At 71.2% G+C, this 228,843-nt stretch carries 182 protein-coding genes, 6 tRNA genes and 2 pseudogenes (1 of these 190 only partly in view); 110 read left to right on the top strand and 80 right to left on the bottom strand.

Annotation, left to right across the window (positions count from 1 at the left end; translation table 11 throughout):
* Positions 1-111: 111 nt before the first annotated feature.
* Positions 112-558 carry a DUF2155 domain-containing protein gene (locus ACFFJB_RS07895; RefSeq protein WP_376830695.1) on the top strand — a complete coding sequence of 149 codons (447 nt, stop codon included), beginning with the start codon at positions 112-114 and terminating at the stop codon, positions 556-558.
* 241 nt (positions 559-799) lie between these two features.
* Here the strand turns inward: ACFFJB_RS07895 and mazG are convergent, their stop codons facing one another.
* On the bottom strand, positions 800-1,678 hold the full coding sequence (gene mazG / locus ACFFJB_RS07890) for a nucleoside triphosphate pyrophosphohydrolase (protein WP_376830694.1): 879 nt from the start codon (positions 1,676-1,678) through the stop codon (positions 800-802).
* 142 nt (positions 1,679-1,820) lie between these two features.
* Positions 1,821-4,808: an excinuclease ABC subunit UvrA gene (gene uvrA / locus ACFFJB_RS07885; protein ID WP_376830693.1), complete on the bottom strand. Its 2,988-nt coding sequence runs from the start codon at positions 4,806-4,808 to the stop codon at positions 1,821-1,823.
* Between the two features lie 1,324 nt (positions 4,809-6,132).
* Between uvrA and ssb the strand changes: the two genes are divergently transcribed.
* A complete protein-coding gene (ssb, locus tag ACFFJB_RS07880) occupies positions 6,133-6,639 on the top strand; it encodes a single-stranded DNA-binding protein (protein WP_376830692.1) in 507 nt (168 codons plus the stop codon).
* A 636-nt stretch (positions 6,640-7,275) separates the two neighbouring features.
* On the opposite strand, the gene ACFFJB_RS07875 is transcribed toward ssb, so the two are convergent.
* A complete protein-coding gene (locus tag ACFFJB_RS07875; protein ID WP_376830691.1) occupies positions 7,276-7,713 on the bottom strand; it encodes a group III truncated hemoglobin in 438 nt (145 codons plus the stop codon).
* 305 nt (positions 7,714-8,018) lie between these two features.
* On the opposite strand from ACFFJB_RS07875, the gene gyrA reads away from it, so the two are divergent.
* The 6 genes from gyrA to ACFFJB_RS07845 all read left to right on the top strand — a co-directional run bounded on the left by gyrA (position 8,019) and on the right by ACFFJB_RS07845 (position 15,631).
* A complete protein-coding gene (gene gyrA / locus ACFFJB_RS07870; protein WP_376830690.1) occupies positions 8,019-10,802 on the top strand; it encodes a DNA gyrase subunit A in 2,784 nt (927 codons plus the stop codon).
* 265 nt (positions 10,803-11,067) lie between these two features.
* Complete coding sequence (gene yajC / locus ACFFJB_RS07865; RefSeq protein WP_376830689.1) at positions 11,068-11,403, top strand: preprotein translocase subunit YajC; 336 nt, start codon at positions 11,068-11,070, stop codon at positions 11,401-11,403.
* A 173-nt stretch (positions 11,404-11,576) separates the two neighbouring features.
* Positions 11,577-13,190, top strand: a complete 1,614-nt coding sequence (gene secD, locus ACFFJB_RS07860) for a protein translocase subunit SecD (RefSeq protein ID WP_376830688.1) — start codon at positions 11,577-11,579, stop codon at positions 13,188-13,190.
* Between the two features lie 157 nt (positions 13,191-13,347).
* On the top strand, positions 13,348-14,292 hold the full coding sequence (gene secF / locus ACFFJB_RS07855; protein WP_376830687.1) for a protein translocase subunit SecF: 945 nt from the start codon (positions 13,348-13,350) through the stop codon (positions 14,290-14,292).
* Positions 14,293-14,304: 12 nt separating this feature from the next.
* The gene (locus ACFFJB_RS07850) at positions 14,305-14,685 is read left to right on the top strand and encodes an Mth938-like domain-containing protein (protein WP_376830686.1); all 381 of its coding nucleotides are present in this window, start codon (positions 14,305-14,307) and stop codon (positions 14,683-14,685) included.
* A 73-nt stretch (positions 14,686-14,758) separates the two neighbouring features.
* A complete protein-coding gene (locus tag ACFFJB_RS07845; protein ID WP_376830685.1) occupies positions 14,759-15,631 on the top strand; it encodes a phytoene/squalene synthase family protein in 873 nt (290 codons plus the stop codon).
* Between the two features lie 122 nt (positions 15,632-15,753).
* On the opposite strand, the gene trmFO is transcribed toward ACFFJB_RS07845, so the two are convergent.
* Entirely contained in the window at positions 15,754-17,178 is a 1,425-nt protein-coding gene (trmFO, locus tag ACFFJB_RS07840; protein WP_376830684.1) for a methylenetetrahydrofolate--tRNA-(uracil(54)-C(5))-methyltransferase (FADH(2)-oxidizing) TrmFO, read from the bottom strand.
* A 239-nt stretch (positions 17,179-17,417) separates the two neighbouring features.
* On the opposite strand from trmFO, the gene ACFFJB_RS07835 reads away from it, so the two are divergent.
* Together ACFFJB_RS07835 and ACFFJB_RS07830 are read left to right on the top strand one after the other, a co-directional pair.
* Complete coding sequence (locus ACFFJB_RS07835) at positions 17,418-17,810, top strand: HesB/IscA family protein (RefSeq protein ID WP_376830683.1); 393 nt, start codon at positions 17,418-17,420, stop codon at positions 17,808-17,810.
* Between the two features lie 167 nt (positions 17,811-17,977).
* Positions 17,978-18,826 (top strand): NUDIX hydrolase, encoded by an 849-nt coding sequence (locus ACFFJB_RS07830; protein ID WP_376830682.1) that lies wholly within the window; start codon positions 17,978-17,980, stop codon positions 18,824-18,826.
* A 1,188-nt stretch (positions 18,827-20,014) separates the two neighbouring features.
* Here the strand turns inward: ACFFJB_RS07830 and ACFFJB_RS07825 are convergent.
* The 4 genes and pseudogenes from ACFFJB_RS07825 to ACFFJB_RS07810 all read right to left on the bottom strand — a co-directional run.
* Positions 20,015-21,421, bottom strand: a pseudogene (locus tag ACFFJB_RS07825) (DEAD/DEAH box helicase); the annotation flags it as partial.
* A gap of 286 nt (positions 21,422-21,707) precedes the next feature.
* Positions 21,708-23,810 carry a DNA topoisomerase IV subunit B gene (gene parE, locus ACFFJB_RS07820; RefSeq protein WP_376830681.1) on the bottom strand — a complete coding sequence of 701 codons (2,103 nt, stop codon included), beginning with the start codon at positions 23,808-23,810 and terminating at the stop codon, positions 21,708-21,710.
* A gap of 297 nt (positions 23,811-24,107) precedes the next feature.
* Positions 24,108-25,520 carry a type I glutamate--ammonia ligase gene (gene glnA, locus ACFFJB_RS07815; RefSeq protein ID WP_376832590.1) on the bottom strand — a complete coding sequence of 471 codons (1,413 nt, stop codon included), beginning with the start codon at positions 25,518-25,520 and terminating at the stop codon, positions 24,108-24,110.
* 115 nt (positions 25,521-25,635) lie between these two features.
* A complete protein-coding gene (locus tag ACFFJB_RS07810; RefSeq protein ID WP_376830680.1) occupies positions 25,636-25,974 on the bottom strand; it encodes a P-II family nitrogen regulator in 339 nt (112 codons plus the stop codon).
* Between the two features lie 392 nt (positions 25,975-26,366).
* Here ACFFJB_RS07810 and ACFFJB_RS07805 point away from each other — a divergent pair, with 392 nt between their 5' ends.
* Both ACFFJB_RS07805 and ACFFJB_RS07800 read left to right on the top strand, forming a co-directional pair.
* Positions 26,367-27,989: an NAD(P)H-hydrate dehydratase gene (locus ACFFJB_RS07805; protein WP_376830679.1), complete on the top strand. Its 1,623-nt coding sequence runs from the start codon at positions 26,367-26,369 to the stop codon at positions 27,987-27,989.
* Positions 27,990-28,204: 215 nt separating this feature from the next.
* The gene (locus ACFFJB_RS07800; protein WP_376830678.1) at positions 28,205-28,516 is read left to right on the top strand and encodes a hypothetical protein; all 312 of its coding nucleotides are present in this window, start codon (positions 28,205-28,207) and stop codon (positions 28,514-28,516) included.
* Positions 28,517-28,574: 58 nt separating this feature from the next.
* Here ACFFJB_RS07800 and ACFFJB_RS07795 read toward each other — a convergent pair whose 3' ends face one another.
* Entirely contained in the window at positions 28,575-30,014 is a 1,440-nt protein-coding gene (locus ACFFJB_RS07795; protein WP_376830677.1) for a multicopper oxidase family protein, read from the bottom strand.
* 251 nt (positions 30,015-30,265) lie between these two features.
* Here ACFFJB_RS07795 and ACFFJB_RS07790 point away from each other — a divergent pair.
* From ACFFJB_RS07790 to ACFFJB_RS07760, 7 genes are all read left to right on the top strand, one after another.
* A tRNA-Leu gene (locus ACFFJB_RS07790) sits at positions 30,266-30,350 on the top strand.
* 147 nt (positions 30,351-30,497) lie between these two features.
* Entirely contained in the window at positions 30,498-31,859 is a 1,362-nt protein-coding gene (gene tig, locus ACFFJB_RS07785) for a trigger factor (protein ID WP_376830676.1), read from the top strand.
* A gap of 447 nt (positions 31,860-32,306) precedes the next feature.
* Positions 32,307-32,930: an ATP-dependent Clp protease proteolytic subunit gene (locus ACFFJB_RS07780; RefSeq protein WP_376830675.1), complete on the top strand. Its 624-nt coding sequence runs from the start codon at positions 32,307-32,309 to the stop codon at positions 32,928-32,930.
* A gap of 231 nt (positions 32,931-33,161) precedes the next feature.
* Positions 33,162-34,430, top strand: a complete 1,269-nt coding sequence (gene clpX, locus ACFFJB_RS07775; RefSeq protein ID WP_376830674.1) for an ATP-dependent Clp protease ATP-binding subunit ClpX — start codon at positions 33,162-33,164, stop codon at positions 34,428-34,430.
* Between the two features lie 408 nt (positions 34,431-34,838).
* On the top strand, positions 34,839-37,262 hold the full coding sequence (gene lon, locus ACFFJB_RS07770; protein WP_376830673.1) for an endopeptidase La: 2,424 nt from the start codon (positions 34,839-34,841) through the stop codon (positions 37,260-37,262).
* Between the two features lie 268 nt (positions 37,263-37,530).
* Entirely contained in the window at positions 37,531-37,809 is a 279-nt protein-coding gene (gene hbs / locus ACFFJB_RS07765; RefSeq protein WP_376832588.1) for a non-specific DNA-binding protein Hbs, read from the top strand.
* A 232-nt stretch (positions 37,810-38,041) separates the two neighbouring features.
* Positions 38,042-38,117, top strand: a tRNA-Val gene (locus tag ACFFJB_RS07760).
* Between the two features lie 196 nt (positions 38,118-38,313).
* Here the strand turns inward: ACFFJB_RS07760 and ACFFJB_RS07755 are convergent.
* Both ACFFJB_RS07755 and ACFFJB_RS07750 read right to left on the bottom strand, forming a co-directional pair.
* A tRNA-Asp gene (locus ACFFJB_RS07755) sits at positions 38,314-38,390 on the bottom strand.
* A gap of 75 nt (positions 38,391-38,465) precedes the next feature.
* Positions 38,466-38,542, bottom strand: a tRNA-Asp gene (locus tag ACFFJB_RS07750).
* Positions 38,543-39,352: 810 nt separating this feature from the next.
* Here ACFFJB_RS07750 and ACFFJB_RS07745 point away from each other — a divergent pair.
* From ACFFJB_RS07745 to ACFFJB_RS07610, 28 genes and pseudogenes are all read left to right on the top strand, one after another.
* Positions 39,353-39,718, top strand: a complete 366-nt coding sequence (locus tag ACFFJB_RS07745; protein ID WP_376830672.1) for an NADH-quinone oxidoreductase subunit A — start codon at positions 39,353-39,355, stop codon at positions 39,716-39,718.
* On the top strand, positions 39,709-40,287 hold the full coding sequence (locus ACFFJB_RS07740) for a NuoB/complex I 20 kDa subunit family protein (RefSeq protein ID WP_376830671.1): 579 nt from the start codon (positions 39,709-39,711) through the stop codon (positions 40,285-40,287). The genes ACFFJB_RS07745 and ACFFJB_RS07740 overlap by 10 nt, the downstream gene beginning before the upstream one ends.
* A 113-nt stretch (positions 40,288-40,400) precedes the next feature.
* Entirely contained in the window at positions 40,401-41,078 is a 678-nt protein-coding gene (locus ACFFJB_RS07735; RefSeq protein ID WP_376830670.1) for an NADH-quinone oxidoreductase subunit C, read from the top strand.
* A complete protein-coding gene (locus tag ACFFJB_RS07730) occupies positions 41,075-42,265 on the top strand; it encodes an NADH-quinone oxidoreductase subunit D (RefSeq protein ID WP_376830669.1) in 1,191 nt (396 codons plus the stop codon). The genes ACFFJB_RS07735 and ACFFJB_RS07730 overlap by 4 nt, the downstream gene beginning before the upstream one ends.
* A 56-nt stretch (positions 42,266-42,321) precedes the next feature.
* A pseudogene (nuoE, locus tag ACFFJB_RS07725) lies at positions 42,322-42,978 on the top strand (NADH-quinone oxidoreductase subunit NuoE); the annotation flags it as partial.
* Between the two features lie 7 nt (positions 42,979-42,985).
* Entirely contained in the window at positions 42,986-44,284 is a 1,299-nt protein-coding gene (nuoF, locus tag ACFFJB_RS07720; RefSeq protein ID WP_376830668.1) for an NADH-quinone oxidoreductase subunit NuoF, read from the top strand.
* Between the two features lie 87 nt (positions 44,285-44,371).
* On the top strand, positions 44,372-46,450 hold the full coding sequence (nuoG, locus tag ACFFJB_RS07715; RefSeq protein WP_376830667.1) for an NADH-quinone oxidoreductase subunit NuoG: 2,079 nt from the start codon (positions 44,372-44,374) through the stop codon (positions 46,448-46,450).
* Between the two features lie 11 nt (positions 46,451-46,461).
* Positions 46,462-47,514, top strand: a complete 1,053-nt coding sequence (gene nuoH / locus ACFFJB_RS07710) for an NADH-quinone oxidoreductase subunit NuoH (protein ID WP_376830666.1) — start codon at positions 46,462-46,464, stop codon at positions 47,512-47,514.
* A complete protein-coding gene (locus ACFFJB_RS07705; protein ID WP_376830665.1) occupies positions 47,511-47,759 on the top strand; it encodes a hypothetical protein in 249 nt (82 codons plus the stop codon). Before nuoH ends, ACFFJB_RS07705 begins: the two co-directional genes overlap by 4 nt.
* Before the next feature lie 88 nt (positions 47,760-47,847).
* A complete protein-coding gene (gene nuoI / locus ACFFJB_RS07700) occupies positions 47,848-48,336 on the top strand; it encodes an NADH-quinone oxidoreductase subunit NuoI (RefSeq protein ID WP_376830664.1) in 489 nt (162 codons plus the stop codon).
* Positions 48,337-48,451: 115 nt separating this feature from the next.
* Entirely contained in the window at positions 48,452-49,060 is a 609-nt protein-coding gene (locus ACFFJB_RS07695) for an NADH-quinone oxidoreductase subunit J (RefSeq protein ID WP_376830663.1), read from the top strand.
* 11 nt (positions 49,061-49,071) lie between these two features.
* Positions 49,072-49,380 (top strand): NADH-quinone oxidoreductase subunit NuoK, encoded by a 309-nt coding sequence (nuoK, locus tag ACFFJB_RS07690; RefSeq protein WP_376830662.1) that lies wholly within the window; start codon positions 49,072-49,074, stop codon positions 49,378-49,380.
* A gap of 218 nt (positions 49,381-49,598) precedes the next feature.
* The gene (gene nuoL, locus ACFFJB_RS07685; RefSeq protein ID WP_376830661.1) at positions 49,599-51,575 is read left to right on the top strand and encodes an NADH-quinone oxidoreductase subunit L; all 1,977 of its coding nucleotides are present in this window, start codon (positions 49,599-49,601) and stop codon (positions 51,573-51,575) included.
* Complete coding sequence (locus ACFFJB_RS07680) at positions 51,575-53,086, top strand: NADH-quinone oxidoreductase subunit M (RefSeq protein ID WP_376830660.1); 1,512 nt, start codon at positions 51,575-51,577, stop codon at positions 53,084-53,086. Before nuoL ends, ACFFJB_RS07680 begins: the two co-directional genes overlap by 1 nt.
* 7 nt (positions 53,087-53,093) lie before the next feature.
* The gene (gene nuoN / locus ACFFJB_RS07675; protein WP_376830659.1) at positions 53,094-54,533 is read left to right on the top strand and encodes an NADH-quinone oxidoreductase subunit NuoN; all 1,440 of its coding nucleotides are present in this window, start codon (positions 53,094-53,096) and stop codon (positions 54,531-54,533) included.
* Positions 54,534-54,785: 252 nt separating this feature from the next.
* Entirely contained in the window at positions 54,786-55,628 is an 843-nt protein-coding gene (locus tag ACFFJB_RS07670; protein ID WP_376830658.1) for a biotin--[acetyl-CoA-carboxylase] ligase, read from the top strand.
* Between the two features lie 2 nt (positions 55,629-55,630).
* A complete protein-coding gene (locus ACFFJB_RS07665; protein WP_376830657.1) occupies positions 55,631-57,304 on the top strand; it encodes a ribonuclease J in 1,674 nt (557 codons plus the stop codon).
* 159 nt (positions 57,305-57,463) lie between these two features.
* Positions 57,464-57,868: a methylmalonyl-CoA epimerase gene (mce, locus tag ACFFJB_RS07660; protein WP_376830656.1), complete on the top strand. Its 405-nt coding sequence runs from the start codon at positions 57,464-57,466 to the stop codon at positions 57,866-57,868.
* Positions 57,869-58,074: 206 nt separating this feature from the next.
* Positions 58,075-58,305, top strand: coding sequence for a DUF1467 family protein (locus tag ACFFJB_RS07655; protein WP_376830655.1), 231 nt, complete (start codon positions 58,075-58,077; stop codon positions 58,303-58,305).
* 128 nt (positions 58,306-58,433) lie between these two features.
* Positions 58,434-59,756: a proline--tRNA ligase gene (proS, locus tag ACFFJB_RS07650; protein ID WP_376830654.1), complete on the top strand. Its 1,323-nt coding sequence runs from the start codon at positions 58,434-58,436 to the stop codon at positions 59,754-59,756.
* 519 nt (positions 59,757-60,275) lie between these two features.
* A complete protein-coding gene (locus ACFFJB_RS07645) occupies positions 60,276-61,493 on the top strand; it encodes an ABC transporter substrate-binding protein (protein ID WP_376830653.1) in 1,218 nt (405 codons plus the stop codon).
* Between the two features lie 178 nt (positions 61,494-61,671).
* The gene (locus ACFFJB_RS07640; RefSeq protein WP_376830652.1) at positions 61,672-62,883 is read left to right on the top strand and encodes an acyl-CoA dehydrogenase family protein; all 1,212 of its coding nucleotides are present in this window, start codon (positions 61,672-61,674) and stop codon (positions 62,881-62,883) included.
* A gap of 12 nt (positions 62,884-62,895) precedes the next feature.
* Positions 62,896-64,008 (top strand): acyl-CoA dehydrogenase family protein, encoded by a 1,113-nt coding sequence (locus tag ACFFJB_RS07635; RefSeq protein ID WP_376830651.1) that lies wholly within the window; start codon positions 62,896-62,898, stop codon positions 64,006-64,008.
* Between the two features lie 176 nt (positions 64,009-64,184).
* Positions 64,185-65,501: a lipoprotein-releasing ABC transporter permease subunit gene (locus ACFFJB_RS07630; RefSeq protein ID WP_376830650.1), complete on the top strand. Its 1,317-nt coding sequence runs from the start codon at positions 64,185-64,187 to the stop codon at positions 65,499-65,501.
* A gap of 16 nt (positions 65,502-65,517) precedes the next feature.
* Positions 65,518-66,249: an ABC transporter ATP-binding protein gene (locus ACFFJB_RS07625; RefSeq protein ID WP_376830649.1), complete on the top strand. Its 732-nt coding sequence runs from the start codon at positions 65,518-65,520 to the stop codon at positions 66,247-66,249.
* Between the two features lie 199 nt (positions 66,250-66,448).
* Complete coding sequence (locus tag ACFFJB_RS07620; protein ID WP_376830648.1) at positions 66,449-67,570, top strand: ABC transporter ATP-binding protein; 1,122 nt, start codon at positions 66,449-66,451, stop codon at positions 67,568-67,570.
* Positions 67,571-67,671: 101 nt separating this feature from the next.
* Complete coding sequence (locus tag ACFFJB_RS07615; protein WP_376830647.1) at positions 67,672-68,589, top strand: ABC transporter permease; 918 nt, start codon at positions 67,672-67,674, stop codon at positions 68,587-68,589.
* A complete protein-coding gene (locus ACFFJB_RS07610) occupies positions 68,586-69,377 on the top strand; it encodes an ABC transporter permease (RefSeq protein ID WP_376830646.1) in 792 nt (263 codons plus the stop codon). Before ACFFJB_RS07615 ends, ACFFJB_RS07610 begins: the two co-directional genes overlap by 4 nt.
* Before the next feature lie 102 nt (positions 69,378-69,479).
* Here ACFFJB_RS07610 and ACFFJB_RS07605 read toward each other — a convergent pair whose 3' ends face one another.
* Complete coding sequence (locus ACFFJB_RS07605; RefSeq protein ID WP_376830645.1) at positions 69,480-69,674, bottom strand: hypothetical protein; 195 nt, start codon at positions 69,672-69,674, stop codon at positions 69,480-69,482.
* A gap of 211 nt (positions 69,675-69,885) precedes the next feature.
* On the opposite strand from ACFFJB_RS07605, the gene ACFFJB_RS07600 reads away from it, so the two are divergent.
* Both ACFFJB_RS07600 and ACFFJB_RS07595 read left to right on the top strand, forming a co-directional pair.
* Positions 69,886-71,361: a hypothetical protein gene (locus tag ACFFJB_RS07600; RefSeq protein WP_376830644.1), complete on the top strand. Its 1,476-nt coding sequence runs from the start codon at positions 69,886-69,888 to the stop codon at positions 71,359-71,361.
* 391 nt (positions 71,362-71,752) lie between these two features.
* The gene (locus ACFFJB_RS07595; protein ID WP_376830643.1) at positions 71,753-72,040 is read left to right on the top strand and encodes a hypothetical protein; all 288 of its coding nucleotides are present in this window, start codon (positions 71,753-71,755) and stop codon (positions 72,038-72,040) included.
* Between the two features lie 48 nt (positions 72,041-72,088).
* Here the strand turns inward: ACFFJB_RS07595 and ACFFJB_RS07590 are convergent, their stop codons facing one another.
* The 3 genes from ACFFJB_RS07590 to ACFFJB_RS07580 form a co-directional block, all read right to left on the bottom strand.
* A complete protein-coding gene (locus ACFFJB_RS07590) occupies positions 72,089-73,831 on the bottom strand; it encodes an AsmA family protein (protein WP_376830642.1) in 1,743 nt (580 codons plus the stop codon).
* A gap of 142 nt (positions 73,832-73,973) precedes the next feature.
* Positions 73,974-75,002 (bottom strand): NADP-dependent oxidoreductase, encoded by a 1,029-nt coding sequence (locus ACFFJB_RS07585; protein WP_376830641.1) that lies wholly within the window; start codon positions 75,000-75,002, stop codon positions 73,974-73,976.
* A gap of 380 nt (positions 75,003-75,382) precedes the next feature.
* A complete protein-coding gene (locus ACFFJB_RS07580) occupies positions 75,383-76,555 on the bottom strand; it encodes an acetyl-CoA C-acetyltransferase (protein WP_376830640.1) in 1,173 nt (390 codons plus the stop codon).
* A 524-nt stretch (positions 76,556-77,079) separates the two neighbouring features.
* Here ACFFJB_RS07580 and ACFFJB_RS07575 point away from each other — a divergent pair.
* From ACFFJB_RS07575 to ACFFJB_RS07560, 4 genes are all read left to right on the top strand, one after another.
* Positions 77,080-78,402 carry an acyl-CoA dehydrogenase family protein gene (locus ACFFJB_RS07575; protein WP_376830639.1) on the top strand — a complete coding sequence of 441 codons (1,323 nt, stop codon included), beginning with the start codon at positions 77,080-77,082 and terminating at the stop codon, positions 78,400-78,402.
* 17 nt (positions 78,403-78,419) lie between these two features.
* Positions 78,420-79,451 (top strand): phosphotransferase family protein, encoded by a 1,032-nt coding sequence (locus tag ACFFJB_RS07570; protein WP_376830638.1) that lies wholly within the window; start codon positions 78,420-78,422, stop codon positions 79,449-79,451.
* Between the two features lies 1 nt (position 79,452).
* Entirely contained in the window at positions 79,453-79,803 is a 351-nt protein-coding gene (locus tag ACFFJB_RS07565) for a DUF6285 domain-containing protein (RefSeq protein WP_376830637.1), read from the top strand.
* 88 nt (positions 79,804-79,891) lie between these two features.
* The gene (locus ACFFJB_RS07560) at positions 79,892-80,977 is read left to right on the top strand and encodes a CaiB/BaiF CoA transferase family protein (RefSeq protein WP_376830636.1); all 1,086 of its coding nucleotides are present in this window, start codon (positions 79,892-79,894) and stop codon (positions 80,975-80,977) included.
* A gap of 209 nt (positions 80,978-81,186) precedes the next feature.
* Here the strand turns inward: ACFFJB_RS07560 and ACFFJB_RS07555 are convergent, their stop codons facing one another.
* The 3 genes from ACFFJB_RS07555 to ACFFJB_RS07545 form a co-directional block, all read right to left on the bottom strand.
* Positions 81,187-82,740 carry an acyl-CoA synthetase gene (locus tag ACFFJB_RS07555; RefSeq protein ID WP_376830635.1) on the bottom strand — a complete coding sequence of 518 codons (1,554 nt, stop codon included), beginning with the start codon at positions 82,738-82,740 and terminating at the stop codon, positions 81,187-81,189.
* Positions 82,741-82,992: 252 nt separating this feature from the next.
* Entirely contained in the window at positions 82,993-83,520 is a 528-nt protein-coding gene (locus ACFFJB_RS07550; protein ID WP_376830634.1) for a flavin reductase family protein, read from the bottom strand.
* Between the two features lie 7 nt (positions 83,521-83,527).
* Positions 83,528-84,244 carry a fumarylacetoacetate hydrolase family protein gene (locus ACFFJB_RS07545; RefSeq protein ID WP_376830633.1) on the bottom strand — a complete coding sequence of 239 codons (717 nt, stop codon included), beginning with the start codon at positions 84,242-84,244 and terminating at the stop codon, positions 83,528-83,530.
* A 247-nt stretch (positions 84,245-84,491) separates the two neighbouring features.
* Here ACFFJB_RS07545 and ACFFJB_RS07540 point away from each other — a divergent pair, with 247 nt between their 5' ends.
* The 5 genes from ACFFJB_RS07540 (at position 84,492) to ACFFJB_RS07520 (ending at position 89,927) form a co-directional block, all read left to right on the top strand.
* Complete coding sequence (locus ACFFJB_RS07540; protein WP_376830632.1) at positions 84,492-85,037, top strand: hypothetical protein; 546 nt, start codon at positions 84,492-84,494, stop codon at positions 85,035-85,037.
* Positions 85,038-85,224: 187 nt separating this feature from the next.
* Positions 85,225-85,794: an NUDIX hydrolase gene (locus tag ACFFJB_RS07535; RefSeq protein WP_376830631.1), complete on the top strand. Its 570-nt coding sequence runs from the start codon at positions 85,225-85,227 to the stop codon at positions 85,792-85,794.
* 270 nt (positions 85,795-86,064) lie between these two features.
* Positions 86,065-87,237, top strand: a complete 1,173-nt coding sequence (locus ACFFJB_RS07530; protein WP_376832585.1) for an ABC transporter substrate-binding protein — start codon at positions 86,065-86,067, stop codon at positions 87,235-87,237.
* Between the two features lie 196 nt (positions 87,238-87,433).
* The gene (locus ACFFJB_RS07525) at positions 87,434-88,426 is read left to right on the top strand and encodes a GDP-mannose 4,6-dehydratase (protein WP_376830630.1); all 993 of its coding nucleotides are present in this window, start codon (positions 87,434-87,436) and stop codon (positions 88,424-88,426) included.
* Between the two features lie 460 nt (positions 88,427-88,886).
* Positions 88,887-89,927: an alcohol dehydrogenase family protein gene (locus ACFFJB_RS07520; RefSeq protein WP_376830629.1), complete on the top strand. Its 1,041-nt coding sequence runs from the start codon at positions 88,887-88,889 to the stop codon at positions 89,925-89,927.
* A gap of 1,122 nt (positions 89,928-91,049) precedes the next feature.
* On the opposite strand, the gene ACFFJB_RS07515 is transcribed toward ACFFJB_RS07520, so the two are convergent.
* Positions 91,050-92,246: an IS256 family transposase gene (locus ACFFJB_RS07515; RefSeq protein WP_376828581.1), complete on the bottom strand. Its 1,197-nt coding sequence runs from the start codon at positions 92,244-92,246 to the stop codon at positions 91,050-91,052.
* Positions 92,247-92,300: 54 nt separating this feature from the next.
* Between ACFFJB_RS07515 and ACFFJB_RS07510 the strand changes: the two genes are divergently transcribed.
* On the top strand, positions 92,301-92,462 hold the full coding sequence (locus tag ACFFJB_RS07510) for a hypothetical protein (RefSeq protein WP_376830628.1): 162 nt from the start codon (positions 92,301-92,303) through the stop codon (positions 92,460-92,462).
* Between the two features lie 74 nt (positions 92,463-92,536).
* On the opposite strand, the gene ACFFJB_RS07505 is transcribed toward ACFFJB_RS07510, so the two are convergent.
* The 3 genes from ACFFJB_RS07505 to lexA form a co-directional block, all read right to left on the bottom strand.
* Positions 92,537-93,726 (bottom strand): IS3 family transposase gene (locus ACFFJB_RS07505; RefSeq protein ID WP_376828900.1). Its coding sequence is split into 2 segments (ribosomal slippage): positions 92,537-93,477 and positions 93,477-93,726, totalling 1,191 coding nucleotides; the frame shifts between segments, so codons are not numbered across the junction.
* A gap of 1,541 nt (positions 93,727-95,267) precedes the next feature.
* A tRNA-Ser gene (locus ACFFJB_RS07500) sits at positions 95,268-95,357 on the bottom strand.
* 600 nt (positions 95,358-95,957) lie between these two features.
* Positions 95,958-96,668, bottom strand: a complete 711-nt coding sequence (lexA, locus tag ACFFJB_RS07495; RefSeq protein ID WP_376830627.1) for a transcriptional repressor LexA — start codon at positions 96,666-96,668, stop codon at positions 95,958-95,960.
* 360 nt (positions 96,669-97,028) lie between these two features.
* Here lexA and ACFFJB_RS07490 point away from each other — a divergent pair, with 360 nt between their 5' ends.
* Positions 97,029-98,873, top strand: a complete 1,845-nt coding sequence (locus ACFFJB_RS07490; protein ID WP_376830626.1) for a flavin-containing monooxygenase — start codon at positions 97,029-97,031, stop codon at positions 98,871-98,873.
* Between the two features lie 540 nt (positions 98,874-99,413).
* On the opposite strand, the gene trpC is transcribed toward ACFFJB_RS07490, so the two are convergent.
* The 5 genes from trpC to ACFFJB_RS07465 form a co-directional block, all read right to left on the bottom strand.
* Positions 99,414-100,208 (bottom strand): indole-3-glycerol phosphate synthase TrpC, encoded by a 795-nt coding sequence (gene trpC / locus ACFFJB_RS07485; protein ID WP_376830625.1) that lies wholly within the window; start codon positions 100,206-100,208, stop codon positions 99,414-99,416.
* On the bottom strand, positions 100,205-101,230 hold the full coding sequence (trpD, locus tag ACFFJB_RS07480) for an anthranilate phosphoribosyltransferase (RefSeq protein ID WP_376830624.1): 1,026 nt from the start codon (positions 101,228-101,230) through the stop codon (positions 100,205-100,207). The genes trpC and trpD overlap by 4 nt, the downstream gene beginning before the upstream one ends.
* A gap of 9 nt (positions 101,231-101,239) precedes the next feature.
* Positions 101,240-101,845 carry an anthranilate synthase component II gene (locus ACFFJB_RS07475; RefSeq protein WP_376830623.1) on the bottom strand — a complete coding sequence of 202 codons (606 nt, stop codon included), beginning with the start codon at positions 101,843-101,845 and terminating at the stop codon, positions 101,240-101,242.
* Positions 101,846-101,994: 149 nt separating this feature from the next.
* Positions 101,995-103,515 carry an anthranilate synthase component I gene (gene trpE / locus ACFFJB_RS07470; protein ID WP_376830622.1) on the bottom strand — a complete coding sequence of 507 codons (1,521 nt, stop codon included), beginning with the start codon at positions 103,513-103,515 and terminating at the stop codon, positions 101,995-101,997.
* Positions 103,516-103,523: 8 nt separating this feature from the next.
* Positions 103,524-105,434, bottom strand: a complete 1,911-nt coding sequence (locus ACFFJB_RS07465) for a SurA N-terminal domain-containing protein (protein ID WP_376830621.1) — start codon at positions 105,432-105,434, stop codon at positions 103,524-103,526.
* A 367-nt stretch (positions 105,435-105,801) separates the two neighbouring features.
* Here ACFFJB_RS07465 and tpiA point away from each other — a divergent pair, with 367 nt between their 5' ends.
* The 4 genes from tpiA (at position 105,802) to kdsA (ending at position 110,018) form a co-directional block, all read left to right on the top strand.
* Positions 105,802-106,566 (top strand): triose-phosphate isomerase, encoded by a 765-nt coding sequence (gene tpiA / locus ACFFJB_RS07460; protein WP_376830620.1) that lies wholly within the window; start codon positions 105,802-105,804, stop codon positions 106,564-106,566.
* Positions 106,567-106,711: 145 nt separating this feature from the next.
* Positions 106,712-107,146, top strand: a complete 435-nt coding sequence (secG, locus tag ACFFJB_RS07455) for a preprotein translocase subunit SecG (protein WP_376830619.1) — start codon at positions 106,712-106,714, stop codon at positions 107,144-107,146.
* 232 nt (positions 107,147-107,378) lie between these two features.
* Complete coding sequence (pyrG, locus tag ACFFJB_RS07450; RefSeq protein ID WP_376830618.1) at positions 107,379-109,007, top strand: CTP synthase; 1,629 nt, start codon at positions 107,379-107,381, stop codon at positions 109,005-109,007.
* A 144-nt stretch (positions 109,008-109,151) separates the two neighbouring features.
* The gene (gene kdsA / locus ACFFJB_RS07445; protein WP_376830617.1) at positions 109,152-110,018 is read left to right on the top strand and encodes a 3-deoxy-8-phosphooctulonate synthase; all 867 of its coding nucleotides are present in this window, start codon (positions 109,152-109,154) and stop codon (positions 110,016-110,018) included.
* A 206-nt stretch (positions 110,019-110,224) separates the two neighbouring features.
* On the opposite strand, the gene ACFFJB_RS07440 is transcribed toward kdsA, so the two are convergent.
* On the bottom strand, positions 110,225-111,421 hold the full coding sequence (locus ACFFJB_RS07440; protein ID WP_376830616.1) for an ABC transporter substrate-binding protein: 1,197 nt from the start codon (positions 111,419-111,421) through the stop codon (positions 110,225-110,227).
* A 234-nt stretch (positions 111,422-111,655) separates the two neighbouring features.
* Entirely contained in the window at positions 111,656-112,132 is a 477-nt protein-coding gene (queF, locus tag ACFFJB_RS07435) for a preQ(1) synthase (RefSeq protein WP_376830615.1), read from the bottom strand.
* Between the two features lie 240 nt (positions 112,133-112,372).
* Here queF and eno point away from each other — a divergent pair, with 240 nt between their 5' ends.
* Positions 112,373-113,659, top strand: coding sequence for a phosphopyruvate hydratase (gene eno / locus ACFFJB_RS07430; RefSeq protein WP_376830614.1), 1,287 nt, complete (start codon positions 112,373-112,375; stop codon positions 113,657-113,659).
* A 468-nt stretch (positions 113,660-114,127) separates the two neighbouring features.
* Positions 114,128-115,141: an alpha/beta fold hydrolase gene (locus ACFFJB_RS07425; RefSeq protein WP_376830613.1), complete on the top strand. Its 1,014-nt coding sequence runs from the start codon at positions 114,128-114,130 to the stop codon at positions 115,139-115,141.
* A 15-nt stretch (positions 115,142-115,156) separates the two neighbouring features.
* Here the strand turns inward: ACFFJB_RS07425 and ACFFJB_RS07420 are convergent, their stop codons facing one another.
* Complete coding sequence (locus ACFFJB_RS07420; RefSeq protein ID WP_376830612.1) at positions 115,157-116,071, bottom strand: LytTR family DNA-binding domain-containing protein; 915 nt, start codon at positions 116,069-116,071, stop codon at positions 115,157-115,159.
* A 78-nt stretch (positions 116,072-116,149) separates the two neighbouring features.
* On the opposite strand from ACFFJB_RS07420, the gene ACFFJB_RS07415 reads away from it, so the two are divergent.
* Positions 116,150-116,710, top strand: coding sequence for a DUF2306 domain-containing protein (locus ACFFJB_RS07415; protein ID WP_376830611.1), 561 nt, complete (start codon positions 116,150-116,152; stop codon positions 116,708-116,710).
* On the opposite strand, the gene ACFFJB_RS07410 is transcribed toward ACFFJB_RS07415, so the two are convergent.
* The 4 genes from ACFFJB_RS07410 to ACFFJB_RS07395 all read right to left on the bottom strand — a co-directional run bounded on the left by ACFFJB_RS07410 (position 116,672) and on the right by ACFFJB_RS07395 (position 120,498).
* A complete protein-coding gene (locus tag ACFFJB_RS07410; protein ID WP_376830610.1) occupies positions 116,672-117,556 on the bottom strand; it encodes an energy transducer TonB family protein in 885 nt (294 codons plus the stop codon). The genes ACFFJB_RS07415 and ACFFJB_RS07410 overlap by 39 nt on opposite strands.
* On the bottom strand, positions 117,553-118,011 hold the full coding sequence (exbD, locus tag ACFFJB_RS07405) for a TonB system transport protein ExbD (protein ID WP_376830609.1): 459 nt from the start codon (positions 118,009-118,011) through the stop codon (positions 117,553-117,555). The genes ACFFJB_RS07410 and exbD overlap by 4 nt, the downstream gene beginning before the upstream one ends.
* 6 nt (positions 118,012-118,017) lie before the next feature.
* Positions 118,018-119,058, bottom strand: a complete 1,041-nt coding sequence (gene exbB / locus ACFFJB_RS07400) for a tonB-system energizer ExbB (RefSeq protein WP_376830608.1) — start codon at positions 119,056-119,058, stop codon at positions 118,018-118,020.
* Between the two features lie 459 nt (positions 119,059-119,517).
* On the bottom strand, positions 119,518-120,498 hold the full coding sequence (locus ACFFJB_RS07395; RefSeq protein ID WP_376830607.1) for an aldo/keto reductase: 981 nt from the start codon (positions 120,496-120,498) through the stop codon (positions 119,518-119,520).
* 738 nt (positions 120,499-121,236) lie between these two features.
* On the opposite strand from ACFFJB_RS07395, the gene ACFFJB_RS07390 reads away from it, so the two are divergent.
* Positions 121,237-121,752, top strand: coding sequence for an Lrp/AsnC family transcriptional regulator (locus ACFFJB_RS07390; RefSeq protein ID WP_376830606.1), 516 nt, complete (start codon positions 121,237-121,239; stop codon positions 121,750-121,752).
* Between the two features lie 131 nt (positions 121,753-121,883).
* Here ACFFJB_RS07390 and ACFFJB_RS07385 read toward each other — a convergent pair whose 3' ends face one another.
* A complete protein-coding gene (locus ACFFJB_RS07385; RefSeq protein ID WP_376830605.1) occupies positions 121,884-122,942 on the bottom strand; it encodes a helix-turn-helix domain-containing protein in 1,059 nt (352 codons plus the stop codon).
* 235 nt (positions 122,943-123,177) lie between these two features.
* Between ACFFJB_RS07385 and ACFFJB_RS07380 the strand changes: the two genes are divergently transcribed.
* From ACFFJB_RS07380 to ACFFJB_RS07365, 4 genes are all read left to right on the top strand, one after another.
* Positions 123,178-123,621 carry a hypothetical protein gene (locus ACFFJB_RS07380; protein ID WP_376830604.1) on the top strand — a complete coding sequence of 148 codons (444 nt, stop codon included), beginning with the start codon at positions 123,178-123,180 and terminating at the stop codon, positions 123,619-123,621.
* A gap of 557 nt (positions 123,622-124,178) precedes the next feature.
* Positions 124,179-125,060 (top strand): SDR family oxidoreductase, encoded by an 882-nt coding sequence (locus tag ACFFJB_RS07375; RefSeq protein ID WP_376830603.1) that lies wholly within the window; start codon positions 124,179-124,181, stop codon positions 125,058-125,060.
* Between the two features lie 267 nt (positions 125,061-125,327).
* Positions 125,328-125,870: an aspartate 1-decarboxylase gene (panD, locus tag ACFFJB_RS07370; protein WP_376830602.1), complete on the top strand. Its 543-nt coding sequence runs from the start codon at positions 125,328-125,330 to the stop codon at positions 125,868-125,870.
* A 134-nt stretch (positions 125,871-126,004) separates the two neighbouring features.
* Complete coding sequence (locus ACFFJB_RS07365; RefSeq protein ID WP_376830601.1) at positions 126,005-127,084, top strand: glycerophosphodiester phosphodiesterase; 1,080 nt, start codon at positions 126,005-126,007, stop codon at positions 127,082-127,084.
* A gap of 31 nt (positions 127,085-127,115) precedes the next feature.
* Here the strand turns inward: ACFFJB_RS07365 and gltS are convergent, their stop codons facing one another.
* Positions 127,116-128,321: a sodium/glutamate symporter gene (gene gltS / locus ACFFJB_RS07360; protein WP_376830600.1), complete on the bottom strand. Its 1,206-nt coding sequence runs from the start codon at positions 128,319-128,321 to the stop codon at positions 127,116-127,118.
* A 300-nt stretch (positions 128,322-128,621) separates the two neighbouring features.
* Here gltS and ACFFJB_RS07355 point away from each other — a divergent pair, with 300 nt between their 5' ends.
* Positions 128,622-129,065 carry a GNAT family N-acetyltransferase gene (locus ACFFJB_RS07355; protein ID WP_376830599.1) on the top strand — a complete coding sequence of 148 codons (444 nt, stop codon included), beginning with the start codon at positions 128,622-128,624 and terminating at the stop codon, positions 129,063-129,065.
* A 274-nt stretch (positions 129,066-129,339) separates the two neighbouring features.
* Entirely contained in the window at positions 129,340-129,759 is a 420-nt protein-coding gene (locus ACFFJB_RS07350) for a PaaI family thioesterase (RefSeq protein ID WP_376830598.1), read from the top strand.
* Positions 129,760-130,038: 279 nt separating this feature from the next.
* On the opposite strand, the gene ACFFJB_RS07345 is transcribed toward ACFFJB_RS07350, so the two are convergent.
* Entirely contained in the window at positions 130,039-131,376 is a 1,338-nt protein-coding gene (locus ACFFJB_RS07345) for an oxygenase MpaB family protein (protein ID WP_376830597.1), read from the bottom strand.
* A 166-nt stretch (positions 131,377-131,542) separates the two neighbouring features.
* Between ACFFJB_RS07345 and ACFFJB_RS07340 the strand changes: the two genes are divergently transcribed.
* Positions 131,543-132,946: an amidohydrolase gene (locus ACFFJB_RS07340; RefSeq protein WP_376830596.1), complete on the top strand. Its 1,404-nt coding sequence runs from the start codon at positions 131,543-131,545 to the stop codon at positions 132,944-132,946.
* A gap of 1,483 nt (positions 132,947-134,429) precedes the next feature.
* Positions 134,430-136,736 (top strand): ComEC/Rec2 family competence protein, encoded by a 2,307-nt coding sequence (locus ACFFJB_RS07335; protein ID WP_376830595.1) that lies wholly within the window; start codon positions 134,430-134,432, stop codon positions 136,734-136,736.
* A 4-nt stretch (positions 136,737-136,740) separates the two neighbouring features.
* Here the strand turns inward: ACFFJB_RS07335 and ACFFJB_RS07330 are convergent, their stop codons facing one another.
* Positions 136,741-137,232 carry a peroxiredoxin gene (locus ACFFJB_RS07330; protein ID WP_376830594.1) on the bottom strand — a complete coding sequence of 164 codons (492 nt, stop codon included), beginning with the start codon at positions 137,230-137,232 and terminating at the stop codon, positions 136,741-136,743.
* A gap of 471 nt (positions 137,233-137,703) precedes the next feature.
* Here ACFFJB_RS07330 and ACFFJB_RS07325 point away from each other — a divergent pair, with 471 nt between their 5' ends.
* Complete coding sequence (locus tag ACFFJB_RS07325; protein WP_376830593.1) at positions 137,704-141,093, top strand: AsmA-like C-terminal region-containing protein; 3,390 nt, start codon at positions 137,704-137,706, stop codon at positions 141,091-141,093.
* A gap of 618 nt (positions 141,094-141,711) precedes the next feature.
* Here ACFFJB_RS07325 and tyrS read toward each other — a convergent pair.
* A complete protein-coding gene (gene tyrS, locus ACFFJB_RS07320) occupies positions 141,712-142,989 on the bottom strand; it encodes a tyrosine--tRNA ligase (protein WP_376832583.1) in 1,278 nt (425 codons plus the stop codon).
* Positions 142,990-143,261: 272 nt separating this feature from the next.
* On the opposite strand from tyrS, the gene ACFFJB_RS07315 reads away from it, so the two are divergent.
* The gene (locus tag ACFFJB_RS07315) at positions 143,262-144,380 is read left to right on the top strand and encodes an anhydro-N-acetylmuramic acid kinase (RefSeq protein ID WP_376830592.1); all 1,119 of its coding nucleotides are present in this window, start codon (positions 143,262-143,264) and stop codon (positions 144,378-144,380) included.
* A gap of 71 nt (positions 144,381-144,451) precedes the next feature.
* On the opposite strand, the gene ACFFJB_RS07310 is transcribed toward ACFFJB_RS07315, so the two are convergent.
* Positions 144,452-145,171, bottom strand: a complete 720-nt coding sequence (locus ACFFJB_RS07310; protein WP_376830591.1) for an alpha/beta hydrolase — start codon at positions 145,169-145,171, stop codon at positions 144,452-144,454.
* A 544-nt stretch (positions 145,172-145,715) separates the two neighbouring features.
* On the opposite strand from ACFFJB_RS07310, the gene ACFFJB_RS07305 reads away from it, so the two are divergent.
* The 9 genes from ACFFJB_RS07305 (at position 145,716) to ACFFJB_RS07265 (ending at position 154,292) form a co-directional block, all read left to right on the top strand.
* The gene (locus tag ACFFJB_RS07305; RefSeq protein WP_376830590.1) at positions 145,716-146,903 is read left to right on the top strand and encodes a cysteine desulfurase family protein; all 1,188 of its coding nucleotides are present in this window, start codon (positions 145,716-145,718) and stop codon (positions 146,901-146,903) included.
* Between the two features lie 167 nt (positions 146,904-147,070).
* Positions 147,071-148,540 carry a Fe-S cluster assembly protein SufB gene (gene sufB, locus ACFFJB_RS07300; RefSeq protein WP_376830589.1) on the top strand — a complete coding sequence of 490 codons (1,470 nt, stop codon included), beginning with the start codon at positions 147,071-147,073 and terminating at the stop codon, positions 148,538-148,540.
* Between the two features lie 150 nt (positions 148,541-148,690).
* Positions 148,691-149,443, top strand: coding sequence for a Fe-S cluster assembly ATPase SufC (gene sufC / locus ACFFJB_RS07295; RefSeq protein ID WP_376830588.1), 753 nt, complete (start codon positions 148,691-148,693; stop codon positions 149,441-149,443).
* A complete protein-coding gene (gene sufD, locus ACFFJB_RS07290; protein ID WP_376830587.1) occupies positions 149,443-150,762 on the top strand; it encodes a Fe-S cluster assembly protein SufD in 1,320 nt (439 codons plus the stop codon). The genes sufC and sufD overlap by 1 nt, the downstream gene beginning before the upstream one ends.
* Positions 150,763-150,889: 127 nt before the next feature.
* Complete coding sequence (locus tag ACFFJB_RS07285; RefSeq protein ID WP_376830586.1) at positions 150,890-152,146, top strand: cysteine desulfurase; 1,257 nt, start codon at positions 150,890-150,892, stop codon at positions 152,144-152,146.
* A gap of 105 nt (positions 152,147-152,251) precedes the next feature.
* Complete coding sequence (locus ACFFJB_RS07280; protein WP_376832581.1) at positions 152,252-152,599, top strand: SUF system Fe-S cluster assembly protein; 348 nt, start codon at positions 152,252-152,254, stop codon at positions 152,597-152,599.
* A 17-nt stretch (positions 152,600-152,616) separates the two neighbouring features.
* Positions 152,617-153,087 (top strand): VOC family protein, encoded by a 471-nt coding sequence (locus ACFFJB_RS07275; RefSeq protein ID WP_376830585.1) that lies wholly within the window; start codon positions 152,617-152,619, stop codon positions 153,085-153,087.
* A gap of 382 nt (positions 153,088-153,469) precedes the next feature.
* Positions 153,470-153,766: a hypothetical protein gene (locus ACFFJB_RS07270; protein ID WP_376830584.1), complete on the top strand. Its 297-nt coding sequence runs from the start codon at positions 153,470-153,472 to the stop codon at positions 153,764-153,766.
* A 325-nt stretch (positions 153,767-154,091) separates the two neighbouring features.
* Positions 154,092-154,292, top strand: coding sequence for a hypothetical protein (locus tag ACFFJB_RS07265; RefSeq protein WP_376830583.1), 201 nt, complete (start codon positions 154,092-154,094; stop codon positions 154,290-154,292).
* A gap of 349 nt (positions 154,293-154,641) precedes the next feature.
* On the opposite strand, the gene ACFFJB_RS07260 is transcribed toward ACFFJB_RS07265, so the two are convergent.
* From ACFFJB_RS07260 to ACFFJB_RS07225, 8 genes are all read right to left on the bottom strand, one after another.
* Positions 154,642-155,457, bottom strand: coding sequence for an ABC transporter ATP-binding protein (locus tag ACFFJB_RS07260; protein WP_376830582.1), 816 nt, complete (start codon positions 155,455-155,457; stop codon positions 154,642-154,644).
* Entirely contained in the window at positions 155,454-156,239 is a 786-nt protein-coding gene (locus tag ACFFJB_RS07255; RefSeq protein ID WP_376830581.1) for an ABC transporter permease, read from the bottom strand. The genes ACFFJB_RS07260 and ACFFJB_RS07255 overlap by 4 nt, the downstream gene beginning before the upstream one ends.
* A 204-nt stretch (positions 156,240-156,443) precedes the next feature.
* A complete protein-coding gene (locus tag ACFFJB_RS07250) occupies positions 156,444-157,478 on the bottom strand; it encodes an ABC transporter substrate-binding protein (RefSeq protein ID WP_376830580.1) in 1,035 nt (344 codons plus the stop codon).
* A 77-nt stretch (positions 157,479-157,555) separates the two neighbouring features.
* Positions 157,556-158,722, bottom strand: a complete 1,167-nt coding sequence (locus ACFFJB_RS07245) for an amidase (protein WP_376830579.1) — start codon at positions 158,720-158,722, stop codon at positions 157,556-157,558.
* A 250-nt stretch (positions 158,723-158,972) separates the two neighbouring features.
* A complete protein-coding gene (locus ACFFJB_RS07240) occupies positions 158,973-159,806 on the bottom strand; it encodes a TetR/AcrR family transcriptional regulator (RefSeq protein ID WP_376830578.1) in 834 nt (277 codons plus the stop codon).
* A complete protein-coding gene (gene eutC / locus ACFFJB_RS07235; protein WP_376830577.1) occupies positions 159,803-160,585 on the bottom strand; it encodes an ethanolamine ammonia-lyase subunit EutC in 783 nt (260 codons plus the stop codon). The genes ACFFJB_RS07240 and eutC overlap by 4 nt, the downstream gene beginning before the upstream one ends.
* A complete protein-coding gene (gene eutB / locus ACFFJB_RS07230; protein WP_376830576.1) occupies positions 160,582-162,015 on the bottom strand; it encodes an ethanolamine ammonia-lyase subunit EutB in 1,434 nt (477 codons plus the stop codon). Before eutB ends, eutC begins: the two co-directional genes overlap by 4 nt.
* A gap of 251 nt (positions 162,016-162,266) precedes the next feature.
* Complete coding sequence (locus ACFFJB_RS07225; protein ID WP_376830575.1) at positions 162,267-162,941, bottom strand: GntR family transcriptional regulator; 675 nt, start codon at positions 162,939-162,941, stop codon at positions 162,267-162,269.
* 93 nt (positions 162,942-163,034) lie between these two features.
* On the opposite strand from ACFFJB_RS07225, the gene ACFFJB_RS07220 reads away from it, so the two are divergent.
* From ACFFJB_RS07220 to ACFFJB_RS07190, 7 genes are all read left to right on the top strand, one after another.
* Entirely contained in the window at positions 163,035-163,865 is an 831-nt protein-coding gene (locus ACFFJB_RS07220; protein ID WP_376830574.1) for a sulfite exporter TauE/SafE family protein, read from the top strand.
* 82 nt (positions 163,866-163,947) lie between these two features.
* Entirely contained in the window at positions 163,948-165,570 is a 1,623-nt protein-coding gene (locus ACFFJB_RS07215; protein ID WP_376830573.1) for an ABC transporter substrate-binding protein, read from the top strand.
* A gap of 7 nt (positions 165,571-165,577) precedes the next feature.
* Positions 165,578-166,525 carry an ABC transporter permease gene (locus tag ACFFJB_RS07210; protein ID WP_376830572.1) on the top strand — a complete coding sequence of 316 codons (948 nt, stop codon included), beginning with the start codon at positions 165,578-165,580 and terminating at the stop codon, positions 166,523-166,525.
* Entirely contained in the window at positions 166,525-167,424 is a 900-nt protein-coding gene (locus ACFFJB_RS07205; protein WP_376830571.1) for an ABC transporter permease, read from the top strand. Before ACFFJB_RS07210 ends, ACFFJB_RS07205 begins: the two co-directional genes overlap by 1 nt.
* Positions 167,421-168,434: an ABC transporter ATP-binding protein gene (locus ACFFJB_RS07200; RefSeq protein WP_376830570.1), complete on the top strand. Its 1,014-nt coding sequence runs from the start codon at positions 167,421-167,423 to the stop codon at positions 168,432-168,434. The genes ACFFJB_RS07205 and ACFFJB_RS07200 overlap by 4 nt, the downstream gene beginning before the upstream one ends.
* On the top strand, positions 168,431-169,438 hold the full coding sequence (locus ACFFJB_RS07195; protein WP_376830569.1) for an ABC transporter ATP-binding protein: 1,008 nt from the start codon (positions 168,431-168,433) through the stop codon (positions 169,436-169,438). Before ACFFJB_RS07200 ends, ACFFJB_RS07195 begins: the two co-directional genes overlap by 4 nt.
* Positions 169,435-171,021: a gamma-glutamyltransferase family protein gene (locus ACFFJB_RS07190; RefSeq protein WP_376830568.1), complete on the top strand. Its 1,587-nt coding sequence runs from the start codon at positions 169,435-169,437 to the stop codon at positions 171,019-171,021. Before ACFFJB_RS07195 ends, ACFFJB_RS07190 begins: the two co-directional genes overlap by 4 nt.
* A gap of 78 nt (positions 171,022-171,099) precedes the next feature.
* On the opposite strand, the gene ACFFJB_RS07185 is transcribed toward ACFFJB_RS07190, so the two are convergent.
* The 11 genes from ACFFJB_RS07185 to ACFFJB_RS07135 form a co-directional block, all read right to left on the bottom strand.
* Positions 171,100-172,056 carry a hypothetical protein gene (locus ACFFJB_RS07185; protein WP_376830567.1) on the bottom strand — a complete coding sequence of 319 codons (957 nt, stop codon included), beginning with the start codon at positions 172,054-172,056 and terminating at the stop codon, positions 171,100-171,102.
* Between the two features lie 142 nt (positions 172,057-172,198).
* Complete coding sequence (locus tag ACFFJB_RS07180; RefSeq protein WP_376830566.1) at positions 172,199-172,996, bottom strand: MBL fold metallo-hydrolase; 798 nt, start codon at positions 172,994-172,996, stop codon at positions 172,199-172,201.
* 18 nt (positions 172,997-173,014) lie between these two features.
* The gene (locus ACFFJB_RS07175) at positions 173,015-173,806 is read right to left on the bottom strand and encodes a TatD family hydrolase (RefSeq protein WP_376830565.1); all 792 of its coding nucleotides are present in this window, start codon (positions 173,804-173,806) and stop codon (positions 173,015-173,017) included.
* Positions 173,806-175,365: a methionine--tRNA ligase gene (metG, locus tag ACFFJB_RS07170; RefSeq protein WP_376830564.1), complete on the bottom strand. Its 1,560-nt coding sequence runs from the start codon at positions 175,363-175,365 to the stop codon at positions 173,806-173,808. Before metG ends, ACFFJB_RS07175 begins: the two co-directional genes overlap by 1 nt.
* Positions 175,366-175,805: 440 nt before the next feature.
* Positions 175,806-176,870: a DNA polymerase III subunit delta' gene (locus tag ACFFJB_RS07165; RefSeq protein WP_376830563.1), complete on the bottom strand. Its 1,065-nt coding sequence runs from the start codon at positions 176,868-176,870 to the stop codon at positions 175,806-175,808.
* On the bottom strand, positions 176,863-177,558 hold the full coding sequence (gene tmk / locus ACFFJB_RS07160) for a dTMP kinase (RefSeq protein ID WP_376830562.1): 696 nt from the start codon (positions 177,556-177,558) through the stop codon (positions 176,863-176,865). The genes ACFFJB_RS07165 and tmk overlap by 8 nt, the downstream gene beginning before the upstream one ends.
* The gene (locus ACFFJB_RS07155) at positions 177,555-178,871 is read right to left on the bottom strand and encodes a D-alanyl-D-alanine carboxypeptidase family protein (RefSeq protein ID WP_376830561.1); all 1,317 of its coding nucleotides are present in this window, start codon (positions 178,869-178,871) and stop codon (positions 177,555-177,557) included. Before ACFFJB_RS07155 ends, tmk begins: the two co-directional genes overlap by 4 nt.
* A gap of 79 nt (positions 178,872-178,950) precedes the next feature.
* Positions 178,951-179,841, bottom strand: coding sequence for a septal ring lytic transglycosylase RlpA family protein (locus tag ACFFJB_RS07150; protein WP_446680587.1), 891 nt, complete (start codon positions 179,839-179,841; stop codon positions 178,951-178,953).
* Positions 179,842-180,249: 408 nt separating this feature from the next.
* Positions 180,250-181,378 (bottom strand): peptide chain release factor 2 gene (gene prfB, locus ACFFJB_RS07145; protein ID WP_376830559.1). Its coding sequence is split into 2 segments (ribosomal slippage): positions 180,250-181,308 and positions 181,310-181,378, totalling 1,128 coding nucleotides; the frame shifts between segments, so codons are not numbered across the junction.
* Positions 181,379-181,558: 180 nt separating this feature from the next.
* The gene (locus ACFFJB_RS07140; RefSeq protein ID WP_376830558.1) at positions 181,559-183,982 is read right to left on the bottom strand and encodes a penicillin-binding protein 1A; all 2,424 of its coding nucleotides are present in this window, start codon (positions 183,980-183,982) and stop codon (positions 181,559-181,561) included.
* A 351-nt stretch (positions 183,983-184,333) separates the two neighbouring features.
* A complete protein-coding gene (locus ACFFJB_RS07135; RefSeq protein ID WP_376830557.1) occupies positions 184,334-185,626 on the bottom strand; it encodes an N-acetylmuramoyl-L-alanine amidase in 1,293 nt (430 codons plus the stop codon).
* Positions 185,627-186,767: 1,141 nt separating this feature from the next.
* Between ACFFJB_RS07135 and ACFFJB_RS07130 the strand changes: the two genes are divergently transcribed.
* Positions 186,768-189,740: an Rne/Rng family ribonuclease gene (locus tag ACFFJB_RS07130; RefSeq protein ID WP_376830556.1), complete on the top strand. Its 2,973-nt coding sequence runs from the start codon at positions 186,768-186,770 to the stop codon at positions 189,738-189,740.
* A gap of 401 nt (positions 189,741-190,141) precedes the next feature.
* Here the strand turns inward: ACFFJB_RS07130 and ACFFJB_RS07125 are convergent, their stop codons facing one another.
* Complete coding sequence (locus ACFFJB_RS07125) at positions 190,142-191,350, bottom strand: pyridoxal phosphate-dependent aminotransferase (RefSeq protein WP_376830555.1); 1,209 nt, start codon at positions 191,348-191,350, stop codon at positions 190,142-190,144.
* 299 nt (positions 191,351-191,649) lie between these two features.
* On the opposite strand from ACFFJB_RS07125, the gene ACFFJB_RS07120 reads away from it, so the two are divergent.
* The 5 genes from ACFFJB_RS07120 (at position 191,650) to aat (ending at position 195,897) form a co-directional block, all read left to right on the top strand.
* Entirely contained in the window at positions 191,650-192,477 is an 828-nt protein-coding gene (locus tag ACFFJB_RS07120; protein WP_376830554.1) for a DsbA family protein, read from the top strand.
* Positions 192,478-192,707: 230 nt separating this feature from the next.
* Positions 192,708-193,175, top strand: coding sequence for a type II 3-dehydroquinate dehydratase (gene aroQ, locus ACFFJB_RS07115; protein WP_376832579.1), 468 nt, complete (start codon positions 192,708-192,710; stop codon positions 193,173-193,175).
* The gene (gene accB / locus ACFFJB_RS07110; RefSeq protein ID WP_376830553.1) at positions 193,172-193,669 is read left to right on the top strand and encodes an acetyl-CoA carboxylase biotin carboxyl carrier protein; all 498 of its coding nucleotides are present in this window, start codon (positions 193,172-193,174) and stop codon (positions 193,667-193,669) included. The genes aroQ and accB overlap by 4 nt, the downstream gene beginning before the upstream one ends.
* A 167-nt stretch (positions 193,670-193,836) precedes the next feature.
* A complete protein-coding gene (gene accC / locus ACFFJB_RS07105; protein WP_376830552.1) occupies positions 193,837-195,198 on the top strand; it encodes an acetyl-CoA carboxylase biotin carboxylase subunit in 1,362 nt (453 codons plus the stop codon).
* A gap of 15 nt (positions 195,199-195,213) precedes the next feature.
* Positions 195,214-195,897, top strand: coding sequence for a leucyl/phenylalanyl-tRNA--protein transferase (gene aat, locus ACFFJB_RS07100; RefSeq protein WP_376830551.1), 684 nt, complete (start codon positions 195,214-195,216; stop codon positions 195,895-195,897).
* A 54-nt stretch (positions 195,898-195,951) separates the two neighbouring features.
* On the opposite strand, the gene ACFFJB_RS07095 is transcribed toward aat, so the two are convergent.
* From ACFFJB_RS07095 to ACFFJB_RS07085, 3 genes are all read right to left on the bottom strand, one after another.
* The gene (locus tag ACFFJB_RS07095; protein WP_376830550.1) at positions 195,952-196,485 is read right to left on the bottom strand and encodes a DUF192 domain-containing protein; all 534 of its coding nucleotides are present in this window, start codon (positions 196,483-196,485) and stop codon (positions 195,952-195,954) included.
* A gap of 183 nt (positions 196,486-196,668) precedes the next feature.
* The gene (locus ACFFJB_RS07090; protein ID WP_376830549.1) at positions 196,669-197,298 is read right to left on the bottom strand and encodes a cold-shock protein; all 630 of its coding nucleotides are present in this window, start codon (positions 197,296-197,298) and stop codon (positions 196,669-196,671) included.
* Positions 197,299-197,359: 61 nt separating this feature from the next.
* Positions 197,360-198,136: an SIR2 family NAD-dependent protein deacylase gene (locus tag ACFFJB_RS07085; RefSeq protein ID WP_376832578.1), complete on the bottom strand. Its 777-nt coding sequence runs from the start codon at positions 198,134-198,136 to the stop codon at positions 197,360-197,362.
* 244 nt (positions 198,137-198,380) lie between these two features.
* Here ACFFJB_RS07085 and ACFFJB_RS07080 point away from each other — a divergent pair.
* The 5 genes from ACFFJB_RS07080 to ACFFJB_RS07060 all read left to right on the top strand — a co-directional run bounded on the left by ACFFJB_RS07080 (position 198,381) and on the right by ACFFJB_RS07060 (position 202,628).
* A tRNA-Glu gene (locus ACFFJB_RS07080) sits at positions 198,381-198,455 on the top strand.
* 215 nt (positions 198,456-198,670) lie between these two features.
* Positions 198,671-199,465, top strand: coding sequence for a thioesterase family protein (locus ACFFJB_RS07075; protein ID WP_376830548.1), 795 nt, complete (start codon positions 198,671-198,673; stop codon positions 199,463-199,465).
* 285 nt (positions 199,466-199,750) lie between these two features.
* Positions 199,751-200,983, top strand: coding sequence for an MFS transporter (locus tag ACFFJB_RS07070; RefSeq protein WP_376830547.1), 1,233 nt, complete (start codon positions 199,751-199,753; stop codon positions 200,981-200,983).
* Positions 200,984-201,065: 82 nt separating this feature from the next.
* Positions 201,066-201,443 (top strand): hypothetical protein, encoded by a 378-nt coding sequence (locus ACFFJB_RS07065; RefSeq protein ID WP_376830546.1) that lies wholly within the window; start codon positions 201,066-201,068, stop codon positions 201,441-201,443.
* A gap of 48 nt (positions 201,444-201,491) precedes the next feature.
* Entirely contained in the window at positions 201,492-202,628 is a 1,137-nt protein-coding gene (locus ACFFJB_RS07060; RefSeq protein WP_376830545.1) for a hypothetical protein, read from the top strand.
* 138 nt (positions 202,629-202,766) lie between these two features.
* On the opposite strand, the gene tgt is transcribed toward ACFFJB_RS07060, so the two are convergent.
* The 16 genes from tgt to ACFFJB_RS06980 all read right to left on the bottom strand — a co-directional run bounded on the left by tgt (position 202,767) and on the right by ACFFJB_RS06980 (position 223,231).
* Positions 202,767-203,942: a tRNA guanosine(34) transglycosylase Tgt gene (gene tgt, locus ACFFJB_RS07055; RefSeq protein ID WP_376830544.1), complete on the bottom strand. Its 1,176-nt coding sequence runs from the start codon at positions 203,940-203,942 to the stop codon at positions 202,767-202,769.
* 37 nt (positions 203,943-203,979) lie between these two features.
* Positions 203,980-205,089, bottom strand: a complete 1,110-nt coding sequence (gene queA, locus ACFFJB_RS07050; protein WP_376830543.1) for a tRNA preQ1(34) S-adenosylmethionine ribosyltransferase-isomerase QueA — start codon at positions 205,087-205,089, stop codon at positions 203,980-203,982.
* Positions 205,090-205,383: 294 nt separating this feature from the next.
* Positions 205,384-205,842 (bottom strand): peptidylprolyl isomerase, encoded by a 459-nt coding sequence (locus ACFFJB_RS07045; protein WP_376830542.1) that lies wholly within the window; start codon positions 205,840-205,842, stop codon positions 205,384-205,386.
* A gap of 206 nt (positions 205,843-206,048) precedes the next feature.
* On the bottom strand, positions 206,049-206,618 hold the full coding sequence (locus ACFFJB_RS07040; protein WP_376830541.1) for a peptidylprolyl isomerase: 570 nt from the start codon (positions 206,616-206,618) through the stop codon (positions 206,049-206,051).
* A 37-nt stretch (positions 206,619-206,655) separates the two neighbouring features.
* On the bottom strand, positions 206,656-207,159 hold the full coding sequence (coaD, locus tag ACFFJB_RS07035) for a pantetheine-phosphate adenylyltransferase (protein WP_376830540.1): 504 nt from the start codon (positions 207,157-207,159) through the stop codon (positions 206,656-206,658).
* Between the two features lie 447 nt (positions 207,160-207,606).
* Positions 207,607-211,071 (bottom strand): DNA polymerase III subunit alpha, encoded by a 3,465-nt coding sequence (gene dnaE / locus ACFFJB_RS07030; protein WP_376830539.1) that lies wholly within the window; start codon positions 211,069-211,071, stop codon positions 207,607-207,609.
* 1,260 nt (positions 211,072-212,331) lie between these two features.
* Positions 212,332-212,790, bottom strand: coding sequence for a type II toxin-antitoxin system RatA family toxin (locus ACFFJB_RS07025; protein WP_376830538.1), 459 nt, complete (start codon positions 212,788-212,790; stop codon positions 212,332-212,334).
* Positions 212,791-213,051: 261 nt separating this feature from the next.
* On the bottom strand, positions 213,052-214,047 hold the full coding sequence (gene lipA, locus ACFFJB_RS07020) for a lipoyl synthase (protein WP_376830537.1): 996 nt from the start codon (positions 214,045-214,047) through the stop codon (positions 213,052-213,054).
* A gap of 225 nt (positions 214,048-214,272) precedes the next feature.
* Entirely contained in the window at positions 214,273-214,554 is a 282-nt protein-coding gene (locus ACFFJB_RS07015) for a GlsB/YeaQ/YmgE family stress response membrane protein (RefSeq protein WP_376830536.1), read from the bottom strand.
* Positions 214,555-214,741: 187 nt separating this feature from the next.
* Positions 214,742-216,196 (bottom strand): dihydrolipoyl dehydrogenase, encoded by a 1,455-nt coding sequence (lpdA, locus tag ACFFJB_RS07010; protein ID WP_376830535.1) that lies wholly within the window; start codon positions 216,194-216,196, stop codon positions 214,742-214,744.
* A gap of 75 nt (positions 216,197-216,271) precedes the next feature.
* Positions 216,272-217,627: a pyruvate dehydrogenase complex dihydrolipoamide acetyltransferase gene (locus tag ACFFJB_RS07005; protein ID WP_376830534.1), complete on the bottom strand. Its 1,356-nt coding sequence runs from the start codon at positions 217,625-217,627 to the stop codon at positions 216,272-216,274.
* Positions 217,628-217,641: 14 nt separating this feature from the next.
* Positions 217,642-219,015 (bottom strand): pyruvate dehydrogenase complex E1 component subunit beta, encoded by a 1,374-nt coding sequence (locus tag ACFFJB_RS07000; protein WP_376830533.1) that lies wholly within the window; start codon positions 219,013-219,015, stop codon positions 217,642-217,644.
* 68 nt (positions 219,016-219,083) lie between these two features.
* Positions 219,084-220,151, bottom strand: coding sequence for a pyruvate dehydrogenase (acetyl-transferring) E1 component subunit alpha (gene pdhA / locus ACFFJB_RS06995; RefSeq protein ID WP_376830532.1), 1,068 nt, complete (start codon positions 220,149-220,151; stop codon positions 219,084-219,086).
* A gap of 577 nt (positions 220,152-220,728) precedes the next feature.
* Complete coding sequence (locus ACFFJB_RS06990; protein WP_376830531.1) at positions 220,729-221,052, bottom strand: FtsB family cell division protein; 324 nt, start codon at positions 221,050-221,052, stop codon at positions 220,729-220,731.
* A gap of 204 nt (positions 221,053-221,256) precedes the next feature.
* Positions 221,257-222,234 (bottom strand): quinone oxidoreductase family protein, encoded by a 978-nt coding sequence (locus ACFFJB_RS06985; RefSeq protein WP_376830530.1) that lies wholly within the window; start codon positions 222,232-222,234, stop codon positions 221,257-221,259.
* A 235-nt stretch (positions 222,235-222,469) separates the two neighbouring features.
* Positions 222,470-223,231, bottom strand: coding sequence for a TerC family protein (locus ACFFJB_RS06980; RefSeq protein WP_376830529.1), 762 nt, complete (start codon positions 223,229-223,231; stop codon positions 222,470-222,472).
* Positions 223,232-223,410: 179 nt separating this feature from the next.
* On the opposite strand from ACFFJB_RS06980, the gene ACFFJB_RS06975 reads away from it, so the two are divergent.
* The 4 genes from ACFFJB_RS06975 to ACFFJB_RS06960 all read left to right on the top strand — a co-directional run bounded on the left by ACFFJB_RS06975 (position 223,411) and on the right by ACFFJB_RS06960 (position 226,879).
* Complete coding sequence (locus tag ACFFJB_RS06975) at positions 223,411-224,628, top strand: FAD-dependent monooxygenase (RefSeq protein WP_376830528.1); 1,218 nt, start codon at positions 223,411-223,413, stop codon at positions 224,626-224,628.
* Between the two features lie 171 nt (positions 224,629-224,799).
* Positions 224,800-225,843 (top strand): HpcH/HpaI aldolase/citrate lyase family protein, encoded by a 1,044-nt coding sequence (locus ACFFJB_RS06970; protein ID WP_376830527.1) that lies wholly within the window; start codon positions 224,800-224,802, stop codon positions 225,841-225,843.
* Positions 225,844-226,008: 165 nt separating this feature from the next.
* The gene (gene hspQ, locus ACFFJB_RS06965; protein ID WP_376830526.1) at positions 226,009-226,338 is read left to right on the top strand and encodes a heat shock protein HspQ; all 330 of its coding nucleotides are present in this window, start codon (positions 226,009-226,011) and stop codon (positions 226,336-226,338) included.
* Between the two features lie 187 nt (positions 226,339-226,525).
* Complete coding sequence (locus ACFFJB_RS06960) at positions 226,526-226,879, top strand: hypothetical protein (RefSeq protein ID WP_376830525.1); 354 nt, start codon at positions 226,526-226,528, stop codon at positions 226,877-226,879.
* A gap of 289 nt (positions 226,880-227,168) precedes the next feature.
* Here ACFFJB_RS06960 and ACFFJB_RS06955 read toward each other — a convergent pair whose 3' ends face one another.
* Positions 227,169-227,888, bottom strand: a complete 720-nt coding sequence (locus ACFFJB_RS06955) for an invasion associated locus B family protein (RefSeq protein WP_376830524.1) — start codon at positions 227,886-227,888, stop codon at positions 227,169-227,171.
* A gap of 517 nt (positions 227,889-228,405) precedes the next feature.
* Here ACFFJB_RS06955 and ACFFJB_RS06950 point away from each other — a divergent pair.
* A protein-coding gene (locus tag ACFFJB_RS06950) for an extracellular solute-binding protein (RefSeq protein WP_376830523.1) crosses the window boundary here: on the top strand, positions 228,406-228,843 show its start. 1,638 nt of this gene lie beyond the right edge of the window; the window shows 438 of its 2,076 coding nt (coding positions 1-438); it begins with the start codon at positions 228,406-228,408; its stop codon lies beyond the right edge, outside the window.

Below are 228,843 nucleotides of genomic sequence, written 5' to 3'. Positions count from 1 at the left end.
CAGCAGTTCCGTCCGGCTGTTGCCGGAAGCGTTCCGGACATCACGCCCGCCCGGCGGGGAAGGCGGCCCAGCGCCGTCAGCCGTGGGCGCCTGCCGCGCCTTGCCGGCGCCGTGGCGTTTCTGTGCGGCGCGCTGGCGGCGGCGCCGGCGCTGGCCGAGCCGATTCGCAATCCGCTCGCGGTGTTCGCCGGCCTCGACAAGATCACCGGCCGCATCATCTCGTTTGAGGTTGCGATCAACGAAACGGTCCAGTTCGGCGCGCTGCAGCTGACGCCGCGGGTCTGCTACACGCGCCCCGCCACCGAGGCGCCCAACACCACGGCCTTCGTCGAGGTGTATGAGGTGACGTTCCGCCGTGAGCGCAAGCGGCTGTTTTCCGGCTGGATGTTCGCCGCCAGCCCCGGCCTGCACGGCGTGGAGCATCCCGTCTATGACGTGTGGCTGACCGGCTGCAAGGGCGGGGCGGAGCCCGCGCCGCCGGCGCGCCTGGACGGGCAGGAGCCGCCGCGCCCCGCTCCGCCGCCGCCGCGCCGCAACCGCCAGGGCGGCGGGCGCTGACCGCCCGCGCCGGCGTCCGCCGCACGGAGGCACTGGCGGCGGATGTCCGCACGCGGGCGCCTGTCTGCGCCCTGCGGGGCGCGCGCCGGATTTTCCGTCGCCCTGACGCCGGCTCCGGGCCGGGCGGGCGCTGGCCAGGGCCCGTTCCGTCCGGCCGCCTGCCCGGCGCGCAGCCCAGGCGCCGCGCGGGACATCAGGCCGTGACGGCGCGGGTCCGGCGGCCCCCGCCGCAGGCCGGGGGTTAATCCGCCGCGGCGGCGCCCTTGGCGCGGCGCCACAGCGCTTCCAGCGCGTCCAGGTCCAGCGCCGCCAGATCCTGACCCTGTTCCCTGGCGAACGCCTCCATGGCGCTGAACCGGTTCACGAATTTCTGGTTGGTGGCGGCGAGCGCCTGGCCAGGGTCAACGCCCACATGCCGGGCGAGGTTGACCAGCGCGAACAGCGCGTCGCCAATCTCCGCCTCCAGCGCGCCGCGCGCCGCCGCGCGCTCCGGCGATGACGCGTCGCATGAAAGAAACGCCGCAAGCGCTTCTTTGACCTCGCCGATTTCTTCATCGATCTTGTCCGTGACCTGGGCGGCGTCGGGCCAGTCGAAGCCGATGGCCGCGGCCCGGCGCTGCAGCTCCAGCGCCCGCGCCAGCGGCGGCAGGCCGGCGGAAACGCCGGCGAACAGGCCGGCGCCGTCATCCGGCAGGCCGGCGGCGGCGCGGCGCGCCCGGCGCACGGCCTTCTCCTGCGCCTTGATGCGCTCCCACGAGTCGCGGATGGCCTCCGGCGAGCGGTCCGCCCCGGCGAACACGTGCGGATGGCGGCGCACCATCTTGGCCGTGATGGCCTCCACCACGTCGCCGAAATCGAAGGCGCCCTGTTCCTCCGCCATGCGGGCGTGAAAAACCACCTGCAGCAGCAGGTCGCCGAGCTCGTCGCGCAGGTCCTCCAGGTCACCGCGCGCGATGGCGTCGGCCACCTCATGCGCCTCCTCGATGGTGTAGGGCGCGATGGTGCGGAAGTCCTGGGCGACGTCCCAGGCGCATCCGTCCTGCGGATCGCGCAGGCGCTCCATGATGGCCAGCAGGCGCGTGATGTCCCTGCCGACCAGACCCGTTTCTTCGCCCGACATGTCGCCTCACATGCTGCGCCGCGTCACGGCCAGCGCCCCGCGCGGGGGGGCGGCGCGGCTTCATTCTCCGCCCGGATAACACGAAGGCCCCGCTCCGGCGACCGCCGGGCCGCTCCGCCCGCCCGGCGCGCCCGCCGCCGGCTCAGCCGCGCGCCCGGCACCTGCTTTCGGCCTTGCGCGGCCGGCGCGCCAGCACCTGGGCGAGGAAGCGGCCGGTGTGGCTGGCCGGACTGGCCGCCACGTCCTCCGGCGTGCCCTCGGCCACGATCCGGCCGCCGCCGTCGCCGCCCTCGGGGCCGAGATCGATCACCCAGTCGGCGGTCTTGATCACCTCCAGGTTGTGCTCGATGACGATCACCGTGTTGCCCTGGTCCACCAGCGCGTGCAGCACCTCCAGCAGCTTGGCCACGTCGTGGAAATGCAGGCCGGTGGTGGGCTCGTCGAGGATGTAGAGGGTGCGGCCGGTGGCGCGCCGCGCCAGCTCCTTCGCCAGCTTGACGCGCTGCGCCTCGCCGCCGGAAAGGGTTGTGGCCTGCTGGCCCACCTTCACATAGCCGAGCCCGACGCGCGACAGCGTCTCCAGACGCTCGCGGATCGCCGGCGCCGCCGCGAACAGCGCCGCCGCCTCGTCCACCGTCATGTCCAGCACGTCGGCGATGGACTTCTCCCGGTATTTCACCTCCAGCGTCTCGCGCTCGTAGCGGCGGCCCTTGCACACGTCGCAGGTGACGTAGACGTCCGGCAGGAAGTGCATTTCGATCTTGATGACGCCGTCGCCCTGGCAGGCCTCGCACCTGCCGCCCCGGACGTTGAAGGAGAAGCGCCCCGGCTGGTAGCCGCGCGCCTTCGCCTCCGGCAGGCTGGCGAACCAGTCGCGGATCAGCGTGAACGCCCCGGTGTAGGTGGCCGGATTGGAGCGCGGCGTGCGGCCGATGGGCGACTGGTCGATGTCGATCACCTTGTCGAGATGCTCCAGCCCCTCGATGCGCTCGAACGGGGCCGGATGCTCCAGCGCGCCGTTCAGCCGCCGCGCCACGGCGCGGTACAGCGTGTCGATGACCAGCGTGGACTTGCCGCCGCCTGACACGCCGGTGACCGCCGTGAACGCGCCCAGCGGGAAGCTGGCGGTGACGTTTTTCAGATTGTTGCCCGAGGCGCCGATCAGCCGCAGGTGGCGCCCCTTGCTGGCCGGGCGGCGCTTTTCGGGCGCTGGGACCGAACGCTTGCCGGACAGGTACTGGCCGGTGAGCGAATCGGGGCTGGCCAGGATGTCCTGCGGCGTTCCCTGGGCGACGATGCGCCCGCCGTGCACGCCGGCGCCCGGGCCCACGTCCACCACATGGTCGGCCTGGAGGATGGCGTCCTCGTCGTGCTCGACCACGATCACCGAATTGCCGAGATCGCGCAGGCGCTTGAGCGTCTGCAGCAGCCGTTCGTTGTCGCGCTGGTGCAGGCCGATGGAAGGCTCGTCCAGCACGTAGAGCACGCCGGTGAGACCCGAGCCGATCTGCGAGGCGAGGCGGATGCGCTGGCTTTCGCCGCCGGAAAGCGTGCCCGAGGTGCGCGACAGGGTGAGGTAATCCAGCCCCACGTCCAGCAGGAAGGTGAGGCGGTCGATGATCTCCTTGAGGATGCGCCGGGCGATCTCGTTCTGCTTGTCGTCCAGATGTCGCGGCAGGCTGGCGAACCATTCGCGCGCCGCGCCGATGGACAGCGCGCTCACCTCGCCGATGTGCCGCTGGTTGACGCGCACCGCCAGCGCCTCCGGCTTCAGGCGGAAGCCGCCGCAGGCCGGGCAGGGCGTCTCGGCCATGAAGCGGGCGATCTCCTCGCGCACCAGCTCGCTCTCGGTCTCCCGGTAGCGGCGCTCCAGATTGGGGATCACGCCCTCGAACGGCTTCTCCACCGTGTAGGAGCGCATGCCGTCGTTATAGGCGATGCGCACCTTCCGGTCGCCCGTGCCGTGCAGGATCACCGCCTGGTGGGCCGGCGCCAGCTGCGACCAGGGCGTGTTCATGTCGAAGCCGTAATGGGCGGCCAGAGCCTCCAGCGTCTGCGCGTAATAGGGCGACCTGGAGCGGGACCACGGCGCCACCGCCCCCCCGGCCAGCGAGAGCGCGCCGTCCGGAACCACCAGGTCCGCGGACACCTGGCTGCGGGAGCCGAGGCCGTCGCAGGCAGGGCAGGCGCCGTGCGGGCTGTTGAAGGAGAACAGCCGCGGCTCGATCTCCGGAATGGTGAAGCCGGACACCGGGCAGGCGAATTTCTGCGAAAAGATGATGCGGCGCGGCTCCCCGCCCTCCGCCGGCGCATCGGCGAATTCGAGGATGGCGATGCCGTCGGCCAGCTCGAGGGCGGTCTCGAGGCTGTCGGCGAGGCGCGCGCCCATGTCCGGGCGCACCACCAGCCGGTCCACCACGACGTCGATGTCATGCCGCAGCTTCTTGTCCAGCGTCGGGGTGTCGTCGATGGCGTAATAGGCGCCGTCGATCTTCACGCGCATGAAGCCGCGGCGCTGGAACTCCGCCAGCTCCTTGCGGTACTCGCCCTTGCGGCCGCGCACCACCGGGGCGAGCAGGTAGAGCCGGGAGCCCTCCGGCAGGGCGAGGGTGCGGTCGACCATCTGGCTGACGGTCTGGCTTTCGATCGGCAGCCCGGTGGCCGGCGAATAGGGAACGCCGACCCGCGCCCACAGCAGGCGCATGTAGTCATAGATCTCGGTGACCGTGCCGACAGTGGAGCGCGGGTTGCGTGAGGTTGTCTTCTGCTCGATCGAGATGGCGGGTGAGAGGCCGTCGATCTGGTCAACGTCCGGCTTCTGCATCATCTCGAGGAACTGGCGGGCGTAGGCGGAGAGCGACTCCACGTAGCGGCGCTGGCCCTCGGCGTAGATGGTGTCGAAGGCCAGCGACGACTTGCCGGAGCCGGAGAGGCCGGTGAACACCACCAGGCTGTCGCGCGGAATGTCGAGATCCACGTTCTTGAGGTTGTGCTCGCGCGCGCCGCGGATGGAGATGACGCGCCGCTGCCCGTCCGCCGTCCGCCCGGCGGCCGGGTCGCGGCCTCCGCCGGCGGCGCTGGCCGCGCCAGATTTCGCCGCGCCGTCAAACATGTCGTCCAGTGATGCCATGGTCGCTCGCCGTGTTCCGCCGGGGGGCCGGCAAAAGGCCGCCAGCGGGCGGCGGGCGCCGTCCGCTGGCCTGATGCGCCGGCCTGACCGGCCTGATATGGCGCCCCTGCGGCCGCCGCGCCAGACGTCCGCGCCGGCGGCGCGCCGGGAAGGCCGTCCGGGGCCTGCGCCCTTTCGGGGGCGTTCCGGTCATGACGCGCCGCCATGACGCGCCTCCACGCGATGGCGTCCCGCCGTTATCTGGCGTTCCGGAGAGGCGCCGGCATCGCGCCGCCCGCGGCCAGGCGCGCCGCAACGCCGCACAGGCCTGTCCGCCGGGCGCGAAGCCCGCGCCGCCGGCCCCGCCGCAGGGGCCGCGCGCCGTCCGCCAGGAGAGCCACGCCCGCCGGCGGGGCGCCGGCCGTCGCGCAACGCCTTTTCGTCCAGGCGCTTCGTCCAGGGGCCCCCTGCCTGCCCGCCCGCAGCGCCCGCTAGGATGGCCGTGCGGCGCAGGGAAGGGCGCGTCGTCGCCGTCCCCGCATGCCGGCGCCCGCCCGCACGAGGCGGGTCGCCTGCCGCCTCCGCGCGCCGCCCGACGCTGCGCGTGATTCCTGTTTACATCATGGAACAAATATAGAACGCTGCCAACAGTGGCGACAGTCGCGGAGCGCCTCGCCGGCGGCGGCCGGGCGCCGGCTGTGGGCGGCTTCCGGCGCGGCCGGAGATGCGGCTGGCGCCGGGGCCGGCCTGCGATACACTGCGCGGCCGGCAGGTTCTCGCCCGCGCCCGGTGGAGCGGCCCGGCTGGGTCCCGTCCGGCCGGCGCCGCCGCGGCGTCAGCGGACGCGCGGCGCGCATGGCGGCCGGTCCTGCGTGCGGCGTCGCTCCTGCGTGCGGCGCGACGGCGGGGCCGGCGCAGGCGGGACCTGGCGCGCGCATGGCGGGCCGGAGCAGGGCGGGTCCTGGCAGGGCGGCGGGAGCGGACGCCGGACGCGCGTCTTGCGGGCGCGCGTCGCCCGGGGGCGCTTCGCGGCGGCCGGGCGTACGCGCGCGGGGACGTCGGGGGCGTGTCCGGGGCGTCATGAGAGGGATATTCCCCGCCGCATGGGCCGCCGCGCGCCAGGATGCGCCGTTCCCGTGGGGCGGCCGGTTCCGGTGGGCGCGACGGCCGTGGGCTCATGCCGCGCCGGCCGGAACGGCCGGCGTTGCAGGGCTGGCCGCGGCCGGTGAAGATGACGGCCGGACCGCCCGCGGCGCCGGGCTGTTCCGGGCCGCCGTCCGGTCAGGACAGACGGTCCGGCCAGGGCAGACGAAAGCGCAGGACAAACGAAAGCAAGGAGGGCCGAATGGCCGGTAGCGTCAACAAGGTGATTCTCGTCGGCAATCTCGGCCGTGATCCGGAGGTGCGGCGCCTGCCGTCGGGCGAGCCCGTGGTCAACCTGCGCCTCGCCACCTCCGAGAGCTGGCGCGACCGCAACACCGGCGAGCGTCGCGAGCGCACCGAGTGGCACTCCGTGGTGATTTTCAACGAGAACCTCGCCCGGATCGCCGAACAGTACCTGCGCAAGGGCTCGAAGGTCTACGTCGAGGGCCAGCTGCAGACCCGCAAATGGACCGACCAGCAGGGCCAGGAGCGCTACACTACCGAGGTGGTGCTGCAGCGCTTCCGCGGCGAGCTGACCCTGCTCGACAGCCGGGGCGGCGGCGGCGACTTCGCCGACGAGGGCGCGCCGCGCGTCACAGGCGGCGGGCGCGGCGGCGACTTCGGCCGCTCCTCGCCCATGGACGCGCCCCCGGAGCGCTCCGGCGGCTTTGGCGGCGGCGCCGATCTGGACGACGACATTCCGTTCTGAGGCGGCGCGGATGCGCCGGCCGCTCCAGGTCGTCCGCGTCACGGCGTCGCTGCGGCTGGCGCGGGGCGGGCGCGCAGGCGCCGCCGGCCTCGCCGGCCGTCAGGCGCGTCCCGTCGACGCATCCCGCCATCGCGACATCCGGCGGTCGTGAAGCCGCGCCGGCCGTGGCGGCTCTGGGAGGGGCCCTGCCCCGGGCGCAGCCTGCTCTGGGGACGCGCCGGCGTGACGGCGGCCTGTCGCGCCGCGGCGGGCGGGTCGACCGGCCGTGGTCCCTCCGGTGCGCGTCCCGTTGCTTCCGGGCGTCCGCGCTCCGGCGGTCGGCAGCGGACGGCGGGGCAAGGCGCGGACGACATGAGCGGACGCTGGCGCCCGCCGGGTCCCGGGGCGCGCTGGCGCAGGCGCGGCGGTCCGGCCGCGCCCGTCGCCGGGCGCCGGCTTTGCGGGCGCCGGGTCGCGTATTCGCCCGCCTTTCCTTGTCCGCCTTTCCTGGGCGGTCACCCCGCCGGGCGCGCAATGGTCGTGATGGTCATGGACGCCTTCCGGCGGCCATGCGCCGCGCGGCCGTCCGTGGCGGCCGGGCCCGTCCGTTTCCCGAAGAAACAGGGCTCCGGGGAGCATCCGCCGGACGAAAACCGTTCAGTCGCGCCCTTTCTGGCGCATGTGCGGCGGGCGCGGCGGCAGCTCCTGGTAGAGCGCGTACTGCAGGCTGCGGGCGATCATCTCCGCCCGCTCCACGAAGGCGGCGGCGTCCTCGGGGGCGAAAATCTCCTGCGCCGTCATGCGCCACAGCGCCAGCCAGCGCGCGAACATGTGCGGCGCCATGCGCGCGCGGTGGCGAAAATGCGCCGGGACCGGCCGGCCGTGATAGCGCTTCTCGCCGAGCATCACCGAGCGCCAGAAGCCGGTGAGCGTCTCCAGGTGCTCCGGCCAGTCATGCACCGCGTCGTTGAACACCGGTCCCAGTTCGTCGTCGGCGCGCACGCGCTGGTAGAACCGCTCCACCAGCCGGCGGATGGAGGCCGCGTCCACCGGCATCGCCGGAGACCACGATCCGGACGCTTCGGACTCGTTCATCGCCTTGACCTTTCAGCGCGTTATGGCGGCGCGCCGCCCCGGCGGGGCGCGGCCGCGCCGGCGATATGGGCCGGATTGCGCCCGCCGTCAAAATTTCACCGCCGGCCGCGGGCATGTTCCTGCGAGGGAAGACCGGAGGGGCCGCCGCGGGCGCCGCCGGGGAGGGCGCCGGCGGGCGCCGTCGCACCCATATGAATATCCAGCGTTTTTTCCTTCGGGCGGCGGCGCGGCGGGATTGGCCATCGCCGTCTGAATCGGATAAAGCGAAAGCTTCGTGACCAGGATCGCAGGATCGGAAAAGTACCTTGGCGGACGACGACCATAAGGGCTCCGGGGCGCCGGACAATGCCCCCGGCAGTGACATCAGGGCGGTCTCGCTGACCGACGAGATGCGTCGCTCGTATCTCGATTACGCCATGAGCGTGATCGTGAGCCGCGCGCTCCCTGACGTGCGGGACGGGCTCAAGCCCGTGCACCGGCGCATCCTGTACGCGATGCACGAGGCCAACTATCTGCCGGACCGGCCGTACAACAAGTCGGCGCGCGTCACCGGCGACACCATGGGCAAATACCACCCGCACAGCGGCCCGGCGATCTATGACGCGCTGGTGCGCCTGGCGCAGGATTTCTCCATGCGCCTGCCGCTGGTGGACGGCCAGGGCAACTTTGGCTCCATCGACGGCGATCCCGCCGCGGCCGAGCGTTACACCGAGGTGCGCCTGGCCCGCCCGGCCGTGGCCCTGCTCGACGACATCGACAAGAACACCATCGATTTCCAGCCCAACTACGACGGGCGCGAGAAAGAGCCGGTGGTGCTGCCGGCCAGGTTCCCCAACCTGCTGGTGAACGGCGCCGGCGGCATCGCCGTCGGCATGGCCACCAACATCCCGCCCCACAACCTGGGCGAGGTGGTGGACGGCTGTCTGGCCTATATCCGCAACCCGGACATCACCATCGACGGGCTGATGGAGCACATTCCGGGGCCGGATTTCCCCACCGGCGGCGCCATTCTCGGCCGCGCCGGCATCCGCGCCGCCTATGAGACGGGCCGCGGCTCCATCATCATGCGCGGCGTGTGCACGGTGGAGGAGATCCGCAAGGACCGCGAGGCCATCGTCTTCACCGAGATCCCCTACCAGCTCAACAAGGCCACGCTGATCGAAAAGATCGCCGAGCTGGTGCGCGAGAAAAAGCTCGAGGGCGTCGCCGACCTGCGCGACGAGTCGGACCGTGACGGCATGCGCATCGTCATCGAGCTGAAGCGCGACGCCGTGGCCGACGTGGTGCGCAACCAGCTGTTCCGCTACACGCCGCTGCAGTCCACTTTCGGCGCCAATTTCGTGGCGCTGAACGGCGGCCGGCCGGAGACCATGAATCTCAGGCAGCTCATCGCCGCCTTCGTGGATTTCCGCGAGGAGGTGGTGTCGCGGCGCACCAAGTTCCTGCTCAACAAGGCCCGCGACCGCGCCCACGTCCTCGTCGGCCTCGGCATCGCCGTGGCCAACATCGACGAGGTGATCAACCTCATCCGCACCGCGCCGGACCCCAACGCCGCGCGCGAGGCGCTGATGGAGCGCCGCTGGCCCGCCCAGGACATGGCGCCGCTGATCGCCCTCATCGACGATCCGCGCCACCGCCTGGAGGAGGACAACACCTACCGTCTCTCCGAGGCCCAGGCCCGCGCCATCCTCGACCTGCGCCTGCAGCGGCTCACCGCGCTGGGCCGCGACGAGATCGGCGACGAGCTCACCGCCATTTCCGGCGAGATCTCCGGCTATCTGGAGATCCTGTCGTCGCGCGAGCGCATCATGGAGATCGTCTCCAACGAGCTGCTCGAGGTGAAGGCGGCCTTCGCCACGCCCCGCCGCACCCGCATCGAGGACTGGGCCTCCGACGTGGACGACGAGGACCTGATCCAGCGCGAGGACATGGTCGTCACCGTCTCCCACGCCGGCTACATCAAGCGCGTGCCGCTCTCCACCTACCGGGCGCAGCGCCGCGGCGGCAAGGGCCGCTCCGGCATGAACACCCGTGACGAGGATTTCGTCACGCGCCTGTTCGTGGCCTCCACCCACGCGCCGATCCTGTTCTTCTCGTCGCGCGGCCAGGTCTACCTGGAGAAGGTGTGGCGGCTGCCGCTGGCGCCGCCGCAGGCCCGCGGCAAGGCGCTGGTCAACATGCTGCCGCTGCAGGAGGGCGAACGCATCACCACCATCATGCCGCTGCCGGAGGACGAGGCCAGCTGGAGCAGCCTCGACGTCATGTTCGGCACCGCCAGTGGCCAGGTGCGGCGCAACAAGCTCTCCGACTTCACCAATGTGAACCGCGCCGGCAAGATCGCCATGAAGCTCGACGAGGGCGACGCCATCGTCGGCGTGCAGACCTGCACCGAGGCGGACGACATCCTGCTCACCACCGCCGGGGGGCAGTGCATCCGCTTCCCGGTCACCGACGTGCGCGTGTTCAAGGGCCGCGACTCCACGGGCGTGCGCGGCGTCACCCTGGCCGAAGGCGACCGGGTGATCTCCATTGCGGTGCTGCGCCATGTGGACGCCACCGCCGAGGAGCGGGCGCTGTACCTGCGCCAGTCCGCGGCCGCCCGCCGCGCCGCCACTGGCGAGCCGGAGGAGGCCGCTGACGTCGCCGAGCCCGGCGTCGTCGGGGAAGGCGGCCTCAGCGAGGAGCGTTACGCCGCCCTGGGCGCCAGCGAGCAGTTCATCCTCACCATCTCGGAGAACGGTTATGGCAAGCGCACCTCCGCCTACGAGTACCGGGTGACCGGCCGCGGCGGCAAGGGAATCGTCGCCATGGCCGTCAACGAGCGTAACGGCCGCCTGGTGGACGCCTTCCCGGTGGAGGACTCCGACCAGGTGATGCTGGTCACCGACGGCGGCCAGCTGATCCGCGTGCCTGTGGACGGCATCCGCATCGTCGGCCGCAGCAGCCAGGGCGTCATCGTGTTCGACACCGCCGACGACGAGCGCGTCGTCTCGGTGGAGCGCATCACCGACGACGGCGAGGGCGGCGACTCCGGCGAGGCCGGCGGGCCCGGCCCGGACGACGCCGGCGGCGGCGACGCCGCAGGCTGAACCATTCCGCCCCGCGGCGGCGCCGTCGCGGGGCGGCCGTCTTTCCGGCGGCGACGCCGGGCGCCTTTTCCGGGCCGGCGAGGGCCGGTAAGGCGCAGGGGGCTCCGGCCCGCCCGGCGCGCCGCCGCGACGTGCGTTGCCTTATGGACCGCCGTCGCTATATTCCGCCTGACAAAACGTCAGAAACTGCAACACGGCAGTTTCCGGCCGGGCGCGCCAGGGCGCCGGCGCCGGTCTCCCGCCCATTTTTTGGAGTGTTCCGCACGTGATTTCGCCTGCATTCGCCCAGTCCGCCGGCGCGGCTTCCCCCAGCGGCTCCGAGATGCTGCTGCAGTTCCTGCCGTTCATCCTGATCTTCGTGATCATGTACTTCCTGATCCTGCGGCCGCAGCAGAAGCGGGCGAAGGCGCATCAGGAGATGGTGAAGAACCTGCGCCGCGGCGACACGGTGATCACCTCCGGCGGGCTGATCGGCAAGGTGACGAAGGTGGTCGACGATTCCCCCGAGATCGAGGTGGAGATCGCCGACAACGTCCGCGTGCGCCTCGTGCGCGCCATGGTGACCGAGGTCCGCAGCAAGTCCGAGCCCGTCAAGGCGTGACGGGCGGGGCGGACGGCGGCGCGTCCCCGGCGGGACGCGCGGCCCCGCCGCCGGCCGCGGCGCGCGCCGGCTCCGGCCCGGAAAGGGCGGGGCGGCGCGGCGGCCGGAAACCTGCACCAGTGCGGCGCGGTCCCCGCGGGGCCGGCGTCCAGACGATGGAAAGCTCCTGATCGATGCTTCGCTATTCTACAGGCAAGATCGTCGCCATTCTCGTGCTGACGGCGCTCGGCTTCCTTTACGCCGCGCCCAACCTGATGTCGCCGGCGACGCGTGAGGCGATCGAGAAGAGCGCGCCTTCCTGGTTCCCGGCCTGGCTGCTGCCGCACAAGGCCATCGTGCTCGGCCTCGACCTGCAGGGCGGCTCGCACGTCCTGCTCGAGGTGGATTCCGGCGACCTGATCCGCAGCCAGGTGGCCATGCTGCGCGACGACGTGCGCCGCGTGCTGCGCGAGAGCCGGGTGACGCCGCAGGGCGGCATCGCCGTGCTGCCGCGCGGCGTGGAGCTGCGCTTCGCCGACGCCGCCGACCGCGACCGGGTGCTGCCGCGCCTGCGCGAGCTCTCCCAGCCCATCGGCAACGCCCTGCTGGGGACCGGCGGCGGCCAGACGCTGGACATCGTGACCACGCCGGAAGGGGCGGTGCGCATCACCCTCTCCGAGGCGGGCATCCGCGAGCGCGTGTCGCGCGCCATCAACCAGGCCATCGAGGTGCTGCGCAGGCGCGTGGACGCCCTGGGCACCACCGAGCCCAACATCCAGCGCCAGGGCGCGGACCGCATCCTGGTGCAGGTGCCTGGCCTGCAGGACCCGCAGCGGCTGAAGGACCTGCTCGGCAAGACCGCGAAGCTGCAGTTCCGGTTCGTCGCGGACGCCGGCGCGCCGCGCGGCGACGTCGACATGCTGCCCTCGCGCGACGCCGGCGGCGCCCAGGTGCCGGTGGAGAAGCGCGTCATCGTCGAGGGCGAGGACCTGGTGGACGCCCAGCCCTCCTTCGACCCGCGCACCGGCGAGCCCATCGTCAACTTCCGCTTCAACATGAAGGGCGCGCAGCGCTTCGGCCAGGCCACCACCGAGAACGTGGGCCGCGCCCTCGCCATCGTGCTGGACAATGAGGTGGTCTCGGCGCCGCGCATCATCAATCCGATCACCGGCGGCTCCGGCCAGATCTCCGGCCGCTTCACCGTGCAGCAGGCCAATGACCTCGCCGTGCTGCTGCGCGCCGGCGCCCTGCCGGCCAGGCTGACGGTGGTGGAGGAGCGCACGGTCGGCCCCGGCCTCGGCAAGGATTCGATCAGGGCCGGCCTCAAGGCCACCTGGGTGGCGGCGATCTTCGTGATCGTGTTCATGTTCGCCACCTACGGCCTGTTCGGCCTGTTCGCCAACATCGCGCTCATCGTCCACGTGGTGTTCATCCTGGCGCTGATGTCGCTGCTGGGCGCCACCATGACTCTGCCGGGCATCGCCGGCATCGTGCTCACCATCGGCACGGCGGTGGACTCCAACGTGCTGATCTATGAGCGCATCCGCGAGGAGGCGCACGCCGGCCGGTCGATCATCTCGGCCATTGACGCCGGCTTCACCCGCGCCTTCGCCACGATTTTCGACTCGAACAGCACCATGGCCATCGCCGCCATCATCCTGTTCCTGCTGGGCACGGGGCCGGTGCGCGGCTTCGCGGTGGTGTTCATCCTCGGCATTCTCACCACGGTGATCACCGCCGTGACCATGACGCGGATGATGATCGCCCTGTGGTACCGCATCGCGCGGCCGAAGACGCTGCCGTTCTGAGCCGGTCGCCGGCGGCCCGCGGGCCGGCCGGCGGCGCTGAAACCACCGGATGGTCCGGACCGCCGGACCGCAGGAGGCGCCTCCGGGCGCCGGCGTGAGACAGATCCGTTCCGGCCGCAGCACGCCGCTTCCGGAACGCCGAGAAAGGTAAACGATCGTGCGCCTGCTCCGCATCGTACCCGACAACACCCGGTTTGGATTTGTCCGTCGCCGGGTGATCAGCTTCCCGTTTTCGGCGGCGATCTCCGTTGCCACCGCCGTGCTGCTGCTGGTCTGGGGGCTGCATTTCGGCATTGACTTCACCGGCGGCACGCTCATTGAGCTGCAGGCCCGCAACGGCCAGGCCGACGTGGCCACGATCCGCCATGTGGCCAACAGCTTCAGCCAGGGCGGCGTAGAGGTTCAGGAGTTCGGCTCCGGCGGCGTGTCGATCCGCGTGCCGGTGCAGCCCGGCGGCGAGGGGGCGCAGGGCGAGGTGGTGCGCAAGGCCCGCGACGCCTTCGGGAAGGATTACGAGTTCCGCCGCGTCGAGACCGTGGGGCCGCGCGTCTCGGGCGAGCTGGTGCAGTCGGGCACGCTGGGCGTGGTGCTGTCGATCCTGGCGGTGCTGGCCTATCTGTGGTTCCGCTTCGAGCTGCCCTTCGCCATCGGCGCCATCATCGGCACCATGCACGACATCGTGCTGACGGTGGGCTTTTTCGTCATCACCCGCATCGAGTTCAACATGACCTCGATCGCCGCCATCCTCACCATCGTCGGCTATTCGCTGAACGAGACGGTGGTGGTGTTCGACCGCACCCGCGAGCTGATGCGCCGCTACAAGACCATGCCGCTGGAGGAGCTGCTGGACCTTTCGGTCAACACCACGCTGTCGCGCACGGCCATGACCGCCACCACCACCGCGCTGTCGCTGCTGGCGCTGGTGCTGTTCGGCGGCGAGGCCATCCGCGACTTCGCCGTGGTGATGCTGTTCGGCGTCATCATCTGCACCTATTCGGCCATGTTCGTCTCCACGCCGGCGCTGCTCTATCTCGGCGTGCGCGACGCGAAGGCGAAGACCGGCGGGCCGGCCCAGACGCCGGCCGTCGAAGGCCCGTTCTGACGCGGCTCCGCCATGTCCGGCGACGGCGAAAGGTTTCTTCCCGGCCAGCATGCGCTGGAGGCCTATGGCGGCGGCGGCTTCCGCTTCGCCGGCATGTCGCACCGCGGCTCGCTGCTGCTGCTGCCCTCGGGGGTGCGGGCCTGGCCGGTGACGGCGGCCGCCGACCTGGCCTTCGGCCATTTCGCGGCGGCGGTGGCCGAAGCGGCGACCATTGACGTGATGGTGATCGGCGCCGGCGAGACCCTGACGCCGCTGGATCCGGCGCTGCTGGCGCAGCTGCGCGAGGCGGGGCTGCGCGTGGAGGTGATGGCCACCGCCACCGCCGCCCGCACCTACAATTTTCTGGTGTCGGAAGGGCGGCGCGCCGCGGCGGCGCTGGTCGCCGTGCCATAGGGCGCGCCGCCGCGTCCGCGCCGCGCGCCGGCGGGGGCCGCCGGCCGGAACTCACTGGAGACTGGAGCCCGACATGGCTGGGCAAGGGGCCGCCGGAGCGCTGCAAGAGGCCTACCGGCATTGTCAGGACGTGACCCGCGACGGCGAGCGCGACCGCTATCTGGCCACGCTGCTGGCCCCTGAGCCGGCGCGGCCGGCGCTGTTCGCGCTCTATGCCTTCGCCCATGAGGCGGCGCGCGTGCGCGCCGTGGTGAAACAGCCGCTGGCCGGCGAGATCCGCCTGCAGTGGTGGCGGGACGTCATCGCCGGCGAGGGGCGGGGCGAGGTGGCCGCCAGCCCGGTGGCGGCGGCGCTGCTCGACGTCATCGACCGCTACGACCTGCCGCGCCAGGCGTTTCTCGACCTGCTCGACGCCCGCGCCTTCGACCTCTACGACGATCCGATGCCGGACGTCGCCAGCCTGGAGGGCTATTGCGGCGAGACCTCCTCGGCGCTGCTGCGCCTCGCCAGCCTGATCCTCGCCGGCGGCGGCGATCCGGGCGGCGGGGACGCGCCCGGCCATGGCGGCGTGGCGCTGGCCATCGCCGGCCTGCTGCGCGGCCTGCCATGGAGCGCCCGCATGGGGCAGTGCTTCGTGCCAGTTGAACTGCTGGCGCGCCACGGGGCCAGCCGCGACGACATCGTCGCCGGCCGCGACACGCCGGCGGTGCGGGCGGCGCTGGCTGACATGCGGGCGCTGGCGCAGGAGCACTACCGCAAGTTCGTGGCGGCGCTTTCCGGCAGCCCGCGGGCGGTGCACGCCGCCTTTCTGCCGGTGGCGACCACGCCGCTCTATCTGGCGCGGCTTTCCGGCGACTGGCGCCCGTTCGCCGACGTGACCGAGCCGGCCCAGTGGCGCCGGCAGTGGCGGCTGTGGCGCGCCGCCCGCGGCGCATGGGGCGGATGACTCCCGGGCGGGCGCGGGCGCCCTGGCGGTCCGCCCGGCGCACCGGCGAATGGGCGGGAAAATGAAAAGGGGCGTCGCCGTGGCGACGCCCCTTTTCCGTGCGGCCTGATCCGCCGGCGGCGTCAGGCGAAGCCGCGGGCGATCCAGCCGGCGAGGTCGCGGCGGGCGCGGTCGGTGAGCGCCTGCTTCTTCGCCGCCGCTTTCTCCTTGCCGCGCAGGCGCCGGCCGCGGTCGTCGCGCAGCGGCTCCTCCAGCGGCGGGAACAGGCCGAAATTGACGTTCATGGGCTGGAAGGAGCGCGGGGCGCCTTCCTCCTGCGCCTCCAGATGGCCGCCGGTGATGTGGCCGAGCAGGGCGCCCATGGCCGTGGTGGGCGGCGGTGGCGCGAACGGCCGGCCGAGGCGCGCCGCGGCGGCGGCCAGGCCGGCCAGCATGCCGGTGGCGGCGCTCTCCACATAGCCCTCGCAGCCGGTGATCTGGCCGGCGAAGCGCAGCCGCGGCTGGACCTTCAGCCGCAGCTGGCCGTCCAGCAGCTTCGGCGAATTGATGTAGGTGTTGCGGTGCAGGCCGCCGAGACGGGCGAATTCGGCGTTCTGCAGCCCCGGAATGGTGCGGAACAGCGCCACCTGCGCCGCGTGCTTCAGCTTCGTCTGGAAGCCGACCATGTTGTAGAGCGTGCCCAGGGCGTTGTCCTGGCGCAGCTGCACCACGGCGTAGGGCTTCACCGACGGGTTGTGGGCGTTGGTGAGCCCCACCGGCTTCATCGGCCCGTGGCGCAGAGTCTCGCGGCCGCGCTCGGCCATCACCTCGATGGGCAGGCAGCCGTCGAAATAGGGCGTGTCCAGCTCCCACTCGCGGAACGAGGTCTTCTCGCCGGCGAGCAGGCCGTCGATGAAGGCGTTGTACTGGGCCTCGTCCAGCGGGCAGTTGATGTAGTCGGCGCCGGTGCCGCCGGGGCCGGGCTTGTCGTAGCGCGACTGCATCCAGGCGATGGACATGTCGATGCTGTCGCGGTGAACGATCGGGGCGATTGCGTCGAAGAAGGCCAGCGCCTCGGAGCCGGTGAGGTCGCGGATGGCCCCGGCCAGCGACGGGGAGGTGAGCGGGCCGGTGGCGATGATCACCTCGTCCCATTCGGCCGGGGGCAGGCCGGCGATCTCGCCGCGCTCCACCGTGACCAGCGGATGCTCCATGAGCCGGCGGGTGACGTGGGCCGAAAAGCCGTCGCGGTCCACCGCCAGGGCGCCGCCGGCCGGCACCATGTTGGCGTCGGCCGCCTCCATGACCAGCGAGCCGAGGGCGCGCATCTCCTGGTGCAGCAGGCCCACGGCGTTCTGGCTGGCGTCGTCGGAGCGGAACGAGTTGGAGCACACCAGCTCGGCGAGACTGTCGGTGCGGTGGGCCTCGGTGCCGCGCACGGGGCGCATTTCGTGCAGAACCACGGGCACGCCCGCGCGCGCCAGACGCCAGGCGGCTTCGCTGCCGGCAAGGCCGCCGCCGATGACGTGGACTGGGGGAAGCGTTGCTGACGGAGCGTTTGCGGTCATGCGATGCTGTTACCTGTCGGAAGCGGAGAAACGGTCCGCGCCGCGGCGCGGGGGGCAGGGCGCGGCGGGCCGGTTGCGGGCGGGCCGCGCGTCGCGCCGATCCTTAGAGCATGCAGCCGGGGAATTGAACCCATGTCGCCGCGCCGGCGCCCTGGACGAACCGGCCGGGGTTTCCTATCTTGCATGCTGACGCAGCGGCGCGCCGGCCACCGGTCGCGCCCGCACACCAAGGATCAGTCATGGGTCGCCAGGCTTCACCAGTGCAGATCATGCGGATTTCGGACGCGGCCGCAGCCCGGATCCGGGAGATCGTCGCGAATTCGCCGGAGCCGGTTCTCGGCCTGCGCGTGGGCGTGCGCAAGGGCGGTTGCGCCGGCATGACCTACGCCATGGACTATGTGCGCGAGATCGACCCGCGCGACGAGGTGGTCGAGGACAAGGGCGTGAAGGTTTTCGTCGAGCCGGCGGCGGTCCTGTTCCTGCTCGGGGCCGAAATGGACTTCCGGACCGACCGTTTCTCGGCGCAGTTCGTGTTCAACAATCCCAACGAGACCTCCGCGTGCGGCTGCGGCGAATCGGTGTCGCTCACGCCGGCGAAGGCGCCCGAGGCGCTGGGCTCGGCCGCCGGCTGAGGCGGCCCCGGCGCGACGGACGCGCCGCGCGGGCGCCGGCTGCGACGGCCGGGGCCGTTTGTCCGGACGGCGCGCGCCGCCAGCCATGCGGCCAGCACAGGCGCGGCGAACATTTCATGTGGCGTCACCCGTTGCGCGCAGGCGCCTGTCCCTGCCAATCTGCGCGCATGACGACCACATCATCTCCCGACCGTTCCCATACCAGCGCCCTGCTGAAGGCCGCCGAAGGCGGCGCAACCTCCACCTTCCGCAAGGCGGCCACCGTCGTGCTGCTGCGCGACGCGGGGCCGGCGCCGGAAATCTTCATGGTGGTGCGCCACCACCAGATCGACTTCGCCTCGGGCGCCCTCGTGTTCCCCGGCGGCAGCCTTGATCCCGCCGACGCCGGGATCGCCGCCGACGCGGCCTTCTGCGCTCCCTGCGGCGTTGAGGACACGGAGCTGCTGGCCTTCCGCGTCGCCGCCATCCGCGAGGCCTTCGAGGAGTGCGGCGTGCTCATCGCCCGCCGCGCCGGCGAAAGCCGCCTGCTGCCGGCGGCCGAGCTGGCCCCGATCGAAGCCCGCTGGCGCGCCGGTCTCAACGCCGGCGAACTCTCCTTCGCCGACCTGCTGCGCGAGGAGCGGCTGGTGCTGGCCACCGACGCCATGATCCCCTACGCGCACTGGATCACGCCGGAAGGCATGCCCAAGCGCTTCGACACCTGGTTCTTCCTCGCCGTCGCGCCCGAAGACCAGCTGGCGCTGCACGACGGCCATGAGGCCGTGGAATCGGTGTGGCTGACCGCGCAGCAGGCCCTCGACGGCGCCGCGACCGGCAAATACACCGTGATCTTCCCCACCGAACGCAACCTGTGGAAGCTGGTCCGGCACCGGACGGCGCAGGAAGCCTTCGCCGCCACCCGCGCCGACACGATCGTCACCGTCACCCCGGTGCTGAAAAAGGAAGAAGACGGCGTCTACCTGCACATCCCCGCCGAGGCCGGATACGGCGGCAGCAGGTTCCGCGTCGGGAAATAACCGCCTTGCGCAGGGCGCGCGCCGGCCAGCGCGGCGCGCCGTGACGGAGCCGTCCCCCCGGGACGGCTCCTTTTGTTTGCGCGGCCGCGTTCCGCGGCGGCCGGAAAGCAGAACGGCCCGCGCCGCAGGGGCCGGGCCGTCATTCAGGCAGGCGCGGAGAAGGCCGGGAGATCAGCTCCCGGCGTTCTCGCTGGCCACGTCCGGGGCCCCGTCGCCGTCCTCCGCCGCGTTGCGGGCGGCGCGGGCGCTGCGGCGGGTGCGGGTGCGCGAGGGGCGCGCGGGCGCGGCCCCGGCCGCCTCCGCGGCGTCCGTCGCCTCCTCCGGCCGCCCGGTCCCGGCCTCCGGCTGCGCGGCTCCGGCTTTCGCCCGGCTGCGGCTGGTCCGGGCGCGGCGCGCGGGCGCAGGCGCAGGCGCGGCCTCCGCCGGAGCCTCCCCGTCCTGCTGCGATACGCCGGCTTCCGCCGCGTCGTCCGTCACGTCCGCCGGCGCTCCAGCCGGACGGACGGTCCTGGCGCGGCGCGCGCGGCTGGCGCGCTTCGGCTTCTCCGCCGCCGGTTCTGTCCCCGCCGGCGCAGTCTCCGCTTCAGGCGTCGCTCCGGTCCCGGCCGGCGCAGTCCCGGCCGCGGCGCCGTCAGCCTCCGGCGCGGCCGCGGCCTTGCGGCGGCTGGAGCGGCGGCGGGCCGGCCGCGTTTCGGCGACGTTCTCCGCGGCCGCCTCCGCATCAGAAGCGTCCTGCGCGGCAGGCGCCTCGCCGGCCGGGGAGGCGGACTCGCTTGCGGCCCCGGCGTCAGCCGCGACGGCGGCCTCATCCTGGGTGGTCACGCCGGCGCCGTCGGCTTCCGCCACAGGCCCGGCATCCGCGCCCGGATCGCCCGCGCGCGTCTCGCCCGCGCCGTCGTCATGAGGCTGCCCGCCGTCACGAGCCTCGTCATTGACCTGCTCGTGGGCCGGAGCGGCGTCGCTGTTGCGGCGGCGGCGGTCGCGCCGGCGGCGGCGGGAGGTCCTGTCGCCGTTCGCGGACGCCCCGGCCGTCTCGTCCGTGGCCGGCGGATCATCCTCCACGGCGGCCACGTCCGCCTGCGGAACTGCGTCCGCCGGCGGAATCGCGGTTGGCGTCACCGGGCCGGCGTCGCGGGCGTCGCCGGCGGCCGCTTCTGCGGCGGCGAGGGCGCGCAGCGCCGCCGTGGCCGGCGTCAGGATGAAGGCGGGCACATGATCGCCGAAGCCAACCGGCGCGGCCCCTTCGCGCTCTGGCCGGGCCGCGGCGCGGTCACGCTTGCCGTTGCGCGCCGGCGCGGCGGCCTGCTGCGGCTCGGCGGCGGCGGGCCTGGCCTCGGCTTTCTCCGGCGCCGGGGCCTTGCTGGCGGCGGGGGCGTCCTTGCGGCCTTCGCCGCGCCGGCCCCGTTCGCGCCGGTCGCCGCGGCGCTCGCCGGCGGCCTCGCGCGGGGCGCTGTCGGCCGGCAGCTCCTCCGGCTTCGGCCCCATCCACTCGAAGGGCTTGCCGGTCAGGCTTTCGATGGCGGCGACATATTTGGCGTCGTCGACGGTGACGATGGTGTAGGCCGTGCCCCTGCGCCCGGCGCGGCCGGTGCGGCCGATGCGGTGGACATAGTCCTCCGCATGGTGCGGCGTGTCATAGTTGAAGACGTGGCTGACGTCCGGAATGTCGAGGCCGCGGGCGGCGACGTCGCTGGCGATCAGCAGCTGCACCTCATTGGTGCGGAAGCTGTCCAGCGCCTGCATGCGCGAACGCTGGTCCATGTCGCCGTGCAGGGCGGCCACCGAGAAGCCGTGACGCTTCATCGAGCGCAGCAGCACGGCGATGTCGCGCTTGCGGTTGCAGAAGATGATGCCGTTCTTGAGGTCCTCCGCGCCGCGGATGAGGCGGCGCAGGGTCTCGCGCTTGTGGTGCGGCTCGGGGCCGGAGGCCACGGCGAGCTGGGTGATGGTCTGGGCCGTGGACGAGGCCCGCGCCACCTCTACCCGCACCGGATTGCTGAGGAAGTTGTCCACCAGCTTCTGGATTTCCGGCGGCATGGTGGCCGAGAAAAACAGCGTCTGGCGGGTGAAGGGCACCATCTTGCAGATGCGCTCGATGTCGGGGATGAACCCCATGTCGAGCATGCGGTCCGCCTCGTCGATCACCAGCACCTCGATGCCGCTGAGCAGCAGCTTGCCGCGCTCGAAATGGTCGAGCAGGCGGCCGGGGGTGGCGATCAGCACGTCGACGCCGCGGGTGATCTTGGCGTCCTGGTCGGCGAACGACACGCCGCCGATCAGCAGCGCCACGTTCAGCCTGTGTTCGGAACCGTACTTGAGGAAGCTTTCCTCAACCTGGGCCGCAAGCTCGCGGGTGGGCTCCAGGATGAGCGTCCGCGGCATGCGGGCGCGGGCGCGACCGGTCTCCAGCAGGGTCAGCATCGGCAGCGTGAAGGCCGCGGTCTTGCCGGTGCCGGTCTGGGCGATGCCGAGCACGTCGCGCCGCGCCAGCACATGGGGGATCGCTGCAGCCTGAATCGGCGTCGGCTCGGTGTAGCCGGACTTCGCTACTGCTTGCAGGACTTTGCCACTGAGGCCGAGGTCAGAAAATGCCATGGGTCCGTTGAAGAGCGTCTGCGGGCCGCCAGGATGGCAGGCGATAGAACAGGATACTGACCGGATGTCAGCCATCCAGTGAGGCGCAGCGTCCTGCGGACTATGGTATTAACACGCAGCTTGTCAACGCATATCGCTACGGCGCCGCGACTTTCACCGGCGGGGCGGCCTCGCCGCCACAAATCGCCGGCGTCCGCACGCCGCCGGCGGCCGCCGGCGCGCGCGGGAATCGCCCCGGCGGGGGCGCCGCTTCCGCCGCGCGGCGGCCGGGCGAAGCGCGCGCCGGTCAGATGTCCAGCGCCTCCACGTCGGCGAAGGGCGCGCGCTCCTGGATGAAGGTGAAGCGCGCCTCCGGCCTGTTGCCCATGAGCCGCTCGATGGTGTCGGAGGTTTCGGCGCGCAGCTCCGGCCGCACGCGCACCCGCAGCAGCGTGCGCCGCGCCGGATCCATGGTGGTCTCCTTCAGCTGCGCCGCCATCATTTCGCCGAGGCCCTTGAAACGGCTCACCTCCACCTTCTTGCCCCGGAAATGACGGGCGATGATGCGGTCGCGCTCCGCCTCGTCGCGCGCGTAGAAGCTCTTGCCGCCGGAGGTGATGCGGTACAGCGGCGGGATGGCCAGGTAGAGGTGGCCGTTGTCGATGAGCTTCGGCATCTGCCGGTAGAAGAAGGTGATCAGCAGCGAGGCGATGTGGGCGCCGTCCACGTCGGCGTCCGTCATGATGATCACCCGCTCGTAGCGCAGGTCCTCCTCGCGGTAGCTGGCGCCGGCGCCGCAGCCCAGCGCCTGCGCCAGGTCGGCCAGCTGCTGGTTGGCGGCCAGCCGGTCGCGGCCGGCGGAAGCGACGTTGAGGATCTTGCCGCGCAGCGGCAGCACCGCCTGGGTGCGCCGGTCGCGCGCCTGCTTGGCGCTGCCGCCGGCCGAATCGCCCTCAACGATGAACAGCTCGGACCCTGCGGCGCCGGCGAGGGTGCAGTCGGCGAGCTTGCCCGGCAGGCGCAGGCGCCGGGTGGCGGACTTGCGCGCCACCTCCTTCTCCTGCCGGCGGCGCATGCGCTCCTCGGCGCGCTCCACGCACCAGTCGAGCAGGCGCGCCGCCTGCTGCGGCGCCGCCGCCAGCCAGTGGTCGAAGGCATCGCGCATGGCGTTCTCGACGATGCGCGTCGCCTCGCTGGTGGCCAGCCTGTCCTTGGTCTGGCCGACGAACTCCGGCTCGCGGATGAACACCGACAGCAGCGCCGCGCAGGTGGACATCACGTCGTCGGCGGTGAGGCTGGCGGCGCGCTTCTGCTGGCCGATGCGCTCGGCGTGATCGCGCAGGCCGCGCAGCAGCGCCATGCGCAGGCCCTGCTCGTGGGAGCCGCCTTCAGGCGTGGGAATGGTGTTGCAGTAGGAGTTGACGAAGCCGTCGGCGTCGGCGAGCCACGCCACGGCCCATTCCACCGCGCCATGGCCGCCCGGCTTCTCCACCTTGCCGCAGAACATCTGGTCGGTGACCTGGACGGCGCCGCCGACCTCACGCGCCAGATAGTCCCGCAGGCCGTTGGGAAAGCGGAACACCGCCTCCGCAGGCACATTGTCCACCCCGGCCAGCAGCGACGGCGCGCACTTCCACCGCACCTCGACGCCGCCGAACAGATAGGCCTTGGAGCGGGCCATCTTGAACAGCCGGCGCGGGCTGAACTTCGCCTCGGGGCCGAAAATCTCCGGATCGGGGTGGAAGCGCACCATGGTGCCGCGGCGGTTGTGCACGCGGCCCACGGTCTCCAGCTTCGTCTGGGGCGCGCCGCGGCTGAAGGTCTGCCGGTACAGCACCTGGCCGCGGGCCACCTCCACCTCCAGCACGTCGGAGAGGGCGTTGACCACCGAGACGCCGACGCCGTGCAGGCCGCCGGAGGTCTCGTACACCTTTGAATCAAACTTGCCGCCGGCGTGCAGCGTGGTGAGAATCACCTCCAGCGCCGAGCGGTCCGGAAACCTGGGATGCGGGTCGACGGGAATGCCGCGGCCGTTGTCGAACACGCGCACGAAGCCGCTTTCCTCCAGCTCCACCTCGATAAAGGAGGCGTGACCGGCCACGGCCTCGTCCATGGCGTTGTCGATGACCTCGGCGAACAGGTGGTGCAGGGCCTTCTCGTCGGTGCCGCCAATATACATGCCGGGCCGGCGCCGCACCGGCTCCAGCCCCTCCAGCACCTCGATGGCGGCGGCGGTGTAGCCGGCCTCGTCGGGCGTGCCCGGGCCGGGCGCGGGCGCCGCCTCCTTCTCCCGGCCGCGGCCTCTGGCCGCCTGACCCTTTCCGCTGCGTCCGCTCACGCCGCCGCCGCGGACGCCGGCCTGCGGGCCCGCCAGGGCGCCGTCGCCGAAAAGGTCTTCGTTATCCGCCATGTGCCTGATCTGATCCCGATTCGTTCCCATGACAAGGAAAGCATGATCCGGCCGCGCGGGACAGGATCACGCCAGGGCGCCGGCCGCCGCGCCCGCCGAAGGACGGGGGCGCGCAGGCGGGCGACGAAACGCAGGAGAAGCGTCTCCGGGGAGGCCGGAGCGCGCGAAAGGACGCCGGTGGGCTGCCTTTCCTGCATAGCACAGGGGCGGGCCGCCGCCAAAGCGCCGGACGGGGGCGGAGCCCAAACGAAAAGGCCGGGCGCAGGGCCCGGCCTTTCCGCGTCTGCCCGCAGGGGATCAGACCGAGTAGTACATCTCGAACTCGACCGGATGCGGCGTCATCTCGAAGCGCATCACCTCGGCCATCTTCAGCTCGATGAAGCTGTCGATGAAGTCCTGGGTGAAGACGTCGCCGGCCTTGAGGAAGGCGTTGTCCTTCTTCAGCGACTCCAGGGCCTCGCGCAGCGAGCCGCAGACGGTCGGGATCTTCTTCAGCTCGCGCGGCGGCAGGTCGTAGAGGTCCTTGTCCATCGCCGGGCCGGGGTCGATCTTGTTGATGATGCCGTCAAGGCCGGCCATGAGCAGGGCCGCGAAGGCGAGGTAGGGGTTGGCCGTCGGGTCGGGGAAGCGGACCTCGACGCGCTTGGCCTTCGGATTGTTCGTCCACGGAATGCGGCAGGAGGCCGAACGGTTGCGGGCCGAGTAGGCCAGCAGCACCGGCGCCTCATAGCCCGGCACCAGACGCTTGTAGGAGTTGGTGGACGGATTGGTGAAGGCGTTCAGCGCCTTGGCGTGCTTGATGACGCCGCCGATGAACCACAGGCACTCCTGGCTGAGGTCGGCGTATTTGTTGCCGGCGAACAGCGGCTTGCCGTCCTTCCAGATCGACAGGTGCACGTGCATGCCCGAGCCGTTGTCGCCGAACACCGGCTTCGGCATGAAGGTGGCCGTCTTGCCGTAGCTGTTGGCGACGTTGTGGATGCAGTACTTGTAGATCTGCATCTGGTCGGCCATCTGGGTCAGCGTGCTGAACTTCATGCCCAGCTCGTGCTGCGCCGAGGCCACCTCATGGTGGTGCTTCTCGACCGTCACGCCCATGGACGCCATGGCCGCGAGCATCTCGCTGCGCATGTCCTGCCCCGAGTCCAGCGGCGGAACCGGGAAGTAGCCGCCCTTGGTCGGGATGCGGTGGCCCATGTTGCCGCCTTCGTACTCACGGTCGCCGTTGACCGGCAGCTCCGAGGAGTCGAGCCTGAAGCCGGTGTTGTACGGGTCAGCCTTGAAGCGCACGTCGTCGAAGACGAAGAACTCGGCTTCCGGGCCGACATAGGCGGTGTCGCCGATGCCGGTGGAGGCGAGGAAGGCCTCGGCCTTGCGGGCGACGCCGCGCGGATCGCGGCCATAGGCTTCGCCGGTGCCCGGCTCGAGCACGTCGCACACGACCGACAGCGTGGGAGCGGCGAAGAAGGGATCGCGCTGGGCCGTCGAGGGATCGGGCATCAGCAGCATGTCGGACTCGTTGATCGCCTTCCAGCCGGCGATCGACGAACCGTCGAACATGGTGCCGTCGGCAAACATGTCCTCATCGACCAGCGAGGCGTCGAAGGTGACGTGCTGCCACTTGCCGCGCGGATCCGTGAAGCGGAAGTCGACATACCTGATGTCTTCTTCCTTGATGGTCCTGAGCACATCCTGAGCGCTCTTCGTCATCATGTTCCCCTATCTTCCAACTGGGGCGCCTGACCCCGGCCTCGGCCGGCGGTCCGCGCGGGTAAACTCGTCCGTCGGGGCGGCGCCGCGCCGGCGGCGGGCGCCTGCGCCCGGGTCAGATGGCGTCCGGTCCGGTCTCGCCAGTGCGGATGCGGATCGCCTCCTCAATGGTCGAGACGAAAATCTTGCCGTCCCCGATGCGACCGGTCTGCGCGGCGTTGCGGATCGCCTCCACGGCGCGCTCCACCTGGTCGTCGTTCAGGACGATCTCGATTTTGACCTTCGGCAGAAAATCCACGACGTACTCGGCGCCGCGATACAGCTCCGTATGGCCTTTCTGGCGTCCGAAACCCTTGGCCTCGATGACGGTGATGCCCTGCAGGCCGATGTCCTGCAGCGCCTCCTTCACTTCATCGAGCTTGAAAGGCTTGATGATCGCCTCGATCTTTTTCATGAGCCGCGCTCCTCCGCACCGGGTTCGGGCCGCAAAATCAAGTGCGGTGTTTATGCCTTGCAGGTTGGGGGAATGAAACCGGCTTGTTGCCGCCCACCCCCCTTTGGCGCCGCTTTAGTGGGCGTTTCATGATTAAAAAATAATCATTACCGTCGCCCGCCATCCCCGTTTCTCACCGGCAAGCCGCGGGATTTCCGACAGGGGCGCGCCCGGGCGTTTCCGGCGCTCCGGTGACGTATTTTGATGCGCCGGCGCGGCGAAAATGGCGTTTCGGGGACAATAAATCGCGTTTCAGGGGGCATGCGCGGCGCAAAAAGGCGGAATATCATTCCGGCCGCAACGTTTCGCCGCAGGCGCGGAGCGCGGGCTGCGGCGCCCGGGGGGAGCGATCCATGCCGCAAAGGCAGGCTCATGATCATCAGGCGACGCCCGCCGCCGCGGCGGCGGGCCTGCAGCTGCTGCGCGCGGCGCAGATGGCCGAGGCGGACCGCACGGCCATGGCGCGCGGCGCAGAGGGATATGCGCTGATGCTGCGGGCCGGGCGGGCGGTGGCGCGCGAGGCCCAGGCCATGCTGCGCGCCGCCGGCGGCGGCCGGCGGCGGGTGCTGGCCGCCTGCGGAACGGGCGGCAACGGCGGCGACGGCTATGTCGCAGCCCGGCTGCTGCGCGAGGCGGGGTTCCAGGCCAGCGTCTGGGCCCCGTTCGGCCCGCCCAAACGCGGCGACGCCGCCCAGGCCGCCGCCGGCTGGGGCGGGCCGGTGGCGGAGGCCCCTCCGCAGCCGGGGGCGTTTGACCTCGTCATCGACGCGCTGTTCGGCGCCGGTCTCGACCGGCCGCTGGCCGGCGCCGCGCTGGAGGCGGCGCGGCTGCTGGACCGCCTCGGCGCGCCCGTGCTCGCCGTTGACGTGCCCAGCGGCCTCAACGCCGACACCGGCCAGCCCATGGGCCACGCGGTCGCCGCCAGCGCCACCGTGACCTTCGCCGCGCTGAAGCCGGGCCACCTGCTGCTGCCAGGCCGCAGCCTGTGCGGCCCGGTGACGCTCGCCGACATCGGCATCGGCGCGCAGATCATCGCCGACGTGGGCGAGACGCTTTACGCCAACGGGCCGGAGCTGTGGCTGCCGCGGTTTCCGCGCCTGTCGCTGGAGGCGCACAAGTACCGGCGCGGCCATGTGCTGTGCTGTTCCGGCCCGGCCCTGGCCACCGGCGCCATCCGCCTCTCGGCGCGGGCGGCGCTGCGCGCGGGGGCGGGGCTGGTCACCGTCGCCGCCGGCGCCGAAGCCTGCCGCGTGCACGCCGCCCATCTGACGGCGGTGATGATCCGTGAGGCGGAGGACGCCGCCGCCTTCGCCGCGCTGCTCGACGATCCGCGCTTCAACGCCGTGGTCATCGGCCCTGGCGGCGGTCCGGGTCCCGGGCTGGTCGCGCGCATCGCCGCGGCGGCGAAGCGGCGCCGCGCCATGGTGATCGACGCCGACGGCCTCACCAGCTTCGCCGGGCGGCCGGACTATCTGGCCCGCACCCTCGCGCCGGACGGCGCTCCGGCCCCGGCGGTGCTCACGCCCCATGACGGCGAGTTCGCGCGTGTGTTCGCCGGCGTGGAGGCGGTGGAGGAGGCGCCGTCCAAATACGGGCGGGCGGTGGCGGCGGCGGCCTGCACCGGCGCCGTGGTGACGCTGAAGGGGGCGGACACGGTGATCGCCGCGCCCGACGGCCGCGCCGTGATCAACCACAACGCGCCGCCCTGGCTGGGCACCGCCGGGGCGGGGGACGTGCTGGCCGGCGTCATCGCCGGGCTGGTGGCCCAGGGCATGCCGCCCTTCGAGGCCGCCTGCGCCGGCGTGTGGATCCATGGCGAGGCGGCGGCCGCCTGCGGGCCGGGCCTGATCGCCGAAGATCTTCCGGAGGCGGTTCCCGCCGTGCTGGCGCGCCTGCATGAGGCGTCCGGCTTCGTCCGCCAGCCCGCCTTCCGCCGCGATCCGCCGGGCGTGTGGCCGCAGGCCGGCCCTGGCTGAGGCCGGCGCCGGACCATGGCTGGAGGCGGCTCCCCGGGAGCGGGTCGCCCCGGGCGGCCGCCGGACGCCGCCGGCGCGGCCGCCGGGGTGGTTCCCGGGGCGGTTTGGCGGTATTCTGGAGCAAACGCCGCTCTGCGGTGCCCGCGCCCGCGGGGACGCCGCCGCCGGCGGCGCGTCCGCCGGCCGGTCATTTTCTTTCAGTCCGGGAGCAGGACATGTCCGCCACAACCAGAATCTGCGCCGCCGCGCTGGCCGCGGGCCTGACGGCGGCCGTCGCCGCTGCGGCGGTCGCCCAGGAGATCAGGATGCCGGAATGGCAGGCGCCCGAGCTGGACGCCGGCGCCGGCAAGGGCCGCCAGACGGGCGCGAAACCGGCCGGCGCCTCCGGCAGGCTCGACGCCCCGATGCGCAAGATCGACCGCAGCGAGATCGACATGACCGGCGTCGGCCGCGAGGTGCGCAACTTCGGCAGCGGCGTGCGGCCGATGATGAACGGCGGCGCTGTGGGCGTCGGCGGCGGCTTCTGACGCCTCCCGCGCCGGCAGCCCCTGCGGGGCCTGTCCGTCCGGGCGCCGCTCCGGACGCTTACGCCGTCACCTCGAACCAGGCGGCCATGCCGCCGTCGAGCCGTTCGGCCGCCGCCGCGCCGACCAGCCACCTGCCGGGCTCGCCGGCCGGAAAGGCGAGCTGCGTCACCCGGCCCGGCGGCGCCGTGACCACGTCCAGCCAGTAGGGCGACCAGCCGTCGTCGAGCGCGTGCAGGCGCCGGGCGTGGTGGCCGTGCAGGTGCAGCGGCTGGGCGAGGGCGGTGTCGTTCTGCACCTCCAGCACCACCGTCTGGCCTGACTTCACCCGGAACAGCGGCGCGCCGGCGTGCTCCGGCCATGACTTGCCGTTGATGGTCCACACCCGCGCCGGATCCGCGCCGGCGCCGCCGCCGAGCACGAGGCGGCGGCGCTGCGCCTGTTCCAGCGGCATGTCGTCGGGCAGTCCCTGTGGCGGCAGCGGCTGCAGCGGCGGCTGCGGCGCCGCCGGCGCGCCTTCGCCGCGGACGGTCAGCACCGGCAGCCCGTCGCCGAGGGCGATGAGCAGCGCGCCCTCCGCCCCGTCCTCCGGCGGGGCGTCGACGATGAGATCGAAACGGCCGCCGGGCGGCATGGCCAGCTGGTCGCTGGCCGGGCGGAACGGCTCGCACGGGCGCCCGTCCACCGCCATCACATGGGCCTCCAGCCCCTGGAGCTTCAGCGGCAGCGGCCGGGCGTTGGCGGCGTTGAGGATCCGCAGGCGCGCCCGCGCGCCGGGGCGCAGCGCCAGCGCCTGCGGCGGCGGCGCTGCGTTCACCGTCAGCCAGTTGCCGAACCGGCCAGGGCCGGCGCGGCTGGCGGCGTCGTCCGAATCTGCGGCGATGGCGTCCGAATCGTCCAGCAGCCAGTCGTCGATCACCACCGCCACGTCCGCCGCCACTGGCGGCGGCGCCGGCTCGTCGACGACGAGCATGCCGTAAAGCCCGCGCTCTGTCTGGCGCGACACCCGGCCGATGACCATTGGGCGATACCAGAACACGCCGGCGTGGCGGGCCGTGAAGCTGATGTCGGCGCGTTCGCCGGGGGCGACCGCCGGCCCAGTGAGGCCGGCGACGCCGTCAAGCGCGTTGGGCGCGCCGGCGCCGTGAAAATGCAGCGACAGCGGCTCGTCGAGGCCGTTCTCCAGCGTCAGCGCGAGGGTCTCGCCCTGGCGCAGGCGCAGCAGCGGGCCGGGCAGGACGCCGTTGAAGGCGAGCGCCCGCGTCTCCGCCCCCCGCAGCCGGACTGCGGCCGGCGCGGCGCGCAGGGTGAAGGCGCGCGGCTGCGGCGCCGCCCCGGCCCCCGGCGGCTGCTCCGGCGCGGGCGCGTCGCCGGCGCGGGCGGCCGCCGGCAGCGCGACCAGGGCGACGGCGAGGCCGCCGAGCAGCCGCCGCCGTTGCGGCGAAAACGCCGGATCGGCGGCGCAGGCGGTTGCGGCGGGGCGGTTGCGGACGTCGGTCACGGCGATTCTCCCGGTTGCGACGGGGAGGGGAACAGGCCGGAGCGGCGTTGACAACCGTCCGGCGCTGGAAAAAGAAAAGGCGCGCCGCGCACGATGGTTCACATTGCGCCTGATGTGCATTACAGAGCCTTGCGTCGGGCGCCAGCCGTCTCCAGGGCCCGGCGCGCAGGTTTTTTTTGGTGCGTTATTCGTGGCGCGTGATATAGAGCCGCGACCTCGGCCTGAGAGGGCGCGGCCTGATCGCGTTTCGGGCGGGCGTGGCGGAACTGGTAGACGCGCTGGATTTAGGTTCCAGTGACTAGCCTCGTGGGGGTTCGAGTCCCTCCGCCCGCACCAGTTTCACTGGCCTCGCCGGATGCGTCCGGCGCAGCGCCCCGGACGGATGCAGGCCGCTCCGGACCGCGACAGCGGCGCCGGGGCGCCCTGACCTTTCAACAGGCCGGCTTTCGTCCCATGAGACCGGCAGGACAGCAGAGTTAAGAAATGCAGGCGACCGAAACCAATTCTGAAGGGCTGAAGCGCGAATTCAAGGTGGTCGTGCCCGCGTCCGAGCTGGAGGCCCGGCTTGTCAGCGAGCTCAATGAGCTGAAGGGCAAGGTTCGCCTCAACGGCTTCCGCCCCGGCAAGGTGCCGATGGTCCACATGCGTCGCGCCTATGGTCGCCAGGTGATGGCCGACATCGTCCAGAACGCGGTGAACGAGGCGAACCAGAAGATCGTCTCCGACAACAGCCTGCGTCTGGCCATGGAGCCGAAGATCACCCTGCCGGAGGCGCGCGAGGAGATCGACGCCGTCATCGAGGGCAAGGGCGACCTCGTCTTCACCGTCAACTTCGAGGTGCTGCCCAGCTTCGAGCTGGCCGACATTTCCGGCGTGGAGCTGGAGCGTGAGGTGGCCGAGGTCACCGACGCCGAGCTGGACGAGGCGCTGGAGCGCATGGCGAAGCAGAACCGTCCGTTCACGCCGCGCGCCGGGGACGAGGCCGCCCAGGAGGGCGACCGCGTCGTCATCGACTTCGTCGGCAAGATCGACGGCGAGGCGTTCCCGGGCGGTTCGGGCGAGGGCGTGCCGGTTGAGATCGGCTCCGGCAATTTCATCCCCGGCTTCGAGGAGCAGCTCGTCGGCGTGAAGGCCGGCGAAGAGAAGGTCGTCACCGCCACCTTCCCGGAGGACTACCAGGCCGCCCACCTGGCCGGCAAGACCGCCCAGTTCGAGGTGACGGTGAAGTCGGTTGAGGCCGGCGGCGAGGCGCTGGTCAACGACGATCTCGCCAGGACCTTCGGCATGGAGAACCTGGAGGCGCTGCGCAACGCGCTGCGCGAGCGCATCAGCGCCGACTACGCCGCCCAGTCGCGCCGCAAGGTGAAGCGCCGCCTGCTTGACGCGCTCGACGGCCTCTACAGCTTCGCGCTGCCGCCGACCCTGGTCGAGCAGGAGTTCGAGGGCGTGTGGCGCAGCGTCACCGCCGAGATGGCCCAGGCGGGCCGCACCTTCGCCGACGAGGACACCACGGAGGAGAAGGCGCGCGAGGAATACCGCGCCATCGCCGAACGCCGCGTGCGCCTTGGCCTGGTGCTGGCCGAGGCCGGCGAGAAGGCCGGCGTCACCGTCACCGAGGACGAGCTGACCCGCGCCCTCATCGAGCGCGCCCGGCAGTTCCCGGGCCAGGAAAAGATGGTGTGGGAGTTCTACCAGAAGAACCCGCAGGCCCTGGCCGAGCTGCGCGCGCCGATCTTCGAGGAGAAGGTCGTCGATCACCTGCTGTCGCAGGCCAAGGTTGTGGACAAGGTCGTCTCGAAGGAAGAGCTGTTCCGCGAGGACGAGGACGAATCCGCGAAGGACTGAGCCGCCCGCCGCAGGCGGCGCTGGACCGCGTTTCGGGGTCAGGGGGCCGCGGCTCCCTGGCCTTTTTCATTTTCGGCTCCCGGCGGGGGCGCCCTTGCGAAGCGGCCGGGGAGCGCATACGTGGCGCAAGCAGGCGTTAACCGGTCGCGACGACCGCTGCCTTCCGGCCCACGGAAGGGGTTGCAACGGCGCCGGGGCCGGGGAACATTCCCCCAACCGTCTTGCGGATGCTGATTCTGGCCGCGCGCCGGCGGTGGCTCCCGTCGCCGCGGCGGCCGGCCAGGGCGCGGGGCGCGGCCCGTGAGGCGGTTCTGGAGGCGGCCCGCGAGCTGCCGGAAGACGGCGAGGGGCGGCCGCGATGTCCGGACGGCGCCAGCTGTCCGGAGACCGGCGCGGTCCGGATCACATGAGACCGCACGCGCGTGCGGCGAGGTGGAGAGACAGACGATGAGAGATCCGTTGGACGTTTACGCCAACACGCTGGTGCCGATGGTCATCGAGACGTCCAACCGCGGCGAGCGGGCGTTCGACATCTATTCGCGCCTGCTGCGTGAACGGATCATCTTCCTCACCGGCCCGGTCGAGGATTACTCCGCTTCGCTGGTGGTGGCGCAGCTGCTGTTCCTCGAGGCCGAGAACCCGAAGAAAGAGATCTCGTTCTACATCAACTCGCCGGGCGGCGTGGTGACCTCCGGCCTGTCGATCTACGACACCATGCAGTTCATCCGCTGCCCGGTGTCGACCCTGGTGATCGGCCAGGCGGCCTCCATGGGCTCGCTGCTGCTGGCGGCGGGCGAGAAGGGCCAGCGCTTCGCCCTGCCCAACGCCCGCATCATGGTGCACCAGCCTTCGGGCGGCTTCCAGGGCCAGGCCACGGACATCCTCATCCATGCCCGCGAGATCGAGGCGCTGAAGCGCCGCCTCAACGAGATCTACGTGAAGCACACCGGGCAGTCGCTGGAGGCCATCGAGGCCGCCCTCGAGCGCGACAACTTCATGACCGCCGAGGCGGCGAAAGAGTTCGGGCTCATTGACCAGGTGTTCGAGAAGCGGCCCGAACCCGCCTCCTGAGCGCGCGTTGCGTTTCAGGGACATAATTGACGCCCCAGGTCGCTGCATGGTTGGCTTGCGGCGTAATGAAGCGTTGGCGCGCCTTACGTGCGCCACGTTAACCGTGTTGTTACGCGTCAGGCCGGAGACTGGAGCCGCCGCCTTCCAGGGCGCGGAATCCCGGCAGGCCGGCGTTATCTGGAAAGCAGACCGCCCGGGCCCGGCATCGCGCGGTCATAGTGGAGACGGACCATGAGCAAGGCCACAGGCGGCGAAAGCAAGAGCACGCTTTACTGCTCTTTCTGCGGCAAAAGCCAGCATGAGGTCCGCAAGCTGATCGCCGGACCGACCGTGTTCATCTGTGATGAATGCGTCGAGCTGTGCATGGACATCATCCGTGAGGAGTCCAAGTCGTCGCTGGTGAAGTCCCGCGACGGCGTGCCGACCCCGCGCGAGATCGCCAGGGTGCTGGACGACTACGTCATTGGCCAGGACCACGCCAAGAAGGTGCTGGCCGTGGCGGTGCACAATCATTACAAGCGCCTCAACCACGCCCTGAAGAACAACGACGTCGAGCTGGCCAAGTCCAACATCCTGCTCATCGGTCCCACCGGTTCGGGCAAGACGCTGCTGGCCCAGACGCTGGCGCGCATCCTCGACGTGCCCTTCACCATGGCCGACGCCACCACGCTCACCGAGGCGGGCTATGTCGGTGAGGACGTGGAGAACATCATTCTCAAGCTGCTCCAGGCCGCCGACTACAACGTCGAGCGCGCCCAGCGCGGCATCGTCTACATCGACGAGATCGACAAGATCTCCCGCAAGTCGGACAATCCGTCGATCACCCGCGACGTCTCGGGCGAGGGCGTGCAGCAGGCCCTGCTGAAGATCATGGAGGGCACCATCGCTTCGGTTCCGCCCCAGGGCGGCCGCAAGCATCCGCAGCAGGAATTCCTGCAGGTGGACACCACCAACATCCTGTTCATCTGCGGCGGCGCCTTCGCCGGCCTCGAGCGCATCATCTCGGCGCGCGGCAAGGGCACCTCGATCGGCTTCGGCGCCACCGTGCGCGCCCCGGAAGACCGCCGCACCGGCGAGATCTTCCGCGAGGTGGAGCCGGAGGACCTGCTGAAGTTCGGCCTCATTCCGGAGTTCATCGGCCGTCTGCCGGTGATCGCCACCCTCGAGGACCTGGACGAGGAGGCGCTGAAGCGCATCCTGCAGGAGCCCAAGAACGCCCTGGTGCGCCAGTACCAGCGCCTGTTCGAGATGGAGAACGTGCAGCTCACCTTCCACGACGAGGCGCTGACGCTGATCGCCCGCAAGGCCATCGAGCGCAAGACCGGCGCCCGCGGCCTGCGCTCCATCCTCGAAGGCATCCTGCTCGAGACCATGTACGAGCTGCCGGGCCTTGAGGGCGTGGAGCAGGTGGTGATCGGGCCGGAGGTGGTCGAAGGCAAGGCCCGGCCGCTCTATATTTACGCCGAGCGCGGCGAGGGCAGCGCTTCCGCCTCGGCCTGAGCGGACGCGCTCCGCGACAGCGACGCAAGCCGGCAGGCGCCCCAGGGGGCGCCTGTCGCGTCTGTGGCCCCCGCCGGCCCGTTTCCCTGACCTTGCGCCTTCGGGGCCCCTCCGGCGCCCGCGCGACGGCGCAGGCGCGCGCGGCGCGGGCGGCGGGCGTCCGCGCCGGAAAATCAGGCGGATAGCGGCCGTTGGGGCGAATTCCCTGTGACCATGCAGGGCGCCGACTTGAAACCGCGCGCGGCCGGGGCCACCTTCAGCAGTAACCGAAAGGCGTCGCGCGCTCATGGGGAGGCGCGGCGCGCGGCCGGCGGCCGGCTCCACGGGGAGGCGCGTCGCCGGCGCCAGGTCCGCCGGCCTCTGCTGCCTGCAGGGGGGCGGGCGGACAGGAGAAAGGACTTGGGCCACATGACCACTATGAAGCCTCGCCAGCCTGCGGCTCCCGGAACCGTCGCCGACTATCCGGTTCTGCCCCTGCGCGACATCGTCGTGTTCCCACACATGATCGTTCCGCTCTTCGTGGGGCGGGAGAAGTCCATCCGTGCGCTGGAGGAGGTGGTCCGGACCGACCGTCACATTCTGCTGGCCACGCAGAAGGACGCGTCCGAGGATGATCCCGATCCGTCGGCCATCCATGAAGTCGGCGCCATCGCCAGCGTGCTGCAGCTGCTGAAGCTGCCGGACGGCACCGTCAAGGTGCTCGTGGAAGGCGCCGGCCGCGCCCGCGTGAAGCAGTACCTGCGCACGGACGAATTTTACGAGGCCACCGCCGAGGTGCTGGGCGACGAGCCCGGCGACAGGGTTGAGGTCGAAGCCCTCGCGCGCTCGGTCGTCAGCGAGTTCGAAAACTACGTCAAGCTCAACAAGAAGGTGTCCCCGGAGGTGGTGACCGCGGTCACCCAGATCGAGGATCCTTCGCGGCTGGCCGACACCGTCGCCTCGCATCTCGCCGTCAAGATCGGCGAGAAGCAGGCGCTGCTCGAGACCACCTCGGTCTCGGCGAGGCTGGAGCGCATTCTCGGCCTGATGGAGAGCGAGATCTCCGTCCTGCAGGTGGAGAAGCGCATCCGCACGCGCGTGAAGCGCCAGATGGAGAAAACCCAGCGCGAGTACTATCTGAATGAGCAGATGAAGGCCATCCAGAAGGAGCTGGGCGACGAGGACGGCCGCGACGAGCTGGCGGAGATCGAGGAGAAGATCAACCGCACGAGGCTCTCCCGCGAGGCCCGCGACAAGGCCATGGCCGAGCTGAAGAAGCTGCGGCAGATGTCGCCGATGTCGGCGGAGGCCACGGTCGTGCGCAACTACCTCGACTGGCTGCTGGGCATTCCGTGGAACAGGCGGTCGCGGGTGAAGAAGGACCTGGCCGAGGCGCAGCGCGTCCTCGATGCGGATCACTTCGGCCTCGACAAGGTGAAGGAGCGCATCATCGAATATCTGGCGGTGCAGCAGCGCGCCAACCGCCTGACCGGCCCGATCCTGTGCCTCGTCGGCCCGCCCGGCGTCGGCAAGACCTCGCTCGGCAAGTCGATCGCGAAGGCCACGGGGCGCGAGTTCGTGCGCGTGTCGCTCGGCGGCGTGCGTGACGAGGCCGAGATCCGCGGTCACCGGCGCACCTACATCGGCTCGATGCCCGGCAAGATCATCCAGGCCATGCGCAAGGCCAAGACGTCCAATCCGCTCATCCTGCTCGACGAGATCGACAAGATGGGCATGGACTACCGGGGCGACCCGTCGGCGGCGCTGCTGGAGGTGCTGGATCCGGAGCAGAACAAGGCGTTCAACGACCATTACCTGGAGGTGGACTACGACCTCTCCAACGTGATGTTCGTCACCACCGCCAACACGCTGAACATCCCGGCGCCGCTGCTGGACCGCATGGAGACCATCCGTCTGGCCGGCTACACCGAGGAGGAGAAGCTGGAGATCGCCCGGCGCCACCTCATTCCGGAGGCCCTGTCCCGGCATGGCCTGTCGGAGAAGGAGTGGTCGATCGACGACGAGGCGCTGCTGTTCCTCGTGCGGCGCTACACCCGTGAGGCCGGCGTGCGCAACCTGGAGCGCGAGCTCTCCAACCTGATCCGCAAGGCGGTGAAGGAGATCGTGCTCGGCAAGGCGGAGAAGGTGACGGTCACCGTCGACAGCCTCGAGACCTTCCTCGGCGCGCCCAGGTATCGCTACGGCGAGGCGGAGACCGAGGACCAGGTGGGCGTGGTCACCGGTCTGGCGTGGACCGAGGTGGGCGGCGAGCTGCTGACCATCGAGGGCGTCATGATGCCCGGCAAGGGCAAGATGACGGTCACCGGCAACCTGCGCGACGTGATGAAGGAGTCGATCTCCGCCGCCGCGTCGTGGGTGCGCTCGCGCTCGGTGTCGCTCGGCATCAAGCCGCCGCTGTTCGAGACGCGGGACATCCACGTGCACGTGCCGGAGGGGGCGACCCCGAAGGACGGTCCGTCCGCGGGCATCGCCATGGCCACGGCCATCGTCTCGGTGATGACCGGCGTGCCGGTGCGGCGCGACGTGGCCATGACCGGCGAGGTGACCCTGCGCGGCCGGGTGCTGCCCATCGGCGGCCTCAAGGAGAAGCTGCTGGCGGCGCTGCGCGGCGGCATCCGCACGGTGCTGATCCCCGAGGACAACGCCAAGGATCTGGCCGAGCTGCCCGAGAGCCTGAAGAAGGGGCTCGAGATCATCCCGGTTTCGCGCATGGATCAGGTGATCGGGCACGCGCTCGTGCGCAAGCTGGAGCCGGTTGACTGGACGCCTCCGGAGGAGACGCCCGCTCCGGCGCCCGCTCCGGCCGGCGCCGGCAGCGTGGTGGCGCACTGATCCGCCTTTCGTCTAATGCCCCGGCCCCTGGCCGGGGCTTTTTTCTTCACGGACGCGAGAATCTGGCTTCTGGCGGGCGTTTCCACCCTTTTGGGCCTTGCGCTCCGGCCCATTACGGGCAAAACCAGTGAACGGGCGACGGATAAGCCTGTCCACCCAGTCGCCGCAGGCCAGGCAGCGCGCCGGTCGCGACGACCGCCGCCCGCAGACCTGAATCATGGACCCGACGAACGCCCGCGACGCGGCGTTTGCATCTGGAGGACGATTGATGAACAAAGGCGATCTTGTTGCAGCCGTCGCTGAAAAGGCTTCGCTGAGCCGCGCCCACGCGGGCGAGGCTGTGGAAGCCGTGTTCGCCGCCATCACGGACGCCCTGAAGAAGGGCGATGAGGTCAAGCTCGTCGGTTTCGGCACGTTCTCCGTCGCAGACCGCGCCGCCGGCACCGCGCGCAATCCCCGCACCGGCGAAACCATCAAGGTGCCTGCGTCGAAGGCGCCGAAGTTCAAGCCTGGCCAGGGTCTGAAGGACGCCGTCAACGGCAAGTGACCGCCGCCCCCTCCGGCCCCGGGCCGGAGCGTCCGCCAGTCTCCCCGGTGATCCGGAAATGAGCCCGGCCGCGCGGCCGGGCTCATTTCGTCTGGAGGGGAAAAGCGGGCGGCGCGGCTGTGGACAGGCGCGCCGGCCGGCGGCGGCCGCGACCCGACTCTGGTTTTTGCCGGCGGCTTGATGTAGATGGACCGCACGGCGCAGGTCCCGTCCGGGACGCGCCGCTGGCGATGGGCGGTTAGCTCAGCTGGTAGAGCATCTCGTTTACACCGAGAGGGTCGGCGGTTCGAGCCCGTCACCGCCCACCATCATCGCGCCGCGGCCTCCGCATCTGTCGCCGCATCTGTCCTGAAACATTCCGTTTTCCGCGCCGCCGGCGACATGCGCCCTCGCGCGCGCAGCCGCCGCCGGACGTCGCCCCGGGGAGGGCTGCGTCATGGCGACAAAAAAAGGCGCGTCTTGCGCGCCCCGGACAATTCGCTGCTGTTCTGGATCAGGAGAAAGTGGCGAGAGTGACGGGGCTCGAACCCGCGACCTCCGGCGTGACAGGCCGGCGCTCTGACCAACTGAGCTACACCCCCGGACCGGCTTGCTGGCGTGACCTTCACGCCGCCGCCCCGGCTCGAATGTCTGTTCCAGCTTGCGCTGGGAGGAAGTGGCGAGAGTGACGGGGCTCGAACCCGCGACCTCCGGCGTGACAGGCCGGCGCTCTGACCAACTGAGCTACACCCCCGAACAGACGTCCTCGCCGCCGGTGAGTTGCGGTTTACGGGCCGCCTCCCGCGGTGTCAAGCGCGACGGACCGCAGTTTCCGGCCGGGCGTTGTGGATAGAGGAGCGAAGCAGCGCCCGGTCATATGTTTGCCCACGGGAGAACATGTCCTTTCCGTGCGGCCCGCCGCCGGCCTGCCGCCGGCCCGCCGGGGCGGGCCGGGCGGGCGCGGCGTGGATTCGCCCGGGAATCCCCGCAGCGCCGGGCGCCCGCCCCCTGGCGCGCCCGCGGCGGCGGAAACCGCGGGCGAGGGGGGGAGGGGGGCGAAGGGCGCCGTGCGCCGGCCGGGCGGGACGACTCAGGGACGGGCGGGCGCCGGGCCCGTGGCCCCGGCGGCGCCGGCGAGGGCAGGCGGGCTGCGACGTCGTGGCGCTGCGCCGGCCGGCCCGGGCGCGGCCGGGGGCGCAGGCGCGTCCCGCGGGCGCCGCGCGCAGGCCAGGCGCAGGCTCAACCGGTTGAAATACTGCGCCTGCGCGGGCGCGCGCGGGCGGAAGCGGCGGAAAAAGCGCGCCGCGACGGAGCGAAAAAACATCCGCCGGCTGCGGTTACACATGCAACAATAGGAAGTTTTCGAGGCGACACTTGCACGAGTTTGGCCCCTGCGTTAAGCCTGCCCCGCAGCTACGAACTGTTCCAAGAAAGCGCGGAGGCGATCTCCGGCGGCGAGACCAGGCGGCCGGGCGACTCTCCGTCGTGAAACGGAGCGGCAGGGCTCACGGCGCCGCGCGCGCATGGCGCCCCGGCGGCTGGGGCCCGGGAGAATGGGTGCAGTATGCACAGCTTGCTCAACGACTATCTTCCCCTCGTGGTCTTCATGGGCGTGTCGCTGGTCATCGGCCTTGCGCTCCTTGTCGCGCCGTTCCTGCTGGCGTTCCGGAATCCGGACCCCGAGAAGCTGTCCGCGTACGAGTGCGGCTTCAACGCGTTTGACGACGCGCGCATGAAGTTCGACATCCGCTTCTATCTCGTCGCCATCCTTTTCATCATCTTCGACCTTGAGGTCGCCTACCTGTTCCCGTGGGCCATCGGCTTCGGCGAGCTCGGCGCCTTCGGCTTCTGGTCGATGATGCTGTTCCTCGCGGTTCTCACCGCCGGTTTCGCCTATGAATGGCGCAAGGGAGCCCTCGAATGGGATTGATTGGCAAAGGCGCCGCCGTCGCTCCGGCTCCGCGCGGCGTGATCGACCCGGCCACCGGCAAGCCCGTTGGCTCTGACGATCCGTTCTTCACCGGCATCAGTGACGAGCTCGCGGACAAGGGCTTTCTGGTCACCTCGACCGACGAGCTGATCCAGTGGGCCCGCACCGGCTCGCTGATGTGGATGACCTTCGGTCTGGCCTGCTGCGCCGTGGAGATGATGCAGGCCTCGATGCCGCGTTACGACGTGGAGCGCTTCGGCTTCGCCCCGCGCGCCAGCCCGCGCCAGTCGGACGTGATGATCGTCGCCGGCACGCTGTGCAACAAGATGGCGCCGGCCCTCCGCAAGGTTTACGACCAGATGCCGGAGCCGCGTTACGTCATATCCATGGGCTCCTGCGCCAACGGCGGCGGCTACTATCACTATTCCTACTCCGTGGTGCGCGGCTGCGACCGCATCGTTCCGGTCGACGTCTACGTGCCCGGGTGTCCGCCCACCGCCGAGGCGCTGCTCTACGGCATCCTGCTGCTGCAGAAGAAAATTCGCCGCACGGGCACGATCGAACGCTGACCGGCGTCGCCCCCGGGCGGCGCTTCCGCCCCGGGCGGGGCGGGCGTGAAGGGCTGATGCAGCCGTGACGGCGCCAGCCGCCGGACCAGGGCGCAGGTTTGATTGGATGGATTATGTCAGAGGCAAGCCTCAACCAGACAGGTCGTAACCAGGCGGACGCCGAAGCCGCGGCCCTTGGCGCGCGCGTCATGGGCGCGCTGGCCGCCCGTGGCGTCGACGCCGGCGTGGAGGCGAAGGCCGATCACGGTGAGCTCACCCTGCTTGCGCCGGCGGAGCGCGTCGTGGAGCTGGCGCAGGCGCTGCGCGACGATCCGGCCCTGCGTTTCGTGTGCCTGATCGACGTGTGCGGCGTCGACTGGCCGTCGCGGGAAAAGCGCTTCGACGTGGTGTATCATCTGCTGTCGCCGACGCTGAACGCCCGGCTGCGCGTGAAGGTCCAGACCGACGAGCGCACGCCGGTGCCCTCCGTGGTGGGGGTGTTCCCCTCGGCCGACTGGTACGAGCGCGAGACCTGGGACATGTACGGGGTGATCTTCTCCGGTCACCCGGACCTGCGCCGCCTGCTCACCGACTACGGCTTCGAGGGGCATCCGCTGCGCAAGGATTTTCCGCTCAGCGGCTTCGTCGAGCTGCGTTACGACGACGAGCAGAAGCGCGTGGTATACGAGCCCGTGTCGCTGCGCCAGGAGTTCCGCCGCTTCGACTTCCTGTCGCCCTGGGAGGGGCCTGACTACATGCTGCCGGGCGACGAGAAGGCGGCTGGCCAGAAGGATCCGGGAAAAGCGTCATGAGCGAACACCAGCTCCGCAATTTTTCGATCAACTTCGGCCCGCAGCACCCGGCGGCGCACGGCGTGCTCCGCATGGTGCTGGAGCTTGACGGCGAGGTGGTCGAGCGCGTCGATCCCCATATCGGCCTGCTGCACCGCGGCACCGAGAAGCTGATCGAGTACAAGACCTACGCCCAGGCGACGCCCTATTTCGACCGCCTCGACTATGTGGCGCCGATGAACCAGGAGCACGCCTTCGTGCTCGCCGCCGAGAAGCTGCTCGGCGTGGAGGTTCCGCGCCGCGGCCAGCTCATCCGCGTGCTCTATTCGGAGATCGGCCGGCTGCTCTCGCACCTGCTCAACGTCACCACCTTCGCGATGGACGTTGGCGCGCTCACCCCGCCGCTGTGGGGCTTCGAGGAGCGCGAGAAGCTGATGATCTTCTACGAGCGCGCCAGCGGCGCGCGCATGCACGCCAACTATTTCCGCATCGGCGGCGTGCGCCAGGACCTGCCGCCGGACCTCATCGACGACATCGAGGCGTTCTGCGACCCGTTCCTGAAGACCCTCGACGACCTCAACCGCCTGGTCACCGGCAACCGCATTTTCAAGCAGCGCACCGTGGACATCTCGCCGGTGACGCTCGAAGAGTGCTGGGCGCGCGGCTTCTCGGGCGTGATGGTGCGCGCCGCCGGCGGCGAGTGGGACCTGCGCAAGGCGCAGCCCTACGAGTGTTACGAGGAGATGGATTTCGACATCCCCGTCGGCAGGCACGGCGACTGCTTCGACCGCTACTGCGTGCGCATGGAGGAGATGGTCCAGTCCGTGCGCATCATGCGCCAGTGCATCGACAGGCTGCGCGCTCCGGACGGGCAGGGGCCGGTGCTGACCACCGACCACAAGATCGCGCCGCCGCGGCGCGGCGAGATGAAGCGCTCCATGGAGGCGCTCATCCATCACTTCAAGCTGTTTACCGAAGGCGTTCACGTTCCCGCCGGCGAGGTTTACGCCGCGGTGGAGGCGCCGAAGGGCGAGTTCGGCGTGTACCTGGTGTCGGAGGGCGGCAACATGCCCTACCGCTGCAAGATCAGGGCGCCGGGCTTCGCCCATCTCGCGGCCATGGATTTCCTGTCGCGCGGCTACATGCTGGCCGACGTCTCGGCGATCTTGGGCTCACTCGACATCGTGTTCGGCGAGGTGGACCGGTGACCGGCCCGCGTCCTGAAAGCCAGCCTGCTGGCGTCTGCAAGGGATTTGCGTAAGTCATGAGCGTACGTCGTCTGGCCCCGCCCGAGTTACAGCCGGCTGAGTTCGCCTTCACGCCGGAGAACGCCGCGTGGGCCGCAGCCCAGATCGCCAAATATCCGGAGGGTCGCCAGCGCTCGGCGGTCATTCCGCTGCTGTGGCGGGCCCAGGCCCAGGCCGGCGGCTGGCTGCCCCGGTGCGCCATCGAGCACGTGGCCGACCTGCTTGGCATGCCCTACATTCGCGCGCTCGAGATCGCGACCTTCTACACCATGTTCCGCCTGGAGCCGGTGGGCCGCTTCTTCGTGCAGCTGTGCGGCACCACCCACTGCATGGTATGCGGCGCCCATGACCTGCGCGCGGCGCTGCAGGAGTTCATCGGTCCCGAGAACACCGTGACCGCCGACGGCAATTTCAGCTGGCAGGAGGTTGAGTGCCTCGGCGCCTGCTGCAACGCGCCGATGGTGCAGATCAACGACGACTATTACGAAGATCTTACGCCGGAGATCCTGATCGGCGTCCTGAAGGATCTCGCCGCGGGCAGGCCGGTGAAGCCCGGGCCGCAGCAGGGCCGCAACGCGGCCGAGCCGAAGGGCAGGCTGACCTCGCTGACCGATCCGTCGCTTTATGACGGTTCGGTGGTCGGCGCGTGGCGCGCCAGGTTCGCGCAGAAGGACTGAGGCCATGCTGTCGGACAAGGATCGCATCTTCACCAATCTCTACGGCCTCCATTCCCCTGGCCTGCAGGAGGCCATGCGCCGCGGCGCCTGGGACGGCACGAAGTTCCTGCTTGAGATGGGGCGGGACTGGATCATCGACGAGATGAAAAAGTCCAACCTGCGCGGCCGCGGCGGCGCCGGCTTCCCCACCGGCCTGAAATGGTCGTTCATGCCGAAGCAGGGCGACCGGCCGCACTATCTGGTCATCAACGGCGACGAGTCGGAGCCGGGCACCTGCAAGGACCGCGAGATCCTGCGCCACGATCCGCACCTGCTCATTGAAGGCGCGATGCTCGCCGCCTTCGCCATCGGGGCCCACGCCGCCTACATTTACATCCGCGGCGAGTTCATCGCCGAGCGCGAGGCGCTGCAGCGCGCCGTGGACGAGGCGTACGCCGCCCGTCTCATCGGCAAGGACAACATCCACGGCTATCCGTTTGATTTTTATATCCACCACGGCGCCGGCGCCTATGTCTGCGGCGAGGAGACGGCGCTGCTGGAGAGCCTTGAGGGCAAGAAGGGCATGCCGCGGCTGAAGCCGCCGTTCCCGGCCAACATGGGCCTCTACGGCTGCCCGACCACGGTCAACAACGTGGAGTCGATCGCCGTCGCCGGCACGATCCTGCGGCGCGGCGCCGAGTGGTTCAACAGCATCGGCCGGCCCAACAACGTCGGTCCCAAGCTGTTCGGCATCTCCGGCCACGTGAACACGCCCTGCGTGGTGGAGGAGGCGATGGGCATCCCGTTCCGCGAGCTCATCGAGCGTCATGGCGGCGGCGTGCGCGGCGGCTGGGACAACCTGCTGGGCATCATTCCCGGCGGCGCCTCGTGCCCGGTCATTCCCGCGCACCTGTGCGAAGACCTGATCATGGACTTCGACGGCTGCCGCGCCGCCACCTCCAGCTTCGGCACCGGCGGCGTGCTGGTGATGGACAAGTCCACGGACATCATCCGCGCCATCGCCCGCCTGTCGTACTTCTTCAAGCATGAGAGCTGCGGCCAGTGCACGCCGTGCCGCGAAGGCACCGGCTGGATGTGGCGCGTCGTCAGCCGCATGGCCGAGGGCCGCGCCCACAAGCGCGAGATCGACATGCTGTTCGACGTCAGCAAGCAGATCGAGGGGCACACCATCTGCGCGCTGGGCGACGCCGCGGCGTGGCCGATCCAGGGCCTGATCCGTCACTTCCGTCCGGAGATCGAGAAGCGGATCGACCAGTATGCGGCCAATCCGCATCCCGACCCGCTGCCGGCGGCGGCCGGATAAGGGCCGCACCGCCAACCCGTTCGCGCCGGCCGGCGGGCCGACGCCGCAAGTTCAAGGGCCCAACGTCGCCTGAGACGGAAGGAAGCCATGCCGAAGCTGATTGTCGACGGAAAAGAGATTGAGGTCCCGGCGGAGTACACGCTGCTCCAGGCCTGCGAGGCCGCCGGCGCCGAGATCCCGCGTTTCTGCTATCACGAGCGGCTGTCCATCGCCGGCAACTGCCGCATGTGCCTCGTGGAGGTGCAGGGCGGTCCGCCGAAGCCGGTGGCTTCCTGCGCCATGGGCGTGCGCGACCTGCGTCCGGGCCCCAACGGCGAGCCGCCGGTGGTGTTCACCCGGTCGCCCATGGTGAAGAAGGCCCGCGAGGGCGTGATGGAGTTCCTGCTGGTCAATCACCCGCTGGACTGCCCGATCTGCGACCAGGGCGGCGAGTGCGACCTGCAGGACCAGGCCATGGCCTACGGCGTCGACACCAGCCGTTTCCATGAGAACAAGCGCGCCGTTGAGGACAAGTACATCGGTCCGCTGGTGCGCACCTCCATGAACCGCTGCATCCACTGCACCCGCTGCGTGCGCTTCACCAGCGAGGTGGCGGGCGTGGGCGACCTCGGCGCCATCGGCCGCGGCGAGGACATGGAGATCACCACCTATCTCGAGCACGCCATGGGCTCGGAGCTGCAGGGCAACGTCATCGACCTGTGCCCGGTGGGCGCGCTGACCTCGAAGCCCTACCAGTTCCGCGCCCGGCCGTGGGAGCTGGTCAAGACCGAGTCCGTGGACGTGATGGACGCGGTCGGCTCCGCCATCCGCATCGACACCCGCGGCCGCGAGGTGATGCGCATCCTGCCGGTGGTCAACGAGGACGTGAACGAGGAGTGGATCTCCGACAAGACCCGCTTCGTCTGGGACGGCCTCAGGACCCAGCGCCTTGACCGCCCCTATGTGCGCGAGGACGGCCGCCTGCGCCCCGCCTCGTGGAGCGAGGCCTTCGCCGTGATCGCCGGGCGCCTGAAGGGCGTGGACGGCAGGCGCGTCGGCGCCATCGCCGGCGACCTGTGCGCGGTGGAGGAGATGTTCGCCCTTCGCCAGCTGATGCAGGCGCTGGGCTCGCCCAACATCGACTGCCGCCAGGACGGCGCCCGCCTCAACCCGGCCTTCGGCCGCGGCAGCTACCTGTTCAACGCCACCATCGCCGGCATTGAGGACGCGGACGCCATCCTCATCATCGGCTCCAACCCGCGCCGTGAGGCGGCGGTGCTCAACGCCCGCATCCGCAAGCGCTGGCTGCAGACCGGCCTGAGGGTGGCCTATGTGGGCGAGCCGATGCAGCTGACCTGCCCGGCCGAGCAGCTGGGCGCGGGCGCCCAGACGCTGGTGGAGCTGGCCAACGGCGCCCATCCGTTCGTTGAGGTCCTGCGCCAGGCGCAGCGGCCGCTGATCATCGTCGGCCAGGGCGCGCTGGCCCGCCGCGACGGCGCGGCCGTGTTCGCCGCCGCCACCCGCCTTGCGGTGGACGTGGGCGCCATCGGCGACGACTGGAACGGCCTCAGCGTGCTGCACGCCGCGGCGGCGCGCGTCGGCGGCCTCGACGTCGGCTTCGTGCCGGGGGAGGGCGGTCTCTCCGCCTGGGAGATGGTCGCTCCCGGCGCGCTCGACGTGCTGTACCTGCTCGGCGCCGACGAGATCGAGGCGGCGCCCGGCGCCTTCGTCATCTATCAGGGCAGCCACGGCGACCGCGGCGCCCACCGCGCCGACGTGGTGCTGCCGGGCGCGGCCTATCCGGAGAAGTCCGGCATTTACGTCAACACCGAGGGGCGGGCGCAGCTGGCCGACCGCGCCTCCTTCCCGCCGGGCGAGGCGCGCGAGGACTGGGCCATCATCCGCGCCCTGTCGGAAGCGCTCGGCGCGCGGCTGCCTTATGACAACCTGGGCCAGCTGCGCGCGGCGCTTTACGCCGAGGTTCCGCACATGGCGGAGCACGGCGTGGTCACGCCCGGGGCCCTCGACCTGCCGGCGATCGCCGCGGCCATCGGCCAGATGGACCCTGCGCCCTTCGCCAGCACGGTGACCGATTTCTACCTGACCAACCCCATCGCCCGCGCCTCGGCGGTGATGGCGGAATGTTCGGCGCTGGCGCGCGGCGCCGTCGCCCAGGCTGCTGAGTAAGGGGAGCCGCGATGTCGTTCTGGGATGGACTCCTGCACGTCCTGCTCATCGCCCTGCAGAGCGTGGCGCTGCTGGTGGCGCTGCTGCTGTTCACGGCGTACTACCTGCTCGCCGACCGCAAGATCTGGGCGGCCGTGCAGCTGCGCCGCGGCCCCAATGTGGTGGGCGCCTTCGGCCTGCTGCAGTCCTTCGCCGACCTGTTCAAGTTCGTGCTCAAGGAGCCGGTGATCCCGGCGGGCTCCAACAAGGGCCTGTTCCTGCTGGCGCCGCTGATCACCGGCGTGCTGGCGCTGTCCGCCTGGGCGGTGGTTCCGGTCAACGCCGGCTGGGTGGTGGCCGACATCAACGTCGGCATCCTGTTCATTCTCGCCATCTCGTCGCTGATGGTCTACGGCACCATCATGGCCGGCTGGTCGTCGAACTCGAAGTACCCGTTCCTGTCGGCGCTGCGCGCCACGGCGCAGATGGTGAGCTATGAGGTCTCCATCGGCTTCGTGCTGGTGACGGTGCTGATGTGCGCCGGCACGCTCAACATCTCCGGCATCGTGGCGGCCCAGGAGTCGCGCGGCCTGGCGACGCTGCTCGGCGTCCCGCAGCTCACCTTCCTGAACTGGTACGTCATTCCGCTGTTCCCGATGTTCGTGATCTTCCTGATCTCGACCCTCGCGGAGACCAACCGTCCGCCCTTCGACCTGGCGGAGGCGGAATCCGAGCTCGTCGCCGGCTTCATGGTGGAGTATTCCTCCACGCCGTACCTGCTGTTCATGCTCGGCGAGTACATCGCCATCCTGACCATGTGCGCGATGGGCGCCCTGCTGTTCATGGGCGGCTGGTCGGCGCCGGTTAACCTCCCGCCCTTCACCTGGGTGCCGGGCGTGGTGTGGTTCATCCTCAAGCTGTCGGTGATGTTCTTCTTCATCGCCATGGCCAAGGCGATGGTTCCGCGCTACCGCTACGACCAGCTGATGCGTCTGGGCTGGAAGGTGTTCCTGCCCATCTCGCTGGTCATGGTGGTGGTCGTGGCGGCGTTCCTGCACTTCACCGGCTTCGCGCCCGGCGCATGACGCAGCTTCCCGCGGCGGCGCTGGCCGGCGCCGCCATCGGCCTGGCGATGGCCGCGCTGCAGGTGGTTCTGGTCCAGTCGTTCGCCGCCCGGGCCATCGAGCGGGAGACGGAAGGGGAAGGTCCGTCCCCGGATGAGGGCGAGTTCCGGAAGCGGCTGGCGCTGACGCGCCGGCTGGTCTGGTCGTCCCTCGCGGTTCTGCCGCTGGCGGGCGCGCTGCTGGGCGCGCTGGTCAGCAGGATCTGAGCCGCCAGCCCGGCAGGGCTGGGCGGCTCGCGACAACATCCTGTCGGGGCGGCCGCGCGCGGCCTCCTGACGCTGAGGAGTGGAGATCATGGCGATCGGCCAGACGGTGTCGTCGTTGTTCCTGAAGGAGTTCGTGTCGGCGTTCTTCCTGTCGATGCGCTACTTCTTCCGGCCGAAGGCGACGCTCAACTATCCCTTCGAGAAGGGGCAGCTGTCGCCGCGCTTCCGTGGCGAACACGCCCTGCGCCGCTATCCCAATGGCCAGGAGCGCTGCATCGCCTGCAAGCTGTGCGAGGCCATCTGCCCGGCGCAGGCGATCACCATCGAGGCCGGCCCGCGCCGCAACGACGGCACGCGCCGCACCACCCGCTACGACATCGACATGGTGAAATGCATCTACTGCGGCATGTGCCAGGAGGCCTGCCCGGTGGACGCGATCGTCGAGGGCCCCAACTACGAGTTCGCCGTGGAGACGCGCGAGGAGCTCTATTACGACAAGGCGAAGCTCCTCGATAACGGCGACCGGTGGGAGCGCGAGATCGCGCGCAACATCGCCATGGACGCCCCGTACCGCTGATAACCAGTTTCCAGAACGCCCCGCGCCTGAGGCGCCGGGGCGGCCACCCCAGGGCCTTTCCGGCTACAGCGCATGGCGCAGGCAGGCCGGCCAGGGCTGTCAAGGACGCAGACGGATGATCGCCGCAGCAGTCTTCTTCTACATCTTCTCGGCAGTGGCCGTAGCCTCGGCGCTCATGGTGATCGCTTCGCGCAATCCCGTGCATTCGGTCCTGTTCCTGATCCTGACCTTCGCGAACGTCACCGGCCTGTTCATCCTGCTGGGCGCCGAGTTCCTGGGGCTGCTGCTGGTCATCGTCTACGTCGGCGCGGTCGCGGTGCTGTTCCTGTTCGTGGTGATGATGCTGGACGTGGACTTCGCCGCGCTGAAGAAGGGCGCGCTGCAGTACGCGCCGGTGGGCGCGCTGGTCGGGATCGCGCTGCTGGCCGAGCTGCTGTTGGTGATCGGCGCCTGGCTGGCGCCGGGCGGCCTGCCGCGCGCCGGCGCCGCTCCCATCCCGCAGGGGATCACCAACACCGAGGCGCTGGCGCGGGTGCTGTACACGGACTTCGTCCTTTACTTCCAGCTGGCCGGCCTCGTGCTGCTGGTGGCCATGATCGGCGCCATCGTGCTGACCCTGCGCCACAAGCCGAACGTGCGCCGCCAGGACATCGCCCGCCAGGTGGCGCGCACGAAGGAAGACGTCATCGAGCTGCGGAAGACGCCCTTCCGTCGCGGCCTCTGAGGAGCATCGCCATGATCATCGGGCTTGGCCACTATCTCACCGTCGCCGCCATCCTGTTCACCATCGGCGTGTTCGGCATCTTCCTGAACCGCAAGAACGTCATCGTCATCCTGATGTCCGTCGAGCTGCTGCTGCTGGCGGTGAACCTCAACATGGTGACGTTCTCCAGCTTCCTCGGCGACATGATGGGGCAGGTGTTCTCGCTGATGGTGCTCACCGTCGCCGCGGCCGAGACCGCCATCGGCCTCGCCATCCTGGTCGTGTTCTTCCGCAACCGCGGCTCCATCGCGGTGGAGGACGTGAACACGCTGAAGGGCTGACGCCGGCCGCCAGGCCCGGCCCCGCGGCGCGGGGCGGGGCGGCGGCGGTCCCAGACACGCCGGCCCGCGTGAGCTTCATGCGGGGCGGCTCCGGAACAGGCGCCGCGACAGGCTTTCCCCGGCAGGGGCGGGCAGGGGGAAACCCCGTCGCGGGGCCGTAACACGCCACAGGGCGGCGTGGCTCGCGCCGCAACCGCCCGCATGCACGAACGGCCGTCATGTATCACGCGATCGTCTTTCTTCCGCTTGCCGGATTTCTGATTGCAGGCCTCTTTGGCCGCATCATGGGGGCGCGCGCCAGCGAAATCGTCACCACGTCGCTGCTGTTTGTGGCGGCGGCGCTTTCGTGGGTGACGTTCTTTCAGGTGGCCTGGGGAACCGGCCCGGTTCAGGTGACGGTCGTCAACTGGATGACCTCCGGCGGGCTCTCCGTCGACTGGGCGCTGAAGATCGACACGCTGACCGCCGTGATGCTGGTGGTCGTGAACTCGGTGTCGGCGCTCGTGCACCTGTACTCCATCGGCTACATGCACGAGGATCCGTCGCGGCCGCGCTTCTTCGCCTACCTGTCGCTGTTCACCTTCGCCATGCTGATGCTGGTGACGGCCGACAATCTCGTGCAGATGTTCTTCGGCTGGGAGGGCGTGGGCCTCGCCTCCTATCTGCTCATCGGCTTCTGGTATCACAAGGACTCCGCCAACGCCGCGGCGATGAAGGCCTTCGTCGTCAACCGCGTCGGCGACTTCGGCTTCCTGCTCGGCATCTTCACCGTGTTCGTGATGACCGGCTCCGTGGCCTTCGCCGACATCTTCGCGAAGGCGCCGGAGATGGCGCAGCAGTCGTTCCGCCTGCTCGGCCACGAGTGGAACGCCATGACGCTGGCCTGCCTGCTGCTGTTCATGGGCGCCATGGGCAAGTCGGCGCAGTTCCTGCTGCACACCTGGCTGCCTGACGCCATGGAGGGCCCGACGCCGGTGTCCGCCCTGATCCACGCCGCCACCATGGTGACGGCCGGCGTGTTCATGGTCGCCCGCCTGTCGCCGCTGTTCGAGCTTGCGCCCACCGCCATGGTGGTGATGACGGTGATCGGCGCCACCACCGCCTTCTTCGCCGCCACCGTCGGCCTCGTGCAGAACGACATCAAGCGGGTCATCGCCTATTCGACCTGCTCGCAGCTCGGCTACATGTTCGTGGCGCTGGGCGTGGGCGCTTTCGGCGCCGGCGTGTTCCACCTGTTCACCCACGCCTTCTTCAAGGCGCTGCTGTTCCTTGGCGCCGGCTCGGTGATCCATGCCTGCCACCATGAGCAGGACATGCGGAAGATGGGCGGTCTCGCCCGTTACATCCCCTTCACCATGGCCGCCATGCTGATCGGCAACCTGGCGCTGACCGGCTTCCCCTTCACCGCCGGCTATTATTCGAAGGACGCGATCATCGAGGCTTCGTTCGCCTCGCACTCGCCGGCCTCCACCTACGCCTTCCTGTGCGTTGTGGTCGCGGCGCTGTTCACCTCCTTCTATTCCTGGCGCCTGTTCTTCATGACCTTCTTCGGCGAGGCGAAGTGGAAGCACGCGGCGGCCCATGACCATGACGCTCACGCGCATGACGGCCATGGCCATGGCGACCATACGCCTCACGAGAGCCCCGCGGTGATGATGATCCCGCTGGCGGTGCTCTCGGTCGGCGCGCTGGCCGCTGGCGCCGTGTTCGCCGGCGACTTCATCGGCGCCAGCTACGACGCCTTCTGGAAGGGCGCGCTGTTCACCGCGAAGGACAACCACATCCTGCACGACATGCACAACGTGCCTGGCTGGGTGAAGCTGTCGCCGATGGTCATGATGGTCCTCGGCTTCGTGGTGGCCTGGTGGTTCTACGTGAAGAACCCGGAGGCGCCGCGGCGTCTCGCGGCAGACCAGCCGCTCATGTACCGGTTCCTGCTCAACAAGTGGTACTTCGACGAGATCTACGACTTCCTGTTCGTGCGTCCGGCGAAGTGGCTCGGCTCCTTCCTCTGGAAGAAGGGCGACGGCTGGCTCATCGACGGCTTCGGGCCTGACGGCGTCTCCGCCCGGGTCGTGGACGTGGCCAACCGCGCGGTGCGGCTGCAGTCCGGTTACCTCTATCACTACGCATTCGCCATGCTGATCGGCGTTGCGCTCTTCGTCACCTGGTACCTCGTTGGAGGGGCCCACTGATGTTCGGCTTTGGCATCCTCTCTGGCCTGGTCGCAATTCCTGTCGTCGGCGCGCTGCTGATCCTGGCGCTGCGCGGGTCGCAGGAGTCCGTCGCGTCCAACGCGCGCTGGATCGCGCTTGTGACCACGCTGGCGACCTTCGTGCTGTCGCTCGTGGCGTGGAGCCGTTTCGACGGCTCCAGCGCCGCCTTCCAGCTGGTGGAGAGCCACGCCTGGCTCTCCGAGACCATCCGCTTCAAGCTGGGCGTCGACGGCTTCTCGCTGCCGTTCATCGTGCTGACGGCGTTCCTGATGCCGTTCTGCGTGCTGGCGTCGTGGTCATCCATTGAGAAGCGGGTGCGCGAGTACTTCATCGCCTTCCTGGTGCTGGAGGCCACCATGGTGGGCGTGTTCGCCGCGCTTGACCTGGTGCTGTTCTACCTGTTCTTCGAGGCTGGCCTGATCCCGATGTTCCTGATCATCGGCATCTGGGGGCACGACCGGCGCATTTACGCCAGCTACAAGTTCTTCCTGTACACGCTGGCGGGCTCGGTGCTGATGCTGCTGGCCATCATGGCCATGTACTGGGCCGCCGGCACCACCGACATTCCGACCCTGCTGCAGCACCGCTTCGGCGAGAGCCTGCAGATCTGGCTGTGGCTGGCCTTCTTCGCCTCCTTCGCGGTGAAGATGCCGATGTGGCCGGTGCACACCTGGCTTCCGGACGCCCACGTGGAGGCGCCCACGGCGGGCTCGGTCATCCTGGCGGGCATCCTGCTGAAGATGGGCGGCTACGGCTTCATCCGCTTCTCGCTGCCGATGTTCCCGGACGCCTCGGCGTATTTCGCGCCGCTGGTCTACGCCATGTCCGTGATCGCGATCATCTACACCTCGCTGGTCGCGCTCATGCAGGAGAACATCAAGAAGCTGATCGCCTATTCGTCGATCGCCCACATGGGCTTCGTCACCATGGGCATCTTCTCGATGACCGAGCAGGGCGTGCAGGGCGCCATGTTCCAGATGGTGTCGCACGGCCTGGTCTCCGGCGCGCTGTTCCTTGGCGTCGGCGTGATCTACGACCGCATGCACACGCTGCGCATCGACGCCTACGGCGGTCTGGTGGAGCGCATGCCGCGCTACGCCGTGGTGATGCTGATCCTCACCATGGCCAATGTCGGCCTGCCGGGCACCTCGGGCTTCATCGGCGAGTTCCTGACCATGCTCGGCACGTTCCGCGTGCAGCCTCTGGTGGCGCTGCTGGCCTGCACTGGCGTCATCCTGTCGGCCGCCTACGCCCTGTGGCTGTACCGCCGCGTGGTGTTCGGCAAGATGGAGAAGGATTCGCTGCGCGAGATGACCGACCTCAACGCCCGTGAGCTGGTCATGTTCGTTCCGCTGGTCCTGCTGATCATCTGGTACGGCGTGCAGCCCGGCCAGATCCTCGACGTCTTCGCCGCGCCGACCGTGGAACTCCTGAAGCACACCCAATCCGCGCTCTCCGCCGTGAAGACGGCCGCGCTCGCGATCCATTGAGGCAAGCATGACCTCCGCAGCACTTCTCCCGGCGCTTTCGCTGATCCTGCCTGAGCTTCTGCTCGCGGGAGGCGCGCTTGCGCTGCTGCTCGTCGGCGCCTTCGCGGGCGCCCGGTCCGGCGGCTTCGTCAATTTCGTGGCGTTGCTGCTGCTCATTGTCGCCGGGGCGCTCATCGCCGCCCAGCCGGAGGGCCGCGTCGTGGCCTTCAACGGCGCCTTCGTGGCGGACGGCTTCGGCCGCTTCATGAAGGCGCTGGCGCTCACCGGCGCCGCCGGCGCGCTGCTGCTGTCCTTCGACGACTTCCGCAAGCGCGGCATCGCCGCCTTTGAGTATCCGGTGCTGGTGCTGCTCTCGGTCACCGGCATGATGGTCATGATCTCGGCCGGCGACCTGATCGCCCTCTACGTGGGCCTGGAGCTGCAGTCGCTCGCCATCTACGTGATCTGCGCCTTTGACCGCGACAGCGTGCGCTCCACCGAGGCGGGCCTGAAGTACTTCGTGCTCGGCGCGCTCTCCTCGGGCATGCTGCTGTACGGCGCCTCGCTGGTGTACGGCTTCACCGGCACGGTCTCTTTCGAGGGCATCGCGAAGGCCGCCGCCGACGCGCCGGGCGGCGGACTGATCTTCGGTCTCGCCTTCCTCGCCGCCGGCCTCGCCTTCAAGATGAGCGCCGTGCCGTTCCACATGTGGACGCCGGACGTCTACGAGGGCGCGCCTTCGCCGGTCACCGCCTTCCTCGCCAGCGCGCCCAAGGTGGCGGCGGTGGCCATCACCGTGCGGGTGATGATCGGCGCCTTCCCGGGCATCGCCGACCAGTGGCGGCAGATCATCATTTTCGTGTCCTTCGCCTCGATGGCGCTGGGCGCCTTCGCCGCCATCGGCCAGCGCAACATCAAGCGCCTGATGGCCTATTCGTCCATCGGCCACATGGGTTACGCCCTGGTGGGCCTCGCCGCCGGCACGGCGGCCGGCGTCACCGGCGTGCTGCTCTACATGGGCGTCTATGTGGCGATGACGCTCGGCGTGTTCGCGGTGATCGTCAGCATGCGGCGCGACGGCCAGGTGGTGGAGGAGATCGACGATCTCGCCGGCCTGTCCCAGACCAGCCCGGTCACGGCCTATCTGCTGGCGCTGCTGATGTTCTCGCTCGCGGGCATCCCGCCGCTGGCCGGCTTCTTCGCCAAATTCTACGTGTTCGCCGCGGCGATCGAGGCGAAGCTGACGCTGCTGGCGGTGTTCGGCATCCTCACCAGCGTCGTCGGCGCATACTACTACCTGCGGGTGGTCAAGGTGATGTTCTTCGACGCCGCCCGCGGCGGCCTCGACCCCATGCCGGGCGCGGCGCGCTTCGTGCTGGCGCTGTCGATCATCGTCACCGTCGGCTATTTCCTCGCCCCGGCGCTGCTGAACGCGCCGGTCATGGCGGCGGCGAAGACGCTGTTCTGACGGGTCGCGACGACCCGTTCCGGCGTCCTGCGGCGCCGAGCGCAATCAGGGGGCGCGGCCTGCCGCTGGCCGCGCCCTTTTCGTCCCGGCGGGGAGCTGGCGCTTCCGGTCCGCCGCCGCGGCGGCCCGGAAACGTCCGGCTCCGGCCGGCTGCGGGTAGCCATGCCAGGCCGGCTCTGGCATACACGGCTCACGTGCAATGGCCTGCGCGGCTTCATGGCCGCGCGCATACAGGGAAAGCGCCACGACCACATGCGATTTGTGCTTGCGCCCCAGGCAGAGGCTTCCGGCTACCGGCTGCAGGCCCATGAGGTCGTTGAGGGCTCCACCAACACCATCGCCATGGAGCACGCCCGCGCCGGCGGCGCCGGCGGCCTGTGGGTGGTCACCACGCTGCAGCGCGGCGGCAGGGGCCGGCGGGGCCGGGTCTGGGAGACGCCGCCCGGCAATCTGGCGGCGTCGCTGCTGGTGGAGGCGGCGTGCGAGCCGGCGCTGGCGGCCTCCATCGGCTTCGTCGCCGGGCTGGCCCTGCATGAGGCTGCGGCCCGGTGCGCCCCGGGGGCGCGCGCGGCGCTGCGGCTGAAATGGCCGAACGACCTGCTGCTCGACGGCGCCAAGCTCTCCGGCATGCTGCTGGAGAGCGAGATCATGCCCGGCGGGCGGCGGTTCGTGGTGGTTGGCGTGGGCGTCAACGTGGCGGCGGCGCCGGCGGGGCTGCCCTATGCGGCGGCGGCGCTGCGCGCGGTCGCCCCGGGCGTGACCGCCCAATCGCTTTTTGAAGTGATGTCAGCGACGTGGATTGAATATTTCAGCATCTGGGACAACGGCCGCGGCATGGACCGCATCCGCCGGCTGTGGCTGGAGCGGGCGCACGGCGTGGGCGGCGCGGTGGCCATCCAGTACGGCCCGGAGGTGATCCGCGGCGTGTTTGAAACCATTGACGCGGTGGGCCAGCTGGTGGTTCGCACCCCGGCCGGCGATGCGCGGACCATCACCGCTGGCGACGTGCATTTCGGCGACGTCGGCTCATTCAGGGGGGAGGCGGCGGTCTCACGCCCGCAAGAGGCGTTGCGCAACGCTGCGAGGAACGGATGAACATGGACAGGCCGGTTGAGGAACTCGTTTTCGCGCCCCTGGGCGGGCTGGGCGAGATTGGCATGAACGCGGCGCTGTATGGCTACGGCCCGCGCAGGAACCGGCAGTGGGTGCTCGTTGACCTCGGCGTTTCCTTCGCCGACCCGGTGCGCACGCCCGGCGTCGAACTGGTCTATCCGGACCTCGAATTCATCCGCGCGATCCGCAGGAACCTGCTCGGCCTCGTCGTCACCCACGCCCATGAGGATCACATCGGCGGCATCGCCCAGCTGTGGCCCGAGATCGGCGTGCCGGTGTACGGCACGCGCTTCGCCCTCGGCCTGCTTGAGGCGCGCCGGCTCTCGGAGTTCAACGGTCCGAAGATTCCGCTGCGCGAGGTGAAGCAGGGCGGCGTGCTCACCCTTGGTCCCTTCAGCATCGAATTCGTGCCGGTGTCGCACTCGATTCCGGAGGCCAACGCCCTCGCCATCCGCACCCCGGCCGGCACCATCCTGCACACTGGCGACTGGAAGCTGGACGAAACGCCGGTGGTCGGCCGCTCCACCGACGTGGCCCGGCTGAAGGCCATCGGCGACGAGGGCGTGCTGGCGCTGGTGTGCGACTCCACGAATGTGGTGCGCGCCGGCGCCAGCCCCAGCGAGGCGGACGTGTCGCGCACCCTGGCGGAGCTGGTGGCCAGCGCGCCGCACCGCGTGTGCGTCACCGCCTTCGCCTCCAATGTGGCGCGCATCCGCTCCGTCGCCGAGGCGGCCGCCGCCTGCGGCCGTGAGGTGGTGGTGGTGGGGCGCGGCATGGACCGGGTGATCCAGGTGGCGGCCGAGTGCGGCTATCTCGACGGCCTGCCGCCGTTCCGCGGTCCTGACGCGCTGCAGCGCCTGCCGCGCGACAGGGTGGTGGCGCTGCTCACCGGCAGCCAGGGCGAGGCCCGCGCCGCCATGGCCCGCATCGCCCGCGACGACCATCCGGCGCTGAAAATCGCCGCCGGCGACCGGGTGATCTTCTCCTCGCGCACCATCCCGGGCAACGAGAAGGCGGTCGGCGAGATCATCAACCTGCTGATGCTGAAGGACGTGGAGGTGGTCACCGACCGCGACCACCTCGTGCACGTCTCCGGCCATCCCCGCCGCGGCGAACTGGAGCAGCTGTACGGCTGGATCCGGCCGCGCATAGCCATTCCCGCCCATGGCGAGCCGCTGCACCTGACCGAACACGCCGCTTTCGCGCGCGCCCAGGGCGTGCCGGAGGTGGTGCGCGCCTTCAACGGCGACGTGGTGGCCATCGTCGAGGGCGGCGCCGGCGTCATCGGCCGCATTCCCTCGGGCGTGCGCTACCGCGACGGCGACATCGTCGTGCCGGGCTCCGCGCCCGGCCTCGCCGAGCGCCGCAGGCTCGCATTCAGCGGCGTCATCTCCGTCGCCGTGGCGGTGGACGGGCGCGGCGAGGTGGCGGGCGACGCCGAAATCCAGGCTTCCGGCCTGCCGGAGCGGACCTCCGACGGCGAGGAGCTGCTGGCGATCATCGCCGACGTGGTGGACGAGACCATCGACAGTTTCCCGCCGCGCAAGCGGCGCGACGCCGCCGCCTTCGCCGCGGCCATCGAAAAGGCGGTGCGCAACGAGCTGCGCGCCGTCTGGGGCAAGAAGCCGGTGTGCCACGTGCTGGTGTTGGGCGTCTGACGGGCGCCGGGCGGGACGCGCCGCCCCATGGACATCGGCGGCGCGACATGCGATGCGCGCGCGGGCCCGGCGCCGCCGGCCGCGCCCAGGCGGCGCCACAACGCAGGAGGGGGACCGGCCCGCGGGGGCGGCGGATCCCGGCATTACGGAGAGGAAAACATGATCGGTCGGCTCAACCACGTCGCGATTGCAGTGAAGGACATCGAGAAGGCGACCCGCATTTACAGGGACACCCTGGGCGCGACCGTCTCCGACAAGGTTCCGCAGCCGGAGCACGGCGTCTACACCGTTTTCGTCGAGCTGCCGAACACCAAGATCGAGCTGCTGGAGCCGCTGGGCGAGGATTCGCCGATCCAGAAGTTCGTGGAGAAGAATCCGGACGGCGGCATCCACCACGTCTGCTATGAGGTTGAGGACATCATCGCCGCCCGCGACCAGCTGGTGGCGAAGGGCGCCCGGGTGCTGGGCGGCGGCGAGCCGAAGATAGGCGCCCATGGCAAGCCGGTGCTGTTCCTGCACCCCAAGGACTTCTGCGGCACGCTGGTCGAGCTGGAGCAGGTCTGAGCGCGACGCCGGCGGGCGTCGCGCCCGCCGTCTCCCGGGCCGGGCCGCCGGTCCGGGCGCGTCACGGGCGGCGGCTCCGGGCGTGGCCGCCGCGCGGGTGCCGCCGGCGCGGCATGGCGCGCGGCCATGGCCGGTCGCCCGGTCCTTCGTCAACGCCTCGCCGCCGGGCGCCGTCCCGGAGCCGGAACCTGAGGAGCGAGCCGCCGATGAGCGTTTCCCTTGGCGTCGCCGTCTATTTCGTCATCTGGTGGATAACGCTGTTCGCCGTGCTGCCGTTCGGCGTGCGCGGCCAGCACGAGACCGGCGAAGTGGTGGAGGGATCGGAGCCCGGCGCCCCGGCGCGCCCGCTGTTGCTGTGGAAGGCGCTGTGGACCACGGTGATCGCCTCCATCCTGTTCGCGGCGCTGTATTTTACGTATCCATATATCGAATTCTGACTGGCCGGCGGGCGCATGCGGCGGCGGCGCCGGCGCAGGCCTCCGCGCCAGCCATCCAACCCCGGGCGAAACCTGACCGGCCGGCCCCGGCCGGAACCGGACCACGCCAGAGCCACTCCGGAGCCGTCATGCGCCTCAGTCGCTATTTTCTGCCCATCCTGAAGGAAAACCCCAAGGAAGCCGAGATCGTCTCGCACCGGCTGATGCTGCGCGCCGGCATGATCCGCCAGGAGGCGGCCGGCATCTACGCATGGCTGCCGCTCGGCCTGCGCGTGCTCAACAAGGTCACCGCCATCATCCGCGAGGAGCAGAACCGGGCCGGGGCCATCGAGCTGCTGATGCCCACCATCCAGTCGGCGGAGCTGTGGCGCGAATCCGGCCGTTACGACGCTTACGGCAAGGAGATGCTGCGCATCGTCGACCGGCACGAGCGCGAGATGCTCTATGGCCCCACCAATGAGGAGATGATCACCGAAATCTTCCGGGCCTACGTGCGCTCCTACCGCGACCTGCCGCTGAACCTTTACCATATCCAGTGGAAGTTCCGCGACGAGATCCGGCCGCGCTTCGGCGCCATGCGCTCGCGCGAGTTCCTGATGAAGGACGCCTATTCCTTCGATTTCGACATGGAGGGGGCGCGCCACTCCTACAACCAGATGTTCGCCGCCTATCTGCGCACCTTCCACCGCATGGGCCTGAAGGCGATTCCCATGCGCGCCGACACCGGCCCCATCGGCGGCGACCTGAGCCACGAGTTCATCATCCTCGCCGACACCGGCGAGAGCGCCGTGTTCTGTGACCGCGCGTTCCTCGACTTCGAGGTCCCGCCCGCCGACACCGACTTCACCGACCGCGCCGCCCTGCAGGCGGTGTTCGACCGCTGGACCTCACGCTACGCCGCCACCGAGGAGATGCACGACGAAGCCGCCTTCGCCGCCATTCCCGAGGAGCGCCGCATGGCCGCCCGCGGCATCGAGGTGGGCCACATCTTCTATTTCGGCGCCAAATATTCGGCCCCGATGAAGGCCGAGGTCGCCGGTCCCGACGGCCAGATGCGCCCGGTGCACATGGGCTCCTACGGCATCGGCCCCACCCGCCTGGTGGCGGCGCTGATCGAGGCCGGTCACGACGACGCCGGCATCGTCTGGCCGGACGCGGTCGCGCCGTTCAACGTCGCCATCCTCGACCTGAAAGCCGGCGATTCCGCCACCGCCGCCGCCTGCGCGCAGCTGTACGACGCGCTCGGCGCCCGTGGCCTCGACGTGCTGTGGGATGACCGCGACGAGCGCGCCGGCGGCAAGTTCGCCACCGCCGATCTCATCGGCGCGCCGTGGCAGATCCTCGTCGGCCCCAAGGGCCTCGCCGAGGGCAAGGTGGAGGTGAAGCGGCGCGCCACGGGCGAGCGCGAACTGCTCTCGCCGGCGGACGCCGTGGTCCGCATCGCCGGCTGAGCGGCGCCGCTACCGTCATTTCCGCGTATCGCGGCCCCGGGCGATCGCCGTCGTCCGGGCTTTTTGCGCGCGCCGCCGGCCGTGGCGCCGCTCCGGCGGTCTGGGCCTGGCGACGCATACCAGGCGCCTTCGCCGGAAAAACATGGACGGAAAGCCGGCCATGCGCCCTGTGGATATGTCAATAACTTTGCACATCAATCCGTTACAGGTTATGCAACAACAGTCTCATATGAGACTGAGGGCGCGCCGCGCGCTCACCACGCCAGACCAGGGCGGGGAGGCGCGGGCGCCGGGGCGAGCGCGGCCAGGGAGGCCCCGCGTCGCCGCCGGGGCGTTTGCGCGCCCTGGCGGGCGCGGGCTGGCGGCGCGCCCGCCGGGCGGGAGTTCCCCGCGCCGGCGTTTCATGGCGGCGCGCCGCAGGCCGGCGGGCCCGTCCAGGACAATGAAAACGTCAGCACGACAGTCAGCAGGAAACACGTTCGCGGTCCGCCGCGAGCGCAAGGCCCAGGGGGAATGACAATGGATCGCAGGCACTTTCTCGCGGCCGGCGCGGCGGCGCTCGGCGCCGGCTTCGCGCTGCGCGGCGCGCCCGCCATCGCGAAGGGCAAGAAATACGATCCCGGCGCGAGCGACTCCGAGATCCGGCTCGGCCAGACCATCCCGTACAGCGGCGCCGGCTCCGTCTACGGCGCCGTGGGCCACGCCCAGGCCGCCTATTTCGACGAGCTGAACGAGAAGGGCGGGATCAACGGCCGCAAGATCAGGTTCATTTCGCTCGACGACGCCTACAGCCCGCCCAAGACCATGGAGGCCACCCGCCGCCTGGTGGAGCAGGAGGAGGTGCTTGGCCTGTTCTCGTCGCTCGGCACCGCCACCCAGGCGGCCGTGCAGAAGTATCTCAACAACAAGAAGGTGCCGCAGCTGCTGCTGAACGCCGGCGCCCCCCGCTGGAACAATCCGAAGCAGTTCCCGTGGACCACGCCCGGCCTGCCGCTGTACTCCGTCGAGGGCCGCATCCTGGCCAATTACCTGGCGGCCAGGCGTCCGGGCAGCAGGGTCGCGGTGCTGTACCAGAACGACGAGTTCGGCCGCGATTACCTGAAGGCGTTCAGGGAAGGGCTGGGTTCGCGCGGCCAGATCGTCGCCGAGGCGCATTACGACCTGACTGACGCGACCGTCGACTCGCAGATGATCAATCTGGCCAGGTCCGGCGCCGATGTGTTCTTCAACGCATCCTCCGGCAAGTTCACCTCCCAGGCGGTGAAGAAGGCGCACGAGCTGGACTGGAAGCCGTTCCAGATCCTCATCAGCACCTCCAGCGGCACCACCATCCTGTCGGCGGCCGGCGCGGAGGCGGCGCGCGGCATCGTCTCCGCGCACTACATCAAGCAGCTGGGCAGCCCGCAGTGGGACGATGACCCGGGCGTGCAGGCGTTCGAGGCGCTGCGGGCGAAGCGCATGCCCAACATCTCGAAAGACAACTCCATCGCCTTCATCGGCTATGGCGTGGCGGTGCTGATGCACCAGATCCTCGAGCGCTGCGGCGACGAGCTGACCCGCGAGAACCTGCTGCGCCAGGCCACCAGCCTCCGCGGCATGGTGACGCCGCCGCTGCTGCCGGGCCTCTCCTACGCCACCACGCCCGAGGACTATTCGCCGTTCAACGCCATGATCATGGGAACCTACCAGGGCGACGGCGCCTGGGACTACGACATGACGCCGGTGTCCGCCGGCTGAGGCTGCGCCGCCTGCGGCGCATGCCGGGGGCGCCGCCGCGCCCTGGTTCCAGGGCGGACGGATTGCGCATAAATGTGCGGGTCGCCTGCAGGGGCGGCCCGCCTCGCCTGCGGGCCGGCGCCGCCGGCGCGCCGCGACGGTCGTGGTCCGCCGGACATGCACAGGGGGGAGCCTGGGGATGAACATTGAATTCGGGCCGGAACTGGAAGAATTCCGGCGGGAAGTCGCTGAATTTCTGGACACCGCGCCGACGCCGGAGATCCGCGAGGCGGGCCGCAAGACCACCAGCGTCTTCGCCCCGTTCGAGCAGGTGATGGCCTGGCACCGGATCCTGTACCGGAAGGGCTGGGTGGCCCCGGCCTGGCCGAAGGAGTATGGCGGCGCCGGCTGGAGCGTCGCGCAGCGCTATATTTTCGCCGAGGAGTACCGCAAACGCGGCCTGCCGCCGCTGCTGCCCAACGGCCTTGTCATGGTCGGGCCGCTGCTGATCGAGCTGGGCTCCGAGGAGCAGAAGAGGAAATACCTGCCCGGCATCCTCTCCGGCGACGACTACTGGACCCAGGGCTATTCCGAGCCCAACGCCGGCTCCGACCTCGCCTCGCTGCAGTGCTTCGCGGAGTCTGACGGCGACGACTACGTCATCAACGGCCAGAAGATCTGGACCACCCTGGCCCACAAGGCCAACCGCATGTTCATGCTGGTGCGCACCAGCCGCGCCGGCAAGAAGCAGGAGGGCATCACCTTCCTGCTGCTGGACCGCACCGACTATCCGGGCATGGAGATCCGGCCGATCATCGGTCTCGACGGCTTCCCGGAGCAGTGCGAGGTGTTCTTCAACAACGTGCGCGTGCCCAGGGCCAACCGCGTCGGCGCCGAGAACGACGGCTGGACCGTGGCCAAGCACCTGCTGAAACACGAGCGCGGCGGCTCCGCCGCGTCGCCCGGCCTGCTGCGCTCCATCGCCGAAATCCGCGCCGCGGCGGCGCGCACGCCGTCGCCGTTCGGGGGCGTTCTGGCCGACGACCCGGCCTTCATCCGCGACCTCGGCGAGCTGGAGGCTGACGTGCTTTCCTGCCAGCACTTCGAGAAGCTGGTGATCAGCGGCCACCCCATGGGGACGGACGCCGCCTGTCCTTCCATGAACAAGATCATGAGCTCGGAGCTGACCCAGCGCGTGTCGGTGATGATGACGCGCGTTTCCGGCATCGAGACCGTGCCGCTGCAGCTGGAGGCGCTGACCGTGGGTTCGGGCGTGGCCCCGCTGGGCGACGACTTCGACCTCATCGCCATGCCCTATTACCTGAACTCCCGCGCCACCACGATCTACGCCGGCACGAACGAGGTGCAGCGCGACCTGGTCGCCCGCGCCGTTCTGGCGGCGAACCGCTGAGGAGCGTCAGCCATGGATTTCAGCTTTACCGAAGAACAGGTGATGCTCCGCGACGGCGTGAAGCGTTTCCTTGAGAAGAACTGCGACTTCGAGGCGCGCAAGGCGCTGCTGCGCTCAGGCGCGCCATGGTCGGCGCAGGCGTGGAAGGCGCTGGGCGAGATGGGGGTGCTGTCGCTGCCGTTTCCGGAGGAGGCCGGCGGCATGGGCGGTTCGGCCGTTGACCTCGTGCCGGTGGCGGAGGTCTGCGGCGAACACATCGCCGTGGAGCCGTGGCCGTTCACCCAGGTTCTGGCGGGCGGTCTGCTGGTCCGCGCCGGCGCCGGCGGGCGCGTGGCGCAGGTCGCCGCCGGCGGGCTGGTCGCCGCCTGCGCCTGGGACGAGGGGCGGGGCCTCGCCGCGCCGGCGCAGGTCGCCATGCCGGCCACGGCCGACGGCGACGCCCTGGTCCTGAACGGCGGGAAGCGCCTCGTCATCGCCGGCGCCGAGGCCGGGCTGCTGGTGGCGGCGGTCCGCCATGCCGGCGCGCCGGGCGAGAAGGCCGGCCTCGCCCTGGTCGCGGTTGATCCGGCGGCGCCCGGCGTCAGCATCACGCCGTTCCGCACGCAATGCGGCCGCAGCGCCGCCCATGTGCGCTTCGACGGCGTGCGCGTGGAGGCGGCCGGCGTGCTGTCGCGCGACGCCCACGACCTGCTCGCCGCGGCGTTCGCCGACACGATCCTGGTCCTCGCCGCCGAGACCGTGGGGGCCATGGGCGCGCTGCTGCGCGTCACGGCCGCCTACGCCAACACCCGCCGGCAGTTCGGCGCGCCCATCGGCACGTTCCAGGCGGTGGCGCACCGCCTCGCCGACATGAAGGTGGCGCACGCCAAGGCGTATGCGACGCTGCTGTACGTCACCGCCCTGATGGAGTCCGGTCTGGCCACGGCGCGCGACGTCTCGGTGCTGAAGGCCCAGGTCAGCCGCTGGGGCCGCTTCGTCGGCGAGGCGGCGGTCCAGACCCATGGCGGCGTCGGCATGACCGACGAGCTGTGCGTCGGCCACTACCTGAAGCGGATTCTCGCCTTCGAGGCGATGTTCGGCGCGCCGGACTACCACTTCCGCGTCATCGGCCAGGCCGCCGCCTGAGGCGGCCCGGCGATTCTGGCCCGAGGCTCCGGGCGGCGACGCGCCGCCGGTGGATATCGCGCCCGCCGTCATGCTCTGGCCTTGCGGCGGGCGTCGGTATATCCACGGTAAGCGTGGACACGCGACCGGACCCCGGCCCGCCGACGGGCCGGATCTCCCCACGGAGCCAATCGCCCATGACCAGCCCTGCAAGCGGACCGGAACAGGAGAGGCTGGCCCCGCCGCCCGCCAGCGCCGGCACGCGGCCCTTCGCCGCCTTCGAATGGCTGGTGGCCGGCCGCTACCTGCGCGCCCGGCGGCGGGAAGGGTTCATTTCGGTCATCGCCGGCTTCTCCTTCCTTGGCGTCATGCTGGGCGTCGCCACGCTGATCGTGGTGATGTCGGTGATGAACGGCTTCCGCCAGGAGCTGCTGGACAAGATTCTCGGCGTCAACGGCCACATTTTCCTGCAGGCCATCGACCGGCCGCTGGACGACTACCGCGACCTCACCCGCAGGCTCGACGCCATGAAGGGCGTGAAATTCGCCCTGCCGCTGGTGGAGGGCCAGGCGCTGGCTTCCTCCAAGGCCGGCCCCTCCAGCGGCGTGCTGGTGCGCGGCGCGCGCGGCGAGGACCTGCGCAAGGTGGACTTCATCGCCCGCAACATTCGCGAGGGTTCGCTTGAGGATTTCGACGGCCGCGAGGGCGTGGCCATCGGCAGCCGCCTCGCCATGAATCTTGGCGTGCACGCCGGCGACTCCATCACCCTGGTGGCGCCGCAGGGGGCTTCGACCCCCTTCGGCACGGCGCCGCGCATCAAGACCTATCCGGTGACGGCGGTGTTCGAGATCGGCATGTCCGAGTTCGACACCGGCTTCGTGTTCATGCCGCTGGCCGAGGCCCAGGCCTATTTCAACCGCGGCGACGAGGTGAGCGTCATCGAGGTGTTCCTCGCCAACGCCGACGACGTCGACCGGGTGCGCGCCGACATCGAGGACAACATCGGCCGGCCGCTGATGATCACCGACTGGCGCGTGCGCAACCAGACCTTCTTCAACGCCCTGCAGGTGGAGCGCAACGTGATGTTCCTCATCCTGCTGCTGATCGTGCTGGTGGCGGCGCTCAACATCGTCTCCGGCCTGATCATGCTGGTGAAGGACAAGGCCCAGGACATCGCCATCCTGCGCACCATGGGCGTGACGCGCGGGGCGGTGATGCGCATCTTCCTCATCACCGGCGCCGCCATCGGCGTGGTGGGCACCACGCTGGGGGCGATCCTCGGCGTCGTGCTGGCGGCCAACGTCGAGGCCATCCGCACCTTCCTCAACCGGCTGCTCAACGCCAACCTGTTCCCGGCGGAGCTGTACTTCCTCAGCCGGCTGCCGTCGGTGATCGATCCGGTGGAGGTGGCGGTCATCGTCATCACCGCCTTCGCGCTGTCGCTGCTGGCGACGCTGTATCCGAGCTGGCGCGCCGCCCGGCTCGATCCTGTCGAAACCCTGCGTTACGGCTGACCGGGAGCCGCCCCACATGAGCGAACCGCCTGCGCTTTACCTCACGGGCATCCGCCGCAGCTACCGCCAGGGCGAGCGATCGCTGCACATCCTGCGCGACGCCGGGCTGGCCATCTGGCCCGGAGAGATCGTCGCGCTGGTGGCGCCTTCCGGCACCGGCAAGTCGACGCTGCTGCACGTGGCCGGCCTGCTGGAGAAGCCGGACGCCGGCGAGATCTATGTGGGCGGCGCGCCCACCTCGCGCCTTGACGACGCCGGCCGCACGGCGCTGCGCCGCACCAGCATCGGCTTCGTCTACCAGTCGCATCACCTGCTGCCCGAATTTTCGGCGCTGGAGAACGTGACGCTGCCGCAGCTGGTCTGCGGCCTCGGCAGGAAGGAGGCGGAGCGCCGGGCCAGGGAACTGCTCGGCTTCCTCGGCCTTGGCCACCGGCTGGACCACCGCCCGGCGGAAATGTCCGGCGGCGAGCAGCAGCGCGTCGCCATCGCCCGCGCCGTGGCCAACGCGCCCCATGTGCTGCTGGCCGACGAGCCAACCGGCAACCTCGATCCGGAGACCGCCGAACATGTCTTCGGAACGCTGGTGACGCTGGTGCGCGCCACGGGGCTTGCGGCGCTGGTCGCCACGCATAACCTTTCGCTGGCGGCGCGCATGGACAGGCGTCTGACCCTGCTTGACGGCAGGGTCGTGGACGTGGATGAAGCTGCGGCGCATCAGGCGATTCCCGGCGGAGCGCCCGCGGGCTGACGGCTCCAGCGGCGGCCGTTCCGCGACGGGCCTGGGCGACGCGCGCCGCGCGCCCGGGCAGGGCGCATCAGCGCGGGAAACGCATGGAGCGGGGGCGCGCAGCATGACGCGGGCGCAGGGTTCACAGGCAGCAGCGGCGCCGGCGCCGCGACCGGCGCGGCGGCCGGCCGGCAAGCCGGGCAGGGCCGGACTCGGCGCCGTGCGGCGCGACTTCGCTCCCTGGGCCGATCCGGCGGCGCGGCCGCTGATCCGCTTCGAGGGCGTGCGCAAGAGTTTCGGCGCCAGCGTCGCCATTCACCGCCTCGACCTGTCCGTCTACCGCGGCGAGTTCTTCTGCCTGCTCGGCCCCTCCGGCTGCGGCAAGAGCACGCTGATGCGCATGCTGGCCGGCTTCGAGCAGCCGGACGCGGGGCGCATTCTCATCGACGGCGTCGACCAGGCGGACATCCCGCCGCACCGCCGGCCGGTGAACATGATGTTCCAGAGCTACGCCCTGTTCCCGCACATGACGGTGGAGCAGAACATCGCCTTCGGCCTGCGCCAGCAGGGCCTGCCGAAGGCGCAGATCCGGGCGCGGGTGGAGGAGATGCTGGCCATGACGCAGCTGGAGCCGCTGGCGCGGCGCCGGCCGCACCAGCTCTCCGGCGGCCAGCGCCAGCGCGTCGCCCTGGCGCGGGCGCTGGCCCGCCGGCCCGAGGTGCTGCTGCTGGACGAGCCGCTCGGCGCCCTCGACAGGAAGCTGCGCGAGGAGACCCAGTTCGAGCTGATGGACATACAGGAGCGGCTGGGCGCCACCTTCCTGGTCGTCACCCACGACCAGGAGGAGGCCATGACCATGGCCGACCGCATCGCGGTGATGGACCACGGCCGCATCGTGCAGCTGGACACGCCGGCGCGCATCTATGAAGAGCCGGCCAGCCGGCATGTCGCCGGCTTCATCGGCGACGTCAACCTGCTGGAGGGCGTGGTCCGCGGCCGCGACGGCGGCCTGTGGCGCATTGACTGCGGCGCCGCCGGCCCTGTCAGCGTCGCCTCGGAGCTGGAGCTGTCGCCGGGGCAGGAGGTGGCGGTGGCGGTGCGCCCCGAGAAGATCCGCCTCGACCGCGTCGCCCCGCCGGACGCGGTGAACGTCATGGCCGGCGTGGTGTGGGACATTGGCTATCTCGGCGACTGGACCACCTATGTGCTGCGCCTGCCGGGCGGCGACACGCTGAAGGCCTCGCGCGCCAACGTCTCGCGCCATGTGGCCGATCCGCTCACCTGGGAGGAGACCGTCTGCGCCAGCTTCGCGCCGGACGCCGCGGTCATCCTCACCAGCTGATCCACCGCCGAGGGGAGGCGTCCGCCCATGCCGGTCCTGCTCCGCCACGCTCCGTCGCGCCGCCCGGCCGCCGCCGCGCGCCGCGGCCGCCAGGGAGGCGCATGATGCGCCGGCGCGGGTGGCGCGCGCCCGGAAGCGGCCGTCTGGTCCAGCTGGCGCCGGCGGCGTGGCTGGCGCTGTTCTTTCTCGTTCCCTTCGTCCTGACGCTGCGCATCAGCCTGTCCGCGCCGGCCACGGCGCAGCCGCCCTACCGGCCGGTGATCGACTGGAGCGAAGGCCTCTCCGGCGTGCTGGCCGCCGTGCGGGAGCTGGAAGCCGGGAATTACCTGACGCTGCTTGAGGACCCGCTTTACGCCAGCGCGCTGTTCACCTCGCTGGGTTACGCCGCGGCGGCCACGGCGCTGCTTCTTCTGGCCGGCTATCCCGTCGCCCTTGCCCTGGCGCGCCAGCCGGCCGGCCGGCGCGAGGCGCTGCTCCTGCTGGTGATGCTGCCGTTCTGGACCAGCTTCCTGATCCGCGTCTACGCCTGGATCGGCATTCTCAAGCCGGAGGGGCTGCTCAACGCCGCCCTGCAGGGCCTCGGGCTGGCCGACGCGCCGCTGCAGATCATGAACACCGGCTGGGCGGTGATGATCGGCCTCGTCTATTCCTACCTGCCGTTCATGGTGCTGCCGCTTTACGCCACGCTCTCGAAGCTGGACGCAAGCCTGCTGGAGGCGGCCCAGGATCTCGGCGCCACGCCGCTGCGCGCGTTCTGGAGCGTCACCCTGCCGCTGTCTGCCCCCGGCGTGGCGGCGGGGGCGCTGCTGTGCTTCATCCCGATGATGGGCGAGTTCGTCATTCCCGACCTGCTCGGCGGCTCGGACACGCTGATGATCGGCCGCACGCTGTGGAGCGAGTTCTTCAGCAACCGCGACTGGCCGCTGGCTTCGGCCATCGCCGTGGCGCTGCTGGTCATCCTGCTGGCGCCGATCATCGTCTGGCGGCGGCTGGAGGAGCGGGTGGAGGGCAGGTCATGAGCCGCTCCCGCCGCCTGTCCGACATGCTGGCGCTTGGCGCGGGCCTGGCGTTTCTCTACGCCCCCATCGTCATCCTGGTGCTGTGGTCGTTCAACAGCTCGCGGCTGGTGACGGTGTGGGGCGGCTTCTCGCTGCGCTGGTACGCGGCGCTGTTCCGCAACGGGCCGCTGATGGAGGCGGCGTGGACCAGCATCCGCATCGCCTTCGTTTCCGCCACCCTGGCCACCATTCTCGGGGCCATGGCGGCGCTGACGCTGGTCCGCCGCGGTCCGTTTCTCGGCCGCACGCTGTTCACCGGCATGGCCTACGCCCCGATGGTCATGCCGGAGGTGATGACGGGCCTGGCGCTGCTGCTGCTGTTCGTGGGGCTGGGCGTGGACCGCGGCTTCTGGACGGTGGTGATCGCCCACACCACCGTGGCCATGTGCTTCGCCACGGTGGTGATCCGGGCGCGGCTGGCGGACTTCGACCAGTCGCTGGAGGAGGCGGCCATGGACCTTGGCTGTCCGCCGTGGCGCACGTTTTTCGTCATCACCCTGCCGCTGGTCGCCCCGTCGCTGGCGGCGGCGTTCCTGCTGGCCTTCACCATCTCCATGGACGACCTGGTGATCGCCAGCTTCGTCTCCGGCCCCGGCTCCACCACGTTGCCCATGCGCATTTACAGCCAGGTGCGACTGGGCGTGACGCCGGAGATCAACGCCGCCTGCACGGTGCTGATCGCGCTGGTGGCGGCGGGCCTGGGCGGCGCCTTCCTGCTGGGGCGCCGCGGCCGGACGCGTGACGCCTGAGCCGTCTCCCCCTTCCTTGCGTCCATCAGCGCCGGACCTGTGAATCGCCCGCCGCGCGCGGGCGCTGTTGCATGCGGCCGGGCCTGTCGCGGCGGGCGTCGGTCATGTTGCGTATTTTCCGGATGTTCCCGGAGTGGCGCGAGTCGGTGCTTCCGTTGTCTTCCAGTTGACTGCGGCGACTGCATAATTGTCAGGTCCTGGTACGAAGAATAGTTTATGAGAGATATTGATGAATACATAATATATGACAATATTGGTCATGGCAGAATCGGTTGATTCAGCGTGAGGTGTCGGCATGTTTGGTTTCCGGTCTGGCGGACGACGACGGCCTGACGATCAGCGACATGCTCCGGCGGCGCGCGCGGACGCGGCGACAGGCGCGGGCGGGCGGCGGGCGGCGGCCGGGGAAAAAACTGGCGAACCGGAGGGGCCGGCCGCCCATGAGGCCGCGGGGCGCGCGCAGGAAGTCATCCGCGCCCAGCTGGCTGATCTCTCCCAGCGGCATCTGGTGATCCGCCAGGCGGGCGAGACGCTGGAGGCGCTGGAGCGCTCGGTGATGCAGCTGCTTACGGATCACCAGCGCGTGCGGCTCGCCGCCGACGGCGCGCGCAGCGAGCTGGCGTCCGAGCGTGAGCAGCTGACGCGCCTGCGGCAGGAGTTCGCCCGGCTGCAGGAGGAGGCCCATGGCCACAAGCAGGCGCGGCTACAGCAGGAGACGGCGCTGGAGGCGCTGCAGGACCGGCTGAACGACCTGGGCGCCGAGCTGGCCGCCGCACGCCATGACCTGGCGGCTGCCCAGGCAGACGCCATGCAGCTGCGCGGCGAGCTGGCCGACGCGCAGGGCCGCGCCGCCGAGGCCGAGGAGCGGGCCGCCTTCTTCCGCACCAAATATGACGAACGCCAGACGGAGATCGCCGCCCTCGAGGCCGCCGCCAAGAAGGAGGAGCAGCAGGTCGCCATGCTCGCCGAGGAGGTGCGCGCCCTGCAGCAGCGGCTGGAGGAGCAGAACCGCGATCTGGCGAAGCGCGACCGCGAGCACGCCGAAACCCGCCAGAAGCACGCCGAGGTGGAGGCCGACCGCAAGCGGCTGGTGGAGAACCTCGCCGAAATGGCGAAGCGTCACAAGGCGGCGGAGGAGGCTCACGCGGAGGAGGTGGAAGGGCTGCGCGCCGCCATCGGCTCGCTGAAAAACCGCGCCGACGCCCTGGCCTCGCGCCTGCAGGTCACCGAGCAGCTGCTCGCCCTGGCGCGGGACGAAATCGCCCTGCGCACCGAGGAACATTCGGCGATCCAGCGCCATGCGCTGCAGCTCACCCTTGAGAAGAACGCCCTCGAGAAGCGCGTCGAGGAGACGCGCAAGGAGCGCGACCGCGCCGACCGGCTGGCGCGTGAAACCAGCGAGATCAACGCCCGTCTCGCCGAGCGCAGCCATGCGCTGGTGGCCAGCATGAAGGCGCGCGACCGCGAGCATGAGGCCGCGCGGCAGAAGCTGGCCGCCCTGGCCGGCGAGCTGGAGCACGCCCGCAAGCAGATGGCCGCCTCCGAGCAGCAGTTCCAGAGCCATGTGGCCGAGCTGAACGCCCAGCTGGCGCACGAGCGCAGCAGCCGGCAGATGTCTGACGGTTCGCTGGAGGCGGCGCGCGCCACCATCGACGGGCTGCGCCAGGAGCTGGCCCGCCTGCGTCAGGAGGTGGCCCAGCAGGGACAGGTGGCGGCGGGCGCCTCCCGCCTGCCGGCGGCGGCGCAGCTGGTGGTGGACGACCGGGAGGCGGCCGCGCCCGCGCCCGCCGGGGCCGAGGCCGCCGTCGCTCCGGCGCCGGCGGACGACGGCGCCGGGGAGCTGCAGCCGCCGTCGGAGGAGCCGGTCCAGCCCGACGGCGCGCCGAAGCCGGCGCAGGTTGCGGTGAAAGGGCGGCGCAACGGGGCGCGCATTCCCGCCGTGGTCATCGTCAGCACGGCTGGCGAGAGCGACAAGCCGCAGTAACGCCGGCGCGCCGGGCGGGGGAGCGTCTGCTCCCGGCTGGCGCGGGCGGCCGGCGGGCGTCTGGCCGGGGCAGGGCCAGGAGCAGGTCTGGCGTTCCCGGTCAGGGCCGCCGGGAACGCCGGCAAGGGGGAGGAAACGCAACGCGGAGGGGCAGCGGGCGCGGCGCGCCCGCTGCCTTTGTGAAGAGGCGTTGCGGGCGGGGGCGGCGGCTGGAGCTGGCCCTGCAGGTCCGCTGTTCGCGCCAGCGCGCCGGCCGGCGCATTTTCCCGTCGGTCCGGTCCGGCCGCGGGTCAGGGCGTTGTGCCCGCGCGGCGCAGCCTCCGCCGGGCGCGGCGTGGCTGGCGACCGTGTTTCCTGGCGATATCTGGGGGCGACGATGATGTGGAGGTCGATGGATAGTCCGCTGCAGTTTGTCCGCCATCTCAGCGTGCTGCGCAGCCACCGCATTCATTTCGGCGGCAATGGCTCGGAGCCGGCGGCCGTGAACGGACAGGCGCTGTTCCTGCGACTGTTCGCCACCCACGACTGCAGCGTCAGCCTGGAGGACGCCAGGGGCGAGGCGCGCACCTTCCGGCTCGGCGCGCGGCAGGCATGGATCGCCACGGCGGACGGCGTCGCCGCGGTCCGCGTCGGGCCGGCGCCGGCGTCCGGCCGTCTCTATGTCAACGAGCTGGGCTGAGCCTGCGGCGCCGGCGCGACATGTCCGGCCAGGCCGGCGGCCGGGCGGTCAGGGGGGCGTTGCCTGCGGCGGGGCGCCGGCGGCGCTCACGGCCAGTGACGGGCTGGACCAGGCGCCGGAAAGCCGCAGCCGCAGCGGCGCGCCGTTCGCCGGCGTGAGCGCGCCCTCCAGCGCCAGCGGCTGGCCAGAAAGGCCGGCCTCGCCGGACAGGCTGGCGGTGAAGCCGGAGCCCGACACGGTCAGGCCGGTCACGCCGAGCATGCCGGGAGGCGACAGCGTCCAGCGCGCCTGCAGGCTGGAGAAGGCAGTGCGGCCGCGCAGCTTCACCGGCTCGTCCGCGGCCGGCGCCTCGCCGCGCCGCGCCAGGGCGGCGAGGGCGAGGCCGCCCAGCTCGCCGCCGCTGACCTGCGCGTGGCCCTCGCCGCGCATGTTGCGCAGCAGGGTTTCGCGGGTCGCGCCCTCGCCCTCCAGCGTCATCGCGCCGCCGAGCGTTCCGCTGACGCGGATGGGGCCGCCCTGCAGGAAGGCCAGCCTGGTCGCGTCCAGGCCCTCGGCGGAGACCTGCAGGCGCATGTCGAGACCGGCGGCGGAGGGCGCGGCGTTCAGCCGGCCCTTCAGCGCCCCGCCGAGAAGGCTGGCGGAGCCGAGGACCGCCTCCACGCGGCCATGACGCAGGACGATGCTGGTGGCCACGTCGCTGGCGCGCAGCTCCGGCGTCAGCCGCACGCTGGCCGCCGACAGGCGCAGGTCCACCTCCCAGTCGCGCAGCCCGTCCGAGGCGAGGAACGGCGGCTGCGACCACCACGCGCCGCCGCCGGCGAAGCGCAGGTCCAGCGTGTCGGCGGCGAGGGTGCCCGCCAGGGCCCAGCCGCCGGCGTCGCCCGGACGCAGCGACAGCGCCCCTTCCAGCGTGTTGTCGCCGATGCGCGCCGTCGCCGGCGACAGCGCCGCGCTGCGGGCGTTTACCGTCAGCCGTCCCTCGACGCTGGCGGGGAGGTCGCCGGCGTTCCGGTCCAGATTGAGGTTGCGCCACGGGGCCAGCCGGCCGATCGCCGGGGCGGAGAGGGAAGCCTGGCCCTCGAAGCGGCGGGCGCCGTCAGTGAGCGCCCCGCGCAGCTCCGCCTTCAGCGGCGCGCCCGACAGCCGCGCCGTCACCTGGCAGGAGCCGTCGGTGGCGACCGCCTCAGGCGAAAAGCCGCTGACGCTGATTTCGTAGGCTTCGCCGCCGATCGCCGCCACGCCCGAAATGGCGACCGGCGAAGCGGGCGACGGCCACGTCGCCGTCAGGCTGATGTCCCGCGCCAGCGCCGCGCGGCCGTCCGCCGCGTCGAACGCGCCGGCGACCAGCGTCACCCGGCGGGGCCGCCACGCGCCGCCGCTGGCGCGCCGCCACATTTCCGTGCTGGCGGCGAGGGCGGCGGACCACAGCGCCGCCCCGTCCGCATCCGCCGGCGGCGCGCGGAACACCGGCTCGATCAGGGTGAGGTCGTCCAGCTCGAACCGTCCGGCCAGCAGCGGCAGCAGCCGCAGCTCGCCGCGCAGCTGGCGCGCGCGCGCCACCACCGCGCCGTCGGCGCCGACAAGGCGCACGTGGTCGATCTTGATGCGCGGAACCGGCAGCACCGCCAGGGTGACCGGCCCGCCGGCCTCCAGCCACAGGCCGGCGCCGCCGGCGAAATCACGGCTGATCTGGCTCACGGCGCGCCGGTCCATCACCGTCCATGGAACCGCGCCGGCGCCAGCGGCCGCAAGTCCGGCGACGGTCAGTAACAGGACGGTGCGACGGCGCATGCAGCTTCCCGGTGGCCTGATTCATCGGTGGCCAAGACAACCAGACGATAGCACGCCGATCAACAGAAGCCGTAGCCGCGAACGGGGATAGCTGACGCATGGAGAGGCGGCGGCGCCGCCGCGTCCGTCCTCCGCGCCCGCGTCATCCCGCCGGCGTTGCGGGCTGCGCCACGATCACCATGCGCTTGCCGCGGTTCTCGCCGGCGAGCAGGCCGATGAGCGCGCCCGGCAGCTGTTCGACGCCGTGGAGGATGTCCTCCTGCACCTTCAGGCGGCCTTCGGCGACCCAGCGGCGCAGGTCTGCGATGGCGGTCTCGCGCTCCGCGTCGAAATCGCTGACGATGAAGCCTTCCATGCGCAGGCGGCGCACCACGATGAGGCCGGGCACGCCGCGCACGCCGCGGGGGCTGGCGGTGTCATATTGCGAAACCGCGCCGCAGCAGACGATGCGCCCGCCCAGATTCATGCGGAACAGCATGGCCTCGAGCACGTCGCCGCCGACATTGTCGAAATAGATGTCGACGCCGCCGGGCGTCGCCGCCTTCAGCGCCCGGTGAAAGTCTGCGGCCCTGTAGTCCACGGCGGCGTCGAAGCCGAGCTCGCGCTCCAGCCACTCGCACTTCTCCCTGCCGCCGGCGACGCCGACCACGCGGCAGCCGTGGATCTTCGCGATCTGCCCGACGAGCGAGCCGACGGAGCCGGCCGCGGCGGAGACGGCCACGGTTTCCCCCGCCCTTGGCCGGCCGACCTTCAGCAGGCCGGTCCATGCGGTGAGACCGGGAATGGCGTAAAGGCTGATGAGATGGGTCAGGGGTTCGGCGCGCGGATATCTGGTCGCCGCGCCGGCGTCGATGACGGCGTATTCCTGCCAGCCGGCGTCGGCGAACACCAGGTCGCCGGGGGCGAAGCCAGGAGCGCGCGACTCAATCACCTCGGCGAGGGCGCCGCCGGCCATCACCGCACCGGCGCTGATCTCGGAGCGGTAGGTGGCGGCCTGCATCCACGCCCGGTTGGCCGCGTCCAGCGACACGATCAGCACCTTCACCAGCAGCTGGCCGTCCGCCGGGGCGGGGATCTCGCCCTCCACGAGGCGGAAATGTTCGTGGCCGAGTTTGCCGGCGGGTTTTTCGACGAGCAGGATCTGCCGGTTGCGGGCGGCTGCGGCGCTCATGGGGTTCCTCCACTGCTGGCCCCCCTTGTTGCGGGGCTGTCGCGGCCGGACGCGCGCCGGCCGGGGCCTTTTCGCGCCGGCCGCCCGGACCGGGCCGGCGGGCGCAGGCGTCGCCGGCGATTGAGCGGAAACGGCGCCCTCCGGTCAAGCGCGGCGGGGGCGCGGCCCGGACGGCGGCCTGTGGCGGGACAGGCGGATAAACTCGGAAAATGGTTTTTTCGTCAGTATGTTGTATTGAAATCCGCGCATGGCGGATCAGGACTGGTCCGGCCGTAGCGGAGGGCGAGAAATCCCGTGCAAATCAATGAAATAACACGCAAAACAAAAAAAGGACGCCGGAAAATCCGGCGTCCCTGTCCCGGGTGGGCCCCGGAATGATGTCAGAGGCGCTCGATGATGGTGACGTTGGCCAGGCCGCCGCCCTCGCACATGGTCTGCAGGCCATAGCGCTTGCCGCGGGCGTGCAGGGCGTGGACCAGCGTGGTCATCAGCTTGGCGCCCGAGCCGCCGAGCGGGTGGCCGAGGGCGATGGCGCCGCCGTTCACGTTCAGGCGCTCCGGATCGGCGCCCAGCTCCTTCAGCCACGCCATCGGCACCGAAGCGAAGGCCTCGTTCACCTCGAACAGGTCGATGTCGTTGATCGACATGCCGGCCTTCTTCAGGGCGACGCGGGTGGCCTCGATCGGCGTCTCGAGCATGATCACCGGGTCGCCGCCGATCACGGTCATGTGGTGCACGCGGGCGAGCGGGGTGAAGTTGAACTCCTTCAGCGCCTTCTCGTTGACCACCAGCACGGCGGCCGAGCCGTCGCAGATCTGGCTGGAGGTGGCGGCGGTGATGCGGCCGCCTTCCTGCAGCAGCTTCACGCCCTTGACGCCCTCGAGGGTCACGTCGAAGCGGATGCCCTCGTCGACCTCATGCATGACCTTGGTGCCGTCGTCGAGGGTGACCTCAACCGGCACGATCTCTTTCCTGAAGGCGCCTTCCTTCGTGGCGCGGATCGCCTTGAGATGGGAGTTGTAGCCGAACTCGTCCATCTCGTCCTTGCTGATGTCGTACTTGACGGCGATCTGCTCGGCGCCGGCGAACTGGCTGAAGTGAACGCCCGGATAGCGCTCCTCCATCTTCGGGCTCTTGTAGAAGCCGAAGCCGTTCTTCTGCGGCAGGATGGCGGCGAGGCCCATCGGCACGCGGGTCATCGACTCCACGCCGCCGGCGATCACCACGTCCTGCGTGCCCGACATCACCGCCTGGGCGGCGAAGTGCAGCGCCTGCTGCGACGAACCGCACTGGCGGTCAACCGAGGTGCCCGGAACGGACTCAGGCAGGCGGGAGGCCGAAACCGTGTTGCGGGCCACGTTGGTGGCCTGCTCGCCGGCCTGGCCGACGCAGCCCCAGATCACGTCGTCGATACGGGCCGGATCAATGCCGGTGCGGTCGAGCAGGGCGTTGATCACTTCGGCGCCGAGGTCAACCGGATGCCAGTCCTTCAGACGGCCGCCCTTGCGACCGCCGGCCGTGCGGGCCGCCGCGACGATATATGCTTCTGCCATGTTACTCACTCCCCATCAGGCCGTCTGGCCCGTCTTCTGCGCCGAACCGGCTGGTTGTTGACCGGCACAGGATGTGTCGCCGCCGGCGCGGCCCGTCAAGGGCCGCGTCCATGCGCCGCGACCGGCTCCTGCTCCCTGCCTTGCATTACGGGAAACCGGCGCGCCGCCAGATCGCCGCGTCGCCAGATCGCCGTCCGTCCCGCGCCTCCCTTCAGGAAAGGGCGCGCCCGCAGCCGGCGACTTGCACATACGCACTTGAAATTCTAACGATCGTTTGGTCAATGTTGTCAAGATCCCGGAGCCGGCCTCCGGGACGGGCGGCGGAGACCGGAAACAGGATGGCCGCAACGGCGCAGGGCCGGCGCAGACAGAACAGGCGGCGCTCCGGACACGTTCAGGGGAGCCGCCCGTCACGCCGGCCAGCGCCGCAAGGCGCGCGCCGGGAGGAAGCGCAGCCGTCCGCCAGGACAGGTTTCAGCGGGAGACAGGCGCCGCAGGGCGCCGTCCAAGGAGGAAAGACGACCATGGATTTCAACATTCCGGCGGACATCCAGGCCTATCTGAACGAGCTCGACGACTTCATCGAGCGGGTGATCAAGCCCATCGAGGCGGAGGACGACAACATCCGCTTCTTCGACCACCGCCGCGAGTGGGCCCGCACCGATTTCGAGAACGGCGGCCTGCCGCGCAAGGAGTGGGAGGCGCTGCTGGCCCGCGTGCGCAAGCTGGCGGACGAGGCCGGCCACTTCCGCTTCGCGCTGCCGCGCGAGTTCGGCGGCAAGGACGGCTCCAACCTGGCCATGGCCATCATCCGCGAGCACCTGGCCTCCAAGGGCCTTGGCCTGCACAACGACCTGCAGAACGAGCACTCCATCGTCGGCAACCAGCCGATCGTGCTCATCCTGCGCGACTTCGGCACCGATGAGCAGAAGAAGGAGATGATTCCGAAGCTGCTCGACGGCTCCATGCGCATCGCCTTCGGCCTCACCGACCGCTACCACGGCTCCGACGCCACCCACATGGAGACCCGCGCCGTTCCGGAGACCCGCAACGGTGAGCCTGGCTGGCTGATCAACGGCGAAAAGATGTGGATCACCGGCATGCACACGGCGACCCACTGCATGCTGTTCGCCCGCAGCCACGGCAAGGACGGCGACGCCTCCGGCATCACCGCCTTCCTCGTGCCCTCCAGCGATCCCGGCGTGATCATTGAAGAGTACATGTGGACCTTCAACATGCCGACGGATCACCCGCGCATGACCATCCGCGACGTGTGGGTGCCTGAGTCGGCGATCCTCGGCCCGCTCGGCGGCGGCCTCGCCCTGGCCCAGCACTTCGTGCACGAGAACCGCATCCGCCAGGCGGCGTCCTCGCTCGGCGCGGCGGTGTACTGCATCAACGAAACGGTGAAATACGCCCGCCAGCGCCAGCCCTTCGGCCAGGCGCTCGCCGTCAACCAGGCCATCCAGTTCCCGCTGGTGGAGCTGGCCACACAGGCCGAGATGCTGCGCCTGCTGATCCGCAAGACCGCCTGGGAGATGGACCAGATGCCCAAGCCGGAGGTGGAGAAGCGCCTCTCGGACAAGGTGTCCATGTGCAACTACTGGGCCAACCGCCTGTGCTGCGAGGCGGCGGACCGCGCCATGCAGGTGCACGGCGGCATCGGCTATTCGCGCCACAAGCCGTTCGAGCACATCTACCGTCACCACCGCCGTTACCGCATCACCGAGGGCTCGGAGGAGATCCAGATGCGCAAGGTCGCCGCTTACCTCTTCGGCTACATCGGCCCGAAGAGGGAGGAGTTCGCGAAGCTGGAGGCGGAAGCCCGCCGTCCGGTCAACCGGTGAGGCGCGACGGCAGTCTGATGACCAGCATCACGCCGCTTTCGCAGGCTGAGCTCGCCGAACGGCTCGGGCGCGTCGTCGCCCGCCGTATCGGCGGCTCCGGCGAGATCATCAACCTGCGCCGCCTCACCGGCGGCGCCACCAAGCACACCTGGGCGTTCTCCGCCGGGATCGACGGAACGCGCCGGGACTTCATCCTGCAGATGGTCGGCGAGCCGCCGGCGGAGGACAGCGACCACCCGCGCGCCGGCATGCCGCGCGTCGCCGGCCGCAACGAAACCCTGCTGATGCAGGCCGGGCACAGGGCCGGCGTGCCCACGCCGCCGGTGCGCGCCGCCCTCGAGCCGGAGGACGGGCTCGGCGTCGGCCACATCACCGATTTCGTTCCCGGCGAGACCATCGCCCGCAAGCTGCTGCGTGACCCCGAATATGACGGACTGCGCCGCAACTTCGCCCGCCAGTGCGGCGAGGCGGTGGGCCGGCTGCACCACATCGACCCGCAGGAGCTGCCCTTCCTCGTGCGTTTCGACGCGCCCGTGCAGGTGCGCAAGTACAAGGAGATCTACCAGAGCTTCGGCTACCCCATCCCGGCGCTGGACGTGGCCTTCGCCTGGGCCGAGGCCAACCTGCCGCAGGGCGTTCCGCTGTCGGTGGTGCACGGCGACTTCCGCATGGGCAACATCATCTGCGGGCCGGAGGGCATCCGCGCCGTGCTCGACTGGGAGCTGGCCTGCCTTGGCGACCCCATCGCCGATCTCGGCTGGCTGTGCACCAACACCTGGCGCTTCGGCGGCCCCCATCCGGTGGGCGGCGTGGGCTCGCGCGAGGACCTGATCGCGGGGTATGAAGCGGCCAGCGGCAAAAAGGTGGATCCGGACCACCTGCGCTTCTGGGAGGCATGGGGCTCGGTGAAATGGGCGGTGATGTGCCTGCTCAAGGGCCAGGCGCACCGCAGCGATCCGTCCGAGCGCACGGTCGAGGCGTTCGCCATCGGCCGGCGCATGGAGGAGCCGCTGTACGATTTCTACCGCTTTCTGACGGGGAGGGACTGACATGCCGTCCAGCCTGCCGCAAGCCGCCGATCTGGTGGCGGTCGTGCGCGAGTTCCTGGAGCGGGAGATCCTTCCCGAATCGTCGGGCGCCCGCTGGTTCAACGTGCGCGTGGCCGCCAACGTGCTGGCCATGGTGGAGCGCGAGCTGCAGCTCGGCCGTGATCTCGACGCCGCCGAGGCGGAGCGGCTCCGGCGGTTCGTCTCCGGCGACAGCCGCGAGGAGATGGTGAAGGCGCTCTCCGACGGCGTGCGCGAGGGACGCATCGACTGGCGCTCCGGGGGGCTTGCGGAGCACCTGCTCCAGACCTGCGAGGACGCGCTGAAGGTCAACAACCCGAAGTGGCTCCGCTGAGCGCCGCGCGGGAGCAATTCAGAACCGACGCACGTTCGCCGGGGCGCGGCCAGCGGCTCCGGCGGACTGCTCCAGAGAGGAGAACATCATGACTGCTGAAGCGACCGGCCCGCTCAAGGGCGTCCGCATCGTCGAATTCGCCGGCATCGGCCCGGGCCCCTTCGCCGCCGGCATGCTCGGCGACATGGGCGCGGACGTGATCCGTCTTGACCGCGTGGGTTCGCGGTTCACCGCGCAGAAGTTCAGCGCCCGCGGCCGCCGCGTCGTTGACGTGGACCTGAAGGACCCGCAGGCCATCGAGAACGTGCTGAAGCTGCTGGAAGGCGCCGACGCCCTGATCGAAGGCTTCCGCCCCGGCGTGATGGAGCGTCTGGGTCTTGGCCCGGACGTGGTGCTGGCCCGCAATCCGAAGCTGGTTTACGGCCGCATGACCGGCTGGGGCCAGGAGGGGCCGCTGGCGCACGCCGCCGGCCATGACATCAACTACATCTCGATCACCGGCGCGCTGGCGGCCATTGGCCCGAAGGACGGCCGCCCGGCCGCGCCGCTCAACCTGGTGGGCGACTTCGGCGGCGGCGCGCTCTATCTGGTCGCCGGCATTCTCGCCGGCATCATCAGCGCCCGCGCCACCGGCAGGGGCCAGGTGGTGGACGCCGCCATGTGCGACGGCGCGGTGTCGCTGATGTCGATGTTCTACGAGTTCGCCGCCAGCGGGGCGTGGAAGGAGGAGCGCGAGTCCAACCTGCTGGACGGCGGCGCGCACTTCTACGGCGCCTATGAGACCAAGGACGGCAAGTATGTCTCGATCGGCTCGATCGAGCCGCAGTTCTACGCGCTGCTGCGCGAGAAGGCCGGCCTGACCGACGCCGACTTCGACGCCCAGATGGACCAGTCGAAGTGGCCGGCCCTGCGGGAGAAGATCGCAGCCGTGTTCCGGACCAAGACCCGCGACGAGTGGAACGCGATCATGGAAGGCACCGACGTGTGCTACGCGCCGGTCCTGACCATGTCGGAGGCGATGGAGAACGCCCACCTGAAGGCCCGCAAGACCTTCGTCGAGGTGGACGGCGTGGTGCAGCCGGCGCCGGCGCCGCGCTTCTCGGCCACCCCCTCCAGCGTGCGGAAGGTCAGCGCGGCGAAACTCGCCGACGTGGTGGCCGAGTGGTCGAAATAAGGCCGCGCCGGCGGGGCCGGCCGCGCGCCGGTTCCGCCGCCGTTCCGCCCGTCCGGCCGGACGCGAAGCCCCGGGATCCCCGGGGCTTTTTGCTTTTTGGGGCTGGCGTCCGTGCGACGGCTCCGCGGCCCTGTCCGGCGAGGGGCGACCGGCTGAGGTCCGGGCCGGCCCGGCGCGGCTCCGTGAGCCGGCCCGCCGCCCGGCGCCTGTCAGGCGTTGGCCAGCGTCACGCGCAGTTCGCGCTTCAGCAGCTTGCCGGCGGTGTTGCGCGGCAGGTTGCCGGTGAAAATCACCCGCTTCGGAACCTTGAACGGCGCCAGCTTCTCGCGCGCATGGGCGATCAGCTCCTCCTCGGTGGCCGACTGGCCGGCGCGCAGCACCACCACCGCCGTCACCGCCTCAATCCATTTCGGATCCGGCAGGCCGATCACCGCCACCTCGGACACGGCGGGATGGGTGAACAGCGCCTCCTCAACCTCGCGGCTGGCCACCATGGTGCCGCCGGTCTTGATGATGTCCTTCACCCGGTCGACCACATAGATATAGCCTTCCTCGTCCATCACGCCGATGTCGCCGGAATGGAACCAGCCGCCGGCGAAGGCCTCGGCCGTCTCCTCGGGCTTGTCCCAGTAACCCAGCAGCAGCTGCGGCGAGCGGTGCACGATCTCGCCCTGAACGCCCGGCGGCACGTCGTTCATGTTCTCGTCGACAATGCGCGTCTCCACGTTGAGCACCGGCCGGCCGGCGGAGGCCGGGCGGGCGTCGTGCTCCTCCGGACGCAGCACCGTGGCCAGCGGCCCGATTTCCGACTGCCCGTAGCAGTTGAAGGCGCGCACGCCGTCCAGCCGCTCGCGCAGCTCCTGCAGCACCGGAACCGGCATGATCGAGGCGCCGTAATAGATGTTCTTGAGCGTCGTCAGGTTGCGCGTGGAGAAGTCCGGGTGCCGCAGCAGGCTGATCCACACCGTCGGCGGCGCGAAGAAGGAGGTGACGTTGTGGCGCTCGATCAGCTCCAGCACCACCTCCGGCTGCGGCGCCTCGATCAGCACGGTGAACGCCCCGGTGAGCAGCGCGGGCACGGTGAAGCAGTGCATCTGCGCCGTGTGATACAGCGGCAGCGCCGCCAGCCAGCGGTCCGAGCGCGACAGCTCCAGGTTGAAGATGCAGCTCATGTACTCGTGCAGCTGGGCGCGGTGGGTCATCATCGCGCCCTTCGGCAGGGCGGTGGTGCCGGAGGTGTAGGTGATCTGCACCAGCTCGTTTTCGTCCTGCTCCACCTCCACCGGGGCGACGTCCGCCGCGTCGAGGGCGGCCGCCAGCACGTCGATGTCGCCGCCGCCGGAGAACGCGCCGATGAAGTCGAGCCCCGGCTTGCCGCGCATCTTCCCGGCGTTGTCGGCGAGGAAGGAGTCGTGCACCAGCGCCCGCGCCCCGGACTGCCCGACGATATAGGCCAGCTCATGCTCGGTGAGCGCATAGTTGATCGGCACGTGCACGAGGCCGGCGCGGGCGCAGGCGAGAAACAGGATCAGATAGGCGTCGGAGTTGCGGCCATAGGCGCCGACGCGCTCGCCCTTTTCCAGCCCCAGCGCCAGCAGGCGCGCCGCCACGCGGTCGATGGCGCGGTCCAGCGAGCGGTAGGTCCACGAGCGGTCGCCGAAAACCAGCGCCGGCGCGTCGCCCATGCGCAACGCCGAACGGCGGATGGCGTCAGAGATGGTGTTGCGGCGCGCGCGCGCGCCCAGCGAAATGTCGACGCTCACAGGGGGTCCTCCGGACATTCTTGTCATGTTTTTCGGGCGGGCGGCGCGCGCCGCCCGCCGGCCAGGGCGGGGAGGCTCCCCCGGCGCCGGCCCGCGTGACAGGCGCGGCCGCGCGGCCGCCGCGGACGCGGCCGCAATCCGGATCAGGCGTTTCCCCCGGCGATCCCTGGCGCGGCGGCATGTTAAGCGCCGCCCTGGCGCGGCGCCAAGCCGTACTTTGGGCGGCGGCGCCGGCCGGAGAAGCCCGCCGCCTCAGCGCGGGCGGGTGAACGCGCCGTCGAGATAGATCAGCGGCTCGCCGGACGGGGCCGCCCACGCCGCCAGCACCCGGCCGGTGACGATGGAGTGGGTGCCGGCGCGCGTCACGTTCTCCACCGTGCACTGCGTCCAGGCCTGGGCGCCTTCCAGGGCGAGCGCCACCGCGCCGGGCGTCTCCGGCATGCGCCAGCGGCCCACGGCGAAGCGGCTGGCCCCGGCGCCGGGGCGGGCGAAGGCCTCCGCCACGTCCTGCTGCGACGAATCAAGAATGTTCAGGCAGAAGCCGTCGCCGCGCAGCAGCGGCTCGTGCAGCGAGGAGCCGGCGTTGATCACCACCAGCACCAGCGGCGGATCCAGCGACACGGAGCTGTGGGCGGTGACCGTCATGCCATGGTCGACGCCGTCGCGACGGGTGGTGACGACGGCCACCGAGCTGGCCACCCGGCGCATGGCGCGCCGCAGCGCGCCGGCGGCGGCGTCCGTCCCTGCGGACGCGGACGGCTTGGGGATCCTTGCCTGCATGTTGCGCTCAATGCTCCCGCGCGGCGGGGGTGACGGTGAAGGCGAGGGGGGGCAGGCCGGCGACCCGCGCCTCCACCCGGTCTCCCGGATGCAACGGGCCGACGCCCTCGGGCGTTCCGGTGAAGATCAGGTCGCCGGGCGCAAGGCGCATGGCCCGCGAGGCGGCGGCGATGATCTCCGCCGCCGGCCAGATCATGTCGCGGGTGTTCCCCTGCTGGCGCACGGCGCCGTTGACTGCGAGTCTGATGGCGGCCGCGCCCATGTCGCCGGCGGCGGCCGCCGGCAGCAGCGGGCCGCAGGGGGCGGAGAAGTCAAACGCCTTGCCCCATTCCCATGGCCGGCCGGCGGCCTTCGCCGCGCCCTGCAGGTCGCGGCGGGTGAGGTCGACGCCGACGCCATAGCCCCAGATGCAGGCGGCGGCGGCTTCCGGGGCGATGTCGGCGCCGCCCTGGCCGAGAGCGACCACCAGCTCCACTTCATGGTGCAGGTCGCGGGTGAGGGGCGGATAGGGGACGGCGCCGCCGTCGCAGACGGCGTCCGCCGGCTTCATGAAGAAAAACGGCGGCTCGCGCTCCGGGTCTGCGCCCATCTCGCGGGCGTGGGCGGGGTAATTCCGGCCGACGCAGATGATGCGGCGCACGGGAAAACGCGCCGTTCCGCCCGCCACGGCGACCGAGGCCTGCGGCGGCGGCGGCGCGACGAACTGTCGGGCGGCGTCGGACATGCGCCCCTCCTTGGGGTCAGGGGTGAACGGGCGGCGTCAGGGCGCGGCGGCGTCGGGGGCGCGGCCCGCGCGCTGTTTTCGTAACGGCGCCGTGACGGCGCGGCAACTGTCGATTGCGCTTTCCGTCAGGAGAAGGCCGGCTTTCGGACAATTGCCGAAACGCGGATTTCCGCTATACCCCCTGATAACCAAGGGCGTCTCCGGGCGAGGTGGTCACGCGCCCGTCACGCGGCTTCCAGGGGCGCGCATGCTCAGCGATACGGCCATGATGATCACGGGCCTGGCTTTCGCCGCCATTGCGGGCGGAGCCTGGCTGTTGCGCCGGCGCGCCATGGCGGACGCGGCCCGGCCGGCGCAGCCCGCGCAGGCGGCGCGCCCCGTGGTCCGCCCGTCGCCGCCTTTCGCCGGGGCCGGCGGGGCCGCCTTTCCTGACCCCGGCGTGACGGCGCCGGCCCATTCACAGCCGGCGATGGCCGCCGTCGCCCGCGCGGCCGCGCGGGTTCCGGCGGCGGCCCGGGGGACCGAGCGGGCGGAGGCCCAGGCGCTGCGGGCGGCGCTGGCCGACGCGCTGGAGCATCTGGCCGAAATCTATGGCGTTGAATATCTCGACGCCTTCGAGGCGCGCCGCATGCGCCGCAACATCACGCCCTGTCGCGAAATGGCGGCCGCCGCCACGGATCCGGAGCTGGCCCGCACCGGCGCCGAGCAGGCGGACCGGGCCGAGAAGGCCCTGCGCGGCGTGGTGGCCGAGGTGCGCGCCCGGCTGGCGCGCGCCAGCGAAGGGGCGGGCTGAACGCCGGCGCGGGAGGCCCGCGCAGGCTGCGGCCGCCGCGCCGCGGCGGCGCGGTTTTCTCCCTGGCGATCCGGCCATATTCGTGAAACATTGTCAGGGGGGCGTCTGCGCCGCCGGCAGGCCCGCGGCGGCGCGGTCGCCGTCAGGGGCGTCGCGGGCGGGCCAGTGCGGCGGAGCGGGACGGATCATGGGAAAGGGCGGCAAGGGCAAGCGGGCAGAGGGCGTTCAGGTCGCCGCCCTGCCTTACCGCCGGCTGGTCGACGGTTCGCTGCAGATCATGCTGATCACCTCGCGCGACACCGGCCGCTGGGTGATTCCCAAGGGCTGGCCGATGAAGGGCCGCACCCACGCCGAGGCCGCCGCCCAGGAGGCCTGGGAGGAGGCCGGCCTGCGCGGCCGCATCAGCCAGGAGCCGTTGGGCGTCTATGGCTATGTCAAGCGCCGCAAGAACGGCCGCCTGCAGCAGGTGACGGTCAGCGTGTTTCCGCTGCTGGTGCGCAGCCAGGACGACGACTGGCCGGAAAAGGACCAGCGCGTGTGCGTGTGGCGCGCGCAGGATGAGGCCGCGGCGCTGGTGGCGGAGGCCGAGCTCGCCGAAATCATGCAGACCCTGGACGAACGCCTGCTTGGCGCGCTGCCGCGCTCGCGTCCGCGCCCCGAGGCGCCGCTGCTTGACCCCGGCCACGGGCTCGCCGGGTTCCGCCGCTCGGCCGTTCTCGCCGGTGTGTCGCGCCTGCCGCCCCAGGACAAGGACTGAGCCGCCCGGCGGCGTCTGTCCCGCCGCCTTGCTCCGCGGCGCCTGCCGGCGGGGCGCCGGCGCGCGGGCGGCCGCCGGCGGGGCGCGGCGCTTTTCCTGCGCGTTTCATGAAGAAACGCGGTCTTCGCCGTTTTTCCATATTGCCTGACCTTGGCCGGGGCGTGTTACGCTCGCCGCGCCAAAATAAAACTGGTCAGGGAGGTTTATATAGTGACTGTCAGCAAGCGTGGTTTTCTGGGCGGACTGTGCGCGGCGGCGCTGGTCGCCGCCATGGGCGCGTCTCCGGCGCTGGCCGGGAAGAAGTACAGCCGCGGCGCCAGCGACACGGAGATTGTCGTCGGCAATTTCGTGCCCTACAGCGGTCCGGCGTCGGCCTATGGCGTGGTGGGCAAGGTTGCGGAGGCTTATTTCAAGGCGCTGAACGAGGCTGGCGGCATCAATGGCCGCAAGGTGCGCTTCATCAGCTATGACGACGCCTACAGCCCGTCCAAGGCCGTGGAGCAGACCCGCAAGCTGGTGGAGAACGACGGCATTCTGGTGCTGTTCGGCACGGTGGGCACGCCGTCCAACACGGCGATCATGAAATACATGAACCAGAAGAAGGTGCCGCACCTGCTGCTGGCCTCCGGCGGCACCCGCTTCGGCGAGGACCCGAAGGCCAATCCCTACACCATGCCGTTCATTCCTTCCTACAATTCGGAAGGACGCGCCTACGCAGCGCTGATCAGGCAAAAATGGCCGGACGCGAAGATCGCCGTGCTGGTGCAGAACGACGAATACGGCAAGGACATCTACAAGGGCGTGAAGGACGGGCTCGGCGACAAGGTCAGCATGATCGTGGCCGAGGCGCCCTATGACCTGACCGATCCGACCGTCGACTCACAGATGGTCAAGCTGAAGCAGTCCGGCGCCGACGTGTTCCTCAACCTGTCCACGCCGAAATTCGCGGCCCAGGCCACGCGCAAGCTCGGCGAGCTCAACTGGCGCCCGGTGCACATCATCAACAACGTCGCCGCCCAGGTCGGCGCGGTGCTCAAGCCCGCCGGTCTCGAGAACGCCCAGGGCGCCATCACCGCCACCTATCTGAAGGATCCCACCGACCCGGCGCTCGCCGACGATCCGGAGGTGAAGGAGTTCAAGGCGTGGATGGCGAAGAACATGCCGGACGGCGATCTCAACAACGCCCTCTACGTGTTTGGCTACGCCACCTCGGCGGCGCTGGCGCACATCCTGAAGGAGGCGGGCGACAACCTCACCGGCGAGAACCTGATGAAGGTCGCCGCCTCGCTGAAGGACTACAAGGCGCCGATGCTGCTGGACGGCATCACCATGAACACCTCGCCAACGGACTACTTCCCGATCGAGGACTTCCAGATGCAGGTGTTCAGGGGCGACCGCTGGGTGCGCGAGGGCGACATCATCCGCTCGCGCTCGGTGCAGTAAGCCGCCGCTTCCGCCGCGGCGCGCCGCGGCCGGGCCCGCGCCGTTCATGGCTCCATGTGTTGGCCCCCATGTTTCATCGCCCCGCGCGCCGCCGGCGCGCGGGGCTTTTTTCGGGCGCGTGCGCGCGGGTTCATTGAAATGAATGTGGGGCGCGTGATAGTTTGTTTCAAATATATTGATGTTTCATGGACGAAGAATGACGCGGCGCGCGCTGATCACCGGAATAACCGGGCAGGACGGCGGCTATCTTGCGCAGTTTCTGCTTGAAAAAAACTATGAGGTGTACGGCGTCTGCCGCCGCAACAGCGCCGGCGCGGCCGCCACGGCGCGGCTTCAGTGGCTCGGCGTTCTGGACCGCGTGCGGCTGGTCGAGGCCGACATGCTGGACCAGGCCAGCCTGATCCGGGCGCTGGAGGAGGTCATGCCCCATGAGGTGTACAACCTCGCCGCCCAGTCGCATGTGATGACCTCGTTCCGCCAGCCGCTGCTGACCGGTTCGGTCACGGCCATGGGGGCGGTCAACCTGCTGGAGGCGGTGCGGCTCGTGTGTCCGCGGGCGCGCTATTACCAGGCCTCGAGCTCGGAGATGTTCGGCCGCTCCGGGGCGCCGGCGCAGAACGAGCTCACGCCCTTCCGGCCCTGTTCGCCCTACGGCGCCGCCAAGCTCTACGCCCACTGGATGACCGTCGCCTATCGCGACAGCTACGGGCTGCACGCCTGCTGCGGCGTGCTGTTCAACCACGAGTCGCCGCTGCGCGGCGAAGGCTTCGTCACCCGTCGCATCAGCCGCGGCGTCGCCGCCATCCGCGCCGGCCATGCCGACGAACTGCGGCTCGGCGACCTGGACGCGCGCCGCGACTGGGGCCACGCCCGCGACTATGTGGAGGCGATGTGGATGATGCTGCAGCTGCCGGAGCCGGTGGATCTGGTGATCGCCACCGGCGTGTCCATGAGCGTGCGCGAGCTGTGCGCCATCGCCTTCGCCCACGCCGGGCTGGACTGGGAGCGGCACGTGCGGCGCGATCCGGCGCTGGAGCGGCCGCTTGAGATCCGCGAGCTGCGCGGCGACGCCAGCCTTGCCCGCCGGCTGCTGGGCTGGGCGCCGCGCCGCAGCGCCGCCGACACCATTCGCGAGATGGTGGACGCCGACCTGGCGCGCGCCGGCGCGCCCGGGGAGGCCGCCGCCTGAGGCTCCGGCGGCTTGGGGGTGGCCTCAGCCGCGGGCGCCGCGGCGGGGGAGCCACTCGGCCGCGCCGACGGCCGCGGCGGCGATGATACCGGTGAAAATGGCGCAAATGACCGACATGTCGTGCTCCCGCTGCTGTCCGCCCACTGTCGGCCGGTTTCGCCTGGCGGCGCGTTAAACGGTCCGGTTAATGGTCTGTCACCACGCCTCTCTCCGGGGCGGCGCCAGCGGCGGAGCAGGGGGCGCGGGTTGCCCCCGGCCCCGTCCGCGCCGCATGCAGGGCGGGAAAAGACGCCGCGCCATCACCCTGGCGCATGGCGCCGCCGGCGGATTCATCGTAACGGAAGCCTGACCCTGCGGCGGCGCGCCGGCGCCGCCGCGGCCGGCCCGTGCGCCGGGCGGAGCGCGCCCGGGGGGCGGGGAGAACAGGCAGGGAGGCAGCCCTGCGTCAGGGGGAAAACGAATGAAGGCACTGCGTTATTTCGGCCCGCGCGACATCCGCTGCGAGGCGATGGACGAACCGGAGCTGCAGTCGGACCAGGACGTCATTGTCCGCATGGAGGCGTGCTCCATCTGCGGCAGCGACCTGCACATCTATCACGGCCACGGCTTTTCGCAGGACATCGGCTTCTGCGTCGGCCACGAGGCGGTGGGCGAGGTGGTCGAGGTGGGCCGCTCGGTGCGCCGCGTGAAGGTGGGCGACAAGGTGATGCTGCCCGCGGCGGTGGGCTGCGGCGCCTGCCGTCCGTGCCTCTCGGGCAACGTCATCCACTGCGAGAACGGCGCCGGCGCCTGCTATGGCCTGTCGTCGAAGCTGCAGGGCGTCCAGGCCGAATATGTGCGCGTGCCGGCCGGCGACATGAACGCGGTGAAGATTCCGGAAGGCGTCACCGCCGAGCAGGCGCTGATGCTGACTGACGCCATGTCCACCGCATGGTTCGGCGCGCGCAACGCTGACATCCGTCCCGGCTCCACCGTGGCGGTGATCGGTCTTGGCCCCATCGGCCTGATGGCGGTGGACAGCGCCTTCATCATGGGCGCGGCGAAGGTTTACGCCATTGATCCGGTTCCTGGCCGGCGCGCCCGGGCGGAAGAATCCGGCGCCATTGCGCTGGCGCCGGACGAGGCGCTGGAGCGCATCCGCGAGGACACGAAGGGCCGCAAGCTGGACTGCGTGATCGAGGCGGTGGGGCTCGACGCCACGGTGGATCTGGCGCTGCGCCTTGTGACGCGGCGGGGCACGGTGTCGGTGATCGGCGTTCAGCAGTCGCGGCGCTACGCGTTCCCGCTGGAGCGCGCCTTCGCCGCCGGCCTGACCTTCCGGATCGGCACCTGCTCGGTGCCCGAGGAGCTGCCGGCGCTGTTCCCGCTGGTGCAGTCCGGCCGTCTGCGGCCGGAGCGTTACATCACCCACCGCCTGCCGCTGGAGCAGGGCGCGGAGGCGTACCGCCTGTTCGAGTCGCGCGATCCGGGCGTGATCAAGACGGTGATCACCCCGGCGTAAGCCGGACGCCCTGCCGGCGCGGGGCGGCGCCTGCGAGGCGGGGAGGCCGGGCGCGAGCCGGCCCCCGCCCGCGCCGCCGCCCCCTTCGCCGCGCCCCCGTGCGCGGGTGTCCCTCCGGCTGTATTCCAGCGTTGCGTCGGGCCTGAGCGGTCTGGGTCGCATTTGAACGGATGATCAGGGCGGAGGCGTCGCGTAGCGCGCGGTTTGCCGCAATGGCCGATCCCGCCGCGGCGCGAACGGAGCCGATAAGGCTGCTGGCGTTTTCCGCGCCGCATGGATGAGAAGGTGGCCTGCGCCCGTCATGGTCAGCCCGACGATGTATGCCTTGGTAGCCGAGCGCCCTGCCATGTTTGGAGCCCATACACTGGTCTGAATTTTCTTCCCGCTTCGCGTTCGAATTGGTTTGGGAGGCGCATGGAGATGAAATGGCGCCTGTTCCGGCTCGGATGCGGCATGGGACGCCGCTGAACCGCATCTTCGGCGTGGGCGGGCCAGCATGCAAACCACGGATCGTCGACCGTCGCGTGATTTCCGGCATCCTGCACGTCCCCAGGGCCGGCTGTCGCTGGCGGGATGCGCCGGGGAATGCGGTCCGCTCACCGCGATCTGCAACCGCTATCACAGGTGGGCGCGACGGCGCATCTGGCGGCAGCCCTTTGCGCGGATGGCCGGCGCACGTTCGTTCTCGCCAGGGCTTTCACACGTAAAGGCCAGCCGCTCCGCACGGGGGGCGGGAGGGTGGGGCGCGGGTGCGGGCGACTGGCGGCTCGGGTGATGGAAGAACGGGCGACGTCTATTGTGTGGCTGACCATCACGTGCGACCGGTCACATGCGCGCTGACGCCAGACAATGCGGCTGATATTTCCATGGCGGTACCCCTGCTGGAGACCGCAGGCGGCGTCCGACGGCTCCAGGCGGACAAGGCCTGTGATGCGGACAGTCTAAGGAACAGGCTCCGGTCGCGGCGAACGACAGCCGTCATTCGCCTCCGGCAAAATGTCGTATCCTGCCGCGCCCGCCGGGACGCAGGGTCTGCAGAAGACGCAACGTCATCGAAGATGATGTCCCAGGACGTGGTGTAGCTTAGACGGCCACGGCTCATCCCAGAGGGTCGGATGAGTGTCAGCTTGTTGCTGGCAGGCTGATGAGTGGATCATCGCTCATCGTAGCGATTGTCTCAAGGGTCATATAGCGGGATCGCTGGACGGCCCATTCATCGTTCTGTTCGAGCAGCAGTGCACCGACCAGGCGCACGATAGCGTCGTCGTTGGGGAAGATGCCGACGACCTCTGTCCGCCGCTTGATCTCGCCGTTCAATCGCTCAATCGGGTTGGTCGAGTGAAGTTTGGCCCAATGCTGCTTGGGAAAGGTCATGTAGGCGAGCACGTCTTGCTCGGCGCTGTCCATGAGACTGGCGAGCTTCGGCACCTTTGGCCTGATCTGGTCGGCGACGTTGCGCCACTGGGTGCTTGCCGCCTCCGACGTGTCCTGAGCGAAGGCCGTGGCAATGAAGGCGGAGACGACACGCCGTCCGCTCTTTCCAGCATGGGCCAAAGCATTGCGCATGAAGTGCACCCGGCACCTCTGCCAGGTAGCGCAGAGCACCTTCGATACTGCGGCTTTGATGCCCTCATGCGCATCTGAGACGGCGAGCTTGACGCCACGCAGACCCCGCCTGGTCAGCTTTCGAAGAAACTCGGTCCAGATCGCCTCGGCCTCGGACGTGCCGATCTCCATGCCGAGCACTTCGCGTCGGCCGTCGGTGTTGACGCCGACGGCAATGATGACTGCAACAGAGACGATGCGCCCGCCACGCCGGACCTTCAAATAGGTCGCGTCAATCCAGAGGTAGGGCCATTCGCCTTCGATGGGCCGGTCGAGAAAAGCCTTCACCTTCTCGTCGATCTCCTCGCACAGCCGGGAGACCTGGCTCTTGGAAATGCCCGACATGCCCATGGCCTTAACGAGGTCGTCAACCGAGCGGGTCGAAACGCCCTGGATGTAGGCTTCCTGGATCACCGCGGTCAGGGCTTTCTCGGCCATGCGACGCGGCTCCAGGAAGCTCGGAAAGTAGCTGCCGGTGCGGAGTTTCGGAATGCGAAGTTCTACTGTTCCGGCCCGCGTCTCCCAGTCTCTGTCGCGGTAGCCGTTGCGCTGGGCCAGCCGAAAGGCATTCTTCTCGCCATAGGCCGCGCCTGTTTTCGCGCCGACCTCCAATTCCATCAGCTTCTCGGCGGCAAAGCCGATCATCTCGCGCAGCAAATCGGCGTCAGCACTCTTCTCAACGAGCGAGCGCAGGTTCATCATATCGTCGGTCATCGGTGGTGTCCTTCAGGTTGGTTCTAAGCAACCCGACCCTATCGGAAATCACCGATGGCTATGAAATCCAACTACACCACGGCACGGGACACGATCTCATCGAACGCCTTTCTGCCGGCTGAAAACGGGTGGCGGACCGCGACAGGATACGGCGGGCTGGCGCAAGACGTCCTGTCAGCCATCGCTCTTGTCGCTGTCGCAAGCGAAGGGAACTGATTAGATCCCCAGCCAACAGGCCCGACGCTCGTTCAGGTTCGACTGTGTGAACGAGATGACGTTGCCCCCAAGTTCTATCCAGCCCTGAGTTCGACCTGACGGTTTTGGGTTGCCTTGGAACGGGTGGTTGAAGCGGGATCTGTCGTGGAGCCCGCGACCTGGCGCAACGGCAGATCCCGCCGCTGCGCAAACGTTGCCGAAAAGGCGGCTGGCGTCTGCCACGCCAGTGCAGAATGTGGGCGAGAGCCGTTATAATCGGCTCGCCATCTGGCCAGTTGGGAGCGCGTCTGGGTCAGCGTGGAGAAGAGCGTCTCATTCAGGAACTCGTCTCTCAGACGTCCATTGAAGCTCTCGATGAACGCATTCTGCATGGGCTTGCCAGGCGCGATATAGTGCCAGCGCACCCTGGACCTGTCTGCCCACGTCAAAATGGCGTTCGACGTGAATTCGCTGCCATTGTCGCTGACAATCATGGCTGGCTTGCCCCGGGCGACAATCAGGGCATCCAGTTCACGCGCGACCCTCGCCCCCGAGAGGGACGTATCCGCTACAAGCGCGAGGCACTCGCGGGTACAGTCGTCCACGACTGTCAGCACGCGGAACCGCCTGCCATCCGTCAGTTGGTCGGACACGAAGTCCAGCGACCACCGTTCGTTTGGCGACAGCGGCGGCTCAATTGGCGCCCGTGTTCCGATGGCCCGCTTGCGACCGCCCCGACGGCGCACCCCGAGCCGCTCTTCCCTGTATATCCGGAAGAGCCGCTTGTGGTTGACCTCAAAGCCTTCACGACGCAGCAGCACATGCAAACGCCGGTAGCCAAAGCGCCGGCGTTCATGGGCCAGTTCCTTCATCCGTGTGCGCAGGACGCCATCGTCCCGGCGCTGCGCTTGGTAACGCATGCTCATGCGGCTGAAGCCGGTGGCTTTACACGCCCGACGTTCGCTCATCCCGTGCTGCTGCATGAGATGGCGAACGGCCTGTCGCCTCGTGGCGGGCGTCACCACTTCTTTCCCAAAAGATCCTTCAGCGCCGCATTGTCGAGCATTGCGTCGGCCAGCATGCGCTTCAGGCGACTGTTCTCGTCCTCAAGGGCCCGCAGCCGTTTGGCCTCGGACACTTCCATGCCGCCAAACCGCGCCTTCCACTTGTAGATGCTGGCGTCACTGACGCCGTGCTTCCGGCAGAGCTCCGCCACCGGAATGCCCGCCTCGTGTTCCTTCAGGATGGCGATGATCTGTTCTTCTGAAAACCGCGTGCGCTTCATGTCTGGTCCTCTCAGCGGGGCCAGATCAAACTTCAAACCGGAATAGGCGCAGGGGGCAACGTCAGAGATACTCCAATAATGCAGATGTTTTTCGGTCGGCAGCTGGTCGCAGTCGTGAATGGGGTAGAGCGCCTTTCGTGTGGCAGAGGCGACGCGATGAGCATGGCGTCAATCACGCCGGTTATGGAAGTAGCGTGCGTGGTTGTGGGCGTTTGCGGTGACACCTCTTTTTAGGGCAAAAGGGCGAAGGCTGCAGTTTGGGAAAGCGACGGCCAGCGCAACGCTCGCCCGGGCCACGTTCAAGGATCTGGCTGGCACGAGGCGGCGAGACCGGTGCGCCATATCGTGCGCGGGCGCCGGATGAGCAAACATTAGACGTTTAACGCTTGGTATGTTCGCCAGGACGCGCACACGTAAACTTCGAGACGCTCCGGCAGCTTGATGATTCTAGGCTTCTCATCATGGGGAGGTCATGCGCCGTTGTGGCTACGAACGAACCGATTATGAGCGGCCACAATAGAATTGCGTTTGCCATACAGGTCTTGTGATATTCGGCGCGTTGACGATGGACGTGTCCTTGATGGCATTCTCTGGCAGTGTGCCCGTCTCATCCCCGTGCTGCGATACCCGCGAGCGCTTCGACCTGTACATAATCTGTTACCTGCAACTGGATTGTTGGATGGCGAAAAGTCGATATATGTCATCGACTCCCTGAAGTGGTCTCAAACGCTTACGAGATTGGCCGCGTCAACATGGACGCCAGCTGGGTTCCCGTCAGCGGCCACGGCGCGACGGAAATAGGGGGCGGAGACGCTGGCGGCGCGGGACGTTCCCGCCGCGACGTCACGCGCTGCAGGAACCACGCTGTCTTGATGCCGAAGGCCGCCCGGCCAAACTGCGCCTGACGGGCTTACAGGTTGTGGACTGTAGGCAGGCCGAAGTGCCGGGAAGTGGGCTGCGACCGTGTCCTGCTGACAGGCTGTTGCGATATCAGTGATCCGCGCGCAAGCCATGGCGGACCGAAAAAGCCGGGGCCAATATCTCGCCCAGTTAGATAGCAAGGATGACTTCACCGTGTATCCGCGAGGCGGCCCTCGGCAATATCATGGCGGACGGTTCGTGAACCGTATCAAACAGTTCAGGGACGCCACACGCTACGCCAAGCGACCCGAGAGCTGTTTTGTCGCCGCATAGCTTGTCGCAGCCCGCATCCCCCGTCAGACTTAAGATCCTGTCGAGTGTACGCCCTCGTGTAGCTTCTGATCGTATGCCTGTCGCTCATGGGAAGGCCCAGCCAATCGTGCTGCGTAGTACCAGATTCTTGGCTGCCCTTTCATGGTCTGTCAGTTCCGTCGTAATGAGTGCCCAAACAGATTCTACCAGTGAATTATGGGCCCGAAGCGCCCCACCACCAAAAAAGCAAACGATATTGCTTGTAACAATATGCTAGGAAACGTCAAGGGATGAAAGCGCGTCCGATCCCGATGCAACATGCCTCAAAACAGCCTGGGCGATCTTGTGGCGGCACGGACAGGATTAAATGGCGGATGGGGTGAGATTCGAACTCACGGTACGGTTGCCCGCACGGCGGTTTTCAAGACCGCTGCCTTAAACCACTCGGCCACCCATCCAGCAGCGCCGGCGCCTGTTTCCGGTTCCGGCGTCACGTCTGGCTGTTGCGCCAGCGCTCGCCCGCAGGCCGTCGCCGGACCCGCCAGGCGCGCCCGCGGCGCCGTTCGCGTCGCCCGCGCCCAAGGGCAGCGGTCTTTTTGCCGCCGCCGACGTCGCTTGGCAAGCCCGCGGCGGAGGCGAACGCCCGCCCGTTCACAAAAAGCGCCGGAAGCCTTCCGGGAGCGCAGGAGCGGCGTCGCCGGATGATGGCCCGGCGCAGGGCGGCGTCATCGCCGCTGCGGGCCCCAACGCCGGCCATCGCTGACAACGCCTGCACGGCCGGCGGGAGCGCGCAACGCCGCGCCGCAGACGCTTCGGCCCTGTCTGAACCCATCGCGACGCGGCGGTCCTGCGCGGGGGAAGCGCTCCGGGAAAGGGGGGCGAAGCGCTCCAGCCTCCCGGACTTCCGGAGCGCCTTCGCCCGCCGCCTGTGGCCTGTCACCGGGCTGCGGGTCGCTGCGTCGCGCCCGCCCGACAATTGATCCGCTCGACCGTTGCCGCGGCGATTCCCCGCGAGACAAGAGGGCATGCGCCGGGCGGTCGCCAAGGGCGCGCCGGCGTCAGTAGCGGCGCACCAGGCTGACCAGACGGCCCTGGATTTTCACCCGCTCTGCCGGCAGCACCCGGTTCTCGAAGTGCGGGTTGGCCGCCTCCAGTTCGATCTCGCGGCCGCGGCGGCGCAGGCGTTTCAGCGTCGCCTCCTCGTCGTCGATCAGCGCCACGATGATGTCGCCGTTGTCGGCCGTATCCTGGCGGCGGATCACCGCCAGATCGCCCTCCAGAATGCCGGCCTCGATCATCGAATCGCCGCGCACCTCAAGGGCGTAATGCTCGCCGGAGCCCAGCATGGCGGCGGGCAGGGGCACGAACTCGCCCTGCTGCTGGATGGCGCTGATCGGCACGCCGGCGGCGATGCGCCCCACCACCGGCACGGAAACCACCTCCGGGCTCCCCGCGCCGGCCTCGCGCGCCGCCTCCCGCGCCGGGGCCGCCCTTGCCGGCGCGGCGCGCCCGCCTTCCACCACCCGCGGACGGAAGCCGCCGCCGGCCGCCGCCGTCTCCGGCAGCCGCAGCACCTCCACGGCGCGGGCGCGGTTGGGCAGGCGGCGGATGAAGCCGCGCTCCTCCAGCGCCATGATCAGACGGTGAATGCCGGACTTGGAGCGGAGCGCCAGCGCCTCCTTCATTTCGTCGAAGGAGGGCGGCACGCCCGTCTCCTGCAGGCGCTGGTGAATGAAACGCAGTAGTTCGTGCTGTTTCGCCGTCAACATGGCGCCCATCCCCGCGTCCAGCATGCGTTCCGCGCCGGCTGCGCCGCTCCCGCCGCGCCGCCGCGACCCGTGTGGCCGGTCCACGTGCCCGGGCGCGGCCTGGCGCGCGCCGCCGGCTGGACGCGACCATACGAATCGCGCGGAAACAAATCATGAACATTGATAGCCTGTTCCTGGCTGTTCCGCAATCGGGGACTGCGCCGGGCAGGGCGCTCGCCGCATCGCCCGCCGCGCCAGCCATGCGCGGGAAGCGGTTGACAGTCAGGGCAGTACTGACCAGTATCATATTTGATATGACAAAAGGCGCGTCGCGCCGGTTGCGGTACGCCCGGTGCCGGCCGCGCCACAAGGGAGCGAAACATGGCCGCCAGCGACACGGACGCCGCAGCGATCGACGCCGCCAACATCGACATCGAGGCGCTGAAGGCGCGCTATCGCGAGGAGCGCGACCGGCGCCTGCGCGAGGACGGCAATGACCAGTACGTCGAGATGGCCGGCGCGTTCGCCCGTTATCTCGAGGATCCCTATGTGGAGCCGGGCTTCACCCGCGACCCGGTGATCGAGCAGGTGGAGGTGCTGGTGATCGGCGGCGGCTTCGGCGGCCTGCTCGCCGGCGGCCGCCTGCGCGAGGCCGGCGTCGATTCATTCCGCATCGTCGAAAAGGGCGGCGACTTCGGCGGCACCTGGTACTGGAACCGCTACCCCGGAGCCGCCTGCGACACCGAAAGCTACATCTATCTGCCGCTGCTGGAGGAAACCGGCTACATCCCCGAGCGCAAATACGCCCGCGCGCCGGAGATCCTCGCCCACTGCCGGCGCATCGCCAACCACTTCAACCTCTATCCCCACGCGCTGTTCCAGACCGTGGTCACCGAACTGCGCTGGCTGGAGAACGAGGGCCGCTGGCGGGCGCTCACCAGCCGCGACGACGAGATCTACGCCCGTTTCGTCATTCTCAACGGCGGCCCCCTGGAGCGGCCCAAGCTGCCAGGCATTCCCGGCATCGAGACGTTCCGCGGCCACAGCTTCCATACCAGCCGCTGGGACTACGCCTACACGGGCGGCGACTCCAACGGCAATCTCACCGGGCTGCGCGACAGGCGCGTGGGCATCATCGGCACCGGGGCCACGGCGGTGCAGTGCGTGCCGCATCTGGGCGAGTGGTCGAAGGAGCTTTACGTCTTCCAGCGCACGCCGTCCTCGGTGGACGTGCGCAACGACCGCCCCACCGATCCCGAATGGGTGAAAACACTCAGGCCGGGCTGGCAGCGCGAGCGCATGGACAATTTCACCGCCGTCGTCTCCGGCGCGGACTTTGACGTGGATCTGGTCAACGACGGCTGGACCGACCTGATCGGCAACATCCTGCTCGCCGCCCGCCGCCGGCAGAAGGCCGGCGAGCCGGTGGAGGATCCGCAAAAGCTCATTGAGCTCGCCGACTTCCAGAAAATGGAGCGCGTGCGCGCCCGGGTGGACGCCATCGTCCGCGACCGCAAGACCGCCGAGGCGCTCAAGCCCTGGTACAGCCAGTTCTGCAAGCGGCCGTGCTTCCACGATGAATATCTGCCCACCTTCAACCGCCCCAACGTGCATCTGGTGGACACCAACGGCCGCGGCGTGGAGCGCATCACGCCGCAAGGGGTGGTGGCCAACGGCCAGCTCTATGAACTGGACTGCCTGGTCTACGCCACCGGCTTTGAGGTCGGCACCAGCATCACCCGCCGGTTCGGCATGGAGGTGTATGGCCGCGACGGCGTCACCCTGAGCGAGCGCTGGAAGGACGGGGCGGAGACCTTCCACGGCCTGTTCTCGCGCGGTTTCCCCAACTGCTTCATCGTCACGCCGGTGCAGTCGGGCCAGAGCCCCAACTTCCAGCACATGCTGGCCGAGCAGACCCGGCACATCGCCTGGATCCTGCAGCGCATGCGCGAGCGCGGCGCCGTCACCGTGGAGTGCTCCCAGGCCGCCCAGGACGCCTGGGTGAAGACCTGCGTGGACGTCGCCCGCGCCCGCGTGCCTTATCTGGAGGCCTGCACGCCCGGCTACTACAACAACGAGGGCAAGGTGGGACAGCTGCGCGAGCTGAAGAACAACCAGTACTGGCGCGGCCCCACGGTGTTCCTGCGCATGTGGGAGGCCTGGCGGGCGAAAGGCGACATGGACGGGCTGGAATTCGGCTACGCGCAGCGCGCCGCGGCTGAATGAGGCCGCCGCCTCCGCCGGCCGGGCGGCGGACGGGGACAGGGCGCGACGGCGCATGGCGCGGGCTGCGGATGGCCCCGTCGCCTGCGGGATCACGGCGGACCATGCGCCGCCAGACCCGCCGGCAGGGCGGCTCGCATGGCTGGCGGAGGAGGCCGGTCTCGCGATGCAGGTCGTGCGCGCGCGGCGGCCGGCCGCGGCGGCAGTTTGCGCGCGTCACTGGCGCGCCGCGATGGGCTCCCTGGGCGACGCCTGTCGCCGTCACGGGCTGCGGGCGCCGCCGCCGTCATCCCCCGAGCCGGCGACCGCCTTCATCCGGGGGCTCGCCGCGGCCATGCCCCTGACGCCCGTCGCGGTCAGCGCGAGCCGCCATGGCCGGCGTCCGTCCGCCGGTCGCGCGGGCGCATGCGGCCCATGGGGGCGGCGAGCATGTCACGGTACGTACGGCGCATGGCGCGCCGCGCAGCCTGCCGGGGCCGCGCGATGGCGCGGAAGCCGGACGCCGCAGGGAGATGACGCGCCGGGCGGCGGCGCGCCGGCGTTTCAGCCCTCGCCCAGAAGCGTCTTCGTCGCCGCGGTCACGTCCGGCTGGCGCATCAGGCTCTCGCCCACCAGATAGGCGTGGACGTTGCAGGCGGCCAGGCGCGCGATGTCGCCGGGCGTGAAAATGCCGCTCTCGCCGACCAGGACCCGGTCGCGCGGAACCAGAGGCGCCAGCTGCTCGGTCACCGCCAGCGTGGTCTCAAAGGTGCGCAGGTTGCGGTTGTTGACGCCCAGCAGCCGCGACGGCAGCTTCAGCGCCCGCTCCAGCTCCTCGCCGTCGTGCACCTCCACCAGTGTGTCCATGCCGAGGCGGGTCGCCGTCCGCGTCAGCTCCAGCGCGGTGGCGTCGTCCACGGCGGCCATGATCACCAGGATGCAGTCGGCTCCCCAGGCGCGCGCCTCGAACACCTGGTACGGTTCATACAGGAAATCCTTGCGCAGAGCCGGAAGGCTGCAGGCGGCGCGCGCCGCCTTCAGGTAATCCGGGCTTCCCTGGAAGGATGGCGCGTCGGTGAGCACCGAAAGGCAGGTCGCGCCGCCCGCCTCATAGGCCTGCGCCAGGGCCGGCGGGTCGAAATCCGCCCGGATCAGCCCCCTGGACGGGCTCGCCTTCTTGATCTCGGCGATCAGCGCCGGCCTGCCGGACGCGATGCGCCGCTCCAGCGCCGCCAGAAAGCCGCGCGGCGCCGGGGCGGCGGCGGCCAGCTCCTCGATGCGCGCCTGGGGAACCGCCTGCTTCGCCGCGGCGATCTCCTCAAGCTTGTAGGCGCCGATGCGTTTCAGCACGTCGCTCATGCCATCGCTCCTGCATGGCTGGCCGTCACCAGCTTCTCCAGCGCCCGTCGCGCCGATCCGTCGTCAATGGCCTTCTGCGCCATGCGCACGCCCTCGGCCAGGTCCGCCGCCTTGCCGGCCACCACCAGCGAGGCGCCGGCGTTGAGCGCCACAATGTCCCGGTAGGCTCCCGGCTCGCCCTGCAGCAGCCGCATGGCCGCCGAAGCGTTGTGCTGCGGGTCGCCGCCCTTCAGCTCCTCCGGCGCGGCGCGGCGCAGGCCGACGTCCTCCGGACTGACGGTGAAGGAGGAGATGCGCCCGTCCTTCAGCTCCACCACCTGGGTGGGACCGGTGGTGGTGATCTCGTCGAGGCCGTCGGAGCCGTGCACTGCCCAGATGCGCTCCGCGCCCAGCGCCTGCAGCACCTGCACCATCGGCTCCAGCCATGACGCGGAGAAGGAGCCGAGCAGCTGCCGGCGCACGGAGGCGGGATTGGAGAGCGGCCCAAGGATGTTGAAAATGGTGCGCGCCCCCAGCTCGCTGCGCACCGCCGCCACATGGCGCATTGAGGGGTGATGGTTGGGCGCAAACATGAAGCCCACGCCCGCCTCGCGGATGCAGCGGCTGATGTCCGCCGGGCCGAGGTCAAGATTGACGCCAAGCGCCATCAGCACGTCGGCCGAGCCGGACTTCGACGAGGCGGCGCGGTTGCCGTGCTTGGCCACGGGCACGCCGCAGCCGGCCACAACCACCGCGCTGAGGGTGGAGACGTTCCAGCTGCCGGCGTTGTCGCCGCCGGTGCCGACGATGTCGATGGCGTCCTTGGGGGCCTCCACCTTCACCATGCGGCCGCGCATGGCGGAGACGGCGCCGACGATTTCGTCCAGCGCCTCGCCGCGCACGCGCAGGCCCATGAGGAAGGCGCCGGCCTGGGCGGGAGTCACCTCGCCGGACAGCATGGTCTCGAAGGCGGCCCGGGCCTCGTCGCGGGTGAGGGCGGCGCCGGTGGCGACCTTGGCGATAAACGGTTTGAATGCTTCCATGGCGTCCCGTCAGGCTTTGGGCGCGCGCGCGCCGTTCCACGCGTCGGCGAGGGTGAGGAAATTGCGCATCATCGTCGCCCCATGCTCGGAGAGAATGCTCTCGGGGTGGAACTGCACCCCATGCACCGGATGGCTGGCATGGGAGAGGCCCATGATCTGGCCGTCGCCGGTCTCGGCCGTGACGCGCAGCTCCGCCGGGCAGGTGGCGCGCTCCACAACCAGCGAATGATAGCGCGTGGCGTTGAACGGCCCGGGAATGCCGGCGAAAATGCCCTCGCCGCAATGGCGCACCACCGAGACCTTGCCGTGCATGGGCAGCGGCGCCCGCACCACCTTGCCGCCATAGGCCTGGCCGATGGTCTGCAGCCCGAGGCAGACGCCGAACACCGGAATTTCCGGCCCCAGCTGGCGCACCACGTCGAGACAGACGCCGGCTTCGTCCGGCGTGCATGGTCCTGGCGACAGCACGACGGCGTCCGGCGCCATCGCCCCGATCTCCGCCGGCGTCACCACGTCGTTGCGGTAAACCTCCACCGTGGGGCCGAGGCTCCCGATCAGGTGCACGAGATTCCAGGTGAAGGAATCATAATTGTCGACAAGAACCACGCGCTTCATGGCCGGGCCTTTTACATCCGGGCGGCGGCGCCGCCAACACTGGCGGACGGGCGCCGCAGACTGCGACAGACGCTGCCCGCGCCGGCGCGCAGCGGAAGGGCGCGCGGCCGCCGCCGGCCGGGGCGGCGCAGCGGCCGCGAACGGGCGGCCTACTGGCCGCGGCGGGCGAGGGCGGCGATGCGGATCGCCTCCTCAGCCGCGCGGAACAGCGCCTTCGACTTGTTGACGCATTCCATCAGCTCCGAGCGAGGGTCGGAATCGTACACCACGCCGGCGCCGGCCTGCACCGCCATGCGGCCGTCCTTCACCAGGGCGGTGCGCAGCACGATGCAGCTGTCCATGTCGCCATTGGCGCCGAAATAGCCGATGCAGCCGCCGAACGGACCGCGCCGCTCCAGCTCCAGCTCGTCGATGATCTCCATTGCCCGCACCTTGGGCGCGCCGGAGAGCGTGCCGGCCGGGAAGCCCGCCACCAGCGCGTCGATGGCGTCGCAGCGCGGGTCCAGCTCGCCCTCCACATTGGAGACGATGTGCTGCACGTGGCTGTAGCGCTCCAGCACGAAGCTCTCGGTGACCTTCACCGTGCCGATCTTCGAGACGCGGCCCACGTCGTTGCGGCCGAGGTCGAGCAGCATCAGGTGCTCGGAGCGCTCCTTGGGATCGGCCAGCAGCTCCTCGCCGAGGCGGCGGTCCTCCTCCGGCGTGGCGCCGCGCGGGCGGGTGCCGGCGAGCGGCCGGATGGTGACCTTGCCCTCGCGGGCGCGCACCAGGATCTCCGGGCTCGAGCACACCAGCTGGAAGGAGCCAAGGTCGAGATAGGCGAGATAGGGCGAGGGGTTGATGCGCCGCAGCGCCCGGTACAGCGACAGCGGCGGCAGGGTGAAGGGCGCCTCGAAGCGCTGGCCCAGCACCACCTGGAAAATGTCGCCGGCGCGCACGTATTCGCGCGCCTTCTCCACCATGGCCATGAAGGTTTCCGGCGGGGTGTTGGAGACCGGCTCCGGCGCCGGCTGGACGGCGCCGTCCACGGCCGGCTCCGGCGGCAGCGGCGCGGCGAGGGCGGCGAGGGCGGCCTCCAGCCGCTCCTGGGCCGCCGCCACCGCCGCCGTGGCCGGGACTCCCGGGCGCGGCCGCACCGGCGTCACCAGGATCAGCTCGTCCTTCAGCGAATCGAACACGGCCATCAGCGTCGGCCGCAGCATGATCGCCTCCGGCACGCCGAGCGCGTCGGGATTGGTCTGCGGCAGGCGCTCCATGTGGCGCACCATGTCGTAGCCGAGATAGCCGAACACGCCCACCGCCATGGGCGGCAGGCCGGGCGGCATCTCCATGGCGCTCTCGCGCACCAGGGCGCGCAGCGACTCCAGCGGCGCCGCCGCCTCGTCAGCGAAGGCGTCCGGATCCGTCGCGGCGTTGCGGTTGATCTGCGCCTTGCCGTCGACGCAGCGCCAGATCACGTCCGGCAGCACGCCGATCATCGAGTAGCGGCCGCGCACCGAGAGGTCCTGCACCGTCTCCAGCAGGAAACTGGGGCCGGGGGCGGCGGCGGCCAGGCGGATATAGGCGCCGAGCGGCGTCTCCAGGTCGGCGACCAGCCGCGCCGCCAGCGGAAACGGACGGCCCGCCTCATACAGGGCGCGGGCGTCGTCGAGGGAGGGTTCAAACTGCATGGGACAGCTTACTGCTGGGCCGAACCGATCGCGTTGCGAAGGTTCTGCTGGTTGACGCTCACGCCGAAACGCTCCTGCAGGTATCGCACGTAGGCGGTGAGCAGGTCGTCGGCCAGGGCGAGGTTCATCTGCCGGACGAAGGCCTCCGGAAGCGCGCCGGGAGCGTAGGCCGGCATGGTCGCCGACTCCACCCGGAACACGATCAGGTCGTCGCCTTTCTTCGCCGAGCCGGCCTTGCCGGCGGGCACCGAGAAGATCTGGCGCACGGCGTCCACGTCGAGCGGGCCGGAGGGCTGGCCGCGCTGCAGGCCGTCCGCCGTCTGCGGCGCAAGGCCGGAGGCCGCCGCCAGCGTCGCGCCGGCGTCCACCTTCTCCACGATCTCCTTCGCGCGGGCGGCGAGGCGCTTCGCCGTCTCGTCCGCGCGCCAGGCCTGCTCCGCCTGGGGACGGACCTCGTCCAGCGGCCGGTCGTGGGCCGGCGTCACGCCGGTCACCTCAAACCAGACGTAGCCGTCGTCGACGCTGAGCGCCTCGTTGTCGGCGCCGACGTCGGTCGCGAAGGCCTCGCGCAGCAGCTCCTTCGCGCCGGGCAGGCCGGCGAGCGCCGCCGCGGGGGCGCCGGAGGCGTCGCGGCCGCTGGCGTCCACGTCCTGCGCCTGCGTCAGCGGCAGGCCCAGCTCCCGGGCGATGGCCGGCAGCGGCCGGGCGCTGAGGCGCATGTCCTCGATGCGGTCATGCAGGCTGTCGATCTCCGCCTTCGCCTTCTCCCGCGCCAGCGCGGCGCGGATGGCGTCGCGCACCTCCTCCAGCGGCTTCACCGAGGCCGGGGTGACCGACTTCGCCCGCACCAGGAACACGCCGAAATTGCCTTTCACCGGCTCGCTCACCGCGCCGGGGGCGAGGGCGAAGGCGGCGTCGCGCACCGCCGGATCGAACACCTGGTCGCGGGTGACCTCGCCCAGCTCCATGTCGCTTTCGGAGACGCCGCGCTCCTTCGCCACCTGCTCGAAGCTCTTGCCGGCGCGGATCGACTCCAGCGCCGCTTTCGCCGTCGCCTCGTCCGGGAACGGAATCTGCTGCAGCGCGCGCCGCTCGGGCGCGCCGTAACGGGTGTTTTTCTCCGCCTCGTAGCGGGCGGCGATCTCGGCGTCAGTGACGCTGGCGGCGAGATTCTTCGCTTTGGCCAGCGAGTCCGGCGTCAGGGCGATGACGTTGAGCGAGCGCCGCTCCGGGGCGCGGAAGCGCGCCTTCGCGCCCTCATACCAGGCCTTCAGCTGTTCGCCGGAGGGGGCGGGGATGTCGCCGGCGCTGGCGGCGGAGAGCGTCACGAAAGCGGCGTCGCGCCGCTCGGCGCCGACGCGGTACACCGCCTCGCGCATCGCCTGGGGCGTCTCGAGGCCGCCGGCGAGAGCGTCCATGATCTGCCGGCGCACCTGCAGGCCGCGCAGGTCGGCCAGATAGGCGGCCTCGCTGAGGCCGCTGTTGCGCAGCAGCTCGTTGAAACGGGCGCGGTCAAACTGGCCGTTGAGGCCGCGGAAGGCGGGGTCGTCCAGCACAAGCTGCGCCAGATAGGCGTCGGTGACGCCAAGTTTCAGCCGCTGCCCCTCCTGGCTGAGCAGCGCCTCGGTCACCAGCCGGCCGAACACCGCCGCGTCGAGCCCCATTTCGCGCGCCTTCTCCGGCGTGATCACCGTGCGGCTCTCCTGGGACATGCGCTGCAGCTCGTTCTGCCAGGCGGTCCGCAACTGGTCCATGGTGATCTCGGTCTTGCCGATGCGCGCCACGGTGTTGCGGCCGCCCCCCTGGAGCATGTCGCCGATGCCCCAGATGGCGAAAGACACGATCAGCAGTCCGAAAAGGACCCCGACGATGACCTTGCCGACCAGGCCCTGGCTCGCGTTACGCATTCCCTGAAGCATGTGACCAATCGACCTTCCTTGGCGCCGCCGGGGCGCAGGCCGCCGCCGGGCTGGCTGGTGAGCCGGGAGAGGATGGGAAACGCGCTGGCCGCGCGCCTTCCTTCGCCCTGGATGACGCAGGGCCTGAGCGTGACATAAAGCACCGGCGCCGCGGCGTCCATCGCCGGCGGAGAAACAGGGGCCCGGGAACGGCGCGCGCGGGCGGGAGGGGGCAGTGGAGGCTGCGCGCGGAGCCGCCGCGGGCGGGGCGATTGCAGGGCGCCGGCCGCTCTGCTACAGCCTCCGGCGACAGCGGCGGACGGGCGCGCGCGGCGCCCGCGACGGCGCCCCGCCGCGGCAGACACTCTGGAAACCGAAGGAAGGCAGGATGTCCGGTCAGAAGCGCCGCCCGCTCATTGCAGGCAACTGGAAGATGAATGGTCTGAAGATCGCCGGCGGCCGCACGCTCGGCGCGGTGATCGAGGGCTATGACGCCGGCCTGCGCGCGAAGGCCGACCTGCTGGTGTGCCCGCCCGCCACCCTGGTTTACGCGTTCGCCGCCGCCGCCGTCGGCAGCCGCGTCGCCATCGGTGCCCAGACCTGCCACCCGGAAATCTCCGGCGCCCATACCGGCGAGATCGCCGCCGAAATGCTGGCGGACGCCGGCGCCTCCTACGTCATCGTCGGCCACTCCGAGCGCCGCGCCTTTAACGGCGAGACCGACGCCGACGTGCGCGCCCGCGCCCTGGCCGCCCGCCGCGCCGGCCTCACCCCCATCGTCTGCGTGGGCGAGACCCGCGAGGAGCGCGACGCCGGCCGCGCCCTTGAGGTGGTGGGGGCCCAGCTCGCCGGCTCGGTTCCGGACGGGGAGGGCCCCCTCGTGGTCGCCTATGAGCCGGTGTGGGCCATCGGCACCGGCCTGACCCCGACCGAGGCCGACGTGGCCGAAGTGCACGCCTTCATGCGCGCCCAGCTGCGCAGCCGTTTCGGCGCCGCCTTCGCCGACGGCGTGCGCCTGCTGTACGGCGGTTCGGTGAAGCCTTCCAACGCCGCCGCGCTGCTGGCGGTGGAGGACGTGGACGGCGCCCTGGTGGGCGGCGCCAGCCTGGTGGCGGCGGACTTCCTCGCCATCGCCGCCGCCTGCCCGGCCTGAGGCGCGCCCCGGCGCGGGCGGCGTCCCCGGTCGGGGGCGCTTTGCCCGCGGCGTCGGACGTGGTAAACGCCCTGCCGGGTAACTGAACGCCATATTCCATTTTTCACATCAGGGCCGCCTGCCGGCGGTCAGTGGACGCCCGCTCATGCAAACTGTCCTTATCGTCATTCACCTGCTCATCGTGCTGGCGCTCGTCGGCGTCGTGCTGCTCCAGCGCTCGGAGGGCGGCGGTCTTGGCATGGGCGGCGGCAGCGGCGTTTCCGGCCTGATGACCGGCCGCGGCCAGGCCAACGCCCTGACCCGGCTGACGGCGATTCTGGCGGGCCTGTTCTTCATCACCAGCCTCGGCCTGACGGTGCTGGCCACCGTGTCGCGCGACCGCGGCTCGGTGCTCGACCGCGCCCTGCCGTCGCAGACCGCGCCGGCCGGCGCGCCGGCGGCCCCGGCGGGCGGCGGCGTGCTCGAGCAGCTGCAGCAGCTGCAGAACCAGGCGCCGGCCGCGCCCGCCGCTCCGGCGGTTCCCTCCGCCCCGGTCGCTCCGGCCCCCGCCGCGCCGCAGGCGCCGGCCCAGCAGAACTGATCACGCCAGCGGGAGGGGGCGGCCGCCGCCGGCGACCGCCCGCAAGACGGCGCGCCCCAGGGACGACGCCTTGCGGCGGCGCAGGCCGGTTGACGCCCGCGCCCCGTGGCCAGACATTGTTCATGACAACGGACCCGTCGCCGCGGCGGCGGGGCATTTTTTTGTGATGACCGGACAAATCCAAACCGCGCCTCTCGCCAAAGCAGGCGATTCGGCGTATCCAGCAGGTCCCATGACGCGGTATGTTTTCATCACTGGCGGCGTGGTTTCATCCCTTGGCAAGGGACTGGCTTCGGCCGCCCTGGGCACGCTTCTCCAGGCGCGCGGCTACAAGGTCCGCCTTCGCAAGCTCGATCCCTATCTCAACGTCGATCCGGGCACCATGAGCCCGTACCAGCACGGCGAGGTGTTCGTCACCGACGACGGCGCCGAGACGGATCTCGACCTGGGGCATTACGAGCGCTTCACCGGCAATCCGTGCACCCGGCAGGACAACATCACCACCGGGCGCATCTATTCCGACATTATCGCCCGCGAGCGCCGCGGCGACTATCTCGGCGCCACGGTGCAGGTGATTCCGCACGTCACCAACGCCATCAAGGAGTTCATCCTCAGCGGCAACGAAGGCTATGACTTCGTGCTGATGGAGATCGGCGGCACGGTGGGCGACATCGAGAGCCTGCCGTTCCTCGAGGCGATCCGCCAGCTCGGCCAGGAGCTGGAGCGCGGCCAGGCCATCTACATGCACCTGACGCTGCTGCCGTGGATTCCCTCCGCCGGCGAGCTCAAGACCAAGCCCACCCAGCACTCGGTGGCGGAGCTGCGCTCCATCGGCGTGCAGCCGGACATCCTGCTGTGCCGCACCGACCGGCCGATTCCGCGCGAGGAGCGCCGCAAGCTCTCGCTGTTCTGCAACGTGCGCGAGTCGGCGGTGATCGAGGCGCGCGACGTCGCCTCCATCTACGACGTGCCGCTGTCCTATCACGCCGAGGGCCTCGACACCGAGGTGCTGGCCGCCTTCGGCGTCAGGGACGCTCCCGAGCCGGATCTCGGCAGGTGGCGGCAGATTTCCGAGCGCGTGAAAAATCCCGAGGGCGAGGTCACCATCGCCATCGTGGGCAAGTACACGGGCATGAAGGACGCCTACAAGTCGCTGATCGAGGCGCTGACCCACGGCGGCATCGCCAACCGCGTGCGCGTCAACATCGACTGGATCGAGAGCGAGGTGTTCGAGCGCGAGGATCCGGCGCCGTTCCTGGAGCATGTGCACGGCATTCTGGTGCCGGGCGGCTTCGGCCAGCGCGGCGCCGAGGGCAAGATCCGCGCCGCCCGCTTCGCCCGCGAGCGCAAGGTGCCCTATCTCGGCATCTGCTTCGGCATGCAGATGGCGGTGATCGAGGCCTGCCGTTCGCTCGCCGGCCTGCCCAACGCCAGCTCCACCGAATTCGGCCCCACCGACGAGCCCGTGGTCGGCCTGCTCACCGAATGGCTCAGCGGCAACGAGCTGGTGCGCCGCAGCGCCGGCGGCGATCTCGGCGGCACCATGCGCCTCGGCGCCTACAAGTCGGTGCTGGCGCCGGACAGCAGGATCGCCAAAATCTACGGGGCCACGGAGATCTCCGAGCGCCACCGCCACCGCTACGAGGTCAACATGGACTATCGCGAGCGGCTGGAGGCGGTGGGCCTGCGCTTCGCCGGGGTCTCGCCGGACGGCGTGCTGCCGGAGACGGTGGAATATGTGAACCACCCCTGGTTCATCGGCGTGCAGTACCATCCGGAGTACAAGTCGCGTCCGCTGGAGCCGCACCCGCTGTTCTGCAGCTTCATCGAGGCGGCGATCGCCCAGAGCCGGCTGGTCTGACGGCCGCCGGGGCCGGGCGCCGCCGCCGCGCGCCCCCGCCTTTCTGCCCGGAACGCGGGACAGCTTTCCGGGCGTCCCCGCGGGACGTCCCGCATTTTCAGGCGCCGGCATCCGTGGCGCCTTCCGCCGGAAGGACATGCGACCATGACCCGCCCAGCCCGTTCGGTCGTCACCGTCGGCGCGCAGACGCGCCGGCCCGTGCAGTTCGGCGCGGCGCTGCCGCTGGCGCTGATCGCCGGCCCCTGCCAGATGGAGAGCCGCGAGCACGCGCTGATGATGGCCGGCGAGCTCGCCGCCATGGCGGAGCGGCTCGGCGTCGGCCTCGTGTTCAAGACCTCCTTCGACAAGGCCAACCGCACCTCGGCCGGCGCGGCGCGCGGCGTCGGCCTTGAGGCGGCCCTGCCGGTGTTCGCGGAAATCCGCGACAGGTTCGGCGTGCCGGTGCTCACCGACGTGCACGAGCCCGGCCAGTGCGCGCCGGTGGCGGAAGTGGCCGACGTGCTGCAGATTCCCGCCTTCCTGTGCCGGCAGACCGACCTGCTGGTCGCCGCCGCCGCCACCGGACGGGTGGTGAACGTCAAGAAGGGCCAGTTCCTCGCCCCCTGGGACATGAAGAACGTGGTGGCCAAGGTGACCGGCGCCGGCAACCCCGACGTGCTGGTGACCGAACGCGGCGTGTCCTTCGGCTACAACACCCTGGTCTCCGACATGCGGGCGCTGCCGGTGATGGCCGAGCAGACCGGCGCGCCGGTGATCTTTGACGCCACCCATTCGGTGCAGCAGCCGGGCGGGCAGGGAACAGCCTCGGGCGGCGAGCGGCGTTTCGTGCCGGTGCTGGCGCGGGCGGCGGTGGCCGTGGGCGTGGCCGGGGTGTTCATCGAGACCCATGAGGACCCGGACCGCGCCCCCTCCGACGGTCCCAACATGGTGCCGCTGGCCGAACTGGAGGCGCTGGTGCGCCAGCTGGTGGCCTTCGACCGTCTCGCCAAGGGGCTCGACGGCGCGCCCTGACGCCGGCCCGCGGGCGGGGCAGGGCGCGCTCGCGCCGGTTTCGTCCGCAGCAGCGCCAGGCGCCGGGCGGCCGCAGCGCGTCAGGGCCGGGCGGGGCTCTTTCCGGATTTCCGCATCTCCAGGCTGCGGCGACAGCGCCGTTCCGGGCCGCCCGGCCCGGAACAAAAAGGGCCCGCCGGCGCGGGCCCCTGTCTGCGGCCGCGGCGTCAGTCCGCCGAGATCACTTCGCCGAACGGCTGGAACGTCTTGCCGTCGAAGCGCGTCAGCTGCATCTGGGTGATGGGCGAATAGCGCTCGGGCGAGTTTTTCACCTTGATGCCCGGCAGCAGCACCGGCACGTCCAGATCCATGGTGGTGGCCGCCTTGAGGATGTTCCTGCGCGACAGGTCGTCGCCGGCGCGTTTCAGCACGTCCTCGAGAATCTTCGCCGCCAGATAGCCGTAGACATAGTTGGTGTCGGCCCGGTCGGCGTTGGGCATGGCGCGGTCCATGAAGGCGTGGAACTCCTTCATGCCCGGATCGTCCTTCCACTGCGGATCTTTCGGGTCCTTGACGTAGGCGGTTGCGATCACGCCCACGCCGTTCTCCGGCCCGGCCGGGGTCATCACCGCCGCCACCGAGGCGGAGATGGACGAAATGAAATGCGTCGGTTTCCAGCCCATCTGCGCCACCTTGCGGATGGCCTGGGCGGTGTATTTCGGAATGGAGATGTTGACGAACACGTCGGCGCCGGAGGCTTTCAGGTCGACCAGCTGGTTGTCGATCACCGGATCGGTGGGCTGGTAGGCGGCGACCTTCACCAGCTGCCTGTCGGCGTTGGCGCCGAGGCCCTTGCGCAGGCCGTTGAGATAGTCCTTGCCGAAGTCGTCCGCCTGATGGAGCAGCGCCACCCTGGCGTTGGGCAGGTTTTTGGCGATGTAGCGGCCGATGACCACGCCTTCGCTGAAATAGGAGGGCTGCAGGCCGGTGGTCCAGGGATATTCCTTCGGATTGTCCCAGAAGCTGTTGCCCGAGGCGATGAACAGCTGCGGCACGCCCTTGTTGTTGAGATATTTCTGCACCGCGAGGCCGGTGGGCGTTCCGAGCGGATTGAAAATGAAGGCGACCTCTTCCTGCTCCACGAGCTTGCGGGTCTGTTCGACGGTCTTGGGCGGGGAATAGCCGTCGTCGAGCTGGATCAGCTCGACCTTGCGCCCGTTGACGCCGCCCCTGGCGTTCAGCTCCCTGAAATAGGCGTCGGTGGCCTTGACGATCACCGAATAGTGCGAGGCGGGGCCGCTGAAGGCGGTGGTCTGGCCAATCCTGATGCTGTCCCTGGTTACGCCCGGCGTTCCGCCATCCTGGGCAAGGGCGGAGCCGCCGAGCAGCAGCGCCGCCGCCGCGATCGCCAGAAGCTTTTTCATTGTTTCCTCCCGTAGCGCCTGCATTCAGGCACGCGAACAACGACCGTTCGCAGGGGGAAGTCTGCTGGCGCATCCGCCGCCGGGCAAGTTGTCATAACGTATATGACATGTCATTGGCCGGGCGTCGGCGCCTGGTTTTCGCGAAACCGCTCCGGAAAATTATTCTCTCCGGAATGAAAAAGGCGCCGGACAGCGCCGGCGCCCCTGGCTTTTCCTCACGTCACGCCGCCGCGCTCAGTAGCGGGCCCGGTAAGGCTGCACGCCAGGATCCGGCAGCCACACGTTCTCCGGCGGCGCGCCGGTCTGCCAGAACACGTCGATGGGAATGCCGCCGCGCGGGTACCAGTAGCCGCCGATGCGCAGGTAACGCGGCTCCAGCAGCCCCGCCAGGCGCTTGCCGATCGCCACCGTGCAGTCCTCGTGGAACGCTCCGTGATTGCGGAAGGCGTGCAGGTAGAGCTTCAGCGACTTCGACTCCACCAGCCATTTGTCCGGCACGTAGTCGATCACCAGGATGGCGAAATCCGGCTGGCCGGTGACGGGGCAGATCGAGGTGAACTCGGGCGCGGTGAAGCGCGCCACGTAATCCGTGTCCGGGTGCGGATTGGGCACGCGGTCGAGCGCCGCCGACTCCGGATCTGCCGGCGCGGCGGTCTGCCGGCCGAGATGGCGGAGATGGGCGGCAAGGTTCTGGTGGGGGTTCTCGCTCATGGCCGACCGTATAACGCTTTTGCCGCCCGCGGGAAACGCCGCGGCGCCCGGCCCCGGTCCCGCCGTCGTGGCGCGGCGCGTCGTCCCGGACCGCGCCAAACCGCCCGCCGGCCGCGTCATGGCGCTTGAAAGCACCGGACGATGCCGTAAAAGGCCACCAGATGCTGTCGCGCCCTTCGCCGCGCGCCATGGCGCGGCGCGTGACAGCCCGCGCAACCTGACCACTGGAGCTTCAAGTCCATGACCGCCATCGTCGATATCGTCGCCCGCGAGATTCTCGACAGCCGGGGCAATCCCACCGTGGAAGTCGATGTGGCGCTGGAGGACGGTTCCTTCGGCCGCGCCGCCGTTCCGTCCGGCGCCTCCACCGGCGCCCATGAGGCTGTCGAGCTGCGCGACGGCGACACGGCCCGCTACGGCGGCAAGGGCGTGCTGAAGGCGGTCGAGGCCGTCAACAACGAGATCAGCGAGGCCCTGCTCGGCATGGACGCCGAGGACCAGCCGGGCGTCGACGAGGTGATGATCGGGCTGGACGGCTCCCCCAACAAGGGCCGCCTCGGCGCCAACGCCATCCTTGGCGTGTCGCTGGCCGTGGCGAAAGCCGCCGCCCAGGCGTCCGGCCTGCCGCTGTACCGCTATGTCGGCGGCGCCACCGCCCGCGTGCTGCCGGTGCCGATGATGAACATCCTCAACGGCGGCGCCCACGCCGACAATCCCATCGACTTCCAGGAATTCATGATCATGCCGGTGGGCGCGCCCACCCTGGCTGACGCCGTGCGCGCCGGCGCCGAGGTGTTCCACCGCCTGAAGGCCAACCTCAAGGCCGCCGGCCAGAACACCAATGTGGGCGACGAGGGCGGCTTCGCCCCGAACCTGCCCTCCGCCGAGGCCGCCCTCGACTTCGTGATGAAGGCCATCGAGGACGCCGGCTACAGGCCCGGCGACGACATGATGCTGGCCCTCGACTGCGCCTCCACCGAGTTCTTCCGGGACGGCGCCTATGTCTATGAGGGCGAGGGCGTCACCCGCACGCCGGACGAGCAGGCGAAGTACCTTGAGAAGCTGGTCGCCGACTATCCGATCGTCTCCATCGAGGACGGCATGGCCGAGGACGACTGGGCCGGCTGGAAGCTGCTCACCGACCGCATCGGCGGCCGCTGCCAGCTGGTGGGCGACGACCTGTTCGTCACCAACGTCGCCCGTCTCTCTGACGGCATCCGCAAGGGCGTGGCCAACTCCATCCTGGTGAAGGTGAACCAGATCGGCTCGCTCACCGAGACCCTCGCCGCCGTCGACATGGCCCACCGCGCCGGCTACACCGCGGTGATGTCGCACCGCTCGGGCGAGACCGAGGACTCCACCATCGCCGATCTCGCCGTCGCCACCAACTGCGGCCAGATCAAGACCGGCTCGCTGGCCCGCTCCGACCGCACGGCCAAGTACAACCAGCTGATCCGCATCGAGGAGCAGCTCGGCGGCCAGGCCGTCTACGCCGGCCGCAACGCCCTGAAGGCGCTGCGCGCCTGATCCGCGCCGCCGGACGGCGGCGGCCGCGGCCGCCGCTGGTCCATGCGCCAGCTCGCAGGCCGCCTGTGATCCGCCGGATCGCAGGCGGCCGCGCCGTTTCTGGCCGCGCCGTCGCGCTTCCTCAGTTTCTGGGTGAACTTCTGTGAAATTTTTCAACTTTCACAGAAGTCTGTTTCTGTTTTCTCACGTTTCGCATCATGTTCTACGCGCCGTGCGCCGTTGCGGCCGGACCTGTCGCCGGCCGCCGCGGAGGCGTCAGGGAGAAGGCCGCGCGCGGCGCCGGGCGCGGTTTGCGGCGCGAGACGCCTGTCCTAAACTGGCGGCCGGCGGCGCCGGGACGCCTGTCGCGGGGCGCAAACCCGTCCGCCGGCGGACGGGCCGCGGCGCGCGCCGCAGACCGGACCGCAGGGAGCCGGGCGGCGCGCCAGCGCCCGCGCCGGCATGGCGGCGGCGAAGCGGAGGGGCGCAATGTCTCGTTCAGGCCAGATCATCCGGCGGTTCGCCCGCGGCGCGGCCATGCTGGCGTGCGCCGGCCTGCTGGCGGCGGCTCCGGTCCATGTCGCCTGCGCCAGCAGCACGCCGGTCGCGGACCGGGAGGCCGGCGCCGGCGGCGCGGCCAGCACCCCGCCCAGCGCGCCCGCCGGCGCGCCGCCGCGGGACGGCGCGTCCTCCGCCACCTCCGGCGAGGCGCGCCCGCATGCCCAGCGGGGCCACGGCCCCATGCCCACGGTCATCCTCACCCATGGCGAGCTCACCGACGGCTCGGTGTGGCGCCGGGTGCTGCCGCTGCTGCGCCGCGCCGGCGTGCCGGCGGTGGCGGTGCAGCTGCCGCTCAACTCCATGTGGGCGGACGTGGCGGTGGTGCAGCGGGCGCTGGCCCGGATGAAGGGGCCGGTGGTGCTGGTGGGACACTCCTGGGGCGGCGTGGTGATCACCGAGGCCGGCGTCGATCCCAAGGTGGCGGCGCTGGTCTATGTGGCCGGCGTCGCTCCGGACGTGGGCCAGTCCTTCATCGACCGCATCCGCAGCGGGCCGCTGGCCCCGGGCGTGCGGCAGCTGCGCACCGATTCGTCCGGCTTCGTCAGCCTCGCCGGCGACGCCTTCGCCACCGACTTCGCCCAGGACCTGCATCCGGCCGACACGAGCCTGCTGGCCGAGACCCAGGCGCCGGTGTTCGGCAAGGTGTTCGAGGAGCGGGTGAACAACGCGGCCTGGAAGACCCTGCCGGTCTGGTATGTGGCCGCCGGCGCCGACCGCATGCTCGATCCGGCCCTGCAGGAGGCGGAGGCCGGGCGCATCAGGGCGCGTTTCGTCTCCAGCCGCCACGCCAGTCACGCCGCGCCGCTGTCGCAGCCGAACCTGGTCGCCAGCGTCATTCTCGAGGCGGTGGCCGCGGTGCGCGGCGGGGCCGGCGAGGGCCATGACGGCCCCGCCGAGGCGCAGCAGCAGCTGCCGCCGCCCGCCGCCAGCCAGCAGAAGTAACGCCGGGAGGCGCGCTCAGCCCGCCTGCGGCGGGCCGCCGGCGCGGCCGGCGAGGGCGGCGCGCACCGCGGCGGCGCGGCTGCGGCTCACCGGCAGCAGCGTTCCGTCCCGCATCCGCGCCGCCAGCCGTCCGTCGGCGCGCGTCAGGGCGACGATCATGTCCTGCGCCGCCCAGTGCGAACGGTGCAGGCGCAGGCCAGGAACGCCTTCGGTTTCGGCGATGGCGTCGGAGAAGCGCATCAGCACCAGCGCGCCGCCGCGGTCGGTGCGCACCTCCACATAATGGTCCTGCATGGTCATGTGGCTGAGCCGCCCGCGCGCCTCCGGCGGCAGCCGCTGCAGGATGCGCGGGGCCGGCGCCGGCGGCTCCGCCTGCGCCGCGCCGGCCGCCGCAGCCGGCGGACCGCCTTGCGCCGTCGCGCGATTCTCAGGCGGCGCGGCGGCCGGGGGCGCCGTCGCGCCCGCCCCCTGGCCGGCGAGGCGCCGCTGGAACATTGCCACCAGCAGCGACGTGACGGCGGAGACCGTGACCACCGCCGCCGCCAGCTCCACGGCCGCGCGCGGCCGCGGCCAGCCGGACGCCGCGGCGTTGAACAGGATCACCACGGCCGTCACGGGCAGCCCGGCCGCGGCGCCGAACAGCGCCCATGCGGCGTGGCCGGGCGGCCGCTCGCCCCGCCACAGGCCGCGCAGCGCCGCCACCACGCCATGGCCGGTGACATAGGTGACGACCAGCATCGCCGCCCAGTAGCCGAGGCGGACCGGAAACGGCGTCGTCCGCCAGGTTCCGAACGGGCCGGTGACGCCGAGGATCACGCTCCCGGCGGCGACCAGCGCCCAGAACGTCCGCGCCTGCAACAGCTCCTGCAGTTCACGCTTCGCGAACTGCAGGGCGCTGCAACCGGCGAAAAGGTCGCGCAGTCCGCGCATCAGCGCTTTCCCCCGCGGCGGGCCGCGGACAAGCCTGCGCCATGGCCGCCGTGAGCGGCGCGCGATGGAGAGGTGACCGTGACCAGCCTGCCCCTGCTGCAAGCCGCGCCCGTCATCCAGCTGCACGCATGCTGCGCCCTGGCGGCGACGGCGCTTGGCGCCGTCGTCCTGCTGCGGCGCAAGGGCGACGCCGCGCACCGTCTGCTCGGCCGCGCGTGGGTCGTGCTCATGGCCATGACGGCGCTGTCGGCCCTGTTCATCTGGGAGCTCAGGACATGGGGGCGCTGGAGCCCCATTCACCTGCTCAGTCTCGTCACGTCCGCCGTGCTTGTCTACGCCGTCGTCATGGCGCGCCGCGGCCGGCTGGCGGCGCACCGGCGCGCCATGCGCGGCCTGTATGTCCTGGCGCTGCCTGTCACCGGCTATTTCACCCTGCTGCCCGGGCGGCTGATGCACGAAACCCTGTTCGGCGGCGGCCGGGCGTGGGCCGGCGCGGCCGTCGTGGCGGTGGTCTCCGCCGGCTTCGCGGCCCTGGCCGTGGCGCTGCGCCGCCAGGGGCGGCGGGCGGACGCCGCCGCGCCGCGGCCGGCCGCCGGCGGCTCAGCGGCTGTAGCGGACCGGAACCGAAATGGTGATTGAGGCGCCCGGCACATGCGGCGGCGGCGGCGGCAGCGGGCTGGCGCGGCGCACCAGGGCGACGGCGTCGCTGTCGAGCGCGCTGTTGCCGGAGGAGCGCACGAGGCGCGCGGCGGTGACGGCGCCGCTGCGGTTGATGGTGAAGGCTACCGCCGCCTGGCCGCCGGAGCCGCCCCCCTCCGGGAAGCGCTTGTAGCGGTTGAGGTGGGCCATCAGCGCGCTGCGCCAGCTGGCCATGGCGGCGGCGTTGGCGCCGGAGGACGCCGAGGCCGCCGACGGCGCCGCCGGGCCGGGCGCGCCGGAGGGCGCGCTGGCGCGCTGCGCCGTCGCCTGGCGCTCCGCCTCACGGGCCCTGGCGCGGGCGGCGCGCTCCTTCTCGCGCTGGCGCTCGCGTTCACGGCGTTCGCGCGCCTCCTCGATGCGCCTGCGGCGCTGTTCCTCCAGCCGGCGCTCGCGCTCGCGCTGCTTTTGCGGATCCACCTTCGGCTCCGGCGGCAGCGTCACCTCGGCCTTCTTCTCCACCTCCGGGGCCTGTGCCTGCGGCTCCGGCTCAGGCTGTGGCTCCGGTTCGGGCGGCGGTTCGTTTTCGGCGACACGGGACTCGACCGGTGTCTCGGCCTCCGGGGCCTCCGCCTGCTGCGGACCGGGCGCCATGTCGTTCTGCGGGGCGTCGCTGGCGGCCACCGGCAGCGGCGCGAGGTCGATCATCACCGCCGGCGGCGGCTCGTCCTGCAGCTCGTCTCCGGCGCGCCAGTGCAGCGCCACCCATGCGCCGCCGAAATGGGCGGCGAGCGCGATCGCGCCGGCGACGCCCCAGCGGGCGGCGCTCCACATGTGTCCCGCGCTCATCGCCGGGCGTCTCCCGCGGCCCCGGGCGCGCCGCCGGACGCGTCCTCAAGCCCCACCAGCGCCACGCGCAGGTAGCCGGCGCTGCGCAGCAGGTTCATCACGTTCATCAGCTCGCCGTAGGGCACGCCCCTGTCGGCGCGCAGGAACACGCGCTGCTCGCGGTCGCCGTTGGTGTGGGCGTCCAGAGCCTGCTGCAGGGCGGCGCGGTCCACCGGCTCGTCGCCGACGGTGAGGCCGAGATCGCCCTTCACCGAAAGGAACAGCGGCTTTTCCGGCCGCTGCTGCGGCTGGGCGTTGGACACGGGCAGGTCCACCGGCACGTCCACGGTGGAAAGCGGCGCCGCCACCATGAAGATGATCAGCAGCACCAGAATCACGTCGATGAACGGCGTGACGTTGATGTCGGAGACTTCCTGGAGGTCGTCCTCGCCGCCCGGCTTAAGTGAGACCGCCATCGTCCGTTACTCCGCAGCCCGCCGCAGCGCCGTGACGCCGGCGCCGCTGTCGCGGCGGTCGAGATCGCGCGACAGGTGGCGCAGGGCCAGCGCCGAAGCGTCCGACAGCAGCGCGCGATAGCCGGCGATGGAGCGGGAGAACACGTTGTAGATGATCACCGCCGGAATGGCCGCGACCAGGCCGATGGCGGTGGCCAGCAGCGCCTCGGCGATGCCCGGCGCCACCACGGCGAGGTTGGTGGTCTTCGAGGCGGCGATGCCGATGAATGAATTCATGATGCCCCACACCGTGCCGAACAGGCCCACGAAGGGGGCGGTGGAGCCGATGGTGGCCAGCACGCCCGTGCCGCGGCCCATGCGGCGGCCGGCGGAGGCCTCGATGCGCGCCAGCGCGATGGCGGCGCGCTCCTTGACGCCGTCGGCGGGCAGCCCGGCGGAGCGGTTCTCCTCCTCCAGCGCCATTTCGACGATCTCGGCGATGACCTGCGAGCCGCGCACCTGACGGTCGTCGCTGGCCTCGCGCAGGCTGTCGGCCCCGTTGAGGCCGCGCAGGGCGCGCCGGGCCGCGCGCAGCGCCCCGGCCAGCTCCAGCGCCTTGGCGACGCCCACCGTCCAGGTGACCACCGAGGCGAAGGCAAGGCCCAGCATCACCGCCTTAACCACCACGTCCGCCTGCATGAACATGCCCCAGGCGGAGAGATCATGCGGCATGGCGCTGGCGGCGGGCGCCGGAACAGACCCCGGCGCGGCAGGGGCCGGCAGGGCGGCCGGGGAGGGCGGAGCGCCGGCCGGCTGCCCCGGCCCGGCGCGCCATGGCTGGGCCGCGGCGGGCGCGGCGGCGGACTCCTGCGCCGCGGCGGGCGGCTGGACGGCGTCCTGCGCGAGCGCCGCGGTGGCCAGAGCGGCCGGCGCGAGCGCCTGCGCCAGCACCATGGCGCTGAGGGCGATGGCGGCGGAACGGGACGTGCGGCCGGCGCCGGACGGTGCGGCGGCGCGGCTTGCGCCGGCGCGGCGCGAACGTTCGGCATGCATCGAAACGTCGGACAAGCGACCAACTCCCTGCGGCTCCATCATCAGCGGCCGGTGACGGCGGCGATGGGCGAGACGTCTTCCTGTTCCGCGGCTTCCGGGCCCGCGGGCCGCCCGGGCGCGCCGGCGCGGACGCGGCGGAGCAGGCGCCTGCGGAACAGGGGTTCACTAGCCCGTCAGAAATTCAAGCGCAATGTCAATGATTTGGAGTTATTCCAATCAACGGTCGTCATGGCCGCGTCATCCGCCCTGCCGCGGCCGCGCGCAGCCGCCTCCGCCGGCGAAACCCGGCGAGGAAACAATGTTGCGCGCCAGCCCCTTATCCGCAGACTTCCGAGCCGTTCCAGAAAAGCGCCGGGCGCATGGGGCGGCCGCGCGCGACGCTGTGAATTGTCCGGCCAGGCGCGCGCATGGCTGGGTTACGCCGCCGGAATGCGTCCCGGCGCCGCGCCAGGCGCCGCTCCGCCGCGTCCGCGCTCAGCGGAAGCCGGCGTTGGCGCGGGGCGTGTAGGGCGCCTCCAGCTCTGCGATCTCCTCGTTCGTGAGCCGCAGCTCCAGCGCGGCCACCGCGTCGGTGAGGTGCCGTTCGCTGCTGGCGCCGACGATGGGCGCGGTGACTCCTTCCTTCTGCAGCGCCCAGGCGAGCGCCACCTGGGCGCGGGGAACGCCGCGCCGGCCGGCGATGCGCCCCACCGCCCCGATGATGCGCCGGTTGCTCTCCTCCTCGGCCGTATAGAGCGTGGCGCCGAAGGCGTCGGTCTCCTGGCGGCGGCTGGTGGCGTCGTAATCGCGGGTGAGCCGGCCGCGCGCCAGAGGGCTCCACGGCATCACCGCCACGCCCTGGTCGCGGCACAGCGGCAGCATTTCGCGCTCCTCCTCCCGCATCAGCAGGTTGAGGTGATTCTGCATGGAGACGAATTCGGTCCAGCCGTTGAGACGGGCGGTGTAGAGCGCCTTCGCGAACTGCCATGCATGCATGGAGGAGGCGCCGACATAGAGCGCCTTGCCGGCCTTCACCACGTCATGCAGCGCCTCCAGCGTCTCCTCCAGCGGCGTCTCATGGTCCCAGCGGTGGATCTGGTAGAGGTCGACGTAGTCCACGCCGAGGCGCTTCAGGCTGGCGTCGATCTCGTGCATGATCGCCTTGCGCGACAGGCCGGCGCCGTTGGGGCCCTTGCGCATGCGCAGGCACACCTTGGTGGCGATCACGACCTCCTCGCGGCGGGCGAAGTCCTTCAGGGCGCGGCCGAGGATCTCCTCCGAGGTGCCGTCTGAATAGGCGTTGGCCGTATCAAAGAAATTGATTCCCAGCTCGAGCGCCTTGCGGATCAGCGGCCGGCTCTGCTCTTCGTCCAGCGTCCAGGGATGGGAGCCGCGCTCCGGCACGCCGTAGGTCATGCAGCCGAGGCAGATGCGGGACACCTCAAGGCCGGTGGCGCCAAACTTTACGTATTTCACGGCGGGATCTCCACAATGGACGCGGGGCTTCAGTCAGTCAGCCAGGCCGGCGGCAGCCGGACGGCGCGGAATTCGGCGAAGCATTTGCGGAACATCTCCTCCGTGTCCATCGCCTCGCCGAAGCCGGCGTGACGGCGGCGGATGTCGGAGATGACCCGGATCCCTGGCCCGCCGGACGCGTTCCGCGCCGGAAGATGGTCCGCATGCCGCGATCTGCTCCGCGTCCAGCCAGCCGCGGGTCAGGTCCGGCCTTTCACAGAGGGCGCGCGGATCACATGGGCGACGTCGGCGGCGCAGGCGCGGGCGTCGCGCAGGTCCGGCGGCAGGAAGCGCGCCCCATGCCCGTCCGGCGGCGGCCGCCGCGACAGGGCGGTGACCCTGATCCCGGGGGCGCGGAACGGCCGCGCCTCCGCATGACCGGCGAGGCCGGAGGCCCCGGCCGCCAGCAGGTGCGCCGGCGCCGGCGCGCCGCCTTCCCGGGCGAAGGGAAGCTTTCTGGCGCAACGTCATTGCGTTTCCTCCGTGCGTTTCCGCCGTGACGCGGCCGTCGCCGGGGCGTGATTTGCCGCGGCGGCGCCTGCGGTCCATCCTGGCCGGAGCCGGGCGCGGCGAAAACCTGGCGCCGGCGGATCTGCGCGATTGAATTTTCATCGTGCCAGCATGTATAATTGGCTATAACACGTTAATTGATGTAAAATAGCCGTCCCGAAGGCGGCCCGCCACACAGGAATGACCGGCATGGCTGATCCCGCCGCAACCCGCGAGGGCGCCCGTCCGGCGTCACGGACGCCCGCGCCGAAGCTTGACGCGATTGACCGGCGCATCCTGCGCGCCCTGCAGCGGGACGCGTCGCTGACCATCGCCGAAATCGCCGATGAGGCCGGCCTGTCGCCGACGCCGTGCTGGAAGCGCATCCAGCGGCTGGAGGCGGCGGGGATCATCCGCAAGCGCGTGGCCCTGCTGGATCACGCCATGCTGGGCTATGGCGTCACCGTGTTCGTCTCCATGCAGATCGGCGAGCATTCCGAGGCGGAGATCCGCCGCTTCGCCGAGGCGCTGCGCGACATGCCCGAGGTGCTGGCCTTCTACCGCATGGCCGGCGACGTCGATTACCTCGCCATCGTGGTGGTGCGCCACATGACCGAATATGACGAGGTCTACCGGCGGATCATCGCTGCGGGGAACCTGAAGAACGTGGTGTCGCGCTTCGCCCTCGAACGGCTGAAATACGAAACGGCCATTCCGGTGATCTGAGCCGCGCCGGCGGGAGCGGCGGCGGATCGACGTCCGGAAGGAGCGTTTTGCAAGGGGCCAGTTTTGCTGGAAGCGGGATAATATCCTGTTGCGATGGCGATGGAGACGAACCCGCCAGCGTGTGAATTTTGTTATTCGCCGCGGGAGGCGGTCTCACCGGCCGCCGGCGCGGCCCGCCGCCGCCAGGCGCGGGGGCTGACGCCGAAGGCGCTGCGGAAGCGGTGGTTGAAAGCCGAGGGCTCGGCGTAGCCCAGCCGCCAGGCGATTTCGGCCACGGGCAGGTCGGTGTCGCGCAGCAGCCGCCGCGCCGTCTCCATGCGCGCCTGCAGCTGCAGCCGGCGGAAGCTGCCGCCGCCGTCAGTGAGGCGCCGCTGCAGGGTGCGGGCGCTCATGCCGAGGCGCGCCGCCGCCTGCTGCAGCGTCAGGCCGGGGCCGTGCTCGCGCAGCAGCGCCGCCACCTGCGCGCCGGGGTCGCGGGCGCCGTCGCCGGCCAGCGCCCGCTGCAGCAGCAGGTCCGCCTGGCGCAGGGCGGCCTCGTGGGAGCGCCTGTCGGCGGCCGGCAGGCGCCGGTCAAGCAGCGCCGCCGGCCAGCGCCACCAGGCGCCGGGCTCGCCGTAGCGCACCTCCATCTTCTCCGGCTTGCGCACCCGCGCGCAGATGGCCTCGCGGGCGGTGAGCACGATCTCGTCGAAGGGAAAGCGCCCGCCCCAGATGACGTTGAACAGGTCGGTGATCACCGGCGCGTCGCGCAGGGCGATGAACTCGTGCAGCCGCGCCGGCGCCTGGTCCAGCCGCATGCGCAGGGTGCAGGCGTCGCCTCCGGTCTCCAGCCGGTACAGCGCCAGGGAGTTGTGCAGCCATGCCAGCCGTCCGGCGGTCTCCATGGCGGCGCGCAGGGTGCGGGCGGTCATCACCGCCACGCCGAAGGTTCCCAGCATCAGGAAGCGCGAGCGCAGGCCCAGCTCCAGCCACAGGTCGCGCCGGCCTTCGGTCAGCGCCACGAACGTTTCCTGGAAGGCCAGCTCGGCGGCGCCGCTCACGGTGGCCAGCGGATCGCGCGCCGCCTCCGGGCTCAGCGCCGCGGCGGCGAAAGCGGGGGCGGGGTCAATTCCGTTCTCCCGCAGCAGCTCCGCCATGGTGAGCACGCCGTGCGGCGGGACGGGAATCTTTCGGTAAAGCGACAGCAGCATGCGCGTCCTCGCCGCCTGCGCCGCGCAGGCGCGCCCCGCGCCGCGCGGCCCGCCGGGATGCCCGAGCATGCGCCAGCTGGCGCAAAAAAACAAGTTAATGGCGTCTTTGCGCCTTGCCGGCGCGCCCGGTCTGGCGCCCCCTTTCACCTGTTGTCGCCGCACGTTTCAGGCGGACGCGGCGCGACGCCAGCAATGCGTGACGCAAACAATGCGTGAACGGCACGGGAGGAACGGCATGGGAGCGGATGTTGCAGGGGCCGCGGGCGGGGCCAGCGCGGCCGTCGCCGCGGATTTCGCGCGGCGCTGGAAGGCGTGGGCGGCGGACCATGATCCGGCCGGCGCGGCGGCGTTTTTCGCCGGTGACGCGACGCTGATGTCGCCGGCGTTCTGGGGGCCGAAGCAGTCGAAGGACTACGCCGTCGCCGTGGTGTGCAACGCCCTCGCCGTGTTCGAGAACTTTCGCTACGTCGACGAATGGATCGGCGACAGCGGCGTCATCCTGCTGTTCGAGGCTGATGTCGGCGGCCACAGGCTGCGGGGCGTCGACCGTTTCCGCCTCAACGCCGACGGGCTGGTGACGGAGCTGGAGATCATGATCCGCCCGCTCAACGCCCTGGCCGAGGTGGCCGGGCGCATGAAGCAGCGCTTCGCCGCCCAGGCGGGGCCGACCGCGGGCTGACGGCGAGGCGCCCGGGCGTCAGCAACGCGCCGCGACAGGCGATCGACCGGAAAACAGCGGGGGCCCGGCATGCATCTCACCCAGCCGCCGCCGCGCGCCGCGCGCGTGCGGCCGGACGCCAGCGCCGCGGTCAGCGGCGCGCGGCGGCTGACCTGCCGCGAAACCGCGGAGCGCGTGGCCCGTTTCGCCGGCGCCCTGCGCCGGTCCCGCGCTCAGGCCGCCGACCGCATGGCGATGTTCGCGCCCGGTCCGGACGTCTCCATGCGGCGTCCGCCGGCCCGCCCCGGGCTGGCGGCGTCATCAACAATCCGGTGAACGTCCGCTGGGCCGCCGGCGAGGCGGCGTTCCCGCCGGACGGTTGCGACGCCCGCATCCCCGTCGCCGGCGACATGTCGCCGCCCCGGGCCAGGGCCGCGGCGGCGAGGGGGCCCTGGCATGGAGCGCCCGGCCCGCGTGGCGGCCGCGGGCGGCCCTGGTTATCGACAGACCCGCGCCGGGCTTGCGCGGCGGCGGGATCTGGCCTGATACTCGAACAAACGTTTGATTGGAGTGAACGCATGTTCCAGAAAGACCTGCTCAAGGGCAAGCGCATCCTGGTGACGGGCGGCGGCACCGGCCTCGGCAAGGCGATGTCGGAGGGCTTCCTGTCGCTGGGCGCCGACGTGGTGATCTGCGGCCGCCGCAAGGGCGTGCTTGACGAGGCCGCGAAGGAGATGACCGGCCGCTACGGCGGCCGCGTCGACACCTTCGCCTGCGACATCCGCGACTTCAACGCCGTGGACGCCATGGTGGAGGAGATCTTCCAGAACGGCGCGCCGCTCACCGGCCTCGTCAACAACGCCGCCGGCAATTTCATCTCCCGCACCGAGGACCTCACGCCGGGCGGCTTCAACGCCATCGCCAACATCGTGATGCACGGCACGTTCTACGTGACCCATGCGGTGGGCAAGCGCTGGATCGCCCGCAAGCTGCCGGGTTCGGTGATCTCGATTCTCGCCACCTGGGTGCGCAACGGCGGCCCCTATGTGGTGCCCTCCGCCATGAGCAAGGCGGCGGTGAACGTGATGACCCAGTCGCTGGCCGCCGAGTGGGGCCGCTACGGCATCCGCCTCAACGCCATCGCCCCCGGCGAGATCCCCACCGAGGGCATGAGCTCGCGCCTCAGCCCCGGCCAGAAGCCCGGCGAGCGCGCCGCCCGCTGGAACCCCATGGGCCGTCACGGCACCTTCGAGGAGCTGCAGAATCTCGCCAGCTTCCTGCTGTCCGACGGCTGCACCTGGCTCAACGGCGAGACCATCGCCCTTGACGGCGCCCAGGGCCTCGCCACCGGCGGCAACTTCTACACGGCGCTGCGCGACTGGACCGACGAGGACTGGCGCAAGGCCCGCGAGCTCATCCGCCAGCAGAACGAGAAGGACCGCGCCCAGCGCACCGCCTGAGGGCGCGCGGCCCCGGTCGCGGCCGCCCCGCGCGGCATGGCGTCACAACCGGCGCTGCGTCCGGAAGCCTCCGGGGCCCGCCGGCGCCGCGGCCGGCCGGCGCCGGAGGCTGCTGCGGCGGCGCGCCGCTTCTTTCCGTGAGACCGGGGATAATTGTAGCGAAGCGCGGAGATATTAAGTATATCCCGCGCTTCCGCGTCACTGCGCGGGACGCCGAACAGGGAAGCAGGGCGCCCGGTACGAAGGGTACGCCGTGGAAGGTTTGCTATGATCCAGGTTGTCAGGGCCAAGCTGCATGGAATTCGCGTCACGGGCGCAGAGCTGGATTACCACGGCTCCATCACGCTCGATCCGGACCAGTGCGCCCAGGCGGGCATCCGGCCGCTGGAGTACGTCGACATCTTCAACAAGGCCAATGGCGCGCGCTTCTACACCTATGTGATTTACGGCGAGCCCGGCTCGCGCGCCTGCGTGCTCAACGGCGCCGCCGCCCGCAACTGCCAGAAGGGCGACCAGCTGATCATCTGCGCCTCCGCCTTCGTGCAGGAGAGCGAGCTGTATTCGCTGCGGCCGAAGGTGCTCACGTTCGGCGCCGGCAACCATGTCGAGGACATCATCCATTACGAGGTGTTCGAGACGCCGGAGCGTCCGTTCAACTTCCGCATGGTCACCGAGCCGCAGGCCGTTCCCGCCGAGCGCAAGGTCGGCGCGTTCAACGTCAAGGCGTTTACCGAGGACCTGCGGGCCCGCGGCCTCGACGACCACGCCATCGCCGACGTGCTTGCGCGCCACCTGAAGTCGGTGGCCTGAGCCGTCGCGCCGCAGGCTGGCCCGCAATGGCCGGGGATCGCCGGTCCTGCGGCGCGCCGTCCGCCACCGCCGGCCCGCGCTGCGCGGGCGCCCCGGCCGGCGCCGTTCCGGCGGCGCATGGAGGGAGCCGGGTCATGAAGCGGCCGCTTGTCATCGCCCATCGCGGCGCCTCCGGCTATCTGCCCGAGCATACCCTGGCGGCCTGCCGGCTGGCCATTGACCAGGGAGCCGATTTCATCGAGCCGGACCTGGTCGCCACCAGCGACGGCGTGCTGGTGGTCCGCCACGAGCCGATGCTCGGCGACACCACCGACGTCGCCGGCCGTCCCGAATTCGCCGCCCGGCGCCGCACGCTGGAGCTGGACGGCGTTGCGGTGACCGACTGGTTCGCCTGCGATTTCACCTTCGCCGAGCTGCGCACGCTGCGCGCCCGCCAGGCCATGCCGTGGCGCGACCAGTCCCATAACGGCCTCCATCACGTTCCGGCGCTGGAGGAGGTGATCGCCCTGGCGCAGCGCGCCGCCCGGAAGACCGGGCGGGTTATCGGCGTCATTCCCGAGATCAAGCATCCGTCCTGGCACGCGGCCATGGGCCTTGCGCTTGAGGACCGGCTGCTCGCCGCGCTGGAGGCGGCGGGCTGGCGCGACGCCGCCGCCCCGGTGATCATCCAGTCGTTCGAAACCGCCAGCCTGCGTTACCTGCGCGCCCGCACCGGCGTGCGGCTGCTGCAGCTGGTGGACGGCGGGCCGCTGGATGACGACGGGCGCATGCTGGTCAGCCCGCGCAATCCGCGCCCGTGGGACTGGACTCTCGCCGGCGACCGGCGCGTCTGGGCGGACATGCTGACGCCGGAAGGGCTGCGGGAGATCCGCGGCTGGGCGGACTGCGTCAGCCCGTGGAAACGCTGGCTGGTTCCAACCCGCGCCGCCGGGCCGGCCGACGGCGTGCCCGCCGGAGCCGGAGGCGAGGGCCGGCGCGTGACCCTGCCGCCCTCCGGCCTCGTGCGCGACGCCCATGCCGCCGGCCTTGCGGTATTCGTCTGGACGCTGCGCAGCGAGCCCCGTTTTCTCGCCGCCAGTTACAGGGGCGATCCGGCGGCTGAAGCGCGCGACTTCATCAGCCTTGGCGTCGACGGCCTGTTCACCGATTTTCCCGACGTGGCCGTGCGCGCCCGCGACGGCGCGCCGGCTCCGGAACGGGGCGCGGCCTCCTGAGTCCCGCCTCTCCCGGCAGGGATCGCTGCGCTCAGGCCAGCACGGCGAGGAAGGCCGCGATCACCGCAGCGTTCACCAGATCGATGAAGAAGCCGCACACCAGCGGCACGATGATGAAGGCCTGGTGCGCCGCGCCATACTGCTGCGCCACCGCGGTGATGTTGGCGATGGCGGTGGCGGTGGAGCCAAGGGTGATGCCGCCGAAGCCCGCGCAGGTCACCGCCGCCTCATAATCCGCCCCCATGGCCCGGAACACCACGAACAGCGTCCACGCCACGGTGAGCGCCACCTGCAGGGCGATGGCGACGAGGATGAAGCGCAGCACGCCGGACAGCTCCCACAGCTGCAGCCCCATCAGCGCCATCACCAGGAACAGGCCGAGGGCGATGTCCGAGATCAGCGCCATGCCCTGCTGCATGCCCGGCCACAGCTGCGCCAGCCTGAGCCTTGCCCAGGCCGGCGTGACGTTGCGGATGACGATGCCGGCGATCAGGCAGGTGACGAAGCGCGGCAGGGTCAGGCCGGCGCTGTCGATGAGCCCGTGCAGCGCCATGCCGCCGAGAACGGCCAGGTTGATCACCAGCAGCGCCCACAGCACGGCGAAATAGTCGAGCGGCTCGCGCGCCGCCGGCGGCGCGCCCACCTCCAGCGGCTCCCCCGCCGGGCCGGACAGGCGGTGGCGGCGGATCAGCCAGGTGGCCATGGGGCCGCCGATGACGCAGGCGGCGATCAGCCCGGCGGTGCTGGCGGCGAGGCCGATCTCCGCCGCGTTGCTCACCCCGTACAGGCCGGTGAACACCGGCGCCCAGGCCATGGTGGTGCCGGCGCCGCCGGTGAGCGAAATCGAGCCCGCCATCAGCCCGGCCGCCGCCGGCAGGCCGAACAGCTCCGCCAGCCCCACGCCCAGCAGGTTCTGCATCAGCATGAACACGGTGGCCAGCCCCAGCAGGACCGCCAGCGGCCGCCCGCCGGCCAGCAGCGACCGCAGGTCCGAGTTCAGGCCGATGGAGGCGAAGAACATCAGCAGCAGAAAGTCCCGCGCGCCCAGGGTGAAATGCACCTGCCGGCCGGTGAGGCCGTAAATGACCGCCACCGCCGCGGCGCACAGCACGCCGCCGGTGACCGCCTCGGGAATGCTGTAGCGCTGCAGCGTGCGCGACCACCGGGTGATCAGCTTGCCGCCGAGCAGCAGCGACACCGCGATGTTAAAGGACAGGAAAGCGTCGATCTCGATCATGGAGGCCCGGAGGCGGGAAAAGGGCGGGGGCGTCGCCGGCGCCGCCGGATGGCGCCGGCCGGAACCTTTCCCTGTCAGCATGGCGGGCGCGCCGCCGTCAATCATGCCGCACGGGAATGCGGCGTATATCTCCGGTTTTCTGGTGTCAAATATAGTCCATCCGGACGGCGGGAAGGGGCGGGGCGCGACGGTCGTGGGGGCTTCCGGCGCCGGGCGCGCCGTCCTATCCTGCGGCCAGTCAGGAAGCAGCGGCGGCTGGCGCTTCCGCGGCGCCGGCGCCCCATCCGGCGGGAGGCGTCCATGATGTTCCGGCTCGGGGTGTTTGAGGATCCGCGCGTGATCGGGGCGCTGCGCGCCCACCACGACGCCGTGCGCGCCGGCGGCGCGTGGCCTGGCGTGGACCTGCGGCGACCGGACGTGCGGTTCTGGTCGGCGTGGGACCGCGGCGCGTTGCTGGCCATTGGCGCGTGGCGGCGCCTCGACGCGATTCACGGCGAGGTGACGGCGGTGTACGTCATGGAGTCGCTGCGCCGGCGTGGTCTTGGCGGCCAGATGCTGTCGCAGCTGGTTGACGACGCGCGCGCTGGCGGCGCGCGCCGGCTGTGGCTGGAGACCGGCGCCGGCGACCATTTCCGGCCGGTGACGCGGCTGTTCGCGCGGCGCGGCTTCAGCGAGGCCGGCCCTTTCGCCGGCCGTCGCCCGCGCCCGGACGTGCTGTTCATGACCCTCTCCCTGGACGGCTGAGGCGCCGCCACCCGGCGGCGGGGCCGGCGTTGCATGGCGGCGGGGCCGGGCGCCGCTCGCCGGGCCGCGTGAACGGACCGGGGCCGGCCGTGCGGTCGTGTCCAGGGCCCGGCGGGCCGCGCCCGCCAGGGCGCGTCCCGCAGCGTCGTGCGCGCCAGGGCGTTACCGGAGATTTTTCCGCCCGTTATGCTAGTCTCGCCGCCGGCGTCCGGGCTGTCCCGCGGGCGTCCGGCGCTCCCGGCGCGCCCGGGCAAACACGTCAGGGGAGGAATGCATGTCATACGGTCTCGCCATGATCACGGCGCGTCACGAGGGCACGCTGCCGCAACATCTCGGCATGGAGTGGACCCGCGCCGAACGCGGTCTCGTGGAGGGGCGCTTCGTCATCGAGAAACGTCACCTCGCCGGCAACGGCTTCCTGCACGCCGCCACGCTGGTCGCGCTGATGGACAGCGCCTGCGGCTACGGCGCCATGCTGTCGCTGCCGGACGGGGCGGAGAGTTTCACCACCATCGAGCTGAAGTCCAACTTTCTCGGCACGGCGCGCGAGGGCGAGGTCACCTGCCGCGCCGTCATGGTCCACGGCGGGCGCGCCACCCAGGTGTGGGACGCGGAGGCGCGCAGCAGCGTCACCGGCAAGACCCTCGCCCTGTTCCGCTGCACCCAGATGGTGCTGTGGCCCCGCGCCGCCTGAACGCGCCGCCGGCCGGGCATGACGTTCCACGGCCGCCTCGCCGCCGTCATGCCCGGCCCTGACCCGTGCGGCCGCCATGCCCGCCGGCGTGTGACCGGGCCGTCGCAGTCATGGCCGGGTCAGGCCCGGCCATGACGCTGCCGGGGCGGACGCCGGACTGGCCGCCCCGGCGCCGGCAGCTCAACCGGCCGCGCCTCGCCGCCTGGCCGCACGCCGGCGCCGCGACATGCGCTGCGGCGCCGGTCCCGCGGGCCAGAACCGCGCGTCCCCCGCCTTGCGTCACGCGGCGGTGGCCGGCCGGTAGTTTTCGGCGTCGGAGATGAACTCGGCGTGGCCGTAGCTGTCGAGCCGCCGGCGCAGCTTCGCCACCAGCCGCCGGTCGGCGATCTCGCGCAGCACGGGCGTGCGCATGGCGAGGTCGTACAGGCGCAGCCGCGGGAACAGGAACAGCGCCGAGGCGAGGGCGACGGCCTGGTCCCGGCGCGTGAACGGCACGCCCATCTCATGCGCCTTGCGCACGCTGCCCTCCAGGAAATTGTTCACCAGATAGGCGCGCGAGAAACTGCGCTCCATGGCGCGCCGCGCCCGGCCCAGCGGCGAGAAATCCTTCGACAGCTCGGCGTTCATGGCCCCGCGCACCAGCGCGCCGCAGGTGGCGTCGTCGAAGCCATGGCGCAGCGTCGCCTGGCGGGTCATCAGCAGCTCCACGATCTGCTTCGGCGTCTCGCCCAGCAGATCCTCCGGCAGGCCGAGCAGGAAGCAGCGGTAGCGCGCCAGCTCCACCCGGCAGCGCTCCTCCTCGGTGAACCAGTCGCGCCCTTTCGCCAGCACCCGGAACGACAGCAGGAACGCCCCGATCAGCCCGGCCGGCATCTGGTCCACCTGCGGAATGGGAACGCCATAAACCTGCGCGTCCCACAGGCCGGGCCGGCGCATGACGTTGAAGCGCACCATGGAGTGCATCAGCCTCACCATGGCGGCGGCGCGAAAGCCCTCCGCATGGCGCTCCAGGCCGCCAGGCATCACCGTGAGCGTGAAGAAGGTCGCGGTCTCGAAGGCGCGCTTCGCCGCAAGGGAATCAGTGAGCGCGCCGGTGAGCGCCATCGGCAGCGCCGAATACCTGTTCATGAAGGTGGCGAGCAGGGCGCCGCGGATGGCATAGGGCGCGAGATTGGCCATGCCGTTGCGTTCAAGGCGCGCGCCCTCGCGCACGCGGTCCATGTCCACCCAGGCGGGGGTACGCGCCATGTCGGCGATAAACGCCTCCAGCTCCGGCGGCGCGCCGGGAACGGCCTCCAGCCCCTTGCGGCAGGCGGTCTCCAGCATGGCGACGGTGGCGCGAAAGCCATGGCGCGGCGTGAGCGCCGCATAGGCGTCCGCCACCACGTCGCCGGTCATGGCGTAGCCGGCGATCATGGCCACGCGCCGCCGGTCGGCCAGAACCTCCGGCAGATGGCGCGCCAGCGGCCCGCGCAGCGAAGTCTGCGCCTGCGGATCGTCGACAAACCGCTCCGGCATGCGGTCAAAGTCGATGCCGCCGTATATGGCCGGAATCTGCTGCGCCTGCCGGCGCGCCCGCGCCCACACCTGCGGGCAGTCCGCTTCGTACTGGTTCATGGCCGCACGTTCCTCCCGCCGGACAGCATTTTATCAACTGATATAGGTGTCAAGCGGCGGAGCGGCGGCCTGGACGGCCTGATTTTGGCCGTTTGCATGTGCTGTGACCTGCAACTACGCTTTTCGGGCCGGTTTCAGGGCCCGTTCGCAGGGAGGTTTGCGTATCATGCCGTTGTCGTCCGTCGCCCACAGCGTCGCCGCCCGCGCGTCCGCGCGCGCGCTGTTTCTGGCCGCCGCCGTCGCCCTGGGCGCGGTTCCGGCTGCGGCTCCGGCGCTCGCCGCGCCGCCGCGCGAGCTCGCCGTGAAGGCCGACGGACTGATCGAAAATGATGCCGCCCGCCTGACCGCCATATACAAGGACCTGCACCAGCATCCCGAACTGGCGTTCGAGGAAAAGCGCACCGCGGGCGTCGTCGCCCGGGAGCTGAAGGCGCTTGGCTATGACGTGCGTGAGGGCGTGGGCGGCACCGGCGTGGTGGCGATCCTCAGGAACGGCCCTGGCCCGGTGGTGATGTATCGCGCCGACATGGACGCCAACGCCGTGAAGGAGGAGACCGGCCTGCCTTACGCCAGCAAGGTCCGGGTGAAGCGCGGGGACGGCGTGGAGGTTCCGGTGGCCCACATGTGCGGCCACGACGCCCATGTGACCTGGATGCTCGGCATGGCGAAGGCCATGGCGGAGCTGAAGGCGGAATGGAGCGGCACGCTGGTGCTGGTGGCCCAGCCGGCGGAGGAGACCATCGCCGGCGCGAAGGCGATGGTCGCGGACGGCCTCTATGGCAAGGACGGCGCGCCGAAGCCGGACTATCTGGTGGGCCTGCACGCCGCGCCGGTTCCACTGGGCGTGGTGGCCAACGCGCCCGGACCGCGCATGGCCGGCACGGACCAGATCGACGTCACCTTCCGGGGCGTGGGCGGGCACGGCTCCATGCCGCAGCTGGCGCGCGATCCGGTGGTGATGGCCGCCCAGGCGGTGCTGGGCTACCAGACCGTGGTCAGCCGCATGATCGATCCGCAGGACACGGCGGTGATCACCGTCGGCTCGGTGCAGGCCGGCGCGGACAACAACGTCATCCCTGACAGCGCCTCGCTGAAGCTCAACCTGCGCTGGTACCGGCCCGAGGTGCGCGAGCAGCTGCTGAAGGGCGTCCGGGCGGTGAACGAGGGCGTGACGGCCACCTATGGACCGCCCGGCGCCGACGCGCCGGCGCTGGTCATGAAGGGCGGCTCCACGCCGCTGGTGAACGACCCGAAGCTGGCGGCGCGGCTGGCGGAAAGCCTGCGCGCCACGCTGGGCGACAAGGCGGTGCTCACCGATTTTCCCCGCGCCACCGGCTCGGAGGATTTCCACCTGCTGCTCGGCGACCACCGCGACGTGCCGGTGAATTACGCTTTCGTCGGCGTGGCCGACCCCGGCGTGTTCACCCGCGCGGCGCGCGAGGGGCGCAAGCTTCCCTACGCCAACCACAGCCCGAACTTTGTCGTGGATCTCAAGGCGATTCCCTTCGGCGCCCGCGTGGCCACGCTCACGGTGCTGGAGCTGCTGGCCCGGCCCGCCGGCCAGCGCTGACCGCCTGCGCCGGACGCCGCCATGACGTCGCCCGCCGCCGCGCCCCGCCGGGCCGGCCGGCGGGCGCTTTCTTTCGTGCGGGCGGCCAGGCCGGAGGCCGGCGCGGAGCCGTCGCGCCGGCAGGATGCAGGCGGCGGCGCGTGGGTCCAGGCGGGCGACGCGCCGGATCCGGGCAGGCGCAATCCGGGCCGGCGGCCTCGCCAGTCGCCCCGGGATCCGGGCGTTCCTGTGCGCGGGCAGGCCGGATCCTGACCCGCCGCGCGCCCCAAACGGGCGTTCCGGCGGCCGGAGCGCCTCCTGGAGCCCGCCGGAAACATGCGGCCCGCCGGCGCCGGTCGCCGCAGCGCTCCGGCAGGTCATGAGACCGCGCCGCGCGCGGCGCGTGGAAGGGGCGCGACAGGGGCCGCCGGCCAGCCGCGCGCTGCGGTTGTCCGCAGGTGGCGACGGCGGAGCATCGGTCCGCCGCGTCCCGCTTCATCCCGACCATCGCGGGCCATTCCCTGCGACCTGGCGGCGCTTCCGGCTGTAGCCGCCCGTCCGCATGTCGCCCCCGCGCCCCGACAGATCCCGGCGGCCAGGACGCTGTTCTGGCGCGGCGGCCATTTGTTGTCGTAAATTCATGTCCGGTTGATGTTCATGTGGCTCCGGTTTATATGCCTATACTGTAAGTTGAATTAGGTGGTATTTATTATTGTTGCTCATAAGTTATTTTGATTTTTATTGAATATGTTGTGCGATATAATTGTAGTCATCGTGTTTGGCGCATTTGCATGGATCATGCTGGCGCTCTGAGCGGCCGAAGTCAGGGGGTGGCGGACAGCGAGTCGCGGCGGGGCGCTGGCGGCGGCGTCGCTCCGGCCGGCTGTGATGCTGCGGTGGATCTGGGAGCCCCCGGGGCGGGACCGGCGGGCTGAAGCGCATGCTGGCGGAGGCGTGGCGTGAGACGGGCGGCGTTCTGGCGGGTGACCGGCCGCGAAAAAGACGCCGGAACGGGCGCCGCGCGCGAACGCCGGCTGGCGGGCCCCAGGCGTCGCCCGGGGCGGACATGTGAGGCGGGGCGCCCGCCGCACGGCGGCGCGCGAATGCGGTCTCGCGGCGTCCGGTCCGTCCGGGGACCGGGGGCGGTCGCCGCCGGGGCAGGCCGTCGGGCCGGGCGGGTCAGGGGGAGAGCTGGATCCGGGAGATGGCCCGGCGTCGCCCGTCGGCTCGCGCGCTGTCGGGCCGCGGCGGGCCGCGCGGGCGCAGCGGCGGCGAGGCGGGCGTCCCGGGTCGCCGGCGGGGGCGGAGCGGGGCCGGACCCGCGGGCCGGATCCGGCGCCAGCCGCATCACGGGGAGGGCCGCCGGTGATGACCGCGGTGACATCTGGCCATGTCCGGAGGGGGGCAAATGTGGCCGGACGCCAGGGCCGCTGAGGGCCAGGGGACGGCAGGTCAGGGGATGGCGGGCCTGGGATTGACGGGCCTGGGAATGGCGCGCCTGGGAATGGCGGGCGAGAGGGCGTCAGGCGCCAGGGCGCCGGGCGGGCGCGCGGCGTCGCGGCGCGCCGGCGCGGCTGCGGCCGCCGGCGACGTCATCCGTCGCCTGAAACGGCGGCTGGGCCCCGCGGGTCTGGCTGCGGCCGCCGGCGGGCGGGCGCGCGAACTCCTCGCCGCCGAACTCGACCGGCGACGCCACTGGCTGCTGGTTCCGGCGGCGTTCGCGCTCGGCGTGCTGTGGTTTTTCAGCGCCCATGCGCCGGGAAGGCCATGGCCGGCGTGCGTCGCGGCCGCGGCGCTGGCTGTGGCCGCCGCCACCCGCCGCGGCTTCGCGCGCTTTCCCTTCATCCTGCTGGCCACGCTGGTCGCCGGTTACGCCGTCGCGGCGGCGCGCGTCGCCCTGCTCGACGCGCCGGCGCTGCAGGGCGTGGCCAACGTCACCCTCTCCGCCGTCGTGGTCAGCGTCGAGCAACGCGGACAGGGCCAGCGGCTGCTGGCCGCGCCGCTGGCGCCGGAGGGGCGCGCCGGGCCGGCGCCGCGCTTTGTCAGTCTCAGTCTGCCCGCCGGGCCGCCGTTGCGTCCCGGAGATCTCGTCCGCGGCCGGGCGCGGCTGGCGCCGCCGCCGGGACCGGCGCGGCCGGGCGGTTACGATTTCGCCCGCGACGCCTGGGTCCGGCAGACCGGCGCGAGCGGAACCTTCACCGGTCCGGTTACGGTCACCGGTGACGGCATGGCGGCGGCGCCGTGGCGGTTGCGGCCTGTCATCGCCACGGAGCGCGGGCGCATGGCGCTGGCGGAGCGCATCGCCGGCGCCTGGGGCGGCCAGGCGGGGGCTGTGGCCGCGGCCCTCGTCACCGGCCGGCGCGGCCAGATCAGCGAGGCGACCAGTGACGCGCTGCGCGCCGCCGGCATCTATCACATCCTGTCCATCTCCGGCCTGCACATGGCGCTGGCGGCCGGCATGTTTTTCTGGTCGGCGCGGGCGTTGCTGGCGCTGTCGCCGTGGTGCGCGCTGCGTCTGCCGCTGCGCAAGGCGGCCGCCTGCGTCGCCATCGCGGGCGCCGCCGCCTATTGCCTGTTCAGCGGCGCCGACGTCGCCACCGTGCGCGCGCTGGTCATGATCACCGCCATGCTGGGCGCCATCGTCGCCGACAGGCCCGCCCTGTCCGTGCACAATCTCGCCCTCGCCGCCATGGCGGTGCTGGCGCTGCAGCCGGAGAGCCTGCTCACCCCCGGCTTCCAGATGTCCTTCGCCGCCACCGCGGCCCTGACGGCGGTCTTCGGAGAGGGCGGGCGCGGGGCCGCGTCTCCGCCGGCTGCGGCCGGCGCGCGCGCCGCCGCGGCGCGCTGGCTGTGGCGGCCGCTGCGCGCCGCCGTCCTCGCCACCCTGGCGTGCGAGCTGGCCACGGCGCCTTTCAGCCTCTGGCATTTCAACAGCGTCTATCCCCTTGGCCTCATCGGCAATGTGCTGGCCGTGCCGCTGATGTCGCTGGCGGTGATGCCGGCGGCGGTCGCGGGCATGGCGTTATGGCCCCTTGGCTTGGACTGGCCGGCGTGGCTGCTGATGGGCGCGGCCACCGAGCCGGTGCTGTGGCTGTGCGGGCGCATCGCCGCGGCGCCGGCGTCGGTGGCGCTGGCGCCGGCCCCGTCCGCGGCCGCGTTCGCCTGCATGGTCGTCGCCGTCTTCTGGTTCTGCGCCCTCGCGACGCCGCTGCGCTGGCTGGCGCTGGCGCCGGCGCTGGCGGGCGCGGTCATGACCATGGCCGCCGCGCCGCCGGACGTGACCGTCGAGCGCGCCGGTCGCGGCGCCCTGGCCCGTCTGGGGCCTGACGAATCCGGCCGGGAGCAGCTGGCGCTGCTTGGCGCGCCTGGCCCGTTTGCGGCGCGCCAGTGGCTGCGCGCCCTTGGCGACGCGCGCGACCCGGCCGATCCGTCGCTGCGCGCCGCCGTCCGGTGCGACCGGCACGGCTGCGCCGCGATCCGCCCGGACGGCGGCGTGGTGGCGTGGGCGCGCTCGGAGCAGGGGCTGGCCCGCGCCTGCGCCGTCGCCGACGTGGTGGTGACGCCGCTGCCCCTGTCCGGCCCCTGCGCCGCCCCGGTCGCGTTCGACGCCGTGCGCCTCGCCGCCGTGGGCGCCGCCCATGTCTGGCTGCGCGAGGGCGAGGTCCATGTCGTTACGGCGCGCCGCCCGGGCGAGCGCTGGCCGTGGCGGAGTCTGGCGGTGCTGTGGCCGCCGCGGGAGAGGGAGCGCCCGCCGCCGCGCAGCGACGGCGGCGACGCTCCCCCGGAAGGGCTCCGGCCGGTGGACGAATGAGGCGTCAGCCGGCGTCCGCGCCGGACGCCGGCTGCAGTTCGCGCAGCGCCGCCAGAACCGCGGCGGCGTGCCCGGCCGGCTTCACCTTGCGCCACACGCGCCGCACCACCCCGTCCGGGCCGATCAGGAAGGTGCTGCGCTCAACGCCCATATGTTTGCGGCCATACAGGGTCTTCTCCACCCACACGCCCCACGCCTCGAGCACGGTCCGCTCCGGATCGGCGGCGAGGGCGATGTCCAGCCCGTGTCGCGCCGCGAACCGGGCGTGAGAGGCGACGCTGTCCGGCGAGACGCCGACCACCGTCGCGCCGGCGGCCTCGAACTGTGGTTTCAGCGCGTTGAACTCCAGAGCTTCGGTCGTGCAGCCCGGGGTGGCGTCCCGGGGATAGAAATAGACGACCACATGGCGCCCGCGCAGGCCGGACAGGCGGATGACGCCGCCGTCGCCCACGGGGAGATCGAGTGCGGGCGCAAGATCGCCTTCTTTGATGCCCATATGCATTCTCCTCAGGTCGTCTGCGCGTCGCGTCCACCGGTTGCGCAGGACTGGCGATGCGCAGCTCTTCCGGCGCGCGGGTGTGGTTTCGCGGCCAGGAATCGGATTGGCTTGCACACGGCATAACCTGGATCGCCGCCATCGCCATGGTCCGCCTGCGACGCCGCGTTCGCGACCCTCTGGTCGTGGCCGCGGCGCGGCGGGCCGGGTTGCGACAGCACGGGCAGGGCACCAGACAGGGGGCGCCGTCGTTTGCGGAAACTGGGTTCATCATCGCGCCTTTCGTTGCGGCGCAGGAGACAGCCGGCCAGCGCGCCGGAGCGGCCGGAGACCGCGGACGCCGAAACCGCCGTCGCCGCTGCCGGCGCGGGCGTCGCCGGAGGGGCCGGAGCCACGGCGCAGGCACCGTCGCCGGCGCGCCGCCGGCGCCGTGCGCGCGCTGGCGCATCGCGTGGCCTGGCGCGGCGCGGCGTGCGCTTCGCCGCCCTTGTCGCCGTGTTCGCCTGCGGCTTCCTCGTGCTGCTGGCCGGCGTGCTGGCGGCGCGCCTCGCCTGGGGGCCGATCGCCATCGAGGGGCTGTCGCAGCGGGTGGCGGCGGCGCTGAACAGCCGCGTCGGCGACCACTGGCGCGTGCGCGTGCGCGAGGCGCGCGTTGATCACGCCGGATTCAATCCCGCGCTGTCTCTGGACGACGTCGAGGTGATCGCCCCGGACGGCGAGCGCGTGCTGCTGGCGCCGCAGGCGACGGTGGCGGTGGATCCCTGGAGCCTGGTCTGGGGGCATTTCCGCCCGCGCGCCATCGTGTTCCGCAACATCAGCCTGCGTCTGGCCCTCGGTCCGGACGGCGCGTTTGACCTCATCGGCGCGCCGGAGGGCGAGGCGGTCGCGCCCCTCGCCGGCGCCGGCGCCGGCGCCGCGCCGGGGCAGGGGGCGCAGGCGGGCGCCGCCGCGCCGCAGCCGCCGCGCCAGCTCACCGACGTTCTCGCCCGCGGCGTCGCCTCCTTCATTGAACTGCTCACCACCAGCGACGGCTTCCTCGGCGGCATCGACACGGCGCGGGTGGAGAAGGCGAGCGTCGTGCTGGCGGATTCCGCGGGCCGGCCGCGCTTCCGCTTCACTGACGCCGACCTGCAGTTCAGCCGCCCCAAGGACAGCCTGCGCCATTTCTCCTTCGCGCTCACCGGCGGCAGGGGCCCCTGGCGGCTGGACGGGGTGATCTCCGGCCGCGACGGCGAGCGGCGCGTCGCCAGCGTCACCTTCGCCGGCGTGCCGGTGTCGGACCTGCTCGCTTTCGGCGCCGGCGAGCCGCTGGTCACCACCGACATGCCGCTCTCCGGCTCGCTCAGCGGCGCCATTGACGCCGGCGGCCGCCTCACCGCGCTCACCGCGAAGGTGAACGGGCCGCGGGCGGTGATCCATGTCGACGATCCGGACATGCCGCGGTTCACCATGGACCGGTTCGAGTTTGAGGCGGCGTGGGCGCCGCAGGCGCAGCGCTTCGACATCCTGCGCCTGTTCGTGGCGTGGGACGGCTGCCACGTCGCGGCGTCTGGCGCGCTGGAGCAGGGCGCCGGGGAGGGGGAGACCTGGCGGCTGCGGCTCGATTCCACCGACGCGCTCGCCGCGCCATACGGTCCCGGCGACGCGCCGGTGCGGGCGCGCGCCGTCACCGCCCGGCTCGCCGGGGTCAGCGGCGGCGGGGCGCGCATCGACCAGTTCCGCGTCGAAACCCCGGCCGGCGACGTTTCGGTGACCGGCCAGATCGGCGGCGAAGCCGCCGGCGACGGCGTATATCTCGCCATCGCCGGCGCAAAGGCGGACGTGCGGGCGGCCGTCGCCCTGTGGCCGACGTTCTCCGGCCGCCATGTGCGCGACTACATCGGCCGCACCTTCGCCGCCGGCGTGGTGGACCGCTTCAGCGTGCAGGTGCGCATGGACCGCGAAGCCATCCGGCGGGCGCGCGAGCGGCTGCCGATGACGGCGCAGGAGCTGGCCTTCGAGGTGGTCATGTCCGGCGCGGAATGGCGCGCGACGCCGGACATGCCGCCGCTGCGCGCCGACGCCTCCGCCTCCGGCGACGGCGCCAGCGCGCGCATCCTTGTGGCCGGCGGACGCATGACGCCCGGCGACGGCCCGGCCCTCGCCATCAGCAATGGCGTGGTGCGCATCGACTCGGCGCGACGGCCGGCCATGGCGGACATCAGCTTCAGCGTCGCCGGCGATCTGCCGGCGCTGCTGCGGGTAATGGACAGCGCGGGGCTGGGCGCGGCCCCGGTGGAGCCGGCGCGCGTGCGCGGCGCCGCGCGGCTCGACGTTTCGCTGAAGACGCCGCTGTCCGGCAGCGTGACGGCCGCCAGCCTGCAGCCGCAGGCGCACGGCGCGCTCAGCGACGTGCGCGTCGCCAGGGCGGTCGGCGAGCATGACCTGGAAGGCGGTTCGTTCCGGGTCGACATCGGCGCGGCCGCCGCCCATGTCGCCGGGGAGGCCCGCATCGGCGGCGCCATGGTGGGGCTCGACGTGCGCGAGGCGCGCTCCGGCGCCGCGGCCGGCGAAACCACGGTCACCGCCGTGCTGGACGACGCGGCGCGCGCCCGGCTCGGCTTCGGCGCCGGCGCGGATTTCTCCGGTCCGGTCAGCGTCGTCCTGCGGTTTGCGCCGGAAGCGAAGGCTTCGCCGCGCGTCGAGATTGATCTTGCGAAACTGCGCATCAGCAATCCGGTGCCGGGCTGGAGCAAGGCCGCCGGCCGGCCGGGCCGGCTGGCGTTCCGTCTCGACCAGCGGGAGGGGACGACGCGCCTGTCCGACATGGCGCTGGAGGCCGGCAATCTCTCCGCCAGCGGCGGTTCGGCGGAGATTGACGCGAAGGGGCTGCAGAGGCTGCGGTTCGACGTGTTTCGCATGTCCGCCAGCGACAGCATGAGGCTGGAGGCGGAGCGCGACGGCGACGGCTACCGGGTGACGGCGCGCGGCCGGCTGCTTGACGCGCGGCCGGCGTTGCGGGCGCTGCTCGCCGGCGAAGGCGGCGCCGGGCGCGGCGGCCGCGCAGGGGCGACGGCCTCTGGCCCCGGCCGCGCCCGGATCGATCTCGACCTGTCGGCGGCCATCGTCGCCGGCTTCAACAACGAGGCGCTGACCAACGTCAGCCTGAGGCTGACGGCGCGCGACGGCGAGGTGCGCCAGGCGACGGTGAGCGGCAGCTTCGGGGCGGCGACGGCCTCGCTGAAGCTGGCGCCGCAGCGCGACGGCGAGACGCTGGACGTGCGCTCCGGCAACGCCGGGGCGCTGCTGCGCTTCGCCGACATTTACCGGCGCATGTATGGCGGCGACGTCATCATCTCGGCGCAGCTGGGGCGGCGGGCGCAGGGGGGCTCCATCGACATCGCCCGCTTCACGCTGCGCAACGAGCCGGCGCTGGCGCGCATCGTCGCCTCGCAGCCGGGGCGGGCGGACGGCATCAACGTGTCGGAAGCGCCGTTCAACCGCCTGCAGGGAACCTTCCTGCGCCAGGGCGGCCGGGTGCAGCTGCGCGACGGCGTCATCTGGGGACCGCAGGTCGGCATCACCCTTGCGGGGGTCGTCGACTTCGCCCGCGACAGCACCGATCTGGCCGGCACCTTTATTCCGGCCTATTCGGTCAACAACGCCTTCGCCCGCATTCCGCTGCTGGGACCGCTGATCGGCGGCGGCGCGCGCGAGGGCATGTTCGCGGTGAGTTTTCGCATCACCGGACCGGCGAGCGCCCCGACGCTGACCGTCAATCCGCTCACCGCCGTGGCCCCGGGCATCCTGCGCAAGTTCCTCGAGGTGTTCACCCCGGACGGCTCGTCCCGCAATCCGGCTCCGGCGCGTCCCGAGCGATGAACGGCCCGCCGCGGCGGCGGGCCGGCGCGCCGCAGGGCGCGCGGGCAGGGGCGCGATCATGGGGGGCGCGATCATGGGGCGCCAGCAGGGGGCATGGCGATCCGCAACATGCCGCGCCGTTCCGCCCGGCCGTCCGCCCCGTCGCCGCCGCGCCCGTCGCGTCCCGCGCGGGCGCCGGCGGCGTTTTGCTGGCGAGGCCGTCCTGGCCGCCGCTGACGCGGTCGCCTCCAGCCTTGCGGCCCAATGGCCGCCGCCGCCTCATGGCCGGGCCTGGCCTTGGCGTCCGCGCCCCGGCCTGCAAGGCCACGACCGCGCGAAGCGGCCGCAGACCGCAATGCTGCAACCGCGTGACGCGGCCGGGAGACGGCCGCGTCACGCGCGGCCATGGCGCTGGCATGGCGGGAACGCGGGGCGCGCGGGCCATGCGCGCACATGGTCAGCAGGCCGCAGGCGCAAAGTCCGCCGGTCGGGTCCGGGGCTCACCTGCGCGCACCCCTGGCGCCGGGGCGACGGATCCGCATCCGCCGGCCAATGCAGTCACGATCGCGCCGGCCAGGCCGCCGCCACGTCACGCCCGGGCGCCTGCCCGGGGCGCCCCGCGACGCCGGGCCTGCAGCGTCAGCTGAAGCGCAGCAGCACGTGCTTCTTGCGGCCGAATGACAGCTTGATCACGCCGTCGCCGGTCAGGTCCGCCGGCGTCAGCACGGCGCGCTCGTCGGTCACCACCGCGTCGTTGACCCGCAGGCCGCCGCCCTTCACCTGGCGGCGCGCCTCGCTCGTCGACGCCACGAGGCCGGCGCGGACAAAGGCGGTGAGCACGCCAAGGCCCGCCTCAAGCTCCGCCTTCGCCACCTCCGCCGACGGCAGGTCCGCCGCCAGCGCGCCTTCCTCGAAGGTCTTGCGCGCCGTCTCGGCCGCCTGCGCGGCCGCCTCGCGGCCATGCAGCAGGGCCGTCGCCTCGGTGGCGAGAATCTTCTTGGCCTCGTTGATCTCGCTGCCGCCCAGCTTCGCAAGGCGGGCGATCTCGTCCAGCGGCAGCACCGTGAACAGTTTCAGGAAGCGCTCGACGTCCGCGTCCTCGGTGTTGCGCCAGAACTGCCAGTACTCATAGGGGCTGCGCATCTCCGCCTTCAGCCACACGGCGCCCGAGGCGGTCTTGCCCATCTTGGCGCCGGAGGCGGTGGTGATCAGCGGGCAGGTGAGGGCGTAAAGCTGCGGGCCGCCCATGCGCCGGCACAGCTCGATGCCGTTGATGATGTTGCCCCACTGGTCCGAGCCGCCCATCTGCAGCAGGCAGCCGTAGCGCCGGTTCAGCTCCACGAAGTCATAGGCCTGCAGGATCATGTAGTTGAACTCGAGGAACGACAGCTCGTGCTCGCGCTCCAGCCTGGTCCGCACCGAATCGAAGCTGAGCATGCGGTTCACCGAGAAGTGCCGGCCAACGTCGCGCAGGAAGTCGATGTAGTTCAGCGGCGCCAGCCACTCGGCGTTGTCCACCATGATCGCCGGCGCGCCCCTGCCGGTCCCGGACGGCGCCTCGCCGTCGCCGAAATCGATGAAGCGGGAGAACACCGTGCGCAGGCTCTGCTTGTTCTCCTCGATCTGCTCCAGCGTGAGCAGCTTGCGGCTCTCGTCCTTGCCGGAGGGGTCGCCGACGCGGGTGGTGCCGCCGCCCATCAGCGCGATCGGCCGGTGGCCGGTCTGCTGGAACCAGTGCAGCATCATGATCGACAGCAGGTGGCCCACATGCAGCGACGGGCCGGTGCAGTCATAGCCGACATAGGCGGTGAGCTGGCCGGCGGACGCCTTCTCATCCAGCCCCTGCAGGTCAGAACACTGGTGGATGTAGCCGCGTTCGGTCAGGACGCGCAGGAAGTCGGATTTGGGCGCGGTCATCAGCTCGCTCACTCGCTCACTACGGGTTTCGGCGGTATTGGCCGCCCGCGTGTAACACTTTTGCGGCGGAATATCACCGGTCTGGCGCACGGGAAGCGGCGCCGGCCCGCCGCGCGGCGTTCCGGCCGGCGGCCGCGCGGCCAGCCGGAAACGCGCAGGGCCGCCGGCGCCGGCGCGGCAACGATGGGTTTACCGGCGCCGGCCATGCTGGCGCGCGGAGCAACGGAGGGGCGGACGGCGCGCGGCCGTCCGCGAGGCTGCAGGAGCACGGCATGGGGCGAATCCGGCGGGCGATCGGCATGATGAGCGGCACCTCCATGGACGGCGTCGACGTCGCCCTGGTGGAGACCGACGGCGACCGCATTCACCGCCTCGGCCCCGTCTTCTGCCGCCCCTACGCCGAAGGGGAGCGCGCCGTCATCCGCGCGGCGCTGGAGGCGGCGCCCGGCCTTGCGCGGCGCGACGGGCGGCCGCCGGCCCTCGCCGCGGCGGAGCGCGTCGTCACCGACGCCCATGTCGCGGCGCTGCGGCGCTTCATGGACGACAACGGCCTGACCGCGCAGGACGTGGACGTCATCGGCTTTCATGGCCAGACGGCGCTGCACCGGCCGCAGGCGGGGCTTACGGTGCAGCTTGGCGACGGCCAGGCGCTGGCCGACGCCGCCGGCGTCGCCGTGGTTTACGACATGCGCGCCGCGGACGTGGCCGCCGGCGGCCAGGGGGCGCCGCTGGTCCCGGTGTTCCATGCGGCGCTGGCGCGCATGGTCGGTCTCGCCCCGCCGCTCGCCTTTCTCAACATCGGCGGCGTGGCCAACGTCACCTTCGTGCGCGCCGACGGCGGCCTCGTCGCCTTCGACACTGGCCCCGGCAACGCCCTGGTGGACGACTGGATGCGCCTGCGCGCCGGCCGGCCCATGGACGCCGGCGGCGCCGCCGCGGCGGCCGGAAAGCCGGACGAGGCGCTGCTCAACTGGCTCACCGCCCACCCCTGGTTCAGCGCGCCGCCGCCGAAATCCCTCGACCGCAACTGGTTCAGCCCCGGCGTGGCGGCCCACCTCGCCCTGGAGGACGGGGCGGCGACGCTCACACGCTTCACGGTGCGCGCCGTGACGCGGGCCCTGGCCTTCGCCGGCGATCCGCCGCCGCGGCGCTGGATCGTGTGCGGCGGCGGCGCCCACAACCGCGAGATGATGCGGCTGTTGCGTGAGGCGCTGCCGCAGGCGACGGTGATCACCGCCGCGCAGGCCGGGCTGGACGCGGATTTCATCGAGGCCCAGGCCTTCGCCTATCTGGCGGTGCGGTCGCTGGAGGGGTTGCCGCTGACCTTTCCCGCCACCACCGGCGCGCCGCGCCCGCTCACCGGCGGCGTGACGGCGCGGCCGCGCCGCTGACGAACGCTGGCGGCGCGCAAAAAAACGGGGGCCTCGCAGCCCCCGTCGCCGGATCAGTCCGGCCGCGCCGCTCAGCCCTGGCCGGACCTGTCGGCCGGCGCGGCGAGGGCGGCGGCGGTGCCCGGCGGCAGGGCCGGGGGCTCGCCTTCGGCCGGGCCGAGGCGCCTGTCCAGATAGGCGTTCACCACGGCGACCAGCTCGTCGATCTTGCCGTCGAAGAAGTGGTTGGCGCCCTCGATGATGGCGTGCTCCAGCTGGATGCCCTTCTGGGTCTTCACCTTCTCGATCACCGGCATGACGTCCTTCACCGGCGCCACGCGGTCTTCCGAGCCGTGCACGAACAGGCCGGAGGACGGGCAGGGGGCGAGGAAGGAGAAATCGTAGCGGTTGGCCATGGCGGCCACCGAAATGAATCCCTCGATCTCCGGACGGCGCATCAGCAGCTGCATGCCGATCCAGGCGCCGAAGGAAATGCCGGCGATCCAGCAGGTGCGCGCCTCGGGGTTGAGCGACTGCACCCAGTCCAGCGCCGCCGCCGCGTCGGAAAGTTCGCCCACGCCATGGTCAAACGTGCCCTGGCTGCGCCCCACGCCGCGGAAGTTGAAGCGCAGCACCGAGAAGCCCCGGTTCACATAGGCGTAATACAGGTTGTAGGCGATCTGGTTGTTCATCGTCCCGCCGAACTGCGGGTGCGGATGCAGGATCACCGCAATCGGCGCGCCCTTGCGCTTCGCTGGATGATACCGGCCTTCGATGCGTCCGGCAGGTCCAGGAAAGATAACTTCAGGCATGGTGTACCTTGTCTGATGGCGCGCGCCCCATGAACAGGCGACGGGGCGCGCTTGACTTTGGGGAGCGTGAGCCTAAAAAAGCGCTTAGAACGGTTCTACGCACATTAACACCGGGTCGCAACACCGCGCCGCAGACGGCCGCATGGGCTCCACATGGCGGATTTCGCATGTGGGGCGGGCTCCATATGGGGCGCCGCGCCGGATTCGCAAAACGGGCGGCGACGCGACGCTGGCGGCGGGATCCGCGATGCGGGGCGCGCCGGAGCCGCGGGGCGCCCGCGGGGCCCGGGGCCCGGCGGATCGCCGCGTGAGGGGCCGTCAGGCGCGCGCAGGCCGCCGTTCCGCCCTTCCCGCAGGCCGCGGGAGACGGCGGGCGGCGTGGATCCGCGACCGCACGGCGCAGCCCGCGCGGTCGCGGTCATGCGGGCTTTCGCCGTGAGGCGTGCGCCGTTTTAACATGGCCTGAGGGGGTGATTGCAAGGATTCCGTGGCCCGCCGCCGGCAGGACGGCGCGGGCGCGGGGGCCGCGCCGTCGCCGGAACGGATGACCAACCAGCGCGTCTATCTCGACTACAACGCCACCGCGCCGCTGCGGCCCGCCGCGCGCGCGGCGATGTGCGACGCCCTCGACGCCGTCGGCAACGCCTCCTCGGCGCACGCCGAAGGCCGCCGGGCGCGCGCCCGCATCGAGGAGGCGCGCGAGGCGGTGGCGGCGCTGGTCGGCGCCGCGGCCCGGGACATCGTGTTCACCAGCGGCGGCACCGAGGCCGCCAACACCCTGCTGGCCGGCGGCCTCCGCTTTCATGACGCGCGCCCGGACCGGCTGGTGATGCTGGCGACCGAACATCCCTGCGTGCTGGAGGGGCACGGCTTCGGCGACCGCGCCAGCCGCGCCCCGGTGGACGGCGACGGGGTGGTCGACCTGGAGTGGCTGCGCCGGGATCTGGCCCGGAACGGCCCGGCGGTGGTCGCCCTCCAGTATGTGAACAGCGAAACCGGCGTCATCCAGCCGGTGGCGGAGGCGGCGGCGCTGGTTCACGCCGCCGGCGGCGTGCTGGTGTGCGACGCGGTGCAGGCGGCGGGCAAGCTGCCGCTGGACATGGCGACGCTCGGCGCGGACGCGCTGTTCATCTCCGCCCACAAGATCGGCGGCCCGCAGGGGGTGGGCGCCATCGTCCTCGGCGGCGGTTTCGTGACGCTGGAGACGCGGCTGCTGCGCGGCGGCGGCCAGGAGCGCGGCGCCCGGGCGGGAACCGAGAATGTGGCGGGCCTGGCCGGCTTCGGCGCCGCGGCGCTGGCGGCGGCGGCCGAGCGCGCGGCGGTGGCGGCGCGCTGCGCCGCCCTGCAGCAGCTGCTGGAGCGGCGCCTGCGCCAGATCATTCCGGACGTGACCATTTTCGGCGCCGGCGCGGCGCGCGCGCCTAACGTCACCGCCTTCGCCGCCCACGGTTTTCCGGCGCAGACCCTGTTGATGCTGCTCGATCTTCAGGGTATCGCCGTCTCTTCCGGTTCGGCATGCTCGTCCGGCAAGGTGCGCCGCTCGCACGTGCTGGAGGCGATGGGCGTGGAGGCGGCGCTCGCCGGCGGCGCCATCCGCGTCAGCACGGGCTGGAATTCGGAGGAGAAAGACATACATCGTCTGGCGGAGGTCCTCGCCGCAGCCGTCGCCCGCCGCCAGGACGCGGGCCGCGCCGGCGCAGGCCATGCCAGCCCCGGCGCGCTTTCCGCCTGAGAAGGGGCGTCCGGAACGTTTTCGGGCGCGCGGGCTGGCGTCATGCGTCACAGTAGCTGCGTCCTCGCGGGAAACCCGCGTCAACCAGCGTCGTGGCCAGCCCGACGGGCCGGCCAGCCGTTTTCATGGCCAGTCCACGGCCCTTGAAGCCGTGAGAGGAGGAGTAGATGGCCGCCGTGCAGGAAACCGTCGAACGCGTGAAGGCGATCGACGTAGACCAGTACAAATACGGGTTTGAGACCGTCATCGAGACGGTGAAGCCCGAAAAGGGCCTCACCGAGGAGACGGTGCGCTTCATTTCGGCCCGCAAGCAGGAGCCGGAATGGATGACCCAGTGGCGCCTTGACGCCTTCCGCCGCTGGCAGGCCATGGAGGAGCCGTCCTGGGCGCGCGTGAGCTACCCGAAGATCGACTACCAGGACCAGTACTATTACGCCGAGCCCAAGAACTTCTCCGGCCCGGATTCGCTGGACGACGTCGATCCCGAGATCCTGCGCACATACGAGAAGCTCGGCATTCCGCTGCGTGAGCAGGAGATTCTCGCCGGCGTGAAGACCTCGAAGGTGGCCGTGGACGCGGTGTTCGACTCCGTCTCCGTCGCCACCACCTTCAAGGAGGAGCTGAAAAAGGCCGGCGTCATTTTCTGCCCCATCTCCGAGGCCATCCGCGAATATCCCGAGCTGGTGAAGAAGTACCTGGGCTCGGTGGTGCCGGTGTCGGACAACTTCTTCGCCACGCTGAATTCGGCGGTGTTCACCGACGGCTCGTTCGTTTACGTGCCGGAGGGCGTGCGCTGCCCGATGGAGCTCTCCACCTATTTCCGCATCAACGAGCGCAAGACCGGCCAGTTCGAGCGCACGCTGATCATCGCGGACAGGGGCTCCTATGTGAGCTACCTGGAGGGTTGCACCGCGCCGCAGCGCGACGAAAACCAGTTGCACGCCGCGGTGGTGGAGCTGATCGCCCTTGAGGACGCCGAGATCAAATACTCCACGGTGCAGAACTGGTATCCCGGCGACTCCGAGGGCAGGGGCGGCGTTTACAATTTCGTGACCAAGCGCGGCGACTGCCGCGGCGACCGTTCGAAGATCTCCTGGACCCAGGTGGAGACCGGCTCGGCCATCACCTGGAAATATCCGTCGTGCATCCTGCGCGGCGACGGCTCCAGCGGCGAGTTCTACTCCATCGCCATCTCCAACGGCCGCCAGCAGGTGGACAGCGGCACCAAGATGATCCACCTTGGCCGCAACACCACCAGCCGGATCATCTCCAAGGGCATCGCCGCCGGCCGCTCGGACAACACCTATCGCGGCCTGGTCTCGGCCCACCGCAAGGCGGCCAACGCCCGCAACTTCACCAACTGCGACTCGCTGCTGATCGGCGACCAGTGCGGCGCGCACACCGTGCCCTACATCGAGTCGAAAAACGCCACGGCGGTGTTCGAGCACGAGGCCACCACCTCGAAGATCTCCGACGAGCAGCTGTTCTACTGCATGCAGCGCGGCCTCTCGGACGAGGAGGCGGTGGCGCTCATCGTCAACGGCTTCGTCAAGGACGTGCTGCAGCACCTGCCGATGGAATTCGCGGTGGAGGCGCAGAAGCTGATCTCCATCTCGCTCGAGGGCAGCGTCGGCTGACGGCCCGCGGGGCCACGGACAAGGGCCGGCGCCGCCCGGACGGCGGCCCCGGCCGGGGCGGCCGACGGCGCCGCCCGTCACGGAACGCAATCAGGGTCCGCGCCCGGCGCGCGCGGCGCGACCGCGGACCTGAACGGACGGAACATACAGATGCTGGAAATCCGCAATCTCGTCGTCGACATTGACGACAAGCGCATCCTGAACGGGCTGAACCTCACCATCGCCAATGGCGAGGTGGCGGCCATCATGGGCCCCAACGGCTCGGGCAAGTCGACGCTCTCCTACGTCATCGCCGGCAAGGAGGAGTATGAGGTCGTCGACGGCGAGATCCTGCTCGACGGCGAGAACCTGCTGGAGAAGGATCCGGCCGAGCGCGCCGCCGCCGGCGTGTTCCTCGCCTTCCAGTATCCGCTGGAGATCCCCGGCGTCGCCACCATGACCTTCCTGAAGGCGGCGCTGAACGCCCAGCGCAAGGCGCGCGGCGAGGACGAGCTGACCACCCCGGAGCTGATGCGCCGCGTGCGCGAGGCCGCCGGCCGTCTCGCCATCGCCGACGAGATGCTGAAGCGCCCGCTCAACTTCGGCTTTTCCGGCGGCGAGAAGAAGCGCATGGAAATCCTGCAGATGGCCCTGCTGGAGCCGAAGCTGTGCATCCTTGACGAGACCGACTCCGGCCTCGACATCGACGCGCTGAAGATCGTGGCCGACGGCGTCAACGCCCTGCGCGGCGGCGACCGCTCCTTCTTGGTCATCACCCACTACCAGCGGCTGCTCAACTACATCGTGCCGGACACCGTGCACGTGATGGCCAACGGCCGCATCGTCCGCACCGGCGGCAAGGAGCTCGCCCTCGAGCTTGAGGCCAACGGTTACGCCGACTACCGCCAGCAGGCCGCCGAATAATGAGCGCTGACGTCACCCGCCTGCGGACCGCCGCCGAAACCGCCCTGCTGGAGCGGTTCGGCGCCGTCGCGTCCGCCCTGCCTGGCGACGGCGAGACCAGCCGTCGCCGTCAGGAAGCCATCGCCGCCTTCGCCGCCACGGGCCTGCCGACCCGCCGCGTCGAGGAGTTCCATTACACCGACCTGCGGTCGCTGCTGCGCGAGGCGGCGGCCCCCGCGCCGCGGCCGGACGTCGCCGCGGCCGCCGCCGCCCTGGCGGCGCGCCGCGCCTTCCCGGCGACGCTGGCCATTCCCACGGTGGATTTCGTCAACGGCTATCTGGCGGCGCCGCTGCCGGCGGTCCCCGGCGTGCGCATCGTGGCGCTGGCGGAGGCGCTCGCCTCCGGCGATCCGCTGACGGCGCGCATCGGCGAGCTGGAGCTGGCCCGCGCCAATCCGCTGGTGGCGCTGAACACCGCCTTCATGGCCGAGGGCGTCGTGATCCATGTGACGAAGGAGGCCGGCGACGCCGCCGTGCAGCTGCGTTTCGTCAATGACGCCGACGCGCCGTTCATGTCCGCGCCGCGCGTGCTGGTGGCGGTGGACGACGGCGCCAGCCTCGACCTCGTGGAGACCCACGCCGGCGTCAACGGCGTGGCCTACCAGGTCAACGCCGTGGTGGAGATCCTCGCCGGCGACGGCGCGCGGGTGAACCACACGCGCGTCAACGCAGAGGGCGACGCCGCGCAGGCCTTTTCGACGCTGGCGGCGAAGGCCGGCGCCGGGGTGAATTTCACCACCTTCGGCCTCACCTCGGGCGCCGGGCTGTCGCGGCACCAGATCTTCATCGGCTGCGCGGGCGAGGGCTCGGAGCTGAAGATCGGCGGCGCCGCCATGCTGCGCGGGCGCCAGTTCGGCGACGTCACGCTGACGCTGGACCACGCCGTGCCGGCCTGCGTGAGCCGCGAGCTGTTCAGGACGGCGCTGGACGACGAGGCCACCGGCGTGTTCCAGGGCAAGATCATCGTGCGGCCGCACGCCCAGAAGACCGACGGACGCATGATGTCCGCGGCGCTGCTGCTGGCGGAGAACGCGGCGATGAACAACAAGCCGGAGCTGGAGATCTTCGCCGACGACGTGCAGTGCGCCCACGGCGCCACCTGCGGCCAGCTCGACGACGACCTGCTGTTCTACCTCATGGCGCGCGGCCTGCCGCGCAGGGAGGCCGAGGCCCTGGTGGTGGAGGCGTTTCTCGCCGAGCCGCTGGAGTTCGTCGCCCGTGAGGACGTGCGCGACGGTCTGGTCGCGCTGGTGCAGGGCTGGCTGGCGCAGCGCGCCTGACCGGCCGGGGAAAGGGCGCCCGGCGCCCTTTCCCGAATCCGCGTCGCGGACCATGATGCGTCGCCGGCTCCGGCGTCCGGGCGCGGCGCCGGCGCGAGGAAAGGGCGGGCAGGGCCCGCGAAATGGCATGACAGGCAGCACCCGCACGGCCCCTTACGACGCGGCTCCCTACGACCTGGAGCGCGTCCGCGCCGACTTCCCCATCCTCGGCCAGCGCGTGTACGGCCGGCCGCTGGTCTATCTCGACAACGCCGCCTCGGCCCAGAAGCCGCGCGCCGTGCTGGAGGCCATGACCCGGGCGGCCGAGACCGGCTATTCCAACGTGCACCGCGGCCTGCACTACATGGCCAACGCCGCCACCGAGGCGTTCGAGGACGCCCGCGAGACGGTGCGCGCCTTTCTCAACGCCGCCTCCACGGACGAGATCATCTTCACCCGCTCCGCCACCGAGGCCGTCAATCTGGTGGCGGACAGCTACGGGCGCATGGCGATCGGCGAGGGCGACGAGATCATCCTCTCCATCATGGAGCACCACTCCAACATCGTGCCGTGGCACTTCCACCGCGAGCGCAAGGGCGCCGTGCTGAAGTGGATCCCGGTGGACGACGAGGGCGTGCTTGATCTCGACGCCTACGGGCGGCTGTTCACCAGCCGCACGAAGATCGTCGCCATCACCCACATGTCCAACGTGCTGGGCACGGCGCCGCCGGTGAAGGAGATGATCCGCATCGCCCATGCGCACGGCGTTCCGGTGCTGGTGGACGGCAGCCAGGGCGCGGTCCATCTCGACGTGGACGTGCGCGACCTGGATGCGGATTTCTACGTGTTCACCGGCCACAAGGTCTACGGCCCCACCGGCGTGGGCGTGCTTTACGGCCGGCGCGAACTGCTGGCGAAAATGCCGCCCTATAACGGCGGCGGCGAAATGATCGCGACCGTGACCCTGGATTCGGTCACCTACAACGAGCCGCCGCACCGTTTCGAGGCCGGCACGCCGCCGATCCTGGAGGCCATCGGCCTTGCGGCGGCGCTGCGCTACATGGACTCGGTCGGCCGCGCCAGCATCCGCGCCCATGAGGCGGCGCTGTCGGCTTACGCCCACGAGCTGCTCGGCGCGATGAACGCGGTCCGCATCATCGGCCGGGCGCCGGGCAAGGGGGCCATTCTCTCCTTCGAGATGAAGGGGGCGCACGCCCATGACGTGGCCATGGTCATCGACCGCGAGGGCGTGGCGGTGCGCGCCGGCACCCACTGCGCCATGCCGCTGCTGGCGCGTTTCGGCGTCACCTCGACCTGCCGGGCCTCCTTTGCGTTATACAATACGTTCGGCGAGGTGGAGGCGCTGGCGGCGGCGCTGCGCAAGGCCGAACGGCTGTTCGGCTGAGGCCGGCTGACAGGACTGTGGTTCCGGCGCCTGCCCGCAGCCGGCGGCCGGAAGGGAGCTGAAACCGTGAGCGACACCAGTAACACCGACGGCTTCGTGCCGAACATGCCGGACCTGAACCCGTCGCCGGCGATTCCGCCGGAGGAGATCGACCGGCTGACCGACGACATCATCGCGGCGCTGAAGACGGTTTACGATCCCGAAATTCCGGTCGACATTTTCGAGCTCGGCCTGATCTACCGCGTGGAGATCAGCGACGACCGCCATGTGGACATCGACATGACGCTCACCGCGCCGGGCTGCCCGGTGGCCGGCGAGATGCCGGGCTGGGTGGAGAACGCCGTGGGCGCCGTGCCGGGCGTGTCCGGCGTCGACGTGCGCATGGTGTTTGATCCTCCATGGGACCAGAGCCGCATGTCCGAGCAGGCCCGGGTGGCGCTCGACATGTGGTGAGCCGGGAGGGACGGACGATGACCGCAGCCGCGCCGCCGCTGGGCCAGGTGCTCGAAACCGCGCTCTATGTCGACGATCTGGCGCGCGCCGGCGCGTTCTACCGCGACGTGCTGGGCCTGAGGCCGCTGGCGGCGGACGGCCGCTTCCACGCCTTCGCCGCCGGCGGACGCAACGTTTTGCTGCTGTTCGTCCGCGACGGCGCCACGCAGACGGCGCGCCTGCCGGGGGGAACGATTCCGCCGCACGGCTTCGTCGCCGGCGGTCCGGCCAATGACGCGCCGGTACGCGCCAGCATCAGCCAGCACGTCGCCTTCGCCGTGGCCAGGGAGCATCTGCCGGCGTGGGAGGCGCGGCTGGCCGCCGCCGGCGTCGCCATTGAAGGGCGCACCGACTGGCCGAAGGGCGGGCGCAGCATCTATTTCCGCGATCCGGACGGGCATCTGCTGGAGCTGGCGACGCCAGGCCTGTGGGACCTGCCGGACGGCTGACGGCGCGGGGCGGCCTGGCCGGCGCCAGGGCGGGCCGGGGCAGGTCCGCCGCATTGTGCTGGAAACGCACGCATTTTCATGGATTTCTGCAGGAACGTCCCGTGTCCGCCGCGGGCGCGGCCGCATGCGTCCGCCGGCCAGGCGCGCCGTCCGGAGCCGGTCTCCCATGGTTAACGTCCGGACGCCGTCCGGCGGAGGGAGCGGGCGCGCGGCGCCGGCGTTTGCGGAAATCTTCGCATCTGGATGCATCTGGCTGTTCCTGCGCTGTGGAGGCGTAACGTCATCCGACGATCGGACGAGTTGCCACGCCTGTCCGGGCGGCCCATGCTCGTTTTCGCGAACCGGCCGCAGTGGTCGTTCAGGAACAGGGATGGAGTTGGTAATGGCGGTAGATGGCGCGTGGAACCTGACGATGCAGACCCCGATGGGAGCGCGGACCACCACGCTTGCGCTCACCTCGAACGGCGGCGTCCTGAGCGGCACGCAGTCGGCCGAGGGCCAGTCGGCTGAGATCTTCGACGGCAAGGTTTCCGGCGACGACGTGTCGTGGAAGGTGAAAATCACCAGCCCGATGCCGCTGACCCTGGAGTTCAGGGGCAAGGTTTCCGGCGACAGCATGGAAGGCAAGGTTTCGGCCGGTTTCGTGGGCAGCTGGGGCTTCAGCGGCTCGCGCGCCTGAACCGGCGTTCGCGCACGGCGCGACGGAGAGCGTGAAGCGGCCGGACCTGCGTCCGGCCGCTTTTTTGCGCGCCCGCGGGCACGGGCGCAGGCAGGACGGACGGGCCGGCCGCGAGGCGCGCAACGCCCGCAGCCGTCACGGAGCCGCGCCGCGGGGGAAGCCCGCCGCAAGGCCCCGGAGCGCCGCGCGGCGACGCCTCTGTCGGGCGAAACGTCTCAACCAGCTGATTTCAAATACATTTTCTGATGACTTCCGCGCCGCTAGGGCGGCTTCCGGGAGGGCGGCGGCGTCAGGTCCGGCATATTTAATTCGCAGAAGATATATTATGGAACCAAAATTCGCATCCGGAAACGCCCAGTCGTGGACGGCGCGCGATTTCGCGGCTTTTCAGCCCCTCCAGCCCGGCGCGCCGCGTAATGATGCGGCCCGGGCGCTGAAAACGCGCATTTCCGGCGGGCGCGTCGCGACCGGTTTGCGTCCGCCGGTCCCGGCCGCACCTGTGATCGCCGCTCTGGCCGCAAACTGACGCGCGGCGGCGCTGGCTGCCGGCGGGCGCACGGCGCGGCCGCCTGGCGTGGACGCCGTCCGGCGGCTGCGCCCCGCGCGAGCCGCAGCTTCCAGACTGCGGCGGGCGGCCAGCGCCGCCGTGGACAGATCCTGGGGCCCGACCGGTCGCGGCGGATGGCGCGCAAGGCCGGCGGCGCATGTTCCGGTCCGTCGCGCCGGCGGCGGCGCGGAAAGCGCCGGGCCGCCGTGGCTGGAATCGTGTCGCCGGCGCGCGCGTCGCGGTTCTGGACGCGCGCCGGCCCGCGTCACGGCCGGAGCCATGGCGCGGGCCGGCGGCGTTGTCCGGCGGGATGGCCCGGGCGGGCGCCTCAGGCGTTCACCTCGCGCTGGAACACCTCCAGCGTATGGCGCTTGGTCTCCACGAACTCCGGCAGGGTCAGCGTCGCCATCGTGCGCGGACGGGCGGCGTTGAACGGAATGATCTCCGACACCTTCGTCGGCCGCCGGGTGAGCAGCAGCACCACGTCCGCCAGCCACACCGCCTCCTCCAGGTCGTGGGACACCAGCACCATGGTGGTGCCGGTCTCCATGAAGATCTGCTGCAGCCTGTCGCGGATGAACAGCGTCATCTCGTAGTCGAGCGCCGAGAACGGCTCGTCGAGGAACAGCACCTCCGGCTCGGTGACCAGCGCCCGCATGATCGAGGTGAGCTGCTGCTGGCCGCCCGACAGCTCATAGGGATAGCGGTTCAGGTCAAACCTGATGTCGAAGGCGGCGACGAGCTTCTCCACCCGCGCCTCGATCTCCCCCTTCGGCATGCGCCCCAGCGACAGCGGATAGCGGATGTTGTCGATGGCGCGCTTCCACGGAAACAGCGCGTCGCGATAGTTCTGGAAGACGTAGCCGATGTTGGTCTCCCGGCTGGTCTTGCCGTCAAACAGCACCTCGCCGCCGTCAAAGGGCGTCAGCCCGGCGATCATGTTGATCAGCGTGGACTTGCCGCAGCCGTTGGGTCCGAACACCGTCATGATGCGGTTGCGCGGGATGTCGAGGTCGAAGTTTTCGTACAGCGGCCCGTTGCCGAAATACTTGGTGAGGCCGCGGATGGTGATGGCCGGCCAGCTGCGCTGGTCCTGGAAGCGGACGGCCTGGCCGTCGCGGGCGGTTGAAGGCGACATGGTCATGAGCGGCCGCTCCAGTGAATGATCTTCTTGTCGATGAGCAGGAAGAGCAGGTTGAGGACATAGCCGAGCACGCCGGCCGCGAGGATCGAGGCGTACATCTCGCGCACGTTCATGACCTGCTGCGCGTTGATGATGCGCTGGCCAAGGCCGTCGTCGGCTCCCATGAACATCTCCGCCACCACCACGATCACCAGCGCCATGCTGACGCCGTTGCGCAGGCCGATGAAGGTCTGCGGCAGGCTCTCCCACAGCAGCACGTCGCGGAAGATCTGGAAGCGGTTGGCCCGCATCACCGCCGCCGCCATGATCCGGGTGCGCTTCGCGTTCATCACGCCATAGGCGCTGTTGAACAGGATCACCAGAAAGGCGGCGAAGGCGGCGATGGCGACCTTGTTGATGTCGGAAATGCCGAAAATCAGCATGAACAGCGGAATCAGCGCGCTCGAGGGCGTGGAGCGGAAAAAGTCGATCAGGAACTCCACGCTCCGGTACACGCCCTCCGAGGCGCCCAGCGCCACGCCCAGCGGCACGCCGATCGCGGTGGCGATCATGAACGCCTGCAGCGTGCGCCACAGCGTCATCATGAAATCGCCCGCGATCGCGCCGCTGGCGATGCTGGCGCCCAGATGCTCCAGCGTGGTCAGCGGGCCGGGCAGCAGCACCGGGCTGACGATCCTGGCCTGAACCAGCAGCCCCCAAGCCGCCAGCAGGATGATGGGCCCCACCAGCGGCAGCCATGCCCGGCTGTTGAGGCGAAAGGTCTTGTGCGCGCGCGGCGTCATGATGCGTCCCCCAGGGGAGCGCCGGCGGACCTTTGCGGGTCGGGGCGGGTCCGCCGGCCGTCACGGGTAAATGTCGGGCATGAGGCCAGGGTTCGCGGCGCCGGCGGGCGTCGCGTCGCGGCCGCATGCCGCGCCTTCCGGCTGGAGCGGCCCCGGCGGCGTCGCCGGGGCCGGCGCGGGCGGCCGGCGGCCGCCCTGCCCGTCTCAGAGCTTCAGCGCCATGCCGGCGGCGTTGAGCTTCTGCGGCACCACCTTGCGCTCGTAGAACAGGTCGAACAGCTTCTGCATGGCGGCCCAGTCCGCCTCCGACATCTCGCTGGTCATGCGGTAGCCGGAGACCGGAACGTCGCGCTGCAGGTCCTCCTCGATGGCGGTGTAGCCCTTCAGGTACTGGTTGGCGTCCAGACCGGCCTCGCGCACATGGTCCACGCCGCGGGCGTAGCCGGCGACCACGGCCCGCGCCGCCGCGGGGTTTTCCTTCACGAAGGCGCCGGAGAGCGAGGCCGCGCCGCCCAGCCACGGCGCCATGGGATCGCCCAGCACGTACTTCGACACCACCGCCGTCTCGACGATCTTCGAGATGCCCTTGTTGCGGCCGATCACGGCGGTGGGCTCCAGCACATAGGCGCCGTCGATCTGGCCGGCGGCCATGGCCGGCAGGATCTGCGTTCCCGGCAGTTCGGTGACTTTCGGGTTGGGAATCCCGGCCTTCTCGAGAATGGCGCGCGCCAGGGTGACGTTGTTGACCCCCGGCCCGCAGGCGAAGCGCTTGCCCGCGAACTCACTTATGCTGGTGACCGCGCTGTCCCTGGGCGCGATCACGTGGTCGAGGACATGTTCCGCGTTGGCGAAGTTCATGCAGAACAGCCGGATGGAGCCGGGATCCTGGGCGTCGCCCAGCGCCAGCGCCGTGGAGGCGGTGCCGGTGGCCGAACCGTCGATGCGGCCGGAGATGATGGCCTCCACCACCTGGTTGGGGCCGGCGAAACGCACCGGCTCCACGTCGACGCCGGCGTCGGCGAAATAGCCGCGCTCCACTGCGGCGAAGAACGCGAGGCCGCCGGCGATCGGCCAGTATCCGATCTTCGCCTTCGGCCGTGACTGGGCGATGGCGGGCGCGGCGAGGCCCGCGCTGGCGAGGGCGCCGGCGGCGGCGCCTGCGCCGGCGAGGAACCGGCGGCGGCTGACGGAGACGCCGGCGAGGGAGGACAGGGCTCCGGCCTTCTTCTGCTCGGTCATTGTGGTGCTTCCCCTGATGGAATGAGCGTGGCGGCTCTGCGTGTCGTTGCGTTGCGTGTCGTTGGCGCCCGTCGCCCTCAGGCGGCGGGCGCGAGGGCGGCGGCGATGTCCAGCAGGCGTTCGTCCTGGCCGCGCGGCGCGATGAGCGACAGTCCGAGCGGACAGCCGTCGATGCGGCCGAGCGGCAGGCTGATCTGCGGCAGGCCGGCGTGACCGGCGAGGCACAGCAGTTCGAGGCTGCGGGCGCGGAACTGCTCCAGCTCCGCCGCCGGGGTGTTGCGGAACGGCGCCGCCCCCGGCCCCGTGGGCAGGATCAGCACGCCGTCGTCGCCCAGCAGCGCGTCGAGCCGTTCGCGGATGGCGGCGCGCACCGCGGCGGCCGCGGCCACCTCCGCCGCCGTGACCAGCGGCGCGCCGGCGAAGCGTTCGCGCACGCCCGGGCCGAAGTTTGGCCGCGTCGCCTCCACCCAGGCGCCGTGCGCCTTCCACACCTCGCTGGCCTGCAGCACGCGGAAGGCGTCGCGCCATTCCGGCAGGGCCCCGCCGGCGACGTCCACCGGCCGCGCCTCCGGGAGCATGGCCACGGCGTCCCGGAGCGCGGCGGCGACCGCCGCGCCGGCGGCCGCGAACAGGTCGGCGCCGAGCAGGAAGCGGGCAGGCGCGGCCGGCGCGCGCCAGCCGCCGAACAGCACGGCGCCGACGCGCTTCATCATCGCGCCGTCGCGGGCGAACCAGCCGACGGTGTCATAGCTGGGCGCCAGCGGCACGGCGCCGGAGATGTCGATGCGGCCGTGGGTGGGACGCATGCCGAACACGCCGCAGTAGCTGGCCGGCAGGCGCACCGAGCCGCCGGTGTCCGAGCCGATGGCGAAATCGGCCAGGCCCGCGGCGGCGATCACCGCCGAACCGGACGAGGAGCCGCCGGGAATACGCTCCGGCGCCGCCGGATTGACCGGCGTGCCGTAGTGGTGGTTCTCGCCGTTGAGACTCCACGCCATTTCATCGGTGTGGGTCTTGCCGGCCAGCGTGGCGCCGGCGTCGAGCAGGCGGCTCACCGCCGGCGCGTGCCGCTGCGGCGCCGGATGGGTGGCCAGCCAGTCCGGGCTGCCGGCGCCGGTTGGCGCGCCGGCGACGTCAAAAAAGTCCTTCACCACGAAGGTCAGGCCGGCCAGGGGCCCTCCGGCGGCGCCGGCGATGGTGATCCGTCCGTGCGGAACGATGGCGTTGTAGCGGTCTTCAAGCATCTGTCTTGCCGGGCCCCCTCGCCCGCGCCTGGTTGGCGCGCCGGGGCGGGCGGTGTCCCGCCCCGGCGGATGTCCGGGCGCAGGAAGCCGTTCCCGGAATCCGCCGTTCCAGCAGATGTCCGGGCCGCGCCGTCGCTGCGCCGTCCGAAAGCAAGTAAATACTTGCATCTGAAAAACGCAGCGGCAATTGAGGGTTAGGGCAAATCTTGTGCCGTTATGACCAAAAAAAAGGCGGCGGCGCGCGGCAAATTCAGGCGCCTGCGGCGCCCTCGCCGGGCGCGGCGGTGAGATAGCGCAGCACCAGCTGCACCACCTGTTCGCGCCGGCGCGCCTGCCACGCCGGATCGCTGAAATCAAAGCGGAACATGGCCGAGAGCGTGTGGCGCTGGGCGCAGTGGGTGACGCACAGGCCCAGCACCGTGAGATACAGGTCCATGGCGCTCATCGGCGTGCGGAAATCGCCGGACTGCGCGCCGCGGCGCAGCAGGTCCCCGATGGTCTCCACCAGCGGATTGGCCGTTTCCGAGACGCTGCGCAGGCGCCGCACGAACCGGCCTTCCATCAGGTTCTCGTTGCGGACCATGGCGACGAAATTGGGATTGTCGCGCAGGTAGTCGAAGGTGAACTCCACCAGCCGGCGCACGCCCTCCGCCGGCGCGGCCGTGGTCAGCCGCAGCTGGCGCTCGTGGCTGCGGATGTGCAGGTAGATCGCCTCCAGCGCCGCCAGATACAGCCCCTCCTTGTCGCCGAAATAGCGGTAAATCATCTGCACGTTGCATGCCGCGGCGCGCGCGATCCGGTCGATGCGGGCGCCGGCGTAACCGTCGCGGGCGAAGGCGTCCTGGGCGGCCTTGAGAATGCGCCGCCGGGTGGCCTCGGCGTCGCGGCGGCGCGCGGCTCCGGCCGGCGCGGCCGCCGCCCCCGGCGGGGGCCCGGCTGGCGGGGGCCCTGCCGGTGGGGCTCCTGCCGGCGCTTCGGCGCCGCGGCCGGCGGCGCGGCGCATGGCGCGGCGGAGCGCGCCCTCGCCCGCCCCGCGCCGTCGTCCGGCGCCGCGCGCCGCCCGCGGATCGGGAGCGGAGGTCACGGCGCCGCCGTCCCGGGCGCGGCGGCGCCCTCAAGCAGCGGTCCGGAGGCGGGGCCGGCGACGGCGGAGACCGGCGCGTTCTCCTTCAGCGCCACGCCGGTGAGGCGCAGGCGCAGCGCCTCCCGCGCCAGCCAGGCGATCTTTTCCGCCGCCACCGCCGGCGCGAGGCCCTGGTCATGGATGTTGGAGACGCAGTTGCGCTCGCTGTCGCGCATGCCGGGCCGCGCCCGGAAGGTCAGGTAGGCGCCCAGCGAATCGGCGGTGCTGAGGCCCGGCCGCTCGCCGATGAGCGTCACCGCCAGCTCCGCGTTCATGGCCGCGGCGATGTCGTCGCCGATGGCCACCCGTCCCTGGGACGCGATGACGACGGGCGCGAAGGCCAGCTCCGGCAGCAGGCGCGCCAGCGCATGGGCCACGGCCGGCCCGTGGCGCGCCGCCGCCACGGCCGAGAGGCCGTCCGCGATCACCAGGGCGACGTCGAACGGGCCCTGCGGCAGGCGCGCCGCCTCCCCTTCCGCCAGACGCCGGCCAAGATCCGGCCGGCGCAGGTAAACGGCGCGGCTGCCGGCGGCGCTGCGCACGTGAATCGCCGGCAGCGGCGCCAGGTCCCGGGCGAGTCGCTCCACGTCGAGGGCGCCGTGCACGGCGTCGCGGGCGCGGGCGTGCGCCATCTGGAAGGCCAGCAGCGGCGCGGTGGGCAGCCCGTCCCCGGCGCGGCCGAGGGCGACGCGGGCATGGGTGCGCCGGCGCAGCAGGTCGAACAGGTCAGGCGCGGTCATTGCAGGCCTCCCATGGCGAGGAGACGCGCCGCCGGGGCGGCCCCGGCGGGCAGCGGCGGAGTGCGGCCGGCGGCGTCGGCCAGCTGCATGCGCTGCAGCCAGGCGGCGAACTCAGGCGCCGGCGGCCGCCCCAGCAGGTGGCGCAGCCGCAGGATGTCATGGTGCGACAGGCTCTGGTAGTTGAGCATGATGTCGTCCGCCCCCGGCACGCTGATGAGGAAATTCACCCCCGCGGCGGCCAGCAGCAGCGCCAGGCTGTCCATGTCGTCCTGGTCGGCCTCGGCGTGATTGGTGTAGCAGACGTCGCAGCCCATCGGGACGCCGAGCAGCTTGGCGCAGAAGTGGTCCTCAAGGCCCGCGCGGATGATCTCCTTCGCGTCATAGAGATATTCGGGGCCGATGAAGCCCACCACCGTATTGACCAGCAGCGGATCGAAGGCGCGGGCCACGGCGTAGGCGCGCGCCTCCACCGTCTGCTGGTCGACGCCGTGATGGGCTCCGGCGGAGAGCGCCGCCCCCTGCCCGGTTTCGAAATACATCACGTTGTTTCCCGCCTCGCCCCGCTTCAGCGACAGCGCCGCCTCGCGCGCCTCGGCCAGCAGCGCCAGCGACACGCCGAAGCCGCGGTTGGCCGCCTCCGTGCCGGCGACGGACTGGAACACCAGGTCCAGCGGCGCGCCCCGCCCGATGGCGGCGATGGAGGTGGTGGCGTGGGCCAGCACGCAGGACTGCGCCGGAATGGCGAAGCGCAGCCGCAACTCCTCCAGCATCTCCAGCAGGCGGATGCAGGCGTCGACATTGTCCGTGGCCGGATTGACGCCGATCACCGCGTCGCCCACCCCCATGAGCAGCCCGTCGATGGTCGCCGCGGCGATGGCGGCCGGGTCGTCGGTGGGATGGTTGGGCTGCAGGCGCGACGACAGCCGCCCCTTCAGGCCGATGGTGGTGCGGAAGGCGGTGACCACCTCGGCCCTGGCCGCGATCTGGATGAGGTCGCCGTTGCGGCACAGCTTGGAGACGGCGGCGACCATCTCCGGCGTCAGCCCCGGCGCGAGGCGCGCCAGCGCCGCCGCGTCCGCCTCCCACGACAGCAGCCACTCGCGGAATTCGCCGACGGTCATGGCGGCCACCGGCGCGAAGGCGGCGGCGTCATGGCTGTCGACGATCAGCCGGGTGACCTCGTCCGTCTCGTAGGGAACGGTCTGCTCCTCAAGGAAATCGCGCAGGGGGACGTCGGCGAGGGCGTAACGGGCGGCGACGCGGCGCGCCTCGCTTTCCGCCGCCACGCCCGCCAGCTCGTCGCCGGAGCGGCGGGGCGAGGCGCAGGCCAGCAGCTCCTTCAGGTCGCGGAATACGTGGGTTTCGTTGCCGACGCGGGCGCGGCGGCCTTGCGGCCTGCCTCGCCGGTGCTGCGCGTTGTGTGCGGTCATTGGCGGTCCTGGAGCGGTGTCGGGAGCGGCGCCGGCGGGCGTCGCGCCATGCGTTTGCGGCGCGGCGCGCCCGGCGCGCGGAGCGTCTCCGCCAGGGGCCGGGCGCGGGCGCGCCATCGCCGGCCGGCGGCGACGCGGCGTCGGCGGGCCCCGGCGTTTTCCGTTTGTGCCACGCCGGCGCCGCCCCCGCGAGACGCCGCGGCGGGCGCCGTGCCTGCGGACGCGGCGCCGGCGCCTGCCGCGACGGCGCCTCAGCCACGCCGCAGCATGCGGGTGACGTTGGACGACACCGCCGTCATGTGGTCCAGCATCGCCTCCCGGGCGGCGCGGGGATTCTCCTCCAGCACGGCCTGCAGCACGCGCCGGTGCTCGGTCTGCGAGGCGTGCAGGCGTTCGGTCTGGCGGAACTGGGCCTGCCGGTAAGGCGCCGTGCGCAGGTTGAGATTGCCGCTGATCTCCTGCAGGGCGGCGTTGTGGGCGCCCTGCAGCAGCATGCCGTGAAATTGGGCGTTGAGCCGCGTGTATGCGGCCACGTCGTTGCGGGCGGCGGCGTCCTCGCCCTCCTCCACGCACTCGGCCAGCAGCCGCCGCTCCAGCGCGGTCATGCGCAGCGCCGCATACTGGGCGCACAGCGCCTCCACTTCGCCATGGGCCTCGAACAGGTCGCCGAGCGCGGCGTAGTCGAGCCGCCGCACCCTGAGCGAGCGGCGCGGCCCGCGCTCGGCGATGCCCGCGATGACAAGGCGTTGCAGCGCCTCGCGCACCGGCGTGCGCGACACGCCGAAGCGCGCCGCCAGCGCCTGTTCGTTGAGCGCGTCGCCTGGCAGCAGCACGCCCTCGACGATCTGGTCGACAAGCGCCGCGTGCAGCATTTCGGCCGCGCGATCGGTTCCCGCCTCCCGGGCTGCTTCCGGATTAATCAGCATTGACCACCCTGATTATATTTTAGTCTTCCATTTGTATACACATCGAAGCCAACTGATACACATCTGCTGATCCCATGCAATCCGGCCCCGTCAATGGTCATCTCCCTCCACTCATTTCTTGTGCTCGCCGCGGCGCTCGCCTCCACCGGGGTCGCGGCGGGGCTTCTCGCCGGCCTGCTGGGCGTCGGCGGCGGCATCGTCATCGTGCCGGTGTTCTCCTTCGTGCTCGACATGCTCGGTTACGCCCCGGGCGTGGGCATGCATGTGGCGGTGGGCACTTCGCTGGCGACGATCATCGCCACGTCCGTCGCCTCCCTGCGCGCCCATCACGCGAAGGGCGCGGTGGACCTTGAGCTGCTGCGCCGCTGGGCGCCGGCCATGTTCGCGGCCGCCGGCGCCGGCGGTTTCGCCGCCCGCCACATCGACGGCGACGCCATGCGCATGGTGTTCGCCTGCGTCGCCGTGCTGGTGGCGGTCAACATGACGCTGCCCGGCCGTTTCGTGGTGTCGGACCGTCTGCCGGAGGGCGCGGGCGGCAGGGCCGGCCTGCCGGCGGTCATCGGCTTCGTCTCCTCGCTCATGGGCATTGGCGGCGGCACGCTGTCGGTGCCGCTGCTCACCGCCTTCAGCTATCCGGCGCGCCGGGCCGTGGGCACGGCCTCGGCCTTCGGCCTCGTCATCGCCATCCCGGCCACCGCCGGCTTCATCTGGAGCGGCATGGGCGTGGAGGGCCGCCCGGCCTTCTCGCTGGGCTACGTCAACCTGCTGGCCGCCGCGCTGATCATTCCCATCACCATGGTGATGGCGCGCCAGGGCGCGCGCATCGCCCACGCCATCGCTCCGGAGCTGCTGAAGCGGCTGTTCGCCCTGTTTCTCGGCGCCACGGCGCTCAGGATGTTCTGGTCGATTTACGCGGCCGGATGAAGAAGGGGCCGCGCCTGAAGGCGATCACGCCGGAACCTCCCTTGTTTCACCAGTCATACACTCGTCAGGGGAAAGAAAAGTCATGACGGACATCGACCACAAGTCAATCCTGATCGACCGGGTGACCGCCCGTCTCAGCCGCCGCGGCTTCCTGAAGGGCGCCGGCGCGGCGGCGGCCACTGCCGCGGTCGCCGGCGCCGGGGCGTTCCCCGGGGCCGCAGGGGCCGCCGGGGCCAGCGGACAGAAGCACATCGTGCTGGCGTGGGTGAAGCACGTCGACACGCTCGATCCGCATTTCACCGGTTTCACCGAGGCCATCAAGATCATCAACAACATCCATAACGGCCTGCTGAAGGTGACCTATGACGGCAAGAAGGTCTCCTTCGCGCCGGATCTGGCCGAGAGCTGGGAGATACACGACGACCGCGTCCACACCTTCAGGCTGCGGCCGGACGTGAAGTTCCACGACGGCGCGCCCTGCGACGCCGAAGCGGTGAAGTTCTCGCTGGAGCGGGTGAAGTCCGGCCAGCCCAGGTCGCCGCACGCCTGGAAGCTGGACCTGCTGGAGAAGATCGAGATCATCGATCCGCTCACCATCCGCCTCACCTTCTCGAAGCCTTACGCCTTCCTGCCGGTGGCGCTCACCGGCTCCACCGGCCGCGCCGGCGCCGTCGTCTCGCCGGCGGCGGTGGCGAAGTACGGCAAGGACTACGGCCGCAACCCGGTGGGCACCGGCCCGTTCCGTTTCGTCAGCTGGCGCGAGAACGCGACCATCGAGCTGGAGAAGAACCCGGACTATTTCGAGCCCGGCCTGCCGAAGCTGGACCGGGTCACCATCCGCCTGATGCCGGAGGCCTCCACCGCCGCGGCGGCGCTGCTGTCCGGCCAGGTGCACGGCATGAGCGACTGCCCGCCCATGTTCGTGCAGCAGATGAAGGCCAACCCCAACCTCAACGTCTATGGCGAGGTGGAGGGCAATTACTTCTATCTCGGCATGAACTGCCGCCGCGGCCCGTTCGCCGACCCCAACCTGCGCCGCGCCGTGGCCTACGCCATCGACCGCCAGGCGATGATCCGCCAGGCCTTCTTCGGCCAGGGCATTCCGGCGGTGACGCCGATCTCGCCGCCGATGACCGACTTCTACGATCCCGACGTGGCGAAGAGCGGCCGCGGCCAGTATTACGACCTGGAGAAGGCGAAGGCGTACCGCGCGAAGGTCGCGGACCAGGGCGTGATCCAGCCGGTGTTCGTGGTCTCCGAACAGGGCGCCTTCGGCTCGCGCATCGCCCAGACCGCCCTGCCGATGCTCGAGAAGATCGGCATCCGGCCAAAGATCGAGCTGGTGGAGCGCGCCTCCTGGGTGAGCCGCCGCAACTCCGGCGACTTCGACATGATCGACTTCGGCTGGGAGGCGGACCTCGACCCGGACGAAACGCTGTATCCGGAGTTCCGCACCGGCAGCCCGTGGAACTTCTGGGGCTGGAGCAATCCGAAGTTCGACGCGCTGTGCGCCGCGGCCCAGTCCACGCTCGATACGCCCACGCGCCGCAAGCTCTACTACGAGGCCGAGGACATCCTGCTCGACGAGCCGCCGGTGGCCCTGCTCACCCACATGCCGATCTTCAAGGTGTTCTCGAAACGGGTGAAGGGCTTCCAGTACGTGCCCGTCGATCTGCTCGATCTCCACACCGTCAGTCTGGACTGAGGCAGGAATGCTGACATTCGCGTTCAGGAAGGTCGCCCAGACCCTCGTCGTCCTGTTCATCGTCTCGGTGGCCTGCTTCAGCCTGCTGAAGCAGGCCCCGGGCGATCCGGTCGAGATGTCGCTGGGGTCGGACTATTCGCCCGAGGCCCACGCCGCGCTGGTGCAGCAGCTGGGCCTCGACCGCCCGCTGTATGAACAGTACCTGCGCTGGGCCGGCGATTTCGTCACCGGCGACTGGGGCAATTCCTTCGTCGGCCGCGCGCCCATCTTCGGGATGGTCGTGCTGGAGGCCCTTCCTGTGACGCTTCTGCTGGCGTCATGCTCGCTGTTCCTGGCGCTGGCGCTGGGCGTTCCGCTCGGGGTGCTCGCCGCCGTGCGCCGGGGCAGCATCTGGGACAGTCTGTCGGCGGTTTACGTGCTGACCAACACGTCGTTTCCCAGCTTCTATCTCGGCATCCTGCTGATCTGGGGCTTCGGCGTGCACTTCCAGATCTTTCCGGTGATGGGCTACGTCTCGCCGCTGCAGGACCCGCTGGGGGCGCTCTGGCACATGGCGCTGCCGGCCATCACCCTCTCCGCCTATTTCGTGGCCATGATCATGCGCGTCACCCGCGCCGGCATGGTCGAGGCCATGAGCCAGCCTTACGTCGCCGCCGCCCGCGCCCGCGGCGAGCCGGCGCGGCGGGTGGTGTGGGTCCACGCCATGCGCAACGTGCTGCTGCCGCTGGCGACGGTGGTGGGCCTGCAGATCGGCCAGCTCATCCAGGGCGCGGTGCTCACCGAGACCGTGTTCTCCCTGCCCGGGATGGGCCAGCTCATCACCCGGGCGGTGCTCTCCCGCGAATATGGCGTGGTGCAGGCCGGCGTCATGACCGCCGCCCTCATCTTCGTCGTCGTCAACCTGGTGATCGATCTGCTCTATCCGCTGATCGACCCGCGTCTGAGGTCACGCTGATGACGGCCGTCTCCGCATCCCCCGCCGCCGCGCCGGCGCGCCGTCCGGCGCGCTTCTCCGCCCTGGCGCGGCTTGTCGCCCGCGGCCGCCGCCGCCCGTTCTTCGCCCTTTCCTTCGTCGTGGTGATGGCGTTCCTGCTGTCGGCGGTCTTCGCGCCGTGGGTCGCGCCTTATGACCCCACGGCCCAGGACATGGCGGCGTTCATGTCGCCGCCGTCCGCCGCCCACTGGCTGGGCACGGACAGTTTCGGCCAGGACCTGCTGTCGCGCATCATCTATGGCGGGCGCACGGCGCTGGCCATCGGATTCTTCTCGGTGCTGATCGGCGCCGGCGGCGGCCTCGTCATCGGCCTCGCCGCCGGCCTGTCGGGCGGGCGGGTGGAGTGGGCGCTGATGCGCCTCGTGGACTCCGTTCTCGCGCTGCCGGCGCTGATCACCGCCATCGCCCTCATCTCCATTCTCGGCCAGGGGGTGGACAAGGTGATCCTGGCGGTGGGCGTGGCCATGACCGGCCCCTTCGCCCGCATCGTGCGCGCCGACGTGATGCAGGTGAAGACGCAGGCGTTCATCGAGGCGGCGCATCTGATGGGCGTTCCGCGCTCGCGGGTGGTCCTGCGCCACATCCTGCCCAACGTGATCTTTCCGCTGGCGGTGCAGCTCACGCTGCGCATGAGCGACGCCATCCTGGTGTCGTCCAGCCTGTCGTTCCTCAGCATCGGCGTGGCGCCGCCCACGCCGGACTGGGGACTGATGATCGCGGAGGGGCGCAGCTTCGTCTCCTTCGCGCCGTGGATTTCGGGCGCGCCAGGCGCCGCGCTCACCCTGCTGCTGGTGTCGTTGTCGGTGTTCGGCGACGGCGTCCGCGAAGAATTTGACCCCAGACTGAGGAGCGCCGGATGACGATGGTCATGACCTCTCCCGCGCCTGCCCGGGCGGCTGGCGCCGCGGCGGAGCGGCCGCTGGTGAAGCTGGAGGGCTATTCCCTGCGCCGCGGCGGGCGGCTGGTGCTGGACGACGTGAGCTTCTCCCTGCCCCGCGGCGGCGCCATCGCCCTGGTGGGCGAGTCCGGCGCCGGCAAGTCCACCATCGCCATGGCGCTGATCGGCCTGCTCGACGGGCCGGAGGTGCGCGCCGGCGGCGTCATCGCCTTCGACGACGTGAACGAAAATCTCGCCAGGGCGAAGGAGAAGACCTGGGCGAAGCTGCGCGGCCGGCGCATCTCCATGATCTTCCAGGACGCGGGCGCGGCGCTCAACCCGTGCTACACGGTTGGCCGGCAGCTGATGACGCCGCTGCGCCGCCTCAACGGCCTGTCGAAGGCGGCGGCCCGGGAGCGGGCCGTGGAGCTGCTCGGCAGCGTCGGCATCAATGATCCGGAAGGGCGCCTCGACGCCTTTCCGCACCAGCTCTCCGGCGGCATGCAGCAGCGGGTGATGATCGCCATCGCCCTCGCCTGCGATCCGGAGCTGCTGCTGGCCGACGAGCCCACCAGCGCCCTGGACGTCACCATCCAGGCGCAGATCGTGCGGCTGATCCTCGAGCAGACCCGCCGGCGCGGCGCCGCCTGCGTTTTCGTGCTGCATGACCTGGCGCTGGCCTCCCAGGCCTGCGACTCCATCGTGGTGCTCTACGCCGGCCAGGTGATGGAGACCGGCTCCTGCGAGACGGTGCTGCGCCGGCCGCTGCATCCCTACACGAAGGCGCTGCGCTCCTGCGTGCTGGAGATCGACGGCGCGGCGGAGCTGGTTCCGCCCCCTGGCGGCCCGCCGCCGCTGGACGCCATGCCGCAGGGCTGCCGCTTCTGCGCCCGCTGCCCGCGCGCCCTGCCGGAGTGCGCCGTGCGGAAGCCGCCGCTGCGGGAGGCGGCCGGCCGGAAGGTCGCCTGCTGGAACCTGGAGGAAGACGCATGACGGCCCCGATCTTCGAGCTGCTCGACGTCGAGAAGCGCTACCGTGTGGCGGGAAAGCGCCGGTCGCCGTTCAGCGCGCCGGAGCCGGCCTGGCTCGCCGCCCTCGACGGGGTGCGCCTGTCGCTGCACGCCGGCGAGAGCGTGGCGCTGGTGGGCGAGTCCGGCTCCGGCAAGTCCACGCTGCTGCGGGTGCTGCTCGGCCTCACCGAGGCCACCGACGGGCGCGCCCTGTTCCGCGGCAAGCCCATCACCCGGCTCTCGGGGCAGGACCGCAGGGATTTCACCCGCGAGGTGGCCATGGTCTACCAGGATGCGCGCGGCTCGCTCAATCCGCGCATGCGCGTGGCCGACCTGATCCGCGAGCCGCTGCTGCACCACGGGATCTGCCGGCCGGAGGAATGCGACGCCCGCATCGGGGCGCTGCTGGCGCGGGTGGGCCTCGCCGCCGACGTGGCGGCGCGCTATCCCAGCCAGCTCTCCGGCGGCCAGGCGCGGCGCGTGGCCATCGCCCGCGGCCTTGCCTCCAGCCCCTCGGTGCTGATCGCCGACGAGGCCGTCTCCGGCCTCGACGTCTCCACCCAGGCCCAGCTGCTGACGCTGCTGCGCGAGCTGCAGCGCGACATGGGGCTGACGCTGCTGTTCATCACCCATGACCTCGGGGTGGCGGCGTGGCTGTGCGAGCGCATCGCCGTGATGTATCTTGGCCGCATTGTCGAGACCGGCCCGACGCGCAAGGTGCTGGAGGCGCCGGCGCATCCTTACACCCGCGCCCTGCGCAATTCGGCCCCGGCCTTCTTCACGCCGATTCCGCCGCCGCTGCCCGGCGAGGTTCCCAGCCCCATCAACCTGCCGCCCGGCTGCCGTTTCGCCGGCCGCTGCCCGGCGGCCGCGGACGCCTGCCGCAGGACCGATCCGGCCCTGGAGAGCCTGTCGCCGGACCATGGCGTCGCCTGCCTTTATCCCCTCGCGGGATCCCGCGTTCACCAGCAAGGACAACAGCAATGAGAGACTTTTTCAGGCCCGGCCGCGATCCGGCCATCGCCGGCGAGGCGATGATCGCGACCTCCCATCCGCTGTCCACGGCGGCGGGACTGGAAATTCTGGCGGAAGGCGGCAATGCGGTGGACGCGGTGATCGCCGCCGTGGCGGTGCAGTGCGTGGTCGATCCGCTGATGACCGGCATCGGCGGCGACTGCTTCGCGCTCTACGCCCCGGCGGGCGGCGACATCGTCGCCCTCAACGGCTCCGGCCGCGCGCCGGCCGCCGCCACGGTGGCCCGGCTGAAGGCGGAGGGGCTCACCGAAATCTCCCGCTTCAGCGCGCACGCCGTCACCGTGCCCGGCGCCGTGGCGGCGTGGGAGAAGCTGCATCGCGAATACGGCCGCACGCCGTTCGAGCGCCTGCTGCGGCGCGCCGTCGCCTACGCCGGGGACGGCTATCCGGTCACCGGCCGCGTCGCCTGGGACTGGGCGAAGGAGGCCGCCAGCGTGGCCGGCGATCCCGGCGCCCGGGCGGTGTTCCTGCCCCGGGGCGTCGCCCCGGCCATGGGCGAGCGTCACGCCCAGCCGGCGCTGGCGCGGACGCTGAAGCTGATCGCGCGCCATGGCGCGAAGGCGTTCTATACCGGCGAGGTCGCCGCCTCCTCGGTGGCCTATCTGAAGGGCATCGGCGGCCTGCACGAAATGGAGGACTTTGAAAGCGCCGTGGACGGCGCCGACTGGGTCACCCCCATCTCCACCCGTTACCGTGACGTTGACGTGTACGAGTGCCCGCCCAACGGCCAGGGCCTTGCGGCGCTGATGATGATGAACATCCTGAAGGGCTTCGACCTTTCGGAGGGCGCGCCGCTGGCGCAGCGCATCCACCTGCACGCCGAGGCGGCCAAGCTCGCCTATTACCACCGCGACGCGCTGGTTTCCGACCCGGCGACCATGCCCTGTCCGCCGCAGACGCTGCTCGGCGAGGACGTGGCCGCCGCCCTGCGCGGCCGCATCCGCATGGACGGCGTGCTGGCGCCGGCGCTGTGGGACGAGCCCGAGCACAAGGACACCGTCTACCTGTGCTGCGTTGACCGCGACGGCAACGCGCTGTCGTTCATCAACTCCATCTTCCACGGCTTCGGCTCGACGCGGCTGGACCCCGCCACGGGCATCCTGTTCCACAGCCGCGGCTCGTCCTTCCGCCTGATCGAGGGGCACCCCAACGCCATCGGCCCGCGCAAGCGGCCCATGCACACCATCATTCCCGGCATGGCGCGCCGGAACGGCCGCGTGATCATGCCGTTCGGGGTGATGGGCGGGCAGTATCAGGCGGCCGGCCACGCCGCCTTCATCTCCGGCGTGTTCGACCGGGGGCTCAACGTGCAGGAGGCCATCGACGCGCCGCGCAGCTTCTCCTTCGGCGGCGTGCTGGAGCTGGAGCCGACCATCGGCGCCGACGTGGCGGCCGAGCTCGCCCGCATCGGCCACCGGGTGCAGCCGGCGCAGGCGCCGCTGGGCGGCGCCCAGGCGATCTACATCGACCACGCGCGCGGGCTGCTGCTGGGCGGCTCCGACCAGCGCAAGGACGGATCGGCGCTGGGTTTCTGAACGGGGCGCCCCCCCGCCCCTGGCTCTCCGGCGGCGCGCCGCCCCCCTTCGCCCGCCGGGGAGCCTTTTCTTCCTGCCTCAGCCCGCCTGGCGCGCGGCGAGGATCTCCTGCAGGTCCTCCCCGTAGCGGGCGTAGGAGTCCTTCAGGATGGCGCTGTTCAGCAGCATGGAGGCGACCAGCTCGTCCGTGCCGGCCCGGTACAGGCGGGTCAGCACCCAGGCGCTCTCGGTGCGGCGGCTGCCGCTGAGGCCCACCACCTCGCGCTCCAGCTCATAGGGCTCGCCCACGAACAGCGGCCCCTTCACCAGGCGGATCTCCTGGTCGGCGAACAGGCCGATGGCCGGGCCGCGCGACGGCAGCCGGCCCTCCTCCGGCGCGTTCAGCAGCACGCTGATCATCTCCACCGGAATGACCGGACGGCCCCACGGATTGTTCCCCGAGGCGTACCAGGGCGAGGGCTCGGTGATCGCCTTCAGCTTGTCGGCGAGGCTGAAGGGATAGAGCGGCCCCATGTTCTGGTCCATGTCCATGCGCACCGGGATGCGGCCGCCGAACCGGCCCATGCGCACGTCGGCGAGGATCACCAGCACGTCCGGCGGCTTGAGCGCGGCGAGGCGCGTTTCGAGGGCGCTGGGGGGATTGTCCGCCCCCACCGAGGCGGTGCCGCGCAGCACCTCCTCGCCGTTCTCACGCTCCATCCAGATCTCGGCCTGGGTTTCGCCGGCTGCGGGCTTGCGCATGAAGGCGCGCGCCAGGTCGCCCTCGTAGCAGGGGCTGCGGTAATGGGCGGAGATGCAGCCGGTCTCAAACCAGGCCTGGCCCCACAGATATTCGCACAGCGGCGCGAACTGGCTGAAATGGGTCGGCCCCTCGATGGCGCCGCCGCGGAAACCCAGCTGCTGCGCCGTGGCGTCGTCGTGAATGGAGGCGTGGCCGTCATAGGTCTGCGCGCGCAGCATCTGCCGCGGTCCGCGCAGCGGGCCGCTGATCACGGTCCCGTCGTCGCTGATTTCGGTCGCAAAGGCCCGGCTCATCTGGCTTTCCTCCCATGCCTGCGTTGTCCGCCCCCTGCGCGGGGCGTTTCGTCCGTCGCCCGCACGTTGTCGCCCGCGCGGCGCCCGCCGCGCAAGGCGTCTCACGCCATTGCGACGCCAGCCGGCCTGAGGGCCGCGAGGGTCAGGGCGTCTCCAGCACCATGCCGTCGTAGGCCGGCGTCACGTGCGGCGGCAGCTCGGCGGCGAGCGTGGCGTAGTCGAGGTCGGTGTGCAGGTTGGTGAGCACGGCGCGCTTCGGCTTCACCCGCCCGATCAGCTCCAGCGCCTGGGCGACGCTGAAATGGGTGGGATGCGGCGTGTAGCGCAGGGCGTCGACGATCAGCACGTCGAGGCCATGCAGCATCTCCACGCTCTCCTCCGGCATCAGGTGCACGTCGGGGGCGTAGGCCAGGTCGTTGAAGCGGAAGCCGAGCGCGGTGGTGTCTCCGTGCAGCATGGTGAAGGGCAGCGCCCGGATCTCGCCGCCGTCGCCGGCGATGCTCACCGTCTCGCCCGCGGCCATGCGGTGGCGGCGCAGGATCGGCGGATAGGAGCTGCCGGGCGGCGTGCGAAAAATGTAGTCGAACCGAGGCTCGATGAAGCCGAAGGTCTTGTCGTCGATCCACACGTCGAGACGCCGGCGCATGCCCAGCGCCAGCGGCCGCACGTCGTCGATGCCGTGGGTGTGGTCGGCGTGTTCATGCGTAAGCAGGATGCCGTCCAGCTTGCGCACGCCGGCGTCCAGCAGCTGCTCGCGCAGGTCCGGCCCCATGTCCACCAGCACGGTGGTGGCGCCGCCGGCGGAGCGGCGCTCCACCAGAATGGCGCAGCGCCGCCGCCGGTTCTTCGGATTGGCGGGATCGCATGCGCCCCATCCCTGCCCCACGCGCGGCACGCCGGCCGATGAGCCGCAGCCGAGAATGGTGACTTTCAGGCCCATGCGAAGCTCTCCCCGTCGTTATCCCTGCGCCGCCTGCTCCAGCGCCGCCGCCTTGCGGAACAGGCGGAAGAAGTTCTCCGTCGTCTGGCGCGCCATTTCTTCCGGGCTGACGCCGCGCACCTGCGCCAGCACGGCGGCGGTGTGGGCGACGTAGGCCGGCTCGCAACGTTTGCCGCGCACCGGCACGGGCGCAAGATAGGGGGAGTCGGTCTCCACAAGCAGCCTGTCCATGGGAATGGAGGCGGCGATGTCGCGGATCTCCTGCGACTTCGGGAAGGTGAGGATGCCGGAGAACGAAACGTAAAGCCCCAGCTCCACGCCCACCCTGGCCAGCTCCGCGCCCGAGGAGAAGCAGTGCAGCAGGGCGCTGAACGGGCCCTTCTCCATCTCCTCGCGCAGGATGGCGATCATGTCGTCGTCCGCCTTGCGGGCGTGAATCACCAGCGGCAGGCCGGTGACGCGCGCCGCCGCGATGTTGGTGCGGAACACCGCCTTCTGCACCTCCGGCGGATCGCGGTCATAGAAATAGTCGAGGCCGGCCTCGCCCACGCCGACGCAGCGCGGGTGCCGCGTCAGGGCGACGATCTCGTCCACGGTCACGTCCGGCTCCTCTCCGGCGTGCAGCGGATGGGTGCCGACGGTGAACCACACGCGCGGGTCGCGCTCGGCCAGCGCCTGGTAGACGCCGGCCTTGCGGACGTTGGTGGCGATGGTCACCATGCGCCGGACGCCAGCCGCGTCCGCCCTCGCAAGGACGTCGTCGAACTCCCTGTCGAAGTAGTCGAGGTGGCAGTGACTGTCGATGAGCATTACGGGGCAGCTTCCGTTTCCGGGTCAACATGGCGGGGGAACACCGGCGCGGGCGCGGGCAGCCGCGTGTGCTCCACCAGCCGGCCCTTCTGGCCGACATGGGCGAAGGTGCGCTCCTGCGGCTTCACCGCCAGCAGGTCGAGCAGCTTCGCCGCCGCCGACGGCATGGCGGGCTGGGCCATGATGGCGATGTTGCGCACCACCTCCGCCGTCACATAGAGCACCGTCTCCATGCGCTCCGGATCGGTCTTGCGCAGTTTCCACGGCTCCTGGGCGGCGAAATAGCGGTTGGCTTCGGCCACCACCGTCCACACTTCCGCAAGGTAAGTGTGCAGGGCGTAATGCTCCATGGCGGCGCGGGCCCTGTCCGCCAGGGCGTCGGCCATGTCGAGCAGCGCCTCGTCCTCGCGGGTGAAGCCGTTGGGTTGCGGCAGCTTTCCGCCGCAGTTCTTCGCCACCATCGACAGCGAGCGCTGGGCGAGATTGCCGAGGTCGTTGGCGAGGTCGGCGTTGATGCGGTTGACGATGGCCTCGTGGCTGTAGCTGCCGTCCTGGCCGAAGGAGACCTCGCGCAGGAAGAAATAGCGCAGCTGGTCCACGCCATAGGCGGCGGCCAGATCCGCCGGCGAAATGACGTTGCCCAGCGACTTGGACATCTTGACTCCCCTGTTGAACAGGAAGCCGTGGCCAAACACCTGCTTCGGCAGCGGCGCGCCGGCCGACATCAGGAACGCCGGCCAGTACACCGCGTGGAAGCGCACGATGTCCTTGCCGATGACGTGCACGTCCGCCGGCCAGTAACGCCATCTGTCCGCCGTGACGTCCGGATAGCCCACGCCGGTGATGTAATTGGTGAGCGCGTCCACCCACACATACATCACGTGGCCGGGCGAATCCGGCACCGGAATGCCCCAGTCGAGGGTGCTGCGCGAGATGGAGAGATCCTGCAGGCCGGATTTCACGAAGCTCACCACCTCGTTGAGCCGGCTCTCGGGGCGGACGAACTGCGGGTTCTCCTCATAGAGGCGCAGCAGCCGGTCCTGGTATTTCGACAGGCGGAAGAACCAGGTCTCCTCCTCGGTCCACTCCACCGGCGTGCCCTGCGGGCCGATGCGGGTTCCGGAAGCGTCGAGCGTGGTCTCGCTCTCGTCGTAGAACGCCTCGTCGCGCACCGAATACCAGCCGGAATAGGTGCTCATGTAGATGTCGCCGGCCTCGCGCATGCGCCGCCACAGCTCCTGGGCGGAGACGTAGTGGTCCGGATCGGTGGTGCGGAAGAACCGGTCGTAGGACACCGACAGGTCGTCGCACATCTGGCGGAAGGCGGCGGCGTTGCGGTCGGCCAGCTCGCGCGGGCTCACGCCCTCCCTGGCCGCCGTCTGCACCATCTTCAGGCCGTGCTCGTCGGTCCCGGTCTGGAAATAGACGTCATAGCCGTCGAGCCGCTTGAAGCGGGCGATGGCGTCCGTGGCGATGGCCTCATAGGCGTGGCCGATATGCGGCGCGCCATTGGGATAGGAGATCGCGGTGGTGATGTAGAAGGTGGGGCGGCCGGCCATCTGCGGTTACTCGACGCTTGGGCGTTGGGGCGCCGGCGTGGGCCGCAGGGGCCCGCGCCTGTCCCGAACGCGTCAGATGAAGACGATTGCGCCCCTTCCGCGGACCGCCGGGCGGCCCGCGAAAAAGGCTGCGCGCGCAGGGTGGAGCCTCGCGCCCCGCCCGCGCCGCGCGAAAACGGCGGGACGCCGGCCTTCCGGGCGGTCTGCGCCCGGCGACGGCGTCCCCGGAACGGGCCGCCGCCGGACGCGCGGCCGGCGGCGGCGCGCATTTTCCTCACGGCTGGCGGGCTCCGCGTTCCGTGGCGAAAACGCGCCGGGCGCGGCGACGCGCGCCCGCTGGCCGGACCGGACCGGCCTTTCCTGTCGCCTGCGGCGCCTGTCCGGGCGCTTTTCCGGCGTCCTCCCCCGGCGTCCTTTCCGGGACGCGCGGCCCGGCGGGCTCACAGCCGGCGGACCGCTTCCGCCAGGTCGGCGAACAGCGACAGCACGAGCGGACGCCGGTCGAGATTGTAGGCCCCGGCCTCCCGCGCCGCCCGGGCGTTCTTCTCCCATACCTCGACAAGGGGCGCAAGGCGACGGGGCCCCAGCTGCGCCCGGCTGCGGACAAGCGCCGCGATCCAGTCCGCCGCCACGTCCAGCATGGCGGCGAAGCGCGTCTCGCCGTCCGCCCCGGCGGCCAGCTCGGCCAGCGCCAGGGCGCGGCCGGGGTCCTGCTCCGGCAGCAGCTCCAGCAGCTCGCGGGTGCGCCGCGCCAGCTCGCGGCGGCCTTCGTCCAGCATGTCCAGGGTCGCGCCCACAGAGCCGCGGCCAAGGCGCGCCGCCTCGGCGAGGTCCGCCTCCGGCGCGTCGCTCCACGGCTCGCCCAGCGAGCGCACCGCCCGGATCACCTCGGCCTCGGCCAGCGGCCGGAAGGTCTGCCGGCGGCAGCGCGAGCGGATGGTGGGCAGCAGCCGCGCCGGCGCGTGCGCCACCAGAAAGCAGATGGCCCGCGCCGGCGGCTCCTCGATGGCTTTCAGCAGGGCGTTGGCGCCGGCGACGTTGAGGTCGTCGGCGCAGTCGATGATCACCACCCGCCAGCCGCTGGCGGTCGATTCGAACAGGTCGAGGGCGCGGCGCACGTCGGCGACGGCGATCTCGGCGGAGAAGCCCTTGCCGTCCTTGCGCGGGCCGCGGCGCACCACCGCCACGTCCGGATGGGCCCCGCTGGCGACGAGGCGGAACGCCGGATGCTCCGGCGGCACGTACAGGCTCCCGGCCGCGGCCGCCTCCGGCGCCGACGGGTCGGGATGGGCCAGCAGGAAGCGGGCGGCCCGCCAGGCGAAGGTGGCCTTGCCGATTCCTTCCGGCCCGCCCAGCAGCCAGGCGTGATGCAGGCGGCCGGCGCGCCAGGCCTCGAGAAAGTCCCGCTCCGCTTCTTCATGGCCGAACAGCTGCGCTTGGGCGCGCGGATGCGGCGCGCCGGGACGCTGGTCCGGCCCGGGGATCTCCGCCGCCGCTTCAGCCATGGGCGGCCGCTCCCGCCGCCGGCGCCGGCGCGGCCACCACGGCGTCGCCGAGGCGCGCGACCAGGGCGCTGAAAATGGTCCGGGCGACGGATTCGGCGTCGCCGCTGGCGTCCACCAGCACGCAGCGCTCCGGTTCAGCCCGGGCGATGGCGAGGAAGGCGTCGCGCAGGCGCATGTGGAAGGCCAGGTCCTCGCTCTCGAAACGGTCCGGCGCGCCGTCGCCGCGCCGCGCCGCGGCGCGCTGCAGCCCCAGCAGCGGCGGCAGGTCGAGAATGACGGTGAGGTCCGGCTTCAGCCCGTCCAGCGTCACCTCCTCCAGCCGCGCCAGCAGCTGCGGGTCGAGGCCGCCGTTGACGCCCTGGTAGGCGCGGGTGGAGTCGGCGAAGCGGTCGCACAGCACCCATTCGCCCGCGCGCAGCGCCGGGCGGATCACCGTATCGACATGGTCGATGCGGGCGGCGCTGAACAGCATGGCCTCGGCCAGCGGCCCGAGGGCGCGCGCCCGCCCGGCCATGAGGAAGTCGCGGATCCGCTCGGCCCGCGGCGAGCCGCCCGGCTCGCGCGTCAGCCGCACGGCGAGGCCGGCGCGGCGCAGCCGCTCGCCCAGCAGGCGGATCTGCGTGGACTTGCCCACGCCCTCGCCGCCCTCAAAGGTGATGAACCGTCCAGCAGGAACCATCGCCGTCATTCGCGCCTCAACGCCTTGCGGATCCAGCGGCCGGCCAGCTCCAGGGCGCCGTCGCGCGCCCGCTGCGCCAGATTTCCCTTCGCCACGGCCGCGCCCACGTGGAGCGGCGCCTCGAGCGCGATCTGGTCGCCGCGCAGCACCTGCAGCACGCCGGCTTCGTCTCCTTCCCGCGTCGGGGCCGGCAGCGGGCCGCGGTAGACCACCCGCGCCGTCAGCCGCTCGTCCCCGCCGCGGCGGGCCATTACGCTCACCGCCTGTTTCGTCCTCAGCGGCGCGGTGCGGCTGGCCCCGCCGAACACCCGCGCTTCGGCGACGGTGTCGCCGGCGCGGAACAGGTGGCGCGGCTCGAAGGCGCGCGCCACCCACTCCACCAGCCGCTTCGCCTCGCTCACCCGCTCGGCGGCCGTGCGGTAGCCGGCGGCCACGAACACCAGCCGCCGCCCGTCATGCGTCGCCGACCCGGCGATGGAGAAGCCGCCGTCATGGGTGTGGCCGGGCTGCAGCCCGTCCGCCCCTTCCACAGCGCGCAGCAGCGGGTTGCGGTTGCGCTGCAGGATGCGGTTCCAGGTGAATTCGGGCTCCGAAAAAATCCGGTACTGCTCCGGGAAGCTGCGGATCAGGTGCATGGACAGCCGCGCCATGTCGCGGGCGCTGGTGGTCTGGTCCGGATGCGGCAGGCCCGAGGCGTTGGCGAACACGGTGCGCGTCAGGCCCAGCGCCCGCGCCTTCGCGTTCATGCGCGCCACGAAGGCCGGCTCGCCGCCGGCGATGCCCTCGGCCAGGGCGATGGCGGCGTCATTGCCGGTCTGCACCAGCATGCCGCGCAGCAGGTCCGCCACCCGCACCTCGCTGCCCAGCGCGGCGAACATCGCCGGCCCGCCGGAGGGGCCGCCGCCGGTGCGCCATGCGTGCTCGGAAATGCGGATGCGGTCCTCCGGCGAGATCCGCCCCTCCGCCAGCGCCTCAAACGCCAGCAGCGCCGTCATGATCTTCGTCATGCCCGCCGGCGCCACCGGCGCGTCCGCCGCCTTCTCCAGCAGCACGCTGCCGCTGTCGGCGTCGATGACGATCAGGCTGGTCGCGGCGGTCCGGAATTCGCTGGCGGTCGCGCCAGCGCCCGGCTGCGGCGCGGCCGTCGCGGCGGCCAGCGGTCCCGCCGCCAGAGCAGCGCCGCCAGAGGCAGCGCCGCCGAGCGCGGCGGCCAGCGCCGCGGCGCGCGCCAGCCGTCGCAGGGCGCCGGGGCGGCGTGCGGGACGCCGCGGGCGCGCAGGCGCGCACGCGCCGGAGGCAGGCAGGCGAGGATCAGACGTCATGGCGGAAATGTGCGGCGCGCGACGGCGGAAGGCAAGCCGCGCCCGCCGCCGGGCGCGCCGGAAGGCCGGACAAATTGATCTAGTGTCCCGCCGCCAGCATCACCGGACGGACCGGCGGCAGCGGCGCGACCTTCGGCAGCCCGGCGAGCGCGACCTCGTCCGCGGCGTCATCCGCCTGTGCGCCGGCGTTGAGGGCGAGATGCAGGTGCGGCCGGCTCGGCTCCTCCTGCTCCCGCGAGCCTGCGGCGCCGGAGAGCTCCGCCAGCTGCGCGCGCGCTTCCTGCGGCTGCGGGACTCCTGCGCCGGGCGCGTCGTCGCTGCGCGCGCGGGTCGCGCCGGCGTCGCGCTCCTGCGCCTTCGCCACCATGACCGGCGCCGGCCCGCCGTCGAGCTGCGCCGGGGCGCCGGCGGTGAGCGTGCCGGCCAGGATCTCGTCGTCGCTGCCGTGGACGGAAGCGGGGCGGACGTAGTCCACCTTCACCCGCGCCGTGCCCATGTGCCGAAACTGCAGCAGCTCGGCGGCGCGCTTCGACACGTCGATGATGCGCTTGCCGTGATAGGGCCCGCGATCGTTGACGCGCACGATCAGCGACAGGCCGTTGTCCAGGTTGGTGACCCGGGCGTAGCTGGGCAGCGGCAGCGTGGGATGGGCGGCGGCGATGGAGTATTTGTCGAAGACTTCGCCGTTGGCGGTGAGCCGGCCGTGGAAATTGGTTCCATACCAGGAGGCGACGCCGGTGGCGGTGTAATGGGGGTCGTGGAACGGAACGTAGCGCCTGCCGGCGACCGTATAGGGCTTGCCGATCATGGCGCGGCCGCCGCCTTTCGGCACCGGCTGGCCGTCCTTCACCACCCGCGGGCTGGAGCTGACGCCGAGCTTGCGGTTGTATCGGTCCTGTTTGGCGCCTTCGCGGGCGCCCATGCCGGCGCAGTTGGCCGCCAGCAGCGCGAGACCAATGACGCCGGCCATCCTGACGAGCCTGCCGCCCCTGCCGTCGCCGCCGCCGGCGGCGGTCGCGGTGCGCAGGGCGGGATTTGGAGCTTGTCGTGACGCCGTCATGCCAGGCTGTGCCCAGTTTTGCCGCGACGCCGGAGCGTCGCCAGGTTCACGGGAACGAAACGCCATTTGCGCCCCTGGATCGTTAAGGGAACGTAGATGCGCGCTCCAGGCGGGATGACCCCGCCTCACAACGGCGCAGCGGAGCCACGGCGGGAAACCTGGCCTGGGGCGGCGCGATTGTCAAAGCCGCCGTCAGGCCGGCGCGCAGTGTGGTGAACGGCCCGGCCCGCAGGCGCCCCCCGAACGCAAAAGGCCCGGCCGCGGGGGCCGGGCCTGGACGGGCGTCGCGCGCCCGCCGTCTGTCGCCTTGCGGCGCCGTCAGTCGATGTCCTCGACCTCGACCCTGCCGCCGTAGACGCGCTGGGCCAGCGCGGCCTCGATGAACGGATCGAGATCGCCGTCCAGCACGTCGTCCGGGCTGGTGGACTGCACGCCGGTGCGCAGGTCCTTCACCAGCTGGTAGGGCTGCAGCACGTAGGAGCGCAGCTGGTGGCCCCAGCCGATGTCCGTCTTGGCGGCGGCTTCGGCGTTGGCCTTCTCCTCGCGCTTCTGCAGCTCCAGCTCGTACAGGCGGGCGCGCAGCATGTTCCACGCCGTGGCGCGGTTCTTGTGCTGCGAGCGCTCCTGCTGGCAGGCCACCACGATGCCCGTCGGGATGTGTGTGATGCGCACCGCCGAGTCGGTGGTGTTCACGTGCTGGCCGCCCGCGCCGGAGGCGCGGAAGGTGTCGATGCGGCAGTCCGACTCCCGGATCTCGATCTGGATGCGGTCGTCGATGACCGGATACACCCAGGCCGAGGCGAAGCTGGTGTGCCGCCGGGCGTTGGAGTCGAACGGCGAAATGCGCACCAGCCGGTGCACGCCGGATTCCGTCTTCAGCCAGCCGTAAGCGTTGTGCCCCTTGACCAGCAGGGTGGCGCTCTTGATGCCGGCTTCTTCGCCCGGATTGTAGTCGATCACCTCGACGCGGTAGCCCTTGCGCTCGGCCCAGCGGGTGTACATGCGCAGCAGCATGCTCGCCCAGTCCTGGCTTTCGGTGCCGCCGGCGCCGGAATGCACCTCGAGGTAGCAGTCGTTGGCGTCGGCTTCGCCGGAGAGCAGGGTCTCCACCTGCCGGCGCGACGCCTCGGCGTTGATGGCGCGGATCATCTCCTCGCCTTCCGCCACGATGGCGTCGTCGCCCTCGGCCTCACCCAGCCCGATGAGCTCGATGGAGTCGTTGAGATCACGCTCCATGCGCCCGATGGCGGCGATGCGCTCCTCCAGGTCGGTGCGCTCGCGCATCAGCTTCTGCGCCGCGTCGGCGTCGTTCCAGAAGTCAGGCGATTCCGAAAGGGCGTTCAGCTCTGCAAGACGTTTGACGGCGACATCCCAGTCAAAGATGCCTCCTCAGCAGTCCAATGGACTGCTTGGCCGCTTCCGCCAGCGATTGGATTTCTGCACGCATGTCGTCTTCTTCGGTCCTGTACGGCGGCCCCTGCGGGCGCCGCCGTCCGTTTCCATCCTGCGCCGGCGGCGGGCCCGGGAGGTCCGCGCCGGCGGGCAAGGTCTAGCCCCGATGCCCGGTCAAGTAAACGCCGCCGGGCGCGCGGCGCGGGGATGGCGCCCCGCCCGGCCCGGCCGCGGCTCAGAACAGCCGGCCGTCGTCCATGAAGTCGTCGCGCGCCGGCGCCGCGTGGGCGCGCGGCGCGGCGTCGCTGCCGGCGACGCTGGCCGGCGGCTCGGTGCCCGGCTTGAACGCCTCCAGAATGGTCCTGCCGTCGCCCGGGCCGGCGCGCAGGCCGGTGGTGGCGTTCACCCGCACCAGCTTGATGCCCGGCGGCACGCGGAACGGCGTGGCCGGCTTGTCCTTCAGCGCCATCTTCATGAAGTCGCGCACCACCGGCACGGCGATCTGGCTGGCGGTGGCGCGCGCGCCCAGGGACTTGGGCTGGTCGTAGCCGAAGTACACGCCGACGGCGAGGTCGGGCGAGAAGCCGACGAACCACACGTCGCGGGCGTCGTTGGTGGTGCCGGTCTTGCCGGCCAGCGGCTTGCCGACCTCCTTGAGCATGGCGGCGGTGCCGCGCTGCACCACGCCCTCGAGGATGTGCACCACCTGATAGGCGGTGAGCGGGTCGATCACCTGCTCGCGCGGATCCTCCAGCGTCGGCTCGGGCTGGTTCTCCCACCTGTCGGCGTCGCAGCCGCGGCAGATGCGCTCGTCGTGGCGGTAGATGGTGCGGCCCCAGCGGTCCTGGATGCGGTCGATCAGCGTCGGCTTGATGCGCTTGCCGCCGTTGACGAACATCGAATAGGCCGCGGTCATGCGCATGACGGTGGTCTCGCCCGCGCCCAGGGACATGGGCAGGTAGGGCTGCAGCTCGTCATAGACGCCGAAGCGGCGGGCGTATTCGGTGATCAGCGGCATGCCGATGTCGCGGGCGAGGCGCACGGTCATGACGTTGCGCGACTGCTCGATGCCGTAGCGCAGGGTGTGGGGGCCCGAGAACTTGCCGCTGTAGTTTTCCGGCCGCCACGGCGGCAGGCCGGGGCCCTGCTCGATCTCGATCGGCGAGTCATAGACGGTTGTGGACGGCGTGTAGCCGTTGTCCAGGGCCGCCGCATAGACGATCGGCTTGAACGACGAGCCCGGCTGGCGCAGCGCCTGGGTGGCGCGGTTGAACTCGCTCTGGTCGAAGGAGAAGCCGCCGACCATGGCGAACACGCGTCCGGTCATCGGGTCCATCACCACCATGCCGCCGGAGATCTGCGGGATCTGGCGCAGGCGGTAGAAGCCGGGGCGGCTCTCGACCGGCTCGGCGTAGATCACGTCGCCGGGCGACAGGAAGGAGCTGAGCCGGCCCTTGCGCGTCCAGCGGGCGCCGTCTGCGTCGATCTGGCCGGTGACGCGCTCGCCGGAAATGGCCCCGTCGCCGAGCCGCGGCGGCTGCAGGCCGATTCTGGCGACGCGGTCGTTCACCTCCAGCACCACGGCGAGGCGCCACGGCTGGATGTCGGTGAAGGCTTTCATCTCGCCGAGCGCCACGCCCCAGTCCGGCGTGTCGCGCAGGTCGATGCGGCTCACCACGCCGTGCCAGCCGCGCGCCTCGTCATAGCGCACCAGGCCGTCGACCATGGCCTTGCGGGCCATGGCCTGCAGGGTGGGATCGAGGGTGGTGCGCACCGAGAGGCCGCCCTCATACAGCTTCTTTTCGCCGTAGCGCTCGGCGATCTCGCGGCGCACCTCCTCGGCGAAGACGCCGGCGGCCCAGGCGTTGGGCGACAGCGAGCGCGGCGACACGCCCAGCGGCTGCGCCTTCGCCTCCTCCGCCTCCGCGCGGGTGATGTAGCCGTTCTCGAGCATGCGCTCGATCACCCAGTTGCGGCGGTCGGTGGCGGCGGCGGTGTGGCGGAAGGCGTTGTAATTGTTGGGCGCCTTGGGCAGGGCCGCCAGATAGGCGGCCTCGGCGATGGTCAGTTCGTGCACCGACTTGCCGAAATAGTTCAGCGCCGCGGCGGCCACGCCGTAGTTGCCGGAGCCGAGATAGATCTCGTTCAGGTACAGCTCGAGAATCTTGTCCTTGGTGAAGGCGTTCTCGATGCGGAACGCCACCAGGGCCTCGCGGATCTTGCGCTCGTAGCTGCGTTCGTTGCCGACGAGGAAGTTCTTGGCGACCTGCTGGGTGATGGTGGAGGCGCCCTGCTCGCGCTGGCCCGAGCCCTTGCGGATCATGTTCTGCACCACCGCGCGCAGCGTGCCGAACGGATCGACGCCGACGTGGTGGTAGAAGTTCTTGTCCTCGGCGGAGAGGAAGGCGGCCACCACGCGGCGGGGAATGGCCTGGATCGGCAGGAACAGCCGGCGCTCGCGCGCGTATTCGGCGATCAGGCGGCCGTCGCGGGCGTGCACGCGGGTCATCACCGGCGGCTCGTAGTCGCGCAGCTGGGTGTAGTCCGGCAGGTCGCGCGAATAATGCCAGATGACGTAGCCGGCGGCGGCCGCGCCCACCACCGCCACCGTGAAGACCAGTCCGAAAATGGACGCGAAAAAGCGCAGAACAAAACGCATGCGATGCTGGCCCGCCATCTGCCGGCCCCATGCGGAGGCGCGGCTTCGAGACTATCTCCGGGGTTTCCTGAACGGAAAGATATACGCCGCCCACGCGCGGCGCGAGTCGGCTCCCCATCCGTCCATAGATGAGGATGCGGCCAATGACACGAAATTTGGGCGTGATTGCAGCCGCGCGCGCATGTTTTGCGCCGTGCGCGGCAATTCCGCCGCAGCGGCGGGGCCGCCTCCGGGGGCGTCCTGCTCCCGGGGCCGTCTCCACGGGCGGGGCCGCCGCGCTGGCGGCTGCGGGGGCGGCCCGCGGACTTCGGGAGGGGGGGGCGCCGGGCGCCCTCCCCGGCCGGCGCGCGGCTAGCGGCCGGCGCTGAGCGCGGGCGCGATCATGCTGCGCCGGCTGTCAAAATAATGGTTGATGGCCTCGGTCAGCGCCGCGGTGGTGCGGTCGCGCCATTCCGGCGAGTTCATCAGGTCGGCGTCGCGCGTTGAGGAAAGATAGCCGATTTCCAGCAGCGCCGAGGGCGTGTCCGGCGCGGTGAGCACGATGAACCGCGCGGAACGGTGCGGATTCTTGTTCATGCGGATCACCGCGCTGAGGCTGCGCACCAGGCGCGCCGCCAGCTCGTTGGAGAAGGCGCGCGTCTCCCGCATGGTCAGGTCGAGCAGGATGTCGGCCACCTCGTCGCTGGCCGCGGCGCTGGCGAGGCCGGCGGCGCTGTCGGCGTTGTTCTCCTTGTCGGCCAGCTGCGCCGATTCCTGGTCGGTGGCGAATTTTGAGCCGGTGTACACGGTGGCGCCGCGCACCTGCGGGCTCTCGCGCAGGATGTCGGCGTGGATCGACAGGAACAGCGCCGCCCGGTTCTGCTGGGCGATCCGCACCCGGTCGGCCAGCGGCACGAACCGGTCGTCGTCGCGGGTCATGATCACCCGGTAGCGGCCGGTGGCCTCAAGCCGCTCCCGCAGCCGCCGGGTGAAGGCGAGCACGATCTCCTTCTCCACGAGGCCCGAGGAGCTCACCGCGCCGTTGTCGACGCCGCCGTGGCCCGGGTCGAGCACCACCACCGGACGGGCGTCGCCATGGTCCGGGCGGACGGCGGCGGGCGGCGGCGGCGCCTCCGCAGGGCCGCTGGCGGCGGCCAGCTTCGCCTCGCGGCGGAAGCGCTCGCGGTCAACGCGCGTGAGCCGGATCTCGAAGCGCGGCAGCGCCCCCGGCTCCTCGACCATGCCGGCGGAGGCGACGACGGCCGGCGCGGCGAGGTCAATGACCACCCGCGAGCGCCCGGGCGCGAACACGCCGTAGCGGTAGGACGACACCAGCCCCCTGCCATGGCGCCCTGTTCCCTTCGGCAGCTGGAAATTGACGTCCGGCAGCTCCACCACCACGCGGTCAGGCCGCTCCATGACGAAGGCGCGCCCCGACACCGGACGGGACATCACGAAACCCAGCGTGGCCGAGCGGGAATCGGCGGTGAGCGTGGCGGCGTTGGTCACCGCCGGCAGCTGGCGCGGCGCGTCCTTGTCCGGCGCCGCCGTCTCCCCGGTGACCGCCGCCACCTGCACCGTCGCCGGCGCGTCCGCTCCGGCCGCGGCGGCGGGCGCCGGGAGCGCCGCGGCCAGCGCCAGCGCGGCTGCGGCGGCCCGCAGCATCCCCGGCGCCGCGCCGGCGCGCGCCGGCGCGGCGGGGCGCGCCTGTCCCTCGCGGCGGCGAGGCGCCGGAGAAGGCGGGAGATGGGCGCGGTCTGGCATGAGCGCGGTCGGTTGCTGTTGCTGGGCCGGCGGACAGGATAACGCCTGACGGTTAATGAATTCTCCAGTAAATTTTCCGCAGGGCGGCTCAAGTCCACAGGCGTGGTCACACGCGCAATGTCGCCACATATATGTGCGTTACTGGCATGCGCGTTACTGGCGAAACCTGGCCGCCAGCGCCGGCCAGGGCTGGTGCCGTGCGCTGGTCGCACGGCGGCGTAATCATCTGGCGGCGCGATCATCTGGCGGCGCGGGCAAAGGCGGCGGACGCCGCGCGGCGCGCTTCCCGTCGCCGGGATGGCGATGGCCGCTGCAGCAGGACGCGCCGGAACTGCGCCGGAGGCCGGGCGTGGCCGTTCTGGCCAGCGCGCGGGTCGCGTCATGGCCCTGGTCCGTGCGAAGGCCCATGCGCAGGCGGGCGCGGGCGGACGGGTGAGTCGCGGCCCGGAAGAAGCGCGAGAAGGCGTCAGGAAGCCCATGCGGCCCACAAGCCAGGGCGGAGCCGCGTCGGGCCCCCAGGATCCAGGGGGCGCGCCGCGCGGCGGCGGAACATAAGGCTTGCCAGGAACCAGACGTGATATGTATTGATAGGTTCGCCCGCCGCAAACTGGCGCGCGTCCGCCAGACCGGCGGACGGCGCCATTCGCTGGAGCAGTCCGACGGTCCGACGCCTGCCGGCGTCTTTTCGCCAGAGCGGCTGCACGACGCAGGCCTTTCCGGAGCGCGGCGGCGATTTGTGAGACTGCCCAGCGCAGTGTTTTGTGCTCACGGCCCGTCAGGGTCCGTGCGGCGTCACGAGGAATTTTCATGGGCGCGCGCCACGTCATGGCCCAGTCCGGTATGCCCGACTCCGCATGGTCATGCGGTTGCGGGCGTTCGGAGCGTTTCAGCGCGGCGCGGCGCCCCATCCTCCCGAGCCCCTATCCCAACATGCGCGCCGGCCTGTCCAGGCGCATTCGCGGTCCTGTTTCCGGAAACCCGCCGCTGGCCCTGACGTGGCCGCGCGCGCCTTTCCGGACGGCCGCGACAATGGAAGTTCACTATGGCCAACAAGATGCTTATCGACGCGTCCCACCCGGAGGAGACCCGGGTGGTCGTGGTGCGCGGTCAGAAGGTTGAAGAATTCGACTTCGAATCGTCCAGCCGGCGCCAGCTGCGCGGCAACATCTATCTCGCCAAGGTCACCCGGGTAGAGCCGTCACTGCAGGCGGCCTTCGTTGAATATGGCGGAAACCGCCACGGTTTTCTGGCTTTCAGCGAAATCCACCCCGACTACTACCAGATCCCGGTCGCTGACCGGCAGGCCCTGCTCGCCGAACAGGAGGCCGCCGCCAGGGAGGAAGAGGAGGAGGAGCACGGCGCCCGCCGCCGCTCCCGCCGCGAGCGCAGCCTGCGCGCCCGTTCCGGCGACGCGGTGGTCTCGGCCGGGGCCGCGGACGAGGCTGAGGCCGCTCCTGACGGCGGCGAGGACGACGGCGAGGGCCTCGTCACCGAGGTGGTGGCGCCCGACGCCCATGTGATCGAAACCATCGGCGGCGACGCCGACGACCATGACGACTCCTCCGCCGACGACCTCCACGACGCCCCCCATGCGGAGGTCGCGGACGATGAATCCGCATCCGGCGAGGGCGATGACGGCGCCGCCGGCGCGGTGGAGCAGCTCGGCGGCTCCGACGCGCTGGAGGAGGCGGCCGAGCGCCGCGCCCGCCCGCCGCGCCGCCAGTACAAGATCCAGGAAGTCATCAAGCGCCGGCAGATCCTGCTGGTCCAGGTGGTGAAGGAGGAGCGCGGCAACAAGGGCGCCGCCCTCACCACTTACCTGTCGCTGGCCGGCCGCTACTCGGTGCTGATGCCCAACACCGCCCGCGGCGGCGGCATCTCCCGCAAGATCACCAATTCCGGCGACCGCAAGCGGCTGAAGGAAATCGCCGCCTCGCTGGAGGTGCCGCCCGGCATGGGCATCATCCTGCGCACCGCCGGCGCCTCGCGCACGCCGCAGGAGGTGACGCGCGATTTCGAGTATCTGCTGCGCCTGTGGGAGAGCGTGCGCGAGCTGACGCTGCGCTCCACCGCGCCCTGCCTCGTCTATGAGGAGGGCTCGCTGGTCAAGCGCGCCATCCGCGACCTCTACAACAAGGACATCGACGAGATTCTCGTGGCCGGCGAGGCCGGCTACCGCGAAGCCCGCGACTTCATGCAGATGCTGATGCCGGAGAACGTCGGCGTCGTGAAGCAGTACCGGGGGGCGCAGCCGCTGTTCGCCCATTACGGCGTTGAGCCGCAGCTCGACGCCATGTTCTCCAGCCATGTCACGCTGAAGTCCGGCGGCTACATCGTCATCAATCCCACCGAGGCGCTGGTCTCCATCGACGTCAACTCGGGCCGGGCGACGCGCGAGCACTCCATCGAGGACACGGCGCTGCGCACCAATCTGGAGGCGGCGGAGGAGATCGCCCGCCAGCTGCGCCTGCGCGACCTCGCCGGCCTCATCGTCATCGATTTCATCGACATGGAGGAGAGCCGCAACAACCGCGCGGTGGAGAAGCGGCTCAAGGAGTGCCTCAAGAACGACCGGGCGCGCATCCAGGTGGGGCGGATCTCGCCCTTCGGCCTGCTGGAGATGTCGCGCCAGCGCATCCGCACCGGCGTGCTGGAGAGCTCCTCCATCCCCTGCCCGCACTGCGGCGGTTCGGGCATGGTGCGCTCCACCCCCTCCATCGCCCTGCAGGTGTTGCGCATGATGGAGGAGGCGCTGATCCGCAACAGCAGCCACAACCTCAACGTGCGCACCCGCAGCGAGGTGGCGCTGTACATCCTCAACCACAAGCGCAACCACCTGCGCGATCTCGAGGACCGCTTCGGCGTCGCCATCCAGGTGCTGGTGGACGACGCCCTCACCGGCCAGACCAACTACCAGATCGAGCGCGGCGAGCCGGCTGCGGGCGTCGTCCGCCCGGCGGGCGACGCCGTGCGGCTGGAGAGTTTCTTCAGCCCTGAGGGCGGCGAGATCATCGAGGGTGAGGTCGTTGAAGCGGAGAGCGCGGCCGGCTCCCCGTCCGGCGAGAACGGCGAGAATGGCGAAGGCCGCCGCCGCCGTCGCCGCCGCCGGCGCGGCGGCCGCGATGACAACGGCGCGTCCCCGATCGCCGCGACTGACTCCGGCGACGGCGAGGCTGACTCCGGCGCTGACGCGCCCGTCTGGGCGGAGTCCGCCGGGGACGCCGGCGACGGCGAGCCGGAGGCGGAGGCAGAGGCAGTCGCCGGGGTTGACGCCGGGACGGCTGACGCCGGGGAGCTGGCGGCGCAGTCCGGGGGCGACAGTGAGGCGCGCGGCCGCCGCCGCCGTCGTGGCCGCCGCGGCGGCCGTCGCGACGAGCGCGACGGCGGGCCGACGCTGGCGCCGGTGGCGGACTACCGCTTTGAGGAAGCCGGCGGCGACGACGGCTTTGCGGAAAGCGCCGTGGTCGAGACCGGCGGCTGGGTTCCGTTCAATGAAGCTGCGGTTGAGCATGCCCCCGTGGCGGTGACGGCGGAGGCGCCGGCGCAGTCCGGGGCCGCTGCGGCCGCCGGGGCGCCGGACGATGCGCCGCAGCCCGATGCCGGTGCGCCGGCCGGGGCCGTCGCCGACGCCCCTGCGGCCGGGGCTCCCGCGCAGACGCCTGCTCCGGCCGGAGCCGCTGCGGCCGCCGGGGCGCCGGACGATGCGCCGCAGTCCGGAACCGGGGCGCCAGCCGGGGCCGTCGCCGACGCCCCTGCGGCCGGGGCTCCCACGCAGACGCCTGCTCCGGCCGGAGCCGCTGCGGCCGCCGGGACGTCCGGGGATGCGCCGCAGCCCGAGACCCCGCAGGCGGAGCAGCAGCAGTCCGGCGCCGGGCAGGCGCAGCCCCAGGAGGAGTCGCGCGACGCCGCCTCCATCATCGCCGCCACGCCGGAGCCGGAGACGGTGGTTCTGACCACCAGCGTCGATCCGGCGCGGCCGCGCCGCACCGGCTGGTGGTCGCGCAAGGCGGGCTGAGTTGCAGCCGGCGGCCGGCTCCGGCGGCCGCCCCTGCCCCGGTCTCCCGGCCGCATGCGTGCGGGCCGGTTCGTGAACGCAGGAAACGCCCGTGACCGTCGGTCGCGGGCGTTTTGCCTGCAGGCGGGCGTCGCCGTCGCGGGGTCTCGCCGCCCTGCCTCGCCATGTTCCGCCGCCCGGCTCATGCGCCCGGCCGCTTCCGGCTCTCCAGGGCGGCCGCCGTTTTCCTGGCGGCCGGCTCCGGCGGCCCTGGCCATGCGCCTCGCGCGGCGTCCCGGCGGTCCGGTCGCCTGGCCGCGCCGCCGTTCCGCTCTCCCGCAGGGCGCCTTTCGCCGCCGTCGCGCCGGGCCTGACCTGGCCGTCGGCGGGCCGCCGCGGCGTTTTGCTCCGGCCGGCGGGCCTTACGCGCCGCCGCGCGTGAGGAAGCGCTTCAGCCGCGCCATGCCCTCGCGGCAGGCGCCGGTCGCGCCGGCGAACGACAGCCGCACGAAACGGTCGCCCTCATGCGGGTCAAAATCCGCCCCGGGCGTGATCGCCAGGCCCTCCGCGTCCAGCAGCGCGCGGCAGAATGCGGCGGAATCGGCGGCGTGGCCGGAAATGTCGACATAGGCGTAAAACGCCCCGTCGCAGGGCGCATGCGGCAGGTTGAGGTCCGCGAGGGCGTTGAGCACGATGTCGCGGTTGCGGGCGTAGCCGGCGCGGACCTCCTCCAGCTCGTCGCGGGCGTCAAAGGCCGCCTCCGCCGCCACCTGGCTGGGATAGGGCGCGGAAATGAACAGGTTCTGCGCCAGCCGTTCGATGGCCCGCGTCAGCCGCGGCGGAACCACCAGCCAGCCGATGCGCCAGCCGGTCATGCAGTAATATTTGGAGAACGAGTTGACCACGATCGCCTCCGGCGCGCAGGCCAGCGCCGTGGTCGCCGGCGCGCCGTAATGCAGGCCGTGATAGATCTCGTCGGAGATGAACCACAGGCCGCGCTCGCGGCAGAAGGCGCCGATGGCCTCCAGCCCCGCCGCGCCCGCCACCGCGCCGGTGGGGTTGGACGGGCTCATCGCCAGCACGCCGTGCAGCGGCTGCTCCTGCGCCGCGGAGGCGATTCCATCCACGGTCAACTCCCAGCCGCGGTTATCGCCGAGCCGCACGTCCACGGTATGCATGTCCAGCGCGCTGAAGATGTTGCGGTAGGCCGGATAGCCCGGACAGGCGCAGGCGATGCGCGCGCCGGCGTCGAAGGCGGCGAGGAACGCCAGCAGGAAGCCGCCGGAGGAGCCGGTGGTGACGATCACCTGCTCAGGGTCGACGCTCACCCCATAGGTCTCGCGGTAGTGACGGGCGATGCGCTCGCGCAGCGAGGGCATGCCCAGGGCCTCCGTGTAGCCGATCCCGCCATGGGCCAGGGCGGCGCGGGCCGCCTCCAGCGCCCGGCGCGGCGTCGGAGCGGAGGGCTGGCCCACCTCCATGTGCACGATGTCGGCGCCTTGCCTTGCTTTCGCCCTGGCGACGGACAAAACATCCATGGCGAGGAACGGGGCGACCCTGGCCAGCCGGCTGGCCGCGGGCGGCGCGGCCGGTCCTGCGGCTGCGGAAGCGTTGCTGGGGCGCGGGCTCATCTGCTTGCTCCTGCTGACGTCTGCGACGGGATGGCGCGTCTTGCGCGCGGGGCGGCGCGCGGCCGCGGACTGCTGCGCCTTTATGGCGCTCCGGCGCGTTGAAAAAGGGGCGCCCCGGAGCAAAACTGCAATATCCCGCGGCGTCGCGCCACGCGCGCCGGGGGATTCGCCGTCACATGGGGAGAGCGCCCGGGGGACGCCGCCGGGCGCCCGTGCGGGCGAATCCCCGGGGAACCACCTGGGGCTGGCGGGCTCCCGCCACGGAAACGCCAGCGATGGGCGTGAAGGATCATGAAGACATGCTGAACGACAGACCCGTTTTCGCGCCCGTGCGGCGGAAAGGCGCCTGGCGGCGCAAGGCCGCGGCAGGCCTGCTGTGCGCCATGACCGCGGCGGGCGGCCTCGCCGCCATCGCCCCGCGCGCCGTCGCCCAGGAGTTCACGCCCGCGCAGAAGAAGGAAATCGAAGCGCTGGTACGCAACTATATCCTCCAGAACCCCGAGGTGCTGCAGGAGGCGATGAACGCCCTGGAGCAGCGCCAGGAGGAGGCCCGCGCCGAGCGGCGCAGCCAGACGCTCGCCGCCCAGCGCGACCGCGTGTTCGCGCCGGCCGGCGCCGTCGTCGCCGGCGATCCCCAGGGCGACGTGACGCTGGTGGAGTTCTTTGACTACAATTGCGGCTTCTGCAAGCGCTCGCTGGCCGATCTGGAGCGCCTGATGAAGGCCGACCGCCGGCTGAAAATCGTGCTGCGCGACCTGCCGGTGCTTGGCCAGGGCTCGCTGGACGCCGCCCGCGTCGCCGTCGCCGCCCAGAAGCAGCTCAGCGGCCCCAAAGCCTTCGAGTATCACGCGCGGCTGATGAAGGTGAACGGCCGCGTCGGCAAGGAGCAGGCCGAGGCCGTGGCCCGGGAAATGGGGCTCGACATGGACCGTCTGGCGAAGGACGCCCAGTCGGACGCCACGCTGGAGGTCCTGAAGGAGAACCACGCCCTCGCCCAGCTGCTTGACGTCAACGGCACGCCGGCCTTCGTCGTCGGCGACACGGTGATCCCCGGCGCCGTCGGCCATGCCGCCCTGGAGCAGGTGATCGGCTCCGTGCGCAAGTGCGGCAAGGCCAGCTGCGGCTGACGCCGGCGTCCGGCGCGGGCGCCGCTTCTGCGCCCGCCCCGTCCGGCCCCCGGGCCGGACGCATGACGGCTCCCGGCGCCAGGCGGCGCGGGGGCCTTTTCCGTAGCGGTCCGCGCCGCGGCTTTGCGCTGGCGGGCGCGCCGCTGTATGACGGCGTGATTCAGTCGCCCGGGGGGCGAAGCAGCCCGGTCCGGCCCGCGGGGCCGGATCCGCATCCGATGCAGGACGCCATGGTCGCAGTACACGTCATCAACGGGCCGAACCTCAACCTGCTCGGCCGGCGCGAGCCGCAGACCTACGGCTCGCAGACGCTGGCCGACATTGAGGCCATGCTGGAGAAACGCGCGCAGGCGCTGGGCGTCGCCCTCACCTTCGTGCAGAGCAACCATGAGGGCGTGCTGGTGGACGCGGTGCAGGCGGCGGGGCTCGCCGGCGCCGGCGTCATCATCAACCCGGGGGCTTACTCCCACACCTCCATCGCCCTGCGCGACGCCATCACCGGATCCGGCGCGCTGGTGATCGAGGTCCACCTGTCCAACGTCCATGCGCGTGAGCCGTTCCGGCATACGTCGATGATCTCGCCGGTCGCGGCCGGCGTCATCTGCGGTCTCGGGGCCGCCGGCTATGGGCTGGCGCTGGAGGCGATCACGCCGCTTCTCAAGAAACGCACCGCATCAGGAGCCCAGGAAAATCGATGAGCGAGAAACATTCCCATTCCGCAGCCGACATCGAACTCGTTCGCGAACTCGCCCGTCTGGTTTCCGAGAGCACGCTCACCGAGATTGAGGTGGAGAAGGACGACCTGCGCATTCGCGTGTCGCGCCAGGCTCCGCCGCCGGCTCCTGCCTATGTGCAGGCCCAGGTTCCCGTGACCGCGCCCGCGCCGCAGCCTGCGCCGCAGGCCGCGGCGCCTGCCGCCGCGCCTGCGCCTGCCGCCGCCGCGCCGCGCGGCGATCACCCCGGAACCGTGACCTCGCCCATGGTCGGCACCGCCTACCGCCGCCCCTCGCCGGACGCAAAACCGTTCGTCGAGGTGGGCTCGAAGGTCAACGCCGGCGACAAGCTGCTGCTGGTGGAGGCGATGAAGACCTTCAACGACATCGTCGCCCCGCGCGCCGGCACCGTCACCGCCATCCTGTTCGAGGACGGCCAGCCGGTGGAGTACGGCGAGCCGCTGGTGATCATCGAGTAAGGCCCGGGGAGCGGCCGCAGCGGGCGGCGGCGCCCCTCGCGCAGCCCCGCCCCGCGCCGCTCCGCCCCGGGGTTCCGGCCCGTCGCCGGCGCGTTATCCGCGCCGCATCCCCCGGACGCTGACGCCGGCGCCCGCACCGTTTCAGCTCCAGCGCCGATTGGAGAGCCATGTTCGAGAAAATCCTGATCGCCAACCGCGGTGAGATCGCCCTGCGCATCCTGCGCGCCGCCAAGGAGCTGGGAATCGCGACCGTCGCGGTGCACTCCACCGCTGACGCCGACGCCATGCACGTGCGCCTCGCCGACGAGAGCGTGTGCATCGGTCCGCCGGCCGCGCGCGACAGCTACCTGAACATTCCGGCGATCGTCGCCGCCTGCGAGATCACCGGCGCGGACGCGGTGCATCCGGGCTATGGCTTCCTTTCGGAAAACGCCGCCTTTGCCGAGGTGCTGGCCGACCACGGCATCGCCTTCATCGGCCCCAAGGCGGAGCACATCCGCCTGATGGGCGACAAGATCGAGGCCAAACGCACGGCGCGCCGGCTTGGCATTCCCTGCGTGCCGGGCTCGGAAGGCGGCGTCTCCGGCGACGCCGAGGCGCTGCGCATCGCCGGCGAGATCGGCTATCCCGTGCTGGTGAAGGCGGCGGCCGGCGGCGGCGGCCGCGGCATGAAGGTGGCGCGCAGCCCCGGCGAGCTCTCTGGCGCCCTCTCCGTGGCGCGCCAGGAGGCGAAGGCCGCCTTCGGCGACGACTCCGTCTATCTGGAGAAATATCTGGAGAAGCCGCGCCACATCGAGGTGCAGGTGATGGGCGACGGCCGCGGCAAGGCGGTGCACCTCGGCGAGCGCGACTGTTCGCTGCAGCGCCGTCACCAGAAGGTGTGGGAGGAAGGCCCCTCGCCCGTGCTGTCCGCCGCGGACCGGGAGAAGATCGGCTCCATCGTCGCCAGCGCCATGTCGGAGCTGCAGTATCTGGGCGCCGGCACCGTCGAGTTCCTCTGGGAGAACGGCGAGTTCTACTTCATCGAGATGAACACCCGCATCCAGGTGGAGCATCCGGTGACGGAGATGATCACCGGCATCGACCTCGTGAACGAGCAGATCCGGGTGGCGGCCGGCGAGGAGCTCTCGTTCAGCCAGGCGGACGTGCGCCTGCGCGGCCACGCCATCGAGTGCCGCATCAACGCCGAGCATCCGGTGACCTTCCGGCCGTCGCCGGGCGTCATCACCCATTATCATCCGCCCGGCGGCCTTGGCGTGCGCGTCGACTCCGCCATTTACCAGGGCTACCGCATCCCGCCCCACTACGATTCGCTGCTGGGCAAGCTGATCGTGCACGGCCGCACCCGCGAGGAGTGCCTGATGCGGCTGCGCCGCGCCCTGGACGAGATCGTGGTCAGCGGCGTCGACACCACCCTGCCGCTGTTCCGCGCGCTGGTGCGCAACCCTGACATCATCGCCGGCGACTATGACATCCACTGGCTGGAGAAGTTCCTGGCCGGCGGCGGCATGGACGGGGCCGACGTCTGAGCGGAGCGGGGCGTCATGGCCGGAGCCGGTGCTGTCCTGACGCCCGACATCCTGCTGGCGGCCTACGCCGCCGGCATCTTTCCCATGTCCGACGGCGCCGGTTCGTCCGGGCTGTACTGGGTGGAGCCGGACCTGCGCGGGGTGTTTCCGCTTGACGGGCTGCGCCTGCCGCGCCGGCTCGCCCGCACCGTCGCCGCGGACGTGTTCGAGGTGCGGGTCGACAGCGACTTTGACGCCGTCATCGACGGCTGCGCCGCCCCCGGCCCCGACCGCGAGACCACCTGGATCAACGGCGAAATCCGCCGCCTCTATGGCGAGCTGTTCGCCATGGGGGCCTGCCACACGGTGGAGTGCTGGCGCGACGGCCGGCTGGCGGGCGGCCTTTACGGCGTGCGCCTTGGCGGGGCGTTTTTCGGCGAGAGCATGTTCCACCGCGAGCGCGACGCCTCCAAGGTGGCGCTGGTGCACCTGTGGGCGCGGCTGGTCGCCGGCGGCTTCACCCTGCTGGACACGCAGTTCATCACCCCGCATCTGGCCAGCCTGGGCGCGGTGGAGATTCCGCGGGCCGAGTACCGGCGCCGGCTGCAGGCGGCGCTCGCCGTCAGCGCCCGCTGGGACGCGCTGCCGCCCGCCGTCAGCGGCCGCGAGGCGGTGGCCATCGTGCGCGCGCATCTGGCCCGCGCCGGCGCGGGGGACTGAGCCAGACGCAGCGTCCTGCGCCGGCGTCCGCCCGGCGCGGATCGCGGCGCCGGTTTACGGGCGGATGGCCGGGTGGACCACCTGGTCGCCGGGTCTGGCGCCGATGCGCGCCGCGGCGCCGGCGTTCAGCTCCAGCACGTAACGGACCGGCCCGCCGGAGAAAATGATCCGCGTGGACAGCGGCGTGGCGTTTTCGGCGATGGACAGGATGGTTCCGTCGGCGCGGATGAACAGCATGTCCAGCGGCAGCAGCGTGTTTTTCATCCACATGGCCACCGGCTCCTCGCGGCCGAAATCGAACAGCATGCCGTGATTGTCCGGCATGGCGCGGCGGTGCATCAGACCGGTCATGCGCCCGGCGTCGTCGTCGCGCAGTTCGATGCGGAAGCGGTGGACGCCGGTTGCGGTTTCGACCGCCAGCTCCGCCGGATGCGCCGGGGTCACATGGGGCGCGCCGGGTCCGGGGCCGCTGCCGGCGGCGGCCGGCTGCGGCGCATGGACGCCCGCGAGGGCGCCGGCGAGCGCCAGGGCAAGGGCGGCGGCGATGCGGCGCGCGGCCGTGGAGCGGGCGGCGGAAACGCGGCGCATGGTGCGTTCTCCTGGAATGGCTGGCGCGGCCCGGACAGGGCGCGGCGCGAGTCGCGCGACGCCGGGCATGGTGGACCGCCGGCGCCCGGAACGGAAGCCATGACGGTGACGCCGGCTTCGCGCTGGCCCTGGCGTCGGCCATGGCGGGCGTCCGCCCTCGCCGCCAGGGCGCCGGCGCGCGGGTCAGTGACGCAGCGCCACCGGGTCTGGGGCTCCGTTTTCGTCCAGCTCGTAAATTTCCGTCGCCATCAGGCCGCGGCCGGAATGGCCGTAGCGCACCGCGACCGCCTGCCCCGGACGCAGGCCGGAGACGCCGCAGCGGCGCGCCACCTCCATGTGCACGAAAATGTCCGGCTGGCCGGCGCCGCATGTGACGAAGCCAAACCCGCGCAGGCGGTTGAACCACTTCACCGTGGCGGCGTGCAGGCCGCTCTCCGGCGTCACCTGCGCCCGGGTGCGCGGCCGGTTCTCCGCCGGATGCGCCGCCGCGCTCTCGTCGATGGCGATCACCTGCACCGCATAGAGGCCGCGCGCGCCCGTGGCCGCCATGCAGCGCACATGCGCGCCCTCGCGCACGGCGCTGCGGCCGTCGCGGCGCAGCGCCGCCGCGTGCAGCAACACGTCCGGGCCGTGGTCGCGGGCGATGAAGCCGAAGCCGCGCGCCGTGTCGAACCATTTGACGCGGCCGTGCACCTCCTCCAGCGCGCCGTCCGGAACCGGCCCGTCCATGCGCATGCGCTCCCTGAGGCCGGAATCATGGCCGGGGCTGGCCGTGTCCGCGTCATCTGCGCCGGGAACTGGTCTGTCCTTCATCCCGCTCCACCTTCTGCACGCATGATGCGGAGCCTCCGGGACGCCCCGCAGGCCCGGGCGCTCAGTTCAGCCGCAGCAGCGGCTCGAGCGCGTCGCCGATATCGGCGTGGATCACCAGGGTGGCGGCGTCGTCCAGCGGCGTCGGCGTGCGGTTGAGAATGATCACCCGCGCCCCGCTCTGGCGGGCGATCAGCGGCAGCGACGCCGCCGGGTGCACCACCAGGGACGAACCGGCGACAAGAAACACGTCGCAGTCCATGGCCAGTTCCTGGGCGCGGCGCATCTCCCGCTCCGGCATCGCCTGGCCGAAGGAGATGGTCGCCGTCTTCACGATCCCGCCGCAGCTGTCGCAGACCGGCGGCTCGCCCGTGGACTCGAATTTCGGCCGGATGTCGGCCAGCTCGTGCCGCAGGCCGCATTCCAGACAGCGGGCGTAGGAGCCGTTGCCATGCAGCTCGATCACCTGCCCGGGCGGCGTGCCGGCCGCCTGGTGCAGCCCGTCAATGTTCTGGGTGATGACCGCCGCCATGCGGCCGGCGGCGCACAGATGCGCCATCACCCTGTGGCCCCGTCCTGGCCTGGCGTGGCCGTAAATGTCATCCATGGCGAATTTCCTGCGCCACGCCTCCCTGCGCGCCTCGGGACTGGAGATGAACGCGCTGAAATCGATCGGCGCGTGCTTCAGCCACGGGCTGTCGGGGGACCGGAAATCCGGCACCCCGCACTCCGTGGAGATGCCGGCTCCCGTGAACCCGACGATGCGGCGGGCGTTGCGCAGCATGTCGTGCATCCTGGCGATGTCTTCGCGCGTCGTCTCACTCAACTCTCCGGCGCCCATCAAACCATTCTCCGGCCAAACCATCCTGCGGCGTCGCGACCGGACGCCCCGCGCCTGGGGCCGCCCCCGCGGGGGGCGAAGCCCGTCCCGGCGGCGAATCCGCGCTCCGGCCAACGGTCGGGCCATATGCCCCGACAGAGGCCAAATTGCAGCGCATTCTCCACAGCCACGTCCGGACCATTCCGGCGGCGCGCTTGCGCGCCGCCGCCGCGGCCTGTATAGCTCGCCTCACCTCACCGACGGAGCGCCCATCGTCTATCGGTTAGGACGCCAGCCTTTCACGCTGGAAAGAGGGGTTCGATTCCCCTTGGGCGCGCCACCGGCTCCAATTTCAGCACAGCTCGCCGCGTTTCGCCACTGCGCCCGTCCGGACGCGGTGGTTTTTGTCACGCGCCGGCTCCTCCGGAGCGTCCGTCTTTTCGCGCCGCCTGCTTGCCCGGCGCCCGCGCCTGTCCCAAAATCCGCTGCCGCTGCCGCGCCGGCGCCCGTCAGGACGGCCGGGCCAGATAATAACCAGATAATAAAGGGACCGGGATGGAAGCAGTTTTCAGGGTTGAGGGCGGCCGCGAGGCCGGCAGGGTGATCGCCAGCGCGCACGCAGGCGGACCGTGGGATCCTTCAATGCAGCATGGCGGCGCCCCGTCCGCCTTCGCCATCTGGGCGGCCGAGCAGGTGGAGACGCCGGTTCCCATGAACGTGGCGCGGCTCACCATGGAGCTGATGCGCCCCGCGCCGGTGGGCGAGCTGGAGTACGCCGTCACCGTGCTGCGCTCCGGCCGCAAGATCCAGCTGGTGCAGGTGCTGCTGCGCGCCGGCGGCCATGAGGTGGCCCGCGCCCACGTCATGAAGGTGCGGGCCGCGTCTGTCACGCTGCCCGATTACGTCGACATGGCGCAGCTGGCGCTGAAGGCGCCGCCGCCGGAGGAATGCCGCGATCCCTCCCCCGGCATCGGCGTCAACAACCCCTTCGTGCGCTGCATGACCCTGAAGCTGGCGAAAGGCGGCTTCGAGGAGCTGGGGCCGGCCTCGGTGTGGTTCCGCGCCGACCGGCCGGTTGTGGAGGGCCACGCCACCACGCCGGCCATGCTCGCCGCCATCGCCGGCGATTTCTGTAACGGCGTCGCCTCCTCGCTTGATTTCAGCAAGTGGACCTACATCAACAGCGACCTCACCCTGTCGCTGCTGCGGCCGCCGGAGGGCGACTGGGTGCTGGTGGACGGCCACGCCGAATTCGGCGATTCCGGCGCCGGCCTTGCGGTGGGCCGCCTCGCCGACCGGCGCGGCTATTTCGGCCGCACCCTGCAGAGCCTGGTGGTGGAGCCGCGCTGAGTCGCGGCGCCGCCCCGCGCCGGCTGCATGACAGGGCGGCGTCCGCGTCCTTGCCGGGAGCCCGTACCGGCGCCCAACATGGCGGCGCCGGGCGGCCGCCCGGCCCCGGATCGCAGGAAACGGCCGCGACAGCCGCCCGGAGGCGGCCGGGAAACAGCCGGCAAGGCGCCGCGCCCCCGGGGGGAACGGCCGGCGTCGCGCAGGGAGAAACGCAAGGGTCATGGCGAGCCAGGGTCACAGGGGGGCGGCATGAGCGCGCGCGCCGGGGGACGGTCCTTCCATGTCATGCTGGCAGCCATGGCGTCGGCGTTCCTGCTCAGCCAGGCCTACCGCACCTTTCCGGGCGTCACCGCCGGCCAGATCGCGGCGGAGTTCAGCCTCACCCAGAAACAGGTCGGCGAGTTCGCCGCCGCCTTCCACCTCGCCTTCGCGCTGATGCAGGTCGGCGTCGGCGTGTCGCTGGACCGTTACGGGGCGCGCCGCACCCTGCTCGCCTTCTTTTCGCTCACCATCGTCGGCGCGGCGGTGGCCGCCACCGCCGGCGGCTTCACCCAGCTGATGATCGGCCAGACGCTTATCGGCTTCGGCTGCGCGCCTGGCCTGCTGGCGTCGCTGGCTTTCATCACCCGTTACCTGCCGCCGGAGCGGCTGTCGGCGGTCTCGGGCATGATCATGTCGGTGGGCGGCGCGGGCACGTTGCTGACGGCGACGCCGCTGGCCTGGCTGGTGGAGCACTGGTCCTGGCGCGCCGGCCTCGTGGCGCTGGGGCTGATGTCGGCGGCGTCGGTGGCCAGCTGCCTGCTGCTGGTGGAGCGCGATCCGCCCATGCCCGCCGCCAGCCGCGAGAGCATCGCCGGCTCGTTCCGCAACCTCGCCTCCGTCGCCCTGCAGCGCCATGCGGCGGCCATCCTGCTGCTTGCGGGGGTGATCTACGCCGTGCAGATGTCGGTGCGCGCGCTGTGGCTGGCGCCGCTGTTCACGGAGCGTTTCGGCTATTCGCTGGTGGCGGCCGGCAATGTGGTGCTGATGATGTCGGTGGCGATGATGGCGGGACCGGCGCTGTTCGGCCGGCTTGATCCGGGGCCGCGCCGGCGCCGGACCATGATCCGCTGCTGCGGCCTCGTGCTGGCGGCGCTGCTGGCGGCGCTGGGCCTTGCGCCGGCCGGGGCGCCGTGGCTGGCGGTGGCGCTTTGCCTGCTTCTGGCGGTTGAAGGCGGTTTCGGCGTGCTGCAATACTCCGACTGCCGGGATTCCTATGGCCCGGAAGAACAGGGGCGCGCCCTCTCCGCGCTGACCATGGCCATGTTCCTGGGCGTCGCCGTGATGCAGTGGCTCTCCGCGGTGGTCGCGGGCTGGGCGGCGCTCGCCGGCCACGACCCGCTGGCCACGGCCTATCTGTTCCTCGCCGGCATGGTGGTGGCGGGCGTCGCGGCCTTCACCTTCCTGCCGCAGCCGCCACGGCTGGCGGCACTGGCGCATGGGGCGGAGCCGGCGGGCGCCCGGCCGCAGCGCGGCTGACGGCGCTCCCCTGTTGCCCGGGAACTTTCCTCCGGCGACGGCGGTTGCGGAGCGACAGGCTCCGGATCCGGGAGAATCGCGCATGGTGAAATCAGGGTTGTTCGCGGGCGCCGCCGCCGGCGCCCTGCTCCTGCTTGCAGGCGTTTCCGGCGCCTGCGCGGGCGGCGCGCGTCACGCCGTCCCGACCTGGGATCATCCCCTCGACGTGCGCCATTGCCGGCGGGTGGCGCAGGTGAGCCCGCCGACGCCCGCGCAGGGCGGATTCGGCGCGGCGGTGGCGGCGATGCGGCGGGCGACGCTGGCCGCCGGCGGCACCGACCTGGAGCTGCGCCGCCACGGACGCGACTGGTCCGTGGTCACCGGCGTGGCGTGGGACTGCAGCCGCGCGCCCTGGCGGGGGCGCCGGTCCGGCCCCGCCGCCGCAGCGCCGGGCGCGGGCGGGACAATCCGGCGGGCGTGACGGCGCGGGGCATTGGCATTTTGGCTTCCGCGCGCGATACAGCGGTGCATGACCACTTCGTCCCAGAACCATCACGGCGGCGACCGGCCCGCCGGCGCGGAAAACGCGGCCGCCCGCTGGCGGCGCTTCAGCTGGTCCTTCGCTGGCGTCGCGGCCGTGAGCGCGGCCGCCCTGTTCGGCTTCACCGTCGCCATGGATCCTTACGGCGTGTTCGCCAGCCCGCAGCGGCCGCCGACGGCGATCATGGACATCAACCAGCGCTACATGTACCCGCAGGTGGCGCGCAGCGGCCGTTTCGACTCCGCCATATTCGGCACCTCCACCATGCGGCTGGTCGATCCGCAGCGGCTGGACGCGGCGGTGGGCGGGCGCTTCGCCAACCTCGCCATGAACGCCGCCACCCCGTGGGAGCAGATGCAGCTGGCCGGCCTGTTCCTGCTCAACACGCCGCGGCCGAAGGCGCTGGTGTTCGGCGTCGACCGCCACTGGTGCGACGCCGACGCCGACGACGAAAAGAAAAAGGTCACCTTCCGCTCCTTCCCGCCGTGGCTCTATGACGGGGATCGCGCCTTCGACTTCATCCACATGTTCGATTTCCGCAGCCTGGAGATCGCCGTGCGGGTGGCGGCCAACCGGCTGGGCCTGATGAAGGAGCGCATCCGGCCGGACGGCTATGAGGTGTTTACCCCGCCCGAGGACCGCTACGACCTGGAGCGGGCCCGCGCCCATATCTGGATGAAAAAGCCGGACGTGACGCCGGTGGAGCCGCCGGAGCCGGTGACGGCGCAGACGCGGGCGTCGTGGCGCTTTCCGGCGGTCGCCTGGCTGGCGGAGCTGCTGGAGCGGACGCCGGAGGAGACGCGCGTGGCGGTGGTCTTTCCGCCGGTGCACGTGGCGGCGCAGTCGCGGCCGGGCACGGTGGAGGCGGCGCGCGAGGCGGCGTGCAAGCAGGCCATCGCGGCGACGGCGTTCCGTCATGGCGGCGTGGTGGTGGACTTCCGCTTCCCCAATCCGGTGACGCGCGAGGACAGCAATTATTGGGACAGCGTGCACTATCGCCTGCCGGTGGCCGCCCGCCTCACTGACGACCTGATCCGCGCCCTGAAGGGCGAGCCGGTGGCCGATCCCGAATTCGCCCGCGAGAAGACGCCCGGCGCGCCGCGGCCCGGGGACGGAGCCGGCTGAAGCCCGGCGCCAGCTGGATCCCGGGGCCGGCTGAAGCCGGGAGGCGGCTGGCAGCCCGCGGATGGCTGAAGCGCGCCGCCGGCCGTGCCCCCTTCCGCCCTGTCCGGACGGCGGGCGGAACAGCGGCGCGCGGACGGCTCAGCCCTGGCGCTGCTCCGCCTCGCCGCGCGCCCAGCCTTCCCTGGTCTCGGCGATGAAATCGTCGAGACGCCCGGCGGCGATGGCCGCGCGCATGCCGGCCATCAGCTCCTGGTAATAGGCCAGGTTGTTCCAGGTGAGCAGCATCATGCCGAGGATCTCGCCGGACTTCACCAGATGGTGCAGATAGGCGCGGCTCCACCGGCTGGAGGCCTCGCAGGGCGAGGTCTCGTCCAGCGGGCGCGGATCCTCGGCGTGGCGGGCGTTCTTCAGGTTGACCTTGCCGTGGCGGGTGTAGGCGAGGCCGTGGCGGCCGGCGCGTGTCGGCATCACGCAGTCGAACATGTCGACGCCACGGCGCACGGACTCCACCAGGTCGTCCGGCGTGCCCACGCCCATGAGGTAACGCGGCCGGTCCTCGGGCAGCGCCGGCGTCACCACGTCGAGCATGGCCAGCATCACCTCCTGCGGCTCGCCCACGGCGAGGCCGCCGATGGCGTAGCCGTGGAAGCCGATGTCGATGAGCCTCAGCGCGCTCTCGATGCGCAGCTCCGGCACGTCCGCGCCCTGCACGATGCCGAACACCCCCTGGCCCGGCAGGCCGCGGAACGCCGCCTTCGAGCGCTCGGCCCAGCGCAGGCTGAGGCGCATGGCCCGCTCCGCCTCCTCCCGCGCGCACGGCATGCGCACGCATTCGTCCAGCTGCATCTGGATGTCGGAGCCGAGCAGGCCCTGGATCTCCATGGAGCGCTCCGGCGTCAGCTCGTATTTCGTCCCGTCGACGTGCGACTGGAAGGTGACGCCTTTCTCGGTGATCTTGCGCAGCTTCGACAGGGACATGACCTGGAAGCCGCCGGAGTCGGTCAGAATCGGGTGCGGCCAGTTCATGAAGCGGTGCAGGCCGCCGAGCCGCGCCACCCGCTCCGCGCCCGGGCGCAGCATCAGGTGATAGACGTTGCCCAGCACCACGTCGGCGCCCAGCTCCTTCACCTGTTGCGGATACATGGCCTTCACCGTGGCGGCGGTGCCCACCGGCATGAAGGCCGGCGTGCGGATCTGGCCATGGGCGGTGGTGATCACGCCGGAGCGGGCGCGCCCGTCCCGCGCCCGCAGTTCAAAGGAAAAGGCCGGCGCCGCGCCGGGGGACTGCTCACTTGCCGTCAACGCGCTGCTCACGTGCGGACTCTCCTGCGATGTCGCCGCCATGGCCGCCTCACGCCCCGTCCGCCCGGAACAGCAGGCTGGCGTCGCCATAGGAATAGAACCGGTAACCCGCGCCGATGGCGTGGGCGTAGGCCGCCTGCATGGTCTCAAGGCCGCTGAACGCGCACACCAGCATGAACAGCGTCGACCGGGGCAGGTGAAAATTGGTCATCAGCACGTCCACGGCGCGGAAGCGGTAGCCGGGCGTGATGAAAATGTCGGTGGCGCCGCTCCAGGCGCGCACCTCGCCGTCCGGGCTCTGGCCGGCGGCGCTCTCCAGCAGCCGCAGCGAGGTGGTGCCCACGGCGACGATGCGTCCGCCCCGCGCCCGCGTCTCGCAGATGCGTTGCGCCGCCTCCTCGCTGATCTCGCCGGTTTCGGCGTGCATGCGGTGGTCGTCCGTGTCCTCCGCCTTCACCGGCAGGAAGGTGCCGGCGCCCACGTGCAGGGTGACGAAGGTCCGGCCGATTCCCGCCGCCTCCAGCTGGCCGAACAGTTCCGGCGTCATGTGCAGGCCGGCGGTGGGCGCGGCCACGGCGCCGTCCCTGCGGGCGTAGACGGTCTGGTAATCCTCGCGGTCGCGGGCGTCTTCCGGCCGCTTGCTGGCGATATAGGGCGGCAGCGGCGTCATCCCCACCAGCTGCAGGGCTTCGTCCAGACAGGCGCCGGCGAGCGAAAAGCGCAGCAGCACCTCGCCGCCTTCGCCCTTCTCCTCCACCCGCGCCTCCAGTTCGCCGGCGGCGCAGGCCGGGCTGGCGCTCTGATACGGCGAGAAGCGCAGCGCGTCGCCGGCGACCAGCCGCCGGGCCGGGCGGGCGAAGGCGCGCCAGACGTCCGGCGCCTCCCGCATGTGCAGCGTCACCTCCACCCTGGCGGCGGCGTCGCCGCGCAGGCGCGTGCCGGCAAGCCGCGCCGGAATCACCCGCGTGTCGTTGAGCACCAGCAGGTCGCCGGGGCGCAGCAGCTGCGGCAGGTCGCGCACCCGCCAGTCGCTGAACTGCGGCGGCGCGCCCGCATGGCCGGGGCGCACCTGCAGCAGGCGGGCGGAATCACGCGGCTGCGCCGGGCGCACGGCGATGGCGCTCTCGGGCAGCTCGAAATCAAACAGGTCAACTTTCACGCCGGTCGCTCCGCGGGCGTCGCCGCCCGCCAGCTCCTGCCGCCGGCCTGGCGGCGCAGGGGCCCTTTCACATGTTTCCGCGTCACGCGCCTGCGCGCTTTCGCCAGGGGCGCCGTCCGCCCTTCGCGAAAACGCGTCCCGGGCGTCCCGGCCGCGCCGCCGCCTTGCGGCGTAGCCGTGACGGCGCCAGCTCCGGAACGCGGCCGTCCGCCTTCCGGAACGTCGCCCGGGCAAGGCGAATGGACGCGGGAGGTCCCGCGCCCATGGCCGTTTCCTGAAAAGGCCGCCCGTGGCTCAGGCGGCGGTGCGGGCGGTGATGATGCGGTCCGGATCCTGCACGGGCTCGCCGCGCCTGATCTGGTCCACCACCTCCATGCCCTCGATCACCTGGCCCCAGACCGAATACTGCCGGTCCAGCCAGGGCGCGTCGGCGAAACAGATGAAGAACTGCGAGTTGGCCGAATGCGGATTGGCGGTGCGGGCCATGGAGCAGGTGCCGCGCACGTGCTTCTCGTCGCTGAATTCGGCCTTCAGGTCCGGCAGGCTGGAGCCGCCCGTGCCCGTGCCATGCGGACAGCCGGTCTGGGCCATGAAGCCGTCAATGACGCGGTGGAAGGCCACGTTGTCATAGAAACCCTGGTTGGCCAGCGTGCGGATGCGCTCCACATGGTTGGGCGCGAGGTCCGGGCGCATGCGGATGACCACCCGTCCCTTGGTGGTCTCGAGGATGAGGGTGTTGTCGCTGTCGCTCATGAGAGTTCTCCTTGCCGGAATGCGCGGCGACCGGACGTCCCTCTCCGGGTCCGGACCACACGTTCGGTATTGCGTTCGCCGCCGGCGGCGCGACGCAGCGTCGTGGCGCTGTTAGCCGGCCCGCGCCCCAATGTCGAGCGCCGCCGCCGCGGCGCCCCTCCGCCCGGCGGCGGAGAAGGCCGTGACGGCGCGGCGGACGGCGGCGGTCACTGCCCCGCCGGCGCCATCTCCATTTTCACGATCCGGTCAGGGTTCTCGACCAGGCCGTTGCGGGCCGGATCGCCCTTCCTGATCCTGTCCGCCACGTCCATGCCGGAGATCACCTCGCCGACCAGCGTGTATTTGCCGTCGAGGTGCGGGGCGCGCCCGTACATGATGAAGAACTGCGAATTGGCCGAATTGGGCGAGGCCGCGCGCGCCATGCCCACCGCGCCGCGGCGGAAAGACTCCTGGGAGAACTCCGCCGGCAGGTCCGGCAGGTCCGAGCCGCCGGCGCCCGTGCCGGTGGGATCGCCGGTCTGGGCCATGAATCCCTCGATCACCCGGTGGAACGGAACGCCGTTGTAAAAGCCCCGCTTCGTCAGCGTCTCGATGCGTTCGGCGTGCTTCGGGGCGAGATCCGGCCGCAGGCGGATGACGATGCGGCCATGGCTGGTGTCCAGGTTGACCACCGGCGCCTTGCTGGCGGCCTCCCGGCCGGATTCCGCCAGGGCCGGCGCGGCGAACAGCCCCGAAACCAGGCAGGCGGCCAGCGTCGTGACGAGTGCATGCTTCACGCGGGTTTCTCCTTGTTGGGCCGCGGCGGGCGCGGACTCAGGCTTTCGCGGCGAATTTCGCCGCGAGCCGGCGGGCCACGCCCTCAGGAACGAACAGGCCGACATTTCCGCCCATGGCGGCGATCTGGCGCACCAGGGTGGCGGTGATGGGGCGCGCCGCCGGCGAGGCCGGCAGGAACACCGTCTGCACCTCGGGGGCCATGGCGCCGTTCATGCCCGCCATCTGCATCTCGTAGTCGAGATCGGAGCCGTCACGCAGGCCGCGGATGATGAGCGTGGCTCCGGCCTCGCGGGCGGCGTCGACGGCCAGACCGCCGAAGGTCACCACGTCGAGGCGGGTGTTGAAGCTCTCGGCGATGGCGCCGCAGGACTCGCGCAGCATTTCCTCGCGCTCGGCCACGGTGAACAGCGGCTGCTTGCCGGGATGCACGCCGATGGCGACCACCAGCCGGTCGACCATGGCGCAGGCGGCGCGGATGACGTCAATGTGGCCGTTGGTGACCGGGTCGAAGGAGCCCGTGTAGAGCGCAGTTCGGGTCATGTCTCACCGTAGCGTCGCGAAACCAGGTTGGGCGATGCGGCGGCGCGCGCGCGCCGGCCGGTTGTTTCTACACGTTCGTTTCGCCCGGCGCCATGCGCGCGCCCTGCAGGCGGCGCGCGGCCGCCTGCGGCCGGCGCAGGGCGCCCTGCCGGCGGGCGCAGCAGGCGCCTGCCGGACAGCCGGCGGAAAGCCGCCGCATGTTCATGGAAAATTCAAATTCTTCAATTATTTATATTAAAATTCAGACAAACGGGATCAGGTATGGCGCTGATCCGTCGCGCCCGCATTCGGCTGCCTGTTGCTCCTCCGCAGTCGCGCCGGCGCGCGCCTGACCGGCCGCAGCGGGCGCAAGGGCCGCCGCCTGCGCCGGCGGCGCCGTTTCTGAACGGAAAAACATGCAGTTACCGGCAGTTGTGCAGAATTTCCAGGAATCTGCGCGAGCCATGGTCAGCTCATGAACTGCACGTCGACCACGCCCTGGATCGCCCGCAGGGCGCTCGCCACCTGGGGCGACGCCAGATATTTGCCCTTGAGCTTCAGCTCCACTTCCTGGCCGGCGTCCTCGAGCATCAGGATCAGCGACACCTCGCTGTCGCCGCGCTCGCGCAGGCGCCGTTCGATGCTGGCCAGCGGCCGGGCGTCGCGCACGAAGATGCGCAGGCCCTTCTGGTGCCGGGCCACGGCGTCGTCCAGCGGCTCCACGCTCTGGATGCGGGCGCGCACGTCCTCGCCCTCCACCGAGCCCTGCAGAATCAGCACCAGCGGTTTGCCCGGCTCGAACAGGTCGCGGTACTGGTTCAGCCCCTCGCTGAAGATGATCGCCTCAAACTGTCCCGACTGGTCGGAGAAGTTGATGACGCCCATCTTCGAGCCGCTGCGGGTGCGCCGCTCCTGCCGGTCCAGCACCGTGGCCGCCACCCGCCCGACGCCGCCGCCGCCGGAGCGCACCGTGCGCACGAACTGGCTCCAGCGCTGCACGCGCAGCTTCTCCAGCAGCGCGCCGTATTCGTCCAGCGGGTGACCGGTGAGGAAGAAGCCGACGGCGTCGTGCTCCTTCTGCAGCCGGTAGGCCGGCAGCCACGGCTCGTAATCGGGAATGCGCAGCGGTTCGGGCGCGGCGCCGGCGCCGCCGAAGAAGTCGCTCTGGCCGATGCTGGCCGCCGCCTGGGCGCGGTTGGCCACCGCCAGCATCGGGTCTATGGCCGCGGTGGCGCGGGCGCGGTCAGGCTCCAGCTCGTCAAAGGCGCCGGCGGCGATCAGCGCCTCCAGCGTGCGCCGGTTGACCAGCTTCGGGTTAAGGCGGGAGGCGAAGTCGGCCAGGTCGCGGAACGGCCGGTCGCCGCGGGCGGCGACGAGCGATTCCACGGCCTGCACGCCCACGCCCTTCACCGCCGCCAGCGCGTAGCGGATGATGCTGCCGTCGGGGCCGTGCGCCACCTCGAAGGTGACGCCGGAGCGGTTGATGGACGGCGGCTCGACGCGGATGCCGAGCCGCTCCGCCTCGCGGCGGAATTCCGACAGCTTGTCGGTGTTGTCCATGTCGAGCGTCATCAGCGCCGCCAGGAACTCCACCGGATAGTTGGCCTTGAGATAGGCCGTCTGGTACGCCACCAGGGCGTAGGCGGCGGCGTGGCTCTTGTTGAAGCCGTAATCGGCGAAGCGGGCCAGCAGGTCGAAGATCTCGTCGGCCAGCGCCCGCGGAATGCCCCGCTCCCCGGCGCCCTCGACGAAGCGCACGCGCTGCGCGTCCATCTCCGACTTGATCTTCTTGCCCATGGCGCGGCGCAGCAGGTCGGCCTCGCCCAGCGTGTAGCCGGAGAGCTCCTGCGCCACCTGCATCACCTGCTCCTGGTAGACGATGATGCCGAAAGTCTCGCGCAGGATCGGCGCCAGCTTCGGGTGCAGGTACCACTTCTCCTCCGGCTCGCCCTGGCCGTGCTTGCGTTCGCAGTAGACGGGGATGTTGGCCATGGGGCCCGGACGGTAGAGCGCCACCAGGGCGATCAGGTCCTCCAGCCGGTCGGCGCGCATCTCCGCCAGCGCCTTGCGCATGCCGGCCGACTCCACCTGGAACACGCCGACCGTTTCGCCCCGGCCGAGCAGCTCGTAGGTCTTGCGGTCGTCGAGCGGGATCCGCGAAAGGTCCACGTGCACGCCGCGCTGCGCCAGCAGGTTCACGGCGGTGCGCAGCACCGTGAGCGTTTTCAGGCCAAGGAAGTCGAACTTCACCAGACCCGCCTGCTCCACCCACTTCATGTTGAACTGGGTGACGCGCATCCCCGACTTGGGATCCCTGTAGAGCGGCACCAGCTCTTCCAGCGGGCGGTCGCCGATCACGATGCCGGCGGCGTGGGTTGAGGCGTGGCGGTGCAGGCCCTCCAGCTTCTGGGAGATCTCCAGCATCTGGCCGACCACCGGATCGTCCTTCGCCGCCTCGGCGAGGCGCGGCTCGTCGGCCACCGCCTGGGCCAGGGTCACCGGATTGGCCGGGTTCTGGGGCACCAGCTTGGTGAGCCGGTCCACCTGGCCGTAGGGCAGCTCCAGCACGCGGCCGACGTCGCGCATCACGCCGCGCGCCTGCAGGGTGCCGAAGGTGATGATCTGGGCCACGCGCTCCTCGCCGTAGCGGCGCTGCACGTATCTGATCACCTCGTCGCGGCGGTCCTGGCAGAAGTCGATGTCGAAGTCCGGCATCGACACGCGCTCCGGATTGAGGAAACGCTCGAACAGCAGCTTGAAGCGCAGCGGATCAAGGTCGGTGATGGTGAGCGCATAGGCGACCAGCGAGCCCGCGCCCGAGCCGCGCCCCGGCCCCACCGGAATGTTCTGCGACTTGGCCCACTGGATGAAGTCCGACACGATCAGGAAGTAACCGGGGAACTTCATCCGCTCGATGATGGACAGCTCGTATTCCAGCCGCTGCTCGTAATCCGCCACGGTGAGCCCTTCGGCCGGGCCATGGGCGTCGAGGCGCGCCTTCAGGCCGGCGACGGCGCGCTGGCGCAGGTCCTCGGCCTCGTCCATGTCCTGGCTGAAGCGCGGCAGCATGGGCTTTGTGGTGCGCAGCCGCACGCTGCAGCGCATGGCGATCTCGACGGTCGACTCGAGCGCCTCCGGCAGGTCGGCGAACAGCTCGCGCATCTCGGCCCTGGTGGCGAAATGGTGGCGCGGCGTCACCCGCCGCCGGCGTCCGTCCGAGAGCAGCCGGCCTTCGGCGATGGCCAGCAGCGCGTCATGGGCCTCATAGTCATCCGGCGATGAAAAATAGGGCTCGTTGGTGGCCGCCAGCGGCAGGCCGCGCCCGTAGGCCAGGCGGATGAGCTCGCGCTCGCGCGCCTGCTCGCCGTCGCGGCCATGGCGCTGCAGCTCCACATACAGCCGGCGGTCGAAGATCTGCGCCAGCTGCTCCATGCGGCGGGCGGCGACGTCATCCTGCCCGTCGGCCAGCGCCTGGTCCACCGGCCCGTCCGGGCCGCCGGTGAGCGCGATCAGCCCGGCGGCGTGGCTGGCCAGAAACGGCAGCTTCACATGGGCGGGCTCGCCGGGCTGGGCGTCGAGCCACGCCTGGCTGGTGAGGCGCAGCAGGTTGGCGCGCCCCTCCTCGGTGGCGGCCAGCAGCACGATGGACGGCAGCCGCCGGCCTGGCTGGGGATGGCGGCCGGGCTGCTCCTCCGCCTCCAGCTGCACGGTGAGCTGCAGGCCGGCGATGGGCTGGATGCCCGAGCCGGCGAATTTTTCGGAAAATTCCAGCGCCCCGAACAGGTTGTTGGTGTCGGTGAGCGCCATCGCGGGCTGTCCGTCCGCCCTGGCCAGCTTCTCCAGCGTGGGGATGCGCATGGCGCCTTCGAGCAGCGAATAGGATGAATGCACGTGCAGGTGCACGAATCCGACGTCGCGAAGCAGCGTGGACATGGCGCGTCCTTCCTGAAGCAGCCGGGCCGGCCCCGCGACGCGGAGCGACGGCGCCGTCAGGGTGGATAGCGTGACAGAAGCCGCCGGCCAACCGCAATCCGGACCCGCCCTGTTTGCGGCCGCCGCACCGCCTCCGCCGGGCTTCCCCCGGGCGCCGGCGCGGCCGGCGGCGAACCGCATTCCCGGCCCCGCCCGCGCCGCGCGCCGGTCCCCGGCGCTTGTCCCGGACGCGCGCCTGCTTCAGGCGCGCCCCTGCCTTCTCCCGGCGGCCTCCAGGCCGCATCCTGGCCGCGCAGCGCCCCGGCCGCCAGGCCCCGCCGTAACACGGCGCTCCCGCCGGCGAACCGCGCGACCGCCGCCTGTTGCGGCGCGGCCGGTTCAGACGCCGGCCGCCACCCCCGCCCAGACGCCGATCATGGCGACGAAAAGACCTAGGGCGGCGAGTTCGGCGGCTCCACGAACGATCAGCGTCAGCATGGCGTCCTCCATCTGTGTATGACCTGAGTATGTTCGCTGTTTGTTCTGGTGACAAGCGCTGGTGATGTTTTTGTTTTGTTCCCTGTCCAACATGGTAAATTCCGGCGCCGCGCGCGAGACAACGCACTGGTTTCATTGCGAACTCCGCCGCGCGACGCGGTCCGCCTCCCGCCGGCCGGCGCCCCGGCGCGGCCCGGTCTGGCGGGCGCTGTTGATGACGCGGGCGGCCGCATTGCTGCGGCTGGCCCGTCGGACCGTTCGCCTGCCCCCCTCCGGACAGTCAGGCCGGGCAGCGGGCGCCGCGCGCCAGCGCGTCATCGGCGGGCCCGCCCGCATCTGGCGTCTGGCGGGCGCGCCCGTCTTGCGCGCGGCCCCGGGAGAAGGCGCGGCTGCGGCGGGCGGCGGCGCGCCGCACCGGACGGTTCGCGGAGCCGGCGTCGCGGCGCAGCTGCGACGGTGCTGATGGTCACGGGGGCTGGCGCGGCGGCGCCGGTCTGGCGCGGGCCGGCGTCATCGCCTGCGGCCTGGACGCGGACTTGCGGCTGCGCGGGCTCAGCAGGCGCGTGGCGGTGGCCCGCCAGCGGCCGGGAGCGTCGCCCACGTCATGAAGCGGCCCGCGCGCAGCGACGCGCCGCCGGAAGGCGGTTCCGGCGGCAAGCGCGGGCCTGCTCCTGCGCGGGGTTCCTGCGCCGGGACAGGAGGCGCCGGCCCCCTCGCGCCGCGCGCGGGCGCGGTCCGCGGGGGCGGAGGGGGCGCCGGGCGGCGGCGTCCGCGTCGCGCCGCTCAGGCGGCGGGCGGCCCGTAGATCTGGCGCGCCCGCGTCTCGAACGCCTCGGAGAACTTGTGGAAGGCGCGCTCGAACGCAGCGCCCATCATCATCCCCAGCATGCGGCTGCGGAACTCATAGCTGATGAAAAAGCCAACCTCGCAGCCGGAGCCGTCGGGCGTGAAGGTCCAGCGGTTGGTCAGGTGGCTGAACGGACCGTCCACATATTCGGCCACGATGCGGCTGCGCTCCGGATCCAGCGTCACCCGGCTGGTGAAGCTCTCGGCGATGTGGCGGTAGCCCACGCTCATGCGCGCCACCAGCACCTCGCGGTCCTCCTCGTCCCGCTCCCGGCGCAGGATCTTCAGACCCGTGCACAGGGGCAGGAACCCGGGGTATTTCTCGATGTCGGCGACGAGCGCGAACATCTCCTGCGGCGTGTAGCCAACCTTGCGGGACGTGGCGAACGTGGGCATCCGGCGGGAATCCGCGTGACGGCGCGCCCGGGAGGCGAAGGGCGCGCGGGTGACGGGCCGGCGCCCCCGCATGGGGCGCCGCGCGGCGCGAAGCCGGCCGCCACGGCGGGCGGTCGCGCCTGGACGGCGGCGATTCCGCTCGGGCGCCGCGCGTCACGGCAGCCACACATACCCGCCGCCGCGCCAGTTGCAAGCGCCGCGTCAGCCGCGGCGGCCTGAAAAAGACGGCGGGAGAAACGGCGGGCGCGGCCGGGCGCGGGCTCAGCGGCCGGCGCGTGCGGCGCGGGCCGCCTTCAGCCGCTCGAAATCCTCGCCCGCATGATGGGACGAGCGCGTCAGCGGGCTCGACGACACCATCAGGAAGCCCTTGGCCCGGGCCGTGGTGGCGTAGGCGGCGAACTCCGCCGGCGTGACGAAGCGGATCACCGGATGATGCTTGCGCGTCGGCTGCAGGTACTGGCCGATGGTGATGAAGTCCACGTCGGCGCTGCGCAGGTCGTCCATCAGCTGCAGCACCTCGTTGCGCTCCTCGCCGAGGCCCACCATGATGCCGGACTTGGTGAAGATGGACGGGTCCAGCTCCTTCACCCGCTGCAAAAGCCGCAGCGAATGGAAATAGCGCGCCCCGGGCCGCACCGTCAGATATTTCGACGGCACAGTCTCCAGGTTGTGGTTGAACACGTCGGGGCGGGCCGCCACCACGGTCTCCAGCGCGCCGGGCTTGCGCAGGAAGTCCGGCGTCAGCACCTCGATGGTGGTTTCCGGGGCCGTGCGGCGGATGGCGCCGATCACGTCGGCGAAATGCTGCGCGCCGCCGTCTTTCAGGTCGTCGCGGTCCACGGAGGTGATCACCACATGGCTGAGGCCGAGGCTGGCCACCGCCTCGGCCACGCGCCGCGGCTCGTCCGGATCCAGCGGCTGCGGCATGCCGGTCTTCACGTTGCAGAAGGCGCACGCCCGCGTGCAGGTGTCGCCCATGATCATGAAGGTGGCGTGCTTCTTCTCCCAGCACTCGCCGATATTGGGGCAGCCCGCCTCTTCGCACACCGTCACCAGGCGCGCGCCGCGCACGATGCGGCTGGTGGCGGCCCAAGCGGCCGAGCCCGGCGCCTTCACCCGCAGCCACTCCGGCTTGCGCAGCTGCACCGGCTGGTCCGGCCGGTGCGCCTTCTCCGGGTGACGCGCCGGCCTGGCCGCCGCGTCGCCGCCGGCGCCAGGGCGCGGATCATTGTTCAGCAAATCGAGCACAACAGCCATGAAGGGCTCCCGCCATCGCCTCTGCCGGGGCGGGCCATGCCCGCGCCGCGCCGGCGCCATCGCCATCCCTCCGGGACGCACGCGCCCGTCGCGGCGGATGCGCGCCCGCCGCGACCACGCGTCTCGCGTTTCCTCCGTCCCGCCGTTCCGGCTCTCCGCCGGCGCCGCGAACCTGCCCCGCAGATGGGGCGAAGTGAAGGCGCGCCGCCGGCCGCCGGGCGGACGTCAGGCCCTGCCCCGGATCGCCCGGTAAATCCAGATGATCAGCACCGCGCCGACCACTGCGGCCGCCAGGTTGCCCCAGAAGCCGTAAACCGTGACGCCCACCTGGCGGGCGAGGAAATTGCCGACCACCGCCCCGATGACGCCCATCAGGATGGTGGCGAAAAGCCCCATGGAGGCGCGGGTGACCTTCTCGGCGATCCAGCCGGCGATCGCGCCGACGATGATGGCCATGAAAATCCCGACGCCCGGCTGGCCAAGCGCGCCGTAAACCTCTGCGTCCATCCCCGTCTCCTTCCCCGTTGCCGGCCGCCGTGAGCCGGAATCGGTCCGGCGACCTTCCACGCGGTCAGGAGACAGTCTTGTCGCGTCACGTTCAAGCGCCGGCGCCGGCCGCGCCGGCCCGGACCGGCGCCGCGACGCGACAAATCCGGCGCGCTGTCACATCCCGGCCACGGCGCCGCCGACCGGCTCAGATGTGAATGGCCCGCCCCCAGGCGTCCAGCACGCTCTCGTGAATGGTCTCCGAGAGCGTCGGATGCGGGAACACCGTGGCCATCAGCTCCTCTTCGGTTGTCTCCAGGTTCATGGCGACGACGAAGCCGTGCACCAGCTCCGTCACTTCCGCGCCCACCAGATGCGCCCCCAGCAGCCGGCCGGTGGACTTCTCGAAAATGGTTTTCACCAGCCCGTCCGGTTCGCCCAGCGCGATGGCCTTGCCGTTGCCGATGAACGGGAAGCGGCCGACGCGGATGTCGTAGCCGGCCTCCCTGGCCTTCGCCTCGGTGAGGCCCACCGACGCCACCTGCGGATCGCAATAGGTGCATCCGGGAATGCGCGCGCGCTCCAGGGGGTGGGCCTTGAGCCCGCGTATGGCCTCGACGCAGGCCACGCCCTCATGCTCGGCCTTGTGCGCCAGCATGGGCGGGCCGGCCACGTCGCCGATGGCGTAAATCCCCGGCGCAGTGGTGCGCCCGAGCCCGTCGGTGACCACGCAGCCGCGCTCGGTCTTCACCCCCAGCCGCTCCAGCCCGAGATTCTCGATGTTGCCCACCACGCCGACGGCGCTGAGCACGCGCTCCACCTCGATGGTCCGGGCGGACCTGCCGTCGTCGACGGTGGCCACGACGCTGTCGGCCTTTTTCTCCAGCTTCGCCACCTTCGCCCCGGTGAGGAACCTGATCCCCCGCTTCTCCATGCGCTTGCGGGCGATGGCGGCGATTTCGGCGTCCTCCGCCGGCAGGATCTGCGGCAGCAGCTCCACCACGGTCACGTCGACGCCGAAGGCGTTGTAAAAGGAGGCGAACTCCACGCCGATGGCACCGGAGCCGGTGACCAGCAGCGACTTCGGCAGCCGCTCCGGAACCATGGCCTCGAAATAGCTCCACACCAGCCGGCCGTCCGGCTCCTGGCCGGGCAGCGCCCGCGGGCGCGCGCCTGTGGCGAGAATGACGTGGCTGGCCTCATAGTCGCCGGGGCCCTTCACGCCTTTCGGAACCGGCGGCTGCGGCTGCGCCGGCGGTTTCTGCGCGGGCTTCACCGAGATGGCGGCGGGCCGTCCGTCCGCGGCGGCGCGGGTCAGAGTCGCCTCGCCCCAGATCACGTCGACGCCGTTCTTCTTCAGCAGGAAGCCGACGCCGGCGTTGAGCTGCCGCGACACGGCGCGCGAGCGCTCCACCACCCTGGCGATGTCGAAGCCGGCCCCGGGCGCGCTCAGGCCATAGTCGGCGGCGCGCTCCATGTAGTGACGGATCTCCGCCGAGCGCAGCAGCGCCTTGGTGGGAATGCAGCCCCAGTTGAGGCAGATGCCGCCCAGATGCTCGCGCTCGACAATGGCGGTGCGGAAGCCGAGCTGCGCCGCGCGGATGGCGGTGACGTAGCCGCCCGGGCCCGAGCCGATGACGATGATGTCGTAAGTCTCTGCCATTGACGTCGCTTTCGCGGGGTTGGGCGGCGCCTCCGCCGCCAGCAGGTCAGCGCGGGGCCGCCCGGCCCCGCCGGCTCAGGCCAGGATGGCGGCCGGATTCTCCACCAGCGCCCTGAACGCCTGCAGCAGCCGGGCGCCGAGCACGCCGTCCACGGCGCGGTGGTCAACCGACAGCGTCACCGTCATCATGGTGGCCACGGCCGGCTGGCCGTTCTTCACGATCACCCGCTGCTGGCCCTCGCCCACCGCCAGGATGGTGGCGTGCGGCGGATTGATGACGGCGGCGAACTCCCGCACCCCGTACATGCCGAGGTTGGACACCGCCGCCGAGCCGCCCGTGTATTCCTCCGGCTTCAGCCGCCGGTTCTGGGCGCGGGCCGCCAGGTCGCGGATCTGCTGCGACAGCGCCGAAATGGCCAGCCGGTCGGCGTCGCGCACCACCGGCGTGATCAGCCCGCCGGGAATGGAGACCGCCACGCCCACGTCCACCGGGCGGTGGCGCAGGATGGCGTCGCCGGCGAAGGAGACGTTGGCGTCCGGCGTGCGCCGCAGCGCCCCGGCGAAGGCCTTCACCACCAGGTCGTTCACCGACACCTTCCACTCCGGCCGGCCGTCGGCGTCCCGCGGCGCGGCGGCGTTGAGCTGCTGGCGCAGGGCGAGCAGCGCGTCGATCTCGCAGTCCGCCGTGAGATAGAAATGCGGAATGGTCTGCTTCGACTCCACCAGCCGGCGGGCGATGGTGCGGCGCATGCCGTCGAGCGGGATTTCCTCATAGCTGCCGGGCGCGAACATGGCGCGCACCGCCGCCCCGTCCGGCGCCGCGGCCAGAACGGCCGGCGCGGCGCCGGCCTGGGGCTTCGCCGCCACGCCGGATTTCTTCGCCTCCAGCACGTCGCGCTCGATGATGCGGCCGCGCGGGCCGGAGCCCTTCAGCGCCGACAGGTCGACGCCCGCCTCCTTCGCGACCCGGCGGGCCAGGGGCGAAGCGAACACCCGCCCGCCCGTGGAGGCCGCTGCGGGCCCCGCCGCCTCAGGCGCGGGCCTTGCGGCCGCCTCCGGCGCGGGGCTGACCGTCTCCGGCGCGGGGCTGGCGGCTTCAGGCGCCGGGCTCGCGGCTTCCTGCGTCCGGGGTTTCGCCTGCGGCGCGGGCGTGGCGTCAGCGGCCGCGGCCGCCGCCTCGACCGTCTCGCCCTCGGCGGCGATGATGGCGATCACGGCGTTGACCGGCACGTCGTCGGTTCCTTCCGGAACGACGATCCTGGCCAGCACGCCCTCGTCCGCCGCCTCCACCTCCATGGTGGCCTTGTCGGTCTCGATCTCGGCGATGACGTCGCCCGGTTTCACCGCGTCGCCTTCCTGCGCCAGCCAGCGGCTGAGGCGGCCTTTCTCCATCGTCGGCGAGAGCGCCGGCATCAACACCTGGATCGGCATGCGCTTGGCTCCTCTCAGCGATAGCAGACGGCCTTCGCCGCCGCGACGACCTCGGCCGTGGACGGCAGGGCGAGCTTCTCCAGGTTGGCGGCGTAGGGCATGGGCACGTCCTTGCCGGTCACCCGCGCCACCGGGGCGTCGAGATAGTCGAACGCCTGCTCCATGATGCGCGCGGCGATCTCGGCCGACATGCCGCACTGCGGCCAGCCTTCCTCCACCACCACGCAGCGGTTGGTTTTCTGCACGGAGCGGACGATGGTCCCGGCGTCGAGCGGCCGCAGGGTGCGCAGGTCGATCACCTCCGCCTCAATGCCCTCGGCCGCCAGCTTCTCCGCCGCCTCCAGCGCGTACACCATGGCGTGAGACCAGGAGACGATGGTGACGTCGCCGCCCTTGCGGGCGATGCGCGCCTTGCCGATCGGCACCAGCCAGTCGTCGACCTGCGGCACCTCGAAAGAGTGGCCGTAGAGAATCTCGTTCTCGAGGAACACCACCGGATTGGGGCTGCGGATGGCCGCCTTGAGCAGGCCCTTGGCGTCCGCCGCCGTGTAGGGGGCGATGACGGTGAGGCCGGGAATGTGGCTGTACCAGGCGGAAAAGTCCTGGCTGTGCTGGGCCGCCACGCGGGCAGCCGCGCCGTTGGGGCCGCGGAACACGATGGGGCAGCTGAGCTGCCCGCCGGACATGTACAGCGTCTTGGCCGCCGAATTGATGATATGGTCGATGGCCTGCATCGAGAAGTTGAAGGTCATGAACTCCACGACGGGCCGCAGGCCGCCGAAGGCGGCGCCGACGCCAAGGCCGGCGAAGCCGTGTTCGGTGATGGGCGTGTCCACCACCCGTTTCGGCCCGAACTCCTGCAGCAGCCCCTGGGTGACCTTGTAGGCCCCCTGGTACTCGGCCACCTCCTCGCCCATGACGAACACCGTCCCGTCGCGGCGCATCTCCTCGGCCATGGCGTCGCGCAGGGCCTCGCGCACGGTCATTTTCACCGTGGGGACGCCCTCCGGCAGCTCCATGTCCTCGCCGGCCGTTTCGGCCGGTTTCGCGGGCGCGGCGGGGGCCCCGGGCGCGGCCGGCGCCGCCTGCGGCGCGGCGGGCGCCTGCGCGGGCGCCGGCGGAGCGCTTGCGGCGCTCACCTCCTCGCCCTCGGCGGCGATGATGGCGATGGGGGTGTTGACCTTCACGCCCTCGGCGCCTTCCGGCACCAGGATCTTCGCCAGCACGCCCTCGTCCACCGCCTCCACCTCCATGGTGGCCTTGTCGGTCTCGATCTCGGCGATGACGTCGCCGGCTTTCACGGCGTCGCCTTCCTTCTTCAGCCAGCGGCTCAGCTTGCCCTCTTCCATGGTGGGCGAAAGCGCGGGCATCAATACGTCTGTCGGCATGGGTCTGGCTCGGTCAATGGGGCTGCCGGAGGTCGCCGCCGCTTCGCCGGCGGGCGCCGTCCGCTGGTTCAGCCGCGCGGCGCGTCATGCGGCAGGGTCACGTCGGTCCACAGCTCGGACGGGTCCGGCTCCGGATCGTGGGTGGCGAAGTCGGCCGCTTCATTGACGACGCGGCGCACGTCGGCGTCGATCTGCTTGAGCTCGTCCTCGCTGACGCCATGCCTGTCGAGCAGGCGGCGGCGCACCTGGTCGATGGGGTCGTGCTCGGCGCGCACTTTCTCCACCTCGTCGCGGGTGCGGTATTTGGCCGGGTCGGACATGGAGTGGCCGCGGTAGCGGTAGGTCTGCATCTCGAGGATGTAGGGCCCCTTGCCGCTGCGCGCCCAGGCGATGGCGCGCTCGCCGGCGGCCTTCACCGCCCGCACGTCCATGCCGTCCACCTGTTCGCCGGGAATGTTGAAGGAAACGCCGCGCCTTGAGAAATCGGGCTGGGCGGTGGCGCGGGTCACCGCGGTGCCCATGGCGTAGCGGTTGTTCTCGATGACGTAGACCACCGGCAGCCGCCAGAGCTCCGCCATGTTGAAGCTCTCATAGACCTGGCCCTGGTTGGCGGCGCCGTCGCCGAAATAGGTCAGGCACACCGCGTCATCGCCCCGGTAGCGGCTGGCGAAGGCGAGCCCCGTGCCGATGGGAACCTGGGCGCCGACGATGCCATGCCCGCCGTAGAACTTCTTCTCGGTGGAGAACATGTGCATCGAGCCGCCCTTGCCTTTCGAGTAGCCGCCGCGGCGGCCGGTCAGCTCGGCCATCACCCCCTTCGGGTCCATGCCCATCACCAGCATGTGGCCATGATCGCGATAGCCGGTGATGTTCTGGTCGCCCTCCCTCGTCGCCATGTGCATGCCGACGACCACTGCTTCCTGGCCAATGTACAGGTGGCAGAAGCCGCCGATCAGCCCCATGCCGTACATCTGGCCGGCCTTCTCCTCGAAGCGCCGGATCAGCAGCATCATGCGGTAGGCTTCGAGCTCCTCCTCGCGGCCCAGCGGCGGCGGCTCCGCCGTGACGTTTACGCCGGATACGGCGTCCTCCGCGGCCTTCGGGCCGCCGGCGGTCTCCGCCGCAGCTCCAGACACGCGCCGCGCGCCCCTGGGCCTCGTGGCGGACCGCGCCGCGGTCGCGTTTGCGGAAGAACGGGCAGAAGCGGGTTTCTTCGTCATTACGGCCTCAGGTTGTCCGGCGCCGGTCGCGCCGATCGCTCGGGTTCACGCCCCGGGCTCCCCTACGTGGGCCCGTGTGAACCTATGCTCCTGGAGGACGGGCCCGTCGGCCAGTCCTCCTGTCGCCTGCCGGTCTCATACTAAAGTCTAATGTCCGGCGAGCGCAAGCCGCGCCCCGCCAGGCGCCTGACATTGCTGCGGATTGCGCAAGCCTGGTCCTTTCCGCCGGCCTGTCCGCGCCGCGCCCGCCGCGCGGGCGACGTCCCCATCCGGCGCTTCGCGGCCGCCGCCCCGGACCGCATAACCTTGCGCAGCAAGGAATGGCCGGCTCCGGCGCCGCCGGGGCGCCGCCATCGCCGCAAGCCCGGGCGGACAGTCCGGCGTCAGGTTTGACCGAAGCGCCGCCTGCGTCAATCCACGCTCATGGGCAGGCGGCGGCGCGCGCCCGCCCGCGCCCGCGTCAGGGCGGCGGCGCGGCGAAACGGCCGGCGGCTCAGTCGCCGTCTCCGGGCTGGATGATGACCAGATCGTTGGGGTGGACCATGCCGAGATTGCGGCGGGCCAGGTCCTCCAGCAGGTCGCGGTCGATGGAGCCGTCGCGCATGCGCGAGATGCGGTCCTCCATGACGGCGCGCTGCGCCTTCAGCGCGTTGAGCTCGGCGGTGAGGGCCATGATCTGGCCCTTGATCTCGCGCTTGGCCTCGAGGCCGCGCTGGCCGCTGTGGGCGTGCAGCACGAAATAGCCGACGATCACGCCTGAGACGAGATAGAGCGCAAGCGGCAGCAGGATGGAGCGGAAGCGGCGACGGATGACCATGGGCTGATCCTGCGCCGTATTGGTAAAAATTGGCTTGCGCATCATCGCGTCTGCGCCGCCCTTCCGGCGCCTTTCGCGCCGGTTTCCTCCTCCCGCGCCGGTTTTTTTCCGGCGCGTTCGGGGCGGCGCCCGCGACGCCGCCCGCAGGCGCGGCCGGATTCCGGCCAGCGCGCTGATTCTGGCGCCGCAACGGCGCCGCGCCGCTCATTCGTCCGGAACCAGCACCACCGAGCCGGTGGTCAGCCGCCCCTCGAGGGCGCGGTGGGCGTCCGCCGCCCGCGACAGCGGATAGCGGCCGGTGATGTGGGCGCTGATCACGCCGTTCTCCACCGCGTGGAACAGGTTGCTGGCCATGTCCATGAGCCGGGCGCGGTCGGCGGTGAAGGTGAACAGCGTCGGCCGCGTGGCGTAGAGCGCGCCGCGCGAGGCGAAGTCGGCCATGGAGACGCCCTCCACCGGGCCGGACGCGGCGCCGAAGTTCACATACATGCCGAACGGGCGCAGGCAGTCGAGCGAATCGCGGAAGGTCGCGCGGCCGACGCCGTCATACACCACGTGACACTTCTCGCCGCCGGTCAGCTCCTTCACCCGCTCCACCACGTTCTCGCGGCGGTACTGGATGACCTCGTCGCAGCCATTGGCGAGGGCCAGCGGGATCTTCTCGTCCGAGCCCACCGTGCCGATCACCCGCGCCCCCAGATGGCGCGCCCACTGGCAGGCCACAAGGCCGACGCCGCCGGCGGCGGCGTGGAACAGGATGGTGTGCTCCGGCCCCACCCGGAAGGTGCGGTGCAGCAGGAACTCGGCGGTGAGGCCCTTCAGCATCAGCGCCGCGGCGGTCTCGAAGCCGATGGCGCCCGGCAGCTTGACCACATTGGCCGCCGGCACGCAGCGCTCCTCCGCATAGGCGCCGATGGGGAACACATAGGCGACCCGGTCGCCGGGCGCGAAGTCATTGACGCCCTCGCCCACCGCCACGATCTCGCCGGCGCCTTCGCCGCCGGGAATGAACGGCCTTTTGATGGGATAGACGCCGCTGCGGTAGTACGTGTCCAGATAGTTGAGGCCGATGGCCATGTGGCGGACGCGGACTTCGCCCGGCCCCGGAAAGCCCGGATCATACTCCTCCAGGACCATCACCTCCGGTCCGCCGGTTTCGTGCACCACCATTGCCTTTGGCATGTTTCCCTCTCTCCGGCCCGGGCCGGCGCGTCCCCGCCCCGGCCCTGATTCACGTTATCGCTGTCGCTGACACGCAATCTGGCCGCCCGCGCGTCCGCGCGCCAGCCCCCCAAGGCGCCCGGCCCGCCGGGCGCAGGGGACAGACCCGGCGCCGACGCAAAAAAGGGGCCGCACATGCGGCCCCGCGCGTTTCATGATCGCTCCGCCGGCGCGGACGCGGGCGGAAGGCGCCGGCTCAGACGCCGTCGCCGTGGCCGGCCGGCGGCGCGCCCCCGCCATTGGCGCGCTCGCGGTTGCGGCGTGCCCAGACGTTGATGAACTCCACCGCCGCGGCGAAGCCCATGGCCGAATAGATGTAGGCGCGCGGCAGGTGGAAGCCGCCGCCCTCCGCCACCAGCGACACGCCGATGAGCAGCAGGAAGGCCAGGGCCAGCACCTTGGTGGTGGGATTTTCGGAGATGAAGCGCGCCACCACGCCCGAGGCCAGGTACATCACCGCCACGGCCACGAGCACCGCGAGCACCATCACCGACAGGTGCTCGGCCATGCCGATGGCGGTGACGATGGAGTCGATGGAGAACACGATGTCGATGACGGCGATCTGCGCCACGGCCGTCATGAACGCCTGCGGCGCGGCGGCCAGGCGCGCTTCATGGGCCTCGCCGCTCACCTCGGCGTGCATCTCGCTCACCGCCTTGTAAAGCAGGAACAGGCCGCCGCCGATCAGGATGATGTCGCGCCACGACAGCTCCTCGCCGAAGATGACCAGCACCGGATCGGTGAGCTGCATCAGCGCCGTGAGCGCGAACAGCAGCGCGATGCGGAACCCGAGCGCCATCGCCAGGCCAAGGCGGCGCGCGCGCTCCGCCTGCCCGGCCGGCAGCCGCGCCACCAGCACCGAAATGAACACCACATTGTCGATGCCGAGCACGATCTCCATGGCGCTCAGCGTCAGCAGGGCCGCCCAGCCTTCGGGACTCGCCAGCCAGTCAAACACGTGTCTCTCCATTGTTGCGCGGACGGGGCCGTCCGTCGCGCCGCCGCCGCGGCGGCGCGAGGCCGGAACGCTGCCGCCGCGTCTCCGGTTCCGCGGCATTTCAGCCGGGATGGGCCGGCGCGCGTTCTATGGTACAAGGAACCGTCCGTCCAATTCAGCAGGAAAGGCGCCTTCGGGCCATGCCGCATCCAACGCCTGACATCGCCGCGCCTGACGTCGCCGTGATCGGCGCCGGCGCCGCCGGATACGCCGCCGCCCTGTGTCTCGCGCAGGAAGGCTTCCGCACCGTGCTGCTCGGAACCCCGGCCGTGGCCGCGCCGGGGCGGACGGTGGCGCTGTTCGGCGGCTCGGTGGCCTTCCTGCGCGCCATCGGCGCCTGGGAGCAGGTGCGGGCGAAGGCGGCCCCCATGGACGCCATGCGCATCGCCGACGTCACCGACAGCCTGTTCGCCGCTCCGCCCCTCAGCTTCAGCGCCGGCGAACTGGGCCTCGATTCGTTTGGCTGCAACATCCCCAATGACGATCTGGTGGGCGTGCTGGCGCAGCTCGCCGATGGGCGTGACAGTCTCGCCGTGCGCCCGGAGACGGTGACGGACGTCGCCTTCCGCGCCGGCGGGCCGGAGCTCACCCTCGCCTCCGGCGCGCGGCTGCGGCCGCGGCTGGTGGTGGGGGCCGACGGCGCCCGCTCGCTCACCCGCCAGCGCGCCGGCATCGGCGCCCGCACGTGGAGCTACCCGCAGGCGGCGCTTACCGGCGTTTTCCGCCACACGCTCGGCCATCGCAACGCCTCCACCGAGCTGCACACCCGCCGCGGCCCCTTCACCCTGGTGCCGATGCCCGGCCGGCGCTCCAGCCTGGTGTGGGTGACGACCCCCGACGACGCCCGGCGCCTCGCCAGCCTGCCGCCGCAGGAGCTGGGGCGCGCGGTGGAGGCCCAGGCCCAGTCCCTGCTCGGCGAAATGGAGCCGGAGGGCGCGTGCGGCGTCATTCCCATGCGCGGCCTCAGGGCGGAGCGTTTCGCCAGCCACTGCGTGGCGCTGGTTGGGGAAGCCGGCCACGTGTTTCCGCCCATCGGCGCCCAGGGGCTCAATCTCGGACTGCGCGACGTCGCGGCGCTGCGCGACTGTCTCGTCGCCGCCCGCGACCGCGGCGCCGGGCCGGACGATCCCCGGGCGCTGGACGCCTATGACCGCAGCCGGCGGCTGGACGTCGCCGCCCGCACCACGGTGATCGACGCGCTCAACCGCGCCCTGCTCAGCCGCAATCCGGCGGTGGACCTGCTGCGCGGGGCCGGCATGCTGGCCATGCGCGGGCTGAAGCCGCTGCGCCGCTTCGCCATGCGCGAGGGGCTGGCGCCGCATCTGGGCCTGCCGGAGCTGATGCGCGCGTGGCGCTGAAGCCTGGCGCTTCGCCGCCGCCGCTTTCCGCCGTCACCGCCCCCGCGCGGCGCACTGGACTGCGGCGCGCGTCTGACCTATCGCAGGGACCAAGGCGCCTCAGGGCGCGTTCAGAGCACGGGCGGCCGGCGCAACCGGCCCGGCCGCCGACACCTCGCCAAGGAGCACCCGATGAAGTTGCCCCGCCAGTTTTTCCGCCCGCTCGCCATCGGCGCGCCGCAGCCCTACACGGAGCTGCCGGTGCGGCTCGAGCGCATGATCCATTTCGTGCCGCCGCACAATGAAAAGATGCGCGCCAAGGTGCCGGAGCTGATCAGGCAGGTCGACGTGGTGCTCGGCAATCTCGAGGACGCCATCCCCGCCGACCAGAAGGAGAACGCCCGCGCCGGCTTCATCAAGATGGCGCAGGAGAACGACTTTGGCTCCACCGGCCTGTGGACCCGCGTCAACTGTCTCAACAGCCCGTGGGCGCTCGACGACATCATCGAGATCGTCGCCAATGTCGGCGACAAGCTCGACGTGATGATGCTGCCGAAGGTGGAGGGGCCGTGGGACATCCACTATCTCGACCAGCTGCTGGCCCAGCTTGAGGCCAGGTACAGGGTGAAGAAGCCGATCCTGATTCACGCCATCCTGGAGACCGCCGAGGGCGTGAAGAACGTGGAGGCCATCGCGGGCGCCTCGCCGCGCATGCACGGCATGAGCCTTGGCCCGGCCGATCTCGCCGCCTCCCGCGGCATGAAGACCACCCGCGTCGGCGGCGGTCACCCGGACTACAAGGTGATCTCCGACCCGACGGCCGACGGCGCCCCGCGCCAGATCGCCCAGCAGGATCCGTGGCACTACACCATCGCCCGCATGGTGGACGCCTGCCAGTCGCACGGCATCAAGGCGTTCTACGGCCCGTTCGGCGACTTCTCGGACCAGGAGGCGTGCGAGGCGCAGTTCCGCAACGCCTTCCTGCTCGGCTGCGCCGGCGCCTGGTCGCTGCACCCCACCCAGATCGCCATCGCCAAGCGCGTGTTCAGCCCCGATCCGGCCGAGGTCGCCTTCGCCCGGCGCATTCTCGAGGCGATGCCGGACGGCACCGGCGCGGTGATGATCGACGGCAAGATGCAGGACGACGCCACCTGGAAGCAGGCCAAAGTGATCGTCGACCTGGCGAAGATCGTCGCCAGCAAGGACGCCGAATACGCGAAAATCTACGGCTTCTGAGCCATCTCACGGGCGGCGCGCGTCTGCGCCGCCCGTTCTGCGCCGGCGGCGTCTGGCGGCTTGCCGGAGGCGCCGCCGCGGAGGCATCATCGGGCCCGGGCCGGCGTCGCGACGCGGGGCCGGCCGCCCCCGGCAAAGGGAAGCGCTCTTGCGGAGAAACCTCGCATGAAGACCGGAACGGCCAAGTTTGCCATCGGACAGGTCGTGCGCCATCGCATTTATCCGTTTCGCGGCGTGATCTTCGACGTTGATCCGGAATTCGCCAACACCGAGGAATGGTGGCGGTCCATTCCGGAAGAGGTCCGGCCGGCGCGCGACCAGCCCTTCTATCACCTGCTGGCCGAGAACGAGGAAACCCAGTACATCGCCTATGTGTCCGAGCAGAACCTGGTGCCGGACCTGTCAGGCGCGCCGGTGCGCCATCCGCGCGTCGATGAATTTTTCGTGCGCGGCGACGACGGCCACTATCATGTGAGGCCGCGACACGCCCACTGATCCCCTGCGCAGGGCGTCATCCGCCGCAACGGCGGGCGCCGGGCAGCCCGCGCCGCTTCCTCCCCACAGCCGCAAGCGGCGTTCCGCGCTCCGCCGGCGGCCCGCGCGGCCACAGGCTCGCCGGGGCGCGCCGGGGAGGACTGTCCGGCGAAGACGGCCCGGCGAATCTGTCCATGGAGGACCGCCAATGCGACGGCATCTCACCCCGCGGGCCGGCGCCATCGCCGCCGGCGTCCTGACGCTCCTGTCCTGCCTCGCCGGGGCCGGCGCGGCGCGCGCCGACGGCGACTTTCTCCGGGACATGATGAAAACCGGCCCCAAGGCCCATGACGCGTGGTGCCAGCGCGAGGCGATGCAGCGGGTCGCCGCCTCGCCCACCCTGGCCGCGGCGCTGCCGGAACGCTGCAACGCCGATTACGCCAGCCGCCTGCTGGCCTGCGTGCAGGCGCCCGCCGGCGACGGCGACGACGGCCGCATGCAGACCCGCCTGCGCGCCTGCATGGCGCGGCTGGCCGGGGACGGCGTCCGCGCCTCCCGTTGACGCCGCCGCGTGCGGCCGTCCGCCGGCCCCCCGGCATGCAGTATTACCGGATGCTCCCGCCCGCCGCGCGACGGTCCTGACCGGCCGGCCGCCAGGAACCCAGTAGCCAGGAACCCTGTAGCCAGGTCCCCTGTCGCCAGGAGAACGCTGTCGCCCGTACCGCCGTCGCCTGGCGGAACGCGCCGCGGCGCGGACCGGCCCCCGCCGTCCGGGGACGTCGCCGCGCAGACGCCGCACGAAAAAGCCCGCCGGACGGCGGGCTTTTTCGCGTGAGCCGGAAGGGCCGGAATTATTTCTTCTGGCCGCCCTGCTGCTGTTGCTGGTGCTTCTGGGCTTCTTCCTGGGCCTTTTTCTGCATGGCCTCCTGCAGCTTGCGCTGCTGCTCCTCGAGCACCTTGGGATCGATGCCCGGGCCGTCGAAGCCCTTGGCGAAGCCGGCCAGCGGCACCTGGAAGGTGACGACGTTGGCGGCCTGGTTCTGGACCGAAACGTTCAGGTTCTGGCCCTTCTTCATCGCCGCGACGTCGCTGTCCTTGATCTGGGCCTCGGCGAAGCAGCCGTTGGGGAAGCACAGCGCGTAACGGCCTTCGATGGGCTGGCCCTGATCGATGGTGACGCGGATGCCGGGCTGCAGCAGCAGGCCGAGCGGCAGCAGGAAGCGCATCATCTTCTGCTGCTCGCCCTTCACGTCGTACACGGCGACGGCGAGCACCGGCTGGCCCTGGTCAGAGACGAAGTCGCGGGTGGTGTAGCAGATTTCGCGGCCGGCCACCGGATCCTTGCCGCAGACCTTGGTCCAGTCGGCCTGCGACGGCTCAGGCTTCACCGAAACCACCACCGGACCGGCCGGCGGCTGCGGCGCCTGCTGCTGTTGCTGCTGCTGTTGCTGTTGCTGCGCAGGTTTGGCCTGCGCAAAAGCGGCTGCCGGAGCCAACGCCGCTCCCAGCGCCAGGAGGGCGGCGGCGCCACGGGTCGCCCTGACGCCTGCAGACCTTGTGTTAAATGCCATGAAGTTTTCCCTTCGATCACAGCCCGTCCCGAGCGCCTGCGCGATCCCTGTTCCCGCACGCCGCCCGAAATTGCCTCTCACGTATCAGATTCCGTCCTGTCCTGCAGCGGCGCCGGTCGCCTGCGCCCCGGGACGCGAGATCCCGGCGCCCGTCGCAACCGGCCGGACTGGCGCGACTCGCGACAGCCTGGCGGACAACCCGGCCTCTCCCGAAACGCGCATCGCAGTGATGTCACGCTGAATGAGGCGGTTACAAGGCCGTCAGCACATCAGATCACTTATCGCGATCGGACGCGCCGTTCCAGTCCCCATACGCCGTCCGCGCGCGGCGCCCGTCCTTCCGCCCAGGCCCTCCGCCCAGGCCCTCCGCCCAGGTTCCTCCGCCCAGGTTCCTCCACCCACGTCCCTCCGCCCAGGTCCTTCCGCGCCGGTCCCGCGTCCGGGCCGTCCGGCCCGGCCGCCGGTGATGCGGGCCGCCATTCATTTTCCCTGAACTTTCCCCAGATATGAAGACGTCATGATGCGGACGGCGGCCCTGACATTACTGGCGGCGATACTGGCGACGCAGCCGGCGCAGGCGGCGGGCCCCGACGGCGCCTTCAGCACGCCGGCCGGCCCCGCCTGCGAGGCGTTGCTGGCGGATCCGCCCGCCCTTCCCGGCGCCATGACCATGTATGGCGCGCCGGGGTGGCCGCGCGGGCCGGACGGCGAATTCGTGGCGCTGGAAAGCCGCTGGCCCGGCCGGCGCGGCGGGCGCCTCACCCTCGGCGTTCACGGCGCCTTCGACAGCCTCAATCCCTTCACCGTCAAGGGCATGTCGGCGCCGGCGGCGGTCAGCATGCTCACGGTGCAGTCGCTGATGCGTCGCGCCCTCGACGAGCCGTTCACCCTGTATCCGCAGATCGCCCGGGCGGCGCGGGTGGCGCCGGATCTCTCCTGCGTCGTCTTCTGGCTC

The sequence above is a fragment of the Camelimonas abortus genome (genome assembly GCF_042432745.1).
Lineage (GTDB): Bacteria > Pseudomonadota > Alphaproteobacteria > Rhizobiales > Beijerinckiaceae > Camelimonas > Camelimonas abortus.
The sequence above is the reverse complement of the archived record's forward strand: the minus strand, read 5'-3'. Positions and strand labels throughout refer to the sequence as shown.

Coding starts and splice junctions, on each gene's coding strand:
- ACFFJB_RS07015 (WP_376830536.1), bottom strand. CDS start 214,554: ATGGACGCAGAGGTTTACGGCGCGCTTGGCCAGCCGGGCGTCGGGATT.
- parE (WP_376830681.1), bottom strand. CDS start 23,810: ATGGCGGATAACGAAGACCTTTTCGGCGACGGCGCCCTGGCGGGCCCG.
- eno (WP_376830614.1), top strand. CDS start 112,373: ATGACCGCCATCGTCGATATCGTCGCCCGCGAGATTCTCGACAGCCGG.
- ACFFJB_RS06970 (WP_376830527.1), top strand. CDS start 224,800: ATGAAGTTGCCCCGCCAGTTTTTCCGCCCGCTCGCCATCGGCGCGCCG.
- ACFFJB_RS07420 (WP_376830612.1), bottom strand. CDS start 116,071: ATGCGCGGACTGCGCGACCTTTTCGCCGGTTGCAGCGCCCTGCAGTTC.
- aat (WP_376830551.1), top strand. CDS start 195,214: ATGGCCGGAGCCGGTGCTGTCCTGACGCCCGACATCCTGCTGGCGGCC.
- trpC (WP_376830625.1), bottom strand. CDS start 100,208: ATGAGCGACGTGCTGAAACGCATCGGCGCCTACAAGCTTGAGGAGATC.
- tpiA (WP_376830620.1), top strand. CDS start 105,802: ATGTCCGGTCAGAAGCGCCGCCCGCTCATTGCAGGCAACTGGAAGATG.
- ACFFJB_RS07190 (WP_376830568.1), top strand. CDS start 169,435: ATGAGAGACTTTTTCAGGCCCGGCCGCGATCCGGCCATCGCCGGCGAG.
- mazG (WP_376830694.1), bottom strand. CDS start 1,678: ATGTCGGGCGAAGAAACGGGTCTGGTCGGCAGGGACATCACGCGCCTG.
- ACFFJB_RS07670 (WP_376830658.1), top strand. CDS start 54,786: ATGCGATTTGTGCTTGCGCCCCAGGCAGAGGCTTCCGGCTACCGGCTG.
- ACFFJB_RS06985 (WP_376830530.1), bottom strand. CDS start 222,234: ATGCCAAAGGCAATGGTGGTGCACGAAACCGGCGGACCGGAGGTGATG.
- ACFFJB_RS07195 (WP_376830569.1), top strand. CDS start 168,431: ATGACGGCCCCGATCTTCGAGCTGCTCGACGTCGAGAAGCGCTACCGT.
- ACFFJB_RS07490 (WP_376830626.1), top strand. CDS start 97,029: ATGGCCGCCAGCGACACGGACGCCGCAGCGATCGACGCCGCCAACATC.
- ACFFJB_RS07065 (WP_376830546.1), top strand. CDS start 201,066: ATGGTGAAATCAGGGTTGTTCGCGGGCGCCGCCGCCGGCGCCCTGCTC.
- ACFFJB_RS07630 (WP_376830650.1), top strand. CDS start 64,185: ATGACCAGCCCTGCAAGCGGACCGGAACAGGAGAGGCTGGCCCCGCCG.
- ACFFJB_RS07025 (WP_376830538.1), bottom strand. CDS start 212,790: ATGCCCACGTTCGCCACGTCCCGCAAGGTTGGCTACACGCCGCAGGAG.
- nuoH (WP_376830666.1), top strand. CDS start 46,462: ATGTCGTTCTGGGATGGACTCCTGCACGTCCTGCTCATCGCCCTGCAG.
- ACFFJB_RS07070 (WP_376830547.1), top strand. CDS start 199,751: ATGCTGGCAGCCATGGCGTCGGCGTTCCTGCTCAGCCAGGCCTACCGC.
- gltS (WP_376830600.1), bottom strand. CDS start 128,321: ATGATCGAGATCGACGCTTTCCTGTCCTTTAACATCGCGGTGTCGCTG.
- ACFFJB_RS07005 (WP_376830534.1), bottom strand. CDS start 217,627: ATGCCGATCCAGGTGTTGATGCCGGCGCTCTCGCCGACGATGGAGAAA.
- nuoF (WP_376830668.1), top strand. CDS start 42,986: ATGCTGTCGGACAAGGATCGCATCTTCACCAATCTCTACGGCCTCCAT.
- ACFFJB_RS07805 (WP_376830679.1), top strand. CDS start 26,367: ATGCCGCAAAGGCAGGCTCATGATCATCAGGCGACGCCCGCCGCCGCG.
- ACFFJB_RS07475 (WP_376830623.1), bottom strand. CDS start 101,845: ATGAAGCGCGTGGTTCTTGTCGACAATTATGATTCCTTCACCTGGAAT.
- sufC (WP_376830588.1), top strand. CDS start 148,691: ATGCTGGAAATCCGCAATCTCGTCGTCGACATTGACGACAAGCGCATC.
- coaD (WP_376830540.1), bottom strand. CDS start 207,159: ATGACCCGAACTGCGCTCTACACGGGCTCCTTCGACCCGGTCACCAAC.
- exbD (WP_376830609.1), bottom strand. CDS start 118,011: ATGGCGGTCTCACTTAAGCCGGGCGGCGAGGACGACCTCCAGGAAGTC.
- nuoL (WP_376830661.1), top strand. CDS start 49,599: ATGTATCACGCGATCGTCTTTCTTCCGCTTGCCGGATTTCTGATTGCA.
- glnA (WP_376832590.1), bottom strand. CDS start 25,520: ATGACGAAGAGCGCTCAGGATGTGCTCAGGACCATCAAGGAAGAAGAC.
- ACFFJB_RS07340 (WP_376830596.1), top strand. CDS start 131,543: ATGCCGTTGTCGTCCGTCGCCCACAGCGTCGCCGCCCGCGCGTCCGCG.
- ACFFJB_RS06975 (WP_376830528.1), top strand. CDS start 223,411: ATGCCGCATCCAACGCCTGACATCGCCGCGCCTGACGTCGCCGTGATC.
- ACFFJB_RS07425 (WP_376830613.1), top strand. CDS start 114,128: ATGTCTCGTTCAGGCCAGATCATCCGGCGGTTCGCCCGCGGCGCGGCC.
- ACFFJB_RS07125 (WP_376830555.1), bottom strand. CDS start 191,350: ATGAGCCCGCGCCCCAGCAACGCTTCCGCAGCCGCAGGACCGGCCGCG.
- ACFFJB_RS07665 (WP_376830657.1), top strand. CDS start 55,631: ATGGACAGGCCGGTTGAGGAACTCGTTTTCGCGCCCCTGGGCGGGCTG.
- ACFFJB_RS07265 (WP_376830583.1), top strand. CDS start 154,092: ATGGAACCAAAATTCGCATCCGGAAACGCCCAGTCGTGGACGGCGCGC.
- ACFFJB_RS07310 (WP_376830591.1), bottom strand. CDS start 145,171: ATGCCTGAAGTTATCTTTCCTGGACCTGCCGGACGCATCGAAGGCCGG.
- ACFFJB_RS07520 (WP_376830629.1), top strand. CDS start 88,887: ATGAAGGCACTGCGTTATTTCGGCCCGCGCGACATCCGCTGCGAGGCG.
- ACFFJB_RS07285 (WP_376830586.1), top strand. CDS start 150,890: ATGACAGGCAGCACCCGCACGGCCCCTTACGACGCGGCTCCCTACGAC.
- ACFFJB_RS07695 (WP_376830663.1), top strand. CDS start 48,452: ATGATCGCCGCAGCAGTCTTCTTCTACATCTTCTCGGCAGTGGCCGTA.
- ACFFJB_RS07625 (WP_376830649.1), top strand. CDS start 65,518: ATGAGCGAACCGCCTGCGCTTTACCTCACGGGCATCCGCCGCAGCTAC.
- hspQ (WP_376830526.1), top strand. CDS start 226,009: ATGAAGACCGGAACGGCCAAGTTTGCCATCGGACAGGTCGTGCGCCAT.
- ACFFJB_RS07315 (WP_376830592.1), top strand. CDS start 143,262: ATGGGGCGAATCCGGCGGGCGATCGGCATGATGAGCGGCACCTCCATG.
- ACFFJB_RS07575 (WP_376830639.1), top strand. CDS start 77,080: ATGGATTTCAACATTCCGGCGGACATCCAGGCCTATCTGAACGAGCTC.
- ACFFJB_RS07150 (WP_446680587.1), bottom strand. CDS start 179,841: ATGGCCGGCGTCATTGGTCTCGCGCTGCTGGCGGCCAACTGCGCCGGC.
- ACFFJB_RS07510 (WP_376830628.1), top strand. CDS start 92,301: ATGGCTATGAAATCCAACTACACCACGGCACGGGACACGATCTCATCG.
- ACFFJB_RS07545 (WP_376830633.1), bottom strand. CDS start 84,244: ATGTCCGACGCCGCCCGACAGTTCGTCGCGCCGCCGCCGCCGCAGGCC.
- panD (WP_376830602.1), top strand. CDS start 125,328: ATGATCCAGGTTGTCAGGGCCAAGCTGCATGGAATTCGCGTCACGGGC.
- ACFFJB_RS07615 (WP_376830647.1), top strand. CDS start 67,672: ATGATGCGCCGGCGCGGGTGGCGCGCGCCCGGAAGCGGCCGTCTGGTC.
- ACFFJB_RS07000 (WP_376830533.1), bottom strand. CDS start 219,015: ATGCCGACAGACGTATTGATGCCCGCGCTTTCGCCCACCATGGAAGAG.
- ACFFJB_RS07200 (WP_376830570.1), top strand. CDS start 167,421: ATGACGATGGTCATGACCTCTCCCGCGCCTGCCCGGGCGGCTGGCGCC.
- ACFFJB_RS07705 (WP_376830665.1), top strand. CDS start 47,511: ATGACGCAGCTTCCCGCGGCGGCGCTGGCCGGCGCCGCCATCGGCCTG.
- ACFFJB_RS07255 (WP_376830581.1), bottom strand. CDS start 156,239: ATGACGCCGCGCGCGCACAAGACCTTTCGCCTCAACAGCCGGGCATGG.
- ACFFJB_RS07270 (WP_376830584.1), top strand. CDS start 153,470: ATGGCGGTAGATGGCGCGTGGAACCTGACGATGCAGACCCCGATGGGA.
- pyrG (WP_376830618.1), top strand. CDS start 107,379: ATGACGCGGTATGTTTTCATCACTGGCGGCGTGGTTTCATCCCTTGGC.
- tig (WP_376830676.1), top strand. CDS start 30,498: ATGCAGGCGACCGAAACCAATTCTGAAGGGCTGAAGCGCGAATTCAAG.
- ACFFJB_RS07155 (WP_376830561.1), bottom strand. CDS start 178,871: ATGACGTCTGATCCTCGCCTGCCTGCCTCCGGCGCGTGCGCGCCTGCG.
- ACFFJB_RS07535 (WP_376830631.1), top strand. CDS start 85,225: ATGGGAAAGGGCGGCAAGGGCAAGCGGGCAGAGGGCGTTCAGGTCGCC.
- lexA (WP_376830627.1), bottom strand. CDS start 96,668: ATGTTGACGGCGAAACAGCACGAACTACTGCGTTTCATTCACCAGCGC.
- ACFFJB_RS07090 (WP_376830549.1), bottom strand. CDS start 197,298: ATGAAGGACAGACCAGTTCCCGGCGCAGATGACGCGGACACGGCCAGC.
- ACFFJB_RS07130 (WP_376830556.1), top strand. CDS start 186,768: ATGGCCAACAAGATGCTTATCGACGCGTCCCACCCGGAGGAGACCCGG.
- nuoI (WP_376830664.1), top strand. CDS start 47,848: ATGGCGATCGGCCAGACGGTGTCGTCGTTGTTCCTGAAGGAGTTCGTG.
- ACFFJB_RS07525 (WP_376830630.1), top strand. CDS start 87,434: ATGACGCGGCGCGCGCTGATCACCGGAATAACCGGGCAGGACGGCGGC.
- eutB (WP_376830576.1), bottom strand. CDS start 162,015: ATGACCGCACACAACGCGCAGCACCGGCGAGGCAGGCCGCAAGGCCGC.
- ACFFJB_RS07560 (WP_376830636.1), top strand. CDS start 79,892: ATGACTGCTGAAGCGACCGGCCCGCTCAAGGGCGTCCGCATCGTCGAA.
- ACFFJB_RS07745 (WP_376830672.1), top strand. CDS start 39,353: ATGCACAGCTTGCTCAACGACTATCTTCCCCTCGTGGTCTTCATGGGC.
- ACFFJB_RS07465 (WP_376830621.1), bottom strand. CDS start 105,434: ATGCTTCAGGGAATGCGTAACGCGAGCCAGGGCCTGGTCGGCAAGGTC.
- trpD (WP_376830624.1), bottom strand. CDS start 101,230: ATGGAAGCATTCAAACCGTTTATCGCCAAGGTCGCCACCGGCGCCGCC.
- mce (WP_376830656.1), top strand. CDS start 57,464: ATGATCGGTCGGCTCAACCACGTCGCGATTGCAGTGAAGGACATCGAG.
- ACFFJB_RS07330 (WP_376830594.1), bottom strand. CDS start 137,232: ATGGGCATCAAAGAAGGCGATCTTGCGCCCGCACTCGATCTCCCCGTG.
- ACFFJB_RS07280 (WP_376832581.1), top strand. CDS start 152,252: ATGCCGGACCTGAACCCGTCGCCGGCGATTCCGCCGGAGGAGATCGAC.
- ACFFJB_RS07680 (WP_376830660.1), top strand. CDS start 51,575: ATGTTCGGCTTTGGCATCCTCTCTGGCCTGGTCGCAATTCCTGTCGTC.
- trmFO (WP_376830684.1), bottom strand. CDS start 17,178: ATGACCGCAAACGCTCCGTCAGCAACGCTTCCCCCAGTCCACGTCATC.
- ssb (WP_376830692.1), top strand. CDS start 6,133: ATGGCCGGTAGCGTCAACAAGGTGATTCTCGTCGGCAATCTCGGCCGT.
- ACFFJB_RS07250 (WP_376830580.1), bottom strand. CDS start 157,478: ATGACCGAGCAGAAGAAGGCCGGAGCCCTGTCCTCCCTCGCCGGCGTC.
- dnaE (WP_376830539.1), bottom strand. CDS start 211,071: ATGTCCACGCTGCTTCGCGACGTCGGATTCGTGCACCTGCACGTGCAT.
- ACFFJB_RS07380 (WP_376830604.1), top strand. CDS start 123,178: ATGGGAGCGGATGTTGCAGGGGCCGCGGGCGGGGCCAGCGCGGCCGTC.
- aroQ (WP_376832579.1), top strand. CDS start 192,708: ATGGTCGCAGTACACGTCATCAACGGGCCGAACCTCAACCTGCTCGGC.
- ACFFJB_RS07540 (WP_376830632.1), top strand. CDS start 84,492: ATGCTCAGCGATACGGCCATGATGATCACGGGCCTGGCTTTCGCCGCC.
- eutC (WP_376830577.1), bottom strand. CDS start 160,585: ATGACCGCGCCTGACCTGTTCGACCTGCTGCGCCGGCGCACCCATGCC.
- ACFFJB_RS07085 (WP_376832578.1), bottom strand. CDS start 198,136: ATGGGCGCCGGAGAGTTGAGTGAGACGACGCGCGAAGACATCGCCAGG.
- ACFFJB_RS07095 (WP_376830550.1), bottom strand. CDS start 196,485: ATGCGCCGCGTTTCCGCCGCCCGCTCCACGGCCGCGCGCCGCATCGCC.
- accB (WP_376830553.1), top strand. CDS start 193,172: ATGAGCGAGAAACATTCCCATTCCGCAGCCGACATCGAACTCGTTCGC.
- ACFFJB_RS07850 (WP_376830686.1), top strand. CDS start 14,305: ATGTCCGGCGACGGCGAAAGGTTTCTTCCCGGCCAGCATGCGCTGGAG.
- nuoK (WP_376830662.1), top strand. CDS start 49,072: ATGATCATCGGGCTTGGCCACTATCTCACCGTCGCCGCCATCCTGTTC.
- ACFFJB_RS07590 (WP_376830642.1), bottom strand. CDS start 73,831: ATGCGCCGTCGCACCGTCCTGTTACTGACCGTCGCCGGACTTGCGGCC.
- ACFFJB_RS07165 (WP_376830563.1), bottom strand. CDS start 176,870: ATGGCTGAAGCGGCGGCGGAGATCCCCGGGCCGGACCAGCGTCCCGGC.
- clpX (WP_376830674.1), top strand. CDS start 33,162: ATGAGCAAGGCCACAGGCGGCGAAAGCAAGAGCACGCTTTACTGCTCT.
- ACFFJB_RS07735 (WP_376830670.1), top strand. CDS start 40,401: ATGTCAGAGGCAAGCCTCAACCAGACAGGTCGTAACCAGGCGGACGCC.
- ACFFJB_RS07385 (WP_376830605.1), bottom strand. CDS start 122,942: ATGCTGCTGTCGCTTTACCGAAAGATTCCCGTCCCGCCGCACGGCGTG.
- ACFFJB_RS07410 (WP_376830610.1), bottom strand. CDS start 117,556: ATGAGCGCGGGACACATGTGGAGCGCCGCCCGCTGGGGCGTCGCCGGC.
- uvrA (WP_376830693.1), bottom strand. CDS start 4,808: ATGGCATCACTGGACGACATGTTTGACGGCGCGGCGAAATCTGGCGCG.
- ACFFJB_RS07800 (WP_376830678.1), top strand. CDS start 28,205: ATGTCCGCCACAACCAGAATCTGCGCCGCCGCGCTGGCCGCGGGCCTG.
- queF (WP_376830615.1), bottom strand. CDS start 112,132: ATGAGCGAGAACCCCCACCAGAACCTTGCCGCCCATCTCCGCCATCTC.
- ACFFJB_RS07245 (WP_376830579.1), bottom strand. CDS start 158,722: ATGCTTGAAGACCGCTACAACGCCATCGTTCCGCACGGACGGATCACC.
- ACFFJB_RS07390 (WP_376830606.1), top strand. CDS start 121,237: ATGGCTGATCCCGCCGCAACCCGCGAGGGCGCCCGTCCGGCGTCACGG.
- ACFFJB_RS07260 (WP_376830582.1), bottom strand. CDS start 155,457: ATGACCATGTCGCCTTCAACCGCCCGCGACGGCCAGGCCGTCCGCTTC.
- ACFFJB_RS07075 (WP_376830548.1), top strand. CDS start 198,671: ATGGAAGCAGTTTTCAGGGTTGAGGGCGGCCGCGAGGCCGGCAGGGTG.
- ACFFJB_RS07780 (WP_376830675.1), top strand. CDS start 32,307: ATGAGAGATCCGTTGGACGTTTACGCCAACACGCTGGTGCCGATGGTC.
- tyrS (WP_376832583.1), bottom strand. CDS start 142,989: ATGACCGCGCCCAAATCCGACTTCCTGCGCGTCCTGACCGAACGCGGC.
- ACFFJB_RS07060 (WP_376830545.1), top strand. CDS start 201,492: ATGACCACTTCGTCCCAGAACCATCACGGCGGCGACCGGCCCGCCGGC.
- ACFFJB_RS07210 (WP_376830572.1), top strand. CDS start 165,578: ATGCTGACATTCGCGTTCAGGAAGGTCGCCCAGACCCTCGTCGTCCTG.
- ACFFJB_RS07570 (WP_376830638.1), top strand. CDS start 78,420: ATGACCAGCATCACGCCGCTTTCGCAGGCTGAGCTCGCCGAACGGCTC.
- proS (WP_376830654.1), top strand. CDS start 58,434: ATGCGCCTCAGTCGCTATTTTCTGCCCATCCTGAAGGAAAACCCCAAG.
- ACFFJB_RS07515 (WP_376828581.1), bottom strand. CDS start 92,246: ATGACCGACGATATGATGAACCTGCGCTCGCTCGTTGAGAAGAGTGCT.
- ACFFJB_RS07120 (WP_376830554.1), top strand. CDS start 191,650: ATGCTGAACGACAGACCCGTTTTCGCGCCCGTGCGGCGGAAAGGCGCC.
- ACFFJB_RS07645 (WP_376830653.1), top strand. CDS start 60,276: ATGGATCGCAGGCACTTTCTCGCGGCCGGCGCGGCGGCGCTCGGCGCC.
- ACFFJB_RS07875 (WP_376830691.1), bottom strand. CDS start 7,713: ATGAACGAGTCCGAAGCGTCCGGATCGTGGTCTCCGGCGATGCCGGTG.
- ACFFJB_RS06960 (WP_376830525.1), top strand. CDS start 226,526: ATGCGACGGCATCTCACCCCGCGGGCCGGCGCCATCGCCGCCGGCGTC.
- ACFFJB_RS07215 (WP_376830573.1), top strand. CDS start 163,948: ATGACGGACATCGACCACAAGTCAATCCTGATCGACCGGGTGACCGCC.
- ACFFJB_RS07740 (WP_376830671.1), top strand. CDS start 39,709: ATGGGATTGATTGGCAAAGGCGCCGCCGTCGCTCCGGCTCCGCGCGGC.
- ACFFJB_RS07335 (WP_376830595.1), top strand. CDS start 134,430: ATGGCGGGCGAGAGGGCGTCAGGCGCCAGGGCGCCGGGCGGGCGCGCG.
- ACFFJB_RS07655 (WP_376830655.1), top strand. CDS start 58,075: ATGAGCGTTTCCCTTGGCGTCGCCGTCTATTTCGTCATCTGGTGGATA.
- lpdA (WP_376830535.1), bottom strand. CDS start 216,196: ATGGCAGAGACTTACGACATCATCGTCATCGGCTCGGGCCCGGGCGGC.
- ACFFJB_RS07045 (WP_376830542.1), bottom strand. CDS start 205,842: ATGAGCGACAGCGACAACACCCTCATCCTCGAGACCACCAAGGGACGG.
- sufD (WP_376830587.1), top strand. CDS start 149,443: ATGAGCGCTGACGTCACCCGCCTGCGGACCGCCGCCGAAACCGCCCTG.
- ACFFJB_RS07185 (WP_376830567.1), bottom strand. CDS start 172,056: ATGAGCCGGGCCTTTGCGACCGAAATCAGCGACGACGGGACCGTGATC.
- ACFFJB_RS07585 (WP_376830641.1), bottom strand. CDS start 75,002: ATGAGCGCCGCAGCCGCCCGCAACCGGCAGATCCTGCTCGTCGAAAAA.
- ACFFJB_RS07830 (WP_376830682.1), top strand. CDS start 17,978: ATGACGACCACATCATCTCCCGACCGTTCCCATACCAGCGCCCTGCTG.
- ACFFJB_RS07845 (WP_376830685.1), top strand. CDS start 14,759: ATGGCTGGGCAAGGGGCCGCCGGAGCGCTGCAAGAGGCCTACCGGCAT.
- ACFFJB_RS07550 (WP_376830634.1), bottom strand. CDS start 83,520: ATGCAGGCAAGGATCCCCAAGCCGTCCGCGTCCGCAGGGACGGACGCC.
- ACFFJB_RS07345 (WP_376830597.1), bottom strand. CDS start 131,376: ATGAACCAGTACGAAGCGGACTGCCCGCAGGTGTGGGCGCGGGCGCGC.
- ACFFJB_RS07220 (WP_376830574.1), top strand. CDS start 163,035: ATGGTCATCTCCCTCCACTCATTTCTTGTGCTCGCCGCGGCGCTCGCC.
- ACFFJB_RS07365 (WP_376830601.1), top strand. CDS start 126,005: ATGAAGCGGCCGCTTGTCATCGCCCATCGCGGCGCCTCCGGCTATCTG.
- ACFFJB_RS07180 (WP_376830566.1), bottom strand. CDS start 172,996: ATGGGCCTGAAAGTCACCATTCTCGGCTGCGGCTCATCGGCCGGCGTG.
- nuoN (WP_376830659.1), top strand. CDS start 53,094: ATGACCTCCGCAGCACTTCTCCCGGCGCTTTCGCTGATCCTGCCTGAG.
- ACFFJB_RS07305 (WP_376830590.1), top strand. CDS start 145,716: ATGACCAACCAGCGCGTCTATCTCGACTACAACGCCACCGCGCCGCTG.
- lon (WP_376830673.1), top strand. CDS start 34,839: ATGACCACTATGAAGCCTCGCCAGCCTGCGGCTCCCGGAACCGTCGCC.
- ACFFJB_RS07580 (WP_376830640.1), bottom strand. CDS start 76,555: ATGGCAGAAGCATATATCGTCGCGGCGGCCCGCACGGCCGGCGGTCGC.
- ACFFJB_RS07355 (WP_376830599.1), top strand. CDS start 128,622: ATGATGTTCCGGCTCGGGGTGTTTGAGGATCCGCGCGTGATCGGGGCG.
- metG (WP_376830564.1), bottom strand. CDS start 175,365: ATGGCCGGCCGCCCCACCTTCTACATCACCACCGCGATCTCCTATCCC.
- nuoG (WP_376830667.1), top strand. CDS start 44,372: ATGCCGAAGCTGATTGTCGACGGAAAAGAGATTGAGGTCCCGGCGGAG.
- ACFFJB_RS07565 (WP_376830637.1), top strand. CDS start 79,453: ATGCCGTCCAGCCTGCCGCAAGCCGCCGATCTGGTGGCGGTCGTGCGC.
- ACFFJB_RS07730 (WP_376830669.1), top strand. CDS start 41,075: ATGAGCGAACACCAGCTCCGCAATTTTTCGATCAACTTCGGCCCGCAG.
- tmk (WP_376830562.1), bottom strand. CDS start 177,558: ATGACGGCGATGGTTCCTGCTGGACGGTTCATCACCTTTGAGGGCGGC.
- ACFFJB_RS07595 (WP_376830643.1), top strand. CDS start 71,753: ATGGATAGTCCGCTGCAGTTTGTCCGCCATCTCAGCGTGCTGCGCAGC.
- ACFFJB_RS07175 (WP_376830565.1), bottom strand. CDS start 173,806: ATGCTCATCGACAGTCACTGCCACCTCGACTACTTCGACAGGGAGTTC.
- hbs (WP_376832588.1), top strand. CDS start 37,531: ATGAACAAAGGCGATCTTGTTGCAGCCGTCGCTGAAAAGGCTTCGCTG.
- ACFFJB_RS07810 (WP_376830680.1), bottom strand. CDS start 25,974: ATGAAAAAGATCGAGGCGATCATCAAGCCTTTCAAGCTCGATGAAGTG.
- ACFFJB_RS07350 (WP_376830598.1), top strand. CDS start 129,340: ATGTCATACGGTCTCGCCATGATCACGGCGCGTCACGAGGGCACGCTG.
- ACFFJB_RS06990 (WP_376830531.1), bottom strand. CDS start 221,052: ATGGTCATCCGTCGCCGCTTCCGCTCCATCCTGCTGCCGCTTGCGCTC.
- kdsA (WP_376830617.1), top strand. CDS start 109,152: ATGACCCGCCCAGCCCGTTCGGTCGTCACCGTCGGCGCGCAGACGCGC.
- ACFFJB_RS07610 (WP_376830646.1), top strand. CDS start 68,586: ATGAGCCGCTCCCGCCGCCTGTCCGACATGCTGGCGCTTGGCGCGGGC.
- ACFFJB_RS07440 (WP_376830616.1), bottom strand. CDS start 111,421: ATGAAAAAGCTTCTGGCGATCGCGGCGGCGGCGCTGCTGCTCGGCGGC.
- ACFFJB_RS06955 (WP_376830524.1), bottom strand. CDS start 227,888: ATGGCATTTAACACAAGGTCTGCAGGCGTCAGGGCGACCCGTGGCGCC.
- secG (WP_376830619.1), top strand. CDS start 106,712: ATGCAAACTGTCCTTATCGTCATTCACCTGCTCATCGTGCTGGCGCTC.
- ACFFJB_RS07640 (WP_376830652.1), top strand. CDS start 61,672: ATGAACATTGAATTCGGGCCGGAACTGGAAGAATTCCGGCGGGAAGTC.
- ACFFJB_RS07275 (WP_376830585.1), top strand. CDS start 152,617: ATGACCGCAGCCGCGCCGCCGCTGGGCCAGGTGCTCGAAACCGCGCTC.
- secD (WP_376830688.1), top strand. CDS start 11,577: ATGCTTCGCTATTCTACAGGCAAGATCGTCGCCATTCTCGTGCTGACG.
- accC (WP_376830552.1), top strand. CDS start 193,837: ATGTTCGAGAAAATCCTGATCGCCAACCGCGGTGAGATCGCCCTGCGC.
- ACFFJB_RS07375 (WP_376830603.1), top strand. CDS start 124,179: ATGTTCCAGAAAGACCTGCTCAAGGGCAAGCGCATCCTGGTGACGGGC.
- ACFFJB_RS07135 (WP_376830557.1), bottom strand. CDS start 185,626: ATGCTGCGGGCCGCCGCAGCCGCGCTGGCGCTGGCCGCGGCGCTCCCG.
- ACFFJB_RS07835 (WP_376830683.1), top strand. CDS start 17,418: ATGGGTCGCCAGGCTTCACCAGTGCAGATCATGCGGATTTCGGACGCG.
- ACFFJB_RS07225 (WP_376830575.1), bottom strand. CDS start 162,941: ATGCTGATTAATCCGGAAGCAGCCCGGGAGGCGGGAACCGATCGCGCG.
- ACFFJB_RS07635 (WP_376830651.1), top strand. CDS start 62,896: ATGGATTTCAGCTTTACCGAAGAACAGGTGATGCTCCGCGACGGCGTG.
- ACFFJB_RS07605 (WP_376830645.1), bottom strand. CDS start 69,674: ATGCCGACACCTCACGCTGAATCAACCGATTCTGCCATGACCAATATT.
- sufB (WP_376830589.1), top strand. CDS start 147,071: ATGGCCGCCGTGCAGGAAACCGTCGAACGCGTGAAGGCGATCGACGTA.
- ACFFJB_RS07140 (WP_376830558.1), bottom strand. CDS start 183,982: ATGCGTTTTGTTCTGCGCTTTTTCGCGTCCATTTTCGGACTGGTCTTC.
- ACFFJB_RS07205 (WP_376830571.1), top strand. CDS start 166,525: ATGACGGCCGTCTCCGCATCCCCCGCCGCCGCGCCGGCGCGCCGTCCG.
- ACFFJB_RS07530 (WP_376832585.1), top strand. CDS start 86,065: ATGGGCGCGTCTCCGGCGCTGGCCGGGAAGAAGTACAGCCGCGGCGCC.
- lipA (WP_376830537.1), bottom strand. CDS start 214,047: ATGGCTGTTGTGCTCGATTTGCTGAACAATGATCCGCGCCCTGGCGCC.
- trpE (WP_376830622.1), bottom strand. CDS start 103,515: ATGCAGTTTGAACCCTCCCTCGACGACGCCCGCGCCCTGTATGAGGCG.